Source organism: Wenjunlia tyrosinilytica (genome assembly GCF_014646055.1).
Classification (GTDB): domain Bacteria; phylum Actinomycetota; class Actinomycetes; order Streptomycetales; family Streptomycetaceae; genus Wenjunlia; species Wenjunlia tyrosinilytica.
In genome coordinates, this window is record NZ_BMMS01000015.1 from 1 (window position 1) to 225409 (window position 225409).

Here is a 225409-nt window from a genome sequence, read left to right on the forward strand (position 1 = left end):
CATTGGCGTGCGCGGCAAGCTCGGCGGGCGGCTCGAAACGCCGCTCCTCCTTCAACAGGTTGGCCAGGCTCTCGTTGCTCAACATCGCTCCTTGTTCCTTTGACCCGGGACGACGTCTCCGCAGGTCGGTGCAGTTTCATGGTCATGGGGTGCGCGGGCACGTGAACAGCCAAAGGTTCAGACCTTACGGTCCCGCCGCGCAATCGTTTCGGTCAGTGCGCGCCGATCCCCGTCAGGGCGCGGACCTCCAGCTCGCCGTGCTTGTCCTCGGCGTCGTCCTCCGGACGGGACAGCAGGGTGCCGAGCAGGCCCAGCAGGAAGCCGACCGGTATCGAGACCAGTCCGGGGTTCTCCAGCGGGAACCAGGCGAAGTCCGTGCCGGGCATCAGCGAGGTCGGCTTGCCGGAGACGACGGGTGAGAAGACGACGAGGACGACGGAGGCCGCCAGCCCGCCGTAGATGCCGCAGACCGCTCCCGCGGTGGTGAAGCGCTTCCAGAACAGGCTGTACAGCAGCGTGGGCAGATTGGCCGAGGCGGCGATCGCGAAGGCCAGCGCCACCAGTGCCGCCGTGTTGAGCTTGTCGGCGAAGAGCGCCAGCACCACGGCGACCGCCCCGATGGCCACCGCCGACCAGCGGGCCACCGACACCTCCTGCTTCTCGCTCACCCTGCCCTTGCGGATGACATGCGCGTACAGGTCGTGGGCGAACGAGGCGGAGGAGGCCAGGGTCAGTCCGGCCACGACGGCCAGGATGGTCGCGAAGGCGACGGAGGAGACCACGGCGAGCAGAAGGGCGCCCCCGCCGGAGCCGGGGCCGCCGCCCAGCATCTCGGCGAGCATCGGCGCCGCCGTCGTTCCGGCCGGGTTGGAGGCCGTGATCGCCTTGGGGCCGACCAGCGCCGCCGCGCCGAAGCCGAGGGCGATGGTCATCAGGTAGAAGACACCGATGATCACGATGGCCCAGTTCACCGACTTGCGTGCCACCTTGGCGGTGGGCACGGTGTAGAAGCGCACCAGGATGTGCGGCAGACCAGCGGTGCCGAGCACCAGCGCGAGCCCCAGGCTGACGAAGTCCAGGCGAGTGAGCGAGGTGGCGCCGTACTTCAGCCCCGGCTCGAGGAATGCGTCGCCCTTGCCGCTCGCCTCGGCCGCGGCTGCGAGGAGCGAGGAGAGATTCCACCCGAACCTGTTCATCACCAGCACGGTCACCAGGGCCGCACCGCCCATGAGGAGCGCCGCCTTGACGATCTGCACCCAGGTGGTGCCCTTCATCCCGCCGATCGTGACATAGAGGATCATCAGGGCGCCCACCGCCAGGATGATCCACTTCTTCGCCCCCTCGCCGGAGACCCCCAGCAGGAGCGCCACGAGCGAGCCCGCGCCGACCATCTGGGCGAGGAGGTAGACGATGGAGACCACGATCGTGGAGACACCCGCCGCCGTGCGCACCGGCCGCTGCCGCATCCGGAACGCCAGCACATCGGCCATGGTGAACCGTCCGGCGTTGCGCAGCGGTTCGGCGACCAGCAGGAGCGCCATCAGCCAGGCGACGAGGAAGCCGACGGAGTAGAGGAACCCGTCATAACCGAAGAGCGCGATCGAGCCCGCGATCCCGAGGAAGGACGCCGCGGACATGTAGTCGCCGGAGATGGCCAGGCCGTTCTGGAAGCCGGTGAACGATCTGCCGCCCGCGTAGAAGTCGGTGGTGTTCTTGTTCCGTCGGCTCGTCCACAGGGTGATGCCCAGCGTGACCGCCACGAAGACGAGGAACAGCCCGACGGTCAGGGCCCTGTTGTCCGAGGCGCCGGACGCGGAGAGCGCTGCCGTAGGAAGGCCGCTCATGCCGCTCACACCCCGTTCTTCGCGTCGGCGGGCCGGTTGTCGATGCGCTGGGTGAGCGCGGCCCGCCGTTCGGGCCCCGCCTCCTGGTCGACTCCCGCCTCCCCGTCGAGTCCCGCCTCCGACCTCAGCCAGTCGGCCACGGGATCGAGGCGCGCGTTGGCGAAGCGGGTGTACAGCCAGGCGATGGCGAAGGTGGAGGCGAACTGCGCCAGTCCGATGAGGAAGGCCGCATTGACGTTGCCGACGACCTTGGTGGCCACCAGGTGCGGTGCGTAGGTGCACAGCAGTACATAGAGGATGTAGAGGACCAGGAAGGCCGCGGTCATCGAGAAGGCGAACCGGCGGTAGGAGCGCCGCAGTTCGCCGAAGGCGCGGCTGTCGCGCACCGCCCCGAACACCGAGGACTCGGCGTCCTTCCCGGGCAGGGGCGGTGGGGCCGCGCCGGGTGCGCCACCACTGGCGCGCTGGTGCGGCAAGGACGTGCTGTGCATGGTTCTCCGTAGATCGCGTGGTGTTTCGTGCGGGCTGTGGCGGCTCGGCGCCCCCGAAGGAGGGGACCGGCGCATCCGCCCCGGTCGAGCGCTCGAGACGCGGGGGCCGCGCCGCGGCGGCGCGGCGGGCGCCCGGTTCGCTGGGGCACCGAGCCGGGCTTCACCGCGGGTGGTGGCGGCGCACGGTCACTCACCCCATCAGTGATCAGGGCGGCGCGGCCACTGAAGGAGGACCGTAAGATCCGGATGTTTCGGTCCCGGCCCGAGTCCCTTCGGTTTCGCGACGGGGTCACCGGGGCCATGCTGTGACCACACCGGCCGGGTGCCGTGACCCGGCCGTGAAGGGCGGGCCGTTCGCGAGGCCGTTCGCCCCTGGCCGGGCAGCGAGGCGCGCGATGTCCCGGGCATGCGAAAATCACGCGGACGTGTCAGGCCCGGAGTCCGCGTGCCATGAATGGGGAGGTGGGGCGCGGTGGTTCCTGCGCTGATCGGACGTGGCCGGGAGTTCGGCGCCCTGCGCGAACTCCTCGCCGGCCATGCCTCCGGCACTGCCTTCGTCCTGGTGCAGGGTGACTTCGGCAGCGGCAAGAGCACCCTGCTCCGAGCCCTGGTCACCGAGGCCCGGCGCGACGGCCTCACGGTGCTCATGGCGTGGGCGGACGCACTGGAGAGCGAGGTCCGGTTCGCCGTCGTCCGCCAGTTGTTCGAGGGATCGGGCGTCCGGACGAAGGCCGAGGACCCCGGGTCGCCCGGCGACGAGGCGGCCACGCTGAGCGAGCTGTACGGGCGGGTCGAGGACCTGGCCGCCCGGGGCCGTGTGGTCATCGCCGTGGACGACCTCCAGTGGGCGGACTCCTCGTCCCTGGAGTGGCTGCGCTACCTGATGCGCCGTGCCGACAGCCTGCCGCTCACCGTGATCGCCGCGCTCGGCCCCGGAGAGGCGGCGGAAGAGGACGCCCTCGGCGGTGCACTGGCCCTGCTGCGGGACCAGGTCCATCTGACCCCGCTGGACGAGGAGGCCGTCCACTCCTTGATGGGCGAGGCTCTGGGAGAGGTCCCGGACCGGTCGTTCTCCCGTGCCTGCCGCCTCATCACGGGAGGCAATCCTTACCTCCTCGAGGCGTTCCTGCGTGCCCTGCGGACCAAGGGGGCGACGGCCGACGAGAGCGAGGTGGCCGGGATCGTCCAGGACGTGCTGCCCGAGATCGGACCGGCCGTGCACGCGCTCGTGCGCACTCTGGGCGCCGACGCCGAGGCCACCGCCCAGGCGGTGGCGGTCCTCGGCGGCACCCAGCCCGTCGAGTTGATCGCGGGTGTCACCGCACTGCCGGAGCCCTCCGTCGAGGACGCCGTGCACGCGCTGGTGCGCGCCGGGCTCCTGACACGCTACGAGATCGGCGTGGCCTCCGCGTGCCCCCTCCTCGGCGCGGCCGTCGCCCACACCGTCCTGCCCAGCCGCCGCCAGGACTTCCACGCCCGCGCGGCCCATTTACTGCTCGGCCGGGCCGCCGCCCCCGAGGATGTCGCCGCCCACCTCGTACGAGGGCCGGTGGGCCATGACTGGGCGCCGGAAGCCCTGCGCAGGGCGGCCGTCGCCGCGGCCGACCGGGGTGCTCCCGACAGCGCGGTCGTCTATCTGCGCCGCGCTCTGAAGGAACCCGTGGACGAGCGGGACCGGGCGAGCCTGCTGGCGCTGCTCGGCGAGGCGGAACTCGACTCCAGCGTTCCGACGGCGGTGCGGGAACTGCGGCGAGGACTCCATCTTTCCGAGACACCGCAGGAGCGCACCGCCGCCGCCCGCCGCCTCGCGGGCGCGCTGGCCGCCCTCGACCGCTTCCCCGACGCGCTCGAGGTGCTCGGACGCACCAGCGAGGCCATCCGCCCCGTCGATCCCTTCTTCGCCCTGCGCCTGGAGATCGACTTCCTCTTCGCCAGCCTCTGCGAGGCCGCCTCGGCAGCGCGTGCCCACCCCCGCCTGATGGCGCTGGAGATGTCCGACGCCCAGGGGACCGCCGTCGAGCGCCCGCTCGCCGCCCTGCTCAGCCTGCGAGCGGCCATGGTGGGCGAATCGCCCGAAGAGGTCGTCGAACTGGCGCGCCTCGCCCTGAGCCGCGGGATGACCCCGGTGGACGACGAGTCGGTGGTCTACAACTGCGCGGTGCTGGGACTGGGTGCCGCGGGTCGGCCCGAACTGGCCCTGGGCTACGCGGATTCGGCCGTCGAGGAGGCCCGGGCCCGCGGCTCGGCCTTCCACTACGCCCACGCCATCAGCACCCGGGCGAACGCCAACTGCCGACTCGGCCGCCTCCAGGAGTGCCAGGCCGACGCGGAGGCCGCCCTGGAGGCGCTCCAGGAGATCGACGTCGAACTGCGCAACAGCCACAGCGTCTTCCCCGTCGCCACGCTCGCGGAATCCCTCATCAGGCAGGGCAAGACGGGCGACGCCGAGTCGCTGCTGGCACGCGGTGGACTCGGCGGAGTGCTCAACGCCCACTGGATCAACGACTACGTCCTGCTGGTCCGCGGCTGGCTGCGGATCGAGCAGGGGCGGCTCGAGGAGAGCCTCGCCGACTTCCTGCTGTGCGGGCTCAGGACGGCCACCCGCCATATGCCCAGCCCCGGGTTCTACCCCTGGAGGTCGGAGGCGGCGCTGGTGCACTCCATGCTGGGGCAGAGCGAGCAGGCCAGGGCGCTCGCCGAGGAGGAGTTGACGCTTGCCCGGCAGTGGGGCGTCCCCGAGATGATCGGAGTGGCCCTGCGGGCGCTGGGCGTGGTGACCGGCGGACACGAAGGGCTGCGCCTGCTCGGTGAGTCGGTGGAGGTCCTGGAGAAGACACCCGCGCGCTTCCGGTACACACAGGCCCTCGCCGACCTGGGCGCCCTGTCGATCGCCTGCGGAAAGCCGGCCGAAGGGCGCGGGCAGCTCCAGGAAGCGGTCAGCGCGGCCCACGCCTGCGGTGCGGGGGTGGTCGCCGAGCAGGCGCTCGGTGAACTGCGGGCCCTCGGTGACCGCCCCCGGACCCGGACCTTCCACGGAGTCGACGCGCTCACCCCTACGGAGCGCCGGGTCGCCGGGCTGGCCGCTGACGGCATGACCAACCGTGAGATCGCTCAGCACCTCTTCGTGGGTCTGAGGACCGTGGAGGTCCACCTCACCAACACCTATGGGAAGTTGGGCATCGAGGGACGCCAGGGGCTGGCGCAGGCGCTCTGCTGACTCGACTCATCGACTCATCGACTCATCGACCGCCGACCGACGCCGCCGGTCGGCGGTGGGCAAGTGAATTCAATGGGCTCATCGCACCGCCGTCGCCACGGAATGCCGGACCCTGATCCTCCGGCCCCCTGATCTTCGTGAGCGGATCGACGTGAGCGGATCGGCGGTGAACGCAGGGAATTCTTCCTCCGGGACGATGAATTCATCGGCCGACCCGGAAGATCAGAATATCGGAAGCGGCGCGGCGGATTCCGCGAACCGCGGTACCCGGGCCGCATGAAGCCGGGCACCCGGGCGGGCCGCAACACCGGTCCGGCGGGCGTCCCCCGGCCGTGTCCTCCAGCACAGCAGCCCAGCCGTCCCCCGGGCAAGAGGGGGCGTCCACCTGTTGCCAATATTTCGGTACCCGCCGTGCGTCCTTTCGGTACCGAATACCAACGCGACACGCTTTCAAAGGAATTCGACAACGCGGATATCTCCTGCTTAGCATTCCCGGTATCCGGCTTCCGATGCAAAGGCCCGGTGAATTTCCTACCGTCCCCCGTACGAGCCGACACCGGCGAGGAGTTTCCGTGGTGACCAAGGCAGAGCCCTTCTGTACCGTGGCCGTTGTCGGAGCGGGCGCGGCCGGCACGATGACCGCCACTCGCCTGCTGGACGAGGCCGTCGCCCGCCAGCAACCGCTCAGTGTTCTGCTCGTGGACCCGGCGCAGGCCGTCGGCCGCGGGAGCGCGTACTGCACCGTCGACGAGCGGCACCTGCTCAACATCCCCGCCGGATGCATGAGCGCCGAGCCGGACGAGCCCGACGACTTCCTGCGGTGGCTGGAGGAACGCTCGACGGTGGACGGGCAGCCCGTCCGCCCGGGCGTGTTCGCCCAGCGCCGCCAGTTCGGTGAGTACCTGGCCGAGCGACTGTGGGCCTGTGCGGAGCGCGCCCGCCGCGCCTCCACGGTCGCCCGCCTGATCCGCGTACGCGACCGTGTCGTGCACGCCGAGCCCGGTCCGCGGGGCGGTCTGACGCTGCGTCTGGACAGCGGTATGGCCCTCGAGGCGGACGCCGCGGTCCTCGCCCTCGGAAGCCACGCCCCCGGAACGGACTGGGCGCCGGTCGCGCTCAAGGAGTCACCGGCCTTCGTCGCCGACCCCTGGGCCCCCGGCGCCCTGGACCGAGTGCCCACCGACACCGCCGTCCTGCTCGTCGGCACCGGGCTGACCATGGTCGATGTGGCCCTGACGCTGGAGCGGCCCGGCAGGACCGTGCACGCGGTCTCCCGCCGCGGCCTGCTCCCCGCCGTCCACGCCGAGCGTCCGGTGACCGTCGCTGCGCCGTGCCTGGAGCCGTACAAGGAGCCCGGGGGGCCCGGCCCGGCCGGGAGCACCGGCCTGGACACCCTGCGCACCGCGGTCCTTCGGCATGTCGTGCGCACCGTGCGCGCCCGGGGCGACTGGCGGCCCGCGCTGGACTCCCTGCGCCCGCTGACCGCCGCGCTGTGGCAGCGGCTGCCCGAAAGGGACCGGGCGAGGTTCCTGGAGTCCGACGCCCGGGTGTGGGAGGTGCACCGCCACCGGATGCCTGCCGCCACCGCCGAGCGGCTGGGCGCCGCGCGTGCCGGCGGGCGGGTCGAGGTCAGGGCCGGACAGGTCGCCGCCGCGGAGGAGTACGGACAGGCGCTGCGGGTGACCTTCGACGACGGCACCCGCCTGACCGTCGGCGCGGTGGTCAACTGCACCGGCCCGCAGTCGGATGTACGCCGCGTCGGCGACCCTCTGCTGGACTCCTTGCGCGAAAGCGGCCTCGCCCGTGTCGGGCCCGCGGGGCTCGGGCTGGACACCGGGGCGGACGGGCGGGTCCTGAGCAGGGTCGCGCCACCGCTGTGGACGTTGGGCGCCCTGCGGCGGGGCAATCTGTGGGAGACCACGGCCGTTCCCGAGATACGTGCGCAGGCCGCCGAGGTCGCCGTCGCGGTCCTCGACGCCCTGGTCACCGCGAGCCCCGCCCGGCGCCCCAAGCCCACCGACCGGTACGGGCTGCGGCTGACCACCACCGCCGAGGCGGCCGCCGCCTACAACGTCGCACTGGAGAGGGTCCTGCGCGTCGGGGCTGGAGCGCAGGAGTGCTTCGCCGAGGCCGTCGCCGCGGACCCCGGTTTCGCCCTCGGCCATGCCGCCCTGGCCCTGCTCGGCCACGAATGGGGATCGGGCGTCGATGTGCCCCGGGCCCTGGCCGCCGCCGTGCGCACCGCCTACCACGGCACGGACGCCCGTGAACGCAGCTTCGTGCACGCCGTGGCCCAGCGGGTGACCGGCACCGAGAGCGAGGGCGCGGCGGCCCTGCTGAACCACATCAAGGAGCATCCGCGCGACGCGCTGGCCGTCAGTGCGGCCGTGCCCACCATCTCCTTCGGCGGCGTCACCTGCGGCGAGCAGACCTGGGCCCTGGTGGAGGGCCTGGCCGGCGCCTACGGCGGCGACTGGTGGTACCGCAGCCAACTGGCCTTCGTACGGCAGGACCAGGGGCGGTGGTACCAGGCCGAGTCCCTGGCGGTCCTCGCGCTCGCCGAGGAGCCCGCGTCCGGCCACGCCGTGCACGCCCGCGCCCATGTCGACTACGAGACCGGCCACCACGCCGACGGGCTGGGCTTCTTGGACCTGTGGATCAAGGACTACGGCCCGGAGGCCGCCGACCGCGCCCACTTCAGCTGGCACGCCGCACTCCACGAACTCATGCTGTGCAGGCCCGACGCGGTCCGCACCCGCTACCTCTCCGAACTGGCCCCGCCCGCCGTCACCGGCGCCCGCGCCCTGGTGGACTCGGGCTCGCTGCTGTGGCGCTGCCGGACCACCGACTCGTGGGACGGGCAACTGCCGGCCGCGCCGGTCATCGCCGCCGCCCCCGAGAGCTGGCTGCACGCCCCTCCCACCTCGTTCGCGGCACTGCACGCGGCCGTCGCCCTCGCGGCGGACGAGGATCTCGCGGGCCTTGCCAGGCTCCGCCGTTACGCCGAGCGCCACACCCTGGAGGTCTTCCGCGAGGTGGTGGTGCCCCTGTGCTCGGCGCTGGCCCTCGTGGTGGGCAGCGACTGGCGCCGCGCCGTTCCCACGCTGCGCTCACTGCTGCCCCGCCTGACCGCCCTGGGCGGCAGCGCGGCGCAGCGCGAGATCGTCGAGGAGACCCTCCTGTACGCGCTGACCCGCTCCGGCCGCTGCGCGGAGGCGGCGGCCCTGCTCGACCGGCGACTGGACCGCCGCCCGTCCCCGCTGGACCGCCAACGCCTCACCGCGCTGGCGTGACCAGCCCGTTCATCGGTGGAGTGACCGGCGGCCGGTGAGGGGCCGGACGCGCCTTACGGCCGGGGGTCGGCGCTCGATCCGGTGACGGCGCCGCTGAGGGCTCGGACCTCGGCGCGGCTGGTGACGCGGCGGGTGAACTCCTCGGTGGGCGGTGACGCCCCCGTCCTGGCGCTCGATCCATCCGTCGGGGGTGGGTGCTGCAGTGGCCGAGCCCGCTCCTGTCGAGCCGGCGTGCCGCCAGGTCCAGATGCCTGCTCCCGGCCTGGGCCTCGAAGAGCTCCACGCACTGGGCGCCGGTGAACGGGCTGCCCGGCGGGACCGGTTCCGCGGAGGGTCGCGCGCCCACGGGCGCCAACTCCGCCACCGCCGACCGGAAACGCTCGCCGACGACCTGCCACGGCTCACTCATCGCGTCTCCCGTCGTCCTCGGCTCGTCCCCGGGACCCGCTCTTTCCCTGTTCCTTGATCGTGCCCCACGGATTCCAGCCCCCGGACGTCCTCGGCTCCGGGGCGGCGCCGTCGCTCCCGCGCCCCGCTGGGCTCCCGCGCCCCGCTGGGCTCCCGCGCCTCGCTGGGCTCCCGCGCCTCGCTGGGCTCCGGTACCGCGCTGTGCTCCGGTGCCGCCCCTCGTCAGGGGCCGACGGTGCCGTCCACGTACACCCATGCGTCGTCGTGGCGCACGAAGCGGCTGTTCTCGTGCATCGAGCCCGCGCGGCCGCGCTCGCTGTAGTGGGCGCGGAACTCCACCGTGCCCTCGTCGCGGAACGGGCCGCCGTCGGTGCTGCCCAGGATCTCCAGGCGCAGCCAACGCAGCCCGGGGTCGAAGTCGATGCCGGGCGGGCGGGTGGAGGGGTGCCAGCTGCGGAGCAGGTAGGCCTCGTCGCGGACGGCGAAGGCGCTGAACCGCGAGCGCATCAACTGCTCGGGGGTCGCCGCCCGCTCCTGGCCGCGGTGCAGTCGGCCGCAGCAGTCGTCGTAGGACGAGGGCAGCCCGCAGGGGCAGGCCGCCGGGGTGGGGCGGGCCCGCTGCGGGCGTGGCGTGCGTCGGGACATGGCCCCATTGTCCTGGTCAGGTCTCGTCGAGGGCCAGCCAGGTGGCGACGGCCTCGGCGATGGGCTGGCCGGTCGCGAGCTGGATGAAGCCGAACTGGCCGCCCTGGTTGCACTCCAGGAACCACCAGGTGCCCTCGTTGTCCTCGGCGAAGTCGAAGGCGCCGTAGGCGAGCCGTGCGGCGCGCATGTAGGCCCGCACGGCCTGCGCTATGCGGGCGGGCATCTCGGCGGCTTCCCAGGTGTGGTCGTTCTCCGCGAAGCGACCGTCCACTTGGCCGGGGTCCGAGGCCTTGCGGGCGGCGAACATCTGCTCGCCGACACAGGTCAGGCGTATGTCGGCGAGCTTGGGGATGTGCTGCTGGAGCAGGGTGGGACCGGCCGCGACCTCGGTGAAGTCCACATCCGGTGGGATGCGGGTGGTGGGAAGCGCCATCGGCGGGTCGGTCGGGTGTGTTCCGGAGATCGGCTTGACGATGAGGTCCTGGTGGTTCTCGGCGAACTGCCGCGCCACCTTGGGGAAGGTGGTGATCACCGTGGCGGGCACGGCGAAGCCCGACCGGTGGGCGGCCTGGAGCTGCCACGGCTTGTAGCGGGCCCGGGCGGCCGCGTCGGGGTGGTTCATCCACCGGGCATCGGTGCATCGCAGCACCCCGTACAGGGCCTGCTCGCACTCGGCGGTGACCCATGCGGTCTGCTCGGTGACATCGGCTCCGGGCGTACCCGGCCTGCGCACCCATATCGAGCGCAGACCGCACATACTCACCAGACGTCCGGAAGTCGACAGATGTCCGTGGAAGTCGCCTCTGACGTACTCCGCCGACAGGGCTACCTCGCCGGGCAGATCGGCGGGGTCGAGGCGGACGAGCGGGACGCCCCGCTCATGCAGTTCGGTGACGACCATGTCCGCCGTCACGTCCTGCTTGCAGGTCAGGACCAGCACTGTCATCGGCGGTCAGTCGTCGAAATGCGTCTTGGAACCGGCGGTCGAGACGGTGGCACCGCTCGCCAGCAGCACCTCCCGCTCGCAGGCGGCCGGGCGCCCGTCGGACAGTACGTTCAGCTGGCGTGTCGAGTCGTAGGCGTAGGGAGGGGCGGCCGGTGTGGGCGCTGCCGGTCGGGCGTAGTTCAAGGCGAATGGTCGCATGGTCTTTCCTTCTCTTCGGGGGTGCTGCTGATGTGCTGGCGGCGCTTGGCCGCGCGGGCGGGCAGGGACATGCCGGTGGCGCACGACTGGAGGACGGAGTCCACCACCTTTCGTTCGCGTTCGCGGGTGTTGCAACCAGGGCCCTCGCCCTGTTGCCCGTTCTATGCCTTCTGCCGTCGATCTCACGCACGTAGCGATACGTATCCGCGGAGGAGTCTGCTCGCTACTGCGAGTAATCCCCCCCTGCTGTACGGAGTCGAACGTTCTGTATGACGCGCGGGAGCCGAGAAGGTTCCCTCGAACTCCCAGTCAATACTGGGTCGGTGGCGCTTTTCATGCGATATCCGGCTGATGGTCGCAGGTGTGCGGTCCGGTGTGCGACAGGGGCGGAGCCTACTATGGCGGTGTACTTCATTTGACTCTGTGTAGTTATCGGGGCGCCGCTGAGACACTGTTGCTCGCTCAGTCTCGGGGCAAACGGGGTCGTGATGGGGCTCGCATGGAAACGGGATTCCCGGATTCCGCTCCGCGTCGGCGGTCCGCGGGGCGGCGGACGACGGACGTGAGCGTGCGCCGGCCCCGCCGGCCACTGGGGCGGCGGGACCGGCGCGACGGGAGTTCTCCGGGGCGGCCGGGCCGGGCTGGGCGAGCGCTCAGGCGGGGCGGGCGATCCGGGCGGCTGAGGTGCCGAGCCCCGTGGGGCCGCCGAGGGCCCGGACCGTGCCGCCGCGGCCGAGGAGCACCGACTCCTTGTAGCGGTGGCAGCCCTGGTGCCAGGTCAGGATCCCGGACAGCCAGTTCTGGAGTTCCAGGACATACCCGTCCAGGATGTCGCGAGCCTGCGAACCCAGGTCGAAGTCGTCGTACAGGACGGGGAGTTCGTGCGCCGCGACATGCTGGAACTGGAGCATGCGCGAGGTCATCAGATCGTGCACGATGTCCAGGGCCGTCGGGTAGTCGCAGTTGAAGAAGTTCTGGACGACCAGGACGCCGTTGTGCACCTCGCCATCGAACTCGATCTCCTTCTGGTAGGAGAAGACGTCGTTCATCAGGCAGGCGTAGTCGGCGGCGGCGTTCTCCAGGGACCGCATCGGTCCGCTCCGGTAGATCTCGGGCGGGACCTGCTGCCCGTGCGCCAGTCGGCACAGGCTCATCGTGAGGTCGGAGCCGAAGGTCGCCCGGCGCATCTCGATGTAGTCGACCGGATCGGGGATGCGGTTCTGCGCCTGGTTGGCGAGCTCCCACAGCCAACTGGCGGTCATGTCCTCGATGGCGTCGCGGAATCGGCGGCGTGCGTCCGCCTCCATCGGGCCCGCCGTGCGGGACCACAGATCGGCGAGTCCCCGCTCCAGCGCGTTCGCCGGGGCGGGAGCGGCCGAGGCGTCGAGGGGCATGAACGCCGAGAGCCTGTCGTTGCACACCTTCGCCCCGGCCAGGTCACCGGTCCGGCCGAAGACGGCGGGGAAGTAGTCGTCGCCGTAGGTCCCCCAGGTCAGCCAGCCGGAGGTCAGGTTCAACTCGTCCGAGGACGCGTCCGGATGAATGCCCGCCGAGCACAGCGGGAAGTCGAAGCCCATGAGCTTGCCTTCGTCCCAGACGCCGGAGCCCGGGACGCCGGGCTGGGCCTCCAGCATCCCCATCCGGCGCGCCCAGTCGACCACATGCTTGCGCGAGGCCCCCAGATGGGGGCTCAGCCGGGTCGTGAAGGGCATGAAGAAGTCCGGCAGCAGCGAAGGGCCGACCCTGCGGTGCGGGACACTGGTGAGGCTGCGGATCCGTGCCGCGATCGGTCCCGCGGACGCCCTGATGCCGGCCGCCGAGGTGCCCAGCCCGCTCGGGAGGAAGGGCGAGCGCCGGGTGGCGGGGGAGGAGGCCGCGCCGCCGTTCATGTAGCGGCTGGAGCGCATGTGCCACTCATGTCCGCCGGACTGCCAGTCCTGGAGCCCCTTGACGTAGGCCAGCACGTCCGCGCAGGACTGCGGATCCAGTCCGTGCTCGGCGAACAGGGGAGCGAGCTCGGTCAGGGCTGTGTTCTCGAACTGCTGGAGCCGGGAGGTGAGAAGGTCATTGACCGCGTCGGCGGCCTCCTGGGTCGTGCAGTCGAGGAAGGTCTCCAGGACCAGGACGCCATTGCTGAGCTCGCCCTCCTCCTCGGTCTCGCGCTGGTAGGAGAACAGGTCGTTGCGCAGGTGCACCCCGTCGGCGAATGTGTCCCTGAGCACCCTCATCGGCCGTGAGCCGGCGATCGACGCCGGGACCTCGGCCCCCACCGCGTGCTCGATGAGCCCGGCCGACCAGGGAGCCCCGCCGACCTTGCGGCGCATCTCGATGTACTCGACGGGGTTGGGGATGCGGTGGGCGTTGATGTTGGAGAGCTCCCACAGCGACTCGTTGAGGAGGTTCTCGGTGCTCTCGGCGAAGCGTGCCCTCCAGTCCATCGACATGCTGGGCACGGTGCGGGCCCACAGATCGGCCAGGCCCGCCTCCACGGGATTGGTGGGCTCGGGGGGCTCGGCGGCCGAGTCCATCGGCATGAAGGCCGCGAGCCGGTCCAGGTACTCCTTGCCGCCCTCGCGGTCCTGGGTGCGCTTGAACGCCTCGAGGAAGTGGTCGTCGAAGAAGAACACCCACACGTACCAGTCGGTCACCAGGGACAGTTCGGGCCCGGAGGCGTCGGGGTGGGTGTAGGCGCACAGCAGGGCGTAGTCGTGCGCTTCGAGATCCCCCTGTGTCCAGATGCCCGAGCCCTCCAGCATCCCCATGTCCCGGGCCCATTGCCCGGAATGCGCCCTCGCCTCCTCGAGGTTGGGGTTGAGTCGTGCCGGATACGGCATGTAGAAGTCCGGCAGTTGAAAAGGCTGTGTCACTGCTGTCCGGCCTTTCTGCGCTTTCTGCGAATCGTTGAACGCACTGCTGTGGTGAACGCACTGCTGGGGTGAATGCCCGCCGCGGTGAGAAGGCACGCGGATCCGCGCGTGGTGAAATGGCCGCTCCCCCGAATTGCCCGCCCCCGCCCCTGCCCCCGACCCCTGTCCCCGGTGCTGTCCTTGCGCCCCCTGGTCCCCGGTGGTGAACTCGTACCGCCCCCTCAACGGCTGAACTCGTGTCATCCGGTTCGGCTGAGCACTACCCCGGGGACTCGGCGGCTATCCGAGCGCAGAAATAGTCATATCAACGTGATGCAATTTCCTCGTGGCCTTCATGCAGATCATCAAGGCCGCGTCAAGGTTGCCGGGTCAGGCGTATCCGATGCGTCATGGCCATATGCGACCGACCGGTTGGGCTCTAGTGTCCAGATGTGACCAGCTATGAACGAGCCCGGGGCCGTCGGCACGGCCACGAGGTGGTCGAGGACCGCAACTGGGCGGCCGAGCGCCGCTGCGCGGTTCAGTGCGGCGCCGCGCTGACCGGCATGCTGGTGCTGCTGGACTGGGTGTCCGGCGGCCTCGACCCGGTGCGCTGCGTGTGCTGGACCGCCCTCGGGGTCGGCGTCGGAGCCGTCATGCTGCCCGACCGGATCAGCGCCGGCCGCCACTGGCTGTCCACCCGCAACGGGCTGGGCACCCACCGGGTGCGCATCGACGTCCTCACCTCGGTGCGTGCCTCGCCGGGCCGCACCGGCGCGGTGGTGCTCCATGACGTCTTCGGCGGCCGCGCGGTCGTCGACGTCGATGTGCTGGTCAACAACCCCCAGCTGTGGCACCGGCTCGACACCGGTATCCGGCACTCCGAGGAGGCCGGGACACTGCACCCGTGCCGCACCGACGCCACCTTGCTCCTCACCATCGCCGACAAGGTGGACTACGAGTTGGCGCGCCGCATTTTCGCCGCCTCGGACATTCGCTGACAATGCGCCGGTGACTTTGTGTCCGGTCATGGACGCACGGTCACCAGCGGACTTGACGACACGCGCTCTGGGGAATCTTGACGCGCCCTTAACGCCTTTCCCCCCTTCGGTGGCCGTTTCGGGCCTCGCGCCATGCCTAGGATCCTGGGACGAAGAGCGGCCCAGCGGTGCCGGGCATTCCCGGATGACCGCCTTTCGCGTGTGCGCGTGGCAGTCTCTTCGGCGGTTGTGTGATCGGCGGAACGACAAGGAGTGCAAGGTGGCATCCTCCACCGGGGCGGGTGCCTCGTCGGATGTGCGGCAGCGCCTTCGGGCGTGGTTGCTCGAGGGCCTGACCGACATGGCCAAGCAGCAACCGGGCCCGCACGCCGAACCCGCGGGCGAGCGCACGCACAGCTGGTGGAGGGTGATGTGCCTCACCGGCCTGGACTACTTCTCGACCCTGGGCTACCAGCCGGGCATCGCCGCCCTGGCGGCCGGACTGCTCTCCCCGCTGGCCACGGTGGTCCTGGTGGCGGTCACCCTGGCGGGCGCGCTCCCCGTGTACCGCCGGGTGGCCGAGGAGAGCCCCCACGGCGAGGGCTCGATCGCCATGCTCGAGCGGCTGCTGACCTTCTGGAAGGGCAAGTTGTTCGTGCTGGCGCTGCTGGGCTTCGCGGCGACGGACTTCCTCATCACCATCACGCTCTCCGCGGCCGACGCCACCGCCCACCTGGTGGAGAACCCGCATCTGACCGGCACGCTGCACGGTCACCAGGTCGCCATCACGCTCGTACTCGTCGCCGCGCTGGGCGCGGTGTTCCTCAAGGGGTTCACCGAGGCCATCGGCATCTCGGTCGTCCTCGTCGGGACCTACCTCGCGCTCAACGTCGTGGTCGTGGCGGTCGGCCTGTGGCACGTGATCTCCTCGCCGCACCTGGTCGTCGACTGGAGCCATGCGCTGACCGCCGAACACGGCAGCCCGCTCGTCATGGTGGGCCTTGCCCTGCTGGTCTTCCCCAAGCTGGCCCTGGGCCTGTCGGGCTTCGAGACCGGCGTGGCCGTCATGCCGCACATCGAAGGCGGCCCCGAGGGCACCGAGGAGCGCCCGCTCCGCCGAATCCAGGGGGCCAAGAAACTGCTGACCACGGCCGCGGTCATCATGAGTGTCTTCCTGATCACCAGCAGCCTGATCACCACCCTGCTCATCCCCCAGAAGGAGTTCGACCCCGGTGGCGAGGCCAACGGCCGCGCCCTGGCCTACCTGGCCCACCAGTACCTGGGCTCCGCCTTCGGCAGCGTCTACGACGTCTCCACCATCGCCATCCTGTGGTTCGCCGGCGCCTCGGCCATGGCGGGCCTGCTCAATCTGATGCCCCGCTATCTGCCCCGCTACGGAATGGCGCCGCACTGGGCACGGGCCGTGCGGCCGATGGTCCTGGTCTTCATCGCTGTGGCCTTCCTGGTGACCTGGATCTTCAAGGCGGATGTGGACGCGCAGGGAGGCGCGTACGCCACCGGTGTGCTCGTGCTCATCACCTCAGCGGCGATCGCGGTGACCATCGCGGCACGTCGCGCCGGGCAGCGCGGCTGGACGACCGGCTTCGGCGCCATCTCGTTGATCTTCCTCTACACCACGGGGGCCAATGTGGTGGAGCGGCCGGACGGTGTGAAGATCGGTGCGTGCTTCATCGCGGGGATCGTCGCGGTCTCGCTGCTGTCCCGGCTCACCCGCGCCTTCGAACTGCGGGTGACCAGTGTGGTCCTGGACACCATGGCCTCGCGTTTCGTCCATGACATCGCCCACCGCAAGATCCGGTTCATCGCCAACAAGCCGGAGCGCCGCGACCTCGCCGAGTACCGCGACAAGCTCCAGCAGATCCGGACCGACAACGACATCCCGGCCGACGAGGACTTCGTCTTCGTGGAGGTCACCGTCCGCGACCCCTCGGACTTCGAGACCGAGCTCAATGTGCGCGGTGAGGTGCTGCACGGGCGCTACCGGGTGCTGACCCTGCAGAGCGCCACCATCCCCAACGCGCTCGCGGCACTTGTGCTGCATGTGCGGGACGAGACCGGGGGGCTGCCGCACATCTACTTCGAGTGGACCGAGGGCAATCCGCTGGCCCAGTTCCTGCGGTTCTTCCTCTTCGGTCAGGGCGAGGTGGCCCCGGTGACCCGGGAGGTGCTGCGCGAGGCCGAACCCGACCGCGGCCGCCGCCCCCGGGTCCACGTCGGCTGACGCGCGGGCGGGACCGGGCTTCCGGGCGGGCGCCGGGCCACGGCGGGCAGTTGCCGCTATCGGGGTCCGGCCAGGCCCGCCGCGCCTCGGCGCGGCGTTCGGGAACCCCGTTCCGCTGCGCGTCCGTCAACGACCTCGTGATCGCCGAGGACGAAAGGCGCATCTGCCTCTGAGCCGCCCTTCGCCGGGCCCCGGCCCTTTCTCGCCGGGCCTTTTCTCACCGGGCCGTCCCTGCCCGGGCCGCCGCGGCCGAAGCGGTCCGCCGGCCGGCCTTCCCGGTTCGGAAAGCCTTCGCAGGCACTGGCGTCTCATGCGTGTCTCACAGGTGTCTCATACGTAGCGGTACGGCTGGACCGGCTCGGGCAGGACGAGGACGACGGGCGGCGGCACGGACAGGACCGCCCAGCACCGCTTTCCCGACGCCGTGGACTCCTCGCCGCGCGACAGGCACAGGGCGTCGATGAGGGTCAGACCGCGCCCGCCCTCGTCGTCCGGGGTCGCCACGCGGGGCCGGGGCAGGACGTGGTTGCTGTCGAAGACCTCGACGATGAGCCGGTCGTGGTCCAGGTCGGCACCGGCCGTCAGCCATCCTCCCGCGTGGACGAGCCCGTTCGTCAACAGCTCCGAAGCCACCAGCTCGATCCGGTGGGAGAGGCTGTCGTCCAGCTCGACCCCCCAGGACCGCACCGCGGCGACGATCCGGCGCCGGGCCGTGCGCACTGCCGGCGGGGTAGCCGCGAAAGGGAACCTCAGGCTGGTCCGGGGCATGGCAGACCGCAACTCCTCGGAAGATCGGGGGCGGTCTCCACTACTACAGGGCGGTGGGCCGCCGTGGTGGCCACGTTGCGCTGATGGCGAAGGTTGGCCACTGCGCCATGGCGCCGTCCCGTGACGCAAGGACGCCACTGGCAACGCGGCGCCGCCGACCGCCCACCGGGCGGAGTAGACCGGTCAGGACGCCGCCGCAGCCGGCTCGTCCGGACCCGACCGGCGATCCGAGCACCGCCCGCGGCCGCCCAGGTCTGCCCATGCAGTCTGCCCATGGCCGGTGGCCGGAGCACACCTCACCGTGCTCCCGGCCGCCTCCGAGAAGGTGGGAGCCCGCCTTGTACATGTCCACGATCGGCCTCCAGCGCGGGGGCACGGCCGGAAAGGGCCGCCGCCGCGGGATCGCGGCGGTCGGCACGAACGTCCTCGCGCTGGGCGCGGTCAGCCTGGTCACCGACATCTCCTCCGAGATGGTGACCGCCGTCCTCCCCCTGTACTTCGTGCTCACCCTGCAGATGAGCCCGGCCGTCTACGGGGTGGTGGACGGTCTGTACACCGGCGCCACCGCGCTCCTGCGCCTGGTCGGGGGCTATGTCGCCGACCGCGCCCGCAGGCGCAAGGCGGTCGCGGGCATCGGCTACGGCGTCTCGGCCGCCGCCAAGCTGGGACTGCTGGCGGCGGGCGGGTCGGTGCCCGCGATCGGCGCCGTCATCGTCGCCGACCGCGCGGGCAAGGGCCTGCGCACCGCTCCTCGTGACGCGCTGATCACGCTGTCCGCCCCGGACGCGGGCCTGGGCCGGGCCTTCGGTCTGCACCGCGCGATGGACAGCGTGGGCGCCTTCGCCGGACCGCTGGTCGCCCTCGGGGTGCTGGCGCTGGTGGGCGCGCAGTCCCCGGGCGCGTTCGACGCGGTCTTCGTGACCAGCTTCTGCGTCGCCGCGGCGGCCGTCGTGATCCTCGTCCTGTTCGTCCGTGACCGCCGCGAGGCGCGACCACCGGCGCACTGCGTCTCACCGGCCGCGGCCTTCGCCCTCCTGCGCGACGCCCGGGTGCGCGCACTGCTCGCCGCCGCCTGCCTGCTGGGACTGGCCACCATCGGCGACGGCTTCGTCTACCTGCTGCTCATGCGGCGTGAGGAGTTCGGCACGGGCTGGTTCCCGCTGCTGGCGGTCGGCGCCAACCTCTCCTACCTCCTGCTCGCCGCCCCGTTCGGCACACTCGCCGACCGCTTCGGGCGGCTGCCGGTCGTGCTGGGCGGGTACGGCGGCCTGCTCGCCGTCTACCTGCTGCTGTTCTGCCCGCTCTCGGGTGCGGCGATCACCATCCTCACGCTCGCCCTGTACGGAGGGTTCTACGCCGCGACCGACGGCGTGCTGATGGCGCTGGCCGCACCGGTGCTGCCCAAGGCGCTGCGTACGACCGGGATCGCCCTCATCCAGACCGGGCAGGCGCTGGCCTACTTCGCCTCGTCCGTCGGCTTCGGGCTCGCCTGGCACTCCTGGGGGCCGGCCGCCGCGACCAGGATGGCCGCGGGCGCGGTCCTGCTCGCAGTCGCCCTCACGGCGGTCCTGCTCGTGCGCCCCACGGCGTCCGGCGAGGGAGCGCGCGCATGACCCGGCCCATGACCCCGCCCGCGACCCGGCGCAACCGCCTGGTCGCCGCCGCCCTGTGCTTCGCCGCGCTCGCCGCCGTGGCGGTCGTCTCCATCGCCACCGCCGCCGGGCAGGGCCGTGAGGCGTCCCGGGCGGGGGAGCGTGGCGCCGTCTCCCTCGCCCCCGGTCCCAGGATCGTCGCCCGCAGCACCGCGCGGGAGACCAAAAACCATCTGATCGCGGTGTCGGCCGACGACCCCCGCGGGAGGAAGTCGATGGCGCCACTGACCTGCGCCCGCCTGTACGCCTCCGGCGGAACGGGGCTGTGCCTGCGTCTCGACGGCGACCTGACGACATATCAACTCGTCGTGCTCGGCGCCGATCTGAGGCCCAGGCGCGACATCCCCCTCGTCGGCGTGCCCAACCGCGCCAGGGTCTCACCCAGCGGGCGCATGGTGACGTGGACCGTGTTCGTCACCGGTGACTCCTACAACGGCGGGCGGTTCTCCACCCGTGTCGGCATGCTCGACACAGTGACCCAGCAACTCGTTCCGACTCTCGAGGACTGGTCGGTCACCGTGGGCGGCAAACCCTACAAGGCGGCCGACCTGAACTTCTGGGGGGTGACCTTCACCGCGGACGACCGGCGGTTCTACGCGACCATGTCCACCGCCGGGCACCGCTACCTGGTGGAGGGCGACATCGCATCCCGGAGCGTGCGCACCCTCAGGGAGAACGTCGAGTGCCCCTCGCTGTCCCCCGACGGCAGGCGGCTGGCGTTCAAATCCGCCGTGGACGGCGATCCCGGGCACGGCTGGCGGCTGTCCGTCCTCGATCTGGCCACCCTGCGCGAGACCGGACTGGCGGAGCACCGCAGTGTGGACGACCAGGCGGCGTGGATCGACTCGGGCACGGTGGCGTACGGGATCCGGCGCGGCCACGGCAACGCCGACGTGTGGCGGGTGCCCGCCGACGGCTCGGGGCACCCGAGGGTGCTCATCCCCGACGCGGAGTCGCCCGCGGCGCTGGGCTGATGCCGTTCATGTCCGGCGAGGGGGCCGCTGTCAGATCCAGCCCTTGCGGGCCGCGTACAGGGCGAGTTGGAAGCGGGTCGCGGCCCCCGCGCTGCTGTTGAGCTGCTCCAGATGGCGAGAGAGCGTGCGCCTGCTGATGCCGAGCAGTTCGGCGATCGTCTCGTCGGTGACCCCGCTGCCGAGCAGTTCCAGGATCCGCCGCTGGACCGGGCGCAGCGCGGAGGGCACCCTGTCCCCGAAGTGCAGGGGGAAGGCCGAGCGCCAGGAGGCCTCGAACAGCCCCGTGAGGGCGGACAGCAGGCTCGAGGGCCGCACGATGAGCATGGAGTCGTTGACCTCGGCCTCGACGAACGACATCGAGACGATGGCCACCCGCCGGTCGAAGATCGTGAGCTTCACGGGGACCGTGGGCAGTACCCGGGCCTGCTCACCCGCGGCGATGCACGGTTTGATGTTGCAGGCGTAGTAGTCGGCGTTCTGGACCGAGGACTTGGAGTAGACCACCCGGTACTCGACACCGCGCTCGAGGTTGCTCACCTCGGTCTCGTTCGGGGTCCCGTTCGTGTGGTACGGGGGAGAGTCGAAGCGCAGGACCTCCGCGTCCGCCGAGCCCTCGGCGTGGTGGATGCGCTCCACGATCTGCGGCCCGGTGACCACCTCCACCAGGTCCTCGGTCGCCTGCGGATGCACCGAACGGCGATACGTCTGGTAGGCGTTGGCCGCGGCGATCTGCGCCCGGTGGAGCTCGGCCGACCGGACATGGGCGAGGTGCTCCAGGGCGATGGTCGGCTCGGTCGGGGCGACGGCCTCGCGGTGGGGCCCCGAGCCGGTCCTCGCGGCCAGGCCCAGCTCGATCAGGTGGGCGACGGCCGTCGCCGCGTCGGCCTCCCCGTGGCCGGCCAGTGCCTCGGCCAGGTCGGCGACCGCGGTCGGGCCCATGTCGAGCAGTGCCACGTAGACGAGCGCCTCGGGGTCGGAGAGTCCGAGACGGCGCAGTGATCTCGGCAGGTCCTCGTCACTCATGCTGATCTCTCTCAGCCGTTGTCGCCGCTGTCCGGGAGGGACGGGTGAGACGGCAGACGCTACCACTCGACCTCACCCCCGAAGGGGCGCCGCCTTCTCATAGAATCGCCGGATGAATTCCTCCGGAGACGCCCCCGAGGCCGACGGCGCGCTGAGTGTGCTGCGGCGTGTGTTCGGCTACGACTCGTTCCGGGGAGGGCAGCAGGAGATCATCGAGCATGTGATCGCCGGTGGCGACGCCCTGGTGCTGATGCCGACCGGCGGCGGCAAGTCGCTGTGCTACCAGATCCCCGCGCTGGTGCGAAAGGGCGTCGGCGTCGTCGTCTCGCCGCTCATCGCGCTCATGCAGGACCAGGTCGACGCGCTCAGGGCGCTGGGTGTGCGGGCGGGATTCCTCAACTCCAGCCAGGACTTCGACGAACGCCGCCTGGTCGAGGCCGAGTTCCTCGCCGGTGAGCTGGACCTGCTCTACCTGGCGCCGGAGCGTCTCAGGGTCGACTCCACGCTGAGACTCCTCGAGCGCGGCACGATCTCGCTGTTCGCGATCGACGAGGCACACTGCGTCGCCCAGTGGGGGCACGACTTCCGGCCCGACTACCTCCAGCTGTCGTCACTGCACGAGCGCTGGCCGGACGTCCCCCGTATCGCGCTGACCGCGACCGCCACCGAGGCCACCCACGCCGAGATCGCCTCCCGGCTGAATCTCGGGGACGCGCGGCACTTCGTGGCGAGCTTCGACCGCCCGAACATCCAGTACCGCATCGTGCCCAAGAGCGAGCCCAAGCGGCAGCTGCTGGAACTGCTGCGCACCGAGCACGACGGCGACGCGGGCGTCGTCTACTGCCTCTCGCGGGCCTCGGTGGAGAAGACCGCCCAGTTCCTGGTGGAGCAGGGCATCGACGCCGTGCCGTACCACGCGGGGCTGGACGCGCGCACCCGCGCCGGGCACCAGGCCCGCTTCCTGCGCGAGGACGGTGTGATCGTCGTCGCCACCATCGCTTTCGGCATGGGCATCGACAAGCCCGACGTGCGCTTCGTCGCCCACCTCGACCTGCCCAAGTCCGTCGAGGGCTACTACCAGGAGACGGGCCGCGCCGGACGGGACGGCCTGCCCTCGACCGCCTGGCTGGCCTACGGCCTCCAGGACGTGGTCCAGCAGCGCAAGCTGATCGACACCTCCGAGGGCGACGACGCCCACCGCCGCAAGCTGGCCACCCACCTGGACGCCATGCTGGCGCTGTGCGAGGCGGCCGACTGCCGGCGGGTGCGACTGCTCGCCTACTTCGGCCAGGCGAGCCCGCCCTGCGGCAACTGCGACACCTGCCTCACCCCGCCGAAGTCGTGGGACGGCACGATCGCCGCCCAGAAGTTCCTGTCCACCGTGGTCCGGCTCAAGCGTGAGCGCGGGCAGAAGTTCGGGGCGGGGCAGATCATCGACATCCTGCTCGGCAAGAAGACGGCCAAGGTCATCCAGTTCGACCACGACGCCCTGAGTGTGTTCGGTATCGGTGCCGATCTGCGTGAGGGGCAGTGGCGGGGCGTCGCGCGGCAGTTGCTGGCGCAGGCACTGCTGGCCGTGGAGGGCGACTACGGCACGCTGGTGCTCACCGAGGCCAGTGCGCAGGTGCTGGGGGGACAGCGCAAGGTCACCCTGCGGGAGGAGCCCGAGCGTCCGGGACGGGCGGCGAAGGCGGCCAAGCCCGCGAAGGCGGGCAAGGGGCGCGCCGCCGTGGTCGTCGATCTGCCCGAGGAGGCGCTGGCCGTCTTCGAGCAGCTGCGTTCCTGGCGCGCGGCCACGGCCAAGGAGCAGGGAGTGCCCGCGTATGTGATCTTCCACGACGCGACGCTCCGCGAGATCGCGGCGGCCCCGCCGTCGAGTCTGACCGAACTCGCCGCGGTGAGCGGCGTGGGCGAGAGCAAGCTGGAGAAGTACGGGCAGCAGATCCTGGAGCTCCTCGCGCCCTGAGACCGAAGGCCCGGGCCGCGGGCAGCCCTGCCCTCAGCCCGGAGCCGGTCGGCCATACGCCAACGGCCGTGCGTCAACGGCCGTGCGTCAGCGTCAGCATGCCAACGGCAGCACGCCAACGGCCGTGCGGTGCAAGGTGCCCGGCGCCGACGGGGAGGAGCCACCGGCAACTCCCCGTCGGCGCCGAGCGTCAGAACACGCCCTGGCCCGGGACCAGGACGCCCAGCGGGTCGTAGCGGTGCCGGGCCGCGGCGAACCGCGGCCAGACGGGGCCGTACTGCCTGCGCCAGTCGGCGTGGCGGAACGGGATCGAGCCCACCGGGTACTGGGTGCCCCCGGCGTCCCGCACGGTCTCGAACGCCCGGCGGTTGGCCCTCAGCAGCCGCGCCACCGCGTCTTCGTCGTCCGGTGGGCAGGTGCGCAGCACGGCCAGCAGGTACGGCACCGGATCGTCGGGCATGCGCAGCAGAGGGGTGTGCAGGCGTTCGCGGATCAGCGGGTAGAGCAGGACGACACCGGCCGGCCCCACGTCGTCCGGTGTGAGGGCGCTCAGGATGGGCCCGGCGACGGACTCGGCCTCGTCACCGGGCAGCAGCAGATTCAGCCACGGGTGGGCATAGGCCCACAGGCCCGCCGCCTTCAGCGCCTCCACCGCGGGGGCGAGGCGGTTCAGGAAGTCGAAGTAGTCGAGTGTCTCCTTCTGCACCCCGGAGGGGTTGAAGCGCAGGCCCCGCAGCAGCTCGGTGTCGTCCGGCTCAGGTCCGGCGGGCGGGCCGTAGGCGACGGCTTCGAGCACATAGCCGTTGAAAGCGCCCTGCGCGTCGGGGGCGATCTGCCCCTCGACGTACGCGAAGCGGCGCTCCTCGACAAGGCGGCGCTGGTCCTCGAGGAAGGTCCGCAGGCTGTTGTAGGGGAGCAGGTAGTGCCGTACCGTCCTCGGCGCGGTGACCAGCCGGATCGTCGCCCCGACGACGATCGCGCACTGGCCGAGCCCGGCGAGCACGGCATGGAACAGGTCGGGGTGACGGCTCGCCGAGCAGCGCACCAACTCCCCAGCACCGGTCACGACCTGAAGTGCCGTCACATTGTCGACCTGGGCGCCGTGCCGATGCGTCTGGCCGCCGAGGCCGCCGACCGACAGGGTTCCGCCGACGGACAGCTCGAGGTAGTCGGTGAAGACCGCGGGAGTGAGGCCGTGCTCCAGGGTCGCCCGCACGACGTCGCTCCACCTGGCGCCCGCGCCCACGGCCACCGAGTGCGGGCCCACGGCCACCGAGTGCGGGCCCACGGTCCCGATCCGATCGAGCGGCGTGGTCTCGATGACGAGCCCGCCCTCGACCTGCGCCTGGCCGAAGGTCGCGTGGCCCTGGCCGCGCGGGGCCGTCTTCAGTCCGTGCGTGTTGCAGAACCTGACCATCGTGACGACGTCGGAGACCGACCCGGGCCGCAGGACGGCGGTGGGGCGCCGGTGGACGATGTGGCCGAAGTCGTCGGCGGCCTGACTCAGTGAGGCGTCGTCGGTGAGGAGGGTCCCGTCCAGCGGCGGGACGTCCACCAGGGAGTTGTGGTTGGCGGAACGATCCGCCTGCTTCTTCGGGGAGGCCGGAACCCAGCTGCGTGCGAGCGGGTCGAAGCCGATCACCGCGACGCCTGCGGCCAAGCCGTGCAAAACGTTTCGTCTGGTCGGTTCCAGGGGCATGCAAGCCCTCCTCGGGCTGATTTCGGCCGGGTGCGATTCCTCATCAGTGCCACCGCCTGGGCCGGAATCAAGCCCCAGGAGTGATCGAGATGCTACCGATGGAGACGATCATCGGAAGGCATTCACGCGAATGAGTGAGCGCTGAACCTCTGGGAAAGTGACGGGCAGGACCGCCACCCGGGACCCGCGTCAGGCGGGTTCGTCGTGGGCCTCGACGATGCGGCTGAGCTGCCCGCGGGAGTTGATGCCCAACTTGCCGAAGATGTGGCGCAGATGCGTGCTGACGGTGTGCGGGGAGAGGAAGAGCCGCTCGGCCGCCTCACGGTTGGTGGAGCCGAGCGCGATCTCGCGGGCGATCCGGACCTCCTGACGGGTCAGCAGCTCCCAGCGATCCGGTTCGGGTTCGGGAGCCGTGGTGCCGACAGCGGTCGAACCGGCGTCCGGCCCGGCGGCCGACGGCTGCTGGGCCGCCACTCGTTCGCTCCCGTGTCCAAGTGGCCCACTCGTGTCCCGCAATCCGTGCCCCTGCCCCCGCCGTCCGCGTACCGCCGCCGGACGCCCGAGTGCCCGAAGCACGCGGTCCACCGGCTCGAGCACCTGTGTGCACAAGGTACTTTGCCGCCGGGGCAGTCGAGGCGGCAGGGCGGCCGGGTCGGAGTGGGCCGGGTCGGGTCGGAGCGGGCCGGAGCGCGGAGCGGGGCGGAGCGCTCAAGGCAGTTGAGGCACCGGGCGGGGCGGGCGTGCGCACGGTGCGGAGGGTGGGGTCGGCACGGAGGCGGAGGGCGGTGGCCGGGACAGCGGAAGCCGCCCCGGCCGACCGCCACTCGGCTACAGGCTCTCGATGCGCTTGCGCACGACCTTCTCGATGGCCTCCTGCCCCTTCAGCGTCGGGTGGGCCCGCTGCTGCCCGCCGCTGAGGTTGATCGGGTAGATCCAGGAGTCGTCGGAGCAGAGCTCGTGCCCGTTCATCGTCTCCAGGACGGAGACGAACTCCACGCCCTCATGGGCCGCGGCCTTGGCCAGCACCGTGTCGAGCTTGCCCGCCAGGGAGTTGAGCCCCTCACGCTCGTTCGGGGACAGGAAGAAGCAGTGCTCGTCCTTGGCCGCCTTGGGGAACAGGCGCGGGTAGCCCACGATGACCACGTCGGCGTTCTTCCAGGTGTCCTTGATCGCGTGGTACGCCTTCTCCACCGTGGACTGCACATCCTTGACGTCCTTCTCGGCCTGCTTCAGCCGGCCGTCGTCGGCGCAGTTGCTGCGCGGGGTGAAGCAGTCCTCGAGGATGTCCGCGAACCCGACGTCGTTGCCGCCCATCGTCATGGTGACGTAGCCGGGCTCCTCTTTGAGGTCCTTGAGCTGTTTCAGCTGCTCCGTCTCGCCCTTGAACTTGTGGGTCAGCGCCCAGGTGGTCGCCCCCGAGCAGGCGATGTGCCGGGTCTCGCGGACCTTGGCGCTGTCCTGCGCCAGCAGCCTCGGCCATCCCTTGGAACTGCGGTGGCAGCCGTTGGCGGAATCGGTGCCCGGGTCGAAGGGCTTGTTGGCCTCGCCCGAGGAGTAGGAGTCGCCCAGGGCCGCGAGGTCACGGGCGAACGGGTAGGCGACATTGTCGATGGCGAATCCGGCGGACTCTCCGGCCTCCTCGTCGACCCTGAACGAGGCGATGCCCTTCGCCTCGACGGTGACCGGCACGATCCCCGTCTGGTCCACCACGTGCTTGGCGACCTGCTTGCCGTCCGACCCGTAGGCGGTGACGGCGACCGAGCCCGGGTCGTCGATGTAGCCGACGTCCAGCGAGAAGCGGGAGACGGTCCGCTGCTTTCCGCTCGGCCTGACGAACCTTCCCTGGATACCGCCGTGGAAGAGCGGGCTTCCGGAGAGCACGGGGCTCGTCGGGTTGGCGCCGTCCGGGCTGATGAAGGGTGTGCCTCCGCCTCCCGAGCCCGCGAAGACGATGCCCCGGTCCTGGTACTGCTTGTCGATCGCGGTTCCCACGGGGAACTCGGAGAAGGTGAGGAGCTGGTCCGTCGCCTTGGCGGCGGGGTGCGCCACCGGCCGGGCGAGCGGCGCGCCCGCGTGTGCGGTGCTCGGCGCCGCCCGGTGCCCGTCCTGTCCGGAGCCCGCCGCGTGGGCTCCCGCCGCGGGCAGGCCCAGGGCCGCCGTCAGCAGGACCGCTCCAAGGCAGGCGGTACCTCGTTCTCTACGCATGTGAACCCCCCCGGCCGACGGATCACGCGTCGGCCCTGGCTTCCCCCACCCGCGAGGCGACCGGCTACCCAACGTCGCGCGGGACCCCCGCTGACCAGGGGCGTCACCAAATTCCCACACTCTGTTACCGGTGATCTCGCGATGTCTTCAACCAAGCAGTTTCGGCCGCTTCCGATCGCGGGATGATCGCAACTGACTCAACGGAACAGGCGCTCCCCATTCCCCATCGGCCTGCGGCTCTCCGCCCTTCGGCTCTCCGGACTGAGGCTCTCCGCGGCCCGCGGCACCCGGGGAGATCCCGGCTCCGGGGCCGGAAGCCGCGGGGGATCGGTGGCGGATCGGTGGGGGACCGGTGGGCGAATCGGGCAGGCGGGCGCCGGACCGACCGCCGGGTCGACCGTCGACGCCGTCACGGACGAGGACGTGACCCCCTTCGAGGAGCAGTCGGGCCCTCGGCATCGGCGGGCCCGGCCCGGGGCGGGGCGCTCTCAGGCCTTCGCTGCGGGCAGGGGCGGCCATTCCGGGACGGCCGGGCCCCGCGGAAGGAGCTCCGTCGTCACGAACGCCGCCACAGCGGCCAGCACGACGACGGGGATCGACTCCGAGTTCCCGAGCATCAGGACCACGAGCAGGACGCTGCTGACCGGCAGCCGCAGCGCGGTGGCGGTCGACGCCGCCATGCCCGCCGCCATCCCGGACACCAGACCGAGGCCGGGAAGGGGGGAGAGCACGACCCCGAAAGCGCCTCCCAGGAACAGGGAGGGGAAGACCGGACCACCGCGCAGGCTGCCCAGGCACAGGGCGTACGCCAGGGACTTGAGCACGAGCACGGCGATCAGCTCGCCGGTCGACCAGTCGTGGGGGTGGGCGGCCAACTGGGACAGGGTGGTCTGGCCGGAAAGGGCGACCTCGGCGGGCGACCGCCCGGTTGCCGCGGCGTACACCGCCGCGCAGCCCCCCGCCGCCACCGCGCACAGCACGGTGTGCCGCAGCGGGTGCGCCGCCACGAAGCGGGCCACCATTCGGCCGCCCACCAGCACCCAGTGCATGAAGGCGCCGATCAGGACCGCCATCAGCAGGCTCCAGCCGACATCTCCCACGTCCAGGCTGGGAGGCGACGGCAGACCGATGGCCAGGCTGCCCGTCCCGAGCCCGGTCCAGCGGCCGAAGCCGGTGAACACCAGGGCTCCCACTCCGCTGGCCAGCAGGGCGGGGAGCATGATCGTGAACAGCGTCGAGCCCCCCACCCCCGCGACCTCCATGAGAATCACCGCCCCCACCAGGGGGTTGCCGAAGATCGCCGAGAGCGCCGACGCGGCGCCCGCCGCGCCCAGGATTACGGAGCTCTCCTTGGTCGCCGGGGCCCGCACCATCACCGCGAAGAGCATGGCCAGGCCCCCGCCGAGCGCGATCAGCGGAGCCTCGGGGCCCAGGACGGCACCCAGCGGCAGGCTCGCCGCCGCGGCGATCACGACCCCGGGCACCGCCCGCGCCGTGGCCCCTCCCGAGTGCAGGCCCGACGCCGGAATGTGGCCGCCCCTGCCCGGCAGACGGGTGACGACGAGGCCCACGACCAGCCCGGAGACGACGGAGAGGGGCAGGGGCCACCACCACGGGGGCGCGGACCGGCCCAGTGCGTCCGGCAGGTCGTCCCACAGAGCCGTCTCCGCCTCGTGCAGCCCGGCGAGGAACCAGAACGCGGCCAGCGACACGGGGATGCCGATCAGCGCGCAGAACACCAGCGCCCGGCGGTAGGCGGAGTTGTGCAGCACCTCCCGGAGCCGGTCCGCCTCCTCCGGCTGCGTCGGTGCCGGACTCGCCGCCGTACCCGCTGCCGGACCCGAAGCACCGCCGGAGCGGGGACGTGGCTCGCTCATGGATCCCCCTGTCAGGCGTGGCGCCACCGGTCCCGATGATCCACGACACCCGGCCCCCGGCACCCGTACCGCTGCGCGCCGTGGCTGCGAGCCACCCGGTCGGACGAACGGGACCGCTTGGCGGCCGTTGTCGAATACATGTCCTGCGGTGGAATCCGGCGCATTTCCGTGGACGCGCACGGACAAGGGCCCGTACCCGGAAGGTACGGACCCTTGTTCGTGGCAAGTGCGGCAGTTACGCGGGAACGATGTTCTCCGCCTGCGGGCCCTTCGGGCCCTGGGTGACGTCGAACGAGACCTTCTGGCCCTCGTTGAGCTCACGGAAACCCTGAGCGTTGATGTTCGAGTAGTGGGCGAAGACGTCGGGGCCGCCGCCGTCCTGCTCGATGAAGCCGAAGCCCTTTTCGCCGTTGAACCACTTCACGGTGCCAGTAGCCATGTCAATCTCCTTCGGGGCAGTGCCGGAACATCCACACCTTGCGGAGTTCCGAGTCGCCGCTGTGACCCCATCCGGAGAGACCGGAGAAACAAAAATGCGCCAACGGCCACATACCGTCAGGCGCACATAAGTTCATGGGTACCAAAACTGCAACTGAGATCAACGTAGCACAGTCGCCGAACTGACGGGGATTCCGTACACGCCCGCCTCCACTTCCGCGTCGGCTGGAACTGTGCGAGGCTGGTCTGACCGGTACCACCCCTGCTCTCCCCTTGAGGCATGATGCGCGTCACTATCGCTGGCCATTCCTTCTACCTGGAGCCGAGCGAGGTGGAGCGCGCGATGAGCGGGATCAAACCCGAACCGATCTCGGGCGAGTCCGTCCGCATCGGCCGCCGCTCGTTCCCGATCAAGCAGGTCGGAGCCGTGATCACCCGGCAGGACCGCAGGGACTTCAGCGCCGCCGAGGTCTCCCGCGCCCTGCGCAAGATGGGCTTCGCCTGCAAGCCCGCGCCCGCTCCGGAACCCCCGACGCTGTCCGAGCCCGCCCCGATGCCGACCACCCTCCTGGACGACGCCGGGATGGACGCCCCGGAGCCCACCGACATGACGTCGCCCATGATCGCGCCCCCGGCCGCGCCGCAGCCCGCCATGGGCTTCCTCAGCTCCATGGACGGTTTTCCGCGCGTCTGACGTCGTCCCAACACAAAGAACCCGGGTGTGTCGCTTCCCCGGGTCAGTGCGCGTTTCCCGGTGACACCACCCACGCGAATGCCTCGGCCAATTCCTTGAGGGCAACGGCCGTGGAAGTCTGTCCCTGGTTCCTGTTCAGGGCCTGGGCATTCTCCGCGATGGCTCTCAATAGTGCCGTCCTCGCCGCCTCCCGTTCCTCGGTGGAGTCGCCCATGCTCTGTGTGCCGACCGAGGCTGAGGGGGAACTCATGACTTCTCCTATGGTGATATCGGCGCGGCGGTGGATGTTCCGCCAAGTCGGCGATGCGGGCGTTCGGCCCATTGCCCCGGCTTCTCGAAGGCGGCCGACGGCCGACGCGGCAGGGACATTTCCCGAGGTGGACACGCCCGGGTTCATCGCTCGCCGAGAACGATGTCGGCGCGGTTGCCGGCACCGGAATACGCTCGGTGATTTCACCCTACTCCTCGGCGTGGCCCGCGGCTCGGAGAAGGACGGCTGCCCTCCGGTGTGGATTCCCGAAGATCGGCTGGATAGGCTGCGAGCGGAGCCGGTTGAAGACCGCGGTGGCGCCGTTGCCCGCGGGTACGGCCCACCGTCGGAAGTCGAATCAGGGACCTTCCATGAGTGATCTCGCAGCGGCGAAGGGCGCGAGCCCCACCGAGGCCGGCGGCGCCCCCGCACAGGCAGTGGAGCTCCGGCTGGAGCAGTACCGGTCGGAGCTCACCGGCTACTGCTACCGGATGCTGGGATCGGCGTTCGAGGCCGAGGACGCCGTACAGGACACCATGGTGCGGGCGTGGCGGGCCTTCGACCGCTTCGAGGGCCGGGCGGCGCTGCGCTCGTGGCTGTACCGCATCGCGACGAATGTGTGCCTGGACATGCTGGGCGGCCGTGAGCGCCGTGCCCGCCCGATCGACCTGTCACCCGCGTCCACGGCGGCCACCCCTGTCGGGGCGCCGCTGCCGGAGGCCACCTGGATCGGGCCGATCCCGGACGGACGTGTCCTGCCCGAGGGCGGGGACCCGGCCGAGCTGGCCGCGATGAGGGAGACCGTGCGCCTGGCGTTCATCGCCGCGTTGCAGCATCTCGCGCCCCGGCAGCGGGCGGTGCTGATCCTGCGGGAGGTCCTGGCCTGGAGGGCGAGCGAGGTCGCCGAGCTGCTCGAGACCTCCGTCGCGTCGGTCAACAGCGCCCTTCAGCGGGCAAGGGCGACACTCGCCTCGAACGACGTGGCCGCCACCGATGCGCGCCGCCCGATGGACGACACACAGCGTGCCCTCCTGGCCCGCTACGTCGACGCCTTCGAGCGCTACGACCTCGACTCGCTCACCGCCTTGCTGCACGAGGACGCGACGCTGTCGATGCCGCCCCTCGAGCTGTGGCTGCGCGGCCACGAGGACATCCGCGGATGGTTGCTCGGGACGGGCTGCGGCTGCCGCGGCTCACGTCTGGTGCCGGTCGCTGCGAACGGCTGCTGGGCGTTCGGGCAGTACCGTCCCAGCGGTCCGGACGGAGCCTTCGAGCCATGGGCGCTCCAGGTCGTCGAGGTGTCAGGAGACCGCGTCGCCGGGCTCACCTCGTTCCTCGACACCGAGCGCCTCTTCCCGCTGTTCGGCCTGCCCCCGGTGCTCGACTCCTGACCCGGCCAGGGGCAGGACCGCGTCGAGCCCGGTGAGGGCGAGCAGTGCCCTCAACTCGGCGCGGGCGTGGCGCAGTCGGAGCGTGCATCCCAGGCGCCCGGCGGTCAGCTGCATCCGCGCCAGGGCATTGAGCGTGGAGACGTCGGGGGCGGTGAGCACTCCGACGTCCAGGGCCACGGCATGGCCGCCGCCGTCCCGCAGAAGGGTGCTCAGCCGCTCGCACAGCACCGGGACGTCGTCGGGTGTGATCGCGGGCCCCAGTGTCAGGACCAGTGTCCCGGTCACGGAAGAGGGCCCTGGCGGGCCCGGGGACGGCGGTGCGGGCAACTCGTCGGAACCGGCCACGGTCGACCTCCTGTCGCGGTGTCCACCTCCAGCAGACCGGTCGGCCGGGCAGAACTCATCGCTATCCGCGCCCGACCGAGGAGTTCGGCGCATGGCGACGCGGCGGGCCCGTGGTGGGCGTCAAGGGCGGTGAAGAGCTACGCGTTGAGGTCGCGTTGCAGTCGGACGGCGGCGGCCACGCCCGCCGTGGCGAGACCGTCGAGGATCGCCCGGATGCGGGCACGGTGCTCACCGGCCGCCTCGGGGTGCTCCTCGAGGACGAAGCGCAGCCAGGCCACCACCTTGCCGGGGGCCCGGACCATGCTCGTGGTCTCGGTGCCGAGCACGTCCAGGACGGCCCGGGTGGCCTCGGTGGACGGGAGCCAGCCGATGGCGTCGAGCGTGTCGATCAGCTGCGGCGCCAGAAGGGGCTGGTTGGCGTAGGCGCGGGCCCAGCGGCGCACGGACTCGGCGGTGGGCGGCGGCTCCCACATCCGTGGGGCGGCGGCCGGCGGGAAGATGGCCTCCTGCGGCCCGGTCCTCCCGGAGCTCGGCGCGGCCCGGTCGTCGACGGCCTCCAGGCGGCGGGGCGAGGGCGCGGGTGACGGTGCGGGCGAGGCCGAGCCCGAGGGGCGCCCCGGCACCGGTGGGGACGACGGCGAGGGCCGGGCGGGGTCCGTGCGCGGGGTTCTTCCGCGGCCGCCCCCTCCCGGCTGGTCTCCTCCCGGCTGGGTCACCGGCTCGTCCGCGCCCGGCTCGTCCTCACCCGGTACGGCCGCCAGGGGGAACCCTGAAGGGCCGGGCGGACGGGCGCCGTCGCGGTGGCCCATCAGCCGCAGCAGGGGAGCGGTCATCACCGTTGTGACCAGGGCCATGATCACGAGCATGGTGAACAGCGGGGGTGAGAGCAGACCTGTCGTCAGTCCGACGTCCAGCACGATCAGCTCCGTCATTCCCCGGCAGTTCATCATCGCGCCCAACTGCCCGGCCTTGCGCCACGGCAGACGCATCAGACGCCCGGCGGCCGCGCTCCCCAGGACCTTGCTTCCCACCGCCACCAGCAGGATCAGCCCGCAGATGAGCCATCCCCGGCCCCCCTGGACCGAGCCCAGCCGCACACTCAGTCCCACCGTCACGAAGAACGGGGGCAGCAGGAGCCACTTGGTCAGGCCCTCGACCCGCCAGGTGATCTGCCGTACGCCCGCCGTGCGAGGCATGACCAGCCCCGCGGCCAGCGCCCCGAACAGCGCGTGCACACCCATGCACTGAGTGGCCAGCGCGCACACCAGGACGGTCAGGAGCACCACGGTGGCGGCGGGGGCGGACGCGGCGTGGGAGGTCGCCAGCAGCCGTGACAGCAGCGGGCGCACGCACAGCCACACGGCGAGCGCGAACGCCGCCGTGCCCGCCACGGTCACCGCGCCGCCCAGCCAGGAGCCGTCGGCCACGGCGAGCACCAGGGCCAGCAGGCACCACGCCGTGACGTCGGCCAGCCCCGCCGCCGCCATCGCCAGGGTCCCCAGCCGCGAGCGCAGCAGCCCCTTCTCCGACAGCAGACGGGCGAGGACGGGCACGGCGGTGATACTGAGGCTGAGCCCGAAGAACAGGACGAAGGGCAGGGTGTCCACATCGGTCGGCCGGTAGCCGTGCGGCAGCCGCAGCGCCAGCACCACGCCGCCCAGGAACGGCAGGGCGACCCCCGCGTGCCCCAGCAGGGCCGAGCCGGCCAGTCCATTGCGGCGCAGCGCGGGCAGGGACAGGTCGAGGCCGACCGTGAACATGAAGAGCACCGCGCCCAGTTGGCCCAGCGCCCCGAGGAACGGCAGCACCGACGGGGGCAGGAGCGAGTGCTGGACTCCGGGGGCGAGCGCGCCGAGCACGGAGGGTCCGAGGAGCACTCCGGCGACGATCTCGCCGACGACCGGGGACTGATCCAGCCTGCGGGCCGCCAGACCCGCGGCCGAGGCGCAGGCGACGACCACGGCCAGGGCCACGAGGAAGTGGAGGGTGGTGTCGGCTCCCGAGGCCGCCCGAGGGGTTTTGGCCGCTCCCGGACCATGGACCGATAACGCGATCCCCACAACGGCGCCCAGAGGAAGGACGACCAGCGCCGCGTATCCGAACAGGGCCCTTCGGGCAGGCAGCGCCGGGCGTATGTCCTGGGTTGCGGGCTCGGACAACAGGCCCTCCCGTCCCTGCGCCCGCGACGCCGCGGGGTTCGCCCGACGCGGCGCTCCCCACCGTCTCGTGGGCCGCCGTGAGGTTCTTCCAGTGGAATTCGTCTGGATGATAGGCGCCCTCGAGCGGCGCCGTACACGTTTTCGGGCACATCCACCGGACGCGTCCAGGGACCGCCAGGGCCGAGCCCGTCAAGCCCTCGGTGGCGAAGCCGCGCCGACTCGGGAAGACGCGTGTCAGGAAGCCGCGGGGTAAGGGGAGGCGGCGTCGGGAAGCCGCGGGGTAAGGGGAGGCCGTGCGTCAGGAAGCCGTGACGGCCCGGTGCGGGGCTATGCAGTGCCCGTCGGGCAGGAGCTCACCGGTGTCCTCGAAGACGAGCACCCCGTTGCAGAGCAGCCCCCATCCCTGTTCCGGATGAAAGGCGATCAGACGGGCGGCCTCGCGGGCGGGGCCTTCGGGGGTGGGACAGGGTGGCTGGTGGGAGCACATGACACATCTCGGTTCAGCTGGTGGTGCCCGATGGGAATGATAGGAAGGTTTCCTATTATTCAGAAAGCTAGGCCTGCGACGAGCGGGTGTCAACGGATACTCCGGAAGGGAGTCACCCGGTGCCGCAGCGTTACCGCCACGGCCTCGATGCCGTCTGTCATCCGCCGTCTCCGCGTCAGCGTTCGCATCGATGTACGGGTTTCGCATCCGCGTTCGCAGAAGCCTACCTCGTGCGCACCGCCTTCAGGTGCGATCGACAACCGCCGCGCGCCGTGATGTCGGTGGCATGCGCAAGATCCTCATCGTGACGGCGCAGGCGGACGCGGCATTCCGGCGGGAGGCCGGTGTCACGGATGGTGTCCGGATTTCGACCGTGGTCGGACGCGAAGGGGTTCCGGTGTCGAGGCCGCGCTCGAAGACGGCCCGGGCGACCGTGCGAGCACTGTCCTTGAGGCGCTATTCCTCCCAGTCGCCCGTCCCCCCGGCCGGGGGGACGCCCGAGGTGGCGCGGGAGCGTTCGTCCGCGGTCAGCGGGGGTTCCTTCAGCGGGGGGAGGTGGGGGCCGCGGAGGGTGGCCAGGGCCACCTTCGGGGCCAGCAGGCCGGTCATCGGGCCCGAGAGAGTAAACGATTCAAGCAGGGCTTCTGCGACCGAGGGGCGGCTCGCGGCGGTCCGCATCAGGCGTTCGACATAGCGCTGGCCCAGCGCGGCGACGGCGTTCGGTCGGGGACCCACCGCGTCCGGGTAGAGGATGTCCTGACCCGTCGCCACCATCCACGCGGGCTCCACCGCGCGGGCGACGGCGCGCTGGATGTGCCGGGCCGCGCCCGGGCCCGTTCCAAGCTTGGCCAGCCCCTGCCGCAGGGCCTGCGCGCTGTGCGCGACGACGGACATACCGTGCCCGTACACCGGGTTGTAGGTGGCGACCGCGTCGCCGAGGACCACCAGTCCCCTGGGCCAGTTGGGCAGCTTTTCGAAGAACAGGCGGCGATTCACGGTGCTGCGGGAGGCGTACACCGGGCTCAGCGGCTCCGCCTCGGCGATGAGCTCGCCGACCACCGGGTGCCGCACACCGCGGGCGAACGCCACGAAGTGCTCCTCGTCGGTCGGCGGAGGCCCACCCCGGGTGCCGGACAGTGTGACCAGCCACCGGCCGTCCTCGATGGGGAGGAGGGTCGCCGTCTGCCCCGGGCGCGGCTCCCGGGGGTCGGCCTGCACATTGACGACGGGAAAACTTTGCGCGGCACCGGCCGGAGCACGGAAGACACGGGTGGCGTAGGCCAGGCCGGAGTCGACCACCTCCTCCCGTGCCTGCGGCAGCCCGAGCGCCTCCAGCCACTGCCGGGCCCGCGAGCCACGCCCGGAGGCGTCGACGACGAGATCCGCCTCGAGCTCCTCCGTCCCACCGCTGTCCCGGTCCCTGATCCGAACCCCCGTCACCGTCGTCGCCGAGCCGAGGAGTTCCTGTGCCTCGGTGTACTCGCGCAGGGTGGTCCGCGCGTCGGCGAGCGCCTGTTCGCGGACCACGCTGTCGAGCAGGTCCCGGCTGCACGTGATGAGGAACTGGGTCCCGGGCCACCGCCGCAGCCACCCCTGGGCGGACATCGAGACAATGCCGTCGGGCAGTCCGATGCGGTGCGCGCCGGCCTTGATCCAGCGCTCGGTGGTGCCGGGCAGGAGCGATTCGATGACCCGCGCGCCGCCGGACCACAGCAGATGGGCGTGGCGGGCCTGTGGTACTCCCGACCGGGGTGCCGCGTCGGCCGAGAACCGGTCCCGCTCGATCACCGTGACGGTGTCCACATAGCTGGCGGCCACCGACGCGGCGAGTGTCCCGGCCAATCCCCCGCCGAGCACCACGGCATGGGTGGGTTTTCGCATGTGTGCCTCCGCCTGCGATCACTTAAACAACTTGTTGAAGACCAGGATCGTCATCTCTTTCCGGCCTGGTCAATAGCGCCCTGTACGCTGTCCGCCGGGACATCGCCCGGTCCGGAGCCGCCAACGTCCTCGTCGCCGTCGAGCCCGTGGTCCGCCGTGAGCCCGTGGTCCGCCATGAGTCGGTCGTCCGCTGTGAGTCGGTCGTCCGCTGTGAGCGCGTCGTCTGCGACGAGTCCGCCGTCGGCCGGCGCCGCGCCGACGACACGCGAGCCCGTGAAGGCCCGCGAGACCGCGACCAGCCAGGCGAGTTCACTGGCTCCGTCCGCCCCGCCGTGCGGGGGCTCCTGCCCCTCGGCGGCCTCCGGCGGAAACTTCAGGTTCTGCTTCTTGGCGGCGATCGCGGCCTTGAACCTGGCGGCGTCGACGGCCGCGTGCAGATCCACGTCCGTCAGCCCGGCCCGCCGGCCGAGGCGCAGCGCGGCCGAGGCCACCCGGGGGTCGAAGTACGCACGCAGCGACAGGAGCCCGTCGCGGATCTCGGTCAGCCGCCGGGTCAGCCGCAACTCCAGGTCCCACCAGGGGATCGGGACCGAGGCGGCGATCGCCGGAGTAGCCAGCCGCAATTCGTCCCACAGCGGGAACAGCGCCCGGTAGGCCCGGTAACGGCCCACCCGGGCCCGAAGGCTGGTCAGCCGGTGCCCCGAGACGGGAAGGACGAATCCGACGGCGACCAGCACCGTCGCCAGGCCGGCGAAGCCCGGTGCCACCTTGGAGCTGAGGACGTCGAGGTCCGTGCCGAACCAGCGCGCGAAGACGGCGACGAGCTTGGAGACGTCGAAGCCGAGTCCGCACACGGTGCCCATGGCGATGCAGCGCAGTCCCCGCCTCAGCCACGGCAGGCCCACCACCTTCGCCCACGGCCAGCACAGGGCGATCAGGCCGACGCACGAGGCCCCGTAGGCGAGCAGGTAGAGCACGACGAACGCGGCGATGTACGGGGTGTTGGCGTAGTACGTGTCGAAGTCGACCCGCCGTTCGACCGGGGCCTCTCCCACCGTGAACAGCGCGATCATCGCGGCCATGATCACCGCGTATCCGGCCAGCCAGCGGCGCGCCACGACCTGCGCCCGCTCCTCGGGGCCCTGCCAGTAGGCCACCAGCACCTGGAGTGAGGCGCTCAGGCCCACCAGGAGGCAGTAGACGAGCGGGGCGGAGAGGTTGGGCACCCCCGAAAGGCGGTTGACCATCCCGATCGCCGCGGGTGCGGCGAAGAACAGGGTGGCGGAGGCGAAGAACAGGGTGACGGTGACCACCCACCACATGGGGTGGTGGGGCGAGCGTCTCAGGTCCCGGCACTTGTAGCTGAAAGCCGTCCACGCGACGGCCGAGCAGATCCAGTAGGTGACGCTCCTGCTATCCACGGTCACCCCGCTGGGGCCGGGTGCCGAGCGAGGTCTCCATCCGGTCCACCACGGCCGCCGCCGAGTCCGGCACCGTCCAGGTCCGCTGGGGGAGCCAGCGGCTCACCTTCGCCAGCAGGAGGGAGGCGAAGAACTCGGCCTCCTGCTCGGCCTCGTCGGAGCAGTGCGTGCGGGCGGCCACGATGCGGGCCACGGTCTGCGGGTCCAGCGAGGGGAGCACCAGGCGGCCGGCGTCGGCGCCCTGGACGGCCATGGCCTCGTGGTCCGCCTCCATGTGCCAGAACTCGTGTCCGGTGATGGCCAGTTGGTGCCAGGGGCTGGTGTCCTGCTCGCACAGCACATAGTGCTCGGTGTCCGTCGCCAGCCATAACCCGCTGACGGTGTCGGGTGGGAAGCGCACGAGGCGGTGGTTCACGGGTCGGCCGAGCCGTTGGCTCATCCGTTCGCAGAGGCTGGTTATCAGATGCCCCGGCTCCGCCGGGGCGGGCAGGTCGAGATCCTGGACCAGTGCCGCGCACGTGCGCCGCATCTTCTTGAGCTCCATCAGGTCACCGCCCTGTCGCTCGTTCGCCGTCCGACAGACCATGACGAGCATCCGCTGTGCCCACCCCCGGTGTACTCATGGACTCAAGACTGCCCTGCGGGGGGCATCGGCTGCCCGTCATTCTCCAGGACATGTTCGACGATCTTCGTCACGGCTGCCAGCCCTTCCGGGGAAAGCTCCAGGGCGCGCAGGGCCAGTTGCCTGACGCCGAGGTTGCCCGCCACCTTGGCAAGGGCGATTTCCGCGTCCGTCTGCGCCGCCGTCACATCGTCCAGGAAATACGACGCGGGTACGCCGAAGAAACGGGCCAGCGCCGTCAGCAGTTCGGTGGAAGGGTTTTTCTTGACCCCCGTGCGCAGCGCGGACAAGTAGGCACCGCTCACCCGGATGTCCGGGCCGGCCGCTTTGACGGCCGTCGCGACGTCGTCATTGGTGTACCTGCGCCCGCGTGGCCCGTGCGGACGTACGTCGTCGAAGAGCCGGTCGAGCTTGGCGGCCATTGTCGGCTGTTCCTCGCCGGGGCGGCCGCAACCCGGCCGGTCGCCGCTGTTCCCGTTTCCGCTGTTCCCGTTTCCGCTGTGCCGATCTCCGCTGTTCCCGTTGTCGCTGTTCCCGTCGTTGCTGTGCCCATCCTCATTGGGCCGATCCTCGGCCTTGGCCACCACCGCCACCACCTCCACCGAGTAGGGACTCAACCTTCAGTAGCGCGTGAACTGGGCGTGGTCAACTACGAGTTGACAGGCTCAGTGGGCGCCACCCTAGACTCGCATATCGCGGAAATTCCACTGACAGTTGAACAGCATGGTGGAACATTCAACCTAAAGTTGATCGCTATGGCGCGGGATTCCTATGTTCTCGTCTCCCCCTGACCCGAGAACGCGGCCCCGGCGCCTGCGAGAGGGGATCGATGGCTACCGCCCCAGACAACGGCCGCAGGTGGCCGAAGCGCATCGCCCGATCGGCCCGGCCGCCCCACGAGGCCGCCGTGGCGACCACCGTCCCGGCGGGCCGAGGACGGGACGTGCCCGACCCGGACGGGGCCGACCTGCAAGGGATCGAACGCCGTATGTACTTCCTGACCCCCTCGCCGACCGCCGGGCACGGACAGATGAAGTCGCCGGGCCCGCGCCTCGCGGCGCTTCCCGGCTCCCGCCCCGAACGTCTCTCTGACCCGCGCGTCCTGCGTGAAGCCCTCGAGGCCACCGCCGGCGCCATCGTCAACGGCGCCGAATGGCTGGCCTCCTGCGCGTCCGTGCCGGCCGACGTCTTCGCGGCGTGGAACGGCGGACGGCTCGCCCATGTCCCCGCGGGCGTGAACTGGCAGATCGTGCGCGCCATCAAGCCGCTGGGCCTCGACGCGGTCGTTCGCATGTGCGCTTCCAAGCACCACTTGGGACCGGTGCTGCTCACCATGCGCGACGGAGTCGTGGAATTCCTCGTCGCGCCCGGCACCGTCGACGGCTGGGACCTGCCCGGCACCACGGTCGACAGCCTTTCCCGGACGCTGTACTGCCCGCACCCGCACGTCGTGCCGCTGCGGGCGGTCGAGGGCCGCACCTGGCTGGTCCCCCCGGACGGAACGGGCGGGCTGACCGACGGCGACCTGCTCTACGAGGCGCTGGCCGCCGCCCGGGCCGCCGCGGCGGTCGTGGGAGCGACCTGGTAGCGAAGTGGGTGGTGCAGACCTCTTGCCACTTGGTCTAGGCCAATCCTAACCTGATGGGCAGGTCGGCCCCTCCGGGCTGCCCGGACACCGCCGTTGCCGGGCCAACCCCACAAGGCCCGGGCGGAACAAGGCGGTTGACGAGGACGCATGCCTTTCCTCACCCATGCCCCCAGCATGAGAAGGAGCCCCCCACATGCCCGCACGCCGCACGGTGGCCGCGGCCACCGCCACCACCGCCGCGTCACTGCTGTTGGTCTCGCTCGTCCCCACGCAGGCGAGCGCGCACGGCTCGATGCAGAACCCGGTCAGCCGGGTCTCGGCCTGTTACGCCGAGGGACCGGAGACACCCAAGTCCCAGGTGTGCAAGGACCTGATCGCGATGAGCGGCACCCAGCCGCTGTACGACTGGAACGAGGTGAACATCGCCAACGCCAACGGCCAGAGCCGCCAGTTGATCCCTGACGGCAAGCTGTGCTCCGCCAACCGCGACAAGTACAAGGCCCTGGACATGGCGCGCACCGACTGGCCGGCGACGAATGTCTCCGCCGGATCGTTCAACTTCAGGTTCCGTGTGACCGCGCCCCACTCCGGCACCATGGAGCTGTACATCACCAAGGCCGGATACAACCCCACCCAGCCGCTGAAGTGGTCGGATCTGCAGACCACCCCCGTCGCCTCCACCGCCACCGGCAGAACCTCCTCAGGAGGGTTCTACAACTTCACCGGTACCCTGCCGAGCAGGACCGGACGGCATCTGCTCTACATGGTCTGGCAGCGCAACGACAGCCCCGAGGCCTTCTACAGCTGCTCCGACATCGTCTTCGGCCAGGGTGTCGCCGGCGCCCGGTCCGCGTCCGCGCCCACCGACCAGCAGATAGCCGCCGGGGCGAGCCGGTCCACGGTCGGCCACCACGGCCACGGCGGCGATGTGCCCGGCGCGAACACCGCGGTCAACCGCGGTGCGGCCAAGGGCACTTCGGTGGTCCGGGCGAGCGCCCCGCTGACGACGTCCGGTTCCGCCCGAATGGCCGCCGACGAGGCGCGGAACCCGGCCGACGGCGGGACCGGTGTCCTGTCCGTCACCCTCATGGGCGCGACGGTGCTCGCCGCCGGGTCCGCCGCCTACGCCTTCACCCGGCGGCGCACCCGGTCCTGAGGTCCGGGCAGCACGGGGGGTTGGGGGGACCGGTGCCGCCGCATCCGCGGCGGCACCGGCCCGGCCCGGCACCCTTCACCCGCGGGCACCGTTCACCCGCCGCAGGCCGCCCGGTTGTGCCGGGCGACCGCGTGAAAGGACAGCTTCGGCTCCCAGCGGTAGGGCGACGCCGGGTCCGTGAGGTCCTTCCTGATCACCTTGACCAGCCCGTACGACGCCATGTCCAGGTCGTACTCGGGCACGGGGGAGTGCGGAGAGTCGACCGCGATGAACTCGTACGGAGAGGCCGACAGGAAGCCCTCCGACTCGAAGACGTCGAGCATGAACGCGATGTGGTCCGCCTGCTCCCTCTCGCTGCGCACCAGCTTGCCCTTGATCTCCGGTACCGGCTTGTCCCAGTCGACGACGTCCCAGCCGTCCCCGCCCCGCTTGGCGGCGCCTCGGTAGGTGCAGCAGCCGAACTCCAGGATCATGATCGGCTTGTTCCAGCGGCGGTAGGGGCGCAGCTCCTCGGTGTGCTCGGCGGGATCGCGGTGGTAGGAGTAGTAGTCGAGCCCCACGATGTCGAACCGGCTCCAGTCGACCTCCTCGAAGCCCGCCGCTGAACCGTAGGTGACCCGGCCGTGGAAGTGCCGCCGGGCGACGGCCGCGGCCCGGCCGAGGAACGCGTCGAGTCGGCGCAGGATCTCCTCGAAGTCGTACACCTCCTCGGTGAGGTACCTGATCCTCTCCATGAAGGTGTCGCCCGGGACTATGCCGGGGGTGAACAGGATGTGCTCGCAGCCGACGACCAGGACCACCTCCGGATCGTGGGCCCGGCGCAGCTTCTCCGCCTCCCGGGCGGTACGGGCGAGATGGGACAGGATCCGCTCCTGCGGGTGGTCGAACAGGCGCGGCTGGATCGATACCGCCAGACCCCGCTTCAGAGCGGCGGCGGAGGTCTCGACCAGCCGCTCGACCACGGTGCCGAAGACATTGACGTAGTTGCAGTGCAACCGCCGGTCGATGGCGTCCATGTCGGTGGTCAGCGCCTGTGTGGACCACAGCGGGCGGGTCAGCTCCGGTGGGAAGTAGGACGTACCGGTGTCATAGGCGACACCCCGGTAGGTCAGCCCCCGCCCGGAGTCCGAGTGCTCGCGGGCCGTGGCGGCGCCAGCGGCCGGGGCACCTGCCAGTGCTCCGGTCGAGGCCAGCAGCCCCAGTGCCGCCGCCCGCTTCAGAAACGCCGCCCTGTCGATGCCCGCCGTGTGCCCCGTGGCGGCGCGCCCCCGTGCCTCGTTCATCGTCTCTCCTGACCTGTCCGCTCCCCGTCCGGCATCCGTGCCGGCGGTGGTTCGGGATCAGGCTGGCCGCCGGGGCACCGACCGCCCATCGGGCAAAGGTCCACCCGCGTCCGACCAAAGTCGCGCCTTCGCGGGCCGGGGCGATCCAGGAGTTGGCGGCGCCGCGCCGATGTGCTCTGCGCACCTGTCCGAGAGGAGTTGTCCGGGAACCCTCGCGCAATGCGCCCGCGGGTACTACCCTCTGGTAACACCGGCCTCGGCAGTGCTCCCCCGTCACTGACGCGGCCGGTTTTTCGTGGGCTGCAGCGGGCGGTGGCCGGCCTCTGCCGTGCGTCAGCGAAGGCGGCGGGCGCGCAGGTACTCGCGGGCCAGCACCCTCAGGGCGGAGGGTGCGGAGGGGCTCGCCGAGGCGCGCAGCAGCCCCGCTCCCTCGGCCCTCGCCGCGGCGAGGGTGAGGTCGTCCAGGCGGATGAGCGCCCGGACCAGCGGCCGCCCGGCCGGGGGTGTGCGGTCCACCAGGCCGCGGCTGACGTCCAGCGTCCGCCGGGCCTTGTCCAGCGCTTCCCGAATGAGCGCCCGCGTCCCGTCGGTGTCCTTCGCGCTCTCCAGGTCGGCGCGGGTGACACCGTGGTGGGCCAGCGCCTCCTCGGGCAGCGTCAGCCGGCCGTCGCGGAGGTCCTCGGCGAGGTCGTTGACGAAGTCCAGGCGCTGGCTGGCGTCGATGTACGTCCGGCAGGCCTCGCGGTAGCCCTCGGAGCCGCCCGGACCGTCGCCGTCCCGCGGGGCGAGCAGGCCGGCGACCAGCATGAACGCGGGCAGGGAGTACGCGTCGACGTAGGCCTGGTAGTCCGCCTCGGTCGCGAACCCGGTGAAGTCCAGATCCGCCGCGGCGGTTGTGAGGTAGTCCTCGACATGGCCGCGAAGGCGGGGGTGGGCGGTCATGGTGTGCAGCAGCGCGCGGATGACCGGCTCGTCGCTGCCGCCGGTGTCCAGCCCCTCGCGCACCTGCTTCTCCCATGCCGCGTAGGCGGCCGTGCGCTCGTCGAGAGGACCCTCGTCGAGGACGTTGTCGCTCCGGTGCATGAACGCGGTCGCGGCGATCACATGGGGAACCAGCGGCCGGGGCAGGAGCAGCCGGGCCGCGACGTAGGCGCTCCGCTTGAATCCGGCGACCAGCACACGCTGCTCGGTGTAGTCGTCGCGCAGTGCGGGATCGGTGATCCCGGCGGCGTCCAGCGCCCGGCTCCAGGTGCTCATCGAGGATTCTCCCTGCTCGTGACGGCCGCTCCCGAGCCTACCCAGACCGGTCGGCTCCGGGCCGACGGGGCGCCCGGGGGCTGACGCCTCGTAGGGTGCTGCCGTAGGACAGCCGCTGAGGCGGGCTCGATTCGGGGGTGGATGTGCGCACAGCCGTCGTACTGGGGGGAAGCGTCGCCGGGCTCATGGCGGCCCGCGTGCTCAGCGATCACGCCGAGAGCGTGGTCGTCGTCGAGGCCGACGACCTCGAAGCGGGAGGCGCACGGCCCGGAGCGCCGCAGAGCGTGCAGCTGCACGCCCTGCTGGACATGGGCCGCACGCAGATCGAGCGTTGGTTCCCCGGACTGACCGCCGAGCTGGTGGCCGGCGGCGCGGTCGCCAGCGACGGCGTCAGGATGCGCCAGTACGTCGACGGCGCACTCAAGGTCGTCGTTCCCGGCCATGAGCTGATCGGTGCGACCCGCCCGTTCCTGGAGGCCCGTATCCGGCGCCGGGTGCTCGCCCTGCGCAATGTCCGCCTCGTGCGCGGGCGCGCGGAGGGTCTGAGGTTCACCGGACGGCGTGTCAGCGGGGTGCGCTACCTCCCCGTCGGTGACGGCGCCGATTGGGACGGCGGCTCCGGCCGGGAGTGCCTGACGGCCGACTTCGTCGTGGACGCCACGGGGCGCTCGAGCCGCCTCGGCGCCTGGCTGGACAAGGCGGGCTGGCAACCGCCGCCGCTGGAGCGCATGCACATCGACCTGGGCTACGCCACGGCGCTGTTCCGGCGGGGTGAGGAACTGCCGGATGTGTCGGTGGCGCATTCCGTGGAGAGCCCGCCGGCGCCCGGACAGCCCCAACTGGACGCCGGGGCCATGGCGGAGGTCGAGGGCGGCCGGTGGATGGCGGTCCTGGTCGCCTACGCCGACCGGCGGCCCACCAAGGACCCCGAGGAGTTCGTCGCCCGGTGTGCCCGGGTGCGGGCAGCGGCGCTGCGGGAGATGGTCACCCGGTGCGAGATGCTCGGGGACGTCGCCGTCCACCGGGTGCCCGACAGCCGTCGGCGGCACTTCTGGGATCTGCGCCGCTTCCCGGCCGGCCTGGCGGCGGCGGGGGACGCCGTGGCCTCGTTCAACCCGGTCTACGGCCAGGGCATGGCATCGGCGTCACTGCACGCGTCCTGCCTGTCGGCCTTCCTGCGCTCGGGGGCACCGCTGGACGAGCCCGCCTGGGGGTACTTCAAACGGCTGCGGGTCGTGGTGGACGCGGCCTGGCAGCTCTCCACGCTCAGCGACCTCGCCCAGCCGCATGTGTCCGGCCCCTACCCTCCCGGCTACCGCGTGGCCTCCTGGTACGGCAGCCGCCTGCTCGCCGCGTCGATCACGGACACCGAACTCAACCGGCGCTTCCTCGATGTGATCAATATGCGGGAGCATCCTCGCCTGTTCACCCGGCCGGGCACGGTCTGGCGGGTCGCGGCCAGGACCCTCACGTCGCGGGCGCGGTGGTGAGACGGCGCTCGACCGCCGCGAGCACCAAGGGGTGGTCCAGGCACCGGGCCACCCTGACGAGGTGGGCGCGCTCCCGCTCGGGACCGACGTCCTCGGGGCGGGAGACGGGCTCGTAGGACGGCGGCTCGCCGCGCTTCCTGCGGTCCACGGCGTCGAGGAGCATCGCCGCGGACGCGAGAGCGCGGACCTGCTCGGCCTTCAACCGCTCCCGGGCACCGGCCTCCTCGACCGCCTCGGCCAGCCGCGGGTCCATCCACGGCGACAGCGAGCGCTCCGCGTCGCAGATGTCCGCCAGCCGTCTGACGAGAAGCCATGCCCCGGCGCTGAGCAGGGACCACCGCTCGACCATGCGGCTGGGCGGCGCCAACGCGACACTGCGGCCCGAGCCGTCGACGGCGGTCTCCCACAGCCCGCGCAGGCGGCGGTAGTCGCGGCGGTCCCGCCACCACACCTGGACGACGGGACCGGAGAAGCCCCAGTTGAGGATGAACGCCCCGATGGTGCCCGACAGCGCTCCGAGGTCGGACAGCTTGTCCCACTCGTGGTGTCCGGCCGCCGCGGCGGCCAGCGAGGGCCCCGCGAAGACGACATAGCCGAAGATGAACAGCGACGCGGTGCTGATGTGCCGCAGCCCCTTGCGCAGCCGCTCGTTCTGCGTGCGGGCGCCCTGACGGCACTCCCATGCCGCCGACAGCATCGAGTACGACAGCCCCGCCATGAAGACCGCCAGGAAGACGACCACTTCGGGGTCGCCCGCCTGGGAGACATTGAACGTCAGGGGGTGCTCGGGACCGGTGACGCCCGCGTGGAGGAACGTGGCCGCCATCGCCGCCAGGATCGCCGCGTACACGGCCACATGACCGATGATGCGCCCTCGGGGCGCTGGTATCTGCTTGACCTCGGCGGCCCAGATGATCGCCAGCATATGGGCGTGGGCACCGAACAGGACGATGAACGAGTAGACCACCAGCGACGCCAGGCCCGTACGGCCGGAGAGCTCACCGATCGCGCGGTAGACCAGCGGCGACGCGGTCAGGAACGCCAGCAGCCCGGCGATGTGGCACGAGATCATCATCACCAGCGACTCGGTGAAACCGCGCCGCAGGGCGGAGACCTTGATCGACGCGCTGGACGCGCCGATGAGGACGACGATGAGGTACGTGATGTTGGCCGCGCCCTCAGACACCGGGCCTCCGGTTCTCCAGAGCCGATGTGTAGGCACCCGTCGCCGCTTCGCCGGGGGTGAGGTCGAGCATCTGCATCAGCTCCGTGCCTCCGATCTCCGCGAGGTGCTCCACCGGGTCGGCTGCCTCCTCGCCGTCGAGGCAGCGGCCGAGCAGGACGAGCTCCACCATGTCCTGCCCGATCCCGGGCATGAGCGCACGGGCGGTCTCCTCGTCGATGGGGCTGTCCTCGGCCGGAGCGTCGTCGTGCAGGAGGTGGAACAGCTCGTGGCAGGTGATGACGATCTGCAGGAACTTGGGCGCGGTGGCGTCCACGACGATCACATCGCGGTCCGGCTGCACCGCGCAGAATCCGGTGACCCTGGGAGCGAGCTTGCGGTGGACGACCTCGATGGGCTTGCCGCCGCGCGATGCCGCGACCGCGTCGATGAGGTCCTCGAGCGCGAGGGGACCCTGGGGGAGTGACAGCCTGTCGCGAATGAATTTGCGGGCACGGCGACGGTCGCTGCTGATGCCCATTGGTCCCCTCCCCTTTCAGCGCGCGTCGACAGTAGTGGCGGCGACTGAGATCCTCCAACCGAGATCGTAGTCGGGCCGACGGACATTCCGCGGCCCCGCCTCCCGCGGCCCCGCCTCCCGTGAGCCCACCGGCCGTGAGCCCGGCCCTCCTCGCCGTTCCACGCCCTCCGGGCGCCGAGCGGCGAGGATCCCCCGCTGCCCGGGGGGCGGTTGCCGGGCCCGCTACCTTGGCCAGCGCTTGTTGAGGACGCGGCCGACCACCCGCTGGACGCGTTCGTCCCGAAGGGCGATCAGCGTTCGCAGGGAGTCCTCGATCTCCCGCACGGCCGGTGAATCGTCGTCCGCGGTCAGATACACCTCGGCGACCCGGAAGTGCTGGGCCACGAGCTTGATCGGGCCGTGCACGAAGTACGAGACCGAGACACCGAAGAAGGCGGCGAGTTCGGAGGCGACGGGCAGACCCGGCTCGTTCACCCCGGCGCGGAGATTGCCCATGTACTGGCCCGACTTGCCCACGGCCGCGCCGACCTCGCGGTTGGAGTACGGCTTGCCGGTGGCGGGTGAGGTGCGCAGGCACAACTGGTCCAAACGCGCCGCGAAGGCTCCCCCTTCGAGCTCCAAAGGCGCGCCCGCGCACAGGCGCCGGACGTCCTCGACGGGGACACCGCAGGCCTCGGCGACCTCCAGATGCGTCCAGGGCCCCCGCCCCGCCGGGTAGATGTCCGCGAACAGCAGCCGCAGGCGGCGGGCCATGCGCTGCCACGCGCGCACGTCCGGCGCGTCGTCGTCCTCGGTCAGAAAGGCGGGCCGGACACGGAAGTGCTGCGCCAGGGGCCCGATCGGGCCGCCGAGCAGGTAGGCGGCCGAGACCCCGAAGAACCGGGCGAGTTCGGGGACGACGGACTCCTCGGGCTCACCCGCGCCCGAGCGCAGGCCGCCGATGTACGGGGCCGACCTGCCGACGGCGGCGCCGGCTTCGCGGTTGGAGTACGGCTTGCCGGTGGCGGGTGAGGTGCGCAGGAACAGCCGGTCGAGCCGGGTGGCGAATCCGTCGCCGTCGAGCGGGAGGCCGACGGACAGCCGCTCGATCTCCTCCACGGGCACGCCGCAGGCCTCGGCCGCCTCCTGGTGTGTCCACGGGCCGCGGCCATGGGGATGGATGTCCGTGAACAGCGTCCGCAGGCGCCGGGCGACGCGCTGAGCACGCTCCTCGGCGCTGCTGCCAATGCTCATTCGACGGTCGCTCTCTTCCGGAGTGCAGTGCCTGGCATCCGTACCCCTGTGATCTTGCGTCCAACTGTGGCAGCGGCAATCGAGTGCCCGCAAGAGCGGGATGGGGAAGCCGTTCTTCCCGCGGGGAGATACCGGAGACCAGAGTTGTCGGGACGGTGAAAGTATACTTGACAAGCCCTCCCCGAGTGTCAGAGGATCAGGTAACGAAGGCGGTTGCCGGGTGCACACCGGGGGGCCGCCGAGTCAACGGGGGTAGTCGCAGCTCAGGGCGTGATGGTTGTCACGCCTTGAACTGCGACTCAGACTCGTTTCCGCCCCCATGATCCCCTGGCGCCCGATCCCTTCGGCGCCCGATCCCTTCGGCGCCCGATCCCTTCGGCGCCCGATCCCTTCGGCGCCCGATCCCTTCGGCGCCCGATCCTCCCGATCCTCCCGATCCTCCCGATCCCCCTGATCCCCCTGATGCCGCAAGGCTGCCGGCGCTGCGGGGCAGCGCCGCGCCGCGCACGGCGGCCGCCCATGACTACGGGCCCATGATGCGGATGGTCGCGAGCGGCGCCGTCCGGCCGGATCCGCTGATCACCGAGACCATCGGTCTCGACGAGGTACCGGCCGCCCTGGTCGCCATGGGGACGGAGGCCGGCTGCGGGGTCACCGTGATCGAACCGCACCGCTCCTAGGGCCTGCCTGGCGGCTCCGTGGCCGCCGCTGTACGGTCGGACCATGGCCACCAGGCAGGAGACCCTTCCTTGGTCACGCATCGCGGGCGCCTGCCCGAAGTGCGGGCACCGGGTCCGGGAGGTCGTCGTCGGCCGCCGGAAGGTGCTGGGCGCGTTCGTCCCCGAGTGGGCGCCGGGCCCCTGCCGGAATCCGCGGTGCCCGAGGAGCAGGCAGCGGTAGACGGCGGAGGGGATCACCGTCGCTCGTATGCCGTGGGTTCTCGGCGGGCCCGCCGGTCAGGCGCGGCAGAGGATTTCGCCGTGCAGGACGGTGAACCAGCCGTCTTCCGACGCGCCCCACGCCCGCCAGCCGTCGGCGATCTCCAGCAGGGTCTCCTTCGAGGCGTGGCCGCCCTCCACGGCGTGGCGGGCGAACTCCGACGTCGTCAGGCGTTCCGCCCACAGGCCGCTCCACCAGGCGCGGTCCTCGGGGGTGGCGAAGCACCAGACGGAGGCGCTGGGGGTGATGTCGGTGAAGCCCGCCGCGCGGGCCCAGGACAGCAGTCGGCGGCCGGCGTCGGGCTCGCCGCCGTTGGCGCGGGCCACACGGTCGTAGAGGTCCGGCCAGGGCGCGAGCGCGGGGACCCGCGGGTACCAGGTCATGGCCCGGTAGTCCGAGTCGCGGACCGCGACCACTCCGCCCGGCCGGCACACCCGGCGCATCTCGCGCAGCGCCTTCACCGGGTCGGTGACGTGCTGGAGCACCTGGTGTGCGTGCACGACGTCGAACGTGCCGTCGGCGAAGTCCAGTTCATGGACGTCCACCTCGGCGAAGTCCACATTCCCCAGCCCGCGTTCGGCCACTGTCCGCCGGGCGTGCTCCAGGACCTCGGGGGACGCGTCCGCCGCCGTCACACGGCCGGGGGCCACCCGCTCCGCCAGATCGGCCGTGATCGTCCCCGGGCCGCAGCCGACGTCGAGCAGTGCGGCTCCGGCGGTCAGACGCGGGAGCAGATGGGCGGCGGAGTTCTCCGCGGTCCGCCAGGTGTGCGAGCGCAGCACACTGGCGTGGAAACCATGGGTGTAGACGGCGTCTTCGGGCATGGGCGGGCCCTTCTCTGCGGGCGGTCTCGGCAGTCGCCAGCCTAAGCTCTGGTCCCATATTTCGAGAATGGCATTTTACTATGTGGGATGCCCCGGAGGTGCCCGCCCCGCCCCGCGCCCCCACCCCGCCCCCCGACCGCCGTTCCACACCATCCGCAGCCCCCGGATCACCTCCCGCAGCACTCCCGCGTCCGGTGGATCCGCCTCCGAGAGCGCCGAGGAGGGGAATGGGTCGGCCCTCGCACGTCACCGCCCCGCGTCCCCCATGGCCGGAAAGACCGCGGTGGCCTGCGGCGTCGGCGCGCGTGAGCGTCACACGGCGCGGTGGCGCCCGCAGGCCGGATTTCATTGATGTGGTCACGCCATTGAGAAGGATCCGCTTCCCCGACGTACTCCAGGCCACGCGGATCGAACCCGACCGCGGTCCAGGAACGACGACAGGAGACGCCGAGTGACGCGAAAGAGAACGGTCAGCGGGAAGCAGAAGATCATCATGCTTGTCGGCGCCGCCGCCATGGTCGGAGGTGTCGCCATCGCGACCACGGGTACCAGCCAGGCGTCCGTGACCTGCGACGGCCTGGCCGCAGCCCTCAACAACAACCAGCGCTTCATCTCCGACCAGCGGGCGAACCCGGACGCCAACTCGGCTGCGCGCATCGCCAACCGTGAAGCGGTCATCCGTCAGATCCAGGTCCAGCAGAAGGAGTCAGGCTGCGCCGGCGGCGCCGACGCCGGTGGTCAGCCCGCTCCACCCGCGTCCGCCGACCCGGCGCCGCCCCCCGCCTCGTCCGCGCCCCCCGGCACCGGCGACAGCGGCGACGACGGCGGCAGCAACGGCCAGGGCGGCGTGAACGACGGCCAGGGCAAGGTCGGCGAGGTCGTCTGCGCCGGCTCGACCGTGACCCTCTCGGGCGAGGGCGGGGCACCCGCCGCCTCCAGCAACCAGTTCCCGGTCGGCACCAAGCTCAAGGTGACCAACCTGGACAACAACAAGTCGACCACCGTCTCCGTCACTTCGGCCTCCGGCAGCTGCGCGCTGCTGAACAACGCGGCCTTCGAGCAGGTGCGCGAGCCCGGCAAGTTCCTCATCCGCAAGGCACGGATCGAGCGCGTCGGCTAGACACCGGCCGGGCAACCCCGCCGCGACCCGCTCCCGGTCGGCACCGGGCAGCGGGTCGCGGCGTGTCCGCACGGTGCCTCGAGTCCCGGTCCAGTCGGCGGCGGCAGGCCGCTTCCACGATGTGTGGCGCCAAGTCCCCATCGGTGGTCCGACTGAGCGGAGGTCCCGTGCCCAGCAACGACACAGCGTCAACCCTGGCCGAACCGGGGAGCGGAGGCCGCCCGAGCGGCCACCCCGGCGCGTCCGTCGCCGCGGCGCGCTGGGAGCTGCTGCTCTCCCACCGCGAACGGCTGCACCGGCTCGCCGGCTCACGCCTTCTGTGCCGTCAGGACGTCGAGGACTGCGTCCAGGAGGCGCTGCTGAGGGCCGCGACGTTCAGCGGCCTCGACGAGAGCCGGGTCGGCCCCTTCCTCACCTCCGTCACCCTCCGGCTGTGCACGGACTTCTACCGCCGGGGCGAGCAGCACCGCAGGCTCCTGCTGCGGATCCACCTGAGCGAGACGGCCGCGGGTCCCGAGGAGACGGTCTGCGCGGCCTCCGAGGGAGCATGGGTGCTCGAGCAGGTGGGGAGGCTGGACGGCAGGGAGCGCCAGGTGATCCTCGCCCGGGTCAACGGTGTCAGCACCCGTGAGGCCGCCCGCAGCCTCGGCATATCGACCAAGGCCGCGGAGGGCGCGTTCACCCGGGCCAGGGCCAGGCTGCGCCGCTGGTACGGCGACAGCCTGGCGAGCTGACGCGGCCCCGGCCACGACACGGGCCCTGGCCACCTCAACGGGCTCCGCCCACCTCAACGGGCCCCGCCCACCTCAACGGGCTCCGCCCACGCCACCGCGTCTCAGCCCAGCGCCGCCCGCAGCAGGCGGGTGACGTCGTCGGGGGTGGCCCGCTCGAGGTCGTCGACGGCGTCGGCCACCTCCGCCGAGCCGCCCGTGCCGAGGAACTTCTCCCGCACCAGCTCACCGATGGGCGGGCCGCCGACCGAGCCGATCGCGCCCACGGGCACACTCAGCTCGCGGGTCACGGTGCGGCCGTCGGCCAGACGAAGCCTCACCCGTGCCCCGGTGACCTTGCGGGCCGAGGTGAAGTCCTTGCTCGGCGGATCGGGGTCGCCCACCAGGTCGACCAGCCACTGGCCGTCGTCCTTCCACTGCGACCCGAAGTCCCGCAGCCAGCCGGTCCCGCGCGGCCCGGCCTGGCGCAGGGCCTCGCCGAACGGGACCTCGCAGCGGAAGACGTCCCGCGTCATCTCCTCGTCGAGGTTGACCCGCAACTTGTCCGCCAGCGCCCAGCGGTCGGCGTCGGCCAGGCCCTCGGGGGAGAAGTCGTCGTTGGTCAGACGGCCGTACAGCAGGGAGGTGGCCAGGGTGTAGCCGAGCGAGAACACCAGGGCGCTCACGGGGGAGTCCGGCCCCCGCAGGTACATCCCCGCCCGCCGGTTGACCAGCGCCGTGTAGAGCGAGGTGTCGACGGTCAGCTCCTCCACGTCCTCGGGGCGGATCGGCCCGAGCTCGCGGTGCAGCCGCAGGGCGATGTCGATGGCGGAGTCCATGCCCGGCCCACCGGGGTGGACCTTGAACGACATCGTGTGCGTGTGCCAGCGCTCGCCGAGCCCGGCCACCACCGCCTCGGGCAGCGGTGTGGTGGAGAAGCGGGAGAAGAACCCCTCCTGGTGCTCCAGGATGTCGCGGCTGCCGTACATCCCCGCCTCCGCCGCGTCGCACGCGTCAAGGCCCACCCGCACGGGTGTCGAGGCGCTGAACACCTTGGCGTCGCCGCCGAGGAAGCCGACAGGCACGGTGCGCGGCGGCAGGCCGAAGCCGAGGCCGAGGGCGTCGACCCACCGCTCGGCCGGAACGTCCTCGCCGCGCAGCCGCCCGGCTATCGCCCCCGTCACATGGGTGAAGGTGGCGCTCTGCCCCCGGAACGGACCGAGGGTCGTGGCCGCGGTGATGCGCGCCGCGCACTCGTTGGCCACCACGACCGAGGTCAGCAGTCCGATGCCGTCGAGCCGCTGGGTGCGCGCGTAGGCCATGGGGACGGTCACCGTGGAGTTCGACAGATGCCCCGCGAACGCGGTGTCGTCGAAGTGCAGCCACGAGCCCAGACCCGCGAGGACGAACGCGGCCTGCCGCGGGTCGTCCTGGAGCGGCGCCCCGAAGCCCTTGACGAGCTTCCTGCCCAGCGGATGGGCGGCCCCGGCCCGCAGAGCGGCGAGGTGCGAAAGGATCTGGTTCCTGGCGATCTCCATGACATCACTGGGGATGTCGCTCGCGGTCGTGTCTCTCGCCCATGCCGCCAGTTCCTCGGTGAGCGTCATCGAGCCTCCTCCGGACGGGACGCCTGGCCGTGGCGCTCGCCGCGGCCTCCGAATCGGTTACGGCCGAGAGCGCCGCGACCCTCGCAGGATCTTCGGGAAAATCCGGGCGCACCGAAGCTGAGGGTTGCCGGGTCCGCGCCCGTAGTTAAGTCGACCGCCGTCTTCGGCGGCCGCAGGCCCCGGGCCACTACCGAAGGGAACGCTGTGTCGACACCGTTTCAGTCCACCCGGATGCACGAGGGACTCGCCAGTGATACGGCCCATCTGACCGCACGGGCCCGGGCGGCGGACGCCGTCGTCGAACCCGGGCGCCGTCTCCTCGACGACCGGTTCGCCCATCTGTTCGTCACCGATCCGCCGCCGCCCGCGACCGCCGAAGAGGCGATGACCCGGCTGAGGGCGCTGGACGGGGCGCACGGAGGCTTCCTGGCCGAGATCCTGCTGCGCCAGCGGTACTTCGAGGATGTGCTGCACCGCGCGGTCGCCGACGGCGTGCGTCAGGTGGTGCTCCTCGGCGCCGGATACGACAGCACCGCCCTGCGCAACCCGGACCTCGACGGTGTGCGGTTCTTCGAGGTGGACCACCCCTCCACCCAGAAGGCCAAGGTCGAACTGCTCGGCCGCGCGGGCGCCGAGACGCCGTCGGTGACCTATGTGCCCGTCGACTTCGAGGCGGGCAGCTCCCTCAACGACGAGCTGGCGGCCGCCGGTTACGACGCTTCGCAGCGCAGCGTCGTCGGCTGGCTCGGGGTCTCGTTCTTCCTTCGCGCCGAGTCGTTCCAGCGCACCCTCGAGGACCTGGCCGGCGGCTCCGCGCCGGGCAGCCTGCTCGTCTTCGACTACATGGACGAGGCGGTGGTTGACGGCACCACCCCGTACGAGGGGGCGCTGGAGATGGCCCGCAAGGTGGGCGCCCAGGGTGAGCCCTACATCAACGGCCTCACGCCGCAGACCGCCTCCGAGGCGGCGGAGCGGGCCGGCTACCGGACCGTCGACCGGGCCAGGGTCACCGACCTGGTGCGGCGCTACGGCGGCGACGACCCGTACTGCAGCGACGACGACTTCATGGGCCTGATCACGGCCGAGCGCCTCTGAGCACCACGGACAACGCCGCTGAGCACCGCGAAGGACCGAGGAGCCCGTCCCCCGCAAGGGGGCGGGCTCCTCGCCGTTGTCCACCAGGGCGCCCTTCGCGGAAGCGCCGCTGAAGCGGTGATCTCAGAGTGGTTTCAGGCCGCTCTGCCACAGTGGGACACGCAAGCCCGAGACGGGACTGGGGCACAGCCGAGAACCCCACGCCACCAGCCCCGGAACGGACTTCGCAAGGAGAGATTCCCGTAGCGGCCCAACGGGGACCGGGAGCAATCCCGGTCCAGGTCTTACGGCCTTCGCAGGTTCGAATCCTGCTCTCTCCGCTGAGGAGAGGTTCCCGTAGCGGCCCAACGGGGACCGGGAGCAATCCCGGTCTGGGTCTTTTGGCCCTCGTAGGTTCGAATCCTGCTCTCTCCGCAACCAGTCGACCCGCGGCCCCGGCCGCGGGTCGACCCGCACCAGGAGTCGGTCCCCCACAAAAGGCAGGGAGAACCACGATGCCCGAAGGCCACTGGGCCGGTGCCGGACTGCTCATCGCCAACCCCCTGGCCGGGGCGCGGAGCGCGGAACTCATCGACGCGGTGGCGCACCACTGCGGCAGCCGGGTCACCGATCTCACGGTGGTGCGCACCGAATACCGGGGGCACGCCGAGGAGCTCGCCGCGAAGGCCTTCGTCGAGGGCACGGACGTGGTGATCGCCATGGGCGGCGACGGCACGACCCGCGAGGTCGCGGGCGGTCTCGCCCGCGCCGCGCTCGACCGGCCCGGCAGCCCCCGCCCGGCACTGGTCAACATCCCCGCCGGAACCGGAAACTCCTTCTACCGCGAGGTCTGGTCGGACCGGCCGTGGCAGGAGGCCCTGGACACGGCGCTGTCCGGCGACCGGCCCCACATCCGGCACGTCGACATGGCCTACATCCACGAGACCGACGCCTACGCCCTGCTCGGCGCCGCGTCGGGGCTCGTCGCGGACGCTCTCGTGGTGGCCGCGGGCCTGAGCGAGGTACAGGGCCGCGACCGCTACCAGCAGGCGGTCGCCCAGGTCCTGGCGGACTTCACGCCCTACCCGGGCAGGATCAGCGTCGACGGCAAGGTGGTGCACGACGGCCCCGTGGTCCTGGCCAACGTCGGGGGCGGCCGCTACCGCGCCGGCCGCTTCAAGGTCCTGCCGCACTCCGTCCTCGACGACGGCCTGCTGGACATCTGCGTCATCACCGGCGGTATCGACCCGCGTGAACTGCCCGGACTGACCCGGGACGGACAGCACGTCGGCCGGCCCGAGGTCGTCTACGAGCGCGGCAGCCGGTTCGTCTTCGAGCGCACCGACGGCAACCCTTTGACCTTCGAGTACGACGGCGAGGCGCAGACCGAGCCCCGGCAGCGCTACACCGTCGCCGCAACCCCTGGCATCCTCCCCGTTCTCGCTCCGCCGGAAAGGACGTGACGCCCGGGAGGGTGACCGGATCACCTGACAAGGAGGGCATGCCATGGAGCGCGTGGACAACAGCGCCGCCGCCGGCACAGGCACCAACTGGACCTTTCCCAGCGCCGGAGACAACTACTTCACCTGGGAGTACGGCAACGGCCGGGACCGTCTGCTGAGCCTGTACCAGAAGGGCAAGGACAAGCAGTGGGACAGCACCACCCGTATCGACTGGGACATCGAGGTCGACCCCTTCGACGCGCTGGGCACCCCTGAGAACACCCTCGCCCTGTACGGCTCCAACCAGTACAACAAGCTCAACCAGCGTGAACGCCAGGAGATGCGCCGGCACATGGCCTCCTGGGAGTTCAGCCAGTTCCTGCACGGCGAGCAGGGGGCGATGATCACCTCCGCGCGGATCGTGCAGTCCGTGCCCGACCTGGACTCCAAGTTCTACGCGGCCACCCAGGTCATGGACGAGGCACGGCACGCCGAGATCTTCTCCCGTTTCCTGGACGAGAAGATCGGGATGCAGTACCGGATCAACCCCAACCTCCAGGCGCTGCTCGGCGACGCGCTGAACGACTCGCGCTGGGACATGCCGTACCTGGGCATGCAGGTGCTCATCGAGGGCCTGGCGCTGGCGGCGTTCGGCATCCTGCGGGACAAGACCGACAAGCCGCTGCCCAAGCAGATCCTGGCGTACGTGATGCAGGACGAGGCCCGGCACGTGGCCTTCGGACGGCTCGCGCTGCGCGACTACTACGCCCAGCTGACCTCCAAGGAGATCGCCGAGCGCGAGGAGTTCGTCGTCGAGGGCTGCTACCTCATGCGCGACCGCTTCCGCATGCAGGAGGTGTGGGAGAACCTCGGCTACGACATGGACGAGTGCATGGAGTACATGAACAAGGGACCGCGCATGCGGGCCTTCCGCTCCCTGCTGTTCACCCGAATCGTGCCCTGCGTCAAGGACATCGGCCTGTGGGGCCCGGCCGTGAAGAAGGCCTACGCCGACATGGGTGTGCTCGACATGGCCAACAGCGACCTGGTCAAGCTCATGGCCTCCGACGAGGCACAGGCCGAACTGCTGGACAGGGAGCGGGAAGCGGAGCGGCTTCGCGAGCAGCAGGAGCTCGCCGACCGGGTGGCGGAGGTCGACGACGCGATAGCAGCCGGCGCCGCGGAGTGAGTGCCATCCGGCCCGCCGCTCCGGAGGCGGAGGGGGACGGCGGTCGGCCGTCCCCGCCGCTCGCCCGCACCCTCGCGGACTGGACCGCGGGGCTGCGCCACGAGGACATCCCCGGCAGGGTGCTCGAGGTCGCCACCAGTCAGGTCGTCTCGCACATCGCCACCATCAGGGCGTCGGCCGGCCATCCGATGGGCCGCAAGCTCATCTCCGCGTTCGGGCCGCTCTCCGCGGGCGACCCGCACCGTGGCGCCTACCTGCTGGCCGCCCTGTCCTCGTGCCTGTACTACGAGGACACCCTGTACGCCGGGCATGTCTCGCACGCAGCCGTAGGGGTGCCGCTGGCCCACCAGGAGGCACAGCGGCTGGACGGGCGCCGGATGCTGACCGCGGTCACGGCGGCCAACGAGTGCGCCTCGCGTGTCACGGCGGCGGCCACCCTCGGTCCGTTCCGGGGCCAGTGGGCCGGCCACACCCACATCGTGGCCTCGGCCGCCGCCCGGCTGCACGGAGCGGGAGCCGACGCGGGGACCCTGCTCAACGCGTGGGGCGTGGCGCTCGCCGCGCCCCCGCGCTCCCTTCGCCCCGCGGCCCTCGGCAGCAATGCCAAGGTGCTCTCCGCGGCCGGACCTGTCCGCACGGCGCTGGACGCCTGCGACGCAGCCCTGGCCGGGATCACCGGGCGGGACGACCTGCTCGAGCACCCCGACGGGCTGCTGGCCGGCTTCGCCGGGGCGCCGATACCCGAGGCGGTGGTCGCCGCTCTGGGGCGGCGATGGCACACCGAGACCATCTCGTTCAAGGTGCTGCCGGTGGGAGTCCATCTGGACGCGCCGGTGGAGTGCGCGGCCGAACTGCACCGCAGGCTGCGCCCGTCGGGGCCGCAGGACATCGCCTCGGTCGACGTCCATGCCCCGCAGACCACGATGGTGATGAGCCGTCACGCCGAGCGCTATCTCGAGGCCGGGGACTCCGCGCTTCCGGCGCTGAACATGAGCGCCGGGTACAACGTGGCCACCGCCCTGCTCACCGGCGGCCTCACCGTGGCCGACCTCGCCCCGCCGTTTGTCCACGACCCCCGCCGCTGGGAGCTGGCCTACCGGGTCGAACTCCACTACGACGAGGAGCTCAGCCGGGAGGTCATGAAGGCCACCGCCCCGGTGGGCGAGGCACTGCGGCAGGCGGGCAAGCGGGCGCTGGACTGGGTGACCGAGCTTCCGGGTGTGCCGATGGAGGAGCTGATCGCCGAACTCGGCCCGCCCAGTGAGACCTTCGAGCACGCCACGAAGAAGCTGGGCTGCCGGGTCGTGGTCAGGATGCGGGACGGCCGCGAGGAGTCCTGCGAACTGGACGCCGGAACGGGGGCGGTGGGATCGCCGTCCTGGAGCGCGCACGCCGAGCTGGCGCGCCACAAGCTCATCGGCACGGGCGTCGACGAGGAGACCGCGAGGATCCTCGGGCGCCTGGGAGAGCTGTCCGCCGACGAGTTGACGGATGTGCTGCGGGGCGTACTGAGCCTGTAGACGGCGCTCCGGTGAGCGGCAGCGGGAGGTAGTGCGGTGGACGGCGACACGGCTGGTGCCCCCGTCGGGAAGACGGGGGCACCAGCCGTGCGCGTGTGTACCGCTCAGGCCTCCAGGGCCCGCTTCAGCCGCTCGAGGGTGGTCCGCATCCCGGCCCGGTTGACCCGGTGCCGGTCGGCCGGGCGGGTACCGGTGAAGGCCCGTCCGAGCAGTTCGGTCAGGCCCGACAGCCGCCCGGTGCGCAGGTCCTGCCAGTACTCGGTGACGCGGGTGCCCCCCGCCTCGGGTTCGAACCGGTAGCCCCACAGCGCCACCGGGAGGCCGAACGTGGTGACCCGGAACGCGAACCCGCGCCCCGGATCGGCCTGCTGGACACGGCACTCGGTGACCCACACCCAGGGCCCCTTGCGGTTCAGGCCCAGGAAGCGGGTGCCGCAGCGGACCGGCGGCCGAGGCACCCACACGGCCCTGCACTCCGGGCTCCATCTGCCCATCCGCTCGACGTCGGCGACGGCCCGGTAGACCCGCTCGGCCGAAGCCCCGACGACGATCGACTCCTCCGCCGTCCACTCGCGTTCCACGTCCGCGCGCCTCCCCTCGTACGGTCCCGGCCGTTCGTCCCCAGCCGTTCGTCCCCGGCCGCCCGTCCCGGCTGTTCGTCCCCGGGCCGCCGCACCGGCAGGCTGTCGCCGGGCTGTCGTTCAGGCCCGGGTGAGCACCAGCACGGCGTTCTGCCCACCGAAGCCGAACGAGTTGCTCACCGCGACCTCGACCGGGGTCTCCCGGCCCGCCTTGGCCACCACGTCCAGCTCCACCTCCGGGTCCTGGCTCTCCAGGTTCGCCGTCGGGGGGATGAACGCGTGCTCGACGGTGAGCGCCGTGACCACCGCCTCGATGGCCCCGGCCGCGCCGAGCGCGTGGCCCACCACGCCCTTGACGGACGTTACCGCGGGGCGATCCCCGAGCACCCGGCGGATCATCCGGGCCTCCGAGGCGTCGTTCAACGGCGTCGATGTGCCGTGCGCGTTGACATGGTCCACCGCGTCCGGGGCGAGGCCGGCGTCACGCAGAGCCGACCGCACGGCCAACTCCGCTCCCCTGCCGTCCGGTTCGGGAGCCGTGGCGTGGTGCGCGTCGGCCGAAGCGCCGTAGCCGCTGACCAGGGCGCGCACATGAGCGCCGCGGGCCCTGGCGTGCTCGACCCGTTCCAGGACGAGGACGGCGGCCCCCTCGCCCGGAACGAAGCCGTCGCGGTCCACATCGAACGGCCGCGAGGCCGCCGCCGGGTCGTCACGCCGCTGCGACAGCGCTCCCATCTGGCTGAACCCGGAGACGATCGACGGCACCAGGCACGCCTCGGTCCCCCCGGTGATCACCACGTCGCACAGCCCGCTGCGCAGCAGCTCACGGGCCATACCCACCGCGGTGGTCCCCGAGGCGCAGGCCGTCGCCGTGACGAAGTTCGGGCCCTGGGCACCGCACTCCATCGCGACATAGCCGGCCGACATGTTCACCGACAGCATCGGGATCAGCAGGGCCGAGACACGCTGCGGTCCCTCGTCCCGCAGCGTGTTGTGCTGTTTCTCCCAGGTCGCCGCGCCGCCGATGCCGTTGCCGAGCACGACCCCGATCCGGGCGCCGTCCCAGGTGGACGGGTCGAGGCCCGAGTCGGCCAGCGCCTCCGCGGCCGCGGCGACGGCGAACTGGCTGCTGCGGTCGAGCCGCCAGGCCTTCTTGCGCCCGACGGCCTTCGCCGCGTCGAAGTCGGCGACCATGCACCCGAAGTCGGCCGGGGTGCCTTGAAGGGCGGGCACCCCGGTCGCCGCCGTGCCCGCCCCGGCCCTGACGCGCTCCCAGGCGGTCGGCACCCCGATCCCGGCCGAGGTGACCAGTCCGACCCCGGTGACCGCGGCGTGGAACGGGCTGTGGTCGCGGTCCATCAGGCGTTCACGCCCTTCACCTCGGCGAGCTTGCCCTCGATCAGCTTGGCGGCCCGCTCCACCGTGTCGTCCGGGCTGAGGTCCTCGTCCCCGATCGCGACCCCGAGGTCGGCGGAGGCGGCCATGGCCAGCTCCACCAGGGCGAGCGAGTCGAGTTCGAGCTCGTTGAAGGTGTCGTCCGGCTTGATCTCGTCGGCCTCGAAGCCGAACTCCGCCGTCATCAGCTGCACCAGGTGGTTGTAGACGTCGCTCATCACGGGCTCCTCGTTGTGAATCGTGTGGGTTGTGCGGTCGTGGCTTCGGCTCTCGCTGTTCGACTCTCGGGGCTTCGGGATCACACCGGTACGACGGCGGGCCAGCGCATGGTGCACGAGCCCCAGGCAAGCCCCCCGCCGAACGCGGTCATCACGATCCGGTCGCCCGGCCGCAGCGACCCGTCCGCCGAGGCGTCGGCCAGGGCCAGGGGGATGGACGCCGCCGCGGTGTTGCCCACCCGGTCGAGGTTGACCGCGCACCGGTCCCGGGGCACGCCCAGGCGGTCCGCGACGGCGTGCATGATGCGCAGGTTCGCCTGGTGCGCCACCAGCAGGTCCGGTCCGGCGTCCGCCCAGCCCGAGCGCTCCAGCACCGATTCGGCGGAGGCGACCATGTGCTCCACCGCGTTGCGGAAGACCGCCTTGCCGTACATCCGGAAGTAGCGGTCGGCCCCGTCCGCCCCGCCGTCGCCGGCCGCGACACCGCCCTCTGCGCCGCGCCGCGGATCGCGCGACCCGCCCGACGGGATCATGATCAGGTCGCTGCCCGTGCCGTCGCTGCCCAGGTCGAACGGGCCCAGGGCGCCGTCCTCCCCGGCCTCACCCGCTCGCAGCACCACGGCCCCCGCGCCGTCCCCGAAGATCGCCCTGGTGGAGCGGTCGCCGGGGTCGATGATGGTCGAGAAGGTGTCGGCGCCCACGACGAGCACCCGGTCCGCCGTGCTGGTCGCGATCAGCCCCGCCGCCGTGGCCAGCGCGTACACGAAGCCCGTGCAGACGGCGACCACGTCGAAGGCCGAGATCGTGCCCAGTCCCAGCCGGGAGGCGACCAGCGGAGCCGTCGCGGGGCACAACCGGTCCGGAGTGGTGGTGGCCAGGACCAGGGCGTCCACCGACTCGACGCCGGCCGACTTCAGTGCCCGGCCACCCGCCTCGACGGCCAGGTCCGAGGTCGCCATCGAGGCGTCGGCGATGTGCCGCTGCCCGATCCCCGTCCGGCTGCGGATCCACTCGTCGGTGGTGTCCAGGGTCCTGGACAGGTCCTCGTTGGTCTCCACCCGCGGCGGCAGCCACGTGCCGAGCCCGGACACCACCGCCGCGCGCCCGGTGGTCATCGTGTCGCCCCGGTGGGGGCCGCCTCGAGCCGGCGGACCTCTTCGCTGACCTCGCCGAGGTATCCGGAGACCTCGCGGTACGAACCGAGCACCGTGGTCTCGTGGTACGGCAGCCCCTTGCGCAGGCAGTAGTCCTTCACCAGCGGCTGCGCCCGGCGCAGATTGCCGCGCGGCATGGTCGGGAAGAGATGGTGCTCGATCTGGTAGTTGAGCCCGCCGTAGAAGAACTGGGTGACGGGGTTCGGACGCAGGTTGCGCGAGGTGACGACCTGCCGGGTGAGCCAGTCCCACTCCTCGCCGTCGCCGTCGCGAACGGGCAGCCCCTTGTGGTTCGGGGCGAAGAGCATGCCCATGTACAGGCCGAACAGGGCCTGGTGGATCACGATGAACACGACCGCCTTGAGCGGGGACAGGACATGGAACACGCCCCAGAGGTACGCGGCCAGGTGCAGGGTGAGCGCGGTCAGCTCCATCTTCTTGTAGCGCTTGAGGGCGCCCCTGCGGGCGGCGATGTAGCCCGACAGGTGCAGCCGAAGGCCCTCCATCAGCACCGTGACGTAGAACATCCACGACTGGTGCCGCACGATGAACCGGGCCACCGCGCCCTGGCGGCGCTCGCTGTGACCGGGGTCGAAGATGACCTGGCGGCGCAGGATGTCGGGGTCCTTGGACAGGTGGTTGGGGAAGTTGTGGTGCGCGGTGTGGTGGCCCACCCACCAGCCGAAGCTCACCCCGGACAGCAGATTGCCGTGCACATAGCCGACGATCTCGTTGCCGAGCCTTCGGCCGGTGATCTGCCGGTGGCCGGCGTCATGGCCGATCAGGTCGGTCTGTGTGCTGGCGAAGGCGATGGCGACCGCGAGAGCCGCCTGCCACCAGGAGTCGCCCAGGAGGGCGAAGGCGGTCCAGCACACGGCGAGCAGCATCGCGTTCTGGACGATCTTGTAGGTGAAGTAGCCGGGGCGTGAGTCCATCAGCCCGGCTGCCTTGACCAGGCGGGACACCTCGTCGAAGCTCCCGCTGTGGGCGAGCGCCGACGCCGAGGTGTCCACCCCGTCCGCGTGGCCGAGTTCGGTCATATCGCTTCCTCCAGCCCCATGTAGGCCAGCCGCTGGCGCTGCATCCGGTCGGCCCACTCGTGCGCGGTGGCCACCCGCTCGTCGACGGTGGTGTCCACCAGCCGGCGGCCGGGCCAGATCTCGTAGTCGCCCGCGATGTCCGCGTGCTCCTCCAGCCCCTGCTGGAACAGCCCCTCGCGGCGCAGCATCATGTCGGTCGCGGGCAGCTCGCCCCACATCTGCTGACCGTCCTTGATCAGCTTCAGGATGCGGTCCTTCTCCTCCGGGTGCTTCAGCAGGTACTCACGGGCGATGGAGCTGCCGACCGTCAGATGCCGGATCTCGTCGATCGCCGCGCCCCGTTCGATCTCCGAGGCCGCCGGGTCGAAGACCCGCCACTTGCGCTCGCTCAGCTCGGCGGCGGGCGCCAGCACCCCCTCGACGAGGATGGTCAGCACGACCACGCCGCCGATGAAGTCGCTCTCGTCGCGCAGCACCCTCAGGCCCAGGTTCTCCAGCGGCACCAGCACCCGGTCCCGGTCGTGCTCGGCCAGCCGCTCGATCGACTCGAACAGCCGCTCCTTCGGGATGCCCAGGTCCAGCAGATGGCTGCGGAAGACCATCGCGTGCCGCGCCTCGTCCATCAGCTGGGTGGCGTAGAACTCCATCGAGTCGATGTCCGGGGCCAGCGCCACCAGGTAGGAGATCGCCCTCGTCGCCTTCTCCTCGGCCATGGAGCGGAACGCCAGCTCCTGGGTGAGGGAGTCGTTGAGCGGACCCGGACGGCTGACGATGTCCAGGGTGCCCACGTCGTCGGCGTGGCCGAGGACCTTGCCGCGCAGGGTGCCCTGGGGGACGGAGCGGAACCAGTACTGCAGATTGCAGGACTGCGCCGTCAGTTCGAGGTTCATCGCCCCGTCTACGAGGGAGGGCGCGCGCTCCCAGTCGGCCTCTGCGGGGATGGTGGTGTCGGACATCGTCAACTCCTGGGCTCGAGCTGCTCGACGAGCAGGTCGCGGTCGGCGACGGAGGCGGTGAACTCGCTGCGGAAGCGCAGGTATGCCGGGTCGGCCACGGGCTCGAAGTGCAGCGCGAAGGGCTTGAGGAAGTTGCCGAACAGCGCACGGTCCCCGAACAGGTGGATGGGCAGCACCAGCAGTGCCCATTCCGGCCCGGCCGCCCAGATCCAGATCAGGGCCACCAGGCCCTGCGTGACCAGGCTGTGCATCGTGTTGTACAGGACGTAGTAGGCCTTGGAGATCCGCTTGTCCGCGCTGCGGTGGTAGGCGATCGCCCCCGGGATGTACCCGATGAGGTCGATGTAGAGGAACAGCGCCACCGCAGGAATCCAGCGCACGTCCCCGATGTGGGCGAAGAACAGCACCAGGGAGACGATCAGGCCGAGCCCGTACTCGGCCCGGTGCAGCCCGTAGGTGGTGGGCGTCTCGAAGAAGTTGCGCTGGTCCATCACCGGCCTCCGACCGCGACGGCCTCGGCCTGCTCGACCGCGCGGGCGAGCGCGTCGTCGCCGACCACCGAGGCACTGTCGAACAGGCTGATCACGACCCGGGCGATGGTCTCCTTGAGCACCCGCTCGGCGACCGGGTCCAGGATCCCGGCCAGGCTCGGGATGCCGAAGTCGAACTCGGCGGCGAAGCCGATCAGGCAGCCGGTGCCGTCGGGGGTGACCTTCCAGGTGCCGGAGAAGTCCGCGAAGTCGCCGTCCACCTGGCTGAACTCGATCAGCAGGCCCGGCCGGTCGAACCGGTCGGCCTCGGTCCAGGTGAGGATTCCGTTGCGGAAGTACACCTCCCAGTCGCTCTGTTCCTCGTTCTCGGACACCTCGTGCACGGTCACCGAGCGCACCACGTCGCTGAGTTCGGGATAGCGGGAGAAGTCCTTGATCGTGTCGAAAGCCGCGCCCGGTTCGACATCGTCGACGCGGACGGTCAGTTCTGCGCTGCGCATGCGCTTCAGCCACCTTCTGATGTCGGTGCGTACCGGGCCGCCTGCAACTGGCAGGCGCGGTCGACTGCCTCGTAGAGGAACTCCACATCGCCCCTGGTCATGACCGCGGGCGGGGTGAGACGCAGTACGAGGTGGGAGTTGAGGGAGTGATTCGCCACGACGCCCTGCATGGCAAGTTCGATGAGCAGGTCGCCCGCCGGGCCCGGTTCGGCGAACTCGATGCCCAGCAGCAGTCCCCGGCCCCGGACTTCGCGCACGGCGCCGCCGAAGTGGCCGCGGACGATCCCGCCGAGCCGTGGCAGCAGTTCCTCGCCGAGCTCGCGCGCGCGCCCGACCAGGTCCTCCTCCCGCATCGCCGCTATCGCCCCGCGCGCGGCCGCCATGGACAGCGGCGCCTGGGAGAACGTCGAGGTGTGCAGGTAGGGGTCCTTGTCGAAGACGGAGAACGCCTGGCGGGTGGCGACCGCGGCCGAGACCGGGACGATGCCGCCGCTGAGGCCCTTGCCGACGAGCATCACATCGGGGGTGACGCCCTCGGCGTCCGCTCCCCACCACGAGCCCAGGCGGCCCATCCCGGTCTGGATCTCGTCCAGCACGAAGAACGCGCCATGGCGGCGGCACAGGTCCCGCACCGCGGTGAGATAGCCGGGCGGCGGGATGATCACGCCGGCCTCGCCCTGCACCGGCTCCACGAAGACCGCGCACTCGCCGGGGTGGGCGGCCAGGACCGCCTCCAGCGCGTCCGCGTCGCCGTACGGCACATGCGAGGTCTGCGGCAGCAGCGGGCGGAAGGGGTCCTGGAAGACCGCCTTGCCGGTCAGGCTCAGCGCACCCATCGTCTTGCCGTGGTAGCCGTTCTCCGTCGCGACCAGGTGGCGCTTGCCGTGGGTGCGCGCCATCTTGATCGCGGTCTCCACGACCTCGGCCCCGGACTGCGCGAAGTGCACCCGCTCCAGGCCGGGCGGGGCGACCGAGACCAGCGCGTCGGCGGCGAGCGCCGCGGACGGCTCGAGGAAGATCCGGGTCGCGACGGGGTGCGAGTGCAGCTGCTCGCAGACATGGCGGACCACCGTGGGGTGGCGGGCGCCCATCAGCAGGACGCCGTAGCCGCCGCAGTTGAGGAACCGCTTGCCCTCGCTCGTGGTGACCCAGGCGCCCTGCGAGGCCACCTCGATATGGCCGCCGAACATCTCGCCCAGCACCGCCCGGCCCTTGTTCAGGCGCGACCGGTACAGCCGTCCGAGTGCCTCGCGCCCGAGAGCCGCGCCGCCCCGACCGTCGCTGCCCTGCCCGGCGCCGCCCTGCCGGTCCGGGCCGGCCTGCCCGGACGGGGAGACTTCTGTCGTCGGCGAAATACTCATCGTTCTCCTCAGGTCAGGCGCAGCGGACGGCCGGCGACGTGGTCCAGGAAGGGACCGGTGAAGCTGTCGCGGGACGGCGGGTGGAAGGACAGGCCGTGGGCGGCCGCGGTGAGGTAGGCGACGTCGTCGGAGCCGATGAAGGCCATGCCGCCGAGCAGCTCGACGGCCCGGTTCTTGGCGTCGCCCAGCGCGTCCTGGGCGGCGTAGCGGGCGACCAGGGTCTTGCCGAGCGCCGCGTTGTCGGCCTCGCCGTCCATGAGCATGCGGGCCACGCCCTCGAGCAGGAGGTTGGCCGACTCCAGGCGGGTGACGAGCTGGGCACGGTCGGAGTCGCTGCCGCGGCCCCGGGCGACGACCTTGTCCACGAGGGTGGAGACCATCCCCAGGTAGCAGGCGGAGATCAGCAGCTCGAACCAGATGAAGCCCACGGTCTGCAACTGGTCCAGCTCACCGGCGTCGCCGAGCTCGGTGCGCATCAGCAGCTGCTCGTCGACGAAGACGTCGGTCAGCCTGACCTCGTCGCTCTCGGCGCCGGCCAGCGCCCAGGTGGACCAGAACGGGTGGACGGTGATGCCGTCGGTCTGCCGGGGCACCAGCAGGACGGCCATCTCCGAGCCGCCGTCGTCCGTGGGCAGGGCCACGCTCGCGGTGAGCAGGTCCATCGAGTGCGCCAGGCTGCACGGCTTCTTGGAGCCGTTGACGACGAAGCCGCCCTCGGCCTTCGCGGCGTGCATCGTGGGGGTGAGGATGCCCTGGCCGGGGCTGCCCTCGGCGAAGCCCGAGGCCACCAGCAGCCCCTGCTCGGCTATGCCTTCCAGCAGGGCCCACTCCATGCCGCTGCTCTGGATGCTGTCGGCGAGGGTGAACAGGGTGGCGACGGAGAAGTGGTGCATCGTCGTGCCGACCGCCAGCGAGGGGGCGCGTGAGGCCAGGGCCCGGGTCACGGCCAGGGCCTGGAGCGGATCGGCGCCCGCCCCCTTGTACTCCTTGGGGATCACCAGGCCGGGACCGCCGTGGGAGCGGAAGTGCCCGAGGGCCGGGCTGTCCGGTGCTTCGAGCTCCTTGAGCGGGGTCTCGGCGAGGAGGTCCAGCAGTCCGGGCAGAAACGCCTCGCAGGTCTGACTCGCGACTTCCAGCGAACGCATGGGGGTCCTCGGTTCTCGTTCCGGCTGGTGGGTGAACGGGTCCGGGCGCTCCTGCCGGGGCGGGCCCGGGCCCGGAATTGACGAAGGATCAGGAGGCCTCGCGCATGGCCTTCCACGCTCCGAAGACCGATTCCTTGGGGGGAGTGCCGTCGTCGGCGACGGCGACGCCCTGCACGTGCGAGGTCCGCAGGATCGGGTAGTTCGCCTCGCCGAAGACGCCCCCGGTCAGACCGGTGCCGCCATGGGTGGGCAGATAGGGCAGGAACCCGATGTGGGAGTCGTTGACCTTCAGCAGGCCCGCCTGGGTGATCCTGGAGACGAACCGGTCCACGACCTCGGGGTCGCGTGCCCACACCGAGTTGCGCAGCCCGTACTCGTTGCTGTTGACGAAGTCGATGAACCGCTCGAGCAGCACCTCGTCGTCCTCGGCCTCCGCGGCGATCACCGGCAGCAGCGGGAAGAAGGTCTCGTGGCGGACCGCGTTGACCTCACGGGCGTCCTTCAGTCCGCGCACCAGGACCACCGTGGGCTCGAGGAAGATCCCGGCCGGGTCGCGGGAGCCGTCGGCGGCCATCGCGTGGCCGCCGCACACCAGCTCCGCGCCCTTGGCCAGCGCGTCCTCCAGGCAGGTGAAGAACTTCTCGTTGCGCAGCACCGGCGTCAGGAGCACATCCTCCTCGCCCGGGTGCCCGGCGGTGATCAGGGACACCTCCTGGGCCAGCAGGCGCACCAGCTCGTCGGCGATGTCGGGGTGGGCCACGACCTGGTTGGGGATCATGCACAGCTGGCCGGAGCCGTAGAAGCTCTCGGTCAGGGCCTGCGCGGCCAGCGGCAGGTCGGCGTCCTTCCAGACCACCACCGCGTCGTTGCCCGCCAGTTCCAGGATGGGCTTCTTCCCGGCGGCGATGCACTTCTCCTGGAACTTCAGGCCGTTCTCGCTGGTGCCGATGTACATCACGTCGTCGACATCGGGGCTGTCCAGCCATGCCGAGAGCATCGGGGCGGGGTCGCCGCAGACGACGTTGAGTGTCCCGGGCGGCGCGCCGACCTCCTCCAGCACCGGGGCGACGACCTCGTGCAGCACGTACATCACGCCGAACGGACCGCTGCGCGGGGCGCGCACCACCAGGGAGTTGCCCGCCATCACCGAGTTGACGCCCAGCAGGGCGCTCGACAGAGGGGCGTTCTGCGGCGGGTTGAGGCACACCACGCCGTCGGGCTGGCGCCGGACGATGATCCGCCGGGGGCCGTGCCGGAACTCCTGGAGCATCTGCGAGTGGTAGAAGCCGAGGGACTCGGGCCCGAAGCACTCCAGCATGCCGGAGACCTGCCAGCGGGCGAGCGCCAGCGGGTGGCCCTCCTGGACCAGGATCTCGGTGATCTCCTCGGCGCGCTCCTTGAGCCGGTCGTGGATGAGCGAGCCCACCTTGGTCAGCCGGGTGTCCAGGGGGAACGCCGCCCACTTCGGCGCGGCCCGCCCCGCGGCCTCCAGGGCGAGCTGGACGGTGGGCCGGTCGGCCTTGGCGACACGGCCGATGATGCTCGCGGGAAGGTTCTCGGCCGGCACCCTGCCCTGCTCCAGCTTGCGCTTGAGCGTCAGGCTGGAGAACGCGTCCTCGAGCAGGGCGCCGGCGTCGACGACGTAGACCCAGTCGTCGGACGGGACCTGCTTGCCGTCGATGTAGGACAGGTAGGTGCGCACTTGGGAAACGGGTGATTGCTGCGGACCCTGTGCGCCGGTTGCGTCGCCGTCGTGTGCGACCGGGTCCTGGGCGACCGAGCCCGGCCGGTGCGACACCCGAGGCGACAACTCGAGGCTGCTCACGCGTACCCCCGCTTTCTTCTGCCCCTGCGCCCGTCGCAGGCATATGCGAACTGCGTTGCGTCGAATGACTGTCCCAGCAGCCTCTGAGAAGGCCCGGAGACCGCGCTGAGACCGCCTCTTCAGTGGCGTCGAAGACCGATCGGCGACCCTGGCTGCGAACGTGCGGGTCCGGGTGATGGATTGGCAGGGGAGCGGGATGACCACAGTTGACGGAGCGACGGGCACCGACTCGGTTCTTCGCTCGTTGCGGGAGTACGGCGAGAATCCGAGCGCGTTCCTGGCCCTGAACACCGGTAACGAATACTTCACCGACCCTTCCCTGGAAGGGGTCGTCGCCTACCGCCGGGCGGGACGCCATCTGATCCAGTTCGGCGGGCCCTTCGCGCCCGAGGGCGGGCAGGAGGCCTTGCTGCGGGCCTTCCTGGACTTCGCCAAGGAGAGCAGGCGGCGGGTGGTCGCCATCCAGCTGCAGCGCTCCGACGCCGAGCTCTACGCCGAGTCGGGCTTCACCGTGAACCAGGTGGGCGCCTCGTACTCCGTGCACCTGCCCGAGTTCACGCTCAAGGGCTCGAAGTTCATGAAGCTGCGCAACAAGATCTCCCGTGCGAAGCGCAGCGGGCTCGAGGTCGCCGAGGTGCCGCTGGAGGAGTGCCAGGAGGCGGTCGACTCCATCGACCAGCAGTGGCTGCGGTCCAAGGGACGCCATGTGAAGGAGATCGAGTTCCTGGTCGGGCAGTGCGGCGGCCCGGTGCAGCGGGAGCGGCGGCTCTTCCTCGGCCGGGTCGCCGGCGAGCCGGTGGCGTACATCTCCTACTCACCGGCCTTCGGCTCGCGCGCCGGCTGGCTGCACGACCTGAGCCGCCGGACCCCCGGCGTCTCACCGGGGGTCATGGAGGCGATCAACCTCCAGGCCATGGAGGCCTTCCAGCGCGAGGGCGCGCAGTGGCTGCACTTCGGCTTCACCCCCTTCACCAGCCTGTCGCCCGAGGCCGAGGTGTCCACCTCGAGCGCGGGGACGGCGAAGTTCATGCGCTTCCTCGCCGACCACGGGGAGAAGGTGTACCCGGCGAGCAGCCAGTTGGCGTACAAGGAGAAGTGGAACCCCCACCTGGTGCTGCCGGAGTACCTGGCCTTCCACGGGCGGGCGCGCTTCGGGGCGATCTGGCAGATCCTGCGGGTCACCCGCTCCATCTGACGAGCGCGCGACGAGCCGTCGCCCCCGCCCGCGGCGGTCGCGTATCGCCCGCGGCGGCCCTACAGCAGCGCCGGATCCTGCCGGAGGATCTCGTGGAACTTGTCGCGCAGCGCCCGTCCTGGCTCCAGACCCAGATCCTGGGACAGGCGCTGCCGCGTCCGGTGGTAGGCGTCCAGCGCGTCCGCCTGGCGCCCCGAGCGGTACAACGCGGTCATCAGCTGCTCGCAGAACCGCTCGCGCAGGGGGTACTGGGCGTGCAGCTGCTCGAGCTCGGTGATCACGAACCGGTGCATGTCCAGGGCGAGTTTGGCGTCGAAGAGGCGCTCGCGGGCGGTGAGCCGGATCTCGGCGAGCCTGGCGTAGGCCATCCGGCAGATCATGCCCTGGCCGGTGTCGAGCAGGGCGGGCCCGCGCCAGTACCCCAGCGCCTCGGTGAGCAGGTCCACCGCGCGGCGCGGCTGGGCCTCCTGCACGGTCTCGGCCCGCAGCACCAGGTCGTGGAAGCGCAGGGCGTCGACGTCGTTGGGAGGCAGGGCGAGGGTGTATCCGGTGTAGGAGGTCTGCACGACCGAGCGCAGGCTGTCCCGCCCGGTGCGGTCCGCGAGGATTCTGCGCAGCCTCGCGACGTGTCCCTGGAGGGAGTTCTCCGCGTTGCGGGGAGGGTCCTCCGCCCACAGTTCGTCGATCAGGTCGTCCCTGGAGACAGGGCTGCCCGGAGTGAGTGCGAGTACCGCCAGGATCGCCCGCAGCTTCTCGCCCGGGATGCTCAGTGAGATCCCCTCGTCCACCACTTCGAGTGACCCCAGGAGGTTGATCTGCATGTGTGTGTCCGCCCCTTTCGGCGTGCGGCCGGGACTGGCCGGCCCGGCCCGTTCATCCGTGCGCTGCGGTGCGGTTCTGTGCGAAGTGCGTGGTGCGACGTGCGTGGTGCGTGGTGCGACGTGCGTGGTGCGATGTGCGAAGAGCGCGCGGTGCGAGACATGCGTTGTGCGACGTGCCGACGTGCCGACGTGCCGACGTGCCAAGTGCGCATGCCTGTGCTGTGCGCCGTGCGCCGGGTCCCCGGCGGTGCGGCTCGTCGCGGTCCGGCGCCGCACCCGCGACCGGGTCGGCGTCCAGGTGCCGCGGCACCGGCCGAGGTGAGGACGTGAAGCCGTCGTGGCGTACGCGGCGGTAACCGCGCCGTCACGGTGACAGCCGCACTCACAGCGTCGATCGACGCGGGGTCCGGTCCTGCTGGACCGGCAACCGCCTCATCATGCGCAAATTGTCCGCCCCCGGCTCGAGGTCCGGTCGACCTCGCATCGTGCGTGTGTTCGTACGCTGAGCCGTATTACGGGGGACATGGCACGGGGGAGCCTATGACAACGAAGCAAGGTGCCGCCCCGCGTGAGGCGGGCGATCCGCACTGCCTGCGCGAGGGAGAGGCGGCACGACTGCTGGAGCGGGCCCCCTGGCGCCGTTTCGTGGTGCTGGGGGACGGAGTGGCCGAGGGCAGGGGTGACCCGGTCGAGGGCTACGGCCAGGGGGGCTGGGCGGGAAGGGTCGCCGCCGCCCTGCGCGAGGTGCGTCCTGAGCTGGCGTACCTCAATCTCGCCAAGCGCTCGCTGGTCGCCGCCCAGGTGCGGTCCCAGCAGTTGGAGGCCGCCTTGAACTTCACCTGCGACCTCGCCGCCGTGGTCTGCGGCGCGCAGGACGTGCTGCGCCGCTCCTTCGACCCCGACGCCACCGAGGTGGAGCTGAGCCGCGTCATCGCGCCCCTGCGCGACGCGGGGTGCGACGTCCTGACGATGAGCCAGTTCGACATCACCCGCTCGGGCCTCGTCCCGGAGGAGGAGTCGCCCGCCCTGCGCGAGCGCCTGCGGGTACTCGCCGAGCGCACGCAGGCGGTCTCGCTGCGGCACGGCGCGCTGCACGTCGACCTGACCCTCCATCCGGCCGCGGCGGATCCCGGTGTCCACAGCGCGGACCACCGCCACCCGAGCGCGCGCGGCCACGCCGTCGCGGGCGCCGAGGCGGTCCGCAGGCTGGGCGCCCGGCTCCTCGAGCGCTAGCGCTGTCCACCGATCGGCCGTGGAGCCTCGTTGACGGCTCCGGGGGCCGCTCCTAGAATCCGAACGTCGGTATGTTCCTGTGGTGAGGTGGTGCGCATGGCTGTCCCGTCCCGGACCGTCCCCGCCCGTCCCCGCCGCCGGACCCAGCGCGAGCGCAGCGAGGCGACCTCGGGCGATCTGCTCGACGCCGCACGGGAGTTGTTCGCCCGGGACGGCTACGCCGCCACCTCGCTCGAGGCCGTCTGCGAACGTGCCGGGGTGAGCAAGGGCGGCCTGTACCACCACTTCAGGAACAAGGAGGACCTCTTCCGCGTGGTCTGCGCCGCCGAGCAGAAGCGGCTCGCCGCGGCCGTCTCCGCCGCCTACCGCGCCACCCCCGACGACTCCTGGCTCGCGGTGTACGAGGGCTGCCGCGCCTTCCTCGAGGCCTCCATGGATCCGGCCGTCCAGCGCATCACACTCCTGGACGCGCCCGGCGCCCTCGACGGGTCGGTGCTGCGGGAGATCCGCTCCGGCTGCCAGGACCTGATGAAGGCCGCCGTGGAGCGGGCCGTGTCCGAGTGCCGGATCGCGCGGCGCCCGGTCGAGCCGCTGGCCACGCTGCTGTACGGGGGCATATGCGAGGCGGCGATGGCGATCGCCCGATCGCCGCGCCAGGAGGAACTGCGCCGGGAGACCCTCGGTGAACTCCGCTCGTTCCTGGCCGCCCTCGCCGTGGAGGCGGCCGCACTCGCCCGCTAGTGCCTGCCACGTCTCCCCGTATCCGCGTATCCCCGCATCCCCGCGTCCCGGCCGCCTGCGGGGTCCCGGTTGGCACGGCACCCTGAATCCCGACTCGAGCGCCTCTGGTTACCGGCCCGTCAGGCCGCGTACGAGCAGGACACGAGGTCCACTCCCTACCCTCTAGGCGCTGCACGGCAGGCCGCTTGCCCATGACCTGCCGAGCGGGCGGCCGGCGCTGCGCTTCGGCCTCGATGCCCCGCCGGATCGGCGCCCCGCGCCCCGCCTCGTCGCCCGCTGCGCCATATGCGCCATGAGGAGGTGAACGCGGACGGGTTCGCTCTCTCGAGGGACGCTCGAGCCGTACCGGACCGCTCTCCGGAGATGGGGCGCGGACCCTTTCCGATACCGGAAAGCCCCTGATGGGGGGCCATGCACAGGCCTTGGTCGCGGAGCGTGGGGTCCATGGCTCCGGTTGACGTCCACTCGCCCGGCAGAATACATTCCGACCATCGGTATGTAGGAGGCATGAGAGGCATGATGAGTAATCAGACTCCAGGCGCAGCGGCCCGACGTGGTTATCTGCCCTTGTTGTTGCTCGCATCCGGTGCGACATTCCTGGCCGTCCTCGACGTGACGATCGTCAACCTGGCCATCCCCGACCTGCACAACGACTTCGACAGCGCGGACATCGCGGACCTGTCATGGGTCGTCACGCTCTACGCCACGCTCTTCGCCGCCCTGCTCGCCCCCGCGGGCAGACTCGCCGACGTCATCGGCAGGCGGTCCCTGTTCATCGCGGGCATGGGCGGCTTCACGCTCATGTCCCTGCTGTGCGCGCTCGCGCCCAACCTCGGCCTGCTGCTCGGGGCGCGGGCCCTGCAGGGCGCCAGCGCCGCCGCGATGATCCCCGCGTCGCTGGCCATCGTGCTCGCCGACACCCCGCCCGAGCGCCGCAGGGCGGCCATCGGCCAGTGGAGCGCCGCCTCCGCCCTCGCCGCGGCGGTCGGACCCTCCGTCGGCGGTGTCCTGGTCGACCAGTTCGGCTGGCGGTCGCTGTTCCTGATCAATGTGCCCTTCGGCATTATCCTGCTGCTGTTCGCCGGCATCATTCCCCGCACCACCCGCCCCGAGGGCAGCAGGCTCCCCGACCTGCTCGGCACGCTCCTGCTCGGCACCGGCATCGGCCTGCTGAGCCTGGGCATCTCCAAGGGCAGCGACTGGGGCTGGGGCGCGGCCGCGACCCTCGGCTGCCTGATCGGCGGCGCGCTCGCCATGGGCCTGACGCTCTGGCGCTCCAACCACCACCCCGTTCCGGCCGTGGAGACCTCGCTGTGGCGCAGCCGCACCTTCGCGCTGGCCAACGCCTCGTCCTTCTTCTACGGCGCCGCGCTGTTCGCCTGGCTGCTCGTCGGCGTCCTGTACGTCACGACCCTGTGGCACTGGTCGGAGCTGAAGGCGGGCCTGGCGATGACCCCAGGCGCCTTCGCGGCGACCTTCGTGGCCCTGTACGCGGGCAACCTCCAGGCCAAGTACGGTCCCCGCTTCGTCGTGGTCTCGGGCTCGCTGATCCTGGCGGCCACCGGGCTGTTCCTCGCCTTCACCCTGCCCGACCACTCGATGTTCTGGGCCTACTGGCTGCCGCTGGGCACCGTTGCCGGTATCGGCATGGGCGCCATCACCACCGGCACCTCGACCGCCGCGGCGCTGTCGGTCTCCCCGCTGCGCTTCGCCGGAGCGACCGGCCTGAACCAGACGGCCCGCCAGGTCGGCGGCGCCCTGGGCATCGCCACCCTGGCCACCATGCTCACCGATGTCCAGCTGACCACGGACGACTTCGGCAAGGTCTACCTCTTCGCCGGGATCTCCTCGCTCCTGGCGGCCCTGACCGGACTCGGACTCGTCTTCAAGGCGGCGCCCGCCCCGGCGGCCACCACCGACCCGGCCGCCGCCGACGCCGCCGCCTCGGACAGGCAGGCCTCGGCCGCGTCCCAGGAGAAGGCCGCCAGTTGACGACGGACCGCCGCGACCCCGACAAGGAGACCCACCGAAATGACGAGCACGCAGGCGCAGCCACCGGACGACACCTCACTCGAGGCGCAGGACCCGTACCTGCTCGACGACGACTCCACCACCAAGTTCCTGAACGGAGCGCCGTGGAAGCGGTACGCGGTCCTGGGGGACAGCATCGCCCAGGGTGTCCGCGAGGCGGTGCCGGGTTACGCGGACAGCTCGTGGGCGGAGCGCCTCGCCGGTTCGCTGCGGCGCGTCCAGCCCGACCTGGAGTACCGCAACTTCGGTGAGCGCGACCTGGTGGCGGCCAAGGTGCGCTCCACCCAGCTGGAGCCCGCGCTGGAGTTCGCCCCGGACCTCGCCGCCGTCCTCGCGGGCGGCAACGACATCCTGGGGCGCAGCTTCGACGCCGACGCCGTCGAGGTGGAGCTCGCCCGGATGATCTCCGCGCTGCGGGCCAGGGGCACCACGGTCGTCACCATGGGGCTGTTCGACATCACACAGTCCCCGTACGTCCCCGAGAAGTACCGCCCGATCATGCAGGAGCGGCTGCGGGTGCTCGCCGAGCACACCCGCGCCGTCTCCGACCGCATGGGCTGCCTGTACGTCGACCTGCCCGGTCACCCCGCGGGCGGCGAGGAGATCTACTCCCAGGACGGCCTGCACCTCAACACCCGCGGCCACGCGGTCGTGGCCACCGAGACGGTGCGAAGGATCGCCGAGCACCTGGGCAACTCCGCCTGACGCACACCCGTTGTCCCCGCCGCCGCTTCCCCGACCCCGAAGCGCCGGACGCGGGCCGGCACCGCCCCGACCGGGCGCCCGCTTCCCAGGGGCGCCCGGCGCGGGCGTTCCCGGACCCGAAGTCCCCGGCGGGGAACGGAGAGTTCAGAGCCGCCCTCGCGAGTCCCGGGCCGGGACCGGCGCTTCGGCGGTGACACCGGCGGCGCCGAGCGGAGATCCCGCTGAGACCGGTGTGTCAGAGGGATCTGGCGCATCCTCGCGACACTGGCTGCGCGCCGCGCACCCGGCCCTCGTCCGTCCGTATCCGACCCGTTGGAAGGCCACCGGCATGACAGGCACGAGCTCCGACGCCGCCCCTCAGTTCTCGTACCCCATACCCCGCACCTCGCCCAACGAGCCGCCGTGCGAGTACGCGAAGCTGCGCGCCGAGCAGCCCGTCTGCCCCATCTCGCTGCCGACCGGCCACCCGGCGTGGCTCATCACGCGCTACGAGGACGTCAAGACGGTCCTGTCGGACCACAGGTTCAGCCGGGAGGCGCTCTTCCGCGACGGAGCGCCCAGGGCGCAGCTGATCGAGCCGGACTCCAACAGCGTGATCAGCATGGACCCCCCGCGCCACACGGTCATCCGCAACCTGGTCAACCGGGAGTTCACCCCCCGGCGGGCCGAGAATCTGCGCCCGAAGATCCAGGAGGTCGTGGACACCCTGCTGGACGACATGGCCCGCCGGAGCGCGCCGGTGGACCTCAATGCCACGCTGGCCCGCCCGATGGCCCTGCAGATCATCTGCGAACTGCTCGGGATCCCGATCGAGGACCAGCACAAGTTCGGCAGCTGGTGCGACCACTTCATGTCGCTGACCAAGTACACGGCGCAGGAGATCATCCGCTCCAACACGGAGATGCGGGACTACTTCGACCGGCTCATCGTCGCCAAGCGGGCCGAGCCCGGCGAGGACCTGCTCAGCAAGCTCGTCCAGGCCATGGACGAGGAGGAGAAGATCACCAAGGAGGAGCTGATCAGCACCGGGGTGATGCTCCTGCTCGCCGGCCACGACACCACGGTGACGGTCACCGGCGGCGGCGCGGTCATGCTGATGACCCACCCCGACCAGCTGGCGCTGGTGCGTGAGGATCCCGCGCTGCTGAACCCCGCGATCGAGGAGATCATCCGCCTGGTCACCCCCGGCGACGGCACCTTCATCCGGATCACCCTGGAGGACGTCGAACTCGGCGGCACCGTCGTGCCGTCGGGCTCCGCCGTCATCGCCCCGATCAGCTCCGCCAACCGCGACGCCTCGGTCTTCCGCGACCCCGACACCATGGACATCCTCCGGGACGACAACAAGCACATCGGGTTCGCCTACGGCACCCACTTCTGCGTGGGCTCCGCGCTCGCCCGCGCCGAACTCCAGATCGGCCTGCGCACCCTTTTCGAGCGCTTCCCCGGTCTCCACCTGACGGTCCCGCCGCAGGAGCTGCGCTGGCGGATGACCGCCGCGCTCGGCGGCTACGAGGAGATCCCCGTCGCCTGGTGAACGGCCGCGGCCGGGCAGCACGTGAGGAGCCGGACATCCGAACGGGGGAGTACCCGCATGACCACCAGGACGGCGTACCGCATCTGCTCGCTGTGCGAGGCCGGATGCGGGCTGGAGATCCAGTTCGACGGCGACCGGGCGACCAAGGTGCGCGGTGACGCCGCCGACCCCTTCAGCAAGGGATACGCCTGCCCCAAGGGCATCGCCCTCGGCGACTTCGACCAGGACCCCGACCGGCTGACCGCGCCGCTGGTGCGCCAGGCCGACGGGAGCTTCGCCGAGGTCGGCTGGGACGAGGCGTTCGCCGCCGTCGAGGCGGGGCTGGGGCGCGTGACCGAGGCGCACGGCAAGGACGCCGTCGCGCTCTACTACGGCAATCCGGTGATCCACACCATCGCCGTGCCCCTGTATCTGCGCCTGCTGCACCAGTTCCTCGGCACCCGCAACCTCTTCGGCTCCAGCACCGTCGACCAGATGCCGAAGAATGTCTCCAGCGGTCTGATGTTCGGTGACCCGTGGGCCGTCCCGGTCCCCGACATCGACCGCACCGACCATCTGCTCGTCCTGGGCGCCAATCCGGTGGTCAGCAACGGCAGCGTCTGGACCGTCCCGGACCTTCCGGGCCGGATCCGGGCGCTGCGGGCCCGCGGCGGGCGTCTTGTGGTGATCGATCCACGCCGCACCAGGACGGCCGAGGTCGCCGACCGGCATGTGGCGGTCCGGCCCGGCACGGACGCCTACCTGCTCTTCGCCATGGTGAACACCCTCCTCCAGGAGGGCCTGGCGGTCGAGCCCGATCCGGACAGGTTCGCCGGGCACGGCGAACTCACCCGGATCGCCGCCGAGTTCACCCCCGAGTCGGTGGCCGCGGTCTGCGGGGTGGACGCGCGGACCGTCCGCACCCTGGCCCGTGAGCTCGCCGCCGCCCGCGCCGCCGCCGTGTACGCCCGTATCGGCGCGTGCACGGCGCCGTTCGCGACCCTGACCAACTGGCTGGTGGACGTGCTCAACACGCTCACCGGAAATCTCGACCGGCCCGGCGGCGCCATGTTCGGTGTGCCGCAGCACAACGCGGTCACCGTCACCGAGCCCTTCGCCATCGGCCGCTGGCACAGCCGGGTGCGGGCACTGCCCGAGGTGATGGGGGAGTTCCCGACGGCGACGCTCGCCGACGAGATCGACACCCCGGGCGAGGGGCAGGTGCGGGCGCTGATCGCGCTCGCGGCGAACCCGGTCCTGGCCGTGCCCAACGGCGAGCGCCTGGACCGCGCACTGGCCGGGCTGGACTTCATGGTCGCCGTCGACCCCTACCTCAACGAGACCACCCGGCACGCCCATGTCGTCCTCCCGCCGCCGCGCCTGATGCAGTCCGGGCACTTCGACATCGTGCTCTCCCGGCTCGCGGTGCGCCGGGTGGCCCGGTACTCACCGCCCTCGCTGCCGCTGGAGCCCGGACGCCCGAGCGAGTCGGCCATCCTCGCCAAACTGACGCTGATCGCCGCCGGGTACGGCGCCGGGGCGGACCCGGCGGCCCTGGACGCGATGGTCGTCGACAAGACCCTCGAGGCGGTCCTCGCGGCCCCCGGCTCCCCGCTGGCGGGGCGGGACCCGGCCGAGCTCAAGGCGATGCTGACCGGAGCGGACAGCGTCGAGCGGCGCCTGGACCTGATGGTCCGGCTCAGCCCCATGGGAGATGTGTTCGGGCTGCGCCCGGACGGGCTCAACCTCGCTGCCCTGCTGGCGAACCCGCACGGCATCGACCTCGGGGAGCTGCTGCCCCGGCTGAACGAGGTGGTCAGGACCGCCTCCGGCCGGGTCGAGCTGTACCCGGAGCCGATCGCGGCCGAGGCGAAGCGGCTGGCCGCGCAGTTGCGCGACACCCAGCCGGGCACCCATGGGCCCAGCGGCTTTCTGCTGGTCGGCCGCCGCCATCTGCGATCGGCCAACGGCTGGACCCACAACATCCCGGCGCTGTCCGGCGGTTCGAACCGCTGCACCCTGGAGATCAACCCCGCCGACGCCGAGCGCCTCGGCATCGAGGCGGGGCAGAAGGTGGAGGTGCGCGGCCGCGCGGGCGAGGTGGTGGTCGAGGCCGAGCCGACGGACCGTGTGGGCCCCGGAGTGGTGAGCCTTCCGCACGGCTGGGGGCACGGCCGCCCCGGCTCGCGGCAGAACCAGGCGGCGCTGCGACCGGGGGTCAACGTCAACGCCCTGACGGACGAGTTCGTGATCGACCCGCTCTCGGGCAACGCGGTGTTCAACGCGGTGCCGGTCGAGGTCGCCCCCGCACGGGGCTGATCAGTCCTCGATCCGGCATCCGTGGAAGCCGGTCGACGGTTCTCAGGCGGCGGCGTCGGGGCCGGCCGGCTTCAGACCGGCGCGACGGCGGGCGATCTCGGGGTAGCGGGCGGTGAACGCCGCCGGGACGGCGAAGCCGCAGACCTTCACGGCGATGATGGCGGCCGTGGCGTGCGGGGCGACGGCGAGCAGGAGCGCCAGGGCGACGGCGTTGACGGTGAAGGCGGCCGCCCACACGGCGGTGATGACGGCGTTGACGCGGTGGAACAGCGCGCTGCCGTGCACCTCGGCGGGGGCCATCGTGCGGGCGATGCCCAGGGTGAACGGGCGGCGCACGGCCAGCGAACCCCACGCGGTCAGCGCGAGCCAGCCCACCGACGCCGCGGTGCCGTAGTCGCCGAAGGGCGAGGGGTCGAAGGCGTAGGCGGCGAACGCGAGTCCGCCGAAGAACAGCGCCGAGCTCGCCTCGATGACCAGCCCGTCCCAGGCGCGGCCCCGGTGGCGGTCGGACCTCAGGAGCCACAGGGCGAGGACGAATCCGGCGAGCGCTCCGTGCCGCGAGTCGCCGTCGGTGCTGATGGCGGCGAAGGCGATCCAGGGCAGGAAGCTGCGGATGTAGCGGCTCATGAGAGGCTCCGTCGATGACGTTCCAATATTGACAGGTCGAAGTTAGAACCTCCCCTTGTGACCTGTCAACAGTGGAATGTAGTCTTGCCGGTATGAGCCTTCGCCACGCCGTCCTCGGCCTCCTCGCCCAGGGACCCGCCAGCGGCTACGACCTGCGCAAGACCTTCGACGCGTCGCTGTCCAATGTCTGGCCCGCCACCCAGAGCCAGCTCTACGGCGAGCTGGGCAAGCTCGCCGACGCCGGGCAGGTGACGGTCGCGGCCGAGGGGCCGCGCGGCCGCAAGGAGTACGCCATCACCGACGCGGGGATGGCGGAGCTGCGGCACTGGCTGACCGAGGTCGAGCCGGAGCGGGTGCGCCGCAGCGACATGCTGCTGAGGGTCTTCTTCCTCGGTGTCCTCGACCCGGAGGACGCCCAGGGCTATCTGCGCCGCCAGGTGCAGGCCGTCACCGCGCAGCACGAGCGTTTCCGGGCGCTCGCCGATGTCGTCGACGAGGGCGACGACTCCCTGTCGGTCTACGGCCGGATCGCCCTCGAATGGGGTCTGCGGTTCACCGAGACGCAGCGCGAGTGGGCGCGGTGGGCCCAGGAGCGCATCGCGCGGGAGGCCACCGCGGCGAAGGGCTGACACCGGCGGCGAACGGCTGGCACCGTCCGGCTACCGCCGGGTCCGCCGAGCCCGCCGGGTCCGCCGAGCCCGCCGTGGCCGACACCACCCTGGAGCCGGACCGACGGCGGTCCCGCGCCACCACCGCCCGCGGCCTGCCGGGCCCGGGACTGGGCCTGGCCGTCGTCCGCGAGGTGGCCGACACCCACGGTGGCAGTGTGTCCGGCGCCGACCGCCCCGGCGCAGGGGCCGTCATCGGCTTCACCCCCGGTCCCGGGCCCGCGGGCCCTTCCGCCCGACCGGGTGAACCGAGCTCGTCCCCGTGCCCGGCGGGGCGGCCGCCCACGGCGGGGGTGGTACAGATAGCGCACGCCCGAGGTCCGAGGAGAGGCCGCCATGGACTGGTTCACGGCGTCCGGCTACTGGCTGAGCCGGCTCGTCCTCCAGCGGGCGCTGGCCGCTCTCTACCTGGTGGCCTTCCTCGTCGCGGCCAACCAGTTCCGTGCCCTGCTCGGCGAGCGGGGGATCCTTCCCATTCCCCGGTTCCTCGAGCGCACCCCCTTCCGCCGCTCGCCCAGCGTCTTCCACCTCCACTACAGCGACCGGTTCTTCGCAGCCGTCGCGTGGACCGGGGCGCTGCTGTCCGCCGCCGTCGTGGCGGGAGCGGCGGACGCCGTGCCCCTGTGGGCCTCGATGCTGATGTGGGCGGCGCTGTGGGCGCTGTACCTGTCGATCGTCAACGTCGGCCAGGTCTGGTACGGCTTCGGCTGGGAGTCCCTGCTGCTCGAGGCCGGATTCCTCGCCGTCTTCCTCGGCAATGAGCGCGCCGCGCCTCCCGTCCTGGTGCTGTGGCTGATGCGCTGGCTGCTCTTCCGCGTGGAGTTCGGCGCCGGGCTGATCAAACTGCGCGGAGACCGGTGCTGGCGCGACCTGACCTGCCTGTACTACCACCACGAGACCCAGCCGATGCCGGGCCCGCTGAGCTGGTTCTTCCACCATCTGCCCAAGTCCCTGCACCGCGTGGAGGTGGCCGCCAACCACGGCGCCCAGCTCGTCGTGCCGGTCCTGCTGTTCACCCCTCAGCCGATCGCGACCGCGGCCGGGTGCGCCGTCGTCCTCACCCAGCTGTGGCTGGTGCTGTCCGGCAACTTCTCCTGGCTGAACTGGCTGGCCATCGTGCTGGCGTTCTCCGCGATCGACGGGGACCTCGCCGCCGGTCTCCTCCCGCTGCCCGAACCCCCGGCCCTGCCGTCGGCCCCCGGCTGGTACGAAGGGGTGGTGCTCGCGGCGACGGCGCTCGTGCTCGCGCTCAGCCACCGCCCGGCCCGCAATCTGCTCTCCCGCCGCCAGCTGATGAACTACTCCTTCGACTCCCTGCACCTGGTGAACACCTACGGGGCCTTCGGCAGCGTCAACCGGGTCCGCCACGAGGTGGTCGTCGAGGGCACGGACGAGCCGCACCTCACCCCGGCCACGGTGTGGAAGGAGTACGCGTTCAAGGGCAAGCCCGGCGACCCGCGGCGGCTGCCGCCCCAGGTGGCCCCGTACCATCTGAGGCTCGACTGGATGATGTGGTTCGCCGGGATCTCGGCCTCCTACGCCTTCCCCTGGTTCGAGCCGTTCGTCGCCCGGCTGCTGGACAACGACCCGGCGACGCTGAAGCTCCTGCGGACCAATCCCTTCCCCGACGCGCCGCCCACCCATGTGCGCGCCCTGCTCTACCGCTACCGCTTCACCGACTGGAGCGAGCTGCGCCGCACCGGCGCCTGGTGGGAGCGCACCCTGGTGCGCGAGTACCTGCCGCCCGTCATCCGGGCGAAGCCGCGCTAGAGCGCCCGTCGGGGCGCACCCAGGAGGGGGTACGGCTCACCGTCCGGCCCAGTGCCGCCACATGGCGGGCGAAGGCCACCGCGTCGTGCACGGCCGCCCCGCCCGGATCGTTGTTGAAGTACACATAGGTCCGGGCCTCCTCCGGCCAGGTCCGCGTCACCCGCTTGGCCCAGGTCATGAGCGACTGGCGGCCGTAGCGGGGCCAGGGGCGGGCGATCCCCGCGTGGAAGCGCAGATACCCCCAGTCCGCCGTGCGCCACAGCGGTGTGGCCGGACGCGCCCGAAGATCGGCCCAGCACAGGGCCGCGCCGCGCCGCTCGAGGACATCGCGCACCTGCGGGGTCCACCACGAGGGGTGCCGGGGCTCGACGGCCACCCTGGTCCCGGGGGGAAAGCAGCGCAGGCACGCGTCGAGGGCCCTGATGTCCGCTCTCAGGGTCGGCGGCAGCTGGAGCAGGACCGGGCCCAGCCGGGGGCCGAGCGCGGACGCGTGGTCCATCATCCGCCGCACCGGCTCCTCGGGATCGCGCAGCCGCTTGACGTGCGTGAGGTACCGGCTTGCCTTGACGGCCATGACAAAACCCTCGGGGGTGCGGTCGCGCCACTCGGCGAAGGTGTCGGGGGAGGGCAGCCGGTAGAAGGCGCTGTTGTTCTCCACGGTGTCGAAGCCGCGCGCGTACTCCTCCAGCCAGAGGCGCTGCGGCACCTCTGGCGGATACAGGCCCCCTCGCCAGTCCTTGTACTGCCAGCCGGAGCATCCCACGAACACGGGCATGCTCCGATCCAAAGCCCGGACGGGCCGCCGCGCCAATCGGGGGCCGCCCGGAGCACCCGTGCAGGTGTCATGTCCCCCGGGGCAGCACGACCGAGGGGGTCCACGGGCCGCAGCCTGCCGGGTCCTGCTCCCGCGGCACGGGGTGGGCCTGGGCCTGGCCGACGAGGCCGAACGCCGCCCGCATCAGCTCCCCGGCGGTCAGCGCCAGGGCGTCGACATCGCCGTCCCCCACGGCCGCGGCCGATCCCGCCCGCACCGCCGGGAGGGGGACGCTCTCTTCCTTGATCGCGGTCAGCATCGACACGAGCTCTCCGTTTCGCTGGTCGCTGCCATCAGGACCCATCAGGACCTCAGAGAGGCAACGATCGGCGGGTGCGGAGGTCACCGGCGGACGCCCCGGGGGCAGGCGGGTCCCCGCCCGCGCGGCCGGGATATCGTGAGCCCTCTCAAAGCACAGCACATGGAAGGGGCGGACCACGTGGCAGACATCGAGGCGGCCAGGCGGGCGTTCGACCGGTACGACCTGAACAAGGACGGACTGATCTCCGCGACCGAGTACAAGAGCGTGATGGCGGAACTGGGGGACTTCCACGTCACCGAGCTCGTCGCCCAGGCCGTGATCAACTCTGCCGACACCGACGGCGACGGCCTCATGTCGTTCGACGAGTTCTGGGCCGCCCAGAACCGGAACCGCTGACGGATCGGACCCACCGACGCCCGTCCCGCCGGGCAGACCCGGCGGGGCGGGCGTTCGGCATGCTCGGGGGCCGTGGCGCACATCACAGGCCCGCCCCTTCGGATCGAGACATTCTCCGGTGCCGCTCACGTCGGCCTCCACCCCGCCGACCCGGCCCGTGCCCGGGACGGGACGCAAACCGGATTCAAGCCCTACGGCGGGATCTCTGCCCCCGGTCACGGCGGGGACCTCGGGCGCTCCCCTCCCACCGGGGGCCGGCTCGGACGGGGCGTCAGGGAGTCCCGGGGGTGGACGCGGGGGGCGCGCGGACCGGAAACGAAAGCTTCCCCGTGTCGGAAAGTGAGGTTTCGGATCAAAACTGATGCTTCATCAAATCACAAATGGTCAGTACCAATTGAAGATGAGACAGGGAAACCTGACTAGGATGATCGGCGTTTTGTTGTTCCTGTCCTCCCGCCCCCCGAGGAACCGATGACACAGCAGATACCGGAGGTCCTGTTCTGGTGTGTGGTGGCCGCTTTGCTCACGACCGCCGTATTGCTTCTCCGGCAGCGCGGTCTGACCGCGAATGCCGTCAAGCGGAACGCGCTGCTCGAAGGCAGCCTGCGCGCGCGTGACGAGGAGGCCAGGCACCTGGTGGAGGTGCGCCTGCCCGCGCTGGCGAACTCGATGCACCAGCCCGTCCCCGTCCCCGGCCTGCTCGACGAGCGGCTGACCGGAACGGCGTACGCGCAGAACCTTCACCGGGTGATGGAGCAGTTCGCCGGAGCGGCCGAGAAGGCCCAGGCCAGGGCGGACCAGTCGGCCAAGTCCGCGCTGAAGGCCGCCATGCGCACCCTGCAGGGCCTCGCGAACGAACAGCAGCTGTCCATCTCCGACATGCAGGACCGGCACGACCACCCGGACGTGCTCAGAGACCTGCTGGAGATCGACCACGCCAACTCCCAGTTCGGCAGGCGCGCCCAGGCCATCGCGGTCCTGTGCGGGTCCTGGCCGGGACGCCAGCGCGCCGCCTCCCCGCTGACCGACGTGGTCCGTGGCGCCAAGTCGCGCATCCGCGACTACCGAAGGGTCCAGGTCCGCACGCAGATCGACGTCGCTGTCGTCAGCCGGGCCGTGGAGCCGGTGGTCCTCGCGGTGGCGGAGCTCCTCGACAACGCCGCCCGCCACTCCCAGCCCAACACCACCGTCGAGGTCAACCTCCAGCCCGCGCACAACGGCGCCTGCGTCGTCATCGACGACGCCGGTGTGGGCATGGACGGCCAGGAGGCGCAGCAGGCCGGAACGCTGCTGTCGGGCCGCCGCCGTGTGGACATCAACCGGCTCGGTGACCCGCCCAGGTTCGGCTTCGCCGTCATCGGCGTGCTCGCCCAGCGCTACGGGTTCAAGGTCTCGGTGGACACCCGGTCCCCCTACGGCGGTGTGCGCGCCGTCCTCTTCCTGCCCAGCGCCCTCCTCACCCATGTCGACTTGGACGAACCGGCGCTGCCCGCCGGGTCCGTGCCCTCCGTGCCGTCCGTGGCACCCGCGCGTTCCGTTCCCGTCGCCCAGCCGGAGGCGAGGCCCGTTCCCATCGCCGAGCCCCTTCCCGACCATGCCCCGGCCGGCGGCCGGGCCCGGGCCGCCCAGCCCTCCGCCCCGGACCGCCCGGCCACCGAGCCCGACTCCTTCGCCGATCCGGACCGCTTCACCGATCCGGACCGCTTCGCCGAGCCGCCGACGCGCGCGCACGCGCACCCGCAATCGGAGTCGGAGACGGCCGGCGGGCTGCCCAAGCGGCGCCGGCGTCGGCCCGTCGCGGACCCGCAGGCATCCCCGGCGGCCGGCGACCGGCCCGCGGACCCTCCCGCGGAGCGCTCGGTGCACGAAACCGCCCAGCGTATGGGGGCGTTCGCGCGCGGCACCCGCTCCGGACGCGCCGCCGCCCACGACGACGAAGGGAATCCCCTGTCGTGATCGACCACATGAACAACGACCTCGGCTGGATGCTGGACGAGGTCCTGAAGATGCCGGACGCCCGCCACGCGATCCTGCTGTCCGCGGACGGGATGCTGCGCGCGCACTCCGCGGGCATCAGCCGTGACGAGGCCGAGCGCCAGGCCGCCGCCCTGTCGGGTCTCCAGTCCATCAGCCGCAGCACCGCCGAGTTCTGCTCGGGGGAGGACAGCCCCTGGCGGCAGACGCTGATCGAGTTCGCCCACGGCTACGTCTTCCTGGTGGCCGCGGGACCCGGCGCCTACCTGGCCGTCTCCGCCACCGAGGAGGTGGACATGGAGGCGGTCACCTACCGGATGCAGAAACTGGTCGACCGGCTCGGCAGAGAGCTGACCAGCCCGCCGCGACTGGGCACCGGCAGCCGGGTATGACGCCGTCGCGCAAGCGAGAGAAGGGACTGGTGCGGCCGTATGTCGTCACCGACGGCCGCGCCCACCCGACGCGCAACACCTTCGACCTGGTCACCCTGGTCATCGCCGCGACCGACCGCCCGCTGTCGGGGCTGAGCCCGGAAGAGCTCCGGATGATGCGGCTGTGCCGGCCGGGAGCGCTGTCGGTCGCCGAGGTGGCCGGACACCTCGCGCTTCCCGTCAGCGTCACCAAAGTCCTGCTCGGCGACCTCGTGGACAGCGGCCACATCATCACCCGGGCCCCGGTCCCGGCCGCCCAACTGCCCGACGCCCAGCTCCTCCAGGAGGTGCTCGATGGACTCCGCGCCCGCCTCTGACGGGCAGGTGTACCTGCGCACCACGGTCAGGACCGCCGCCAAACTCCTGGTCGTGGGCCACTTCGCCGTCGGCAAGACGACCTTCGTCGGCACCCTCTCCGAGATCCGCCCGCTGCGGACGGAGGAGACCATGACGCAGGCCGGGGCCGTCGTCGACGACCTGGCCGGGGTCAACGGCAAGACCACCACCACCGTCGCGATGGACTTCGGCCGTCTGACCCTGTCCGACCAACTGGTGCTCTACCTGTTCGGCACCCCCGGACAGCAGCGCTTCACCCGGCTGTGGCAGGACATGACACGCGGCGCGCTCGGCGCCCTCGTGCTCGCGGACACCCGCCGCCTCCAGGAGTCCTTCGACGTGATGGGACGGCTCGAGGAGCACGGCGTGCCCTACGCCGTCGCCGTCAACCACTTCGACGGCGCCCCCTCCTTCCCCCAGGAGGAGATCCGCGAGGCCCTCGACCTGCTGCCCGAGACCCCGCTGGTCGTCTGCGACGCACGCGACCGGATCTCCGCCACGCGGGCCCTGATCCGCCTCGTCCAGTACCTCCAGACCCGTACCGCCACCACTTCCATCGCTCAGGAGCGTGTGTGACCTCCCACCCCGACGCGGGCACGGTGCCACCACCGGGCTGTCCCGCACACACCGGCCACTCGGCCGGTGTGCCGCTGTACGGCCCCGATTTCGCCGCCGACCCGGCCTCCGTCTACCAGCGCCTGCGCCACTCGGGGCCGATGGCGCCGATCCAGCTGGCACCCGGCGTCGACGCCACCCTCGTCACCGGCTACACCACCGCCCTGGACGTCCTGCGCAGTCCGGAGACCTTCTCCAAGGACCCCCGCCGCTGGCACGCCCTCGCCGACGGCCGGGTCGCCCCCGACAACCCCGTCGTGCCGATGATGGCCTACCGGCCGAACGCGCTGTTCAGCGACGGCGAGGCCCACCGCAGGCTGCGCCTGGCGATCACCGACAGCCTCGAGCGCGTCGACCCCAACGCCCTGCGCGGCTACGTCGAGCACAGCGCGGACACGCTGATCGACCGCTTCGGTCCCGAAGGACGGGCGAACCTGCTCGGCGACTACGCGAGCGTGCTCCCGCTGCTCCTGTTCACCCGCCTGTTCGGCTGCCCGCCCGCCTACGGGGACCGCCTCGTGGCGGGCATGGCCGCCATCTTCGACGGCATCGACGCCGAGAAGGCCAACGCCGACCTCACGCAGTGCCTGATGGACCTCGTCGCCCTCAAGCGGGCGCAGCCGGGCCCGGACGTCACCTCCTGGCTGATGGCCCACCCGGCGCGGCTCAACGACGAGGAGATGATCCACACCCTCGTCCTCCTGATGGGCGCGGGCACCGAGCCCGAGCAGAACCTCATCGCCAACGGACTGCGGCTGCTGCTGTCCGACGACCGTTTCGCCGGAAGCCTGTCCGGCGGCAGCATGCCCATCGAGGACGCCCTCGACGAGGTGCTGTGGACCGACCCGCCCATGGCCAACTACGGCGTGCACTTCCCGATCCGGGACGTGGAGCTCGCCGGGGTCCGGCTGCGCGAGGGCGAGCCCGTGGTCATCAGCTTCGCCGCGGCGAACACCGACCCCGCCCTGGCGACGGACAACCGGATGGGCAACCGGGCCCATCTGGCCTGGAGCGCGGGGCCGCACGCCTGCCCCGCGCAGAGCCAGGCCCGGCTCATCGCCGCGGTCGCCATCGAAAAGCTCCTCGACCGCATCCCGGACGTCGAGCTCGCCGTCCCCGTGGACCGGCTGGTGTGGCGGCCGGGCCCCTTCCACCGCGCTCTCACCGAACTGCCCGTGCGCTTCCCGCCCCTTGCCGCGCAGGCGGCCCCGACGGTGCCCGTGCCGGACCACCTCGACGAGACCTCTGGAGACAACCGATGGAATCCCAGTCCCGCCCCGTCGTCATCGACCCTTCCGGCAGCGACATCCACGCCGAGGCAGACCGTATCCGCGCCCTCGGGCCGGCGGCACTGGTGGAGCTCCCTGGTGGGGTGGTTGCGTGGTCGGTGACCGACATCGAGCTGCTGAAGCAGCTGCTGACCGACCCCCGGGTGTCCAAGGACCCGCGCCGGCACTGGCCCGCCTTCGTCAACGGTGAGATCACCCCGGAGTGGCCGCTGTTCATCTGGGTCGCCGTGGAGAACATGTTCACCGCGTACGGCAAGGACCACAAGCGGCTGCGGAAGCTGGTCTCCACGGCGTTCACCAACCGCCGCACCGCCGCCCTCCAGCCGCGCATCGAGAAGATCACCGCCGACCTCCTCGACGACCTCGCGACCACCGCGCCCGGCGAGGCGGTCGACATCCGCGAGCGGTACGCCTACGCCATCCCGATCCAGGTGATCAGCGAGCTGTTCGGCGTCCCCGCCGACGCGGGCGCGGACCTGCGCCGGGTGGTCGACGGACTCTTCCACACCTCGGCCACCGCCGAGGAGATGCAGGCCAACCAGCTCGACCTGTACGCGATCCTGACCGCCCTGGTGGCCGCCAAGCGCGAGGAACCCGGCGACGACATGACCAGCGTGCTGATCGCCGCCCGCGAGGAGGACGGCGAACGGCTCAGCGAGAGCGAGCTCGTGGACACCCTCGTGCTCATGCTGGGAGCCGGGCACGAGACCACGGTCAACCTCATCGACAACGCCATCCACGCCCTGCTGACCCACCCCGACCAGCTCCACCTGGTCCGCACGGGCGGTGCCACGTGGAACGACGTGATCGAGGAGACGCTGCGCGCCCAGGCCCCCGTGGCGCATCTGCCGCTGCGCTACGCCGTGGAGGACATCGAGATCGACGGTGTCTCCATCCGCAAGGGCGACACGATCCTCGCCTCCTACGCGGCGGCGGGGCGCGACCCGCGGCTCCACGGCGACGACGCGCACCGCTTCGACATCACCCGGGTCGACAAGGACCACCTGGCGTTCGGGCACGGAGCGCACTTCTGCCTCGGCGCACCCCTGGCCCGCCTCGAAGCCGCCACCGCCCTCCCGGCGCTCTTCGAGCGGTTCCCGGACCTCGCGCTCGCCGTCGCGGCCGAGGACCTGGTGCCCGTGGACTCGTTCATCTCCAACGGCCACCGCAGCCTGCCGGTGCTCCTGGACGGCAAGTCCTCGGGCTGACCGCGCCCCGGCCGCGAGGCACCGCGTCCCCACCGGCACTACGGTGGGGGCGCGGCGCGTGTTGGGACGTCTTGATCCCGGCGACGGTCAGACGAGGCCGCGGCGGTGGGTCCACGTGACGATGAGCGCGCGGCCGGCCCCGTGCTCCTCGACCTCCGGCTCCTCACCGCTGGGCTCGAAGCCGGTGGCACGGGCCACGGCGTTGCTGGCCTCGTTGTCCTCGTCTATCCGCAGGTACAACTCCTCCATGGCCAGCTCGCCGTACGCGTAGGCGGTCAGCAGCCGCACCGAGCGGGTGGCCAGGCCCCGGCCCCGGTGGCGGGCGGTGATCGCGTAGCCGATCTCCGCCCTGCGGTCGTCCCTGGTCTCGCGGCGCAGCAGGATGTCACCGAGCGGGGTCCCGCCGTCGGTGGTGACGGCCAGGTGGATCCGCAGGTCGGCGGCACGTGCCTCCTGGACGTTGCCCAGCCGTGTCCTGGCGGTCTCGAGGTCGAACGGCGAACGGATCGGCGTCCAGCGGTCGATCTGCGGGTCGTTGTAGATCCCGACCATCGCCTCCAAGTCGCCCTCGGTCCACTCCCGCAGCAGCAGGCCCTCGCCGGACAGCCGTACCAGGGAGGGGAAGCGGCTGTCGGGGCCGCGGTCCAGGGTCGTCATGGAAACGATCCTGGCACACCGCGGCCCCGGACCGTCAGCCCAGCCCGGCGGGCCTGGAGGTCCTGTGCTCGTTGTCGCAGAAGTGGATGCCGGTCCCCGTCCCGTCCCAGAACAGGTCGGGGCGGTTGTGCAGTGCCACGTTGCGGACCACCTTGACATCGCTGGGGTCGGCGCCGCCGAACGCCCTGGTGGAGAAGACCGCGATGCCGCCCGAGGCGATGCTCCGTACCGTCGTCTCGTTGCCGAGCGCGATGTTCTCCTTGACCAGGACGCTGCGGGCTCCGGCGACACCGATGCCGAGACCGGACAGCGTCGGCCTCCCGTCGTTCGCGGGGCAGACCTCGTTGTTCTTCTCAGCGGTGTTGCGCACCAGCTTGTAGAAGCCGCCGGGTGTGGCGCCGTGCCCGGTGTTGAGGGCCTCGATCCCCACGCAGTTCGCGGTGGCGGTGTTGTGGACGGCCTCGACGCCGGTCGAGTCGCGCAGCAGGATGCCGACGGCGTTCTCGCCGGCGTTGTTGTCGCCGATCCAGCCTTCCGCGTCGGGAGAGTCGCCGATGTAGAGCCCCGCCCCCTCCGAACCGCTGACCTTGTTGCTGCCGAACGAGGTCAGCCTTCCATGGAGCGAGGCCAGGCCGTACTCGTCGTTGTCCCAGGCCCGCACATGGTCGACCTGGAGACGCTCGGTGCCGTCGCCGAGCACTGCGCTGCCCTCGAAGCCGCGGATCAGGAAGCCGGAGATCCTGACCGGGCCGACCCGCTCGACCACGTGGTGGGCGCCGTCGGTGGTGCCCAGGACGCAGAAGCCGGAGGTGCCCTCGCAGGACTTCGTGGTGGGCTCCTTCGGCGGGGTCAGCGCGGTGCCCCTCTTCTGTGCTCCGGCGCCGAGGATCGTCAGGGCCTTGGTGACGACGACGTTCTCGCGGTAGTGCCCGGCACGGACAACGACGGTGTCACCGGGCCTGGCGCGGTCCACAGCCTTCTGGATGGGGGTGCCGGGGCCCGGCTCGACGACCCATGTCCTGTGGTTCTCGGCGGCGGCCAGGCCCGCGCCGCCGAGCAGCGGCGCCGCCGCGAGAGCGCAGGCCAGGGTGAAACGGGTGGGTCTGCCCAGCATGTAAGCCTCCAGGGGGATCGACCTTTCGGTCCTCTCCGACATATCTCCTGGAGGGAGCGGCTAACTGCGGACTATTGTCATTTCATCCGCTTGAACGACTAATGGCGGGCTGATCGGAGGACAGCGCCATGGACGGGGGCCGCGCGCAAGGATCGATCCACCGCTGACCTGCCGTCGGCGCACGAAGTGTCAGGCCACCTGACCCAGCGACGGCTCCTCCGGCTCGGGCCGCGCCTGCTCGGTCCAGATGGTCTTGCCCTCGGAGGTGTAGCGCGTGCCCCAGCGCTGGACGAGCTGCGTCACGATGAACAGCCCCCGGCCGCCCTCGTCGTCGCTCGCCGCGTACCGCAGATGCGGGGAGGTGTGCCCGGTGTCCGACACCTCGATCAGGAAGGCGCGGTCGCGGATCAGCCGGAGCCTGATCGGCCCGGAGGCATAGCGGATGGCATTGGTGACCAGCTCGCTCACCACCAGCTCCGTGGTGAAGTCCAGTGCCGCCAGCCCCCACTCGCCCAGCTGCCGGGTCACGACGGAGCGGGCCTTGCCGACCGCGGCCGGATCCGCGGGCAGCGTCCATTCGGCCACCTGCCCCTCGCCCAGCTTCCTCGTCCGTACGAGCAGGAGGGCCGCGTCGTCGGCGGGGGAGCCGTCGGGCACGAGTGTCGCCAGCGCCCGGTCGCACAGCAGCTCGAGCGAGTCGCCCCGCTCGCTCAGGGTCTCCCGTATCCGTTCCAGGCCCGCCGCCATGTCGCGGTCCGGCGACTGCACGAGGCCGTCGGTGAACAGGGCGAGCAGGGTGCCCTCGGGCAGCTCCACCTCGGTGGTCTCGAAGGGCAGACCGCCCAGCCCCAGGGGAGGCCCGGCCGGAAGGTCGGGGAAGTCGACCGGGGCGTCGGGACGGGCGACCGCCGGGGGCAGATGGCCGGCGCGCGCCACCGTGCACCGCCCCGACACGGGGTCGTACACGGCGTACAGGCAGGTGACACCCACCGCCTCGTCCGCGTCGATCCCCCCGCTGGTGGGAGTGCCCGGCGGGGCCGAGCCATGCACGGCGGCCCAGTCCTTGGCCGCCTGGCCCACCAGGTCGTCGAGGCGGGCCAGCAACTCGTCCGGGGGCAGGTCCAGTAGGGCCAGGGCGCGCACGGTCGTGCGAAGGCGCCCCATGGTGGCGGCCGCGCTCAGGCCCCGGCCTACGACGTCGCCGACCACGAGGCCGATCCGGCACCCCGAAAGGGGGATCACATCGAACCAGTCGCCGCCGACCCCGGAGAGGTTGTCCGCGGGCAGATAGCGGAAGGCCGCCTCGACGCCGGTCTGCTCGGGCACGGTCCGGGGCAGGAGGCTGCGCTGGAGGGTGATGGCGGCGACCCGCTCACGGGTGTAGCGGCGGGAGTTGTCGAGGCAGACGGCCGTGCGGGCCGCCAGCTCCTCGGCGAGCCCGATCTCGTCCCGGTCGAAGTCGGCGGGGGTGCGGCTGCGCAGGAACGTCACCACCCCCAGCGTGGCGCCGCCGGCCCGCAGCCGCACGACCAGGCGGCAGTGCGCGTCCGGCACCTCCGGCACATCGGCCGCGCCCGGGGCGTCGTCGACGAGGGACCGGCCGTAGGCGAGGCTGCGGGCCTGCGGCGAGCTCGGGTGGTACTCGACCCGCTCCCTTGCGGAGGGCCCCCGGTGGAGCACCTCGTGCGCCCCCTCCCGGTCCACCCGCACCCGGTGGGCCACCCGGACGAGCGGCTGCCCCGCCGCGGTCTCGGCCGTGAGCTCCTCGCCGTCGAGGACCTCCTCGACCAGGTCCACGGCCACCGCGTCGGCGAACTCCGGCACCGTCACCTCGGCCACCTCACGTGCGGTGGCCCACACGTCCAGGGTGGTTCCGATGGCGCCGCCGGCCCGCACGAGCAGCGCGAGCCTCTGCTGCGCACGGTAGCGGTCGGTGATGTCGAAGGCGTCCTCGCACACGCCCAGCGGCTGGCCGCGCGCGTCCAGCAGCCGGTAGTACGAGCAGGACCAGATGTGGTCGCGGTCGGGGTCGGAGGGCGGGCGGCCGCGGAAGTGCAGATCGATCACCGGCTCGCCGGTCTCCAGCACCTGGCGCATCACCGCCTCCAGGGAGGACGGGTGCCCCTCGGAGACGACCTTGCCGTCCGGGTACAGCTCGTCCGGGCTGCTGCCGACGGAATTCGCCAGCGGCCCCTCGAGCGCCTCGCTGCAAGCCGCGTTCGCCCAGGCCAGCCGCAACGAGGCGTCGTAGATGGCCAGACCGATCGGGGACTGCGTGGCGAGCCCGCGCAGGAGGGACTGGGCCGTCTCCCATTTGCGCTCGGCCTCCAGCTCGGCCGCCACCAGGACCCAGGCGGGTCCCTCGGCGCCGTCACCGAGCGAGCACGTGGTCGCCGCCAGCGGCATGGTGCCGCCGTCGCCGCGGCGGACCTCGATCACCTCGCTGCGCACGGTCGCGGGGGTGGGCCGGTCACCCGACCACAGACCGCCTCCCCCGCCCAGGGGCTTCGCGAGCAGGGCCTCGACCGGCCGCCCCATCACCTCGTCGGCGCGGTATCCCAGCAGGGCCTCGGCCGCGGGGCTCCAGCCGATGACCCGGCCATGGGCGTCCAGCACCACCGTGGCCGCTTTCGTCACCGCGAGCGGGCCACGGAAGTCCAGACTTTCGACGGTGTTCCACGGACTCATCGCACCAACCCAACCGGGACCTCACCTTTCAGCATCGGCCCATAGGCGTGGCGGCACAACCGCGAGGCCGTCCGGCTCGGCACCGGAGAGTGAACGGTGGTCGCCGTGGGTCACCGCCGTGGGTCACCGGGGTGCCCGCCGGGGGCCGCGGTAGTTCACTGGGGCCCGTGAACTGCCTCTTCTGCGAGATCGCCGCCGGTGACGTCTCCAGCCACCGCGTGTTCGAGGACGACACGGCCGTGGCGTTCCTCGACCACCGGCCGCTCTTTCCGGGCCATGTGCTCGTCGTGCCCCGGCGCCATGCCGAGACGCTGACCGATCTTCCGCCGGACGAGCTCGGGCCGTTCTTCGCCCGGGTGAGGGATGTCACCGGGGCCGTGGAGCGCGGCATGGGGGCCGCGGGATCGTTCGTGGCGGCCAACAACCGGATCAGCCAGTCCGTGCCGCACTTCCATGTCCATGTGGTGCCGCGCAACCCCAAGGACGGGCTGCGGGGGTTCTTCTGGCCGCGCGGGCGCTACGACGACGAGGCGCAGGCGGCGGACGTCGCGGCCCGGCTGCGTGCCGCCCTGGCGGGGGCCGGGGACTGAAGGCGCGGCACCGGGGCGGTCCCGGGCCTTGGTACGCCCACCGGCCTGCCACGCGGGCCTGCCACGCGGGCCTGACGCACGCGGGCCTGACGTACGCGCCCCTGACGCACGTGGGCCGCGCCGGCTTGCGGGGCGCGATGCCCCGCGGTCCGGTGCGGCCCGCGGCGTCCGTTACGAATCAGTCGACGTCGACGATGGAGGTGGAGCTGTTCACGCACCTGTTGCCGAAGGTGGGGTTCAGCGCGCCGAGGGCGTTGACCGTGTTGCCGCAGATGTTGATCGGGATACTGATCGGGACCTGCACGTTGTTGCCGGAGATGACGCCGGGGGAGCCGACGGCCGCACCGTCGGCGTCGGCGTCGGCGGCTGCGACACCGGCCGCGCCGGCGAGGGCCATGCCGGTGGCGGCGGTCAGCACGGCGGCCTTGGCGATACGGGACATCTGATCATTCCTTTTCGAGTGGGGCTGGTCGACATTCCCCGGCGGTCAAGGCCCGGAGGAACTGAAGAACGCGTCGGGAGTCCCGAGGTTGCGGGACCGCCCCCGAAGGAGTGATCAATTCCGCCCGGCGGCCGGTCCTCATGTCACATGAACCCACTTGGCCTGCGAAGGTGTGCCGTCCTTGTCCACCGCGAAGAGCATGTACCAGCCCCGCGGCACCAGCGCCGGATTCTCGGGGATGGTGACCCGTACGGAGCCCGCGTCCCGGGTGAACGGAAGCTCGATGGAGCGCTGTTCCACATCGGTGCTGTGGGTCACCGCCGAGGGCCGCATCAGCCGCATCGCGGCGATACCGGCCGTGTTGCCGGTGCGGAAGGTCCCGGCGCCGCCGCGGTCGAGTTTTTGCGGGCCGCTCTCCAGCGCCGGCCGCCCGTCGCGGTAGAGGTACGGGGGAGTGAACACCTCGATCCGCTGCTCGAACCTGCCCGTCTCGGTGTTCTTCTTGTCGGCGAACAGCGGGTCGGATCCGAAGGTCGCCACCCGCCCGTCCGACAGCAGCAGGGCGGAGGAGTGGTAGTTGCGCCCGACCGTGGGGTCCGCCGCGCGGATGAACTTCCCGGCCTTGGGGTCGTAGAACTGTGCCCGGTGGATGTCGCTGGCGCCGCGCCCGCGGTAGTCGGAGGAGCCCCCGCTGGTGAGCACCTGGTCGTTCGGCATGAGCACGGTGGCGAGGTAGCGTGCCCCGACGGGCAGATCCGGCCCGCCGGTGTACCGCGGGTCCTTGGCGTTGAGGTCCACGATCCCGGTGCGGGCGGTGGTCAGCTTCGACTCGCCCACCCCCCCGCCGCCGAAGACCATCACCTGCTGCCGCTGCGCGGGTGGCAGGAGAACGGAGGCCGAGGTCTCCGTCAGCGTCGCGTCGCGCAGGCCCCGTACCGGTTGGAAGGTGTCCGTCGCGGGGTTCCACAGGCCCGGCACCCTGCCCTTGGTGGCGGGGCCGTAGCCGGAGTTGGAGCCGGAGTAGAACAGCTTCCCGCTCTTGGTGAGGAAGAGCGCGGGATACGTGGGGAAGTAGTGGGCGGGCCCGTTCGACCACTTGCGGGTGGCCGGGTCGTAGATCTCGTTCTTGCCGTTGATGATCTGCCCGATGTCGTTGAGGCCGGAGACGGCGAGCACTCGGCCGTCCTTGAGGGTGACCAGCGTCGGGTACCAGCGCGCCTCGGACATCGAGCTCACGGGCACGTAGCGCTCGGCGACGGGGTCGAACTCGTAGGCCGCCCTGATGCCCTGGTAGTCCTGCGTGGCCATGGTGAGCTTCTGCGCGAGGCCGTAGAGATTGCGCGCACGCTTGCCCTTGAGCCCCTCGATGCCGAACTGGGCGGGCCCGTCGAGCACCTGGGAGGGGCCCTTGCGGACCGCCTCCACGAAGGCGCGCGTCTGGGAGGCGACGACCTTCACCTTCCCCTTGTCCCGGCCCTTGCGGATCGTCCGCTTCGCCGCGGGCGGCAGGCGGAAGCCTCGCACCGCCCGGTACTCGCGGCCGTCCGGCGCCCGGAAGACGGTTCCCTTGGGGAAGGCACGGCCTTCGTCGGGACTCTCGTTCTTGATCAGCATCAGCCCGGCCGCCCGCTCGACCTTTCCGGCCAGCACCTCGTACCGGGCGGTGCCGCCCGCCACGAGCAGGTTGCCGCCCGGCAGTTGGGCGTGCCCCGAGCAGAACAGGTCGTCCGGGGTGTGGATCAGGCGGAACGAGTTGTCCCGCGGGTTCCACAGCAGGGTCTTGAACGTGCCCGCGCTGAAGGACTCCTGCTTGTTGCCGGAGCCGGCGATGAGCAGGACCTTGCCGGTGTGCAGCAGCGCCGCGTGGATGGCGTTGACCCGGAAGGGCTCGGGGACGTGGACCACGTCCCAGTGCCCGTACCTGGCCATGTAGCCCGGCTGGTTGATCTTGTGGTGGTGGTACTTCTCCGCGACGTAGCCCGAGGCGGCGGGGGCGTTCATGGCCGCGATGGCTACGAACGCCGTGGCGCCGAAGGCGGTCTTACGGAACTGTGGGCTGGTTCGGTACCTCAAGGCTTCGTTCTCCCTGGTGAATCAGCGTGGGCACGGCGGGGGAGGGATCGGAGGCGGCGGCCCGCTTGAGGTTCAGCAGGGAGCCCCACCACATGAACAGGGGAATGACGGTCATCAGCAGCGCCAGGCCGGCCCAGGTGAGCATCGCGGCATGGGTGTGGCCGAAGACGAACGAGGCCGCGATCGACCCGCCGAACACGACGGTCCAGAACAGGTGGATGCGGAAGGTCGACAGGCGGTCGGGACTCGCCGAGTCGCCCTTGGGTGTCACGACGAAGCGGCACTTCAGACGCAGGACGGCGCAGACCAGGGACATGGCGTAGATGGGGGCGGACAGCGCCGACATCACCATGCCCGCGGCGCCCGAGGAGCCCTTGGGCTCATGGGGGCTGACGTTGTGCCGCCGGTTCCAGATGTAGAGGCCGATCTGGAGCGCCGCGGCGTCGCTGTAGAGCATCATCCACACCTGCGAGGGGATGTGGACCCCCGAGGCGCCCAGGCCCAGGAAGAGGACGCAGGACAGCCCGCCCAGCAGCCAGTTGAGGGCCGACATGGGGTAGTAGACCACCATGAGCGTGTAGTTGAGCAGCTTGCGCGGCGGCAGGGTGAACGCCGCCCGCCAGTACTGCTTGATCAGCGTCTCGTAGGTGCCCCTGCTCCACCGCAGCTGCTGGGTGAAGAAGTCCGTCCACGCCGAGGGGCCCTCGCCCACGGCGAGCACGTCCGGGGTGTACACCGAGCGCCACTTGCGGCCGGTGGCCGGGTTGCGGTGCCGATGGATCTCGATCCCGGTGGCCATGTCCTCGGTGATGGAGTCGTACAGCCCGCCCACGCCCTTGAGGGCGCTGATGCGCACCGCGTTGTTGGTGCCGACGAACATCGGCCCGCCGTAGGCGTTGCCCGCGCGCTGGATCAGGGCGTGGAAGAGGAACTGCTGGCTCTCCGCCGCCTTGGTGATCGCGCTGTCGTAGTTGCCGTACACCTGCGGGCCGACGACGAAGGCGACGTCGGGGTCGCGGAAGTAGCCGAGCATCCGCTCGAGGAAGTCCGGCATCGGCACATGGTCGGTGTCGACCGAGGCGAAGAACTCGTAGGAGTGGCCGTGCGCGTCAAGCCAGGAGTTGTAGTTGCCGTGCTTGGTCCTGGCCCGGAAGCTCCCCTTGGGCCGGTTCCACTTGTCGATGCCCTTGCGGGAGAAGTGGTGGACGCCGAGTTCGGTGCACAGCGCCCTGGCCTCGGGGTCGTTGCCCTCGTCGAGCAGCCAGACGTGCATGACGCCGTCGTGGCGGATGCGTACCGCTCCCTCGAGGGTGGCGCGCAGCATCTCGATCGGCTCCTTGCCGGGCACGAACGAGGTCAGGAACGCGACCCTCGTGCCGGTCGGCGGCACGACGGGGACGGGGTCCCGGGCCACCAGGGTGGCATGCGCGTTGGAGAGCACATTGATCAGGCGAAACGTTTCGATAAGACCGATCGACACGAGCATCACGTAGTCGCAGACGACTGCCCAGCCGGGCACGTTCTGGCGGTGCACCCAGTGGCTGGGCTGCATCAGCCAGATCAGCAGGAGCGCGGAGAAGACGGGGGCGCCCGCGAGCAGGAGGCCGGCCCGCAGTCCGTGCCGCGTCTGCGTCAGCAGCCGCCGGTACTGGACGCGGTAGGGGAGGTCCGGATCCGGTTCCGTGAGGGGGCCCGCAAGCTTGCAGTAGCGCTCGTAGTCGTAGGCGGGCTTCGCGGCGGTGGCCGGGGGCTGCCCGGGATCGCCGTCGTGCGCATGGGCCGGGGCCAGGTCCCGTGCCCCCCGGTCCGTACGGGTCTTCTGGCTGACACTGCTCGGAAAAATCGACACAGAGCCCCCGCAGGGTTCGTTTACGGATAGTCACTCATGCGCCGACAGCACGAACACAGTTCATGCGATGAGCTGTTTGTGACTTATGTCGGATTTGCATGATTCCGGGTCAGAAGGTAGCAGATATTCCAATTGATCCCACGATCCAACTATCGGCGTGGCGCATGGCGTGCCGCGAGGAACGCAAAAGCCCCCAGAGAGGGGGCTTTTGTCAGTAAGTAAGATTGTCTTTAGAGGCATAAATATGGCCTGCGGCTCGCACTCGGGGAGTGAGCCGCAGGCCGATGTCGCGCCACCCCTCATCGAGGGGCCAAGGCGCTGTCCTCGGCGGCGAAGCCGCCGGATGGACTAGTGCTTGTCGCTCTTGTGCTCGCTCTTGTGCTCGTCCTTCTTGTGGTCGTCCTTCTTGCGCTCTTCCTTGTGCTCGCGCTTGGCGGCCTCCTCGACCTCCGTGGACGCGTTCACGCAGGTGTTGCCGAAGGTGGGGTTCAAAGCGCCGGTCGCGGTGACCGAGTTGCCGCAGACGTTGATCGGGATGTCGACCGGGAGCTGGATGTTGTTGCCGGAGATGACGCCGGGGGAGCCGAAGGCGCCGCCCTCGGCCTCGGCGTCGGCGTTGGCGACTCCCGCGGCGCCACCGAGGGCTGCGCCCGCGGCGAGGGTGATGACGGCGGCCTTTGCGATACGCGACATGAAAGTCGGGTCCTCTCTACTGCAGATGGGTTGTAACGGTGGTGCCGCTCCGGACTGCGGCCCTCGTGCGGGGGGAACCGCGAGCAGGGGCCGCAGCGCGGGCCGGGACGTGCTGCCGGAGGAATGGAGCGCAGTCCCGGGTCCTGACTACTTGTGGTGCTCGCTCTTGTGCTCGTGCTTCTTGACGTCGTCCTCGACCTCGGTGGACGCGTTGACGCAGGTGTTGCCGAGCGTCGGGTTCAGCACGCCCGCGGTGCTGACGGTGTTGCCGCACAGGTTCACCGGGATGTGGATCGGCACCTGGATGTTGTTGCCCGAGACGACACCGGGGGAGCCGACGGCCGCGCCCTCGGCGTCGGCGTCGGCGTTGGCGATACCTGCGGAGCCGATGATGGCGGCGCCCGCGGCCGCGGTCAGGACGGCGGCCTTGGCAATGCGCGACATGGAAGTCGTTTCCTCTCAAAGCGGATTGGGTCCACTCCGGCGCGAAGGGCGGAGCATCACCCTCAACGGCCGGCCACGGCGGTGGTTACGCCCCATCGGCCATACGGGTGACGGGCATTCGGGGGGCGGCGCGATGGCCCCCGACCTGCTGAAACGCGGTCGGGGGCCGGATGGGTGCGTGTTGGGCCGGATGGGCGCGTCGTGGGCCACCTGGGTGCGCCCCGTCGGAGCCGCGGTCGCGCTCGCGGCTCTCGCGCCCGTCGGAACGGGATCGGGTGGGGCTCAGGTGGCGACCTTCTCCTCCTCGAGGGTGGAGCGGATCTCGTCGCGCAGCTCCGGGGTGTCCTGGTGCTGGTGCACCGACACGGCGTGCTCGGCGGCGGCCCGGACGACCTCGTCCTCCTCGCCGATGATGGTGAGCGTGCAGTTGGACTCGCTGGGGAACTTGCGGCAGTCGGCTACTTTCCTGGTCATCGTGACCTCCTGAGGGCGACTCCTCTCTTCAGGCTAAACCTGAAGGAAAGCCCCCATAAGGGTGAAATCGCGGTGTGTATCCGGGTGATCACCGAAGGCGATGCCGGTCCGGTCGCAGGTGACGCCGGTCCGGTCGCGGGGGATGCCGGTCCGGTCGCGGGGCAGGGCCCGGCGGGGCCGGTGCGCCCGGCGGCGCGTAGCGGGTGGCGGTGTCCCGGCGGGCGCGCACCGCGGGCCCTGCGTACCCTATCCGAAATGACGCATCTCGCCATAGAGCACCGCGAAAACGATAAAATAGGTGCCCTGTACGACTGGTTGCACGCCCTCGCGGTGGTGGTCGCGGGGCTGATCGCCATGGCCGTCGTCGCCGCCCTCGGGATGTGGCTGGCGGGTGCCTCGAACTTTTCGGAGGGGGCATTCCTCCACGTTCTCGCCGCCGCCGTCGTCATGGCGGTCGGCGGCTCCATGCGCCTGCAGGGCAACGCCGGGTTCATCGCCCGCACGGACGCGGGGATCGCCGTCGTCCCGCTCTCGGTGAGCCTGGCCGGAGCCCTGGTGATCGCCGTGGCCTTCCTGCTGCCGCTGCGCCACCGGGCGGTCGCCGGCACCGGGGAACTGCTGGGCCGGGTCGCCAGGACCGTGATCCTCTGGCTGGGAGCGCTCGCCCTGCTGGCCATGGCCGCCCGCCACACCTTCACCGTCTCGCTGGAGGACTCCACCGTCTCCGACATCGGCGAGGCCTTCGGCGCCACACCGACCGTGGGTTTCCACGCCGACTACGGGCCGACGCTCGGCTTCGGCCTGCTGTGGCTGCTCGTCGTGCTCACCGTGGCGCTCGCAGCCTCCCGCAGGGCGCCCCTGCCCTCCCGGCTGCTGTCCTACCAGGAGTCGGTCCGCCCCGTCGCCTTCGCGACCGTCATGGTCCTGCTGGCCTACGTGGCCGTCGGAGCGGTCGTGGGGGTGGTCGTCGCCCTGACGCAGGGACACACCCGCGACACCTTCGCGGTGATCTTCCTCGGGCTGCCGAACCTGGTCTGGCTGGCCTTCGGCCTCGGCCTCGATGCCACCTGGGACGGCCACGTCAACGGGGGGATCGGCCTGCCCATGCCCGAGGTGCTCGCCGCGGTGCTGCGCACGCCGGCGCGGGAGAACGTGACACTCGGCCTGAGCTCCCTGTCCCACTACGACGGGCGGGTGTGGCTGCTGCCCGTGGCCTCCGCGGTGATGCTCCTGCTCGCCGGATTCGTGGCGGCCGTCCGCTCGCCCGTCACGATGCCGCCCTGGCGGCACGCCGTCCATCTGGGGTTGGGAGTCGCCGCCGCCGTCCTGGTCATCGGGCTGGTCACCCGGATCTCCGCCCACTACGGCCTGTCCCTGCTCGGTGTGGACAGCGGTCGGCTGAGTGACATCGCCGATCTGCTGGGTGCCGGCGGCGGAGGGGGCGGAGCCGCCGAGGGCGCGGTGGTGCTGCGGCCGAATCTGGCGGTCGGGGTGCCGCTCGGGGCCCTGTGGGGCCTGATCGCGGGCTTCCTCGGGAGCCTGCTGGCCACGCCGGTGCGCCGCCGCGGCGAGGTCGTGGACGCCGAGCCGCCACGGGCGACGGTGTGACGCGGTTCCTACTTCCGCATGATGGCGGGCTCATGCCTGCGCAGGAGCTTGGAGACGATGAACCCCAGCACGACCGACAGCACCACCAGCATGCCGACATTGACCAGCCAGGTGGACGCAGAGTGCTCGAACAACGGGTCCGCCGTGATCTTCTGCGGCACGATGCCGTGCAGGTCGATCGTCCCCGCCATGGCACCCAGCGCCCATCGGGACGGGACCAGCCAGGCGAGCTGTTCGAGGCCGGGTACGCCGTCGAGCTGGAGGAGGGCGCCGCAGAAGACCACCTGGATGATGGCGAGCAGCACCAGCAGCGGCATCGTCACCTCCTCCTTGCGCACCAGGGCGGAGACGAACAGGCCCAGCATCATGGCGGTGAACGACAGCAGGGCTACGGCCACGGCTGTCTCGACCAGTGGAGGCAGGAAGATCCCCTTGCCGTCGGGCGCGTTGAGCTTCACGCCGAACAGGCCCACGAGGGTGAGGACGAACGCCTGGACCACGGTGACGATGCCGAGCACCACCACCTTGGACGCCAGGTAGGCGGAACGGGAGAGCCCGACCGCACGCTCCCGTTGATAGATCACCCTCTCCTTGACCAGCTCGCGCACCGCGTTCGCCGCGCCGGTCAGCACACCGCCGACGCAGAGGATGAGCAGGGCGTTGAGCGCGGTGTCCGTGGTGAGTTCGCTGCCCGCCAGAGCGTGTGCCATCGCGCCCATGACGAACGGAAGCGCGATCATGATGGCCAGGAAGGTGCGGTCCGCGGTGAGTGCCGCGGTGTAACGGCGAATCAGGGTGCGCAGCTGGCCGCCCCAGCTCTGGGCCTTGGGCCGCTTGACGACCCCCTGCGCGGAGGAGACCGGCAGCCTGGGCTGGTCCATGGCCGCGGCTATGTACTGGTAGTACTGCGGTGACGCGCGGAACTGGCCGCTCCAGTCGCGCTCCCTGTCGTTCTCGAAAGCCTCGAACGCCTCGGGCCACTGGCTGAAGCCGAAGAACGGCAGCGCCTCCTCCGGCGGCCCGTAGTAGGCGATGCGCCCTCCGGGGGCCAGCACGAGGAGCCGGTCGCACACGTCGAGGCTGAGCACGCTGTGCGTGACCACGATGACCGTGCGGCCGTCGTCCGCGAGCCCGCGCAGCATGTGCATCACCGAGCGGTCCATGCCGGGGTCGAGCCCCGAGGTCGGCTCGTCGAGGAAGAGCAGGGACGGCTTGGTGAGCAGCTCCAGGGCGACGCTGACGCGCTTGCGCTGGCCGCCCGAGAGGCTGTGGATGGGCTGGTCGACCCGCGCGTCCAGGCCGAGTTCGTGGATGACCTCGTCGACCCGCGCCTGCCGCTCGGCCTTCGCGGTGTCGCCGGGGAAGCGCAGTTCGGCGGCGTAGCCGAGGGCCCGGCGCACGGTCAGCTGGGAGTGCAGGATGTCGTCCTGCGGTACCAGCCCGATGCGCTGGCGCAGCTCGGCGTAGTCCCGGTAGAGGTCGCGGCCGTCGTACAGGACGGTGCCCTGTTCGGCGGGGCGCAGTCCGGTCAGGGCGTTGAGCAGGGTCGACTTGCCCGCGCCCGAGGGGCCGACGACGGCGAGCAGGCACTTCTCGCCGACCGGGAAGGAGACATGGTCCAGCAGGGTCCGGCGCCCCCGGTCCACCGTGACCGCGAGGCCCTGGACGCCGAGGGAGACCTCGCCGGTGTCCACGAACTCCTGGAGCTCGTCGCCGACGAGGACGAAGGCGGAGTGGCCTATGCCGACGATGTCACCGGCGTCGACCGGGGCGTGGTGCACCGGCTGGCCGTTGAGGTATGTGCCGTTGTGGCTGCCGAGGTCGACGATGTCGTAGCCGCCGTCGGGACGGGCCCGCAGCTCGGCGTGGTTGCGGGAGACCACGAGGTCGTCGACGACGAGGTCGTTGTCGAGGGCGCGGCCGATGCGGATCGTGCGGGTGACCAGCTGGCGGACCATCGTGGGCTGCCGGAACGTGCCCGTGGCGTGCGTGACCGGCGTGGGGACGACGGGCTCCGGCGTCGGCGGGGGCACCGCGCGCAGTACCGCGCAGGGGCCGGTGGAAGGGTTGCCGAAGCGGATCACGGTGCCCGGACCGACGCCGGACCGCCGCTGCACGGGTCGGCCGTCGGCGAAGGTGCCATTGGTGCTGCCCAGGTCCTCCAGCGTCCACCAGCCCTCGCCCGGCCGCAGGACGGCATGGTGCCAGGAGACGCGGGGATCGGTGAGGACGATGTCGCTCAGCGGGTCGCGCCCGACATGGTAGGACCGGCTCGTGCTCAGCACTTTCGAGTCGGTGTCGGTCTCGAGGATGAGTTGCCGTTCAGAGGGTGCGACTTGCCGCTCGCCCATACGCCACAATCTACCGGCGACGTTCGAACATCACGTGGCAAATCGCGTAATACGCCGAATCAGGCGCGCTGCGTGAGCGGCCGCGCTGTCGCACACTGGACCCATGCCGGAACTGCCGGAAGTCGAAGCCCTTGCCGCGTTCCTCACCGAGCGCCTCGTCGGCAGGCAGGTGGAACGTGTCATGCCGGCCGCGATCAGCGTCCTCAAGACCTACGACCCGCCGCTGACCGAGCTCGAAGGGCGCACCGTCTCCGGGGTGCGCAGGCACGGCAAGTTCCTCGACATCGCCACCGAAGGCGGGCCCCACCTGGTCGTCCACCTGGCGCGGGCCGGCTGGCTGCGCTGGAAGGAGGACCTGCCGCAGACCCCGCCGAGGCCCGGCAAGGGTCCGCTGGCGCTGCGGCTGCGGCTGGCCGAGCCGCAGGGCTGGGGCTTCGACCTCACCGAAGCCGGGACGCAGAAGCGCCTGGCCGTCCACGTGGTGCGGGACCCTTCGCGGGTGCCCGGAATCGAACGGCTGGGCCCCGACCCGCTCGGCGAGGAGTTCACCCAGGAGGTCTTCACGGAGCTGCTGGGCCGTGAGAACCGCAGGATCAAGGGAGTGTTGCGCGACCAGAGCCTGATCGCGGGCATCGGCAACGCCTACTCGGACGAGATCCTGCACGTGGCGAAGATGTCGCCGTTCCAGCTGACCACCCATCTCAGCGACTACGACGTGGAACGGCTGTACAGGGCGATCGGCACCACGCTGCGCGAGGCGGTGGAGCGCTCGCGCGGGCTCGCGGTGGGGGAGCTGAAGGCGGAGAAGAAGAGCGGACTGCGCGTCCACGGGCGGGCGGGGCAGCCCTGCCCGGTGTGCGGCGACACGATCCGCGAGGTGTCGTACCGGGACTCGGCGACGCAGTACTGCCCGACGTGCCAGACGGGCGGCAAGCCGCTGGCGGACCGGCGGATGTCGAGGCTGCTGAAGTAGCGCCGACGCCGGCTGACCCGCGGGTCCGGGCGTGAGCGTCCGGCGGGCGCCCCGCGGTCGTCCCGGCCGTGCGCCTACCGCCCTGCCGCCGTGCGCCTCCCGCCGTGCCCTGCGCCTCAGTGCACGAAGTGGAAGATGGTCTCACCCTCGACGACATCCGGCTCCACGGCGACGGACGCCAGGTTCTCCTTGACCCACTGCGTCGCCCTCCGGGTGGACTCCAGCGTCCCCTCGCGGTCCTGGCACACCGTGACGCTGAAGCCGCCCTCGGCGTCCTTGACCATGTAGTAGGCGAGGAAGCCCGGGACCGTCGTCATCAGCTCCCGCACCTCGGCATCGCGTACTTCGAGCTCGGAGACGAACTTGGGAGCGCTGCCTCCCGAGTAGCGGCGAACGACTGCGTACATGGTGACCTCCCAGGGGCGGGGCTGCCGGGCGTCCTCGGAACGGCACCCGTACTCCCATCGAAACCACGCCTGCCCGGTCCTGCCACTCGGCCGGAACCGGGGCGTCGCGGCGCCCCGGCCGTGCCCGGCCGGTCAGCGAGAAGAACGGCCCGGCCGCTGAGCTGCGTGAACGCTTCAGTAGAGTGCGGCTGCCGTCCCCGCGCCGACCGAGGTGTCCCTGTGAGCTCCGACCGACCAGTGCCGTCCGCCGACGGCGGGCCCGTGGCGGTCGTCGGCATCGGGGCCGACGGCTGGGCGGGACTCAACGCCCGTGCCCGCGACGAACTGCGCGGCGCGCGGGCCCTCATCGGGGCGCCGCGCCAACTCGGCATGCTGCCGCCCGAGTGCGCGGGGGAGCGGATCGCCTGGCCCTCACCCCTGCGTCCGGCCGTACGCGCCCTTCTCGCCGCCCACTCGGGGCGGCGGCTGGCCGTCCTGGCCAGCGGCGATCCGATGTTCTTCGGGATCGGCCGGGCACTGGCCGACGAGGTGGGCGCCGACCGGCTCGTCGTCCTGCCGCACCCGTCCTCGGTGTCCTACGCGTGCGCCCGCCTCGGCTGGCCGGTGGAGGAGACCGAGGTGGTCAGCCTCGTCGGGCGCCCCACCGACTCACTGGCCCTCTCCCTCCACGCCGGGCGCAGGCTCCTGGTGCTCAGCGCCGGTGCGGCGACCCCGTGGGAGGTCGCCGACCTGCTGACCGCGCGGGGATTCGGGCCCAGCCTCCTGACCGTGCTGGAACAGCTCGGCGGGGACCGCGAGCGGTCCGTCCACGGCACCGCCGGCTCCTGGAGGCATCCGCAGGGCGACCCCCTCAACGTCGTGGCCGTCGAGTGCCGCCCCGCCCCGGACGCGCTGCGCCTGTCCACCGTCCCCGGCCTGCCCGACCAGGCGTACGAGAGCGACGGCCAGCTGACGAAGCGCCATGTGCGGGCCGCCACGCTCGCCGCACTGGCCCCCGCGCCGGGCGAGCTCCTGTGGGACGTCGGCGGCGGCTCGGGCAGCGTCGCCGTGGAGTGGATGCGCGCCCACCGCACCTGCCGGGCGGTCTGCGTCGAGCAGGACCCGGTCCGCGCCTCCCGTATCGAGCGCAACGCCGCCGCCCTCGGCGTGCCCGGACTGCGGATCTTGACCGGCCGGGCACCCGAGGCGCTGGCCGGGCTCCCGGCGCGGGACGCCGCACCGGACGCGGTGTTCGTCGGCGGCGGGCTCACCACCCCTGGACTGCTGAGCACCTGCTGGGACGCGCTCGCGGAGGGAGGCAGGCTCGTGGCCAACGCGGTCACGCTGGAGTCCGAGGCCGTGCTGGCAGACTGGTACGGGCGCCACGGCGGCGAACTCGTGCGGCTGGCGGTCGCCCACGCCGTGCCCGTGGGCGGCTTCACCGGATGGCGCCAGGCCATGCCGGTCACTCAGTGGAGCGCCGTCAAACGAGGAGACGAGCGATGACGGTGTACTTCATCGGTGCGGGTCCCGGTGCCGCGGACCTGATCACCCTGCGCGGACAGCGCACCCTGGCCCGCTGCGGGGTCTGCCTGTACGCGGGCAGCCTGGTACCGCGCGAACTGCTGGCCGAGTGCCCGCCGGGCGCCCGCCTGGTCGACACCGCGCGGCTCGACCTCGACCGGATCACCGAGGAGTTCGTGCGCGCGCACCGCGAGGGGCAGGACGTGGCCCGGCTGCACTCCGGCGACCCGTCGGTGTTCAGCGCGGTGGCCGAGCAGATGCGCCGCCTCGACGCGGAGGGCATCGCGTACGAGGTGGTGCCCGGAGTCCCCGCGTTCGCGGCGGCGGCGGCCGCGCTCAAGCGTGAGCTGACCGTGCCGACCGTGGGCCAGACGGTGATCCTCACCCGGATCGCCCAGCAGGCCACCCCGATGCCCGGGGGTGAGGACCTGGCCACCCTCGGCCGCAGCCGCGCCCTGATCGTGCTGCACCTGGCCGCGCGCCACGTGGACCGGGTGGTCGCCGAACTGGTGCCGCACTACGGCGAGGACTGCCCGGCGGCCGTGGTGGCGATGGCCAGCCGCCCCGACGAACTGGTGCTGCGGGGCACCCTCGGCGACATCGCCGGGCAGGTGAAGGCCGCCGGGGTGGTACGCACGGCGGTGATCATGGCGGGTGCCACGCTGGGCGCGCGGGAGTTCCGCGACAGCCATCTGTACTCGTCGGCACGCGAGCGCCCGCACACCCCGTGCGACACGCCCTAGCCGCCCCGAGGGCCCTTGGCCGGCGCCTGGCCCACCACGCCGCCCGCGCGGTCGACGCAGATCACGTCCACGGCCACCGGCGCTCCCCGCAGCACCCCGAGCGCTGTCTCCCGGGCGGCGGCGGCCACCAGGTCCCCCAGCGGCACCCCTCGCGCCGCGCACAGCTGGACGGTCTCCAGGCCGGTGTTGGCCGAGGCCACTGCCGCGGCCAGGGCCTCGTCGGCGCCGCCCGCGCGGGCGAGGCCGGCCAGGAAGCCCTTGTCCACCTGCGACCGGGAGGAGTGGAGGTCGAGATGGCCCGCCGCGAGCTTGGAGAGCTTGGCGAAGCCCCCGGCGACGGTCAGCCGGGGCACGGGGTGGCGCCGCAGGTACTTCAGCACGGCGCCGGCGAAGTCGCCCATGTCCAGCAGGGCGTCCTGCGGCAGCCCGTGCACCGCCGCGGCGACCTTCTCCGAGGTCGAGCCCGTGCAGCCGGCGACATGGGTGCGTCCGGCGGCGCGTGCGACGTCCACACCGCGCCGGATGCTGTCGATCCACGCCGAGCACGAGTAGGGCACCACGATGCCGGTGGTGCCCAGGATGGACAGACCGCCGAGGATGCCCAGGCGGGGGTTCCAGGTGCCGCGGGCGATCTCCTCGCCGTTGTCCACCGAGATCTCGATCTCGACGTCCCCGCTCCCGCCGTGCTCCGCCGCGACCGCGGCGACCGCCTCGCGCATCATCCGCCGGGGCACGGGGTTGACGGCGGGCTCGCCGACCTCGAGCGGGAGCCCGGGGCGGGTGACGGTGCCCACGCCGGGACCCGCCCTGAAGACCACCCCGGCACCGGGGGGAGCGTGCCGCACGGTCGCGCGCACCATCGCGCCATGGGTGACGTCGGGGTCGTCCCCGGCGTCCTTGACGATCCCGGCCATCGCCCGGCCGGGGCCGAGCTCCTCGGCGGCGAGCACGAACGCGGGACGCTGCCCCTTCGGCAGGGTGATGCCCACCGGATCGGGGAAGTCGCCGGTCAGCAACGCGGTGTACGCGGCCGTCGTGGCCGCCGTCGCGCACGCGCCCGTCGTCCAGCCGTGCCGCAGTCCGGTGCGTTCCAGCTGCGCCGCGCGGCCGCCCTCGGCCCGAGGCCGCTCAGTCACCTTCCACCCCACAGGAACTGCCGACCCGGCCCCGGTACCCGACCCGGCCCCGGTACCCGACCCGGCCCCGGTACCCGACCCGGCCCCGGTACCCGACCCGGCCCCGGTACCCGACCCGGCCCCGGTACCCGACCCGGCCCCGGTACCCGACCCGGCCCGTACCGTCGCCGGGAACCCCGTCCCCACCGGAACGGAGCGCCGCGGTGACCCGCCACGTCCTCGTCCTCGGCGGCACCACCGAGGCCCGCCGCCTCGCCGCCGAACTCACCGGCGATCCCACGCTGCTCGTCACCAGCTCCCTCGCCGGACGGGTCGCCGAGCCCCGCCTGCCCGCCGGGCAGGTGCGTGTCGGGGGGTTCGGCGGCCCGCAGGGCCTGGCCCGCTGGCTGCGCGAGCACCGGGTGGACGCACTCATCGACGCGACCCATCCCTTCGCCGACACCATCAGCTTCAACGCGGCCGAGGCGGCCGCCGCCGTCCATGTTCCCCTGCTCGCCCTGCGCCGCCCCGGGTGGGTGCCGGGCGAGGGAGACCGGTGGCACCGCACGGGTTCGCTGGAGGGCGCCGCCGAGCTGCTGCCCTCCCTGGGGGAACGGGTCTTCCTCACCACCGGCCGGATGGGGCTCGCCGCCTTCGCCTCCCTGGACGGGCTGTGGTTCCTGGTCCGCTCGGTCGACCCGCCCGAGCCGCCGGTACCCGCGCGGATGGAGGTCCTGCTCGACCGGGGCCCGTTCACCGTCGAGGGGGAGGCGGAGCTGCTGCGCCGCCACCGCGTCGATGTGCTCGTGACCAAGGACAGCGGCGCCGCGGCCACCGCCGCCAAGCTGACCGCCGCCCGTGAGGCCGGGCTGGCGGTCGTGGTGGTGCGGCGGCCGCCCGCCCCCGAGGGCGTCATGGAGGTCCGGGACACGGCCGGCGCCGTGGCCTGGCTGCGGGAGACCCTCGGCTGACGGGCCCTCAGCCGCCCGGGTGGCGGCGCGGCGTCCAGACCGCCTCGGTCCCGTCGCCGCGCTCCACCACCCGCGTCTGCGAGGAGCCGACCAGAAGGATCGTGCGCATGTCCACCTGCTCGGGGTCGAGATCGGCCAGCCGGACGATCCGCACCCGCTCCGTCGGCCCTCCCACGTCCCGTGCCAGCACCACCGGGGTGTCGGGTGCCCGGTGCTCGAGCAGCAACTCCCGGGCCTTGCCGACCTGCCACACGCGGCTGCGCGAGCCCGGGTTGTACAGCGCCAGCACCAGGTCCGCGGCGGCCGCGGCCCTCAGCCGTTCGGCGATGACCTCCCAGGGCTTGAGCCGGTCGGACAACGAGACCACCGCGTAGTCGTGCCCGAGCGGGGCGCCCACCCGGGAGGCAGCGGCATTGGCGGCCGTGACCCCCGGGAGAACCTCGACCGGGACATCCCGGTAGGGGTCGCTGCTCGCCACCTCCAGCACGGCCGTCGCCATGGCGAACACACCCGGATCGCCGGAGGAGACCACGGCCACCCTGCGGCCCGCTCGGGCCAGGTCCAGGGCGAACTCGGCGCGTTCGGACTCCACCTTGTTGTCCGAGGCATGGCGGCGCTGGCCGGGACGGACCGGGACCCGGTCCAGGTAGGTCGTGTAGCCCACCAGGTCCTCGGCGTCGGCGAGCGCCCCACGGGCCTCGGGCGTCAGCCACATCGGCCCGGCGGGTCCGAGGCCGACGACCACGACCCGCCCCTGCCGCCCGCGGTCGGGCCGGCCGTCGCAGACCGTGGTGGCGACCGTGCGGACGGATGCGCCGGCGGCCGCGGCGGCGGCCGTGTCGACCCTCGCCGCGCCGGCTTCGGCGGCCCGCGGCCCCTGCTCGGGCGCGCCGATCCTGCTGGGCAGAACCGCCACGGAGAAGTAGGGAACGGACTCGGGGTCCACCTCCGCCAGCGGCGCGGTGCGCTCCCCGGCCATCGTCGCCCGCTCCACGTAGTGCGCCTGCGACAGCCGGCCCGAACGCTCCAGGGCACGGCGGACCGCGGGGAAGGTGCGGCCGAGCTTCAGCACCGCGGCCGCGTCCGACGAGGCCAGCCGCGCCGCCAACTCCTCCTCGGGAAGGGTGCCCGGGAGCACGGTCAGCACCTCCTCGCCCTCCACCAGGGGCCGCCCGATCCTGGCCGCGGCGGCGCTCACCGAGGTGACCCCCGGCACCACCTCGGTGGGGTAGCGGTGCGCCAGGCGCTTGTGCATGTGCATGTAGGAGCCGTAGAAGAACGGATCGCCCTCGGCGAGCACGGCGACATCGCGCCCGGCGTCGAGATGGGCCGCCAGCCGCGCCGCGGCCTCCTCGTAGAACTCGTCCATCGCGCCCCGGTAGCCGCCCGGGTGGTCGGTGGTCTCCGTGGTCACCGGGTAGACCAGCTTCTCCTCCACCTGGTCCGGGCGCAGATACCGCTCGGCGATGGAACGGGCGATACTGCGGCCGTGCCGGGCGCTGTGGTACGCCACGACGTCCGCCGAGCCGATCAGCTCCACGGCCCGCACGGTCATCAGCGAGGGATCGCCGGGGCCGAGTCCGACGCCGTAGAGGCGGCCCTTGGCCGGGCGGCCCGTCGCCCCGGGGCGCTCCGCCGTGCCCCGAGAGGCCCGCTCCGTCTGCTCGTTCACTCTTCCTCGCTCGCTATCGCGTTGATCGCGGCGGCGGCCATGGCGCTGCCGCCGCGCCGGCCGCGCACCACCAGGTGCTCCAGTCCCGACGGGTGCTCCGCCAGAGCCTCCTTGGACTCGGCCGCGCCTATGAACCCGACCGGGACGCCGATGACGGCGGCGGGCCGCGGTGCCCCCTCCTCGACCATCTCCAGCAGGCGGAACAGGGCCGTCGGCGCGTTGCCGACAGCGACGACGGCGCCCTCCATCCGGTCGCGCCACAGCTCCAGCGCGGCGGCGGTGCGGGTCGTGCCCAGCTCTCGGGCGAGTCCGGGCACCGAGGGGTCGGTGAGAGTGCACACGACCTCGTTGTCCGCCGGGAGGCGCTTGCGGGTGACCCCGCCGGCCACCATGTTGGCGTCGCACAGGATCGGCGCCCCGGCCAGCAGCGCGGCACGGGCACGGGCCACGACACCGGAGGTGAAGGCGAGGTCGCGGACGAGGTCGACCATGCCGCAGGCGTGGATCATCCGCACCGCGACCCGGCAGACGTCGGGCGGCAGCCCGTCCAGGTCCGCCTCGGCCCGGATGGTGGCAAAGGACCGGCGGTAGATCGCCGCCCCGTCCTTCTCGTACTCGAACACGTCACCCTCGATCGTTTGTCCTACGGGCCGACGCGACCGCGTCGGCCACCGCCTGCCCCGTACGGCTCGTCCCGCTCGTCCCGTCCGTCCGCTCGCCCGCGCTCCCGGGCCCGACCCCGCGCACGGCCGTGCGGTATCCGTCGCCGGTGGCCACGACGTCGACCCAGCGGCCCGCCGGATGCCCGCACCGGCGCTCGCACCCGGACCAGTGCACCGGCAGCGGAAGGGCGCCGGCCCCCGCTTCCGGTTCCACCCGCCCGCCCCTGTCCTCTCGCGCCCGCCCGCCCCGCCCGGTGAGCGCGGCACAGGCGTCCGCCCGTACGTCCGCCAGCGACTTGGCGCAGCCGGGGCGGCCGGCGCAGGCGCCCACACCCAGCCAGGGGGAAGCGGCATCGGTGATGAATCCCGCGTCCTCGAGGGCGTCCAGCGCGCCCGCCGCGTGCTCGCCCGGGAAACCCGGCAGGACCGCACCCCGCCAGGGGGTGACCCGCAGTTCGCCCGTTCCGCGCTCGGCGGTCGCGGCCAGCAGCCGCCACTGACGGACGTCGGCACGGCCCAGCCGGACGGCCACGCTCAGCGCGCGCCTGCCGTCGGGACCGCTCAGGACGCCGGGCGGGGGAGGGGACGGCTCGGTGAGCGGGCGGGGGGATTCGACGGGCTCGGCGCCGATGCCCTCGCGTTCCAGCCGCCCGCGCAGCCGGGAGTTGAGGGCGTCGGCGTCCTCGGGGGAGAGTTCACGCACCCGCCACACCCGTGCCCCGCCGCGGTCGGTGAGGCCGAGGAACTCCAGCGCGGCCAGTACCGCGGCCCTCGGGGCATCACCGGCGGCGATCCGCCAGGCGCCGCTCGACGGACCGCCGGGCAGGGCGCCCGCCAGGCGCAGCTGCGCCGCCCGTCCGGAAAGCGCGATCAATGTCACATCCGCGGCCAGCGCCGCCACATCGCCGCGGCCGTCGTCCAGGGCGAACAGGAATCGCCCGGAAAGGCGCGCTGTGTCCGGATCGGCGCACAGCAGCGCGTCGAGCTCGCGCACCCAGCCGTCGACCGGGGCGAATCCCCTCCCGTCGAGGCCGGCCGGCGCGGTGGCGACCACATTGCGCATACGTTCGTGCAGGTCGGAGGGGAACAGGCCCGCCTCACGCAGCCGTCGCGCCAACTCCGGTCCGTCCGTGGCGTCCAGGCCGCGCAGCTGGACATTGCCGCGCGAGGTGAGGTCCAGCCGCCCATCGCCCAGCTCCTCGGCCGCGGCCGCCAGCGCCAGCGCCTGGGGCGCCGTCAACAGCCCTCCGGGGACGCGTACACGGGCCAGGGCGCCGTCGTCCGCCTCGTGCAGCCGCAGGCTACCGGGGCAGGCGTCACCGCGGGCCCGGCCGGGCACGGCGGGGCGCGTCGGAGCGTCGGGAGGGGGCGGCGGCATGGCGGCGAGCATACCGACGAGGACATGGGCGGCTGGTCAGCCCCATGACGGGGGACTTGCGCCCAGGACCTAATATGCTCACGGCGAGCCGCGACGATCCCGGGGAGGGACCGCCGCGCCGCCGACGCCGACGACGGCGCCAGGGGAGGAAGCCCGGTGAGAATCCGGCGCGGTCCCGCCACTGTTACCGCGGCCATGAGGCCGCGGGAGCCAGGAACTCCCGCCGTCCTCCACCGCCCGGGGCGCGGACCCCGAGGAAGGCACCGCCGCATGCGCATGTCCCCGCACCTGCCCCCTGTCGCCTCCGGCGACCGCTCCGGGGACCGCCCCGGCTCCTCCTTCCGTGACCGCCGACCCCGCCGAGTGCGCGGGGCCCGCCACCGCGTCCTCGGCGCACCGGGCACGTCGGCCGTCCGGCCCGCAACGACCTCGCGAGGCGACCTGTGATCCTGCTGCTGTCGACGTCCGACACCGACCTGCTCAGCGCCCGTGCGGCCGAAGGGCCCGTGCCCTACCGCCTCGCCAACCCCTCCCGGCTGCACCTCGACGACCTGCCGGCCCTGCTGGAGGGTGCCGAACTCGTCGTCGTCCGCCTGCTCGGGGGTGTGCGCGCCTGGGAGGAGGGACTGGCCACGCTGCTCGCCGGGCCGCGCCCGGTGGTCGTGCTCAGCGGCGAACAGGCCCCCGACGCCCAGCTGATGGGAGCCTCCACCGTTCCCGTGGGCATCGCCGCGGAGGCCCATGCCTACCTCGCGCACGGGGGCCCCGCCAACCTCGCCCAGCTCGCCGGGTTCCTCTGCGACACCGTCCTGCTGACCGGCCACGGCTTCGAGCCGCCGCGGCCCGCGCCCACCTGGGGTCCGCTGGAGCGCACCGCGCGCCGGGAGAGCGGACCGGTCGTCGCGGTGCTGTACTACCGGGCCCACCACATGAGCGGCAACACCGCGTTCGTCGAGGCCCTGTGCCGCGCCGTCGAGCACGCCGGGGGCCGTCCGAAGCCGCTGTTCGTGGCCTCCCTGCGCAGCCCCGAGCCCGAACTCCTCGACGCGCTCGGCGACGCGGACGCCGTGGTCACCACGGTCCTGGCCGCCGGAGGCACCCGCCCCGCCGACGCCTCCGCGGGCGGCGACGAGGACGCCTGGGACGCGGGGGCGCTGGCCGGCCTCGATGTGCCGGTCCTTCAGGCGCTGTGCCTGACCGGCACCCGTGCGGCCTGGGAGGAGAGCGACGACGGCCTCTCCCCGCTCGACGCCGCCACCCAGGTCGCGGTGCCCGAGTTCGACGGCCGGCTGATCACCGTTCCGTTCTCCTTCAAGGAGTACGACGAGGACGGCCTGCCGGTGTACGTGCCGGACGCCGAACGCGCTTCCCGAGTCGCCGGGATCGCCGTGCGCCACGCCCGGCTGCGCCACATCCCCGCCGCCGAGCGCCGCCTGGCCCTGGTGCTGTCCGCCTATCCGACCAAGCACTCCAGGATCGGCAACGCGGTCGGCCTCGACACCTCCGCCAGCGCCGTCGCCCTGCTGCGCGAGCTGCGGGCCCACGGCTGGGACCTCGGCCCGGAGGACGGCCCGGACGCGCTGCCCGGTCTGGCCTCGGGAGTCGGCGACGAGCTGATCCATGCGCTGATCGAGGCGGGCGGCCACGACCAGGAGTGGCTCACCGAGGAGCAGATGGCCCGCAACCCCGTCCGCATCCCGGCCGCCGACTACCGCCGCTGGTACGGAGAGCTGCCGCGGGCGCTGCGTGACGAGGTCGAGGAGCACTGGGGGCCGCCGCCGGGCGAGCTGTTCGTCGACCGCAGCAGCGACCCCGAGGGCGAGATCGTGCTGGCCGCCCTGCGCAGGGGCAATCTGCTGGTCCTCATCCAGCCCCCGCGCGGCTTTGGCGAGAATCCCATCGCCATCTACCACGATCCGGACCTTCCGCCCTCGCACCACTACCTGGCCGCCTACCGCTGGATGGCGGCCGGCCAGGAGGACGGCGGCTTCGGCGCCGACGCCGTGGTCCACCTCGGCAAGCACGGCAACCTCGAATGGCTGCCCGGCAAGAACGCGGGCATGTCCGCGTCCTGCGGCCCCGACGCGGCGCTCGGCGACCTTCCGCTGATCTACCCGTTCCTGGTCAACGACCCCGGCGAGGGCACCCAGGCCAAGCGCCGGGCCCATGCCACGCTGGTGGACCACCTCGTCCCGCCGATGGCACGGGCCGACTCCTACGGCGACATCGCCCGCCTGGAGCAGCTGCTCGACGAATACGCGTCGATCTCGGCGATGGATCCGGCCAAACTTCCCGCCATCAGGGCGCAGATCTGGACGCTGATCCAGGCCGCGAGGCTCGACCACGACCTGGGCCTGGACGACCGCCCGCACGACACGGAGTTCGACGACTTCCTGCTCCACGTGGACGGCTGGCTGTGCGAGGTCAAGGACGCCCAGATCCGCGACGGACTGCACGTGCTGGGCCAGGCGCCCACCGGTCCCGAGCGGGTCGACCTGGTGCTCGCGATCCTGCGGGCCCGTCAGATCTGGGGCGGCACCACCGCCCTCCCGGGACTTCGCGAGGCCCTGGGCCTGGACGAGTCCGCGGCCACCCGCACCACCGCCGACGACGCGGAGGAGCGGGCCCGCGCCCTCGTCCAGGCGATGGAGGACGCCGGCTGGGATCCGGGCGCCGTCGACAAGACCTGCTCCACGCTGCCGTCCGAGCAGCGGGAACCGGTCGCCGCCGTGCTGGACTTCGCCGCCCGCCAGGTCGTTCCCCGGCTGGCCGCCACCACCGACGAGATCGACGCGGCCGTGCACGCGCTTCAAGGCGGGTTCGTCCCCGCGGGCCCCTCGGGATCGCCGCTGCGCGGACTGGTCAACGTTCTGCCGACCGGGCGCAATTTCTACTCCGTCGACCCCAAGGCCGTCCCGAGCCGTCTGGCCTGGGAGACCGGGCAGGCGCTCGCCGACTCCCTGCTGGAGCGCTACCGCACCGACAACGGCGAGTGGCCGCGCTCGGTCGGCCTGTCCCTGTGGGGCACCAGTGCCATGCGCACCTCCGGTGACGACATCGCCGAGGCCCTGGCCCTGCTGGGCGTACGGCCGGTGTGGGACGACGCCTCCCGCCGGGTCACCGGCCTCGAGCCGATCCCGGTGGAGCAGCTCGGCCGCCCGCGCGTCGACGTCACCCTGCGCATCAGCGGATTCTTCCGCGACGCCTTCCCGCACGTCGTCGCCCTGCTGGACGACGCGGTGCGGCTGGCCGCCTCGCTGGAGGAGGAGAGCGACGAGGACAACTACGTGCGGGCGCACACCCGCGCCGACCTGGCGCTGCACGGCGACGAACGCCGCGCCACGGTGCGGATCTTCGGCTCCCGGCCGGGCACCTACGGCGCGGGGCTGCTCCAGCTGATCGACAGCCGCGACTGGCGTACCGACGCCGACCTCGCCGAGGTGTACACCGTCTGGGGCGGCTACGCCTACGGCCGGGGCCTCGAAGGGCGCCCGGCCCGCGAGGAGATGGAGACGGCGTACCGGCGGATCGCGGTGGCGGCGAAGAACACCGACACCCGCGAGCACGACATCGCCGACTCGGACGACTACTTCCAGTACCACGGCGGCATGGTGGCGACCGTCCGCGCGCTCAAGGGCACCGCGCCCGCCGCGTACATCGGCGACAGCACCCGCCCGGAGACCGTGCGCACCCGCACCCTCCAGGAGGAGACGTCACGTGTCTTCCGCGCCCGGGTGGTCAATCCCCGCTGGATCGAGGCGATGCGCCGCCACGGGTACAAGGGCGCCTTCGAGCTGGCCGCGACCGTCGACTACCTGTTCGGCTACGACGCCACGACGGGCGTGGTCGCCGACTGGATGTACGACAAGCTGGCGCAGAGCTACCTGCTGGACCCCGAGAACCGTGCCTTCCTGGAAGAGGCGAACCCCTGGGCACTGCACGGCATGGCCGAGCGACTTCTCGAGGCGGAGAGCCGTGGGATGTGGGAGGAGCCGGACCCGGCCGTCCTCGAAGCCGTCCGGGCCCTGTTCCTGGAGACCGAGGGCAGGCTCGAGGGCGGGGAGGACTGACGTTCTCCTCGGGACCGAGGACCGTCTCGAGGGCCGGGGAGGGCTGACGTTCTGCCGGACAGGTAACAGGCCCAGGCGCTGCCGGTCGGCCCGGTGGCGCCCGGCCCTGCCCGGCCGTGCCCAAGGAACGTGTTCACGAAACCTTCCGCGCCCGTTGCGCGGAAGTGCGCTCTGCGCTGTGCCGGGTGGCTCCTACTTGACCTACCTCACAGAACGAGCGGAGACGCACATGTGCAGCCCCGACCACCGGCCGGACACCCCCCGAGCGGGTGCCGACCGCCGTCTGTTCCTACGCGCCACAGCGATCGCCGGAGCCGGCAGCGCCCTGGCCGCCGCCGCGGGTGCGGCCCCCGCCGCCGCCGCACCGGCCACGCCGGAGCGCCACGATTGGCGCCCCGACCGGAACAGCCCCCGGTTCACCCTCGCCGTGATGCCGGACACCCAGTACCTCTTCGACAGCGCAACCATCAACCCCGAGCCCCTCGAGGCGTCCCTGCGGTATCTGCTGCACAGGGGCCGCGACGAGAACATCGTCTTCATGTCCCACCTGGGCGACCTCACCGAGAACGGCCGGCCGAACGAGTTCGCCGCGATCGGCGAGGCGTTCCGGCTGCTCGACACGAACCGCGTCGGGTACAGCGTGCTCGCCGGCAACCACGACATCAAGTCGTCCACCGACGACCAGCGTGGCCGCACCCCCTACCTGGACACCTTCGGCCCGAAACGTTTCCGCGGATCGCCCACCTACCGCGGGGCCACCCCGGACGGTTACAACAGCTACCACGTCTTCCACGCCGCGGGCCGCGACTGGCTGGTACTCGCCCTGGACTGGCGGCCCTCCGCGAAGGGTGTCGAGTGGGCGCGCGAGGTGATCCGCCGGCACCCGAAGGCACCCGTGATCGTGACCACCCACGAGCTCGTGTACGCCGACCGCGAGGGCGACGAGGCCCAGTTCTCCGAGTTCGGGCAACGGCTGTGGGACGAGCTGATCCGCGGCAACGACCAGATCTTCCTCACCCTCAACGGCCACTACTGGCCGGCGGCCCGTACCGTTCGCAAGAACGACGATGGCAACGATGTCCATCTGCACATCACCAACTACCAGAACCGCTACTACGGCGGCGCCGCGATGATCCGCCTCTACCGGTTCGACCTGGCCAGGAACACCATCGACGTCGAGACCATCTCCCCGTGGATCCTGGGTCGGGCCGAGAAACAGGAGCTCAACGAGCTGGAGGCCCAGGAGATCGAACTGACCGGTCCGCAGGAGCGGTTCAACGTGTCCATCGACTTCCGGCGGCGGTTCGCGGGATTCGCCCCGGTCACCCCGCGGCAGCCGCGCCCGGCGAGCCGGATGCTTCTTCCAGGGACGCTCGCCTACTGGCGGTTCGACAGCGGGCACGAAAACGGCTCACCCCTGACCGGCTCCGACCGCATCCGCGACCTGTCCGGCCACGGCAACCACCTCGTCACGGCGACCGCCCCGGGAAGCCCGGCCGGCATGCTCACCTGGTCCGACGACCACCACCCCGACCAGCCCGGGCACGGCAGCGTCCGTATGCTCGGCGGCAAGGCCCCGCTGCGCGGAACCTATTTCCGCACGGTGGCCGACGCTCCGATGAACACGGCCACCTTCCGCTCGGGCTACACCCTCGAGGTGTTCTTCAAGCTTCCGGCGTACTGGGAATCGGGCCGCAACGCCTGGTCGGGTCTGATCGGCCGGCGTGGCAGGAACGGCGACGCGGGCAGCACCATCGGAGACCCGGAAGAGCCGGTCGCCGCGCTCAATGTCTCCGACGCCCCCGCCCCCCAGTGGGCGGTCCTTCCGCTCAACCGCGAGGGAATCGCCACCAACTGGGGCGATGAGCTGCGCCTCGACACATGGTGGCACCTCGCCGTCGTCAACGACGGCTCCCACACGACGATGTACGTCCAGGGCTGCCCTGTCGCCCGGAACCCCAACGCCAAGGTGACGGGCATAGGCACCCTCGGTCTGGAGTGGCTCGTCGGCGGCTTCGAGTACGGCGGGCAGCTCGACCAGGTGCTCGACGGCTGGTTGGGCGACATTCGGATCGTCGCCAAGGCGCTGCCGGTGAGCAAGTTCATGATGGCCGACTGAGACGCGGGGGACGAGCGGGGGAAGAGCCCCGGTGCCGAGCACCGGGGCCCTTCCCTTACTGCCGTGCCATCGGCCGGGCTCAGTGCCGGACGTCCACGAAGATCGGGTTCGTGTACAGCCAGGTGTCGAGCCACGGGTCGCCGTCGCCCGGCTTGTGCGGGACCGGGCCGTGCGGGTCGACGGAGGCACCGAGCGGACCGGGGCCGTTGCGCCGCCCGTCGCTGCCGCGCAGCCGCAGGTAGAACGACTCCTCGGCCCGGCCCACCGGAATGCGCAGGGTGTAGGTGCCGGTGCGGTCGGAGACGTCCGAGGTGTGCACCACCTTGGTGCCGGGCGCGCGCCAGGAGTCGCGGTCCTTCGCCGGCCCGCGCACGGCTCCGCGGATGACGTCCACGTGCGCCAACCGCGGCAGCACCCCGTGGAAGTTGGGGCGCGAGGCGGTGGTGACCGTGACGGTCAGGGTGAGCCGCTCGCCCCGTCGCACCTGGAGCCGTCCGCCCAGGGTGGCGCCGCGGCGGTCGCCGTAGCCGGAGCTCAGCCGGACGTCGATGCCGTCGACGAGCTGCCCGTGGTCGACCCAGACCCGGCCCGCGCGCAGGCCCGCCATGACCTCGCGGTAGCCGTAGCGGGTCACACCCACGTGCGTCCGGCTGAACTGCCCCGGCCAGAAGTCGCTGCCCGGCTGCGGCTGCGAGGTGTTGACCGGGTCGGGCAGCTTGCCGGTGTTGTCGAAGTTCTCGCCCGGTCCCCAGTCGCCGTTGCGCCAGGTGTCCAGGACGGTGCGGTGGTTGTCGGAGTTGGAGGTGACCGAGAACAGCCTGCCCTCGCAGAGCAGCGCGTCCCACATCCCGCCGACGGTCGCCGTCATCCAGTCGAACCCGCCGTACGTCACATACGCCTGGTCGGGGTAGCCGGGCCAGGACTGGGCCGACGGCTTGTTCTCGTACTCGCCGCGAATGCTGGTGGCGCCGCGCAGGCCGGGCAGGGCCGCTCCCTGGGAACCGGGCGCGCCCTCCATGCCGATCACGATCTCCGGGGCGGCGTCTCGCCAGGCGCGTATCTCGTGCGGGGAGTTGATGCCGAGCCGGGAGGGGTGGTTGGCGAGGACGAGGACGTCGTCCACGTAGCCCTCGCTGCGCCGGTCCGCGAGCCACTTGATGCCGTCCACGGCGAGCTGCTCGTTGCCGGGGGTGTCCGCGTGGTCGGGCGCGCCCTGGGTGCGGCCGAGCAGCTTGCCGTCGTAGGACAGCTCGAAGCTGCGCAGCAGGTCGGCCTCGTGCGGGCCGGGGGGCGAGAAGACGGTGGCGTGCTCGGCGGCCGGGATGTACCACTCCAGGCCCTGGAAGACGAGCATGCGCGGGTTCTCGGCGCGGGCCTTGAGGACCTCGTCGTGTTCCTTGAGCGCCCCCCCGGCGTTGGCGTGGCCGAAGTTGCTGTGTTCGGTGAAGACCATCCAGTCCAGGCCGAACTGCGCGGCGCGCATGGCGAGCTGGGAGAAGGTGTACTTCGCGTCGTGGCTGTAGACGGAGTGCACATGGTGGTCGCCGACGAGGTAGACGAGGTCGGGGTCGTCGCCGTGGCCCCCGGCCGCGGCGGGTGCGGCCGCGGGTGCCGCGGGCCCGGCCGCGGCGGGGCTCGCGGAGAGCAGTGAGGCTCCGGCGAATCCCGCGCCGAACAGCCCCGCCCTGCGCAGCATCCCCCTCCGGGACACCCCTTGGCGGTCGAGATCCTCCTCCGGCACCCGCGGGTCGGCCCACTCGGGTACTGGACGCCTGTCGTTCGGCATGGGCCTGCTCCCTTGTCGTGCTCTGCCGTGCTGTGGTGACGGCCGAACGCTAGGCGGCGCGGGTGACGCGCGGATGAGCTCCGCGGGGCCGGGAGTTTACGGGGGCCGGTTCTGATCGGCGAAGCGTGCGTGGGCCCGTTCCGCCTTCCGCGGATTGTCCCGGTAGAGGCGCTTGGCCCACCAGGAATCGGGGCGGGCCAGCCGCAGCGCGGCGATCAGGGAGACGGCCGGGACGAGCACGCCGACCAGCCCGAGCCTCAGTCTGCCCTTGGAGACGGCGACGACCGTGCACATGAGGTTCCACACCACGGTCGCGGCCGCGGCGGCGCGGCTGACCCGGCTGACGTCCCCGGCGACGTCCTGGGCCGGGGCGACCCCGATCACGAACATGGCGACCAGCGCGGTGGTGAGCACGACGACCTCGACGGACAGCCGGCCCTGCGGGGTCCAGTAGACGTCGTGCAGATGCAGGATCAGGGCGAACTCGTCGAGGACGAGTCCGATGCCGATGCCGAACACGGCGGCGCCGAGGATCGCCAGGGCTCCGGTGCCGCGCGCTCCGATGGCGAGGAAGCCGCCGAGCGCGGTGATGATGACGCCCGGGACCACATGGTGGATGTGCGTCCCCTCGACGCTGAGGTTCTTGAACGGGCCGCGCCCGGCGCGGATGAGGGTGGTGATGCCGCGGGTGATCGCGAAGGTCAGTACGAAGGAAGCCAGCGCGACCAGCAGGGGCAGCCTCTCGTGCCCGATGATGGTGTTGTGCCACCACTGGTCGAGGCTCGACCCCCGCGCTGCCGCCGGGTGGAGGCCTGCTCCCATGTCACCACCGTGCCCCGCGGCGGCGGGTGGCGCCCGCCCGCCGAGGCCAAGGGGGTGACCGCCCCGGGGTGCGCTCTGCCCTCGGCCCGGGCTACTTGGCCAGGGAGTCGTGGTCGCCCATCACGATCACCGGATGGTCGTGGGGGGAGAGGGTGCGCAGCAGTTCGGCCATCTGGCGCTCCGGCAGGGTGACGCAGCCGTGCGTGGGGCCGCCGTGGTCGACGTGGAGCCAGATGCCGCCGCCGCGCCAAGGGCCCATGGGCTGCCGGGGATCCAGGGGCGAGGAGCCGGGAACGCGGTTGTAGTCGATCGCCACGACGTAGTCGAAGGAACCGCGCAGCGCCTCGCCGCGGAAGCCGGTGCCCCCGATGGTGAATCCGGTCGAACGGTGGTACGGCAGTGCGCTGCCCGGGTCGGCCCTGTAGCCTCCGGCGTCACTGAGGGTGAATACCCCGATCGGGCTGCGCAGATCGTTGACGTGGTGGTGCCTGGTCCAGCCCCGAAGGGCGTTGTGCGCCGACCAGACCTCGCCGGGCCTCCAGCGGCCGTCGTCCGTGCGGGTCCATAACGCCGCGGTTGTCTGCGAGGAGTCCTTGCTCCTGCCCCGGGCCACCAGCACCTGGCGGGAGGATGCGGGGACGGCTGCCCGAGTGGCCGGGCCCAACCCGGGGATCTCGGTGAAGGTCCTGGTGAGGGCGTGGGACCTGGAGCGCGCGGCGGTGTCGGGGCCCGCCGGGGCACCGGCGGCGTCCGGGGTGGAGGAGCTGTGCGGCGAGCTCCGGCTGTCGGCCGAGGCCGGGCCGCCCGGCGAGGCCAGGGTGAGGTATCCGGCGGCGGAGGCGACGATCAGCGCGGCCGTCCCTCCGGCGAGCGCGGCCGGTCTGCGGCGGCGTGGGCGGCGGCGGCCGCGGTGGCGGCCCTGGCCGGGCTCGGATGCGGGTCCTGGGGTGGAACCTGACGCGGCGGCAGCGGTCATGCGGTCGATACTGGCAAAGGGCCGATCGCCGAAGGAACGCGGGGTGGGCGCACATGTGTCTTGTTGACGCCAGGAGTTGACATCGGAGGCCGCTCGGTCCGGGCCAGCCAGGGATCATCGGACAGGACGACGTGTCGGACAGGACGATGTACGGCATGCCCCGTATTGCCGGGTGTACGGGGCCAGGTGCGCGGGGCGGGAGGCGGGGCCGCCTCCGGGGCGGTGGCGGCCCCGGCGCGATTCGAGGCCGTCGTCCGGCCGGTGGAGTGCGCCCAGTCGTGGCCGCGCCGCTCCTCGATGTGGTCGGGGCCCGGGCCGGGGCCGAGATGCCCGTAGGTCCGCGCCCGGCCGGGACGGTGCGGCCGATGTCGCCGAGGGCCCCGAGATCTCGCTGATGGCGTGGTGCGCGCCGTCCTCGTTCCCGGTGACGACCACACCGGCCACCGCTTGTGCTCGAGCGCCCGGCCCGCTCAGGCGCCCGGCGGGGGCGCCCGTCCCGCCGCGGCGTCAGGCGAGGGTGCGGGCGACCGCCTCGGCCACGACATCGCGCAGAGATCCGCCGCGGCGGATCGCCTCACGCTGCGCATGAGCCCCGTTGCCGCGTTCCAGCACCCGCTGCAACTGATGCTCGACCAGATCGAGGTCGCCCGACTCCTTCAGGGCGGGGCCCACATGGTCGGCGAGAGCCCGCAGCACGACGGCGGCCGGGGCCGGGCGCCGGCTGAGCGGATGCACCAGCTCGCCCGCGAGACCGGACCGGGCGGCGCGCCAGGAGGCCAGGCGCAGCAGATGCGTGGGCACCTGGTCCGGGGCCTCGCCCGCCCGCCAGGCCCGGGCGGAGGTCTCGACCAAGCCCCTGACCAGCGCGGCCACCAGGACGGTGTCGTCCGCGTCCAGGCAGACATCCGCGATCCGGATCTCCACGGTCGGATACTTGCGGGACATCCGGGCGTCGAAGTAGACCATGCCCTCGTCCAGCAGTGTGGCCGAGTCGAGCATGGTGCGGATCATGGACCGGTACCCCTCCGGCGAGCCGAACAGCTCGGTGGGACCCGCCGACGGCCAGCGGCTCCACACCAGGCTCCGGTAGCTGGCGTAGCAGGTGTCCTCGCCCTGCCAGAACGGCGAGTTGGCACTGAGTGCCAGCAGAGGTGCGAGCCAGGGGCGCATCCGGTCCAGGACCGCCACGCCCTCCTTGTCCGACTCCACTTCCACATGCACATGGCATCCGCAGCTGAGCTGCTCGTGGGCGAGGAGCCCGAAGGCCTCGAGCATCCGCCGGTAGCGGGGCTTGGGGGTCAGCGACGGATCGACGGGCAGCGGCGACGTGGCGAGCGCCGCCACCTCCGCCCCGGCCTGCCGGGCCCGCCCGGAGGCGTCCCGGCGCCAGCGCCGGACCTCCCGGGCGACATCCGCCATCGACGCGCACGGCCTGGTGCCGGTCTCGAGCTGCTCGCGCTGGAGCTCGGCCTCGAGCGCCTGGCCCCCGGCGGTGTCCATCGCCGGGGCCGCGCTCAGCATGGCTTCGGCGAAGGCGCGGGGTACCCCCCCGACGGGGTCGACGATCAGTAGCTCTTCCTCGACCCCGACCGTCCGTGCGTGCGAGTTTGTCACATCAGATAGGAATTTCCCTTTTCGCGCCGCGGAAACTTCGCCGCTCACCCGGGTGGCCCCCGGCCCCGATGCCGACCGGATCCGAGGGTGGCCCCGGTCCGCTCCGAACGGCCCTTTCCCCCCGCCCGTGACACCCCGTGCCAGGTCCATGGGCGCACACGACGAAAGGCCCACACGAAAGGCCCACACGACGAAAGGGCCCACACGACGAAAGGGCCCACACGACGGATGGCCAACACGACGGATGGCCCACACGGCGGATGGCGCGCACGGGGAATGGGCGCGCACGGGGAATGGGCGCGCACGGCGAATGGGCGCGCACGGCGAATGGGCCCACACGGCGAATGGGCCCACACGACGAAAGGGCACACGACGGATGGCGCGCACGGCGAATGGGCGCGCACGACAGCGCCGAGGGAAGCCGAGACGCTGTCGCCGTGCGCGTGCGCGCGTGGTGGCGCGGCGGTGACGGCTGGGAGGCGAGCCGCCGCCGCGTCCGGCGCCCACCCTCGCCCCCAACCGCTTCGTCCCACACCACCAGGGATTGCTCCCTCATCCCTGTTCTCTCCTGCTTCTCTCCTGCTTCTCTCCTGTCTCCCGCCTCCTCGGGCGCGGCCCCCCTTGCTGGAGGGGCCCCGGCACCATGTGGCTCAATGGAGTCGGGAGCAGGCGGGCAACAGGAGGAGGCGGGGATGGACGACACCGAGGTGGATGCCTATCTGGCACGCATCGGGGCCGCGCGGCCCGAGCGGGCAGGGTCCGACGGGCTTCGGGACCTGTCGCTGCGGCACCTGACGACGGTGCCGTTCGAGAACCTGAGCATCCACCTGGGCGAGGACATCGTCCTCGAGGAGAAGGCACTGCTGGACAAGGTGGTCCACCGGCGGCGCGGAGGCTTCTGCTACGAGCTCAATGGTCTCTTCGGCGCACTGCTGTCCGCCCTCGGCTACCGCGTCACGCTCATGTCGGCCCGGGTCTTCAACGGCACCGAGGCCGGTCCGCCCTTCGACCACCTCGCACTGCGCGTGGAGACCCCGGCGCCCTGGCTCGTCGACGTCGGCTTCGGCGACCACAGCCACTTTCCGCTGCGGCTGGGAACGAGCACGGAGCAGGACGACCCCGCGGGCACCTTCACGATCCTCGAGACGGCCGACGGCGACCTCGACGTCCTCAAGGACGGTGAGCCGCAGTACCGGCTCGAGCAGCGCCCGCGCGAGCTGGCCGATTTCGTCCCCGCCTGCTGGTGGCAGCGCACCTCGCCGGACTCGCACTTCACCCGGGGGCCGATCTGCTCGCGGCTGACCGAGGACGGGCGGATCTCCATCGGCGGCCGCACTCTGATCCGCACGGTCGACCGGCAGCGGTACGAGACGGCGTTGGAGTCCGACACCGAACTGCTCGCCGCCTACCGCACCCACTTCGGCATCACCCTGGACCGGGTACGGGGGGCGGCCGCCACCGAGTGACCAGGACCGCCCGGCTGCCCGGCCGGGCGGCCGTTCGACGGGCCGCCCCAGAGGCCGGCCGACCGGCTAGGGGTACTCGTCGCTGGAGAAGATCCCGATCGCGTTGGGCACCGGGCGCTCGAATCCGCCCGACGGGTGGTTGCGCACGGTCACCCCGTCGGCGCCGGGGTCGCGGGTGGCCAGGGTGGACGAGCCCCCGCCGTCGAGGTTGACGGCCGAGTCGGCGCCGATGTCCTCCATCAGCCCGGCCAGTTCACTGATCGTCAGCCCGGCGCTGGTCTCGGCCGCGCCGTCCAGCGCGAGCACGTAGAAGCGGTGGCCTTGCGAGCCGGTGCCCGCCGAGGTGCGGGTGGCGGCGACGACGTTGTCCAGCCCCGGCAGCGCACTGCCGTCACGCAGGATGGGCGCGCCGCCGACCGCGAACGTCAGCTTGCCGCTGCCCTGGGCGACCAGGCGGTGGGCGAGCTGCACCGGGTCGCCCGGCTCCAGCTCGCGCAGGGCTTGCGCACCCGCCTCACGTCCCACCAGCACCACGGCGTCGGGAGCGATGGCGCCGCGCCCCGGGGCCGTGGAGACCTGCGAGACGATGCCCTTGGTCACCGTGACCTCGTAGGTGTCGGTGGTGCAGGGGGCCCCGCGCACGGTGTCGGTGCCGCAGGTGGCGCGCACCCGTGAGGGAGTGCCCCACAGCGAGGTGTAGGCGCCGATCCCGCCCACGGGCAGGGCGTACTGGTTGAACCCGCGCAGCGGCAGCGTTCCGTCGCGGGTGAGCACCGCTCCCTCGAGGGTGAGGCGGTCCAGGCGAGCGGTGCGGCCGGGGCCCAGCCCGATGACGTCCTCGGTGGTGGTGCCGGGCGCGAGTGCTGGGCCGAACCGCTGACCGTTGGGCACCGCCGCCTTGAGCTCCTTGCCCGCGGCGACCGCCGGGCCGACGGCGGCCCCCGTGGCCTCGACACCGGGGTGCTGGGTCTCGCTGATGTTGAAGAAGTCCCCGTTGACCGCCGCCACCGCTCCCCGGGCGTCCGCCAGTTCCGAGACCGGCGCGCGGGCGGCCACGGCGCCGGGGTGCAGCAGGTCCATGCTGACGTGCGGGTCGAGCAGGTCGGCGGAGACGACATGGCCCCGCACCTCGCCGTGCGACGCGGTGATGGTGAAGTCCTGGTACTCCACGCCGGGCGCGACCTCGACGGGTTCGGCGTACCGGACCTGCGGCGCCGCACCGCTGGCAGGACCGGCGCCGATCAGCCCGCCGCCCAGGAACGCCCCCCAGGCGGCCAGAACCGTCACCGCTGCACGCGCATGTCCGAAACGCCGCACGACCGGGCTCCTGACGTAGGGTCAGCCGACTGCCGCAGCATAGGTCGGGGCGATGCCCGACGGCAGTGAACTGTCGGCCGACCCGAGCAGAACACCTCGATCGGATGAACGCTTGCTTCACCTGCGGCTACCGAGTGTTCAACCGCCCTGCGGACGCGGTCTGTTCGGCGTTGGCGAGCCCCCGGTAGCTTCACGTCGGCGCGCCGGGAGCGAACGGGACCGGACGGCGAGCCCGGACAGAGGGGCCGAACGGAGGGGCCGCACAGCGGGGGCCGGATGACGGTCCGTCAGCGGCGGCACGGGTCAGGGCGGGGAGGTCAGTCAGCGATCGGACGGCGAGGCCGGACGGCCGGCTCGGACAGCGAGGTCGGACAGCGAGGTCAGGCGGAGAGCCGACGGCTGAGAGGCGGGGCACAGTGGTGACCAGGCGGGGCACGGCGGCCAGCGGGAGCGGCTTCGGAGCGGGGAGAGCGGGAACGGTCGCGGTGCTCGCGGCCGCCGCGGTGGCCGCGGCGGTACTGCCCGCCGCCGCACAGCCCTTCTCCGGCAGCGGCGGGCACCACGGCCGGGCCGTCACCGTCGAGCGGGGCGGCCCCGACCGCACGGTCGCCTTCCGCACCCGGCACACCGGAGAGGCGGTCCTCACACTCGATTCCCTGGCGCCCGGTGTCTCCTGGGGCACCGAGGGCAGCGAGTCCGCCGTCGTGTCGGTGCGTGTGGACGGACGGTACGTCACCGACCTCGTGATCCCGTCGGACCGGCCGATCGAGCGCTCCTTCTCAGTGGGCCGGTTGCGGGAGGGGCACCACCGGCTCAGGTTCGGCTTCGCACAGGACCGCTCCCCGGCCGGGGCCACCCGCGCGCGCGTCGCCGGCATCGCCGTCCACGTCGCACGCGCGGACAGGCCCGAGGCGCTGGTCCTTCGGCACGCCCCGGTGCTGTACGGGCGCAATGTCGCCGCGCTGGGCGACCGCTTCCAGAGCGCCACCACCGACACACCGCTGCTCGCCTACCACGAGGTGCTGCCCGCGCGGATCCCCGGCCACAAGGTGCTGCAGTACTCGGTGATCTGGAGCAACGAGGACGGCGGCACCGACTCGCCCGCGCTCATGGCCCGCTGGGGCCGCACCACCGACATCGAGTGGGCCTACCGCGTCGAGGTGGACGAGCACGGAGACCGGGTGCCGGGCACCGGCGTGTACCAGGCGGCGAACCACCGGACCCTGCCGTTCACCGGCACCTACGAGGGCGACCGCCCGCTGCTGGAGACCTGCACCTCCAACAACAACCTGTGCGACCGGGTCGACGACCCCATGCGCTTCTCGCTCGCGCCCGACCAGTCCCTGCCCACCGGGCAGCCCCGTGAGCACCTCATGGACACCAACCCCTGGACCTATCCGGTGATGGGCCAGGAGATGCTGCGCGAGGGCAAGGTGGAGTCACCGCCCGACCCGCGGACACCCGCCCTCGGCGACCAGCGCGCCTACCTCTACCTCGCCGTCGCCCACACCGCCACGCCTTCCGACCAGACCGGCAGCGTCGGCCTCGCGGTCGCAGTGCGGCTCAAGGGCGACGACAAGCTCTACACCTCCCACCACTGGATCGCGGGCCACTCCATCACCCGTGACGGCACGGCGGCCACGACGGTGGAGCTGCCCGCGGGCACCGGGGCCGCCGACATCACCGAGGTGGTGGGGCTGCGCACCCCGGTCCGGGAGAGCGAGGCCACCGTGCGGGTCACCCGTATCACCCGGGCGTTCCTGCTGCGGCAGGACTATCTGCCGGACGCCTCCTTCATCGACTGGACGGGCGGGATGACGCTGACCCCGCAGGCACCGGCAGCCGTCCTGTGGCAGCCGGGCGGCTGACCCGCCCGCATGTGAACGGACCCCGCCGCGCTCACGATGCCGCCTGCGCCGGCCGCTCTCTCCACCACGCCTGCGCCCGGCCCGCTCTCACCACGCCGGTTCCGTCCCGCTCGGCAGGGTCCCCCGATCCGCCGCGTCACGCAGATGCGCCAGCAGCACCCGGCGCAGCTCCCGTGCCGCGCGGGGCGGGGCCACGTCCTTGCGGTGCGCCAGTGCGATCGTCCGGCGCAGGCCCGGTGGAGCGAACGCGGCGCCGACCAGTCCCGCCCGTTCGGCGACCATGCTCGGCAGGACCGCCAGCCCGAGGCCCGCGCGGACGAACGCCAGCACCGCGTCCAGCTCCCCGCCCTCCACGGTGAACGTCGGCTCGAACCCGGCCGCCCGGCACGCGGCGACGGTCAGCTCCCGCAGGTCGTAGCCGTGCCGGAACATCACCAGGGGCTGGTCCCGCAGGTCCTCGGGCACCACGGCACGCCCTCCTCCCGGCAGCCCCTCGGCCGAGGACGAGGCGGCGACGAGCTCCTCGCTCAGCAGCTCGGTGGTGACGAGTGCCGGGGACTGGCTGGGCAGCGGCAGGGTGACCAACGCCAGGTCCAGACTGCCCCGGGCCAGCTCACGCACCAGGTCGTAGGAGCCGTTCTCCTCCACGAGCAGCTGGATTCCCGGGTGCAGATCGTGGAAGGCCCTGAGCACATCGGGTACCAGCCCGGTGCACAGGCTCGGTGTCGCCCCGAGCCTGACCCGGCCGCGCCGCAACCGGGCGAGCTCCTGCACCTCGAGGCGGGCCGTGTCGGTGTCCGCGAGGATCCGGCGGGCCAGCGGCAGCAGTGCCTCGCCCGCGTCGGTCAGCGCCACATTGCCGCGCGCCCGGCTGAACAGCTCCGCTCCCAGTTCCCGCTCCAGGGCCCTGATCTGCTGCGACAGTGACGGCTGGGCGACATGGACCCGCTCCGCCGCCCTGGTGAAGTGCCGGGTCTCCGCGACGGTGACGAAGTACAGGAGCTGCTGGAGCTGCATGGCCCCACGATAGACGACGATAGGCGATGACTATCGACATCAGCCGCACCATGTCTTGGACCTCTGTGCGGCATCGGTCCTACCGTCGATGACCATGGCACTCGCGACCAGGACGGCCAGTCCGTCCGCCCTCCGCACGCTCTGGGGGTCGACCGTCGGCAAGAAGGCGGTCATGGCCACCACCGGCGTGCTCATGCTGCTGTACCTGGTCGCCCACATGCTGGGCAACCTCAAGGTCTTCTTCGGGCCCGACGACCTGAACGGCTACGCCGCCTGGCTGCGCACCCTCGGGCAGCCGGTGCTGCACCACGAGTGGTTCCTGTGGACGGCGCGCTCGGTCCTGCTCGCCGCGGTCGTCCTGCACGGCGTCTGCGCCTATCAGCTCAGCCGCCGCGACATCGCCGCCCGCCCCACCGGCTACGCGCACAAGCGGCACCGGGCGAGCTACGCCACCCGCACCATGCGCTGGGGCGGAGTGATCCTGGGCCTGTTCATCGTGTGGCACATACTCGACCTGACGACGCTGACGGTGAATCCCCGGGCGCAGCAGGGCCACCCCTACGAGAACCTCGTCGCCTCCTTCAGCACCTGGTACGGCGGCGGGGTCTACATCGTGGCGATGCTCGCCCTGTGCCTTCATGTGCACCACGGCTTCTGGAGCGCGGCCCAGACCCTCGGCGCCAACAGTGCCCGCCGCGACCGGGCGTTGAAGATCACCGCCACCGTGCTGGCCGCCGCGCTGACCATCGGATTCCTGTCCGTTCCGGTCGCGGTGATGACGGGGCTGGTGCGCTGACATGACGGGAAGCGACATGAAACACCGCACCGCGCACACCCCCTCCCGCACCGCCCCCCAGACCGCTGCCCGCACAGCGCCCCGCACCCCCCGGTACTCCGTCGGCTCTCCGATCGCCGACACCAAGGCACCGGACGGCCCGGTCGAGCGGCGCTGGGACCAGCGGCGGTTCGAGGCCCGGCTGGTCAACCCCGCCAACCGCCGCAAGCACACCGTGATCGTCGTCGGCACCGGCCTCGCGGGCGCCTCCGCAGGCGCCACCCTCGCCGAACAGGGCTACCGCGTCACGCAGTTCTGCTACCAGGACTCCCCGCGCCGCGCCCACTCCATCGCCGCCCAGGGCGGTATCAACGCGGCCAAGAACTACCGCAACGACGGCGACAGCGTCCGCCGTCTGTTCTACGACACCGTCAAGGGCGGCGACTTCCGCGCCCGGGAGTCCAATGTCCACCGGCTCGCCGAGATCTCGGTGGAGATCATCGACCAGTGCGTGGCGCAGGGAGTGCCCTTCGCCCGCGAGTACGGCGGACTGCTCGACACCCGCTCGTTCGGCGGCGTCCAGGTCTCCCGCACCTTCTACGCCCGCGGCCAGACCGGGCAGCAACTGCTGCTCGGCGCCTACCAGGCCCTGTCCCGGCAGATCGCCGCCGGCGCCGTGGAGATGCACGCGCGCACCGAGATGCTCGACCTGGTCGTGGCCGACGGCCGGGCCCGCGGCATCGTCGCCCGTGACCTCGTCACCGGCCGGATCTCCACCCATCTCGCCGATGCCGTCGTCCTGGCCACGGGCGGCTACGGCAATGTCTTCCATCTGTCGACCAACGCCAAGAACTCCAACGCCACCGCCGTCTGGAGGGCCCACCGCCGCGGCGCGTACTTCGCCAACCCCTGCTTCACCCAGATCCACCCCACCTGCATCCCGCGCTCGGGCGACCACCAGTCCAAGCTCACCCTGATGAGCGAGTCCCTGCGCAACGACGGGCGGATCTGGGTGCCCAAGGCCAGGGGGGACACCCGTCCGCCGGAGCGGATCCCCGAGGACGAGCGCGACTACTACCTCGAGCGGATCTACCCCTCCTTCGGCAACCTCGTCCCGCGCGACATCGCCTCCCGTGCCGCCAAGAACGTCTGCGACGCGGGCCAAGGCGTCGGACCCGGCGGCCAGGGCGTCTACCTCGACTTCGCCGACGCCGTCGCCCGTATGGGCCGCGAGGCGGTCGAGGCCAAGTACGGCAACCTCTTCGAGATGTACGAGCGCATCACGGCCGAGGACCCCTACCGGGCGCCGATGCGCATCTACCCGGCCATCCACTACACGATGGGCGGGCTGTGGGTCGACTACGACCTTCAGACCACCGTGCCGGGCCTGTTCGCCATCGGGGAGGCGAACTTCTCCGACCACGGCGCCAACCGCCTCGGCGCCAGCGCGCTCATGCAGGGCCTCGCCGACGGCTACTTCGTGCTGCCCGCGACCCTCAACGACTACCTGGCCCGAGCCCCGCACCAGCCGGTGGCCGACGACCACCCCGCCGTCGCCGAGGCCGTGGCCGGCACCGAGGACCGGCTCAACCTCCTGCTCGCCGTGGGCGGCGACCGCACCCCCGACTCCTTCCACCGCGAACTCGGCGCCCTGCTGTGGGACGAGTGCGGTATGTCCCGCACCGAGGCCGGTCTGCGCAAGGCACTGGAGCGCATCCCCGAGCTGCGGGAGGAGTTCTGGCGCCGCGTCAGGGTCCCCGGCGGCGGAGCGCAGCTCAACCAGTCGCTGGAGAAGGCCAACCGCATCGCCGACCACCTGGAGCTGGCAGAGCTGATGTGCCTGGACGCCCTGCACCGCGAGGAGTCGTGCGGCGGCCACTTCCGGGAGGAGAGCCGCACCGAGGACGGCGAGGCCAGGCGCGACGACGACCGCTTCCAGTACGTCGCCGCCTGGGAGTTCACCGGCCCCGCGTCCGCCCCCGTCCTGCACCGGGAGCAGCTCGCCTTCGACCACGTCCACCCCACCCAGCGGAGCTACGCATGAGGCTCACCCTGCGCGTCTGGCGCCAGACCGGCCCCGGGGAACCCGGTGCGATGACCGAGTACCAGGTCTCGGGGATCGTCCCCGAGATGTCGTTCCTCGAGATGCTCGACGTCCTCAACGAGGAGCTGATCCTGCGCGGTGAGGACCCGGTCGCCTTCGACCACGACTGCCGCGAGGGGATCTGCGGGGCCTGCGGGATGGTCATCAACGGGCAGGCGCACGGCCCGGAGCGCACCACGACCTGCCAGTTGCACATGCGGGAGTTCGGGGACGGCGACACCATCGACGTCGAACCCTGGCGTGCCGCGGCGTTCCCCGTGGTCAAGGACCTCGTGGTGGACCGCTCGGCCTTCGACCGGATCATCGGCGCGGGCGGCTACATCACCGCCCCGACCGGAAGCGCCCCCGACGCCCATGCCGTACCGGTGCCGAAGGAAGCCGCCGAGACGGCGTTCGAGAACGCGGAGTGCATCGGCTGCGGCGCCTGTGTCGCCGCCTGCCCCAATGGCTCGGCGATGCTGTTCACTTCGGCGAAGGTCGTGCACCTCAATACCCTGCCGCAGGGCGCGCCGGAGCGGGAGAGCCGGGTGCTGGGCATGGTCGGGGCGATGGACGCCGAGGGGTTCGGGGGCTGCACCAACGCCGGGGAGTGCGCGACCGCCTGCCCGAAGGGCATCCCGCTGCCGAGCATCGCCGCCATGAACAGGGAGTACCTGCGGGCGGCCCGCAGGGCACCGCGGTGAACGCGGGACCCAGGGGCCGCCCGGCCGCATCGGTTCATCGGGCCCGATACAGCCGTCAGGGCCTGTCCACGGCGACCGCGGTGTAGGTCGTCGTCGGCTGCGGCTCCACATCGAAGCGGGCATTGGGCAGATACAGGCGCCGGCCGTGCACGGCCACCGTCGTGGGGATCTGGAACCGCGGATCGGTGATACGGGTGGTCCTGCGGCCCGACGTCCCGGCCTCGTCCAGCTCGAAGACGTCGATGGCGTTCTGCTGTTGCTGCACCACGTACAGCGTGCGGCCGAGCAGGAGCATCCCGTCGCCGTTGGGCAGGGTCGCCCGGCCGAGGTCCACCACCCGCGTGCGGCCGGTGCCCGGGTCGACGCGGTGCAGCAGGCCCGCGCTCGTCGCCTGGACGACGAGCAGGGCCCGGTGGTCCGGTGTGCGCGTGATCCCATTGGCGTTGAAGTCCGGCCGCTGGTGCCAGTCACCGGTCAGTGGAAGGCGCACCACTTGTCCGGGGCCGGGCAGAGCGCCGCCGGGACCGAGCGGCAGGGCGTACAGCACCGCGTTGTAGGAGTCGGTGAACCAGGCCGCGTCGGGGGTGAGCACCACATCGTTGACGAACGCGGTCCCGGTGGCGAACGCGTAGGACGCGAGGATCTTCCCGCTGCACGCGTCCACCACCCTGGCGTCGCCGGCACCTCCGCCCGCGAGGAACAGCCGCCCGCGGTGGTCGATCCTCAGGCCCACCGTCGCGGTGCCCGGTCCCTTGCTGATGACCGCGCCCTCGCCGGTCGCCAGCGACGCCCGGTAGACATCGCCCGTGGCGAGCGAGCCGAAGTAGGCGTACGGCGTGCTTCCGATGGTTATGCCCTCCGGCTGGAAGCCGTCGGGAAGCGCGATGGTCGTGGGGAACGAGCGGGCGGGTGCGGCATGGGCGGCCGCGGCCCCCAGCGCCGAACCCGCCACCAGCGCCGCAGGAACGGCCGCGCCCAGACGCACAACCGCGCGCCGTGGTATGGATGCTGTCATCGAGTGCCCCCGTCGTTGGCAACAGCGGTCACGTGCGTGCCAACCCCACCACGGGCCCGCCCGTAGCTCAACCCGTAGCCGTACGGGAACAGTGACGGCTTGCCGTCCCCGTCGTTGATCGGCTGCTGGTCCGCGCTGCGCATCCATGTCACCGGCAGCTTCCCGGTGGGGGAGTAGTCGCCGTAGAGGACATCGGCCACACCGCCGCCCTCGGTGCCCGGCAGCCACGCGGCCAGCAGGGCCTTCCAGTCGCTCAGCCGGGCGGAGACATCCAGTGGCCGCCCGGACACGAGCACCACGACGACGGGCACACCCGAGGCCTTCAGCCGTGCCAGCGTGGCCAGATCCTCCGCGTCCAGGCCCATCCCGTCCTGGCGGTCGCCCTCGAACTCGGCGTAGGGACGCTCGCCGACGACGGCCACCGCGGCGTCGTAGCTGCCGTCGATGCCCACGCCGTAGCGGTCGTACACGACCCTCGACGGGTCGGAGGCCGCCGCCCGCATGCCCTGCAGAACGGTCGTGCCCTCGGTGATGGCGCCGCCGGCCCCCTGCCAGGTGATGCTCCAGCCGCCGCTCTGATTGCCGATGTCCGAGGCGGACTTGCCTGCCACGAAGACCTTCGCCGACTTGCGCAGCGGCAAGGCGGCCGAGGCGTTCTTCAGCAGCACCTGGGACTTGCGCACGGCCTCGCGGGCGAGTTGCCGATGGGCGGCCGAGCCGACCGTCGAGGTCCAGGAGCGGTCGGTGAAGGGGTGCTCGAAGAGGCCGAGTTCGAACTTCTTGGTCAGGATGCGGCGGTTGGCGTCGTCGATGCGCGACATGGGAATGCGCCCGGCCGCCACCTCTTCGCGCAGCAGGCCGATGAACCTCGGGTACTCGTACGGCACCATCGCCATGTCGATCCCGGCGTTGATCGCGGTGCTGATCTCGGCGCCGGTGAAGTCCTTCTGCCCGTCGAGCTGGTCGATGGCCGCCCAGTCCGAGACCACGAAGCCCTTGAAGCCGAGCTCCTTCTTGAGGACATCGGTGATCAGGTAGTGGCTGCCGTGCATCCTGGCGCCGTTCCAGCTGCTGTACGACACCATCACCGAGCCGACGCCCTTGGCGACCGCGTCCTTGAACGGCGGCAGGTGCAGCGCGCGCAGCCGCGCCTCCGACAGCCGGGTGTCGCCCTGGTCCTTGCCGCCCGTGGTGCCGCCGTCGCCGACGTAGTGCTTGGCGGTGGCGAGCACGGAGGCGGAGCCGCCGAGCGACTGTCCCTGCAGTCCCGTGATCATCGTGGTCATCGCGGTGGCCAGTTCGGGCTTCTCGCCGAACGACTCGTAGGTGCGGCCCCACCGGTCGTTGCGCGCCACGCACAGGCAGGGCGCGAAGTCCCAGTCCACGCCGGTGCCGGAGACCTCTTCGGCGGTGGCGCGGCCGATCCTGCGCACCAGGGCGGGATCCCTGGTCGCGCCGAGTCCGATGTTGTGGGGGAACAGCGTGGCGCCGCGCACGTTGTTGTGGCCGTGGACGGCGTCGGCCCCGTAGATCATCGGGATGCCGAGCGGGGTGGACAGGGCCGCGCTCTGGAAGGAGTCGTACATGTCGGCCCAGGACGAGGCCGTGTTGGGTGTGGGCGCCGAGCCGCCGCCGGACAGGACCGAGCCGATGCGGTACTGGGCCAGGTCGGCGGGCGAGGCGGGCTCGGTGCGCTCGACCTGGGTCATCTGGCCGATCTTGTCGTCCACCGTCATCCGGGCGAGCAGATCCTCGACGCGCTGGGCGACGGGAAGCGAGGCGTCGCGGTAGGCGGGTTTGCCGGTGCCCCCGGCCGTCGCGGTGGCGGGGGAGGGCGCGAGGGCGCAGCCGGACACGATGGTCGCGAGCAGGATGCTCACGCGCACCCGCCCACGTGATGTCCGCCGGGATACCTGCCGGGATGTCTGCCGGGATTGAGTGATATGCGTCATTCGCCCCATCTTTCGTCATCCGCGGCGGACAGTCGCTCAACCTGCCCCCGACGCGCCGTGAACGGGCGTCAGCCGGCGGTGCAGACCGGCGTCGGGGCGGCGTTGGTCCCGCGGGAGAGACCCGAGAGTCCGAAGGTGACCTTGCCGCCCGCCGCAACGGTGCCGTTGGAGGGTGTGTTGGTCACCGTCTGGGTGCTGCCGCCGCCGTGGTCCACGGCCTCCCACAGGGAGCCGAGGGACTGGCTGCCCGGCCAGGTCCAGTTGACCTTCCATGAGTTCAGCGGTGTGGAGCCGGTGTTGGTCACCGTGACCGAGGCGGTGAAGCCGTCGGACCACTGGCTCTCCACCCGGTAGACCGCCGAGCAGCTCTTCGCGCTGCTCGCACTGCTGGAACTGCTCGCGCTCGCGGAACCGCCGACGCCGGCGGCGCCACTGGCCGATGCGCTGCCGCTCGGCCCGGGAACGGCCGACTGCGGGGCGGCCTCGGGGCTCGCCTGGACCCCGGCCGCCGCGGTCGTGTCGAACGAGAAGCTCTTCGTGGCCAGCCCCTTGCCGCCCTGCCAGATCTCGAACCCGGCCTCGGCGCTGATGAAGTAGTGCGAACGGTTGATCGAGCCGCGCATGGTGGCGTCGTCGATGAGGGCCTTGACGTCCAGGTCGCTGACGGAGGCGACCCCGGTGGGCAGGACGTAGGAGATCACGTTCCACGACACCTGGCGTCCGGTCCACACGTCCCAGGTGCGGCCGTCGAGGAAGGCGGTCCCGGTCTTGGAGCCGTACGGCCGCACATCGCCGTTCTTGTCCAGCCAGATCATCAGCTCCGTGCCGTCGGGCTGTCCGCTGGTCGTGGGGGTGGAGTTGAACCACAGGTCGTAGGCGGTGTTGAACACGCCCGTGGCCGTGGGCTCGGTGTCCCAGGAGGTCGTGGCCGTCTCCAGATCGGCGACCTGCGCGGGAAGCCCGCTCTTCGCGGTGCAGGCACCCCAGTGGCAGCCCTTGTACAGCGACGGGTAGGCCGCGGGCGGCCCGGCCGTGGAGAGGTTGTAGTCCGCCTGGGACACCCTCCAGGCGGTGTCGCCGTCATAGGCCACGCACCCCTGGCCGGCGGAGTTCCAGCTGTTGTTCTGCAGCGTGTGCTCGCCCTTCGCGATCCGGATCGTGCCCGACGGCTCGCAGGTCGAGACCAGCGGGGCGGGAGCGCCGGCGACCGGCGTGCCGGTGGCTCCGGGCGGAGGCGCCTGCGGTACGGACGGTGCGCTGTGCGCCTGGGGGGTCCGGTGGTCCCTGTCCGGCAGCGCGTCGGCGATGGGCACGATCACCGCCGCGCTGATCGCCGCCGCCGCGGCCATTCCGCACAGACGACGCTTGGTGAGCGTTCCCAGCCTGGCGCGCATCGACCCTCCGAGGGTAAGTGGAATGATCACCTTTCAGTTGTTGTCGTATCACACGATCGAAACATCCCGTTTCACGCCGCGTCGCATAGGTCCGGAAGAGTGATGTGCAGTCACCGTTTCCGGTGTGCGCACATGTGTGGCTCCTGGTAGACCGGGCAGGAGAGGCCGCGTCCGCGACCCCGGGTCACAGTGAGGGATGCCCCATGGAACCGTCCAGGATCCTCGTCGTCGGAGGCGGCTTCGCCGGTGTCGAATGCGCCCGCCGACTGGAGCGGAAGCTGGCGGCCACCGAAGCCGAGATCACGCTCGTCTCCCCGTTCGGCTACCAGCTCTACCTGCCGCTTCTGCCGCACGTGGCCTCGGGAGTGGTCACACCGCAATCGGTCGCGGTGTCCCTGCGCCGGATCCTGCGCCGGACGACGATCGTTCCCGGCGGAGCCATCGGCGTGGACACCCGAGCGAAGGTCTGCGTCGTCCGCAAGATCAACGACGAGATCGTCGATGTGCGGTACGACCAGATCGTGCTGGCGCCCGGAAGCGTCACCCGCACCTTCGACATCCCCGGTCTGGACGAGTACGCGTACGGCATGAAGACCCTCGCCGAGGCCGCCTATGTGCGTGACCACGTGATCGAGCAGCTCGACCTCGCGGCGGCCGGCAACGACGAGGCCGAGCGTGCCTGCCGCCTGCAGTTCGTCGTGGTCGGCGGCGGATACGCGGGCACCGAGACGGCGGCCTGCCTGCAACGCCTCACCACCGCGGCCACGCGGCGCTACCCGCGCCTTGACCCGCGCCTGGTCAAATGGCACGTGGTCGACATCGCGCCGAAGCTCATGCCGGAGCTCGGCGACCGGCTCGGCCGCAAGGCCCTGGAGGTCCTGCGCGACCGCGGTATCGAGGTCTCCCTCGGAGTCTCCGTGGCCGAGGTCGGCGCGGACTCCGTCAAGCTCACCGACGGCCGGGTCCTGCCCTCGCACACGCTGATCTGGACCGCCGGTGTCGCGGCCAGCCCACTGGTCGGCACGCTCGGGGCCGAGACGGTCAAGGGCCGACTGGCCGTCACCCCGTACATGTCCGTGCCCGGCGCCGACGGAGTCTTCGCCCTCGGGGACGCCGCCGCCGTCCCCGACCTGGCCGTCGGCGGGGGAGCGGTCTGCCCGCCCACCGCCCAGCACGCCCAGCGCCAGGGCAAGGCCGTCGCGGAGAACATCATCGCGTCGCTGCGGGGCACGCCCATGCAGCCGTACCGGCACCGGGACCTCGGACTCGTGGTCGACCTCGGAGGGGCGGACGCCGTCTCCAAGCCACTCGGTGTGGAGATGTCCGGACTGCCGGCGCAGGCCGTCGCCCGCGGCTACCACCTGATGGCGCTGCGGACGAATGTGGCGAAGATCAGGGTCGGCACCAACTGGACGCTCAACGCCATCGCGGGCGACGACTTCGTCCGCACGGGCTTCCAGGCCCGGCGCCCCGCCCGCCTGCGCGACTTCGAGTTCACCGACTCGTATCTGACGCAGGAGCAGGTGCGCGAGCACACCGCGTCGCCGGCGGCCGGGCGGTGAGCCGTCCGGCGGCACGCTGCCGCGCGCCCTGAGACGTGCCGGGTGAAGGGGGTGGGGGCGCGGATCGGGAGGCGGTCCCCGCCCACCCGGGAGTCATTCATGACGCCCGCGTGATCAGGGCCCCACTTGCCGCCGCACGCGGCTTCGAACGTGTATGCCCACTACGGCCGTGGGCATGCCAACTGTGATCGTCACACGCAGACACCCCAGGGGGAGGCGTCCATGCCGCTGATCAACTACTCCGTGCTGGCGAGCCTGGTCCACGAGCACCAGCAACTCGTGGACCACGCTTACCCGCTCGAGCCGTCCCAGCAGAGCCGGCTCGAGGACCTGCTGTACACCCTCGGTGTCTACACCGGCTTCCGGGAGCCCCAGGAGGCGGTGACGGAGGCGCACCGCCTCCTCAATCTGCGCCTGGGCGTCGAGCCCGCCTCGGCGTGACCCGGCGCGGGCCCGGCGTCCCGGGCTCGGTGTCTGGGCTCGGTGTCCTGGGCTCGGCGTCCCGGACCCCGGCCCCGGCCGCACTGGCCCGGCGTCCCCGTCGGCCGCCGGTTGTCACGGTGTGCGGGTGATCCCCAGCCTGGCGATCCGGCCCTTCTCGCCCGCCGCCCAGCAGGCGAGGTCGCGGGTGCAGGAGACGGTGTCGAACGAGCCGGCGTCGAAGGTGCGCCACTGGTGGCCGCCGTCCGTGGTGAGGTCGCTGCCCGTGGGGCCCACGGCGATCGCGACCGAGCCGAACGGGGCAACCCATGCCGCGCCGGAACGGTAGGCCACCGGGGGCCGCTCGGACGGGTGCCAGTTCCTGCCCCCGTCACGGGTGACCGCCGAGGCGTTCGGGGAGGCCTGGTCCGGGCGGTAGTCCCCGCCCACGGCGATCCCGTGCCGGGCGTCCCTGAACGCCAGGGCGAAGACGCCCTTGGCGGGGTCCCCGGCCGGAACGGACGAGGCGGCCGCCGTCCAGGTCAGCCCCCGGTCCCCGGAGTGCAGGACCCGGGCCGTCGCCGCCCCGCCGGTGGCCAGCCACACATCCTTCGGCCCCGAGGTCACCAGGCACTGCCCGCTCGCCGCGAACGACGCCTCGCCCTCGAGGGCGGGCGGCATGCCCGCCGAGGGAAGGACCCTCCAACTGCGCCCGCCGTCGCCCGTGGACAGGACGCGGTACTTGCCGTCGACCGGGTCGCCGACCGCGAGCCCGTGGCGGTCGTCGAAGAAGGCGACGCAGTCGTAGAACGCCTTGGGGTCGGTGTTGCGGAAGCTCTCGGTCCAGGTCCTTCCGCCGTCGCCGGTGCGGTAGACCCGTGAGGCCTCGCCCTCACCGATCGCCAGCACCACGGCCCGCCGGGCGTCGAACGCCTCGACATCGCGGAACTGGAGTTCGCCCGCGCCCGGCGGGGAGACGTTCTCCCAGGTGCTTCCGCCGTCGGTGGTGCGCAGGACGGTGCCCGCCGAGCCCGCCGCCCAGGCGGTGTTGCGGCTGACCGGGGCCAGACCGCGAAAGCGCGCGGTGCTGCCCGTCTCCTTCGGCTCCCACACCGGCTTCCAGGAGTGCGCCCCGGATCCGGGCGCCCCGGCGGCCCCGTTGGTCCCGCTCGCCCCGGCCGCGCCCGCCTCGGACGTCCCCGCTTCCGCCCGCGCCGGCAGCGTCACCGCCGCCAAGAGCGCGGCCCCCGCCAGTCCCACCGATACCAGACGCCTCATCAACCCCACGGCTCTCATGGCGGCCGAAACTAGCCCAGCCCCTGGGGCCCGTCCAGGGTGCCTACGCGGCCGGGGCGCGGGTGAGCTGCGTCTCAGTGGGCCCGGGCGGCGTTGCCTATGCAACTGAGTGCATAGCAGAGTGTCCGGTATGGCCCTCGAGCACGCGATCCTCGTCTCCCTCCTGGAGCAGCCGGGGTCGGGATATGAGCTGGCCCGGCGCTTCGACCGGTCCATCGGGTACTTCTGGACCGCCACCCACCAGCAGATCTACCGCGTGCTCAAACGCATGGAGAACGACGGCTGGGTCGACGTCCGCGAGGTCGCCCAGGACGGCCGGCCGGACAAGAAGGAGTACTCCGTCGCCGAGGCGGGCCGCTCGGCGCTGTCCGGATGGCTGCGCGACCCCGTGGAGCCGGAGACCATCCGCCACGACCTGGCGGTCAAGATCCGCGCAGTGGCGTTCGACGACCCGTCGGCCCTGATCGCCGAGGTCGTACGCCACCGCGAGATCCACGTCGCCCGGCTGGAGCACTTCCTCGAGGGCGAGAAGCGCGACTTCCCGGACCCCGGTGCCCTCGGCACCAGGCAGACCCTCCAACACGCCGTCCTCCGCGGCGGTATCGCCTTCCAGCGGATGCACATCGAGTGGCTGGACGACGTCCTCGCCACGCTGCACCGGCTGCGGCCGGACAACTGACCACACCACCCCCAGGAGACCCCCAGATGGCGGACCCGCTGCTGTTCAATCCGCGCACCTACGACCCGGCCCACTTCGACGACGAGACCCGCCGCATCCTGCGGGCCACCGTGGAGTGGTTCGAAAGCCGCGGCAAGAAGGCACTGGTCGACAGCTACATCGAGCGCGAGTGGTACGCCGACTTCCTGGAGTTCATCGCCAAGGAGGGCGTCTTCGCCTCCCTGCTGACCCCCGCCGCCGAGGCCGGGGGCGACCCCGGCAAGCGCTGGGACACCAGCCGGGTCGCCGCCTTCAGCGAACTGCTCGGCTTCTACGGTCTCGGCTACTGGTACACCTGGCAGGTCACCATCCTCGGCCTCGGCCCGGTCTGGCAGAGCGGCAACGAGGCCGCCCGAGCCCGCGCCGCCGAACTGCTGCGCCAGGGCGACGTCTTCGCGTTCGGCCTGTCGGAGAAGACCCACGGCGCCGACATCTACTCGACCGACATGGTCCTGACCCCGGACGGTGAGGGCGGGTTCCTCGCCAATGGCGCCAAGTACTACATCGGCAACGGCAATGTCGCGGGCATGGTCTCCGTCTTCGGCCGCCGGGCCGGCATCGAGGGCCCCGACGGGTACGTCTTCTTCGCGGCCGACAGCCGCCACCCGCACTACCGGCTGGTCAAGAACGTCGTGAACTCGCAGATGTTCGTCAGCGAGTTCCACCTCGACGACTACCCGGTCCGCGCCGAGGACGTCCTGCACACCGGGCAGGCCGCGTTCGACGCCGCCCTCAACACCGTCAACGTGGGCAAGTTCAACCTGTGCTTCGCCTCCATCGGCATCTGCGAGCACGCGATGTACGAGGCGGTCACGCACGCGCACAACCGAGTGCTCTACGGCCGTCGCGTCACCGACTTCCCGCATGTGCGGCGGGAGTTGGCCGACGCCTACGCTCGGCTCACCGCGATGAAGCTGTTCAGCGACCGGGCCGTGGACTACTTCCGCACCGCCGGTCCCGAGGACCGCCGCTACCTGCTGTTCAACCCGATGACCAAGATGAAGGTCACCACCGAGGGCGAGAAGGTCATCGACCTCATGTGGGACGTGATCGCGGCCAAGGGCTTCGAGAAGGACACGTACTTCGACAAGGCCGCCCGCGACATCCGCGGCCTGCCCAAGCTCGAGGGCACGGTCCACGTCAATCTCGCCCTGATCCTGAAGTTCATGGGCAACTACCTCTTCCAGCCCGCCGAGTACCCGCCCGTGCCCACGCGCCACGACCCGGCCGACGACACCTTCCTCTTCCGCCAGGGCCCGGCCCGCGGGCTCGGCTCCATCCGCTTCCACGACTGGCGGGCGGCGTACGAGGAGTTCGCCGACGTGCCGAACGTGGCCCGGTTCCGCGAGCAGGCCGAGGGCCTGTGCGAGCTGCTGGCCAAGGCGGCCCCCGACGAGACCCAGAAGAAGGACCTCGACTTCCTCCTGGCCCTCGGCCAGCTGTTCGCCCTCGTCGTCTACGGTCAGCTCATCCTGGAGCAGGCGCGGATCACCGATGTCGAGCGCGACGTCGTGGACGAGATCTTCGACGTGTTCGTCCGGGACTTCTCCGCGCACGCCACCGAGCTGCACGGCAAGGCGTCCTCGACCGGGGCGCAGCAGGAGTGGGCGCTGGCCCATGTGCGCAAGCCGGTCGTGGACACCGAGCGGTCGGCGCGGGTGTGGGCGCGGGTGGAGGCGCTGTCCGGCGTCTACGAGATGCGTCCCTGAGCGCCCGCCCGGGCGGCGGCGAAGACCGAGGCGGCGGCGGGCCTGCCGCGTAAGCCCGCCGCCGCCGTCCGGGGGCTACCCCACGGAGACCGTGAAACGACGGGGGTTGCCGTCGTTCGCGGCGCCCGAGACATCGGGCGCCCCGTCGGGGCGCACGTCGTCGTACGGGAAGGCGTAGCCGATGGGTGTGTTGGCGTGGACGATCCGCGCCCAGTGGTTGGTCCTGGCGTCCTGGTAGTAGGCGCTGGACGGTGCGGAGTTCGGCTGGTCCGGGTAGGTCAGCAGCGTGCTGCGGTTGAATCCCGCGGCCAGCCGGGCGAGCAGGGCCTTCTTGATGTCGGAGTCGCCCGGGTTGTTGGTGAACGGGCCGTGGTCGCAGGTGAAGATGTCCTTGGACACCGGCTTGGCGAAGGTGTGGCCGCCATTGAAGGTCAGCACGCCCCCGCTGACCCGGCCGGTGTAGATCCCGCGGCCGTCCTGGGCGTCGATGCGCAGGTTGGTGGTGCTGTACTTCTGCCACACCGCGTCGATGTACGACGTCCAGTGCGTGCGGAACGGCATCTGGTCGGGGCGGTCGAAGTACGGCGCCATGTAGACCTGCGGTGCGATGGCCCGCAGCACATTGCCGCCCGACCGGATGACCAGCTTGTCCCAGGGCTGGCCGTCCTTGGCCGCCTGCGCGGTCAGGGCATTGGCGATGGAGCCGACGGCGCCGGACGGCAGCGGGGCGACCGTGTGGGTGGTGTTGCCCTCGAGGGTGAGCCCGATGGGCAGATTGGTGACCAGGTCGACGTAGCTGATGTTCGCGAAGAGCTGGGTCGTGTCGAAGGTGAACTCGCAGAACGACCAGGTCTTGGCGTAGTTGGGATCGGACGGGTTGGCGAACGACGGCTCGATGAGCGCGGGTCCCGGATTGACGAAGAACTGCAGAGTGCTGTCGCGCACGAAGTAGACACGGGCGCCGAACATCTGAGGCAGGGTCAGCACGGTGGCACCGCCGCCCGCGCTCTTGAGCGGTATGGAGCAGTCGACGGGCAGCGGGGTCTGCGGCGAGCCGGGGGACTGCAGGTAGTACTTGCTGCTGTCGGCACGGATCAGTATCCATTTGCCGGTGCCCTGCTCGTGGCCCGTCACATACGCGCGGACGGTGCCCGGCAGGCTCTTGTTCACCAGCGCGAGCTGACAGGTGGCCGGGGCCGCGGAGGCGCGGCTGTTCAGGAACGCGCCCGCCAGCGGGGTGGCGACGGCCGCTGCGCCGGCCGCGGCCAGGAAGGATCTGCGGGAAACCAAGGGGGGACCTCCGTGTAAGGGCGTGTGGGGGGAAGGGAATGGCGGGGAGGCGCGTCCCACACTGTGGCCAGAGCCTTGCGTTGCGTCAAGACTTTTTGCTGAGAACGCTCTCAGATCAAGGGAATCCTTCACTTCATGAACGCATTCCTGGGGGATAGCCTGCTGGGCAGCCACAACGCGGGGTCGGGAGGGGGCCATCGGTGGGGCACGGTGATGAGGGGCGATGAGTGAGGGCGGTGCGGCCGGGCCCGTGCTGGCGGCGAATCTGAAGGCACTGCGGGCCGAGCGGTCGCTCTCGCTCTCCGAGCTCGCGCGCAGGTCCGGGATCGCCAAGGGCACGCTGTCCCAGCTGGAGTCGGGGTCGGGGAACCCCACGATCGAGACGGTGTTCAGCTTGTCGAACGCCCTCCGGATCCCGGTCTCCAGCCTCCTGACCGAGCGCGTGCTGCCGGACGTGGTGGTCGTCCGGTCGGCGGGACTCGACGTGCTCAGCAGCAACGCCGTCGATCTGCGGATGCTGCGCCGCCTCGACGTTGCCTCGTCCGTGGTGGAGGTCTACGACCAGCGGGTGCGGCCGGGGCAGGTGCAGCACTCGGGCGGACATCCGGGGCTGGAGCACGTCGTGGTGGTGTCAGGTGTGCTCAGGGTCGGCCCCGAGGGGCACACGCACGAGCTAGGACCCGGCGACTATGTGTGCTTTCCGGCGCAGGGCCCGCACACCTACGAGACCGTCGGCGGCCCGGTGGCCTCGGTTCTGATCCTGGAGTACCCGGCGGATCCGGACGCGCCGAGGGCGGCCGCGCCCTGTGCCCTTGACCCGCACGTCGACTCGCCCTAGCGTCACCAGCGTTCATTTCGCTGAACGGTGGTGGTGGTGTTGAGCCCAGGTTCCACCCATGCCGACGTCGTGGTCGTCGGCGCCGGGGTCATCGGCGCCGCCTGCGCCGAGGCGCTCAGCGGACGGGGACTGCGTGTCACCGTGGTGGACCGGGGTGCGCCCGCCTCCGGCACCACCGCCTGCGGTGAGGGCAATGTCCTGGTCTCCGACAAGGCGGTGGGGCCGGAGCTGACGCTCGCTCAGGCATCCCGGCGTCTGTGGCCGGAGCTGCTCGACCGGCTCCGTGAGGAGGCCGGCCCCTCGCTCGCCGACGCCGAGTGGGACGAGAAGGGCGGGCTGGTCGTCGCCACGAGCGGCGCGGCGGCGCGGGCGCTCACCGGGTTCGCGGCGGGGCAGCGGGCGGCCGGGATCGACGCCCGGGAACTGCCGGAGGGCGGCGCCGCCGAACTCGAACCCCTGCTGACCCCGAAGGTGACCGCGGCGGTGCACTACCCCGAGGACGCCCAGCTCCAACCGGTGCTGGCCACGGCGGCGCTGCTCGCCGCGGTGACGCGGCGGGGCGGGTGTGTCGTGTCCGGGACGCCCGCGCTGGGCGTCGAGTCCGGCCGCGGGGGGCGGGTCACGGCGGTCACCACGCGGGACGGTGCGCTGCCGTGCGGGGCGGTGGTCAACGCGTGCGGGCCCTGGGCGGGCCACTTCGCCGCTGCCGCCGGCGCGCCGCTGACGGTCCTGCCGCGCCGGGGCATGGTGCTGGTGACCGGCCCACTGCCGGAGGCCACCGTGCGCCACAAGGTCTACGACGCCGACTACGTGGGCGCGGTGGCGGGCGACGACGCGGACCTGATGACGTCCACGGTGGTGGAGTCCACCAGGTCCGGCACGGTGCTCATCGGCTCCAGCCGCCAGCGGATCGGCTTCGAGGACTCCCTCCAGGTCCATGTGCTGCGCACCCTCGCCGCGAAGGCGGTCGCTCTCTTCCCGGCCCTGGGGCGGGTCCCGGTGATGCGCGCCTACGGCGGCTTCCGCCCCTACACACCGGACCATCTGCCGGTGATCGGCGAGGACCCCAGGTGCCCGGGCCTGTGGCACGCGACGGGACACGAGGGCGCGGGCATCGGCCTGGCCCCGGCCACGGGGAGGCTGCTCGCCGAACTGATGGTGGGCCTCCCGCCGCACGTGGACCCCTGGTCCTTCCGAGCGGACCGCCCGGCACTGACGAAGGGGCAGGCCCAGTGATCGCCACGGTGAACGGAGACCCGGTCCCCGTCCAATCGGGCCAGACGGTGGCCGCGGTCCTCCTGTCGCTGGGCCATGCCTCTTGGCGAAGCACGCGCAGGGGCGGTCGCCCCCGAGGAGTCTTCTGCGGCATGGGCGTGTGCTTCGACTGCCTGGTGGTCGTGAACGGTGTCCCCGACATCCGCGCCTGCCAACGCGTGGTGGAACCGGGCGACACCATCCGCTTCCAGTGGGGCGCTGAACTCCCGGCGGCGCAGCCGCAAAAGCGCGAGGCGGCGGGCGCCGACCACCCTGGCGCCGACCACCCGGGCGGTGAACGCCCGGATCCGGCAGGCCCCGACCCGGCGCGGCCGGAGCCCCACGCTCGGCCCCCCCGTTCTGACGAACAGTCAGGCGGCAGCCGGTCGGCCGAGGGGGAGGCGTGGTGAAGGTCGTCGTTGTCGGGGCGGGGCCGGCCGGGATGCATGCCGCGGTGGCGGCGGCTCGGGGCGGGGCCCGCGTCGTGCTCGTCGATTCCGCTCCGCAGGCCGGTGGGCAGTATTACCGGCGGCCTCCGGGGGGCACCGCAGCGCTGCCGCACGTGTTCGAGGAGCTGCGGCGCCAGCCGCGCATCGAGCATCTCCCGGACGCCACCGTGTGGGCCATGGAAGCCGTGCCCGGCGGCCTTCACCGCCTCCATGTGCAGCAAGGGCCCGCCGACGCGCCCGGACGGCGCTCCATGACCATCGAGGCCGCCGCCCTCGTGCTCGCCACCGGTGCCTACGACCGTGTGGTGCCGTTTCCCGGCTGGGATCTGCCGGGCGTCTACACCGCCGGTGCCGCACAAGCCCTCGCCAAGAGCCAGCGCGTCGCGGTCGGCCGCCGCGTCCTGGTCTGCGGAACCGGACCGTTCCTCCTCCCCGTCGCCCGGTCCCTGCTGGCAGTCGGAGCCGAAGTGGCCGGCGTTCTCGAAGCCAACGCCCCGGCAACCTGCCTGCGCGGCTGGCTGCGCCGCCCGGCGCACCCATGGCACCACCGCGCCAAGGCCGCCGAACTGGCCGGATACGCGGCCCTTCTCGCCCGCCACCGCGTCCCCTACCGGCCCCGCACGGCCGTGATCGCGGCCCATGGCACGGACCACGTCGAGGCCGTCACCACCGCGCGGCTCGACCCCGACTGGAACCCCGTCCCCGGCAGCGAACGCCGCTTCGCCGTGGACGCCGTGTGCGTCGGCCATGGCTTCACCCCCCAACTGGAGCCCGTGATCGCGGCCGGCTGCCGCACTCGCGGCGGCTTCGCCGAGGTCGACGACCGGCAGGCCACCTCCGTACCCGGGGTGTTCGCCGCGGGGGAGCTCACGGGGATCGGCGGCGCCGACCTCTCCGCCGCCGAAGGCACCGTCGCCGGATGCGCCGCCGCCCGCCATCTCGGCCATGCCCCCGACCCCGCCCGGGAAGCGGCCGCCCGCCGCCGTGTGCGCCATTGGCGCGACTTCGCCGCAGCCCTCGCCGCCGCACACCCGGTCCGCCCCGGCTGGCAGACGTGGGCGGCCGACGACACGCTCGTCTGCCGTTGCGAGGAAGTCACCGTCCGCGAGCTGCGGGACGCTGTCGAGCACCACCGCGCCCGCGGCGCACGCTCGTTGAAGCTGCTCTGCCGGGTCGGCCTCGGCCCGTGCCAGGGAAGGATCTGCGGCCGCAACGCCACCGAACTCGCCGACGCGTTCCTGCGCGAGCGCGGGGCACCGCCCCTGCTCGACCCGGACGCCGCGGCCAAACGCCCCCTGGCCGCCCCCGTCCGGCTGGCCGACCTCGCCACCCCGCCCACCGCGTACGAAGCCCAGGAGGGGACATGACCCACACGCCCGGCGCGGCGAGCGGCACGACCGCGCGGCCCCGCGCCCCGTACCCCGGACAGGTGGCCTGATGCGTGCCGCGCGGTGCTTCAGCGCCGTCGACTCGCACACCGAGGGCATGCCGACGCGCGTCGTCACGGGCGGCATCGGTGCCGTCCCCGGCGCGACCATGGCCGAGCGGCGCGAGTACTTCGCCGAACACCTCGACCACGTCCGTGAACTGCTCGTCAATGAGCCGAGGGGCCACGGAGCCATGAGCGGGGCCGTCCTCCAGCCGCCCACCCGACCGGACGCGGACTGGGGAGTGCTGTACATCGAGGTCTCCGGCCTGCTGCCCATGTGCGGGCACGGCACCATCGGCGTGGCCACCGTCCTCGTGGAGACCGGCATGGTCGAGGTGACCGAGCCGGTGACCACCGTCCGCCTCGACACTCCCGCCGGACTGGTCGAGGTCGAGGTCGCCGTCCGCGAAGGGCGCGCCGAGTCGGCCACGTTCCGCAATGTCCCCGCCTATGTCCACGCGCTCGACGAGGTGGTGGACGTGCCCGGCCACGGCAAGGTCCGCTACGACATGGCCTACGGCGGCAACTTCTACGCCATCCTCCCCCTCGCCGACCTCGGGATCCCGTTCGACAAGGCCGAGAAGGACCGGATCCTGGCCGCGGGCCTGGCCGTCATGGCGGCCGTCAACGAGCAACGACGGCCCCAGCACGCGCTCGACCCGGCCATCGGCGGCTGCAAGCACGTCCAGTTCACCGCCCCGGGCTCGGACGGAAGCCATGCCCGCAACGCCATGGCCATCCACCCCGGCTGGTTCGACCGTTCGCCGTGCGGCACCGGGACCAGCGCCCGCATGGCGCAGCTGCACGCCCGCGGTGAGCTGGCGCTGGGGGAGGACTTCGTCAACGAGGCCCTGCTCGGCGGCCGGTTCACCGGCCGCCTCGTGGAGACCGCCCACGTGGGGGACCGGGAGGCCGTCGTCCCCACCGTCACCGGCCGCGCCTGGATCACCGGCATGGGGCAGTACCTGCTGGACCCGTCCGACCCCTTCCCGAGGGGCTTCACGCTGTAGCGCCGCACACGGTCCAGGGCCGGGGCGGCTCAGGGCTGGAGGAGCACCTTGATGACGCCGTCCTCCTTGGTCTGGAACTTCTTGTAGCCCAGCGGGGCGTCCTCCAGCGGCATCTTGTGGGTGGCGAAGCCCTGGACACCCAAGGGGTCCTTGTCGGTGAGCAGCGGCAGGATGTCGTCCACCCAGCGCTTCACATTGGCCTGCCCCATCCGCAGATGCACCTGCTTGTCGAACAGCTTCAGCATCGGCAGCGGGTCCGCCATCCCTCCGTACACCCCGGTCAGCGAGATGGTGCCGCCGCGCCGCACGATCTCGATCGCCGTGTAGAAGGCCTGGAGGCGGTCGACCCCCGCGTGCTCCATCAGCTTCTGCGCCACGGTGGGCGGCAGCAGGCCGGTGACCTGCTGGGCCAGCTTGGCGGTGGGGGCTCCGTGCGCCTCCATCCCGACCGCGTCGATCACGGAGTCCGGTCCGCGCCCGTCGGTCAGGTCCCGGACCGTGTCCACCAGGTCCTTGGAGTGGTCGCTGAGGTCGATCGTGGTCACACCCCGGGCGCGTGCCCTCGCCAGCCGCTCCGGCACCAGGTCCACACCGATGACCTTCTCCGCCCCGCGATGCAGGGCCATCCGTGACGCCATGTCTCCGATGGGCCCGAGTCCCAGCACGGCCACGCTGCCGCCGGGCGGGATCTCCGCGTACTCCACCGCCTGCCACGCCGTGGGCAGGAGGTCGGACAGGTAGACGAACCGCTCGTCCGGCGGGCCCTGGGGCACCGTGATCGGGAGTGTGTTGCCGAACGGCACCCGCAGGTACTCGGCCTGGCCACCGGGCATCTGGCCGTACAGCTTGGTGTAGCCGAACTGCGCCGCGCCCATGCCGCGGTCGCGCACCTGGGTGGTCTCGCACTGCGAGTGCAGGCCCTTGGCGCACATGTAGCACGTTCCGCAGGAGACATTGAAGGGAATGACGACGCGGTCTCCCACCTTGACCCCCGTCACCTCCGCGCCCACTTCCTCGACGATGCCCATCGGCTCATGGCCGAGGATGTCGCCGGGGTCGATGAACGGGCCGAGCACCTCGTACAGGTGGAGGTCCGAGCCGCAGATCCCCGTCGATGTGATCTTCACGATGACGTCGGTCTGCCGGTGCAGCCGCGGGTCGGGGACCGTGTCCACCCGGACGTCGCGCTTTCCGTGCCAGGTCAGAGCCCTCATCGGTGCCTCCTTCCGTCCGCGCTGGTCCGCGGTCGGTGTTCGGGCGCGTCCGTCCGGGTAGCCAGCCTGCGGCCGTCCAAACGCGGGCCGGGGACCGTCCGATCGCCGGCGCCGCTCGCGGGCCTAGCCGGAGGCGGCCCGGCCGCGCTGGTTGAACCTGTCCGCCGCCCTCTCGTTGAGCACGCCCGCCAGACGGCGCAGCCGGGAGCGGGCGGTACGGGCGGGACCCGCCAGGTCCTGGCCCTCGACCAGGCCGGAGGGGGCTCCGCCCTCCGGCAGGAACCGGGCGACCAGGGTGCTCAGCCGGGTCGTCAGCACGGGGGCCAGGCCGTGGAACTTCGCCCCGGCGCGGGCCACCGGAGTCAGGACGATGCGGGTACGGCGGCGCTCGACGGCGTTGACGATGCGGGCCGCGGCCCGTTCCGCGTCCATCGACAGCAGCGGCAGTCCGGCGATGGCCGAGAACCAGGCGAACTCACGTTCGGCGTCGCCGCCGAACAGCGCGTGCACGGGCGCCGAGCCGGTCCGCATCAGCCCCGGGTGCACGGCGGTGACGGTGATGCCGTAGCGGGCCTGCTCCTCGTGCAGCCCCTCGGCCAGGGCGGCGACGGCGGCCTTGGCGCAGGAGTACGGCAGCAGGTGCGGCACCGCCAGCAGGCCGCCGATGGAGCCGATCAGCGCCAGTCGCCCGCCCGTGGAGCTGCGGCGCAGATGGGGCAGGGCCTCGAGGGAGGTGTTGAGGGCGCCGAAGAAGATCGAGTCCATGGCGCTGCGGAACTCGTCCGCTCCCACGGCGCCGACCGGCCCGACCTGGATGATGCCGGCGTTGCCGATGACGACGTCCACGCTGCCGGTGTCCCGCGCGGCATCGGCCATGAGCTTGCGCACGGCCTCGCGGTCCCTGACGTCGCAGACGGCGGTGCGGACCTCCACACCGGCCCGGGTGCGCAGCAGCTCGGCGGCCTCGTCCAGCTCGTGCGGGTCCCGGGCGGCCGCCGTCACCCGGCAGCCCCGGTCGGCAAGCTCTCGGGCGATCAGCAGTCCCAGGCCGCGTGAACCGCCGGTGACGACGGCGGACAGCCCCTCCAGGTCCGACATGGCGACCTCCTGGTCAATGGGTCGATGGGCGGATGCTTTGACAGGTTGCGGTGACAGGTTGCGGTGACAGGTTGGAGTGACAGGTTGAGTTGACAGGTTGAACGGTCGATCGCGGCCGACCGTGATCGATTGCGGTTGTCCGCACCTGGGTACCCGTCGTGCCCCCGAAGGAGTCACAGATGCCGCGGAAGGGTGAGCGCATGACCGAGCGACACGGTGACAAACCCGCTTCACGTCCCTCCCCCGTCCCCCGCGACCCCCAGGACCAGCAGGTGGGCGGCTTCGAGGGCCCCGACCCCTGGGATCCCGAGCACCCCCCGCAGGCGGGGGCCGCAACGGAGGACGAGGCCGCAACGGACGGCGAGGCTGCAACGGACGGCGAGGCCGCAGAGGGCGGCGAGAGCGTCACCGAGGAGAACCACACACCCGAGGAACCCACCGCCTGACCCCGGACGGCCCCCGGACGGCCCCCGCCCCCTAGGGCGCCCGGCGGGGGCTCGCCGCCGGGCGCCCAGGGGGCAGGCGTTGACATGACTGGTTCAGCTCCCTAGCGTTCGCGGGAAGAGTTAGTAAAGTTTCTTAACTTACCCGGCCACCTGGGAGACACGCCGTGTTCCTCCGCCTGGCACGACCACGCCGACGGGCCCACCTCGCTTCGCTCGCGACCGTAGGCCTCCTGGCCTTCGCCCTCCCCGCGGGCGCCGACTCTCCGCATCCGCACTCCCATCAGCGCCCCGCCGCCACCGCCGTCGCCTCGGCGCCGGGCGCGACGACACCGCTGGCGGGCTACGCCATCCAGTCCTCGGCCAAGGTCGACGACCCGCCCTCCGCCATCTCCGAACCGGGCTACCCGGCGAGCGGCTGGTACCCCGCGAGCCCCCGCTCGACCGTGCTCGCCGCGCTGCTGGCCAGCGGCAAGTACGCGGACCCGTTCTACTCGACCAACCTCAAGAACATCCCGGCGTCCGAGTTCTCCGTGCCGTGGTGGTACCGCTCCGACTTCACGGTCACCGACACCAGCGAGCGCACCTACCTCGACTTCAGCGGGGTGCTGTCCGCCGCCGACGTATTCGTCAACGGCAGCCAGGTCGCCGCCAAGGACCAGGTCGCGGGCGCCTACACCCACCATGAGCTCGATGTCACCGACCTCGTCAAGGGCGGCACCAACACGGTCGCCTTCCGGATCCAGCCCAATGACCCCAGGAAGAACCTGACCATGGGCTGGATCGACTGGCTGCAGCCGCCGCCCGACGAGAACATGGGCATCGTCCGCGACGTCCTGGTCCGCCGCGGGGGACCGGTGGCCCTGCGCGACGCCCATGTGACGACCCGGCTCGCCGTGCCCGCGCTGGACACCGCCGACCTCACCGTCAAGGCCAAGGCGCGCAACGACTCCGCGTCCCCCGTCACCGCGACGGTCTCCGGCACGATCGGCTCGGAGGCGTTCAGCCAGCAGGTGAGCCTGGCCGCGCACGAGACGAAGACCGTGACCTTCACGCCCGCCACCACCCCCCAGCTCCACCTGACCGACCCCAAGGTCTGGTGGCCCGCCGGGATGGGCGACCAGCCGCTGTACGACCTCGACCTGACCGCGACCGTCTCCGGCAGGAGCTCCGACACCGCTCATGAGAGCTTCGGCATCAGGGACGTCAAGGCGCCGCTCAACAGCGACGGGGCGCGCCAGTACTCCGTCAACGGCCGGCGGCTGCTGATCAAGGGCGGCGGCTGGTCCCCGGACGAGTTCCTGCGCTGGGACCGCACCTATGTCGAGGACCGCCTCAAGTACGCGCTCGACCTCGGCCTGAACACCATCCGGCTCGAGGGCCACATCGAGCCCGACGAGTTCTTCGACCTCACCGACCGCTACGGCATCCTCACCCTCCCGGGGTGGGAGTGCTGCGACAAGTGGGAGGGCAACAACAACGGCGGTGAGCCCGGCGACAAGTGGACCTCCGCCGACTTCCCCGTCGCCAAGGCGTCCATGGCCGCCGAGGCAGCCCGGCTGCGCGACCACCCCAGCGTCATCTCGTTCCTCATCGGCAGTGACTTCGCCCCCGACGCCACGGTCGAGAAGACCTATGTCGACGCGCTCAAGGCCGCCGACTGGCCCACCCCCGTGGTCTCCGCCGCCTCCGACAAGTCCTCGCCGATCACGGGTCGTTCGGGCATGAAGATGACAGGGCCCTATGACTGGGTGCCACCCAACTACTGGTACGCCAAACGCGAGGGCGGAGCCACCGGCTTCAACTCCGAGACCAGCGCGGGCCCCGACATCCCCACGCTCGACACCTTGAAGCGGATGATGTCGCCGAGCGAGCTCGAGACCCTGTGGAAGAACCCCTCGGCCAAGCAGTACCACCGCTCGCCGTCCGGGACCTTCAGCGATCTCAAGATCTTCGGCAACGCGCTGGGCGGCCGCTACGGCCCACCGTCAGGGCTCGAGGACTACGTGCGCAAGGCGCAGCTCGCCCAGTACGAGGCGGTCCGCGCCCAGTTCGAGTCCTACGGGCGCAATGCCACCGACGGCTCGAAGCCGGCGACCGGCGTCGTGTACTGGATGTTCAACAGCGGCTGGACCTCGCTGCACTGGCAGCTCTTCGACCGCTACATGGACCAGGGCGGCGCCTACTTCGGCGCCAAGAAGGCCAATGAGCCGCTGCACATCCAGTACTCCTACGACTCCCGCTCGGTGGTCGTGGTCAACAACCGGCACGGCTCGGCGTCCGGACTCACCGCCCGGGTGAGCCTGTACAACACCGACGGGACAAGGAAGTTCGACCAGAGCGCCACGGGAGTGAGCGTCCCCGGCGACGGCGGCAAGGCCAAGGCTCTGACCGTCCCCTCCGACGTCGGCGGCCTGTCCACCACCTACCTCGCCAAACTCGTGCTCACCGACAGCTCCGGCAAGGAGGTCTCCCGCAACGTCTACTGGCTCTCCACCAAGCCCGACGTCCTCGACTGGGACAACACCGACTGGTACTACACCCCGACCACCAGCTACGGCGACCTCAAGGGCCTGAACAGCATGGCGAAGGCGACCGTGACCGCGGGCGCCCGGACCACGGCCAACGGGGACGGGACGGCGACGACCACCGTCACCCTGCGCAACACCGGCACCGGCCGGACGCCCGCCCTGCTGACGGACGCCCATGTCGTCGGCGCCGACGGCACCCCAGTGCTGCCGGTGGAGTGGAACGACAACGAGGTGAGCCTGTGGCCCGGTGAGTCGGCCACCCTCACCGCCACGTACCGCACCTCGGACCTCCATGGGTCCCGGCCGTCGGTGCGGATCTCCGGGTGGAACACGGCGACCTCGACCGTGCCCGCGGCCAGTCGCCGGTGACCGAATCGCGGGTGACCAGCCGTCGGTGACCGAACCGTCGGTGACGAACCGACGGTGACCATGTCGCCCGCCACCGAGTAGGGAAGGGCCGGGACACCGGACCGCCCCCTCGCCCCTCGCCGGGGCGAGGGGGCTCCGCCCCGCGAGGGAGCCCCGCCGCGAGGGGGATCAGGTGCGAGGGGGCTCGGCCGAGAGGGCCCGCTCTGCCGCGGAGGCGAGGCGGGGCCGCCGGGCGCGGCGGGGGGCTCAGGGCGTCCAGTCGCCGCGGTCCAGCGCGTACTCGACGTCCCCGTGCTCCGCGCCCTCGATGTACTCCGGCCATGTCTCGTGAAGGGTGCGCACGTACGTCAGTCCGGCCTTCTCCATCACCCGGCGGGACCCGGTGTTGACGCTCATCGTGGTGGCGACCACCCGCCGGACCCCGAGCTCGGTGAAGCCCTTGCGCACCAGCGCCCGTGCCCCCTCGGTGGCACAGCCCCTGCCCCAGGCGCGGGTGCGCAGCCGGTAGCCGAGTTCGACCACCTCGCCGCTGCCCGCCTCCACGGGCCGGAACTCGAACCAGCCCAGGAAGCCCCCTGCGGCCCTGTCCACCGCCGCCCAGAAGCCCAGCCCCGGGGAGCGCTCGTAGAGGGCCATGATCCCCGGCAGGATCTCGTTCCGGACCGCCTCCCGGGTGGGCGGCTCCCCGGTCCCGATGAAGCGCAGGACACCGGGGTCGCGGTCCAGGGCCGTCAGATCGTCCGCATCGGCCTCGGTGAACCGGCGCAGCACCAGCCTCTCGGTCTCCAGAAAGATCTCCACAGGGCGATCCTCGCCCGGCGGGCGGCCCCGGCCAACCGGATTTCGCCGCCGCCAGGACAGGGGCCGGCGGCTCTACCGGCGGCTCTAGGGGGTGCGCTGCTCGAAGACGCGGTCCCTCGCCTCGCCGAGCGCCGTGGCCACGGCCCCGAGCAGGACCGCGTCCTCGCCCAGCGCGCTGGCGGCCACCTTGGGCCGCAGCGGGCTCAGTCCGTGCAGGGTCTGTTCCACCGTGCGCAGCAGCAGGTCCGCGCTGTGGCCCACGCCGCCGCCGAGCACCACGAGGTCGGGGTCGAGCACCGCGGCCACGGCCGCCACGACATGGGCGAGCCGCTCACCCTCCTGGCGCACCGCGGCGACCGCCGCCGGCACACCCTGACGGGCCGCCTCGAAGACACCCTTGGCGGTCAGCGGGCCGGTCATCCCCAGATCCCTCGCGGCCCGCACCACCGCGTCCGCCGCGACCGCGTTCTCCAGGCTGTGCCGGTCCCCGCTCTTGGGGTCGACGACCGCCGAGGAGGGGCGCGGGAGCAGGGGCAGGAACCCGATCTCGCCCGCCGCGCCGTGCGCCCCGGTGAACAGCCGCCCGTCGGCGACGACACCCATGCCGAGGCCGGTGCCGATCATGACGTAGACGAACAGCCGGCTGTTCTTGCCCGCGCCGAAGGTGTACTCGCCGAGCGCTGCCAGGTTGGCGTCGTTGTGCACCGACAGCGGTGTGCCCAGTTCCTCCCGCATCCGGTCCAGCAGACCGCTGCGCCCCCAGCCGGGCAGGTTCACGGCGTAGCGCACCCGCCGCTGTCCCGGGTCGTACACGCCGGGTGTGCCCACGACGGCATGGGCGATCTTGGCCGGGTCGACGCCGGCGTCGGCGACCACCTGCCGGGCGGCGCCGACCACCAGGTCCGCCATGGCGGCGGCACTGCGCCCGCGGTTGCGCACGTCGGAGCGGGCGATGACCGTCCCGTCGAGGTCGGCGGCCGCCACCCGCAGCCAGGCCCGGCCGATGTCCAGGCCCAGTACGTATCCGGCCGCGGGGTCGGGCTCGTAGAGCACGGCGACCCTGCCGCGCTCGGGGGTGTGGCGGCCGGCCTCACGGACGAGCCCGGCCTGTTCGAGGGAGGCGAGGGCGCTGGAGACCGTCGGCTTGGACAGGCCGGTCTCACGGGCGAGCTGGGCGCGGGAGGAGGGTCCGTCGGCGCGCAGGCGCTCCAGCAGCATCCGTTCGTTGTTGCTGCGCAGCCGCTGCCGGTTCCAGGGCTGCTCCTCGCCGCGGTCGCTGTTGGTCATCGCACCCTTCGGGCGGTTCGGGGCGGCCGGAGGGCACCGGACGCGCGGGGATGGACGGCGTCACTGTACGTGGCGCGGGGCGAGCGTTGGAACGCGTTGATTTTCAGCCGTTCGAAACCCTTGACGCACAAAGTAAAGCTACTTAACTTAATCACGCCCTGCTAGGGGCTCCTGATCCACGCACACCTTTGAGCCAGGGAGGCCCCCGGTGTCCGGCACCCCGCCCGCAAGCCCGCCCGCAAACCCGTCGGCGAAGGAGCCGAACGGCGGATTCGTCCGCCGTATCGGCCTGTTCCAGGCCACCGCCATCAACATGAGCCAGATGTGCGGAATCGGACCGTTCGTCACCATCCCGCTCATGGTCGCCGCCTTCGGCGGGCCGCAGGCTGTCGTGGGGTTCATCGCCGGCGCCGTACTCGCCCTCGCCGACGGACTCATCTGGGCCGAGCTCGGCGCCTCCCTTCCCGGCGCCGGAGGCTCGTACGTCTACCTGCGCCAGGCCTTCCAGTACCGCAGCGGCAAGCTCATGCCGTTCCTGTTCGTCTGGACGGCGATGCTGTTCATCCCGCTGATCATGTCGACGGGCGTGGTCGGCTTCGTGCAGTACCTCGGGTACCTGTGGCCCGACATGAGCGACACTCAGGGCGACTTGATCGGCATCGGCATGATCGTCCTGGTCATCGCCCTGCTCTGGCGCGGTGTCGAGCACATCGCCCGCATCACCGCGGTGATGTGGGGCGTGATGATCGCCTCGGTCGTGCTGGTCATCACCGCGGCGTTCACCAACTTCGACGCCGACAAGGCGTTCACCTACCCTTCGCACGCGTTCGACCTGAACACCAGCGGCTTCTGGGTCGGCTTCGCGGCGGGCCTGACCATCGGCATCTACGACTACCTCGGCTACAACACCGCCGCGTACATGGGCGCCGAGATCAAGGAGCCCGGCCGCACCCTGCCGCGCGCCATCGTCTACTCCATCCTCGGCATCATGGGGATCTACCTGCTCCTGCAGATCGGCACCCTCGGCGTCGTCGACTGGCACCGGATGCTCGACTCCGACTCCATCGCCTCCAAGTCCGTCGCCTCGGCGGTCCTCGAGGAGACCTGGGGCAAGGGCTGGGCGGACTTCGTCACCGTCCTGATCCTCATCACCGCCTTCGCCTCCGTCTTCGCCGGGCTGCTCGGCGGCTCCCGGGTGCCCTACGACGCGGCCCGCGACCGGGTCTTCTTCCGCCCCTACGGCAAACTCCACCCTCGCCACCGCTTCCCCGTCCTGGGGCTGGCCACCATGGGCGTCGTCACCGCCGGAGGCTTCCTCATAGGCCGGCACACCGACCTCGCCACGCTCATCCAGCTCCTGACGACCGTCATGGTGATCGTCCAGGCGCTCGCCCAGGTCATCGCGGTCACGGTGCTGCGCCGCCGCCAGCCCTCGCTGAGGCGGCCGTACCGGATGTGGCTGTACCCGCTGCCGAGCGTCGTGGCGCTCGTCGGCTGGCTGGTGATCTACGGCTACGCGGACAAGAACTCACCCGGGCGGCACCCCATCGAGTGGTCGCTGGCCTGGGTGCTCGCGGGCTGCGTGGCCTTCCTGCTGTGGGCGCGCTTCGAGAAGGTCTGGCCCTACGGACCCAAGGATGTCAGCGAGGAGTACCTGCACGGCGCCGACCCCGACACCGTCCCGGCCCCGGTCGCCTCGGCGGACCAGGCGTAGCCCCGGGCCGAGTACCGGGGGAGGGCCAGGCTGAGGACCGGGGGAGGGCCAGGCTGCGGACTGGGGAGGGCCGGTCGAAGGGTGGCCGGTGAGAGGATCAGAGGCCGCAGCAGGGCCGAACACGGGCGGGGCCCGGCCGTCACTCGGACGGCCGGGCCCCGCTCGGCGTTGCGCGGAACAGTCCGTCAGTTCCGGTGGCTCACCAGGGTGTGCAGGTCGACACCCTCACCGGTCGCCTTCCGCGTGGCGGACGGCTTCGGGTCGGGCAGCGCCTTGCACGTGGCGTCGGGACCTGGCCGGGAGGCCGGCAGCGCCCCGGTGTCCAGGTACTTGGCCAGCCACTTGTCGAGGCAGGCGTTGCCGCTCAGCGTGATGCCGTGGTTGCCGCCGCCCTCCTCGACCACCAGGCGCGACTTCTTCAGCAGCTTGTGCACCGCGACACCGCCGCTGTACGGGGTGGCGGCGTCGTCGGTCGCCTGGAAGAGCAGCGCCGCCGGGATGCGGTTGTTCGAGACATTGGTGGGCTTGAGCGACGTGGTCGGCCAGAAGGCGCACGGAGCGTTGTACCAGGCGTTGTTCCAGGCCATGAACGGCGCCTTGGCGTACACCTTCTCGGTGTCCTTGTGCCAGGTCTTCCAGTCGCGCGGCCAGGCGGCGTCACGGCACTGCACCGAGGTGTAGATGCTGTAGCCGTTGGTGTCGTCCGTCGCACCGAAGTTGTCGTACAGGTCCACCAGCGCCTGCTGGTCGCCGTGCCGGACGTAGGCGGAGAAGCCCGCGGCCAGTGCGGGCCAGTAGCCGTTGTAGTACCCGCCCGGGATGAACGAGTCCTCCAGCTCGGCCGGGCCGACCTTGCCCTTGGCCGGGTTCGTGCGCATCTTCTCGCGCATCGCGTACCACTTCTTCAGCACGTCCTTGCCGTGTGTGCCGAGGTGGTAGGTCGTGTTGTTCTTGGCGACCCAGGACGCGAACGCCCGGTGGCGGGCGTCGAAGGCGTAGTCCTGGCTGATGTTGTCCTCGTACCACACGCCGTTGGGGTCGACGATGCTGTCGAGGACCAGACGGCGCACGCGCTGCGGGAAGAGCTTGGCGTAGACGGCGCCGAGGTAGGTGCCGTACGAGTAGCCGAAGTAGTTGATCCTGGCCGCCCCGAGCGCGGCCCGGATGCGGTCCATGTCCCTGACGGCGTCGCGCGTGTGAATGTGCTTCAGCAGGCTGCCGTACTTGGTGCCGCACGCCTTGGCGAACGAGGCGGCACGCTGGATGTTCTTCGACTCCTCGGCCTTGCTGTGGGGCACCGAGTCGGGACGGATCGGCTTGAAGTACCCCGGCTTGCAGTCCAGGGCGGGCTCACTCGATCCGACACCGCGCGGGTCGAAGCCGACGATGTCGTACTGGGCGGCGACCTTCTTCGGCAGCGAGCGGGCCACGAAGCCCGCCAGGCCCAGACCGCTGCCACCGGGGCCCCCGGGGTTCACCAGCAGCGGGCCCTGGGAATGGGCCGCGGTGTGAGGGACGCGCGACAGCGCGAGTCTGATCTTCTTCCCGCTCGGCTTGGCGTAGTCCAGGGGGACGCTGATCTTGGCGCACTCCATGGTCGGGTTGTTCGTATCGCCGCAGTTCTTCCAGGCGATGGACGCCGAACCCGCGGGCGCCGAGGGAGACCGGCCGACTGCTGTCGACGGAACAGCCGAGACAAGGCCTGATGCCATCGCCGTCAAGGCGATGGCCACCGCTGCGGTTCGTCTCACGTGACCTCCAGACACGAGGGATGCGTCGGCACGGGCAGCACCGACCTCGCAGATGCTGTCGTGCCCGGGGCGCCCGGGGCTAGGGTTCGAGGGCGCGCAATATTGAATGGATGGCGTGACTTTGCCGGAATGTGAGGCCCCGTCGGGAGTGCGACACCCCCTTGTGGGCCGCCTGGCGGCGGTATGCGCCCCAGGTATCTGCACTGGTGGCACGGCCGGGAAGGTGATTGTCTGGACAGGTCGGGGACAGTCGCACGTGAAAAGCGGTGAGCGTGGTGAACGATCCCGGGATGTCCCTGGCGAAGACCCTGGCCGGCATCGCCCAGGACCTGCACTCCTTCGAGAGCTGGGAGGAGACCCTGCAGGGCATCGTCGAAGCCGCCCGTCTCACGATCGACGGCGCCGACGGCGCGGGGATCATGCTGCTGCGGCGCAAGGGCGCGGTGGAGAGCCCCGCCTACACCGGCGATCCGGTGCTGGCCTGCGACCGCGTCCAGGCGGAACTGGGCGAGGGCCCCTGCGTCGAGGCCCTGTGGGACGCCCCGGTGGTCCGCATCGACGACATGGCCCGTGAGGAACGGTGGCCGAACTTCGCCCGGTGCGCCGTCGAGCTCGGTGTCCAGAGCATGCTGGCGTGCCGCCTGTCCACCCAGGCCGAGGTGCTGGGTTCGCTGAATCTGCACTCCCGCCGCCCCAAGGCGTTCGACGAGGACGCCGACCAGATGACCGAGGTCTTCGCCGCGCATGCCTCGATCGCGCTGGCGGACGCGCACCTGAGCACCACGCTGCGGTCGGCCGTCACCTCCCGGCAGGTCATCGGGGAGGCGACCGGCATCCTCATGGAGCGCTACGGGATCTCGTCCCGGCAGGCGTTCGGCATGCTGGTCACGGCGTCGCAGCACATGAATGTGAAGCTGCGGATCGTGGCCGAGGACGTGGTGCGCACACGGCGCGACCCCGGGGGCGCCGTGCCCGGTCGCTGAGGCGGCGCGGGAGCCGTGCGGGTGGCAGGAGGGGCAAAGCACGCGTGGAGGTCACGGCCGCGGCCCGAAACCTCCACGCTCCCCCGAGGAGCGCCCAGTCAGGACTCCCCAGGATCCACCCCGGCTACCCCCCGAAGCGGCTGTTGAATCGCGCGTTCACACAATGGGCACCGGTATCGGCCGACCCCGACGCGTGGGGCCGCGCGAGCAATCGGCGAGGCGCGGTGCCCGGGGGATCACCGGGGCCGACGGCGCCGGGGCACGACGGGGCCCCGACCGGAACGGGGGCCCGGTCGGGGCCGGTCCTGCTGTCGCGCGCGTGGTGCGCGACGATCACGCTTCCGTCAGCAGGCCCGTCCGGAGCCGGGTCAGGGTGCGGGCCAGCAGTCTGGAGACATGCATCTGGGAGATTCCCAGCTCCTCGCCGATCTGCGCCTGCGTCATCTCCTCGCCGAACCTCATCCGGAGGATGAGCCGGTCCCGCTCACCGAGCTGGGCGAGCAGCGGCGCCAGAGCGTGGAAGTCCTCGACGAGTTCCATCGCGGGGTCGACCTCGCCCAGCCGGTCCGCCAGCGGGCTGGTGGTCTCGTCCTCCTCGATCTGGGCGTCCAGGGAGGAGGCGCTGTAGGAGTTGGCCGCGACCAGGCCCTCCATGATCTCTTCCTCGGAGAGGTCGAGGCACTCGGCGAACTCGGCCACCGTGGGAGAGCGGTCGAGCTCCTGGGACAGGACGTCCCTGGCCTTGGCCAGATCCAGGCGCAGCTCCTGGAGTCGGCGCGGCACACGGACCGCCCAGCTGGTGTCACGGAAGAAGCGCTTGATCTCACCGACGATGTAGGGCACCGCGAAGGTGGGGAACTCGACCTCGCGGGACAGCTCGAAGCGGTCGATCGCCTTGATCAGGCCGATCGTGCCGACCTGGACGATGTCCTCCATCGACTCCGAGCGGCTGCGGAAGCGGGACGCGGCGAACTTCACCAACGAGATGTTGAGCTCGATCAGCGTGTTGCGCACGTACTGGTATTCGCGGGTGCCCTCCTCCAGCTCCGCCATGCGGTTGAAGAACACCTTCGACAGGGCGCGCGCGTCCGACGGCGAGACCCGTCCGGGGTCCTCGATCATCGGCAGCTCGGGGCTCACCTGCGGCTCCACCTCGGTGGTCGGCGAATCGGTGGTCACTCCCAGCAGCACGGCGTCCATCTCGTCCCCTCCAGGTTCCGGGTTCCACTGCGAACGTGGGGAGCGGTTACCCGGCATCACCGAACGCATGCCTGTGTACACGCCGGTTTTTTCTCCGGTTCTCGCTCCGGGGCCGGCTCCGGGACGCCTGCTAGCCGTCCGCGCGGGCACCTCAGACGCCGTTGACCAGGCGCAGGTACAGCGTCCAGTCCCAGTAGCGGCCGGGGTCGGTGTGATCGGCGCCGGGGACCTCCGAGTGCCCGATGATGTGGTCGCGGTCCTTGGGCAGGCCGTACCGGTCGCAGACCGCGGCCGTCAGGGCGGCGGAGGAGCGGTACATGGCATCGGTGAAGTAGCGCGGCTGATCCACCCACCCCTCGTGCTCGATGCCGATGCTGCGGGTGTTGTAGTTCCAGTTCCCGGCATGCCACGCGATGTCCCGCTCACGCACGCACTGCCCGATGTGGCCGTCCGCCGAGCGCACCACATAGTGCGTGGAAGCCTTGTGCGCCGGGTCCTGGAACAGCCGGATCGTGTCGTCGTACGTCTCCTGGGCCACATGCACGACGACGAACTGGACCGGATAGCTCGACGGCCGCTCGGAGACGGTGTAGTTCGCGGTGTCGGCCGGGGTCCAGTACGTGGGCGGATAGCCGTCGGGGGCCGAGGACGCGCGCCGCGCGCGCCCGGAACCAGTGCCGAACGACGAGGGCGCGGCCGCGGCCAGCCCCGCCGCGGCCGCGCCGAGGGTCACCCCGCCCCGCAGCAACGCACGCCTGGATGCCTTCGGGGCGGGGAGGTCTCTCACGTGTTCCACAGGTTCTCCTTCGTGTGTGCGCATGCGTGTGCGCATGCGTGGGCCTGGACGGCATGTCTGCGGACGCAATGCATTTCGGACGCATGTGCCGGACGCATGTGCCGGACGCGGGTTCCGACGTGTCCGAACCTGTGTCCGGACACGGCCTTCGGTGTGGTCGCCAATCCGTCCCGCCCTCGGCTGCGAAACACTTGTGGCATCGGCAGGCCGTCATGGCCGCAGCGGGCGAGGAGTCGCGGGTGGAGCATCGGGCGTTGGTTCTACGGACTCGGCCCGCCGAGGTGCGGGCGGCGGTGCTCGTGCTGCACGGCGGGCGGGCGGACGGTCTCGGGGTGGTCAAGCCCTGGCATCCGGCGGCCGTCCGCATGAGGCCGTTCCGCAGGGCGATCGAGCGGGCCGTGCAAGGGCGCGCAGTGGCCGTGGGGGAGGTGCGCTACCGGCATCGCGGGTGGAACGGCTCGCGGGCCGACGCCGCACAGGACGCCGCCGCCGCGCTGGAGGAGCTGGAGGCCGCGCTCGGCCCCGTGCCGGTCGTGCTCGTGGGGCACTCCATGGGCGGCCGGGCCGCGCTGCGTGTCGCCGGGCACCCCGCGGTGGACTCCGTCGTGGCCCTCGCCCCGTGGTGCCCCGAGGGGGAGCCGGTGGCTCATCTCGCGGGCCGCCGTGTCGTCGTCCTGCACTCCGACCGGGACGGTGTGACCGACCCGGAGGGCTCGTGGGAGTTCGCCCTGCGCGCCCGAGCCCGCGGCGCCCGGGTGTGCAGGCTGGTGGTCGCCGGGAGCGACCACGCGATGCTGCGCCGGGCCGGGGACTGGCACAAGGCCACCACCCGTCTGGTCCGGGGCCTGCTGGGTCTGGCCGATCTGCCGCAGGACGTGGCCGACGCGCTGGACGAGGGCGACCGGGGAGCGGGCGGGCTCAAGCTCGCTCTCGGCCCGGCCCGCGAGCCCGGGCCCGTTCCCGCCCCCTGACCGGTCCGCGAACCCGCCTGACGGCAGACCGGAGGGCCGACCCGCGAACCCGACCCCCGCGCCGTGACCGCCGGGCGGACGCACTTCGCCGACGCCCTAACGGGCCGGGCCGGGGAGCGTCCGCCCCGGGCCCCGTCGCGCCGTCTCCGCCGCGGCGGCGATATTGCGGGCCATCCCGCCGAAGACGGTGGAGTGGAAGGGGGAGACGCTCCACCAGTAGGCATGACCGGCCAGCCCTCGCGGATGGAACAGTGCCCGCTGCCGGTAGCGCGAGCGCCCGGGCCCGTCCTCCTCGACGGCCAGTTCCAGCCAAGCCAGCCCCGGCAGCCGCATCTCCGCCCGCAGCCGCAGCAGGCGCCCCGGCTCGATCGCCTCCACCCGCCAGAAGTCCAGCGCTTCGCCGACCCTCAGCCGTGCCGCGTCCCTGCGGCCGCGCCGCAGCCCCACACCGCCGACCATCCGGTCCAGGCCGCCGCGAACCGCCCAGGCCAGGGGGAACGAGTACCAGCCGTTCTCGCCGCCGATACCCTCGACCACCCGCCACAGCGTCTCCGGCGGCGCGTCCACCGGCCGGGTCCGCACATCCGTGTAGAGGCTCCCGCCCGCCCAGTCGGGGTCGGTGGGCAAGGGGTCGCTGGGCGCTCCGGGCACGGACGCGGAGGACCAGCGGGTGGCCACATCCGCTTCGCGGACCCGCTTCAGCGCCAGGCGCAGCGCCTCGTCCACGGAGACCGGACCGCCGGGCGGGTCGGGCACGTAGGCCGCGATGTCGTGCCCGGCGCACACGACCTCGTGCCGCAGCGACTCCGCGAGCGGCCGCGCGATGGAGCCGGGCACGGGCGTCACCAGGCCCACCCACAGGCTGGACAGCCTCGGGGTGAGCACCGGCACGGGCAGGATCACTCGCCGCGGCAGGCCGGCGACGGCCGCGTAACGCTGCATCATGTCCCGGTAGGTGAGGACGTCGGGGCCGCCGATGTCGAAGGCCCGGTTGACCTCGGGCGGCAGCCGCGCCGCTCCCACCAGGTACCGCAGCACATCCCGGACGGCGATCGGCTGGATGCGCGTGCGCACCCAGCTCGGCGTGACCATCACGGGCAGCCGCTCGGTCAGGTAGCGCAGCATCTCGAACGACGCCGACCCCGATCCGATGATCACCGCGGCCCTCAGGACGGCCGTGGGCACCCCCGAGCCGAGAAGGACGCGGCCCACCTCGGCGCGCGAGCGCAGATGCGGTGACAGTTCCTCCTCCGGGACGCCGTCGGGGGTGAGCCCGCCCAGGTAGACGATGCGCCGCACTCCCGCCGCACGCGCCCGCTCGCCGAAGGTCCGGGCGGCGCGGCGGTCGGTCTCCTCGAAGCCGCTTCCGGTGCCGAGCGCGTGGACGAGGTAGTAGGCCACGTCCACGCCCTCCATGGCCGCGCCCAGCGAGTCCGCGTCGGTGACGTCCCCGCGGACGCTTCGCACCTGCCCGGCCCAGGGGTGGTCGCGCAGCTTCTCCGGGGAGCGGGCCAGGCAGCGCACGCGGTGCCCGGCCCGGAGGAGCTCGGGCACGAGCCGGCCGCCGATGTAGCCGGTGGCCCCCGTGACGAGGCAGTTCAATGGCGCTTCGTGGGACATGTCGGCACACCTACCCGATTTGGGCGCCCGGCCTTCCGATCATGGCCGACCGTGCTCCGGAAGGGGGGTTTCGGACAACGAGGGGTGCGGCGAGGACCCGCCCGGTGGCGCAATCGACTCGCCACGAGTGGTGCTCGCGGGTCTCGAATGCTTGTCTCGACGGCGGCACGGACATTCGGGGGAAACGTGTGCATCCGCACCGGGTGCGGCGGGCCCCTGGCTCGTTCGACCCCAACGATCTGTACACGTTCCGCATTCGTATGATTGCCTGAAGTCACCTTGGTCGAAGCTGGGGGAGGATCGTGTCCGGACTCGATGTGCGCCGTCCGCAAGCCGGTCAGCGTTACCGGGCCATTTCGGAATCGTTGTGGACGGAGATCCGCAACGGTCAGATCCCGCCAGGAGGGCGGCTGCCCTCGGAGCGGACTCTCGCGACGCGCTACGGGGTGCACCGGCTGACCGTGCGCCGGGCGCTCCAGGAGTTGAAGGGGCAGGGGCTCGTCTACGCGGACCGGCGCGGCACATTCGCCCGGGAGCGGACGGCGCTCGCCTCGGTGGACCGCATGGCCGAGGCCCCCGCGCAGGACGGCTTCCCCGGGGGTATCGCCCTCCGGGAATCGGACACCCCTCGAGTGGCCTGGTTCGGCTTCGCCCCGGCCGCCGAGGAGCACCGCACGCTCCTGGGGGTGGAGGCGGGAGCCCGGGTGCTCGCGCACCACCACGAGGTGGTCGAGGGCGACCGGGTCGTGCAGGTGGCGACGTCGGCGTTCGGCTCGGCCGTCGTGGCCGAGGTGCCGCACCTGCTGCGGGAGTCCATCGCCGCCGCGGCCGGGCGTGAGCCCGATGTGCGCGACGCCTACCGGTGGATGCGCGACGCGGGGCTTCGGCCCCGGCGCAGGGACTCGGTGACCGTGCGGAACGCCCGGTCGGAGGGGGAGGGCGGTGCCGGGGTGGAGGGCCCGGTGATGGTCGTCTACCGGGTCGTGCGCGACCAGTACGGGCGCTCCCTGGCGACCACCCGCTTCGAGATCGCCGCCGACCGCGCCGAGCTGGTCTACGGCTAGCGGGCGCCCCATGGACGGCCGGCGGGCGGACCGGGCTCGGGGCGGCCGCCGGCATCGTGGCCGCTGCTGCCGTCGCTACCCAGGTGAATCGATTCTGCTTGAACGGGTCCGGTGGAACGGTCCGGGCTCATGGGGCCGACAGGGGATCTGACGCACCGTCGATCAGTATTATATCCGTATATGTCGAGAGAAAAGTAAGGGTCCCAGAGGGCGGATGTTGCCATATCCGGGGTACGCAACTTACGTTTGCGTAACCTACGGACCCGTAGGTGACAGCCGACCTCCCAGGAGTCACCGTGACCATTGCCCCCTCCCTCCACAGCAGCTCGGCGGCCTGGACCGACGCGCGGTTGCTGTACGCCCTGGAGGAGGTGGTGGAGACGGAACTCAATCGCCACCTGAAGGTCGCCAAGGAGTGGATGCCCCACGAGTACGTCCCGTGGAGCGACGGGCGGAACTTCGACGGGATCATGGGCGGGGACGCGTGGGAGCCGGAGCAGTCCAAGGTCAGCGAGATCGGCCGGATCGCCCTGGTGGTCAACCTCCTCACCGAGGACAACCTGCCCAGCTACCACCACGAGATCGCGTCCCTCTTCGGCCGTGACGGCGCCTGGGGCACCTGGGTGCACCGCTGGACGGCCGAGGAGGGCCGGCACGGGATCGTGATGCGCGACTACCTGCTGACCAGCCGGGCGGTCGACCCCGTGGAGCTCGAGCGCTTCCGGATGGAGCACATGTCGGCCGGGTTCGAGTCCGACAACCGGCACAGCATGCTCCACTCGGTGGCCTACGTGGCCTTCCAGGAGCTCGCCACCCGGGTCTCGCACCGCAACACCGGCCACCTGTCCGGCGACCCCGTGTGCGACCGCATGCTCGCCCGGATAGCGACGGACGAGAACCTCCACATGGTCTTCTACCGCAACCTGCTCGCGGCGGCGCTCGAGCTCGCCCCCGACGAGTCCCTGCGGGCCATCGCCGACGTGGTGACCGGCTTCCGGATGCCCGGCCACGGCATGCCCGGCTTCGAGCGCTCGGCCGCCCGGATGGCCATAGGCGGCGTGTACAACCTGCGTATCCACCACGACGACGTGCTCCAGCCGGTCCTGCGCCATCTGAAGGTGCTCGAGATCACCGGCCTCGGCCCCGAGGGCCTGAAGGCCCAGGAGGAGCTCGGGCAGTTCATGGGCGGCCTCGACAGCCAGGCCACGAAGTTCGACGAGCGGCGTGAGGCGTTCCTGGCCCGCCGCCAGGCGCGTTCCGAGAAGTAGCCGCCACCGGACGCCGGACAGCCGTCTCCCGGGCCTCCTGAGGGGCCCGGCGCGCCCTCCAGGCCCATCCAAGGGCACACGGCGCCGATCCCGGGGCGCTGGATCCGGGGCGCAAGGCGCACATCAGCGGGCGACGGCCTCAACGGGGGGAGGCCGCACCCGGGACCCCTTCGCAACCAACGGGACCCCTTCGCAAGCCCGGACCCGGTCCCGCCTCGCCCGACCCGGTCCAACGCCCTCAGCCCGTCTCAGCCGGGCACCGTTGCCGCGCGCCCCGCTCCGGCCCCCTCAGCGGGGAGCGGTCGACTCCAGGACGCGGTCGTGCTCGCCGGAGCCCCCCGTCGGCATCGCCGGATGGCGTCCGATCACCACGATCCCGGCCACGATGCACACCAGCCCCGCCGCCTCCAACGCCAGCGCCCCCGGGGTGACCCGCAGCCGGTCGCCGAGGAAGCCGACGCCGCACGCGATGCCGGCCAGCGGCTGGGCGGCGGTCAGAGCGGGCAGGGACATCCGCAGTGGGGCTGTCTCGAAGGCACTTTGGACCAGCACAAGGCCGGCCACTCCCAGCGCCAGGACGGCGTAGAGCTGCCAGCCGACCACCAGCCTCCCCAGGCCGCCTTGCGTGAACAGCTCGCCGGAGACCCGCGTCATGGCGTCCTGGAGCCCGTACAGCAGCCCCGCGGCCAGGGCCAGGACCGTGGCCTCCTCGCACAGCGGCAGCCGCCGCGCGAAGGCCGCCAGCAGTATCGCCAGCCCCACGACCACACCGAAGACCAGCCAGTGCCTCAGCGGCCCCGCCGGACCGCTGCCCTCCGTGGGCTGGCCGCCGATGATGAACGAGGTCACCCCCAGCGCCAGCAGGCACACCCCCGCCCAGCCCGTGCGCCCGAGCGGCTGCCTGGTCAGCCATCTGGACAGTGCCATGGCGAACAGCAGATTCGTCGCGGTCAGCGGCTCCACCGCGGAGACCGAGCCCATGGAGAGCGCGATCGCGCCCAGCACCTGTCCGCCGATCACGCACGCCATGCCGATCAGCCACTGCGGCATCCGGGCCAGGTCGAGGAGCAGCCGCAGCGAGAGGAAATCGGACAGCGGAGCCTTCTGGGCGGCGTGCTGTTGCAGCACAAACCCGAGTCCCAGCAGGCACGCAGCTCCCACACCCAGCAGGAACACCGCCACGTCTCACACCTCACATCACCGGCGCACCGGACCGCTGGCATCGAGACTAACCGGCGCGGCCGGGTCGCGTAGTGCCCTCGCCGCGGCCGGGCCGAACGCGACAGCCGCTCCGGGTCCGTTCCGGGTACCCCGCCCGGCGGTCGGCAGACGCTCAGCCCGGGAAGGCGTAGACCGTGCCCGCGCGGGCCGCCGGGTCGTCGGCGCCCTGCGCCGTCAGGGTGATGTCGATGAACGCGAGCTTGCGCCCGAGCTTGGTCACCCTGGCCGTGACCAGCACGTCCGCACCGACTACCGCCCGTTCGAACGTCGTGGACTGCTGGACCGTGGTCATGGGGCCGAAGCCGCCGAGCGCCGCGCTCACGGCGATCACCGACGCCGTGTCCGCCGCCGCCATCAGCGCCTGCCCCGACAGCGCCCCGCCCTCGCGGGCCAGCCGGTCCGACCAGGGCAGCCGAAGCACCGCGTGGCGCTCACCGGTCTCGACCGTGTACAGCCCCAGATCGCGCACCCACGGGGCGAAGTTCTCCTCGAGGACCTTGTCGGCGTCGTCCGGCGTGAACGTCATCCCGCCATTGTGTCCGGGCCTTGACGCGGCCACCAGGGCGCATACGTTCGCCCGGGTGAGCGCGTACGGCGACCTCGACGACGCGTTCCGGCCGCAGAGCTCTGACAAGGCGGTGCCCTACGGGCTCTTCCGCGAGCTGCGCGCCACCGGGCCCGTCCGCGGATCGGCGAGCCCGCGGTGGGAGCGTGGCCGCCCGGCCCCGGCCACTGGGCGGTCTTCCGCCACGCCGACGTCAAACACGTGCTGCGCGGCCCGGCGGAGTTCTCCTCCCACCTCGGCGCACATCCGGCCAGGACGCGAGTGAGGGCCGTGATCGGCCGGGCCGTCCGCCGTCCGAACGGCATCGAGCGGGCCGCCGAACCGGTCCGGATGACGTCGAACCTCCAGAACGGCCTCGAGGGCCTGACGGTCCGCCGGCGTTCGGTGTCCAGGGCGTGAAGGCCGGGTTTCAACGCTTGTTGAACTGCGGTGGTCCACTCAGGGGTGCCGCACGGTTACTCTCTACTGGTGTCTCAGCGAAAACTGTTGGCGATCAGTGATCTGCATGTGGCGTTCCCGGAGAACCGGCAGATCGTCGAGGAACTGCGCCCGGAGTCCGACGAGGACTGGCTGATCGTCGCCGGTGACGTCGGCGAGATGGTCGAGAATGTCGACTGGGCGCTGGGTCTGCTGACCAAACGATTCGCCAAAGTCGTGTGGACGCCGGGCAACCACGAGCTGTGGACACCCCGCCGCGACCCTGTGCAGCTCAGGGGCGACGAGCGCTACCGCCATCTCGTCGAGGTGGCCCGCGGGCACGGCGCGCTGACGCCGGAGGACCCCTACGCCGTCTGGGACGGGCCCGGCGGCCCGGCCGTCATCGCCCCGCTGTTCGTGCTGTACGACTACACCTTCCGCACGGACACCGCCGCCGACAAGACGGAGTCGCTCGCCCAGGCCTACAAGGCCGGGGTGGTGTGCAGCGACGAGTTCCTGCTGCACCCGGACCCCTACCCGTCCAGGGACGCCTGGTGCAAGGCGCGGCTGAAGGAGACCGAGCAGCGCCTCGACGAGGCCTGCGGCAGCGGCATCCCGTCCATCCTGGTCAACCACTACCCGCTGGTGCGCGAGCCCACGAGGATCCTGCACCACCCGGAGTTCGCCCAGTGGTGCGGCACCGTCCGGACGGCCGACTGGCATGTGCGCTACCACGCCAAGACCGTCGTCTACGGGCATCTGCACATCCCCCGCACGACCTGGTACGACGGTGTGCGCTTCGAGGAGGTGTCGGTCGGCTACCCGCGCGAGTGGAAGCGGCCGAGCCACCCGCGGACGGGGCTGCGCCAGATCCTGCCGATGCCGGGCTGAGACGCGGGGGTTCCGCACCGTCCCGGCCCGTGGGGGACCGGCCCGGCGCAAGATCATCCGGCGCGGATTGCCCGGCGTCCGGGTCAGGCCGCGGCCAGCCTGTACACGTGTTCGAGGCTTGTCGCCTCGAACAGCTCCGGCATGGGCAGCATCCGCCCGGTCTCGCGCTCCAGCAGCGCCACCAGGGAGAGCAGGTGGACGGAGTCCCAGCCGGGCAGGTCGTCCAGGGCGGCCGCGATGTTCTCGCGGGTCACCGGCAGCCCCAGCTCGTCGCGGACGAGGGCCACGAAGTCGTCGATGGTGTTCACGGGGCGGTCCCTTCCAGGGGCTGGGCCGGGGCGCCGGCCGACGTCGGCGGACTCTGCGTCAGATGCACGTGCCGCGGCGGCTCGAGGATGTCCGCCAGGTCGTGGCTGAACGTCCTCTCGCCCCCGGGTGGCGGGTGCGCGGCGGGTCCCGGCGCGGCCTCGACCGGCTCGAACCCCGCCTCCGGGTAGAAGCGCGCCACCTTCCCGTTCTTCGCCGAGGGCCGGTGGACGCCGAGCACCCTCGACGCCCCCGTCTCCCGGGCGTGGCGCAGCACCGCCGACAGGCAGGCCCGCTCGATGCCGCGGGAGAAGACACGGCAGCTGAGCAGGAAGTTCTCGATCCGTGCCGTGCCGCCCTCGCGCCGGACGAAGACGGCGCCGACCAGCCCGTTGTCCCCGAAGCGGTCGGCGGAGTGGATGGCGAGCACCCGTGCGGAGGGGTCCTCGGCCAGCGCGCGGACCTGCTCCGGCCCGAGGCGCTCGGTGGTGAGGTTGAACTGGTTGGTGCGCAGGGTCAGCTGGGAGATCCGGCCGAAGTCGGCCGGCCGCGCCTCGGCCAGCCGCACCCGGACGTCGAGCTCGGCCAGGTACTCCTCCAGCGAGTCGAATCCGTGCAGGAAGTCCCTGCGGACCAGCTCGTCGCGGTAGCGCTCCGGGCGCCGCACGTCCTCGGAGGTCAGCTCCCTGACGGTGAACCATCCGTCGGCGAGGAGCCGCCGGGCATGCAGCGCGGGCTCGCTGTCCAGGCCCACCACGGCCACGCCGGGCAGTTCCTTGCGCACCAGCCCGCACTCGTAGGGGCTGTCGTCGGCGAACACCAGGCTGTCCGTACCGATGTTCAGGTCCTCCGCCAGCCCGGTGAGGTGCCCGTGCTTGGGTGCCCAGTCGGCGACGACCCGGACGAAGTCCTCCTCGCGCAGCGTCATACGGGGGTGGCCGCGCAGTACCTCGCGGACCGGCTCGATGTCGTTCTTGCTGACGGCGGCGAGCAGCACGCCCTGGGACGCCATCTGCTTGGCCGTGCGCTGGAAGGCGCGGAAGGCCTCTCCGCGGTAGCTGTCGGCGACCTCGATCCCCTCCGCGCCGACCTCGCCCAGCACGCCGCCCCACACCGTCCCGTCGAGGTCGAGTACCAGGCACTTGCTGGTGCGGCCGGTCAGATGGCGGGCCAGGTGCCCCGCCTCACGCGCGTAATCGATCAGAAGTTCTGTGGACAGGTGTGCTTTGGCGTAGGCGCTCATCCTGGGGTCCGTGGCGGGGTGTGCGGATTCGGCCAGATGCGGGTCGAGGTCCAGGACGACGACCCGCGGATGACGGTCCATGAGCCGCAGCAGGCGCGCGTTGGCCTCCCGCCAGGCCGCCCCGAGGCGTGCGCGTGAGCGCAGGTCGACCAGCTCGGCGGCGCGGCCGGGGGCCGGGGGAAGGGTGTTGAGGACCAGGGTGCCGCGCGCCGCTCCGTGGAAGGCCTCCGTGAGCCGCTCCAGCAGCGCCAGCTTCTCCTCCAGCACCCGTTCCACGTCCGAGGGCCGCCAGGGCGTGGGTACCTCGTCCCAGACCGCCTGGGCGTCGAGCACGCACAGCGTCAGATCGGGGTCGGCCGCGTACAGCCCGCTGCCGGGGTCGGACAGCTCGAAGACGTAGGAGCCGAAGTCGGTCGTGTGCAGGCGCGGCAGCAGGCCGTGGCGGGCGAACTGGGCCGCCAGGGCGGGCAGTAGCGCCGACAGCGTGCCATGGCCCGTGACCGCCACCGTGACGGCCTGGACCCGCGGGTGCTCTCTGAGGACCTCGTCGGGATCCAGACGCGACAGCAGCCGCCCCGCGCGCAGCAGGTCGGCGCCGCCGGCCCCGGCCAGCAGGGCACGCAGCTCGGGGTAGCGGGCAGCGAGCAGGCCGTCCCGGTGCAGCCGCGCGAGGCGCTCGGCGTGGCTCTCTGCCTGGCTTTCGGCGTGACTGTCTGCCTGGCTTTCGGCGTGGCTGACGGTGTGACTGTCTGCCTGGCTTTCGGCGCGACTGGCGGCGTGGCTGACGGCGCGACTGGCGGCGTGGCTGACGGCGCGACTGGCGGCGTGGCTGACGGGGTGGCTGTCGGCGGCCGACTCCCCGGTGCGGCCGGTGGCGTTCATGGCTGGGCTCCCCTGGCGCTCGGGGCCGGTTCCGGACCGGCTGTGGAGCCCTCAGGCTGGCCAGGAGCGGTGGAGGTGCGGTCGAGCAGCGGGGAGCGGTGTCCAGGGCGCTCCACCGTGCGCTGAGCCTCGGCGCGTACCGTGATGGTCGTCTCCTCCGCCCGGCGGCCCGGCGACCACGCAGGTCGTAAAATAGGTTTCAATACCTGCCCAAACGGCTTGCGGGGCACGGCTGGATGGTTCAACCAAGCTGGTCGATTCCGTTTCCCGAGCAGTGGAGATCGGACCGGAGGTAGCCTTCGCTCGTAGTGTGTAGCCGATATGCCAACGGCAAGGGTGGCTGGAAACGCGCCCACACGAATCGGGAGAGCTCGATGGAACGGCCTGTCTGGGCACCGCACGGCATCGATCTGACGCGGCCGAGTGTGGCCCGTATGTACGACTACTACCTCGGTGGCTCGCACAACTTCGAGGTGGACCGGGCGGCCGCTCGTACGGCGCTCGAGGTGTGGCCGGATCTTCCCATGATCATGAGGGCCAATCGCGCGTTCATGCGACGGGCCGTGCGCTTCGCCGTCGACTCGGGCATCAAGCAGTTCCTCGACATCGGCTCGGGGATACCCACCTTCGGCAACGTACACGAGGTGGCCCGGGCGGCGGCTCCCGACGCCAGGGTGGTCTACGTCGACCACGACCCGGTGGCGATCGCCCACAGCGAGGCCATCGTCGCCGACGACGACCAGACCTCGGTCCTGCAGGCCGACCTGCTCAAGCCCGACGACATCATCGGCTCCGAGGCGGTGCAAAGACTCATCGACGGGGGCGAGCCGGTCGCCCTGATGCTCGTGGCGCTCCTGCACTTCGTCGGAGACCAGGACAGCCCCCGCGACATCGTGGCCAGGCTGCGCGACGCGCTGCCGCCCGGTAGCTGCCTGATCCTCACTCACGCGACCAACGAGGGCTACGCCGACCCGGCCGACGAGGAGCGGGACGTCTACAAGCGCATGGGCAGCCCGCTGATCATGCGGACCCGCCAGGAGGTCCTGAGCTTCTTCGACGGGTTCGAGGTCGTGGACCCGGGGGTCGTCTTCTACAGCCAGTGGCGGCCGGACGCGGCCGACGAGGAGGACCCGGCACGGTACAGCGGTTATGCGGGCTTCGGACTGAAGCGGTGAGCCAAGTGCCTCCAGGGCCTTGGGCGGCGAGCGCCGCGCGCACCGACGACGGATCGGCGGACGACGGCATCCGCCGCTTCGCCGCGATCTGGAGCCGGGTCATCGACCCGTACACCGCCACCTCGATGACTCGTGCCGAGCTCGAGGAGCATCTGCTTCCGCTCACCAGGAGGCTCGCGGCCATCCTGGAGAGCGTCCCCTTCGATGTGAGGCCGGCCAAGGACATCGGCCGGGCGATGGTGCAGGCGCACTGCACCGACCCCCAGGTGCTCTCGCAGAGCCTGACGGTGATAGACGCCTATCTGCTGCTGTACCGGCCGCCGGCCGAGAGCCTGCCGCCGGAGGCGGCCAGGGGCCATCTCGCCCGTCTCCAGCACGCGTTCGCCGCGGGCTTCGCCGAGGCGCTGCGCGACCGCACCCTCGCCGAGCAGGAGGCGATCGCGCATGCCTCCCTGGCCGCGCAGGCCAGGGCCGAGCGGGCGCTGCACGCCAGCGAGGCGCGCTTCCGCGCGCTGTTCGAGGGCGCCGCCATCGGCATCGGCATCAGCGACCTCGAGGGCAACATCCTCGACGTCAACGAGACGCTCGCCCGGATGTTCGGCGGCCGGGTGGAGGAGTTCCGCACCCGCAACGTCAATGAGTTCATGCACCCCGACGACGCTCCGCACGTGTGGAAGCAGTACCGGGAGCTGATCCGGGGCGAGCGCGACCACTACCGGTTCGAGAAGCCGTACTTCACGCACAACGGCTCCGCCGTGTGGACGAATCTGACGGTCTCCCTCATCCGCGACCAGAACGGCACACCGCAGTACCAGGTCGCGATGATGGAGGACATCACCGAGCGCAAGCTGCTGACCGACCGGCTGCGCTACCAGGCGACCCACGACCCGCTGACCGGGCTGGGGAACCGTGCCCTGTTCTTCGAGCGGCTCGCCGAGGCGTTCGACAGCGGGGACGAGTCCACCCGGCTGGGCCTGTGCTATCTGGACCTCGACGGGTTCAAGGCCGTCAACGACAGCCTGGGCCACGAGGCGGGGGACCGGCTCCTGGTGGCCGTGGCGGAACGGTTCACGGGTTGCCTGACGGGCCGCAACCAACTGGTGGCCAGGATGGGCGGCGACGAGTTCGTCGCCCTCGTCGTGGACCCCGACTGCCCCGAGGAGGTGGCCGGGCTCGCCCGCCGCTTCCTGGCCGCACTGGACGCGCCCGTGCGCATCGACGGCCGCGAGCTGTCGGTCACGGTCAGCATCGGTCTGCTGGAGTGCACCGCCGCCTCCATGAAGGCGGCTCAGATGGTTCAGGCCGCCGACATCACGCTGTACCGGGCCAAGGCCCAGGGCGGCAACCGCCTCGCCGTCTTCGACGCCGAGGCCAACGCCCGTGAGATCACCCGCTACGGGCTGACGACCCGTCTGCCGGCGGCGCTGGAGGAGGGGGAGTTCTTCCTCGAGTACCAGCCGCTGGTCGCCCTCGGTGACGGCCGGGTGATGGGCGCCGAGGCCCTGGTGCGCTGGCGCCACCCGCAGCAGGGTGTGCTCGGTCCCGACCGCTTCGTCGCGCTCGCCGAGCAGACCGGCCTCATCGTGCCGCTGGGCTACTGGGTGCTGGAGCAGGCGTGCCGGCAGGCCCGTGCGTGGCAGCTCGAACTCGAGCAGGGCGCCCCGCGGATCAACGTCAACCTCTCGGTGCGCCAGGCGCGCAACCCCGGCCTGGTCAACGATGTGGCGCGGATCCTGAAGGAGACCGAGCTGGACGCCTCGTCCCTGCACCTCGAGATCACCGAGAGCGCCCTGATCGGCGCCGAGGACCAGGCACTGGACGCGCTACGCGAGTTGACCGACATGGGCATCGGCCTGGCGCTGGACGACTTCGGCACCGGGTACTCCAACCTGTCCTACCTTCGGCGTATCCCGGTGCACACGCTGAAGATCGACCGCTCCTTCATCAGCGGCCTCCAGCATCCGGACGCCCCAGGCAACCCGCGGGACGAGAAGATCGTCGCGGGTCTGGTCTCGCTCGCCCACACTCTCGACCTCGCGGTCACGGTGGAAGGCGTGGAGACCGAGCTCCAGGCCGAGCGCATGCGCGCCCTGCAGTGCGAGACGGCACAGGGCTGGTACTTCGCCAGGCCCGGCCCGCCGGACCGCATCACCGCGCTGTGCGCCGCGGGGGCCGACCGCTGGACGGGCGGCGCCTGCGCGTAGGTTCAACCGCGTCGAAGGCCCGGAACGACCGGGCGCGCAGTCCCGGAAGGGGACGCGCGCCCCGGTCGTTCGGTGGGCCGGCCGGCCCGCGGGGGTGGGGCCCAGGGCCGCGGTGGCTCAACGCGGGTGCGCGAGCTGCTCGTTCATGATGAGGAACGCGCCCAGGCCGTGGAAGTCATTGGTGTTGCGCTTGCGGCCGTAGTAGTAGGCCAGGTCGCCCACGTTGGTGCCCTCGGAGATGTCCTCGATGTTCGTCAGCCCGTCCGAGCCCAGTGAGACCTTGCCCAGGACACCCGCGTACCCGCGGTCGGCGACGCCCTGGTAGGTGGCCGCGTCCACGTACCCCCGCTGCACCGCGCGCGAGACCATGAAGGTGTACATCGCCGACGCCGAGGTCTCCTGCCAGTTCCTGGAGTCCGACCCCTTGTCGACGACCTGGTACCAGCGTCCCGACGAGCTCTGGTGGCGCGCGTAGCCCTTCGCCAAGTGCCGGACGAAGCCGATCAGCTGCGGCCGCCTCGGGTGGCCCGCGGGCAGCACCTCGAGGATGTCGACGCACGCCATGCCGAACCAGCCGATGGCGCGCGCCCAGTGGTACTTCGAGTGGTGGCCCGTGCCCGAGGACCAGGACTCCGAGCCGTCCTCGTCGTAGGCGTGGTACAGCAGCCCGTTGGACGCCCGGAGGTGCTGGAAGTACACCGCCAGGTTCCTCGCCGACTCCTCGTACTCGTAGGCGCTGTCCACGTCGTTGTACGTCCTGCCGTACAGCGCCAGGAACGGCTGGGCCATGTAGACGCCGTCCGCCCACAGTTGGCCGGTCCTGCCCGTGGCGTGCCACATCCCGCCGTCGGAGGTGCGCGGGTAGTAGTCCGGGTCGGGCTTCTGGTTGAACCTCTTGCGCAGCTTGTCGGCCGCCTTCTTGTAGCGCGGGTCCCCGGTCTCCTTGTGCAGCAGGGGGAGCAGTTGCCCTGAGCGCATCGAGTCGAGGTTGCCGAAGCTGTTGCTGATACTGCCGTCGCTTTTGACGAACCGGTTTGCCCACCCGACGATGTAGTCGAGGTAGGCCCTGTTCCCCAGGCGCTTGTGGACCAGGTACTGGCCGTACAGGTACAGGCCCGTCGTGTAGCCCCAGCCGCCGAGGTCGGCCGGGGTGGGGTGCCGCTCGAGGGTCGAGTCCACGACGGCCTTGGACCAGTCGGTCGCCGCGGCCCGCGCCCCGGCGACCGCACCCGGCGGGGGAGTGCGCGGGGTGACGGAGGCCGCGATGGCGGCCGCGGAGGGCAGCGAGAGCGCGCCCAGCGCGCCGGCCGCGCCCAGAACGACGGACCGGCGCGCGGGACGGGATGTCTCGGACGGCGAGGACATGTGAGTGCGGCCCTTCTCTTCGCTTTGCTTGTCGCTGGATTCAGACCTGGTTGACGTTGGCGCCGGCGTTCCTCGGCACGGTGTTGTCGCCGCACAGGGCGTGCTCGACGGGTAGCGGCCCGGGCGGTCGGGCGCGTTGACGAGGCGGTCGCGGGCGAAGATGTCGAGGATGCCTCCCGACATCCCACTGCCCACGGTGATCCCGCTCCAGCGGCCGGAGAGCCCGCGGCGCTCCACGGCCACATGGGTGGTCGGGATGCCGACCCGCCGTCCATCGGCATCCCGACCCGACTCGATGACGACGCGGTCGTCATGGGTGTTGAACCCGCTGTCCACGACAGGGGCGTCCGTGGTGGAGTCCGGATCCACCCCGTCGCCCTCGGCCGCACACACGAGGACGCTGAACACCCGGTCCGGGAACCGGGGCGCCCGGATCCGGTCGAGGGTGGCCGGTGCCCTCTCCCACGGGTCCGGGCCGGCCGCGACCGCGGGCCCCGTGCCCGCGAGCGCCGGGCGCCCGAGACCGCTCCCGGCGACGAGCGCACCACCGGTCACCAGGGCCGCGGTCCTGGCGAACTCGCGCCGAGAGGGCGTGCTGGTCACTGGCGCTCCTTGTGATGCGCTGACGATGGAATGAAAGCGGTTGCATGTACATGCAGAGCTCTACTCCTGCTGATCCCGCCGCGTCAAGAAGTGGTCAGACCTTTCTTTGTTCTTTTGTGTTGAGCCATGCCTTGATTCGATGGAATCCAGTCAGGGTCATAGGATAGGTCAGACCTCATGGGAATATTGAAGGGCAGGTCGGCGCCCTCCGCGCCGCTGGCGAGAACTCGCCGGTGATCGCGTCAGGCGCCCGGGCCCCGCCCGGCGGCCTCCTCGACCATGCGCAGCAGCGCGCGGGCCGCCGTGCTCACCCTCTCCTCGCCCGGCGTCACCGCGGCGATCCGCCACGACGGAGCGTCCTCGATCGGGACGAAGCAGGCATGCGAGTTCTTGTGCTCGAAGTGCGCCGGAACGATGGCGACGCCCAGGCCCAGGCTCACCAGGTCGAGCACCGAGTGGGCGTCGTTGACCTCCAGCTCGACCCGGCGCTCCACTCCCGCGGCGGCCAGGATGCGATCGGCGAACTCACGCGTCCCCCAGGTCACGCTGAAGTCGACGAAGGACTCCCCGGCCAGGTCGTCCGGCCGGATGCCCGCCTTCCCGACGAGCCGGTGCGTCGGTCCGCAGGCCAGGACCATCGGCTCGTCCGCCACCGGCAGCACCCCCAGCCCCTCGGTCGAGTGGATGCCCAGGGGGGTGAAGGCCACATCCAGCCGCCCGGCGCGGACCCCGTCGATCAGGTCGGCCGTCCCGTCGTGGCGCAACCGCAGCTCCACCCCGGGGTGCTTCTCGCGGAACCGCGCCAGCAGGGAGGGGACGTCGAGGACCCCCAGGCACTGAAGGCTCCCCACGGAGAGCGTCCCGCGCAGCAGCCCCTGAACGGCGGCGACCGCGTCCCGGGCGTCCGACGCCTTGGCCAGAGCCTGGCGGGCGACGGGCAGGAGCGCGCGGCCGGCGTCGGTCAGCTCGACCCTGCGGGTGCTGCGGATGAACAGGGGGGCGCCGAGCTCCTTCTCCAGCGAGCGGATGCCCGCCGACATGCCGGACTGCGCCACGAACAGGCGTCGGGCGGCCCTGGTGAAGTGCAGTTCCTCCGCGACCGCGACGAAGTACTCCAACTGGCGCAGTTCCATGACCCTCTTCACCCTCTGATCCGCTGATCGGACCGCTGATCCGACGCTGATCCGTCCGCGACCGGTCCGTGACTGGTCCGCCCGACTGATCCGTCCCGGAGAACAGTGTCATCCGATCCATCTGTTGGACAGAGTAGAGGTGGGACCGCAGGCTGGAGGTCCCGCCAACCGCGCAACCGCGACTCGAGGAGACCCGGACCATGCAGACGCGCACCATCGGCGGACGTCAGGTGAGCGCGATCGGCCTCGGCGCCATGCCGCTGTCGATCGAGGGGCGCCCCGAGCGGACGCGGGCCATCGCCACCGTGCACGCCGCCCTGAACGCCGGGATCACGCTCATCGACACCGCCGACGCCTACAGCCTCGGCCTCGACGACTTCGGCCACAACGAGGAGCTGATCGCCGAGGCGCTGACCTCGTACGGACGGGACACCTCGCACGTCCTGGTGGCCACCAAGGGCGGGCACACCCGCACCCCCGACGGCGGCTGGGAGCTCGACGGCCGGCCCGAATACCTCAAGCGGGCGTGCGAGGGGTCGCTCAAGCGCCTCGGTGTCGAGGCGATCGACCTCTACCAGTTCCACCGGCCCGACCCGAAGGTGCCGTTCGGGGAGTCAGTCGGCGCCCTTCGGGACCTGCTGGACGAGGGCAAGATCCGCCTCGCGGGTGTCTCGAACGCCAACCCGGCGCAGATCGAGCAGGCCGCCGCCGTCCTCGGCGGGCGGGCGGCCTCGGTGCAGAACGAGTTCTCCCCGAGGTTCCGCTCGAGCGAGCCGGAGCTGCGCCTGTGCGACGAGCGCGGCATCGCGTTCCTGCCCTGGAGCCCGCTCGGCGGTATCTCAAAGGCGGGCGGGCTGGGCTCGGTCCACGCGGAGTTCGCGCGGATCGCGGAGAGCCGCGGGGTGAGCCCGCAGCGGGTGTGCCTGGCGTGGATGCTGGCGAAGTCCCCCGTGGTGGTGCCCATTCCGGGCTCGTCGCGGCCCGAGACGGTGACCGACAGTGCCGCGGCCGCCGATCTCGTGCTGACCCCGGAGGAGGTGGCGCGGCTCGACGCCGCGTGAGGCCGCGCCGAGACGGGGCAGCGTGGTTCGGGAGGTCGCACCACGCTGTCCGCGGGCACCGGGTCAGGCGCGCAGCGGACCGACCGGTCACCTGGTCGGCGCGCCACCCGGTGCCTTCGCGTGTGCTGCCGCTGCCCCCGTGAGCGACGGCCGCAGGCCCGCCCAGGGGCGCGCCTGCTCCAGCTGCGCCGACACCTGGAGGAGAGTCGGCTCGTCGTGCGGCCGACCGACCAACTGCACCGCCAGCGGCAGCCCGTCGCGGGACAGGCCCGCGGGCACCGAGGCGGCGGGGTTGCCGGTCACGTTCCACAGCGCGGTGAACGCGATCGAGGGCCAGCTGCGCTTCGCCGCCCGTGCCGCGTTGGCGCCGTCCAGCGCCCCCACCCGGCGCGGCAGTTCGGGGATGGCCGGAGTCAGGAGGACATCCATGCGGGCGAACATCGTATTGACCTCGTCGGCCAGGCGCTCCGCACGCCGAAGGGCCCACAGGTAGGCACCGGGCGGGAGCTGCCGGGCGGAGCGCAGATTCTCCCGCGTACGGCGCTCCAGCAGCGACTGCGCGATCTCGTCCGGGATCCCCGCCCTGGCGCACAGCCGCCTCGCCTCCTCCCGCATCCCGTGCATCGCCTGCGGGATCCACAGCGACACGGGGGTGACGAAGTCGGGATAGCGGGGCCGGATCTCGCGCACGTCGTGGCCGAGGTCGGAGAGCACCTCGGCCGTCGCCCGAAGCGCCGACAACTGCTCGGGATCGACCTTGACGCCCGGCAGGGCCGGCCGGGCGGACACCCCGATCCTCAGACGTCCGGGCTCGGTCCGCGCGGCCTCGACGAACGGCAGCCGGGGCGGCTCGGCGCGCCAGCGGTCCGTGGGGCGGTTGCCCCTGATCGCGTCGTAGAGCACGGCCGTGTCACCGACGGAGCGGGTCAGCCCGCCGATCACCGCGAGCGCACCCCAGGCCTCGGGGCGCGGAGCGGTGCTCACGCGTCCCCGCTGGGCCTTGAGCCCGTACAGCCCGCAGCAGGCGGCGGGAATCCTGATCGACCCACCGCCGTCGCTGCCGGTGGCCACGGGTACCAGGCCCGCGGCCACGGCGGCCGCGCTGCCCCCGCTGGACCCGCCGGTGGTGCGGTCCGGGTCCCAGGGGTTGCGGGTGTACCCGCCGGAGGCCGTCTCGGTGAACGCCCACTGGCCGAACTCGGGCATCCGGGTCTTGCCGACCACGACCGCGCCGGCCTCCCTGAGCCGGGAGACCAGGTAGGAGTCCTCGACGGCGGGCGCTGGGCGCACAGCCGTGCCATGGGTGGTCGGCGCTCCCGCGAGGTCGGTGTCGTCCTTGATGGCGAGCGGGATCCCGAGCAGCGGCCGCCGGTCCCCACCGGCGCGCGCCTTGTCCGCCTCGTCGGCCTCGGCCAGCGCGGCCTCGGCGCGGATCAGCCGGAAGGCGTTCAACTCCCCCTCGGCGGCGGCGATCCGTCGCAGGGCCAGCTCGGTGAGCTCCCGCGAGGACACCTCCCCGTCGTCCAGGAGCGCCATCTGTCCAGCAACCCCGGCGAACGCGGTCTCCAACTCGTCCATACCAGCCCCCTGCCCGTGATCACGGCGACGGCCCCGACCTTACTCGCGAGTAGCAATCCCGTCGAGCCGTCGTCGGCGCGGCCGCGGCGGTGAGGGGGACCACGATGCCGCTTCGGATCACAGCCGATCGCCCCCGGCAGCGCCCATGAGGCCACTTCCGGCCCGCGGCGAGGCTGTGATCAATCGTTGCCCCCAGGGTGTCGGGGGTACGGTTCTTGGTGTCGAGTCAGGAACGGAGCCGGCAGTATGCGTGACACCGCTGACGAACACTTCGGGGCGCGCATCGCCCGCCACCGCGTGCGACGGGGCTTGACCCAGCAGGGCCTGGCGATGCGCGCCAATGTCTCGAAGAGTCTCATCAGCAAGGTCGAAACCGGTGGTGGGCAGGCCTCCCCGTCCCTGGTCGCGGCCTGCGCCCGGGCCCTCGCGGTGTCCACCTCCGACCTGCTCGGGCAGCCGTACATGGAGGAGCTGCGCCGAGACCGGCTCGACGCGGTGATACATCCCCTCCGCGCGAGCATGGAGAACTGGGACATCCCCCTGGGCTGGGAGGTGCCGCCGCGCCCGGTCGCCCTGATCCGGGACGACGTGCGGGAGGTGTTGGCGCAGCGACGCCAGGCCGAGTACATGCCGATGGCCCGCGATCTGCCCGCTCTCATCGATGAGTGTGTGCACGCCGTCCACACAGCACGGGGGGAAGAACAGCGGCAGGTGCACGAGTGCCTGGCATGGGTGTTCCGCTGTGTGTTCACCCTGGCCTGGAACTTCGGCTATGCGGACCTCGGGTCGTCGCCCTCGACCGCCTCGCCTGGGCCGCGCCCCGAGCCGAGGAGCCGGGCCTGCCCGCCATGTACGGCTACCTGCGCGCGCAGACCGCCCTGTCGTCGAGCCGGTACGACTTGGGCATGCGCGTCGTCGACACGACGCTGCGCGACCTGGACGGGCAGGAGTCGCGGCGCGGGGAGGGCTTGAGCGCCATGGCAGGGGTACTGCATCTGAGGGCCGCGGTCATCGCCGGCCGTGCAGGCGACGGCGACCACGCGGACGCCCGCCTGAACGAGGCCCGGGCCCTTGCCCGGCGGACCGGGGAGCTGTCCGACTACGGGGTGGGGTGGGGCCCGGCGAACGTCGGCGTTCACGCCGTGGCCATCGCCTCGGACCTGGACGAGTACGGGCGGGCCGTCCAGCTCGCCGAGGAAGTGCGTTTCCCCCGCGGCTGGGACCGAGCCCGGGCCGGGCATCACCGGATCGACCTGGGCAGGGCGCACACGCTGGCCGGCCATCCGAACGACGCCTTGTCCTGCCCGCTCAAGGCCCGCCGTACCGCTGCGCAGCAGACCCGGTACCACCCCACCGCCAGAGAGACGACAGTGCTGCTGTGCAAGGGGCCGCTGGCGCGTCGTCAGGCGCTGCTGGAGTTCGCCGAGTGGATCGGTGTGTAGCACGCAACTCGCGTCGGCGGTTGTACAGTTCAGTGCGACTCGCGTCACCGCTGCGTAGGAACGCTTTCACTGACAGCAGTTGCCGCGCCCCAGGGAGCCGACGTGAGAGCCGACCCACCCGATTTCGCGACCCCTGCGAGCAGCTTGCGGTTACGCGTCTACGTCGTCGACGAGGCGGGTGTCGTCACCCGCCCGGAGACGACGAGCATTACGCGCGTGCGCAGACCGCTGTACCTGCCGCCCGTCCCTCCAGACCTGGCCGCCGTGCGAGTGCGCGCGCTGCCGAACGCTCATCGCCCGCGGCGGCCGCTTCAACCGCCATGGAGTCGCAGTGAACGATGCGTCGGAACCGTGAGCACACATGCGACGCTGCCGGGCCCGTGGTCAAGAACCCGCTGCACGGGTGGTAGGAGTCGAACCCACGCCACCGGGTTTGGAATCCGGTGTTCCATCCTTTGGCTCACCCGCTCGGCCTCGCGGCCAGGGCTTCACCATGCCCGGGGCGCGGCGGGCGGCTCAACCGACTTTCCGCGCCGGGCTGCTCGGTGGCCGACCGGGTGAGGAAATCGCCGGACCGGTGAGTCGTGGGGGGCTGATGGTTCGTAACTCCTTTCAGAGAGGAGCGACGGATGGTCTCGGGTTCGGCGTCGGGCCGGCCTTGGCCCCCGCCCTGGCTGTGAGTGCCACAGGAAGGTCCCGCCGGTTCGGCGGGGCGGTGCCCGCCAGGGCGGGTATCCGTCGGTCATTTGGCTTCCGCGTACGAGCCCACGACGTGCGACTGGAGGGGGAAGGGGACCGGCGTGGGGCCGAAGAGGAGGCGGGTGGCTTCGGCGGCCGCCGCGTCGACGGCTCGGGTGACGTCGGGGGCGAGTTCCGACGGGGTGTGGACCACCACCTCGTCGTGCTGGAAGAACACCAGCCGGGGCGGGCCGAGGGCCGTGAGGTGGCGGCGGAGCACCGCCAGGACGGCGAGGGCCCATTCGGCGGCGGTCGCCTGGATGACGAAGTTGCGGGTGAACCTGCCCCTGGCGCGGGCCGCCGACTCCTCGCCGGGGCGCTCCTCCAGGCGGGGGCTGGTGCGGCCGAGGTGGGAGCGGACCAGTCCGCCGCCCTCGCCCGTGCGGGCGGCGGACTCCACCAGCTCCATCGCGGCAGGGAAGCGTCTGCGCAGCACCGCCACCAGAGCGCCCGCCTCGCCGCTCGTCTGCCCGTACATGGCGGCCAGCAGGCCGATCTTGGCCCGGTCGCGGTCGCCGTCGAAGGCCGCCTGCGCCAATCCCGCGTACAGGTCGCCCGCCGCCGCGGCACGGGCCAGGCCGGGGTCGCCGGACATCGCGGCCAGCACCCTCGGCTCCAACTGCCCGGCGTCGGCCACCACCAGCCGCCACCCGGGATCGGCCACGGCCGCCGCCCGCAGCGGGCGGGGAATCTGCAGGGCGCCTCCGCCACGGGTGGCCCACCGGCCGGAGACCACACCGCCGACCACGTACTCCGGGCGGAAGCGCCCTCCCCGCGCCCAGGTCTCCTGCCACGCCCAGCCATGGGCCGCGTGGATGCGGGAGAGCTCCTTGTAGCGCAGCATCAGATCCGCCGCCGGGTGGTTGACGCCCTTGAGGACATGGGAGCGGGTGGACGGCAGGATGATCCCCGCCTCGGCGAACGCGCGCAGCACCTGGGGGTGGGAGTCGGGGTTGAACGGGCGGCAGCCGAGCGACCGCTGGATTCGCGTGGCCAGCTCGCCGAGGAGGGCGGGCTGCGCTCCGCCGATCGGGCGCGGGCCCAGCAGTTCGGTCAGCAGGGTGTTGTGCGCGTCGGCGCTCCACGGCAGTCCGTCGTGCGACATCTCCGCGGCCGCCAGGGCGCCGGCGGACTCGGCGGCGCACAGCAGCCGCATCCGGTCGGGGTGCTCGGTGCGGGCCGTCCTGCGCAGCTGCTCGGCGTGGACGGCGGCCACCGCCGCGAGCGGGTCGGTGCCGGGCGGCAACTGGTGCCGGTCGGCCTCGAAGAGCACCGGCTGTCCGGCCGCAGCGGTCTCCGGAAGGTCGTCGGGAACGGCGAGCCCGTGCAGCCGTGCCCACGCGGCACCGAGCGAGCGGGGCTGCCCGTACTCGCCCTCGTGCCCGCACAGCAGGGTCTCGACGAGCTTGATGTCGTGGCACCGGGACAGCCGCAGCCCCGGGCGCCGCAGCAGGACCGGATAGAGCGAGTCGGTGGCCGCCCACACCCAGCGCGGACGACGGGCGGCCTCGAGCTCCGCCATGGCCGGACCGAGATCGGGCACGGCGACGGGGTCGCCGAGCGCGGCGCCGTCCTCGGCCAGCCCCAGGAGCCGCCCACCGGGCCCCTCGGGGTCCGCCGCCACCGCGACGCGCTCGCAGGTGCTGTCGATCGTGCCCGCCACGTGGCGGAACGTATCACCGGGGTACGACACCGGCCCGGATCCCGAACGGCCGGCCCGCGGTCCGCGAAAGGCCCCGCGGCGCCCGGCACCTCAGCGCCGCCGCACCATCCCCGCTCCGGCGTACGCCTTGGCGCCCTCCTCGCCCGCGCCCATCACGGCCGGGGCCCAGGCGTAGCGGCCCGCCACCTCCGGCCAGGCGTCGATGGCCGGGCCCCGCGCCTCCCGGTCGCCTAGGGGGTCGGCGCCGGCCAGGCACACCCCCGCCTCCACCCGGTAGGTGACGGCGGCCTTGCCGCTGGGGAAGAAGACCGCCGCCTTGTAATCGAACAGAGCAGACCGAGGAGGCCGAGGAACATCGCGAAACCGTTTGGGTAGCCGGTGCGGAAAACCCTGCCGCCGGGAATCGCCGCCGCCGTCCTTTCTCGGTTCCCCGCCGGGTGCCGGTACGGTGTTCTGAGCGGTGGCGTGCACAACGCCACTGCAAACGGGCCGCAGGCCAAGCATGTGGCGGCGGGAAGACGCGTTGTCCGCTCGTCCTGCGCCGAATGGCGGGAATCCGCACCCGTCGTTCGGCGTAATTCACCGTTGACGTCGCGGGGGTTCGGCGGGTTCTCGGATTCGCGGGTTTTCGCGGGAAGGAGCGCGGGCGTGGCCAACGAGGGCTGGTTCGAGCGGCAGGTCGTCGAAACCGGGCGGCTTCCGCTGTTCTGCCTGCTCTGTGCCTTCATTGTGGGATTCGGCGGCATTCGCCTCAGCGTTCGTATGATCAGAGCCCAGGTGCGCTGGTGGCCGGGGAATGTGAACCCCGGCGGACTCCATATCCACCATGTGGTTTTCGGTGTCGTGTTCATGTTGATCGGTGGAGTCGCCGTTTTCGCCGTCCATGAGCCCTCGACGGTCGTGAAATCCGTGCTCGCGGGGTTCTTCGGCATCGGTGCGGCTCTCGTCCTCGACGAATTCGCGCTCATCCTGCACCTGCGGGACGTGTACTGGATGGAGCACGGACGCACATCCGTGGACGCCGTTTTCGTCGCCGTCGCCGTGGTGGGCCTGGTCCTGATGGGATTCCGGCCGGTCGGATTCGTCGACTGGAACGACTACCGGCGCGATCCCAGCCTCGGCACGGCGCTGTTCCTCCTGGCGTTCGTCCTCATCGAGCTCGTCTTCGGCATCATCACCCTGCTCAAGGGCAAGCTGTGGACCGGTCTGATCGGCCTGTTCTTCGTACCCCTGCTGTTCGTGGGCGTGGTCCGGCTCAGCCGCCCCAACGCCCCCTGGGCGCGGTGGCGTTACAAGAAGAAGCCCCGCAAGCTCGCCCGCGCCGAACGCCGTGAGGCGCGCTGGCGCGAACCGACGATCAGGGCCAAGGTGCGCGTGCAGGAGTTCCTGTCGGGCAGGCACGACCTGCCCGACAACGAGCCCTGAGCCCCGCCCGCCGCCGACGACGAGCAGCCGGAACGCCGCTACATCCGATCGACGCCGGTGACCCGGACCACCGCCCGGCCCTCCTCGTCGGACGCCGTCAGGTCCACCTCGGCGCTGATGCCCCAGTCGTGGTCGCCCGCCGGGTCGTCGAAGATCTGCCGCACCCGCCACAAGCCCGGCTGCTCGTCGATCAGGAGCAGCTTCGGGCCGCGCGCGTCCGGGCCCGTGCCCAGGTCCTCGTGCTCGTCCCAGTAGGCGTCCATCGCGTCCGCCCACGAGTCCGCGTCCCAGCCGTCGTCCTCGCCGAGTCCGCCCAGCTCCTCGTAGCGCTCCAGCGCGGCCAGCTCCACCCTGCGGAACATGGCGTTGCGCACCAGCACCCGGAACGCCCGCTGGTTGGCGGTGACCGGCGCGGGCCGGTCGTCGGAGGGCGGCCCCACCTGCTCCTCGTCCTGGGGGTTCGCCAACTGCTCCCACTCGTCCAGGAGGCTGGAGTCGACCTGGCGCACGAGCTCGCCCAGCCACTCGATGAGGTCCTTGAGGTCGTCGCTCTTGGCCTCCTCGGGAACGGTGTGCTGCAACGCCTTGTAGGCGCTCGCCAGATACCGCAGCACGATGCCCTCGGCCCGGGCCAGCTCGTAGAAGCCGGTGAACTCCGTGAACGTCATCGCCCGCTCGTAGAGGTCGCGTGCGATCGACTTCGGGCTCAGCGGGTGGTCGCCCACCCACGGGTGGCCCTTGCGGTACACGTTGTAGGCGTGGAAGAGCAACTCCTCCTGCGGCTTGGGGTAGCCGATGTCCTGGAGCCGCTCCATCCGCTCCTCGTACTCGATGCCGTCCGCCTTCATCCGGGCGACGGCCTCACCGCGGGCCTTGTTCTGCTGCGCCGCCAGGATCTGCCGGGGGTCGTCCAGCGTGGACTCCACCACCGACAGGACGTCGAGCGCGTAGGACGGGGACTCGCGGTCCAGCAGCTCGAAGGCGGCCAGCGCGAAGGTGGACAGCGGCTGGTTCAGCGCGAAGTCGGCCTGCAGGTCCACCGTCAGGCGGGCGAAGCGGCCCTCCTCGTCGAGCTCCTCCAGCCGCTCCACGACACCGCCCGCCACCAGCGAGCGGTAGATCGCGATCGCCCTGCGGACGTGCCGCAGCTGCGAGCGCCGGTCCTCGTGGTTGTCCTCCAGCAGGCCCCGCATGGCCTCGAATGCGTTGCCCGGGCGGGCGATCACCGACAGGAGCATGGCGTGGCTGACCCGGAACCGCGACGTCAGCGGCTCCGGATCGGCGGCGATGAGCTTGTCGAAAGTCTGCTCGCTCCAGTTGACGAACCCCTCGGGCGCCTTCTTGCGCACCACCTTGCGGCGCTTCTTCGGGTCGTCGCCGGCCTTCGCGAGCGCCTTCTCGTTCTCGATGACGTGCTCGGGTGCCTGGGCGACCACGAGGCCGGCCGTGTCGAAGCCCGCCCGCCCGGCGCGGCCCGCGATCTGGTGGAACTCACGCGCCCGCAGCACCCGCACCCGGTTGCCGTCGTACTTGCTGAGCGCCGTGAACAGCACGGTGCGGATCGGCACATTCACCCCGACCCCGAGGGTGTCGGTGCCGCAGATGACCTTCAGAAGCCCCGCCTGCGCCAGCCGCTCCACCAGGCGCCGGTACTTCGGCAGCATCCCGGCGTGGTGCACACCGATGCCGTGGCGGACGAAGCGGGAGAGGTTGCGGCCGAACCTGGTGGTGAAACGGAAGTTGCCGATGAGGGCCGCGATCGCGTCCTTCTCCTCGCGCGTGCACATGTTGATGCTCATCAGCGACTGGGCGCGCTCGACGGCGGAGGCCTGCGTGAAGTGCACGATGTAGACGGGGGCCTGGTGCGTGTGCAGCAGTTCCTCGAGGGTCTCGTGGAGCGGGGTGAGACGGTACTCGTAGGAGAGCGGAACGGGCCGGGTGACCGAGGTGACCACGGAGGTGGGGCGGCCGGTGCGCCTGGTCAGGTCCTTCTCGAACCGGTCCACGTTGCCCAGCGTCGCCGACATCAGCACGAACTGGGCGTGCGGCAGCTCCAGCAGGGGGATCTGCCAGGCCCACCCGCGGTCGGGCTCCGCGTAGAAGTGGAACTCGTCCATGACGACCTGGCCGACGTCGGCCCGCTCGCCGTCGCGCAGCGCGATGCTCGCCAGCACCTCGGCGGTGCAGCAGATGACCGGCGCGGTGGGGTTCACACTCGCGTCCCCGGTCATCATGCCGACCTTCTCGGTGCCGAAGATCTTGCACAGGTCGAAGAACTTCTCCGACACCAGCGCCTTGATCGGAGCGGTGTAGAACGTGCGCCTCCCGTCCGCGAGCGCCGCGAAGTGCGCCCCGGCGGCGACCAGGCTCTTGCCCGAGCCGGTCGGGGTGCTCAGGATCACATTGGCGCCCGAGACGACCTCGATCAGCGCCTCCTCCTGGGCCGGGTAGAGGGCGATGCCCCGCTCCTGCGCCCACGACTCGAAGATGTCGAAGAGGGCGTCGGGATCGGGGTCGGTCGGCAGCTGGTCGATGAGGCTCACACCCCCCATAGTGCCTGGTGCGACCCGGCTGATCGACCGCGGATTCCTCCCCGCTAGCCTTGCCCTTCGCTGACGTGCTGTGAAGTCGCCGTATCCGCCTGCGAAGCGGGACCGCGGCAAGGGGGAGGGTGCAACGATGATGGGGCCCGCGCATTCGCTGTCCGGAGCCGCCGCGTGGCTGGGGGTCGGAGCGGCGGCAGCTGCGACGGGCCACACCATGCCGTGGCCGGTGCTCGTCGGCGGGGCGGCCATCTGCGCCGGGGCGGCGCTGGCCCCCGACCTGGACCACAAGGCGGCCACGATCTCCCGGGCCTTCGGCCCGATCTCGAAGGCGGCCTGCGGCGTCATCGACGGCCTCTCCCACGCCGTGTACCGAGCCACCCGCAAACCCGGGGACCCCAGCCGCAACGGCGGCCACCGCACCCTCACCCACACCTGGGTGTGGGCCGTGCTCATCGGCGCGGGAACGTCGTTTCTGGCCGCCTACGGAGGGCGATGGGCGGTGCTGGCGGTGCTGTTCGTGCACATGGTGCTCGCCATCGAGGGGCTGCTGTGGCGCCAGGCCAGGGTCTCCAGCGACGTCCTGGTCTGGCTGCTCGGGGCGGCCGGTGCCTGGATCCTGTCGGACATCCTGGACCGCGATGGGCGGCACTGGCTGTTCACCGAGCCGGGGCAGGGCCATCTGTGGCTGGGGCTGCCCGTGGTGCTCGGGGCGCTCGTCCACTGCGTCGGCGACGCGCTGACCGTCTCCGGCTGCCCGATCCTGTGGCCCATCCCCATAGGCCGCAAGCGCTGGTACCCGCTGGGGCCGCCGAAGGTGATGCGCTTCCGGGCCGGTGACTGGGTCGAGGTCAAGGTGCTCATGCCCGCGTTCATGGTGCTCGGCGGCCTCGGCTGCGCCGGGGCGCTGGGGTTCCTGGGGTAGTCCTCGGCCGCCCCGGCCATCGACCGGCCCTCGGCGGGACCGGCCCTCGGCGGGACCGGCCCTCGGCGGGACCGGCCGCCTACGGGACCAGCTCTCGGCGGGATCCGGCCCTCGGTATGCGGATCGGCCGCGGCACCTCAGCGGTCGCCGTGCCAGGAATGCCACAGCGCCGCGTAGGCCCCCTCCTGCGCGACGAGGTCGTGGTGGCTGCCCAGCTCCACGATCCGGCCGTCCTCGACCACCGCGATCACATCCGCGTCGTGGGCGGTGTGCAGACGGTGGGCGATTGCCACCACCGTGCGGCCGTCCAGCACCCCGGCCAGTGAGCGCTCCAGATGGCGGGCCGCGCGGGGGTCCAGCAGCGAGGTCGCCTCGTCCAGGACGAGGGTGTGCGGGTCGGCCAGCACCAGGCGGGCCAGCGCCACCTGCTGGGCCTGGGCGGGACTGAGCGCCACCGCGCCCGATCCCACCTCGGTGTCCAGGCCGTCCTCGAACGCCTCCGCCCACGGGTGGGCGTCCACTGCCCGCAGCGCCGCCCACAGTTCGGCGTCGTCCGCGCCGGTGCGGGCGAGCAGGAGGTTGTCGCGCAGGGTGCCGACGAAGACGTGGTGCTCCTGGTTGACCAGCGCGACATGGCTGCGGACCCGCTCCGCCGACATCCCGGCCAGCGCGGCCCCGCCGAGGGTCACCTCACCCGTCCTGGGCGCGTAGATCCCGGCGAGCAGCCGCCCGAGAGTCGACTTGCCCGCCCCCGAGGGGCCGACCAGCGCCACCCGTGTGCCGGGCTCCACGGTCAGGCTCACCCCGTGCAGCACATCGGTGTCCTCGAGGTAGCCGAAGCGGACCTCGTCGGCAAGGACGGTGCGGCCGTCGGGAGCCTCGTCCCCGTCCTGCGCCGCCCCCGGCACCTCGCGCACGCCCACCAGGCGGGCCAGCGACACCTGGGCGACCTGGAGCTCGTCGTACCAGCGCAGGATCATGTTCACCGGCTCGACCAGCATCTGCACATACAGCGCTCCCGTGGTCAGTTCACCCACCGTGAGCCAGCCGTTGATCACCATCGAGCCGCCGATCAGCAGCACCGAGGCGAGCGCGATGGCGTGCGTGGCGTTGACCACCGGGAAAAGGATCATGCGCAGCCACAGCGTGTACCGCTCCCACGCCACCCACTCGGCGATCCTCCGGTCGCCCAGCGCGACCCGCCGCGCCCCGAGCCGGTGCGCCTCGACCGTGCGCCCGGCGTCCACCGTCTCGGCGAGCGCCGACGCCACCGCGGCGTACCCGGCGGCCTCCGAGCGGTAGGCCCTCGGCGCCCGGCGGAAGTACCAGCGCCCGCCGATCACCAGCACCGGGGCCGCGACGAGCGCGGCCGACGCCAGCGGGGGAGCGGTCACGGTGAGCGCGCCCAGCAGGAGCCCCGCCCACACGAGGGCGATGGACAGCTGAGGAACGGCCTCGCGCATCGCGTTGGACAGCCGGTCGACATCGGTGGTGATCCGGGAGAGCAGATCGCCGGTACCCGCGCGCTCCAGCACACCCGGCGGAAGGGCGACGGACCTGACGAGGAAGTCCTCGCGCAGGTCCGCGAGCATCTGCTCGCCCAGCATCGCCCCACGCAGCCGCGTCATCCGTGTGAAGACCGTCTGGAGCACCAGCGCCACCACGAACGCCCCTACGCAGCGCTCCAGATGGAGCTCGTGAGCGCCCTCGGACAGCTTCTGCACCAGATCGCCCAGGACATAGGGGCCGACCATGGAGGCGATCGAGGCGACGGCGTTGACGGCCACCAGGACCGCGAAAGGGCGCCGATGGCGCCGGGCGAGCTCACGGACGTAGGCACGCACGGTCCTCGCCGAGCCGACCGGCAGCTTCTCGGCCTCCTGCGGGGCCGCTGGGTCAAAGGTCGGCGGCTTCACACGGTCTCCTCGATGGCCGGCTCGGCAGACGGCACGGCCTGGGGCGTTGACGGCGACGGTGACGGTGACGGGGACGCCGACGGCCGCGGGGCGCTCGTGCGGGCCCCGTCGTCGGGTTCGTACCGGGTGACGACGGACCGGTAGCGGCTGTCGGTGCCCAGCAGTTCACGGTGCCCGCCCGCGGCGACGGCGGCGCCGTCCTGGACGAACACCACGCGGTCCGCCCGGTCGAGCAGGAGCGGGCTCGAGGTGAGGACCACGGTCGTGCGGCCCTCGCGCAGCCGCCGCAGGCCCTGGGCGATACGGGCCTCGGTGTGCGCGTCCACGGCGCTCGTCGGCTCGTCGAGCACCAGCACCGGCGGATCGGCGACCAGGGAGCGGGCCAGCGCCAGCCGCTGCCGCTGCCCGCCGGACAGCGAGCGGCCGCGCTCGGTCAGACGCGCCGCCATGGGGTCGGCGGCCTCGCCGTTCTCTGCGGCCCGGTCCTGCCCGTCCGCCCGGCGGGCCACCGTGCGAAGGCTCTGCGCCAGCACGGACAGCACGTCGCCGCACTGCGCCGCCTCCAGCGCCCGCTCGGCGCTCACACCGCCCGAGGACGGCACATCCAGCAGCTCACGCAGCGTTCCCGACAGCAGCACCGGGTCCTTGTCCTGCACGAGCACGGCGCGACGGGCGGTCTCCAGCGGCAGTTCGTCCAGCGCCACCCCGCCCACCCGGGTCGACGGCTCGCCCGCGGCGTCGGGGCTGTGACCGCCGAGCCGGTCCGCCAGCACCCCGGCGGCGTCCGGGTCGCCGCACACGACGGCGGTGAACTGTCCCGCGGGGGCCAGCAATCCCGACGACGGGTCGTACAGATCGCCCCCCGGCACCGCCCCTGCGTGGGAGAGGCCGTCCTCGGTGGTGCGCCTGATGGCCAGGACGGCGGCGGCGCGCTTGGCCGAGGCCTTGGAGAACGTCCACGCCATCGCGGTCTCCTCGAACATCCGCAACGGCATCAGCAGGTACGTCATACAGCCGTAGCAGGTGACGAGTTCGCCCACGCCGATGCGGCCGTCGGCGGTCAGCCGGGCACCGTACCAGACGATGAAGACCAGGAAGAGGCCGGGCAGCGCCACCTGCACGGCGGCGATCAGCGACCACATGCGCGCGCTGCGCACGGCGGCCGTGCGCACCTCCTGGGAGGCGGCGCGGTAGCGCGAAAGGAACAGCTCCTCGCCGCCGATGCCGCGCAGCACCCTCAGCCCGGCCACGGTGTCGGACGCCAGCTCCGTGGCGCGGCCGGCCTTGGCCCGCTGCTCGTCGGCCCGTTTCTGCGCGGGAGGCAGCAGCGGCAATGCGGCGACGGCGAGCACCGGGACGGCCACGGCCACCGGCAGACCCAGCAACGGCTGGTAGACCATCAGCGCGGCGATCAGGCCGAGGGAGGTCAGGACGGCCGCGAAGAACCTGGCGAGCGACTCGACGAACCAGCCGATCTTCTCGACGTCGCCGGTGCTGACCGCCACGACCTCCCCGGCCGCGACCCGGCGGGTCAGCACGGAGCCCAGCTCGGCCGCCTTGCGGGAGAGCAGCTGCTGCACCCGGGCGGCCGCGTCTATCCAGTTGCCCACGGCCGCCCGGTGCAGCAGGGAGTCGCCGGCCGAGACGACCGCGCCCAGGGACAGCACCAGGGCCGCGGCCCCGAGCAGGCCCTTGCCGGAACGGTCGGCGACGGACTGCACCGCGAGGCCGACGGCGGCGGGCATGGCGGCGATCGCGGCCATGAACACCGTGCCCCACCAGGTGGCGACCAACTGCCCGCGCAGTTGCCGACGCTGGAGCCACATCAGGAAACGGAAACCGGAGCGGGTGTCGGGCACGCCCGGGTCGGAGTAGGGGATCTCGCGCAGCGACATGACGTCCCGTGAAGGCTCGGGCCAGGGCACGATGGTGCGGTGGCGGGGTGGTCCCGGGTTCGGGAAAGACGCTCTTCTGGGGCGTGCGGGAGAGCGCAGACGTGCCAGGTTCGCGAAGTCACCAGGGCGAAGTCAACGGGTTTTCCGGTGGAAAACCCCCGTATCGGCATCCCGCCGACGGCCGGATCCGGTCCTCGACGGGACCTCGGCCGCCGCGTCGGCTCGGGCCGCCCGCGCCGACTCGGTCGCCCGCGCCCGTCCCGCGCCGGCTCGGGCCGGCGCCTCAGTCGGCGAGGAGGACGGCTTCGAGGGTGCGCGGCCCGTGCACTCCCTCGACGCGGTCCAGCTCGATGTCGCTGGTGGCCGACGGACCCGAGATCCAGGTCAGCGGGCGTGACGGGTCCAGGCGCCGGAGGGCCTGCGCCACCGAGGCCACCACCTGTTCGGGGCGGACCACGCAGATGTGGTGGTCGGGGACGAGGCTGAGCAGGCGCCGTCCCTGGTCCGGCTTCGCGTCGAGGACGATCGTGCCGGTCTCGGCGACGGCGACCGCGCACGCCGTCACCACGCTGTCCACCCGGTCGAGCCGGCTGGCGGTCAGCGAGCCGTCGTCGGTGAGGACGCGGACGCCCTCCGAATCAGCGAGCCAGTCCCCCGGCAGCGCCGGGGGCACGGCCACGTCGCCCGAGCGGTGCTCCGCCAGCAGCCGGGCGAGCAGGCCGGGCAACTCGGCCGCGGAGCAGCGGTGCACGACCGCCCGGTAGTCGGCGAGGTTGTCCGCGAGCAGGTCCGCGACCTCGGCGGGCGATCCTGTCGCGTGCGCGTCGAGATAGTCCCGGTCGACGGGGAAGTCCTCGGGCGCCTCGTCGCGGGGCACGTCCGCCAGCGCCGCCCGCACCCGGGCGAGGACCAGCTCCCGGCTGCCCATCATCGGCCGCCCTTCCCCGCGGGGCCGCCCCCAGCCCTGGGTCCGCCGCCCTGGGTGCGGCGCCACCAGTCCCGGAACGACTCCTCGGGGATCCTCGGGACCTCGCGGGTGTCGGTCCACGCGGCGGCGGGACCGGGCAGGTGCCGGGGACGGAACCGCCGTGCCCGCGTGGCCAGTCGCTGTGCGCGGGCCAGCCGTGCCGGGTCCTCGAGCACCCACCGGGCGGCCCTCATCGCGGTCCGCTCCGCCGGGTGTCCCTTGCCGGTCTCGGCCACGCGTTCGCGCAGGTGGACCAGTACCTCGGGGATGTCGATCGCCACCGGGCAGACCTCGTAGCAGGCCCCGCACAGCGAGGAGGCATACGGCAGCGACGCGTCCAACGCACTGGTGATGCCGCGCAGTTGGGGGGTGAGGATGGCACCGATGGGGCCCGGGTAGGCCGAGCCGTACGCATGGCCGCCGGCCCGCTCGTAGACCGGGCACACATTCAGGCAGGCCGAGCAGCGGATGCAGCGCAGCGCCTGTCGGCCCACCTGGTCCGCCAGCGCGCCGGTCCGGCCGTTGTCCAGCAGCACCAGATGGAACTCGCGCGGCCCGTCGCCCTCGGCCGTCCCGGTCCAGGTGGAGGTGTAGGGGTTCATCCGCTCGGCGGTGGAGGACCGGGGCAGCAACTGGAGGTAGACCTCGAGGTCCTGCCACGTCGGCACGATCTTCTCGATGCCCACGACGGAGATGAGCGTCTCCGGCAGGGTCAGGCACATCCGGCCGTTGCCCTCGGACTCGACCACCACGAGCGTGCCGGTCTCGGCGACCATGAAGTTCGCCCCCGAGACGGCGACCTTGGCGGAGAGGAACTTCTCCCGCAGATGCAGCCTGGCCGCCTCGGCGAGGTCGGCCGGCCGGTCGGTGAGCCCGTCGGGCGCGGCCCGGCCCCAGCGGCCCATCGCCCGGACGAAGATCTCCCTGATCTCCGAGCGGTTGCGGTGAATGGCCGGAACGAGGATGTGGGAAGGCCGGTCGTCGCCCAACTGCACGATGAGCTCGGCCAGATCCGTCTCGTACGCCGTGATGCCCTCGGCGGCCAGTGCCTCGTTGAGCCCGATCTCCTGGGTGGCCATCGACTTGACCTTGACCACGTGCGTCTCGCCGGTGGCCTTCACCAGTTCCGCGACGATGCGGTTGGCGTCGGCGGCGTCGATCGCCCAGTGGACCCGCCCGCCCGCCTTGGTGACGGCCTCCTCCAACTGGAGCAGGTAGTGGTCGAGATGGCGCAGGGTGCGGTTCTTGATCGCCGCCGCGGCGGCCCGCAGCCCGGCCCAGTCGGACAGTTCGGCGACCGCGCGGGCCCGCTTGTCCCGGATGGTGTGGGTGGCGTTGCGCAGATTGCGGCGCAACTGGGCGTCGGTGGTGGCGGCTTCCGCGGCCTCGGGGAACGAGGGGAAGGCGGGCATGCCGAGGTGGACGGCGGTCATGCCGGGCTCCTTTCACCGTCGGCCCAGCCCGAGCCGTGCGGGTCGTCCTGCGTGCTCGCGAGAATCTCCGCCAGGTGCAGGGTGCGCACCCCCGCGCGCTGGCGCTCCAGGGTCCCCCCGATGTGCATCAGGCAGGAGTTGTCGGCGGCGCACAGCACCTCGGCGCCGGTGTCGGCGGCGTGGCGGACCTTGTCCGAGCACATCGCGGCCGACACGGCCGGGTTCTTGACGGCGAACGCCCCGCCGAAGCCGCAGCACTCGTCCGCGCCCTCCAGCTCCACGAGGTCGAGCCCGCGCACCGCGCGCAGCAGGCGCAGCGGCCGGTCGCCCACCCGTAGCAGCCGCAGGCTGTGGCACGTCGGATGGTAGGTCACCCGGTGGGGGAAGTAGGCGCCCACGTCGGTCACCCGGAGCACGTCGACCAGGAACTCCGACAGCTCGTACACCTTCGGCACCACCTCGGCCACCCGGTCCCTGGGCACCCGGCCCATGGAGCGTCCGGCGATCCGCGGGTGGACGTCGCGGACCATGGCGGCGCACGAACCGGAGGGCGCCACGATGGCGTCGTAGCCTGCGAACGCCTCGGCGAAGCCCCGCACCAGCGGCTCGGCCTGGCGGCGGTAGCCGGTGTTGTAGTGCATCTGCCCGCAGCACGTCTGCTGCGCCGGGAACTCGACGTCGACCCCCAGGCGGCGCAGCAGAGCGACGGTCGCCTGCCCCGTGCGGGGGTAGAGCGTGTCGTTCACGCAGGTGATGAAGAGGGCGACTCGCATCACGCCTCCATGCCGAGGGGGATCGTTGCGCGCACGGGGAGACTACCCGCAACCGCGTGATCCCACCGGGCGGTGCGGCGCGGCTGCCACCATGGAGGACTGTCCTCGGCGCGGGCCGGGAAGCCGCAAGCGCGAGGAACGGGAGGAACGCGAGGAAGGCGAGGAAGACGAAGACCGCGAGGAAGACGAAGACCGCGAGGAAGACCGCGGGAGGAGGAACGATGCGCACATCGGGGGCCGGACGGATCCGGGGCGCCGCGGTGGGGGTGCTCCTGCTGGCGGGCTGCGGCGCCCTCACGGCATGCGGCCAGAGCCCCTCGCACCCCCAGGGGCACGGGCAGGGGCAGGGAGACCAAGCGGCGCGGGCGGACCGGACCCGGTATCCGCCGGGCATCGGCCGGTGGCTCAGGGACCGCGTCCCCGGCCGCGCCCGGCAGGTGGTGGCCGTCTACGGCGAGTCGGTCACCTCCGCGCGCTCCACCGTCGTGCTGTACGAACGGCAGGGCTCCGGCTGGCGGCGGCTGCGCTCCTGGCCCGCGCACAACGGTCGGCGCGGTTGGACGACCGCCCACCGCGAAGGCGACCGCAGAAGCCCCGTGGGTGTGTTCACCCTCAGCGACGCGGGCGGGGTGCTGCCCGATCCGGGGGCGAGACTGCCGTACTCGGCCTCTTCGGCATTCACTCCACCGAGCTACTGGCCCACGCCGAAGCATCACGACTTCGACTACGTGATCGCCATCGACTACAACCGCGTGCGCGGCACGTCCCCTCTGGACCCCCGGCGCCCGCTCGGGCAGAGCAGGGGCGGCGGCATCTGGATCCATCTCGACCACGGCAGCGGCACCTCGGCGTGCGTGAGCGTCTCGCGGTCCGCGATGACGTATCTGCTGCGCACTCTCGACCCGGCTCTGCACCCGGTGGTCGTCATGGGTGACCGACGCAGCCTGGCCGCCCAGCCCACCCCTTGAGGTCAGACCTCTGGAATGTGAACTCCGGGTCGCGGTGCGGGAAAACGGGCAAGTACAGTGGCAACTCCGGCAAGGAGTAGGACCACTTATGGATGTGATGGAACGCCGGGGCGCATCACGCCGCCTCAGCAACGCGTTGCGCGCGGCGCTCCGAAGCACCGGCCCCCACCGCCCCGCGCACCGGCCGGAGCCCGTGCGGCGGCGCGGCCCACTGCGGCCCGCCGCACCCGCCGCCACCGGCCGCCCTTGCGCGGACGGCCGTTCCTGAGGAACGGTGAGCGACGGGTGCATCGGAACGAGTGAGGGGGCGGCCCATGGAGCCGGTGTCCACGGCCCTGGTGGCGGCGGCGATCACCGCAGCGGCGACGAGTGCGGGGAGCGAGGCGGGACGAGGGGTCTGGGGCTCGTTCACCGCGCTGTCGCACCGAGTGCTGGGCAGAGGCGAGGCGGGCGAGCCCCGGGTGAGTCCCGACGACAGCGCCGAGCGGCTTGCCGCCCTCGCCGACCTGCTCGTCGAACGGGCCCGCCGCGACGAGGAGTTCGCCGCCGACCTGGCCCGCTGGCTGGCCGACGCCGGGCGGCCGGCCGAGTCCGCGGGGCAGGCGGGCGATGTCCGCAACACCGTCTCCGAGGGCGCGCACATCGGCGGCAACGTGGTGCAGGCACGCGACATCACCGGCGGGATCAGCTTCGGCGCGCCCTCGGCGCCGTGAACCGGACGAAGCGCGGACCGTGGACCACGAGGGCGAGGACGCGCGCGACCGCCCGCTCGAGCGGACCTACCGCGCGCTGACGCCACCGGCGGCCCGCCTCTTCCGCCTGCTCGGCCTGCATCCGACACACCGATTCGGCGCAGCAGCGGCCTCGGCCCTGACCGGCGGGCCACCCGGGGAGGTTCCGGTCCTCGTCGGGGAACTCGCCGACGCCGGGCTGATCGTCGGGTTCGACCAGGACCGCTACCTCATGTCCGAGGCCGCCCGGATGTTCGCGGCGGCGCGGGCGGCCGTCGAGGAGGGCGGGGCCGAATGCCGCGCGGCCGTGCGCCGCCTGCTCGACCACTATCTGGCGGTGGCGGCGTCGGACGACCCGGAAGCACGGGAGGCCGAGCACGACAATCTCAGGGCCTGCGTGCTCACCGCCGAGGAGTACGGGCTGGACGAACCGGTGTGGCGGCTGAGCGAGGCGCTGTGGCCGCTGTCCGCGCGGCTCGGCCACCCGCCGGAGTGGATACGGGTCCTCGGCGCCGGTGTCGAGGCCGCCCAGCGCCTCGATGACCGGCGGGCGGAGGGCAGCACGCGGCGCCGGCTCGCCTCGGCGCTGCTCGCCCTGGACCGCCTGGACGACGCCGAGGTCCAACTGGATGCCGCCGTCGCGGCGGCACGGGAGGCCGGTGACCGGCGCGGTGTGGCCGCCACCGTGGAGTCACTGGGCCTGCTGCGTCTGCGCCAGGGGCGCCCGGCGGACGCCGTGGAACTCCTCGGCGCCGCGGGTGGACTCCACCTCGACGCCGGCCGACCGGGCGAGGCGGTCGGCCCCCTGGACCGGGCGCTGGCGATAGCCGGGGAGGCTTGCGGGCCGGCGCGGACGGCGGACCTGGCGGTCCTTCGGGCGCGATGCGCCGGGGAGTCGGGGGCGCCCGCGGACGAGGAACGGTTCCTGCGGATGGCCCTGGACGGCTACGAGCGGGCCGGATCGCCCGTCGCCGAGGACATCGGAAGGCGGCTCCGCAAGCCCCCTCGTTGATCTCACGCACCGCCGCCCGGCCCGCCCGGTTCGTCCCGATCGTGCTCGCGGACGGCCCGTAGCCGACCAGGTGGACGCGTGGATCGGCCACCACGCGGGTGCCCTCGACAACAGCCTGGCCATCTCAAGGATTGCGGCGGCAAGGATTGCGGCGGCAAGGATTCCGGCGGCGAGGATCCCGGAGGCAAGGATTGCGGCGGCAAGGATTGGCGACAAGCATTCCGGCTCTGGGGACCGCGCGCTTGAACCGTCGGCGTCCCGGCTCGCGTCGATGCCGCCTTGGACGCCGTGCCGGGCACCATGGAGGCATGACCCAGAACTTCACGACACGCACCCTCGACCTCACCACGGGCAGCCGGGAGGGGGTCTTCGATCTGACCCGGGAGTGCGCGCGGTTCCTCCAGGAGGCGGCACAGGGGAGGGACGGCCTGCTCAATGTCTTTGTGCCGCATGCCACGGCGGGGATCGCCGTCATCGAGACGGGCGCGGGAAGCGACGAGGACCTGCTGGCCGCGCTCAAGGACCTGCTGCCCGCCGACGACCGGTGGCGGCACCGCCACGGCAGCCCCGGACACGGTCGCGACCATGTGCTGCCCGCCTTCGTCCCACCGCACGCGACCCTTCCGGTGGTCGCCGGTGAACTGGCGCTCGGCACCTGGCAGTCGGTGACCCTGGTGGACACCAATGTCGACAACCCCCGCCGCCAGGTACGGCTGTCCTTCCTCGGGTGAGCACGCCGTGAGCGTCCGCGCGAGCGCACATGAGCACGGCGGGAGCGCGCCCTCGGGCAGTGCTCCCGCCGTGGTCCATGGGGCCGTCACATATTGATCATGTGACCGGCCAGGCCGTGGATCGCCTCCTTGACCGCCTCGCCGAGGGTCGGGTGCGCGTGCACATTGCGCGCAACCTCGTGGACGGTCAGGTCCCACTGCTGGGCCAGCGTCAGCTCCGGGAGGAGTTCGGTGACCTCGGGGCCGATGAGGTGGGCGCCGAGAAGCTCGCCGTGCGTGCCGTCGCTGACGACCTTCACGAACCCGACCGCGTCGCCGAGCCCGTGGGCCTTGCCGTTGGCGGTGAACGGGAACTTCGCCACCTGCACGTCGAAGCCGCGCTCACGGGCCTGCGCCTCGGTCCACCCGAAGCTCGCGATCTGCGGCTGGCAGTAGGTCGCCCGCGGGATCATCACGTAGTCGAGTTCCATCGTCTCGGCGTCGGCGATGGTCTCGGCGGCGATGACGCCCATCGACTCGGCGGCGTGCGCCAGCATCAGCTTGGCGGTGACATCGCCGATGGCGAAGATGTGCGGCACCGAGGTCCGGCAGCGGCCGTCCACGTCGATGGCACCGCGCTCGGTCAGGCGGACGCCGGTGTTCTCCAGGCCGTAGCCCTGGACGCGGGGCTGGAAGCCGATCGCCTGGAGCACCTTGTCCGCTTCGAGGACCTGCTCCCGACCGTCGCGGGAGACGGTGACCCGGACCTTCTCGCCGGAGTCGTCGATGCCCTCGACCCGCGTGGAGGTCAGCACATCGATGCCGAGGCGCTTGTAGCGCTTCGCCAGTTCGGCGGAGACCTCGGCGTCCTCCAGCGGCACGACGCGGTCGAGGAACTCGACGATCGTGACCTTCACCCCGAAGTTGTGCAGGACGTAGGCGAATTCCACACCGATGGCGCCCGCCCCCGCGATGACGATGCTCTCGGGAAGCTTCTCGGAGAGGATCTGCTCCTCATAGGTGACCACGCGCTCGCTCAGCGAGGTGCCCGGCAGCAGCTTCGTGCCGGCACCGGCGGCGATGATGCAGTGGTCGAAGGTCACGGTCTCGGTGCCGCCGTCGCGCAGCGCCACCTGGAGGGTGTTGGCGTCCGAGAACGTTCCCCGTCCCTCGAACTGGGCGATCTTGTTCTTCTTCATGAGGAAGTTGACGCCCTTGACGCGGCCGTCGGCGACCTTGCGGCTGCGTGCGAACGCCGTGCCGTAGTCGAAGGAGACCTGTCCTTCGACGTTGATTCCGAAGGTCTTCGCCTCATGGGTGAAGATGTGCGCCAGCTCCGCGTTGCGCAGCAGCGCCTTCGAGGGGATGCAGCCGACGTTGAGGCAGACACCGCCCCAGAACCGCTCCTCGACGATGGCCGTGTTGAGGCCGAGCTGTGCGGCCCGGACCGCGGCCGTGTACCCACCCGGGCCCGAGCCCAGGACGACGACATCAAAGTGTGTACCCACGCGTTGAACGTTAACAAAGGGCCGCCAGGTGCTGTCGAGGGCACATGCCGCCCCGCGGGCGGTGCGGCGGCCCTGTCGGCCGGACCTGCCCGACCGGGTGCTGATGATCCGCTGGACCACGTCCTCGAGGTGAGCGCTGTCACGGGCGGCGACCCGGGTGAGGAAATCGCTTCCAAGCGCGGCGCACCGGCTCCGCTCGTGGCTTGATCGACGGCGCACAACCGGAAGGATGGATCTCCGTCAACAGTGGGTAGTGGGCAGGGAACTCTGTGTGTCCCGCCGCGCCCACTGATGGGCAGGAGGGGCCCCTGTGACACCTGGGGGTGCCGAAACGATGTTCAACTTCATCCGCAAATCCGGCAAGGAGGAGTGCCCGGTGCGGGTCGACGAGCCGTCTCCTGGCGTACCGGATCCGGAGGAGAAGGGGGGCATCCGAGAGCTCGCCGAGGAATTCCTGCGGCTGCACCGCCACGAGGACCCGCACGCCGCCCCGTTGCAGCCCCGTCTGCGTGAGGTCGAGCGCCAGATCGAGCGCAGCGGCACCTATGAGCACACCCCCGACGAGCTCGCCTTCGGCGCCCGGGTGGCCTGGCGCAACAGCAACCGCTGCATAGGGCGCCTGTACTGGCGCTCGCTCCAGGTCCGCGACCGCAGGCACATCGACACCGCCGAGGGCATGGCCCAGGAGGCCGCCGGGCACCTGAGGGCGGCCACCAACGGCGGCCGGATCAGACCCGTGATCACCGTGTTCGCGCAGGAGGCCCCCGACCGGCCGGCCCCGCGTATCTGGAGCGAACAGCTCATCCGTTACGCCGGTTACGAGGAGGACCCCGGCCCCGTCGTCGGCGACCCGCGCAACACCGGCATCACCGACGCCGCCCGTGAGCTCGGCTGGCCCGGCGGCCCCGGAACACCGTTCGACGTCCTCCCGCTGATCGTCCAGGGCAGCGGCGAGCAGCCCCGGTGGTTCGAACTGCCCGACGACTGCGTGCTCGAGGTGCCGCTGACCCACCCGGACCTCGACTGGTTCGAGGAACTGGGCCTGCGCTGGCACGCCGTTCCCGCGATCTCCTCCATGTGCCTGGAGATCGGCGGCGTCTGCTATCCGGCCGCGCCCTTCAACGGCTGGTACATGGGCACCGAGATAGGCGCCCGCAACCTCGCCGACACCGACCGGTACAACCTCCTGCCGACCGTCGCCGACGGGCTCGGCCTCGACCGCAGCGGCGACCGCTCCCTGTGGAAGGACCGGGCGCTGGTCGAGTTGAACCTCGCCGTGCTGCACTCCTTCGACCGCGCCGGTGTCACCGTCGCCGACCACCACACCGAGTCCCGCCGCTTCCTGACCCACCTCGAGCGCGAGGAGCGCGCGGGCCGCAGGGTCGGCGCCGACTGGTCGTGGATCGTGCCGCCCCTCTCGGGCGCGGCGACACCCGTCTTCCACCGCTACTACGACACCTGCGAGCAGCGTCCCGCCTTCGCCCACCACCCGGAGTCGCTGGTGCTCTCCCGAGGAGAGTCGCTGGTCGGCCACGAGATCTGAGCCACGGCCCGACCCCGGCCGGGACCCGGGACGCGGGACGGGATTCGATCAGGATGTGGATCAAGTCCTGACTCCGGACCGAGTCAGGACTACTGTCGGCTCTCACGGGCGACGCGCGACGGGCGAAGCGCGGGAATGGAGCAGCGGTGGACGACACAACCGGGAACGGTGCCGGGGGCGGGTGGACGAGGGCCTATCTCGGCTCGTTCACCTCATCGGGCGGACGGGGGATCACCGTCGCGGCGGTCGATCCGGACACCGGCGCGCTGACTCGGATCACGGATGTGGACATGCGGGAGAACCCCTCGTTCCTGGCCCTGTCCCCGGACCGGGACACGCTCGCGTGCGTCCTCGAGGACGAGGAGGGCGCCGCGGCCGCGTTCACCCTGCGCGACCGCGACAAGCCCGAACCGCTGACCAGGGTGCCGGTGCGCGGCTCGGCGCCGACGCATCTGTCGTTCGCGGTGGGAGGACGGGCCATGGTCATCGCCAACTACGGGTCGGGCAGCATCAGTGTGCTGCCCGTCCTCGGCGACGGCGACGGCGGCCTGGACACCATCTGCGACCTGGTCGACCACCACGGGCACGGTCCGGTCACGGACCGGCAGGAGGGGCCGCACGCCCACCAGGTGCTGCCCGACCCCTCCGACCGCTGGATCCTGGCCGTCGACCTCGGCACGGACAGCGTCCTGGTGTACCGGCCGGACCCGGGGTCGCTGAGGCTCATGCCGCACGCCAGCCTCAAGCTGCGCGGCGGGGTCGGGCCGCGCCACCTGGCCTTCCACCCGAGCGGGCACGTCGTCTACGTCGTCAACGAGCTCGAGCCGGTCGTGACGGTCTGCCGCTGGGAGGCGGAGGCCGGACGCCTGCACGAGATCGGCGAGGCACCGATGGCGGCGCCCGGCGCCGGGGGCCCCGATTACGCGTCCAACGGGGTCGTCTCCCCGGACGGGCGGTTCCTGTACGTCGCCCTGCGCGGCAGTGACACGATCGCCGTGCTCTCCCTCGACGACTCCGGAGAGGTGCCGCAGCGGGTCACGGCGGTCGGCTGCGGGGGAGCCTGGCCCCGCCACCTGGCCGCCGACCCCTCGGGACGACGCCTGTACGCGGCCAACGAGCGCTCCGGAGAGGTGGTCTGGTTCGACATCGACGAGGGGACCGGTGTGCCGCGGCAGGCCGGTTCGCTGGCGGTGCCGGCCGCCTCCTGCGTGCTCTTCGGCCCCTGAGACACGCCTCAGCCCCGATGCACGCCTGCCGCGCGGGCGACTCTGTGCGGGCACGGCTCTGTCCGGGCATGCCTCGGCACCGGCACGCCTCGGCCCCGCGACCGTGACGGTGCGCGGGGCCGAGGCGGAGTCCGTTGTCGGCGGTCAGGTTGTGGGGGGCCAGGTTGTCGGCGGTCAGTGGGAGGGGGCCTGCGCGTCCGCCGGGGCGATCCCCAGCGCGGCGGTGTATCGGGTCAGGACGAGCTTGCCGACGGCCGGGTAGGCGCCCAGTGCCTCCGCGCCCGCGCACCCCGCCTCGGCGGCGGCACGGGAGAGCAGCTCTCCGGTGATCTCCGGGCCGATCAGGCAGGGGGCGAGCGCGAGGTTGCCCGCGCCCGAGGCCCGCAACTGGGCGGCCGTGTGGGCGATCGAGCCCTCGATGTCGAGCGCCGCGGCCAGCACCGGAACGGCGAGGCGGGCCGCGAGCAGCACACCGGTCACCCCGGCGGCCCGCACGGCCTCCTCGCCGCCCACCGTGGCGAGGATGATGCCGTCGGCGGCGGTAGCCACGGTGAACAGGCGCGCCCGGTCGGCACGGGCGAGTCCGGCCTCGGACAGCCGCACGTGCAGCGCCTCGGCCAGCAGCGGGTGCGGCCCGAGTACGTCGGTCAGTTCGACGGAGGCGCTGCTCCCCACGACGGCCTGGCCCAGCCGGCGCATGATCGACGCCTCGGGGCCCGCGAGCAGCGGCACCACGACGGCGGCCGGGGTCTGCGCGAGCGCATGCGCGAGGCTGGGGAACTCGCCCCCCTCACCCTCGAGGTAGGCCACGCGCGCGTCGAGCCCCGGAAGGTCCGCGCGCACTATGCTCGCGACCTCCTCGGCTATGCCGCGTGAGGCGTGGGAGGGGGCACCGGGCACGGCGAGGACCAGCGCGGGCGCGCCCTCGGGCACGGCCAGCGGCTCCGGCCTGCGGTGACGCCCAGGCTGTCGGGGGCGGGGCATACGAACGGGCAGGCCATTTCCGGGTCCAGCAGCAGAACTCATGGGGTCGGATGGTAGTAGCTGAACGGGCCCGCGTGTTCGGTCGGGTCCGCCGAAATGATGCTCTGTCCCTTATCCGGCCGATTAGGGACGGCGAGCGTGCCGATCCCGCTACGGTGGGTTGCGGGCGATGCCCTGCGGGGCCGCGTCCGGCAGGTGGGCCCGAGAGCGGAGGGGGCGGCAGTGCCAAGCGATCGAGTACCTGACAAACCTCCCTTAGCGGACGGCTCTTCGCCGCGTTCCTCGTCAACGGACGTGCCCTTGGAGGACGTCCCGGCCCCTCGCCGTCCCCGCCCGCGCCGGCGGCGTGTCCTGGCCGTCGGCGCGGCAGCCGGTGCCGCCGCCCTGGCGTTCCCCGTCGGCCGGTGGTCGGGTCTGCTCGGCGAAGGAGCCCACGCCGCGTCCGTACCGGGAACCGTTTCCGGACGCGCCGGTGGTTCCGCGCGACCCGAGCGGCGCTGGTCCGACGCCCGCGGCTGGCACGGTGGGGCTCCCGCGCGCGGCGCCGAGGTGTACATCCGTGACGCGGTACTGCTCGACACGGACGCCGATGTCGGCTCGCTCGTGGTCGAGGAGGGCGGCTCGCTGCGCTTCGCGCCGTCCCGTTCCACGACATTGACCGCGCGGGGCAATGTCGTCCTGCGTGGGCGTCTGGCCATGGCTCCCGCCCGTGCCGGGATCACGCACCGGCTGGTCTTCGCCGGTGTGGACGAGAGCCGGTTCCGCGGCGCCGCCATGGACCCCGACGCCCGTGACACCGGTCTGTGGGTGCGCGGCAAGGGGCAGTTGGTGCTCCGGGGCACCGCGAGGACCGCCTGGGCGAGGGCCGCGGGCTCGCTGGCCAAGGGCAGCAGGGCCGTGTCGCTGGCGGGGCGTCCCCGGGGGTGGCGGCCCGGTGACGAGGTGGCCGTCGTCCCCACGGGGCGGCCGGACGGCGGGGGTTTCCACGACCGCTACGACATGAGGGTGATCGCCTCCGTCGAGGGCGCGCTGATCCGGCTGACCGAGCCGCTGTCCCACGACCACCCCGCCGTGCGCGTCGGCGCGGGCACCACCGCGGGCGCCGAGGTGCTCAACCTCACCCGCAACGCCCGGATCGAGGGCAGCCCCTCCGGACGTGCCCACATCCACATCATGAGCACGGCGCGGCAGCGCCTGAGCCATGCGGCGCTGCGCTGGCTGGGGCCGCGTCAAGACAGTGAGGAGACCTGGCGTTCCCCGGAGGGCACCCGGCACATCACCGAGGGCGTGCTGGGCCGCTACCCCCTGCACTTCCACATGATGGGCGACGCCACCCGAGGCACCGTCGTGGACTCCGTCGTCGTCCGGGACTGCGGAAACCACGCCTTCGTCCCGCACAACAGCCATGGCATCACCCTGCGCGACTGCGTCAGCCACAACACCTGGGACGACGCCTACTGGTGGGACGGAGCCCCCGACACCCGGCACGACCAGGGCCCCAGCCACGATCTGCGGTACGAGCGCTGCGTGGCCTCCCGGGTTCGGGCGGACCCGCCGTTCCGTGGCTACCGGCTGACCGGCTTCGCCCTCGGCGCCGGACACGGCAGCGCCGCCAGGGGCTGCGTCGCCGTCGGCGTCCGGGGCACCACCAGCTCCTCGGGGTTCTTCTGGCCCGAGGGCGGCAGCGGGACCTGGGAGTTCACCGACTGCGTGGCCCACAACAACGCCGCCGACGGGATCTTCGTCTGGCAGAACAACCACCTGCCCAACACCGTCCGCACCTTCCTCGGCTACCACAACGGCGGCCATGGCATCGAACACGGCGCCTACCTCAACGACTTCGCCTACCGCGACTGCGTCCTCCACGCGAACGGCGTGGGCGGCGTGCTCATCCACGCCCTCGGCGCACGCGAGGGGACGGTCTTCGGCAACCTCCTCATCGACGGCGGCGGGCTGTCCGACCACGCCTTCGCCACGGCCCGGCACACCTCCTACGGAGGCACCGTCACCATCACCGGCTGCCGCCTGCTGGGCCATCGCACGGCCGGGATCGCCGTGCGCAGCTCGGGTGGGCAGCCGGACGAACTGGACATCGCCGCTTGCGAGTTCACGGGCAATGAGCTCCGGCTCGACGACCATGTGCCGGAGCGCTCCCGCATCCGGCTGCGCCGCGAGGACGGCTCAACCGTCACGGTGGGACCCGCCTCCGGCTCCGGAACGCTGGTGCGCGCGTGGAACGCCCGTACCTCGCCCGCGCCCCCGATGCGCTGGTCGGGGAAGCGCTACCGGCCGCCGGTGCTCGTCCTGCCGCCGGTGTCGGGCTGAGCGGTCACGGTCAGCAGGGGCTCCTCCACCGGCAGCCGCAGTGTGCCGTCGGCCAGGGCCGAGGCGATCCGCACCGCCCCGAGCAGGGGGTCGCCCTCGGCCGCGACCACGCGGGCCCGCGGGCACAGCCGAGCCAGCTCCTCACGGAACGGGCGCAGCAAAGGCTCGCCGATGCCGAAGACCCCGCCCGTGCAGGCGACCGCGCGGTCCTGGCCGGGCGGGCAGGCGGCGGCCGCCGCGTCGGCGATGTGCCCCGCGGCCCGTTCGAGGACGTCCGCCGCCACCGGGTCGCCCTCGGCGGCGCACCGGGCGACCTCGGGGACGAACGAGGCCAGCACCGCGGGCCGGTCCGCCCTCGGGTAGAGCCTTCCCGGCATGGACGCGGCCGGGCCGAAGACTGCCTCCAGCGCGGCCAGGAGCGGCTTGGAGCCGCCCCGGCGCCCGTCGTGGGCCCGCATGGCCGCCTCCAGGCCCGCTCTGCCGATCCATGCCCCCGAGCCGCAGTCGCCGAGCAGATGGCCCCAGCCGTCCACCCGCCGCCAGGGCCCGCGCAGGTCGGTACCGAGCGCGATCAGCCCGGTCCCGGCCGCCACGACCGCCCCGGACCGGTTCCCGAGCGCACCGGCGTAGGCGGTCACGGCATCACCCGCCAGTGCCACCACCCGGGCTCCGAACGCCTCGCCCAGCGCCCGCGGCACGGCGGCCCGAAGGCCGTCGCCGAGTGACACCATGCCGGCGGCCCCCATGGCCGCGGCGGTGAGCGGCCCGGCTCCCGCCCCGCCGATCAGGTCGGCGGCGGCGGGCAGCACCAGATCGAGCATCGCGGCGGCGTCGATCCCCGACGCCGAGGTGCGCACGGCCACCGGCATCCGCCGCTCACCGAGCACCACGCCGTCGCGCGCGAGCGCCACCCGTACACCCGTGCCGCCGGAGTCCACCCCCAGCACCCATCCGCCGGGGACCGCGGCGCCGGTCACGGCAGCCGCCAGTCCACCGGCTCGGCGCCCTGACGGACGAGCAGCTCATTGGCCCGGCTGAACGGCCGCGAACCGAAGAAGCCGCGGTCGGCCGACATCGGGCTGGGGTGGGCGGACTCCACCGCCGGCACCGGACCGAGCAGCGGGCGCAGATTGCGGGCGTCACGCCCCCACAGGATCGCCACCATCGGCCTGCCGCGATCCACCAGGGCCCGGATCGCCTGCTCGGTGACCTCCTCCCAGCCCTTGCCGCGGTGGGCCGCGGGTTTGCGCGGAGCGGTGGTCAGCGCCCTGTTGAGCAGGAGGACACCCCGCTCGGTCCAGGGCGACAGGTCGCCGTTGGACGGCGGGGGCAGCCCGAGGTCGCCGCCGTACTCACGGAAGATGTTGATCAGGCTTCCCGGCAGCGGGCGGACGTCCGGCGCCACCGAGAAGCTGAGGCCCACGGCGTGGCCCGGTGTCGGATAGGGGTCCTGGCCCACCACGAGCACACGGACGTCGTCGAAAGGCTGCTGGAAGGCGCGCAGCACATTCGGGCCCGCGGGAAGGTAGGTACGCCCCGCCGTGATCTCGGCGCGCAGGAAGTCGCCCATCGCGGCGATCCTTCCGGCGACAGGTTCGAGGGCCTTGGCCCAGCCGGCTTCTACGATTTCGTTCAACGGTCGTGCAGCCACGGGCAGTCACTCTAGTGGCCCTTTCACCCCTCGAGTGACGCAGCCCTCACACAGAGCACATCCGGAAGGTGCTCGGCGACCAGATGCCAGCTGTCGCCCTCGTCGGCGCTGGCGTACACCTCGCCGTTCCGGTTGCCGAAGTAGACCCCGGCCGGATCGGCGTCGTCGAGGGCGAGGGCGTCGCGCAGCACCACGCCGTAGTGGTCGCCCTGGGGAAGCCCTTCGCTGAGCGGCTCCCAGGTCTCCCCGGCGTCCTGCGTGCGGTAGACCCGGCATCTGCGGCCCGCGGGCAGCCGCATCACGTCCGCCTCGATCGGGAAGACGTACGCGGTGCCGCCCCGGTGCGGATGCGCGGCCACCCCGAACCCGAAGTCGGCGGGCAGGCCCTCGGCGATGGACTGCCAGTGCCCCCCGCCGTCGTCGCTGCGGTAGACCCCGCCGTGGTTCTGCAGATACAGCCGGTCGGGGTCCTCGGCGTCCTGGGCGATCTTGTGCACGCACTGGCCGAACTCGGGGAAGGGGTCCGGCAGGAACGAGGCCTTCACCCCCGAGTTCGACGGCTGCCAGCTGGCGCCGCCGTCCACCGACCGGAAGACACCGCCGGTGGAGACCGCCACGGTGACCACGTCGGCCGTGCGGGGGTCGGTGACCACGGTGTGCACCGCCTGGCCGCCGAACCCGGCCTCCCACTGCTCCCGGGTCGGGTGCTCCCACAGGCTCTCCACCAGCGAGAACGTCTCACCCCCGTCGTCGGAGCGGAACAGCGCGCCGGGCTGGGTGCCCGCGTAGACGACGTCGGGCGCGGCAGGACCGGCCGGATGCAGCTGCCACACCCGCTCCAGCGACGTGCCGGTGCTCTTGGGGAACTTCACCGCCGGCTCGGCCGGCTCGTGCCAGCTCGCCCCGAGGTCGTCGGAGGTGAACACCGAAGGCCCCCAGTGGGAGCTGTCGGCTCCGACCAGCAGTCTCGGCGAGGACCGCCGGGTGTCGATGCCGATCGAGTAGACGGCCTGCATCGGGAAGTGGGGGCCGGTGAACTCCCACGCGCCGCCGGATCCACGGCCGAGCATGAGCCCCTTCTGGGTGCCCACCGCCAGAAGCACTTCGGTCATCTGCGCCACCGCCTTCGAGGGATTGTGTCCTGTGTCACAGAGTCTGCCGCGCCCCACCGACAATGGCAGCACGGCGGCGCGGGAACCTTGCCCCGCACCGCCGCGCTGTCTGTGTTCTCCCAGGTCAGAAGGCCAGGAGGTACTGGTCGGGCCGACGTGGGGCGGCGCCGAGGGCGACGGCCGCGTCATTGGCCCAGTTCGGATCGCGCAGGAGGGCGCGTCCGAGGAGCACCGCGTCGGCGGCCCCGGAGGCGACGATCTCCTCCGCCTGGCCGGTCTCGGTGATCAGGCCGACCGCGGCCACCGGCAGCCCGGTCTGCGTGCGCACCTCGGTGGCGAAGGGCACCTGGAATCCGGGGGCGGCGGGGATGGCGGCCCCGGAGGCGTTGCCGCCCGTGGAGGTATCGAGCAGGTCCACTCCGTGGGCGAGCAGTTCCTTGGACAGGCGCACGGTGTCCTCGCCGGTCCAGCCGTCCCGCTCGTCCTCGGGGTTCTCGGTGAGCCAGTCGGTGGCGGAGACGCGGAAGAAGACGGGCAGTTCCCGCGGCCACACCGACCTGACGGCGTCGACGACCTCGAGCGCGAAGCGGACGCGGTTCTCGAAGGAGCCGCCGTACTTGTCGGCGCGGTGGTTGGAGTGGGGGGAGAGGAACTCGTTGATCAGGTATCCATGGGCGCCGTGGACCTCCACGACCTTGAAGCCCGCGGCGAGCGCGCGCTCGGCGGAGGCGGCGAAGTCCCGCACGATGCCGTTGATCTCAGAGACCGTCAACTCGTCCGGCACCGGGTGGCCGGAGGCGAAGGGGACGGCGCTGGGCGCGACGGGCTGCCAGCCGTGCTGGTCCGTGCCCAGCGGCGCTCCGCCGCGCCAGGGGCGGTCGGTCGAGGCCTTGCGGCCGCTGTGGGCGAGCTGGATTCCGGGAACGGCGCCGTGCTCCTCGAGGAAGCGGGTGATGCGGGAGAAGGCCTCCTGCTGGCGGTCGTTCCACAGTCCGAGGTCGGCGGGGCTGATCCGGCCCTCGGGGGAGACGGCGGTGGCCTCGGTCAGGATCAGCCCGGCGCCGCCGACGGCACGGGCGCCGAGGTGCGCGAGGTGCCAGTCGGTGGGAGCGCCCGCGTCGGGTCCGTCCACGGCGGCGCAGTACTGGCACATCGGTGCCATCCAGACCCGGTTGGGAATGGTGAGGGACCGCAGGGTCAGAGGCTCGAAAAGGGCGCTCACAGGGACTCCTAGAGACGGATTCGTGCTTGATCGAGCTAGTACGGTAGGCATCGTAGTACGGCAGGTGTCAAATTACGATGCCTCTCGTACAATGGAGCTCTGCTCGACCGTAAGGAGCCCCCGTGTCATCGCAGACGGCATCGTCCGCCCGGGTCCTGGAACACCCGCCGCGTGAGGCGATCCAGCTGGAGGCGGTGCTGCACGCGCTCTCCGACCCGATGCGCCTCCAGATCGTGCGCACCCTCGCCGACCTGGACGAGGCGGTCGCCTGTTCCGTGGTGGACCTGGCGGTCAGCAAATCGACCAGCACCCACCACTTCCGCGTCCTGCGCGAGGCAGGCGTGATCCACCAGTGCTACCAGGGCACCGCCAAACTCAGCGGCCTGCGCCGCGACGACCTCGACGCCCTCTTCCCGGGTTTGCTGGACAGCGTCCTGGCAGGCGCGAGAAGCCAGCAGTCCCGCCGAGAGCCGGCAGGCTGACGGCGCCTCGGCGGGGCTGCGGCCCGAGGCAGCCCCACCCCTGCCGAAGACCCACGCCTGCCGAAGGCCCACGTCTGCCGAAGGCCCACGTCCGCCGGAGGCCCTACGTCCGCCGAAGACCTCGGCGTTCGGGCTTCGGGGAGGGCTCGGGGGCCGCCGCCTTGCCGTTCGTGCCGTTCCGGGCCGCTTTCAGCAGGCCCTCCCAGTCCGGGATCTTGGCCGCCGCGCGGCCCGAGGAGGCGCCCAGGACCGCTTCCGCCGCCTCAATGGCCAGCCAGCCCGCCCAGGGGACCGGGTCGAGGCCCAGGGAGCGCAGCTCCTCCAGCGGGTCCGGGGTCACGGCGTCGCCCAGCAGGGAGGCGCTCGCGTCCTCCAGGACCGCCGCGGCGGTCTGTTTGCCGTCGGGGCGGTTGGTGCCGATGACGCCCGTCGGGCCCCGCTTGATCCACCCGGCGACGTATTCGCCGGGGGACGTCAGGCCCTCCCTGAGCACCCGCCCGTCCTCGTTGGGCACGATCGCGCGCCGGGGGTCGAACGGCAGGCCCATCAGCTCGACGCCCTGGTAGCCGATCGAGCGCAGCACCATCTGCGCGGGCAGGTCCTCGAATTCGCCCGTCCCCGAGACACCGCCCTGCGCGTCCGGCGCCGTGCGCTCCAGCCTCACCGCCCTCACGCTCCCCTCGCCGAGCAGCGCCGCCGGCCGCAGGAAGAAGCGCACATGAACCCGCCGCGGGCGCCCGGACAGCGGCCGCCCCGCCCACTCGCGCAGCACATCGAGGTTGCGCCGCACCGCGGGGGCCGACGCGGAGGGGGCGGCGAACCCCGGGTCGAGCGCCAGCTCGTCCTCGCGCACGACGACGTCGGCTCCGGCGAGTTCACCGAGTTCGCGCAGCTCCTTGGTGGTGAACTTCGCCTGCGACGGGCCGCGCCGCCCGATCATGTGCACGTCCTCGACGCGGCTCTCGCCGAGGCTGCGCAGGCAGTGGTCGGGCACATCGGTCGCGCGCAGCTCCTCGGCGCCGCGGCTGAGGATGCGCGCGACGTCCACGGCGACGTTGCCGACGCCGATCACCGCCACGGAACGGGCGTTGAGGGTGAAGGCGTCCAGCTCCGTGTCCGGATGGGCGCTGTACCAGGAGACGAAACGGGTCGCGGAGAAACTGCCCGGCAGATCCTCACCGGGCACCCCGAGCCTTCGGTCGGAGGAGGCGCCGAAGCAGTACACGACCGCGTTGTAGAGGGCGCGCAGCCGCTCGGGGCCCACGTCCCGGCCCACGTGCACATTGCCCAGGAAGCGCACCCTGGGGTGCTCCAACACCCGGCACAGCGTCGCCTGGATCGACTTGATCTTCTCGTGGTCGGGCGCGACGCCGTAGCGGACCAGGCCGAAGGGGCACGGCAGCCGGTCGATCACATCGACCAGCACGTCCTCGTGCCGCGTGAGGGCCTCCGCCGTGTAGATCCCGGCCGGGCCCGATCCCACGACTGCGACGCGAAGCATTGGCGGCTCCCTCGGTCTGTCGCGCGGGCTCCCCTGAGACCGCGCGCACGGGCCTGGAGTCCAGCTTGACACCAGCGCGCCCCTGGCGGGAGGAGGCGTGGCGTCCGGCGGCCCTCCGGAGGCCTTCAGGGGTAGATCGTCGGCCACCGGCCGCCGACGGCCCCTCGGAGCCCGAGCGGTCACAGCCGCCGCATCCGGCCGATCTCGGCCGACTGCGTCGCGATGACGTCGGAGGCCATCTCCTCGACGGTGACGTCGTTGCCCTTGGTCGACACATCCGTCGCCATGGTCACGGCGCCCTCGTGATGGGTGATCATCAGCTTCAGGAACAGCTTGTCGAACGCCGCTCCCCGCGCCTTGCGCAGCGCCGCCAGCTGCTCGGGCGTGGCCATGCCGGGCATCGCGGTGTGGTCGTGGCCGCCCTCGGCCTCCTGCGGCTGCCCATGGCGCTTCAGCCAGGCACGCATCGCGCCGACCTCGGGCCCCTGGGTGTGGGCGATGCGGTCGGCGATGGAGCGCACCCCCCTGGCCCTTGCGCGGTCGGCCGCCAGATCGGTCATCGCCAGCGCCTGCCGGTGGTGGTGGATCATGTTCCGGACGTAGGCCACGTCCGCCGTGTTGGGCTCGTTCTCGGGGCGGGCCTTGGCCGCCTCCCGCGGGGAGAGGGTCTTGTTCGCCTCGCCGGGCCTGCCCGGAGCCACCACCGGGGGCCCGGACCGGTCGGCCCGCGTCCCCTCGGCGCCGTCGGAACCGGAGTCGCAGGAGACCAGCGCCAGTGCGGTGAGCGCCATCCCCGCCGCCGAACCAGCCGCCCTCACGGCCGCGTGACGCACCATCGGCAATTCCTCCCGCGTCGGGCCGGACGGCCGGGTCCCGGCCGCCGCGGGCCGCACCGTCGCGACCCCTTCGGTGACCGTATTGGAACGGTGACGCCTGCGCACGACAACCGGCCGACCCGGCCAACGGCCAGGCCCGGGCGCAACCAGCCGCGACAACTGCCGTGCACGACAACTTCGTTGAGTCCCTATTGAAATGCCCATGGCACACGCGATACTTCCGACGTCCACAAACCGCTCAACCGTGAGCGGAGACAAGGGAGGACGCAGTGACGTCGTTCCACAGACCGCGCGCACGACGCAGAAAACATCTGGTCGGGCTGAGCGCGGCTTTCGCCCTCACCGCCGCGCTGGTCGCGGCGTCGCCCGCGGCCGCCGTGCCGGACCCGGGCACGGCCCACAAGGCGGACACGGCGGACCACACCGCCGAGGTGAACAGGCAGATCGCCGCCGGTGGCATTCCCGGTGTCGACGAGGTCGCTCACAGCGACAACGTCTCCCACCTCGCGAACCTGCCGAAGCAGGACCCCTTCACCACCCCGACGTCGTTCGGCACCGACATCGCCTTCCAGGGCCGGTACGCCTACGACGGCAACTACGACGGCTTCGTCATCTACGACATCAGCCGCCCGTCCAGGCCCAGGATCGTCAGCCAGGTGCTCTGCCCCGGCTCGCAGAACGACGTGTCGGTCTCGGGCAATCTGCTCTACCTGTCGACCGACTCCTCGCGCAGCGACAACTCGTGCGCCAGCACCTCGCAGCCGGCGAGTGAGAAGTCCTCGTGGGAGGGCATCAAGGTCTTCGACATCAGCGACAAGGCCAACCCCAAGTACATAGCCGCCGTCGAGACCGACTGCGGCTCGCACACCCACACGCTGGTGCCGGACAAGGAGGGCAGGAACGACTACCTGTACATCTCCTCGTACGCGCCCCGGCCGGAGTTCCCCGACTGCCAGCCGCCGCACGACGGCATCTCGATCGTGAAGATCCCGAGGAAGAACCCGGCCGCCGCCGCGGTCGTCGCCACCCCGGTCCTCTTCCCCGACGGCGGCAACCCCGGCTCGCCCGGCCACTCGGCCACCAGCGGCTGCCACGACATCACCGCCTTCCCGGGCAAGGACCTCGCGGCCGGCGCCTGCATGGGCGACGGCATCCTCCTGGACATCTCGGACCGCGAGGCGCCCAAGCTGATCGACCGGGTCCAGGACACCGTGAACTTCGCGTTCTGGCACTCCGCCACCTTCAACCGCAAGGCCTCCAAGGTCGTCTTCACCGACGAACTCGGCGGCGGCGGCGCGGCCACGTGCAACGAGGCCACCGGTTCCGAGCGCGGCGCCGACGGCATCTACGACATCATCGGGCACGGCGACCAGCGCAAGCTCGTCTTCCGCGGCTACTACAAGATCCCGCGCCGACAGGCCGACACCGAGAACTGCGTGGCCCACAACGGCTCCCTGCTCCCCGCCAAGGGCCGAGACATCATGGTGCAGGCGTGGTACCAGGGCGGGGTCTCCGTGTGGGACTTCACCGACTCGGCCCACCCGAAGGAGATCGGCTGGTTCGAGCGCGGTCCGATCTCCACCGACACCCTCGCCGTCGGCGGCGCGTGGTCCGCGTACTACTACAACGGCCACATCTTCTCCAGTGACATCCAAAAGGGCCTGGACGTCCTGAAGATCTCCGACCGCCGTACCGACAGTGGCGCTCGGGTCCACCTGGACAGGCTCAACGTCCAGACCCAGCCCGACTACCGCCGCTGAGGCTCCCGCCGTCCGCGTGGATCACGGCCGCCAAGGCGCCGGCCACGCGGGCGGCGGCCATGCCGGCGGCGGCGCCGTCGACGGCGTGCCCTGGTCCCAGTCCAGCCCGTAGCGGCGGAAGAGTTCCGCCCTGATCCTGGCCGGCTGGAGCTCGGCCCCCGGCAGCAGCAGGCCGACGACCCCGCCCATCAGCAGCGCCCGCAGCAGCCGGTAGTCGTCGACCGGGTCCTCGGTCCCGTACCGGATGACGGTGTCCTTCAGCAGTTGGGCCAGCTTCTGCTGCTCCGAGCACTGCTGGAAGCCCGCGGCGTCCGGGTCGATGATCATCGCCATGTGGGTGCGGAAGAGCGTCGGCCGATCGACCGCCATCCCCAGGACGCAGTCGATGACCCGCGCCATCCGCTCCCGCCCTCCGAGGGCCTTCGGCTCGGCCTCGAGCGCGGCCTCGACCTCCGTGGACATCAGCCGGTGCACCGCCGACTGGAGCAACTGCCGCTTGCCGGGGAAGTAGTAGGAGATCAGACCGCGTGCCGTACCCGCCCGGTCCGCGATGTCGCCGAGAGTGGTCCTCTCGTAACCCCGCTCGTCGACCAGTTCCACTGTCGCCTGGAGGAGGCGGTCGCGTGAGCGGCGGCGCATCTCCTCGTTGACCGATGCGCTTCGAGGGGACATGCTTTAACTCCTGCGTTGACTGGCTTCCAGCCAATATACTCAGGGACGGCTCGGGCGCCCCTTCTCGGGTGCCCGACTTCGGGGGCGGAGCGGCAATAGGCGACGCGGGGGATCGCCTATTGCCGCGCCATTCCGTTTTCGCCGCTCAGGTCGCTCCCATCATGCTCCCCGTACGCGCCGAGCAGGCCGACGACGGAGAACAGGGAATCCGGTCGCGACTCCACGGGGAGCGGGTCCACGAAGTGCACCGGACAGCCGAGGGCGGCGGCGCCGGCGTCGGCGATTCGGCTGTCCCCGACCATCGCGACCTCACTGGGCGGCAGGCCCAGCCCCTCGCACGCGATGGCGAACAGCGCCGGGTCGGGCTTTTGGACCGCGTGCTCGAACGACAGCGTGTACACGTCCACGAGGCCGTCCAGCCCATGGTGGCGGAAGACCGGCCGAAGGTCCCAGCCGATGTTGCTGACCACGGCCACGGGCACCCCACGGCGTCTCAACTCGCCCAGTACCGCGGCCGTATCGGGGTAGGGGCGCCACATCCGCGGGGCCATGTGCAGGTCGTACAGCGGCTCCAGGAGATCCGGCCAGGGCAGTCCCGCCTCGCGCGTCAGCCCCGTGTACGCGGCGCGGTGGCGCTCGCCGTCGAGGTCGCGCTCCCTCCACAGCCGCTCCAGATGCGCCGGAACGCGTACGGGGTTGGCGCCGCCGGGCAGCGCCCCCGCCGTCTCCAGGCGCGCCGCCCAGACCCCCAGTTCCTCGTCGTCCACCGCGATCCCCGCCGCCTCGAGGGCTGTCGCCAGCCAGGTGCGCGTGCTCGTGACACGCAGAAGCGTTCCGGAGAAGTCGAACATCACCCCGTTGACCGTCATGCGCGCCATCCTCGCAGGCGCGGGCCCCGCGAGGGAGCCCGCCAGGGAGACATCACCGCCGCGCAACAGGCGACCACCGCCCCTCCCAGCAGCCATCCGGCCAGCACATCGCTGAACCAGTGAACGCCCAGGAACATCCGGGTGAATCCGACACCCAGAATGGACACCGCGGCGAGAGCGGCGGCCACGGCCGACCACGACCGCCGCCCCGAGGGCGCGGTCAGCGCGACCAGCCAGACCAGCAGGGTGCAGGTGACGGCCGCCGTCATCGCGTGGCCGGACGGGAACGAGCCATTGGCGGCCGAGTCCACCGGATGGGGCAGATGCGGCCGGGCCCGACCGACGGCCGCCTTCACCGCGCTCTGCACCACCAGCCCGGCCAGCGCCGAGGCCGCCACCCACGCGGCGAGCCGGGTGGCGCCCCTGAGCACCAGCCGGACGATCACGGCCAGGGTCAGCAGCCGCATGGTGAGCGGATCCCAGACCCAGTCGGTCAGGACACGGTCGGCGTGCGTCCAGCCCGAGTGGGCGAGCGCCGCACGGTGCAGGGAGTTCGCGATCGAGTGGTCCGCCGAGCGCAGCGGCCCCCAGCCCGTCTCGACGAGCGACAGGAGGACGGCGGCGCACCCGGTGAGCGCGGCCGCGGTCCAAGCGGACGCGCGGCGGGCCCGCCGGTCACCCGCGTCGTGCGGGACGCCGGTCTCGTTCGGGCTCTCGGCCGGGGAGCGCATGGACATCATCGTCGTCTACCCCGGGGCGGGAGAACGTCACGCCATGGCGTGCAGACCCGGGACGAGGGTGACCAGCACGGGGACGACCGGGATGAGCACGGCCAGCGCGGTCAGGCGCAGCCTGCGGGCCCGTGAGAAGCGGGGCTTGGGGTCCAGCAGCCGGTCGACGCGGCGGGGCAGCTGGGCGTGGTGGGTGGGGCAGGGGCCGAAGACCCCGCGGTCCGCGTTGAGTTCGACCAGCGCCAGCGCGGTGGTCAGCCGGCCGTGCCGGCGGGAGGCGGCGTCGTCGGCCGCCAGCTCCACCAGACGGTGCACCTGGTCGCGGAAGGCCGCGAAGACCGGCACCTGCGGGAAACCGGTGGCCAGAGCGCCCGCGCAGTGCTGGAGCCAGTGGTGGCGGGCCCGGGCGTGGTCCTGCTCGTGCGCCAGTACGGCGTCCAGCCGCCGCCCCTTCAGCCGCCGCAGCGCGGCCGTGGTGATGACCAGGCGCGGCGGGGTGCCGGGCAGCCACCAGGCGTCGGCCCGCTCGCTCTCCAGTACCACCAGGCGTTCGCGGCCCCGCTCCTCACCCGGCAGCTTCGGCGCCCTGGTCAGCAGTTCGGCCCGGTGGCGACGGCGGCGGGCCCGCTCGACGCGCACCTCCAGGGTGAGCATCGCGGCGGTCCGGGCGGCGCCCAGCGCCAGCAGCACGGCGCACATCGCGGACCACGGTCCGAACTCGCCGAACCCGTAGGCGTCCTCCACCCCGTGCGGGGCGAAAGCGAAGAGCTGACCGCGCACGGCGTGCCAGGCGGCCGCGGCGCTGAGCGCCATGGCCAGCACGCACGCCAGGAGCACGGCGGCGACCGCGCACTGCCAGACCCACAGGGCGAGCACCGGTTCCCGGTCCTGCCACTCCGTCCGGGAGAGCAGGCGGGGGGCAACGGCCGCGACCACCCCGGCAAGGGACAGCAGCGCGAACAGGACCGTCATGACGATCACAGTAGGGCGCGGGCGGTACCCGCCGGTACGGACTGGGCGGGGAAGTGACGCATGCCACGGATTTCGGTGCGGGTGCGGGTGCGGGTGGGCGGTCGGCTCGCGCTCGTGGCCGGCGGTGTGCCGCGCCCGCTCACATGGTCAGCAGCATCGCGAACATCCCGATGCCCATGGACACCCGGCAGGCCGCGCTCAGCGCCGGGGCCTCGCTCGGGCGGACCGGCGCGGTCAGCACGCCGGGGGCCTCGGTGGCGACCATGCGGGCACCCGTCCGCAGGGCGTAGAGCGCGAAGTAGGCGAGCAGGAGGCCGGTCAGCACAGGGATGCCCGGGGCGGCGGGGGGCCCGGTGTGGTGGTGTCCGCTCGTGGCTCCGGGGGCCATCGCGAGCGCCATGTAGACCATGGCCGCGGTCCCGACGGCGTGGTGCACATGGTGCGCCCTGTGCCCAGCCTCGCGGGCCCGCACGGCGGAGCCGAGCGCGGCCGCGCACAGCAGGGCGAAGACGGCGGCGAACACCACGGGGCCGTACGGCTGCGGATCCGGCCGCGCGGCGGGCAGCGCCATGGCCGCCATGCCGAGGCCCATCAGCGCCTCGCTTCCCGCGGCCCGGCGGCTGTGCCCCCGCGCGCCCCGCATCCGTGCCAGGCAGTAGACGCCGGACGCACCGGTGAGTGCCACGAGCAGCCAGCCGACCAGAGGCGGTCCATGCATGGGCATCCTCCCCTCGGAACTCCCCTTGGGAGCGTCCGACGAGGAGGATGCCCCGGCACGACAGCGCACACTCGAGCGCACAGGAGTACCGGGGGAGCGCGGCGGGCCCCGCGCCGAAGGCGCGCCTTCGATGGAGGAGAGGAAGGGAACGCCCTCGGCGAAGGAAGGGGCGCCTTCGGTGGAGGAACGGGGCGCCTTCGGCGGAGGAAGGGGCGCCTTGGGCGGAGGAAGGGGGCGCCTTCGGTGGAGGAAGGGAAACGCCTTCGGCGGAGGAAGGGGTGCCTTGGGTGGAGGCGGGGGGCGCCTTGGGCGGAGGAAGGGAAACGCC

The 225409-nt window shown here is 71.9% G+C and carries 187 protein-coding genes, 2 tRNA genes, 3 pseudogenes and 1 riboswitch; of the genes and pseudogenes, 86 read left to right on the forward strand and 106 right to left on the reverse strand.

Annotation, left to right across the window (positions count from 1 at the left end; all coding sequences use genetic code 11):
• Positions 1-212: 212 nt before the first annotated feature.
• Complete coding sequence (locus IEY86_RS17965) at positions 213-1844, reverse strand: monocarboxylic acid transporter (protein WP_189132753.1); 1632 nt, start codon at positions 1842-1844, stop codon at positions 213-215.
• Positions 1845-1849: 5 nt separating this feature from the next.
• Entirely contained in the window at positions 1850-2335 is a 486-nt protein-coding gene (locus IEY86_RS17970; RefSeq protein WP_189132754.1) for a DUF485 domain-containing protein, read from the reverse strand.
• A gap of 472 nt (positions 2336-2807) precedes the next feature.
• On the opposite strand from IEY86_RS17970, the gene IEY86_RS17975 reads away from it, so the two are divergent.
• Together IEY86_RS17975 and IEY86_RS17980 are read left to right on the forward strand one after the other, a co-directional pair.
• On the forward strand, positions 2808-5552 hold the full coding sequence (locus tag IEY86_RS17975; RefSeq protein ID WP_189132755.1) for a helix-turn-helix transcriptional regulator: 2745 nt from the start codon (positions 2808-2810) through the stop codon (positions 5550-5552).
• A gap of 572 nt (positions 5553-6124) precedes the next feature.
• Entirely contained in the window at positions 6125-8845 is a 2721-nt protein-coding gene (locus tag IEY86_RS17980; protein ID WP_265804904.1) for an FAD/NAD(P)-binding protein, read from the forward strand.
• 630 nt (positions 8846-9475) lie between these two features.
• Here IEY86_RS17980 and IEY86_RS17985 read toward each other — a convergent pair.
• From IEY86_RS17985 to IEY86_RS18000, 4 genes are all read right to left on the reverse strand, one after another.
• Positions 9476-9898, reverse strand: a complete 423-nt coding sequence (locus IEY86_RS17985) for a YchJ family protein (protein WP_189132757.1) — start codon at positions 9896-9898, stop codon at positions 9476-9478.
• 16 nt (positions 9899-9914) lie between these two features.
• Complete coding sequence (gene tgmB, locus IEY86_RS17990; protein ID WP_189132758.1) at positions 9915-10844, reverse strand: ATP-grasp ribosomal peptide maturase; 930 nt, start codon at positions 10842-10844, stop codon at positions 9915-9917.
• A gap of 6 nt (positions 10845-10850) precedes the next feature.
• Entirely contained in the window at positions 10851-11042 is a 192-nt protein-coding gene (gene tgmA / locus IEY86_RS17995; protein WP_189132759.1) for a putative ATP-grasp-modified RiPP, read from the reverse strand.
• Between the two features lie 653 nt (positions 11043-11695).
• On the reverse strand, positions 11696-13909 hold the full coding sequence (locus IEY86_RS18000) for a family 2 encapsulin nanocompartment cargo protein terpene cyclase (RefSeq protein WP_189132760.1): 2214 nt from the start codon (positions 13907-13909) through the stop codon (positions 11696-11698).
• A gap of 431 nt (positions 13910-14340) precedes the next feature.
• Here IEY86_RS18000 and IEY86_RS18005 point away from each other — a divergent pair, with 431 nt between their 5' ends.
• Positions 14341-14889 (forward strand): hypothetical protein, encoded by a 549-nt coding sequence (locus tag IEY86_RS18005; RefSeq protein ID WP_189132761.1) that lies wholly within the window; start codon positions 14341-14343, stop codon positions 14887-14889.
• A gap of 259 nt (positions 14890-15148) precedes the next feature.
• Positions 15149-17110 carry an APC family permease gene (locus IEY86_RS18010; RefSeq protein ID WP_189132762.1) on the forward strand — a complete coding sequence of 654 codons (1962 nt, stop codon included), beginning with the start codon at positions 15149-15151 and terminating at the stop codon, positions 17108-17110.
• A 330-nt stretch (positions 17111-17440) separates the two neighbouring features.
• On the opposite strand, the gene IEY86_RS18015 is transcribed toward IEY86_RS18010, so the two are convergent.
• On the reverse strand, positions 17441-17878 hold the full coding sequence (locus tag IEY86_RS18015; RefSeq protein WP_373287048.1) for an ATP-binding protein: 438 nt from the start codon (positions 17876-17878) through the stop codon (positions 17441-17443).
• 344 nt (positions 17879-18222) lie between these two features.
• On the opposite strand from IEY86_RS18015, the gene IEY86_RS18020 reads away from it, so the two are divergent.
• On the forward strand, positions 18223-19491 hold the full coding sequence (locus IEY86_RS18020; RefSeq protein WP_189132763.1) for an MFS transporter: 1269 nt from the start codon (positions 18223-18225) through the stop codon (positions 19489-19491).
• Positions 19488-20504: a TolB-like translocation protein gene (locus IEY86_RS18025; RefSeq protein ID WP_229698536.1), complete on the forward strand. Its 1017-nt coding sequence runs from the start codon at positions 19488-19490 to the stop codon at positions 20502-20504. The genes IEY86_RS18020 and IEY86_RS18025 overlap by 4 nt, the downstream gene beginning before the upstream one ends.
• Before the next feature lie 30 nt (positions 20505-20534).
• On the opposite strand, the gene IEY86_RS18030 is transcribed toward IEY86_RS18025, so the two are convergent.
• The gene (locus IEY86_RS18030) at positions 20535-21527 is read right to left on the reverse strand and encodes a helix-turn-helix transcriptional regulator (RefSeq protein ID WP_189132764.1); all 993 of its coding nucleotides are present in this window, start codon (positions 21525-21527) and stop codon (positions 20535-20537) included.
• 112 nt (positions 21528-21639) lie between these two features.
• On the opposite strand from IEY86_RS18030, the gene recQ reads away from it, so the two are divergent.
• On the forward strand, positions 21640-23493 hold the full coding sequence (gene recQ, locus IEY86_RS18035) for a DNA helicase RecQ (RefSeq protein WP_189132765.1): 1854 nt from the start codon (positions 21640-21642) through the stop codon (positions 23491-23493).
• Positions 23494-23683: 190 nt separating this feature from the next.
• Here the strand turns inward: recQ and IEY86_RS18040 are convergent, their stop codons facing one another.
• The 5 genes from IEY86_RS18040 to IEY86_RS18060 all read right to left on the reverse strand — a co-directional run bounded on the left by IEY86_RS18040 (position 23684) and on the right by IEY86_RS18060 (position 29713).
• Positions 23684-25153: an FAD-binding protein gene (locus IEY86_RS18040; protein ID WP_229698537.1), complete on the reverse strand. Its 1470-nt coding sequence runs from the start codon at positions 25151-25153 to the stop codon at positions 23684-23686.
• A 228-nt stretch (positions 25154-25381) separates the two neighbouring features.
• Positions 25382-25666, reverse strand: coding sequence for a response regulator transcription factor (locus tag IEY86_RS36540; protein WP_229698538.1), 285 nt, complete (start codon positions 25664-25666; stop codon positions 25382-25384).
• Positions 25667-26020: 354 nt separating this feature from the next.
• Positions 26021-27397 (reverse strand): SGNH/GDSL hydrolase family protein, encoded by a 1377-nt coding sequence (locus IEY86_RS18050; RefSeq protein WP_189132767.1) that lies wholly within the window; start codon positions 27395-27397, stop codon positions 26021-26023.
• Positions 27398-27885: 488 nt separating this feature from the next.
• Entirely contained in the window at positions 27886-29274 is a 1389-nt protein-coding gene (locus tag IEY86_RS18055; protein ID WP_189132768.1) for a chloride channel protein, read from the reverse strand.
• Positions 29275-29509: 235 nt separating this feature from the next.
• Positions 29510-29713, reverse strand: a complete 204-nt coding sequence (locus IEY86_RS18060) for a cold-shock protein (protein ID WP_189132769.1) — start codon at positions 29711-29713, stop codon at positions 29510-29512.
• A gap of 279 nt (positions 29714-29992) precedes the next feature.
• Here IEY86_RS18060 and IEY86_RS38090 point away from each other — a divergent pair, with 279 nt between their 5' ends.
• Entirely contained in the window at positions 29993-30406 is a 414-nt protein-coding gene (locus IEY86_RS38090; RefSeq protein ID WP_373287049.1) for an SCO5918 family protein, read from the forward strand.
• A 43-nt stretch (positions 30407-30449) separates the two neighbouring features.
• On the opposite strand, the gene IEY86_RS18070 is transcribed toward IEY86_RS38090, so the two are convergent.
• Positions 30450-30656 (reverse strand): hypothetical protein, encoded by a 207-nt coding sequence (locus IEY86_RS18070; RefSeq protein WP_189132770.1) that lies wholly within the window; start codon positions 30654-30656, stop codon positions 30450-30452.
• A gap of 371 nt (positions 30657-31027) precedes the next feature.
• On the opposite strand from IEY86_RS18070, the gene IEY86_RS18075 reads away from it, so the two are divergent.
• A complete protein-coding gene (locus tag IEY86_RS18075) occupies positions 31028-32047 on the forward strand; it encodes a sigma-70 family RNA polymerase sigma factor (RefSeq protein WP_189132771.1) in 1020 nt (339 codons plus the stop codon).
• On the opposite strand, the gene IEY86_RS18080 is transcribed toward IEY86_RS18075, so the two are convergent.
• The 7 genes from IEY86_RS18080 to IEY86_RS18110 form a co-directional block, all read right to left on the reverse strand.
• The gene (locus tag IEY86_RS18080) at positions 31958-32332 is read right to left on the reverse strand and encodes an STAS domain-containing protein (protein WP_229698539.1); all 375 of its coding nucleotides are present in this window, start codon (positions 32330-32332) and stop codon (positions 31958-31960) included. The two genes, IEY86_RS18075 and IEY86_RS18080, sit on opposite strands and share 90 nt — an antisense overlap.
• 197 nt (positions 32333-32529) lie before the next feature.
• On the reverse strand, positions 32530-34551 hold the full coding sequence (locus IEY86_RS18085; RefSeq protein ID WP_229698540.1) for a cation:proton antiporter: 2022 nt from the start codon (positions 34549-34551) through the stop codon (positions 32530-32532).
• A 298-nt stretch (positions 34552-34849) separates the two neighbouring features.
• A complete protein-coding gene (locus IEY86_RS18090) occupies positions 34850-35038 on the reverse strand; it encodes a DUF5999 family protein (RefSeq protein ID WP_189132773.1) in 189 nt (62 codons plus the stop codon).
• 456 nt (positions 35039-35494) lie between these two features.
• Entirely contained in the window at positions 35495-36919 is a 1425-nt protein-coding gene (locus IEY86_RS18095) for an NAD(P)/FAD-dependent oxidoreductase (protein ID WP_189132774.1), read from the reverse strand.
• Between the two features lie 50 nt (positions 36920-36969).
• On the reverse strand, positions 36970-38340 hold the full coding sequence (locus IEY86_RS18100; protein ID WP_189132775.1) for an MAB_1171c family putative transporter: 1371 nt from the start codon (positions 38338-38340) through the stop codon (positions 36970-36972).
• The gene (locus IEY86_RS18105; RefSeq protein ID WP_189132776.1) at positions 38333-38926 is read right to left on the reverse strand and encodes a hypothetical protein; all 594 of its coding nucleotides are present in this window, start codon (positions 38924-38926) and stop codon (positions 38333-38335) included. Before IEY86_RS18105 ends, IEY86_RS18100 begins: the two co-directional genes overlap by 8 nt.
• A gap of 41 nt (positions 38927-38967) precedes the next feature.
• Complete coding sequence (locus IEY86_RS18110) at positions 38968-39546, reverse strand: helix-turn-helix domain-containing protein (protein WP_189132777.1); 579 nt, start codon at positions 39544-39546, stop codon at positions 38968-38970.
• A 245-nt stretch (positions 39547-39791) separates the two neighbouring features.
• Here IEY86_RS18110 and IEY86_RS18115 point away from each other — a divergent pair, with 245 nt between their 5' ends.
• Both IEY86_RS18115 and IEY86_RS18120 read left to right on the forward strand, forming a co-directional pair.
• Positions 39792-40550, forward strand: a complete 759-nt coding sequence (locus tag IEY86_RS18115) for a hypothetical protein (protein ID WP_189132778.1) — start codon at positions 39792-39794, stop codon at positions 40548-40550.
• A gap of 193 nt (positions 40551-40743) precedes the next feature.
• Complete coding sequence (locus IEY86_RS18120; RefSeq protein ID WP_189132779.1) at positions 40744-41706, forward strand: lytic polysaccharide monooxygenase auxiliary activity family 9 protein; 963 nt, start codon at positions 40744-40746, stop codon at positions 41704-41706.
• Between the two features lie 92 nt (positions 41707-41798).
• Here IEY86_RS18120 and IEY86_RS18125 read toward each other — a convergent pair whose 3' ends face one another.
• Both IEY86_RS18125 and IEY86_RS18130 read right to left on the reverse strand, forming a co-directional pair.
• Positions 41799-42989: a glycoside hydrolase family 113 protein gene (locus tag IEY86_RS18125; protein ID WP_189132780.1), complete on the reverse strand. Its 1191-nt coding sequence runs from the start codon at positions 42987-42989 to the stop codon at positions 41799-41801.
• Between the two features lie 333 nt (positions 42990-43322).
• Entirely contained in the window at positions 43323-44246 is a 924-nt protein-coding gene (locus IEY86_RS18130) for a phytoene/squalene synthase family protein (RefSeq protein ID WP_189132781.1), read from the reverse strand.
• 137 nt (positions 44247-44383) lie between these two features.
• On the opposite strand from IEY86_RS18130, the gene IEY86_RS18135 reads away from it, so the two are divergent.
• Positions 44384-45736: an FAD-dependent oxidoreductase gene (locus IEY86_RS18135; RefSeq protein WP_229698541.1), complete on the forward strand. Its 1353-nt coding sequence runs from the start codon at positions 44384-44386 to the stop codon at positions 45734-45736.
• On the opposite strand, the gene IEY86_RS18140 is transcribed toward IEY86_RS18135, so the two are convergent.
• From IEY86_RS18140 to IEY86_RS36545, 3 genes are all read right to left on the reverse strand, one after another.
• A complete protein-coding gene (locus IEY86_RS18140; RefSeq protein ID WP_189132782.1) occupies positions 45714-46922 on the reverse strand; it encodes an MAB_1171c family putative transporter in 1209 nt (402 codons plus the stop codon). The genes IEY86_RS18135 and IEY86_RS18140 overlap by 23 nt on opposite strands.
• A complete protein-coding gene (locus IEY86_RS18145) occupies positions 46915-47439 on the reverse strand; it encodes a hypothetical protein (protein ID WP_189132783.1) in 525 nt (174 codons plus the stop codon). The genes IEY86_RS18140 and IEY86_RS18145 overlap by 8 nt, the downstream gene beginning before the upstream one ends.
• 222 nt (positions 47440-47661) lie before the next feature.
• On the reverse strand, positions 47662-48672 hold the full coding sequence (locus tag IEY86_RS36545; RefSeq protein WP_229698542.1) for a helix-turn-helix transcriptional regulator: 1011 nt from the start codon (positions 48670-48672) through the stop codon (positions 47662-47664).
• 533 nt (positions 48673-49205) lie between these two features.
• Between IEY86_RS36545 and IEY86_RS18155 the strand changes: the two genes are divergently transcribed.
• On the forward strand, positions 49206-49352 hold the full coding sequence (locus IEY86_RS18155) for a hypothetical protein (protein ID WP_189132784.1): 147 nt from the start codon (positions 49206-49208) through the stop codon (positions 49350-49352).
• Between the two features lie 43 nt (positions 49353-49395).
• Complete coding sequence (locus tag IEY86_RS18160) at positions 49396-49572, forward strand: hypothetical protein (RefSeq protein WP_189132785.1); 177 nt, start codon at positions 49396-49398, stop codon at positions 49570-49572.
• A gap of 56 nt (positions 49573-49628) precedes the next feature.
• On the opposite strand, the gene IEY86_RS18165 is transcribed toward IEY86_RS18160, so the two are convergent.
• Positions 49629-50435: a class I SAM-dependent methyltransferase gene (locus IEY86_RS18165; RefSeq protein WP_189132786.1), complete on the reverse strand. Its 807-nt coding sequence runs from the start codon at positions 50433-50435 to the stop codon at positions 49629-49631.
• 451 nt (positions 50436-50886) lie between these two features.
• Between IEY86_RS18165 and IEY86_RS18170 the strand changes: the two genes are divergently transcribed.
• Both IEY86_RS18170 and IEY86_RS18175 read left to right on the forward strand, forming a co-directional pair.
• Positions 50887-51555, forward strand: coding sequence for an SCO2207 family protein (locus IEY86_RS18170; protein WP_189132787.1), 669 nt, complete (start codon positions 50887-50889; stop codon positions 51553-51555).
• 167 nt (positions 51556-51722) lie between these two features.
• Positions 51723-52289 (forward strand): RNA polymerase sigma factor, encoded by a 567-nt coding sequence (locus IEY86_RS18175; protein ID WP_229698543.1) that lies wholly within the window; start codon positions 51723-51725, stop codon positions 52287-52289.
• A 101-nt stretch (positions 52290-52390) separates the two neighbouring features.
• Here the strand turns inward: IEY86_RS18175 and IEY86_RS18180 are convergent, their stop codons facing one another.
• On the reverse strand, positions 52391-53872 hold the full coding sequence (locus IEY86_RS18180) for an MmgE/PrpD family protein (protein ID WP_189132789.1): 1482 nt from the start codon (positions 53870-53872) through the stop codon (positions 52391-52393).
• 204 nt (positions 53873-54076) lie between these two features.
• Here IEY86_RS18180 and IEY86_RS18185 point away from each other — a divergent pair, with 204 nt between their 5' ends.
• From IEY86_RS18185 to IEY86_RS18210, 6 genes are all read left to right on the forward strand, one after another.
• Positions 54077-54967 (forward strand): class I SAM-dependent methyltransferase, encoded by an 891-nt coding sequence (locus tag IEY86_RS18185; protein WP_189132790.1) that lies wholly within the window; start codon positions 54077-54079, stop codon positions 54965-54967.
• 230 nt (positions 54968-55197) lie between these two features.
• A tRNA-Cys gene (locus IEY86_RS18190) sits at positions 55198-55287 on the forward strand.
• Between the two features lie 4 nt (positions 55288-55291).
• Positions 55292-55381 (forward strand) — tRNA-Cys (locus IEY86_RS18195).
• 80 nt (positions 55382-55461) lie between these two features.
• Positions 55462-56409: a diacylglycerol/lipid kinase family protein gene (locus IEY86_RS18200; RefSeq protein ID WP_189132791.1), complete on the forward strand. Its 948-nt coding sequence runs from the start codon at positions 55462-55464 to the stop codon at positions 56407-56409.
• A gap of 43 nt (positions 56410-56452) precedes the next feature.
• Positions 56453-57577, forward strand: coding sequence for a ferritin-like domain-containing protein (locus tag IEY86_RS18205; protein ID WP_189132792.1), 1125 nt, complete (start codon positions 56453-56455; stop codon positions 57575-57577).
• Positions 57574-59097, forward strand: coding sequence for an MmgE/PrpD family protein (locus IEY86_RS18210; protein ID WP_189132793.1), 1524 nt, complete (start codon positions 57574-57576; stop codon positions 59095-59097). Before IEY86_RS18205 ends, IEY86_RS18210 begins: the two co-directional genes overlap by 4 nt.
• A gap of 104 nt (positions 59098-59201) precedes the next feature.
• Here the strand turns inward: IEY86_RS18210 and IEY86_RS18215 are convergent, their stop codons facing one another.
• The 11 genes from IEY86_RS18215 to IEY86_RS18265 form a co-directional block, all read right to left on the reverse strand.
• Positions 59202-59678: an SRPBCC family protein gene (locus IEY86_RS18215; protein WP_189132794.1), complete on the reverse strand. Its 477-nt coding sequence runs from the start codon at positions 59676-59678 to the stop codon at positions 59202-59204.
• Between the two features lie 120 nt (positions 59679-59798).
• Positions 59799-61037, reverse strand: a complete 1239-nt coding sequence (locus IEY86_RS18220; protein ID WP_189132795.1) for a beta-ketoacyl-[acyl-carrier-protein] synthase family protein — start codon at positions 61035-61037, stop codon at positions 59799-59801.
• Positions 61037-61291, reverse strand: coding sequence for an acyl carrier protein (locus IEY86_RS18225; RefSeq protein WP_189132796.1), 255 nt, complete (start codon positions 61289-61291; stop codon positions 61037-61039). Before IEY86_RS18225 ends, IEY86_RS18220 begins: the two co-directional genes overlap by 1 nt.
• 80 nt (positions 61292-61371) lie before the next feature.
• Complete coding sequence (locus IEY86_RS18230) at positions 61372-62406, reverse strand: beta-ketoacyl-ACP synthase III (protein ID WP_189132797.1); 1035 nt, start codon at positions 62404-62406, stop codon at positions 61372-61374.
• Positions 62403-63485 (reverse strand): fatty acid desaturase family protein, encoded by a 1083-nt coding sequence (locus tag IEY86_RS18235; protein WP_189132798.1) that lies wholly within the window; start codon positions 63483-63485, stop codon positions 62403-62405. The genes IEY86_RS18230 and IEY86_RS18235 overlap by 4 nt, the downstream gene beginning before the upstream one ends.
• A complete protein-coding gene (locus tag IEY86_RS18240) occupies positions 63482-64441 on the reverse strand; it encodes a ferritin family protein (protein WP_189132799.1) in 960 nt (319 codons plus the stop codon). The genes IEY86_RS18235 and IEY86_RS18240 overlap by 4 nt, the downstream gene beginning before the upstream one ends.
• Before the next feature lie 2 nt (positions 64442-64443).
• Positions 64444-64932 carry a hypothetical protein gene (locus IEY86_RS18245; RefSeq protein ID WP_189132800.1) on the reverse strand — a complete coding sequence of 163 codons (489 nt, stop codon included), beginning with the start codon at positions 64930-64932 and terminating at the stop codon, positions 64444-64446.
• Positions 64932-65432: a type II toxin-antitoxin system RatA family toxin gene (locus tag IEY86_RS18250; RefSeq protein ID WP_189132801.1), complete on the reverse strand. Its 501-nt coding sequence runs from the start codon at positions 65430-65432 to the stop codon at positions 64932-64934. The genes IEY86_RS18245 and IEY86_RS18250 overlap by 1 nt, the downstream gene beginning before the upstream one ends.
• A gap of 5 nt (positions 65433-65437) precedes the next feature.
• Complete coding sequence (locus IEY86_RS18255; RefSeq protein WP_189132802.1) at positions 65438-66793, reverse strand: aspartate aminotransferase family protein; 1356 nt, start codon at positions 66791-66793, stop codon at positions 65438-65440.
• A gap of 8 nt (positions 66794-66801) precedes the next feature.
• The gene (locus tag IEY86_RS18260) at positions 66802-67938 is read right to left on the reverse strand and encodes an acyl-CoA dehydrogenase family protein (RefSeq protein ID WP_189132803.1); all 1137 of its coding nucleotides are present in this window, start codon (positions 67936-67938) and stop codon (positions 66802-66804) included.
• 88 nt (positions 67939-68026) lie between these two features.
• A complete protein-coding gene (locus IEY86_RS18265; RefSeq protein WP_189132804.1) occupies positions 68027-69640 on the reverse strand; it encodes an aldehyde dehydrogenase family protein in 1614 nt (537 codons plus the stop codon).
• A 319-nt stretch (positions 69641-69959) separates the two neighbouring features.
• Between IEY86_RS18265 and IEY86_RS18270 the strand changes: the two genes are divergently transcribed.
• On the forward strand, positions 69960-70958 hold the full coding sequence (locus IEY86_RS18270; RefSeq protein WP_189132805.1) for a bifunctional lysylphosphatidylglycerol flippase/synthetase MprF: 999 nt from the start codon (positions 69960-69962) through the stop codon (positions 70956-70958).
• Between the two features lie 59 nt (positions 70959-71017).
• Here IEY86_RS18270 and IEY86_RS18275 read toward each other — a convergent pair whose 3' ends face one another.
• Positions 71018-71779: an AfsR/SARP family transcriptional regulator gene (locus tag IEY86_RS18275; protein ID WP_189132806.1), complete on the reverse strand. Its 762-nt coding sequence runs from the start codon at positions 71777-71779 to the stop codon at positions 71018-71020.
• A gap of 540 nt (positions 71780-72319) precedes the next feature.
• Here IEY86_RS18275 and IEY86_RS18280 point away from each other — a divergent pair.
• The 6 genes from IEY86_RS18280 (at position 72320) to IEY86_RS18305 (ending at position 80324) form a co-directional block, all read left to right on the forward strand.
• Entirely contained in the window at positions 72320-73012 is a 693-nt protein-coding gene (locus tag IEY86_RS18280) for an SGNH/GDSL hydrolase family protein (protein WP_189132807.1), read from the forward strand.
• A gap of 96 nt (positions 73013-73108) precedes the next feature.
• Positions 73109-73753 (forward strand): TetR/AcrR family transcriptional regulator, encoded by a 645-nt coding sequence (locus IEY86_RS18285; protein ID WP_189132808.1) that lies wholly within the window; start codon positions 73109-73111, stop codon positions 73751-73753.
• Between the two features lie 570 nt (positions 73754-74323).
• The gene (locus IEY86_RS18290; protein ID WP_189132809.1) at positions 74324-75745 is read left to right on the forward strand and encodes an MFS transporter; all 1422 of its coding nucleotides are present in this window, start codon (positions 74324-74326) and stop codon (positions 75743-75745) included.
• A 39-nt stretch (positions 75746-75784) separates the two neighbouring features.
• Positions 75785-76489 (forward strand): SGNH/GDSL hydrolase family protein, encoded by a 705-nt coding sequence (locus IEY86_RS18295; RefSeq protein ID WP_189132810.1) that lies wholly within the window; start codon positions 75785-75787, stop codon positions 76487-76489.
• Between the two features lie 328 nt (positions 76490-76817).
• Complete coding sequence (locus IEY86_RS18300; RefSeq protein ID WP_189132811.1) at positions 76818-78026, forward strand: cytochrome P450; 1209 nt, start codon at positions 76818-76820, stop codon at positions 78024-78026.
• A gap of 57 nt (positions 78027-78083) precedes the next feature.
• Positions 78084-80324 (forward strand): molybdopterin-dependent oxidoreductase, encoded by a 2241-nt coding sequence (locus IEY86_RS18305; protein ID WP_189132812.1) that lies wholly within the window; start codon positions 78084-78086, stop codon positions 80322-80324.
• Between the two features lie 42 nt (positions 80325-80366).
• Here IEY86_RS18305 and IEY86_RS18310 read toward each other — a convergent pair whose 3' ends face one another.
• Positions 80367-80951 (reverse strand): hypothetical protein, encoded by a 585-nt coding sequence (locus IEY86_RS18310; RefSeq protein WP_189132813.1) that lies wholly within the window; start codon positions 80949-80951, stop codon positions 80367-80369.
• A 92-nt stretch (positions 80952-81043) separates the two neighbouring features.
• On the opposite strand from IEY86_RS18310, the gene IEY86_RS18315 reads away from it, so the two are divergent.
• Both IEY86_RS18315 and IEY86_RS18320 read left to right on the forward strand, forming a co-directional pair.
• Positions 81044-81580 carry a PadR family transcriptional regulator gene (locus tag IEY86_RS18315; protein WP_189132814.1) on the forward strand — a complete coding sequence of 179 codons (537 nt, stop codon included), beginning with the start codon at positions 81044-81046 and terminating at the stop codon, positions 81578-81580.
• Positions 81581-81955: 375 nt separating this feature from the next.
• Positions 81956-83389 carry a lipase maturation factor family protein gene (locus tag IEY86_RS18320; RefSeq protein WP_189132815.1) on the forward strand — a complete coding sequence of 478 codons (1434 nt, stop codon included), beginning with the start codon at positions 81956-81958 and terminating at the stop codon, positions 83387-83389.
• Here IEY86_RS18320 and IEY86_RS18325 read toward each other — a convergent pair.
• Entirely contained in the window at positions 83367-84164 is a 798-nt protein-coding gene (locus IEY86_RS18325; protein WP_189132816.1) for a DUF72 domain-containing protein, read from the reverse strand. The two genes, IEY86_RS18320 and IEY86_RS18325, sit on opposite strands and share 23 nt — an antisense overlap.
• A 67-nt stretch (positions 84165-84231) precedes the next feature.
• Positions 84232-84468, reverse strand: coding sequence for a hypothetical protein (locus tag IEY86_RS18330; protein ID WP_189132817.1), 237 nt, complete (start codon positions 84466-84468; stop codon positions 84232-84234).
• Between the two features lie 174 nt (positions 84469-84642).
• Here IEY86_RS18330 and IEY86_RS18335 point away from each other — a divergent pair, with 174 nt between their 5' ends.
• The 7 genes from IEY86_RS18335 to IEY86_RS18365 all read left to right on the forward strand — a co-directional run bounded on the left by IEY86_RS18335 (position 84643) and on the right by IEY86_RS18365 (position 90714).
• Complete coding sequence (locus IEY86_RS18335) at positions 84643-84861, forward strand: EF-hand domain-containing protein (protein ID WP_189132818.1); 219 nt, start codon at positions 84643-84645, stop codon at positions 84859-84861.
• 471 nt (positions 84862-85332) lie between these two features.
• Positions 85333-86817, forward strand: a complete 1485-nt coding sequence (locus tag IEY86_RS18340) for an ATP-binding protein (protein WP_189132819.1) — start codon at positions 85333-85335, stop codon at positions 86815-86817.
• On the forward strand, positions 86814-87227 hold the full coding sequence (locus IEY86_RS18345) for a roadblock/LC7 domain-containing protein (protein WP_189132820.1): 414 nt from the start codon (positions 86814-86816) through the stop codon (positions 87225-87227). Before IEY86_RS18340 ends, IEY86_RS18345 begins: the two co-directional genes overlap by 4 nt.
• Positions 87224-87583 (forward strand): DUF742 domain-containing protein, encoded by a 360-nt coding sequence (locus tag IEY86_RS18350; RefSeq protein ID WP_189132821.1) that lies wholly within the window; start codon positions 87224-87226, stop codon positions 87581-87583. Before IEY86_RS18345 ends, IEY86_RS18350 begins: the two co-directional genes overlap by 4 nt.
• Positions 87561-88178 carry a GTP-binding protein gene (locus IEY86_RS18355; protein ID WP_189132822.1) on the forward strand — a complete coding sequence of 206 codons (618 nt, stop codon included), beginning with the start codon at positions 87561-87563 and terminating at the stop codon, positions 88176-88178. Before IEY86_RS18350 ends, IEY86_RS18355 begins: the two co-directional genes overlap by 23 nt.
• 23 nt (positions 88179-88201) lie before the next feature.
• Positions 88202-89608 carry a cytochrome P450 gene (locus IEY86_RS18360; protein ID WP_308425151.1) on the forward strand — a complete coding sequence of 469 codons (1407 nt, stop codon included), beginning with the start codon at positions 88202-88204 and terminating at the stop codon, positions 89606-89608.
• Positions 89605-90714 (forward strand): cytochrome P450 family protein, encoded by a 1110-nt coding sequence (locus IEY86_RS18365; protein WP_229698545.1) that lies wholly within the window; start codon positions 89605-89607, stop codon positions 90712-90714. The genes IEY86_RS18360 and IEY86_RS18365 overlap by 4 nt, the downstream gene beginning before the upstream one ends.
• 87 nt (positions 90715-90801) lie before the next feature.
• Here IEY86_RS18365 and IEY86_RS18370 read toward each other — a convergent pair whose 3' ends face one another.
• The 3 genes from IEY86_RS18370 to IEY86_RS18380 form a co-directional block, all read right to left on the reverse strand.
• Positions 90802-91371, reverse strand: coding sequence for a GNAT family N-acetyltransferase (locus IEY86_RS18370; protein ID WP_189132824.1), 570 nt, complete (start codon positions 91369-91371; stop codon positions 90802-90804).
• A gap of 34 nt (positions 91372-91405) precedes the next feature.
• Positions 91406-92485: a right-handed parallel beta-helix repeat-containing protein gene (locus tag IEY86_RS18375; protein ID WP_189132825.1), complete on the reverse strand. Its 1080-nt coding sequence runs from the start codon at positions 92483-92485 to the stop codon at positions 91406-91408.
• Positions 92486-92674: 189 nt separating this feature from the next.
• Complete coding sequence (locus IEY86_RS18380; protein ID WP_189132826.1) at positions 92675-95173, reverse strand: SpoIIE family protein phosphatase; 2499 nt, start codon at positions 95171-95173, stop codon at positions 92675-92677.
• A 167-nt stretch (positions 95174-95340) separates the two neighbouring features.
• Here IEY86_RS18380 and IEY86_RS18385 point away from each other — a divergent pair, with 167 nt between their 5' ends.
• Positions 95341-95763, forward strand: coding sequence for an HIT family protein (locus IEY86_RS18385; protein WP_189132827.1), 423 nt, complete (start codon positions 95341-95343; stop codon positions 95761-95763).
• Positions 95764-95941: 178 nt separating this feature from the next.
• Here IEY86_RS18385 and IEY86_RS18390 read toward each other — a convergent pair whose 3' ends face one another.
• The 6 genes from IEY86_RS18390 to IEY86_RS18415 all read right to left on the reverse strand — a co-directional run bounded on the left by IEY86_RS18390 (position 95942) and on the right by IEY86_RS18415 (position 101738).
• A complete protein-coding gene (locus tag IEY86_RS18390; RefSeq protein WP_189132828.1) occupies positions 95942-96205 on the reverse strand; it encodes a chaplin in 264 nt (87 codons plus the stop codon).
• 138 nt (positions 96206-96343) lie between these two features.
• On the reverse strand, positions 96344-98278 hold the full coding sequence (gene glxA / locus IEY86_RS18395; protein ID WP_189132829.1) for a radical copper oxidase GlxA: 1935 nt from the start codon (positions 98276-98278) through the stop codon (positions 96344-96346).
• Positions 98247-100067 carry a glycosyltransferase family 2 protein gene (locus tag IEY86_RS18400; protein ID WP_229698561.1) on the reverse strand — a complete coding sequence of 607 codons (1821 nt, stop codon included), beginning with the start codon at positions 100065-100067 and terminating at the stop codon, positions 98247-98249. The genes glxA and IEY86_RS18400 overlap by 32 nt, the downstream gene beginning before the upstream one ends.
• Positions 100068-100475: 408 nt before the next feature.
• On the reverse strand, positions 100476-100820 hold the full coding sequence (locus IEY86_RS18405) for a chaplin (RefSeq protein WP_189132830.1): 345 nt from the start codon (positions 100818-100820) through the stop codon (positions 100476-100478).
• Positions 100821-100967: 147 nt separating this feature from the next.
• Positions 100968-101264 (reverse strand): chaplin, encoded by a 297-nt coding sequence (locus IEY86_RS18410; RefSeq protein WP_189132831.1) that lies wholly within the window; start codon positions 101262-101264, stop codon positions 100968-100970.
• Between the two features lie 282 nt (positions 101265-101546).
• The gene (locus IEY86_RS18415; RefSeq protein WP_189132832.1) at positions 101547-101738 is read right to left on the reverse strand and encodes a DUF1059 domain-containing protein; all 192 of its coding nucleotides are present in this window, start codon (positions 101736-101738) and stop codon (positions 101547-101549) included.
• 255 nt (positions 101739-101993) lie between these two features.
• Here IEY86_RS18415 and IEY86_RS18420 point away from each other — a divergent pair, with 255 nt between their 5' ends.
• The gene (locus IEY86_RS18420) at positions 101994-103346 is read left to right on the forward strand and encodes a streptophobe family protein (RefSeq protein WP_189132833.1); all 1353 of its coding nucleotides are present in this window, start codon (positions 101994-101996) and stop codon (positions 103344-103346) included.
• 8 nt (positions 103347-103354) lie between these two features.
• On the opposite strand, the gene IEY86_RS18425 is transcribed toward IEY86_RS18420, so the two are convergent.
• On the reverse strand, positions 103355-105697 hold the full coding sequence (locus IEY86_RS18425; protein WP_189132834.1) for an FHA domain-containing protein: 2343 nt from the start codon (positions 105695-105697) through the stop codon (positions 103355-103357).
• A gap of 103 nt (positions 105698-105800) precedes the next feature.
• Between IEY86_RS18425 and IEY86_RS18430 the strand changes: the two genes are divergently transcribed.
• The gene (locus IEY86_RS18430) at positions 105801-106670 is read left to right on the forward strand and encodes an Fpg/Nei family DNA glycosylase (protein ID WP_189132835.1); all 870 of its coding nucleotides are present in this window, start codon (positions 105801-105803) and stop codon (positions 106668-106670) included.
• Between the two features lie 116 nt (positions 106671-106786).
• Here IEY86_RS18430 and IEY86_RS18435 read toward each other — a convergent pair whose 3' ends face one another.
• Positions 106787-107077: a hypothetical protein gene (locus IEY86_RS18435; protein ID WP_189132836.1), complete on the reverse strand. Its 291-nt coding sequence runs from the start codon at positions 107075-107077 to the stop codon at positions 106787-106789.
• A 219-nt stretch (positions 107078-107296) separates the two neighbouring features.
• On the opposite strand from IEY86_RS18435, the gene cbiE reads away from it, so the two are divergent.
• Both cbiE and cobM read left to right on the forward strand, forming a co-directional pair.
• On the forward strand, positions 107297-108562 hold the full coding sequence (gene cbiE, locus IEY86_RS18440; RefSeq protein ID WP_229698546.1) for a precorrin-6y C5,15-methyltransferase (decarboxylating) subunit CbiE: 1266 nt from the start codon (positions 107297-107299) through the stop codon (positions 108560-108562).
• Complete coding sequence (gene cobM / locus IEY86_RS18445) at positions 108559-109323, forward strand: precorrin-4 C(11)-methyltransferase (RefSeq protein WP_189132837.1); 765 nt, start codon at positions 108559-108561, stop codon at positions 109321-109323. Before cbiE ends, cobM begins: the two co-directional genes overlap by 4 nt.
• On the opposite strand, the gene IEY86_RS18450 is transcribed toward cobM, so the two are convergent.
• The gene (locus IEY86_RS18450) at positions 109320-110459 is read right to left on the reverse strand and encodes a cobalt-precorrin-5B (C(1))-methyltransferase (protein ID WP_229698547.1); all 1140 of its coding nucleotides are present in this window, start codon (positions 110457-110459) and stop codon (positions 109320-109322) included. The two genes, cobM and IEY86_RS18450, sit on opposite strands and share 4 nt — an antisense overlap.
• 203 nt (positions 110460-110662) lie before the next feature.
• Here IEY86_RS18450 and IEY86_RS18455 point away from each other — a divergent pair, with 203 nt between their 5' ends.
• Positions 110663-111409 carry a cobalt-precorrin-6A reductase gene (locus IEY86_RS18455; RefSeq protein ID WP_189132839.1) on the forward strand — a complete coding sequence of 249 codons (747 nt, stop codon included), beginning with the start codon at positions 110663-110665 and terminating at the stop codon, positions 111407-111409.
• Positions 111410-111416: 7 nt separating this feature from the next.
• Here IEY86_RS18455 and IEY86_RS18460 read toward each other — a convergent pair whose 3' ends face one another.
• The 3 genes from IEY86_RS18460 to cobG form a co-directional block, all read right to left on the reverse strand.
• A complete protein-coding gene (locus tag IEY86_RS18460) occupies positions 111417-112967 on the reverse strand; it encodes a precorrin-2 C(20)-methyltransferase (RefSeq protein ID WP_373287052.1) in 1551 nt (516 codons plus the stop codon).
• A 110-nt stretch (positions 112968-113077) separates the two neighbouring features.
• A complete protein-coding gene (locus IEY86_RS18465; RefSeq protein WP_189132841.1) occupies positions 113078-113704 on the reverse strand; it encodes a precorrin-8X methylmutase in 627 nt (208 codons plus the stop codon).
• Position 113705: 1 nt separating this feature from the next.
• The gene (gene cobG / locus IEY86_RS18470; protein ID WP_189132842.1) at positions 113706-115133 is read right to left on the reverse strand and encodes a precorrin-3B synthase; all 1428 of its coding nucleotides are present in this window, start codon (positions 115131-115133) and stop codon (positions 113706-113708) included.
• Positions 115134-115266: 133 nt separating this feature from the next.
• Positions 115267-115341, forward strand: a riboswitch (cobalamin riboswitch).
• Between the two features lie 223 nt (positions 115342-115564).
• Between cobG and cobN the strand changes: the two genes are divergently transcribed.
• Both cobN and IEY86_RS18480 read left to right on the forward strand, forming a co-directional pair.
• On the forward strand, positions 115565-119191 hold the full coding sequence (gene cobN / locus IEY86_RS18475; protein WP_189132843.1) for a cobaltochelatase subunit CobN: 3627 nt from the start codon (positions 115565-115567) through the stop codon (positions 119189-119191).
• 229 nt (positions 119192-119420) lie between these two features.
• Positions 119421-121310: a LamG-like jellyroll fold domain-containing protein gene (locus tag IEY86_RS18480; protein WP_189132844.1), complete on the forward strand. Its 1890-nt coding sequence runs from the start codon at positions 119421-119423 to the stop codon at positions 121308-121310.
• A gap of 79 nt (positions 121311-121389) precedes the next feature.
• Here IEY86_RS18480 and IEY86_RS18485 read toward each other — a convergent pair whose 3' ends face one another.
• The 5 genes and pseudogenes from IEY86_RS18485 to IEY86_RS18500 form a co-directional block, all read right to left on the reverse strand.
• Positions 121390-123096 (reverse strand): PHP domain-containing protein, encoded by a 1707-nt coding sequence (locus IEY86_RS18485; RefSeq protein ID WP_189132845.1) that lies wholly within the window; start codon positions 123094-123096, stop codon positions 121390-121392.
• Between the two features lie 96 nt (positions 123097-123192).
• A complete protein-coding gene (locus IEY86_RS18490) occupies positions 123193-123918 on the reverse strand; it encodes a hypothetical protein (protein WP_189132846.1) in 726 nt (241 codons plus the stop codon).
• A gap of 91 nt (positions 123919-124009) precedes the next feature.
• A complete protein-coding gene (locus IEY86_RS18495) occupies positions 124010-124894 on the reverse strand; it encodes a L,D-transpeptidase family protein (RefSeq protein WP_189132847.1) in 885 nt (294 codons plus the stop codon).
• Between the two features lie 191 nt (positions 124895-125085).
• Positions 125086-125338 (reverse strand): annotated as a pseudogene (locus IEY86_RS38095) (flavodoxin family protein); the annotation flags it as partial.
• 63 nt (positions 125339-125401) lie between these two features.
• A complete protein-coding gene (locus IEY86_RS18500) occupies positions 125402-126508 on the reverse strand; it encodes a glutamate--cysteine ligase 2 (protein ID WP_229698549.1) in 1107 nt (368 codons plus the stop codon).
• Between the two features lie 692 nt (positions 126509-127200).
• Between IEY86_RS18500 and IEY86_RS18505 the strand changes: the two genes are divergently transcribed.
• Entirely contained in the window at positions 127201-127974 is a 774-nt protein-coding gene (locus IEY86_RS18505) for an arylamine N-acetyltransferase family protein (protein WP_189132849.1), read from the forward strand.
• A 66-nt stretch (positions 127975-128040) separates the two neighbouring features.
• On the opposite strand, the gene IEY86_RS18510 is transcribed toward IEY86_RS18505, so the two are convergent.
• Complete coding sequence (locus tag IEY86_RS18510; protein ID WP_189132850.1) at positions 128041-129291, reverse strand: phosphodiester glycosidase family protein; 1251 nt, start codon at positions 129289-129291, stop codon at positions 128041-128043.
• Between the two features lie 416 nt (positions 129292-129707).
• Between IEY86_RS18510 and IEY86_RS18515 the strand changes: the two genes are divergently transcribed.
• Complete coding sequence (locus IEY86_RS18515; RefSeq protein WP_189132851.1) at positions 129708-131159, forward strand: hypothetical protein; 1452 nt, start codon at positions 129708-129710, stop codon at positions 131157-131159.
• An 87-nt stretch (positions 131160-131246) separates the two neighbouring features.
• On the opposite strand, the gene IEY86_RS18520 is transcribed toward IEY86_RS18515, so the two are convergent.
• Positions 131247-132176 carry a LysR family transcriptional regulator gene (locus IEY86_RS18520; RefSeq protein ID WP_189132852.1) on the reverse strand — a complete coding sequence of 310 codons (930 nt, stop codon included), beginning with the start codon at positions 132174-132176 and terminating at the stop codon, positions 131247-131249.
• Between the two features lie 94 nt (positions 132177-132270).
• Between IEY86_RS18520 and IEY86_RS18525 the strand changes: the two genes are divergently transcribed.
• The 3 genes from IEY86_RS18525 to IEY86_RS18535 are packed head-to-tail and all read left to right on the forward strand — an operon-like array spanning position 132271 to position 135738.
• The gene (locus tag IEY86_RS18525; protein WP_189132853.1) at positions 132271-132972 is read left to right on the forward strand and encodes a succinate dehydrogenase cytochrome b subunit; all 702 of its coding nucleotides are present in this window, start codon (positions 132271-132273) and stop codon (positions 132970-132972) included.
• A gap of 16 nt (positions 132973-132988) precedes the next feature.
• A complete protein-coding gene (locus IEY86_RS18530; RefSeq protein WP_189132854.1) occupies positions 132989-134995 on the forward strand; it encodes a fumarate reductase/succinate dehydrogenase flavoprotein subunit in 2007 nt (668 codons plus the stop codon).
• On the forward strand, positions 134992-135738 hold the full coding sequence (locus tag IEY86_RS18535; RefSeq protein WP_189132855.1) for a succinate dehydrogenase/fumarate reductase iron-sulfur subunit: 747 nt from the start codon (positions 134992-134994) through the stop codon (positions 135736-135738). Before IEY86_RS18530 ends, IEY86_RS18535 begins: the two co-directional genes overlap by 4 nt.
• A gap of 55 nt (positions 135739-135793) precedes the next feature.
• Here the strand turns inward: IEY86_RS18535 and IEY86_RS18540 are convergent, their stop codons facing one another.
• The 3 genes from IEY86_RS18540 to IEY86_RS18550 all read right to left on the reverse strand — a co-directional run bounded on the left by IEY86_RS18540 (position 135794) and on the right by IEY86_RS18550 (position 140099).
• Positions 135794-136753, reverse strand: a complete 960-nt coding sequence (locus tag IEY86_RS18540) for an SMP-30/gluconolactonase/LRE family protein (RefSeq protein WP_189132856.1) — start codon at positions 136751-136753, stop codon at positions 135794-135796.
• On the reverse strand, positions 136750-138639 hold the full coding sequence (locus IEY86_RS18545) for a glycoside hydrolase family 3 protein (RefSeq protein ID WP_229698550.1): 1890 nt from the start codon (positions 138637-138639) through the stop codon (positions 136750-136752). Before IEY86_RS18545 ends, IEY86_RS18540 begins: the two co-directional genes overlap by 4 nt.
• Before the next feature lie 134 nt (positions 138640-138773).
• Positions 138774-140099 (reverse strand): GH12 family glycosyl hydrolase domain-containing protein, encoded by a 1326-nt coding sequence (locus tag IEY86_RS18550; RefSeq protein WP_189132858.1) that lies wholly within the window; start codon positions 140097-140099, stop codon positions 138774-138776.
• 203 nt (positions 140100-140302) lie between these two features.
• On the opposite strand from IEY86_RS18550, the gene IEY86_RS18555 reads away from it, so the two are divergent.
• The gene (locus tag IEY86_RS18555) at positions 140303-141661 is read left to right on the forward strand and encodes an NAD(P)/FAD-dependent oxidoreductase (protein WP_189132859.1); all 1359 of its coding nucleotides are present in this window, start codon (positions 140303-140305) and stop codon (positions 141659-141661) included.
• Positions 141662-141883: 222 nt separating this feature from the next.
• The gene (locus IEY86_RS18560; protein WP_189132860.1) at positions 141884-142102 is read left to right on the forward strand and encodes a DUF5133 domain-containing protein; all 219 of its coding nucleotides are present in this window, start codon (positions 141884-141886) and stop codon (positions 142100-142102) included.
• A 114-nt stretch (positions 142103-142216) separates the two neighbouring features.
• Here IEY86_RS18560 and IEY86_RS18565 read toward each other — a convergent pair whose 3' ends face one another.
• Complete coding sequence (locus tag IEY86_RS18565) at positions 142217-143359, reverse strand: WD40/YVTN/BNR-like repeat-containing protein (protein ID WP_229698551.1); 1143 nt, start codon at positions 143357-143359, stop codon at positions 142217-142219.
• Between the two features lie 148 nt (positions 143360-143507).
• On the opposite strand from IEY86_RS18565, the gene IEY86_RS18570 reads away from it, so the two are divergent.
• A complete protein-coding gene (locus IEY86_RS18570; RefSeq protein WP_189132862.1) occupies positions 143508-144056 on the forward strand; it encodes a PadR family transcriptional regulator in 549 nt (182 codons plus the stop codon).
• A gap of 26 nt (positions 144057-144082) precedes the next feature.
• On the forward strand, positions 144083-145804 hold the full coding sequence (locus IEY86_RS18575) for an acyl-CoA dehydrogenase family protein (protein ID WP_189132863.1): 1722 nt from the start codon (positions 144083-144085) through the stop codon (positions 145802-145804).
• A 75-nt stretch (positions 145805-145879) separates the two neighbouring features.
• On the opposite strand, the gene IEY86_RS18580 is transcribed toward IEY86_RS18575, so the two are convergent.
• The gene (locus IEY86_RS18580) at positions 145880-147094 is read right to left on the reverse strand and encodes a glycoside hydrolase family 64 protein (protein ID WP_189132864.1); all 1215 of its coding nucleotides are present in this window, start codon (positions 147092-147094) and stop codon (positions 145880-145882) included.
• 223 nt (positions 147095-147317) lie between these two features.
• Here IEY86_RS18580 and IEY86_RS18585 point away from each other — a divergent pair, with 223 nt between their 5' ends.
• The 5 genes from IEY86_RS18585 to IEY86_RS18605 all read left to right on the forward strand — a co-directional run bounded on the left by IEY86_RS18585 (position 147318) and on the right by IEY86_RS18605 (position 152074).
• The gene (locus IEY86_RS18585) at positions 147318-147932 is read left to right on the forward strand and encodes an XRE family transcriptional regulator (RefSeq protein ID WP_189132865.1); all 615 of its coding nucleotides are present in this window, start codon (positions 147318-147320) and stop codon (positions 147930-147932) included.
• Between the two features lie 39 nt (positions 147933-147971).
• Positions 147972-149168: an NAD(P)/FAD-dependent oxidoreductase gene (locus IEY86_RS18590; RefSeq protein WP_229698552.1), complete on the forward strand. Its 1197-nt coding sequence runs from the start codon at positions 147972-147974 to the stop codon at positions 149166-149168.
• The gene (locus IEY86_RS38100) at positions 149165-149596 is read left to right on the forward strand and encodes a (2Fe-2S)-binding protein (RefSeq protein WP_189132866.1); all 432 of its coding nucleotides are present in this window, start codon (positions 149165-149167) and stop codon (positions 149594-149596) included. The genes IEY86_RS18590 and IEY86_RS38100 overlap by 4 nt, the downstream gene beginning before the upstream one ends.
• Positions 149593-151002: an FAD-dependent oxidoreductase gene (locus IEY86_RS18600; protein WP_189132867.1), complete on the forward strand. Its 1410-nt coding sequence runs from the start codon at positions 149593-149595 to the stop codon at positions 151000-151002. The genes IEY86_RS38100 and IEY86_RS18600 overlap by 4 nt, the downstream gene beginning before the upstream one ends.
• 70 nt (positions 151003-151072) lie before the next feature.
• Positions 151073-152074: a proline racemase family protein gene (locus IEY86_RS18605; RefSeq protein ID WP_189132868.1), complete on the forward strand. Its 1002-nt coding sequence runs from the start codon at positions 151073-151075 to the stop codon at positions 152072-152074.
• A 29-nt stretch (positions 152075-152103) separates the two neighbouring features.
• Here IEY86_RS18605 and IEY86_RS18610 read toward each other — a convergent pair whose 3' ends face one another.
• The gene (locus IEY86_RS18610) at positions 152104-153288 is read right to left on the reverse strand and encodes a zinc-dependent alcohol dehydrogenase (RefSeq protein ID WP_189132869.1); all 1185 of its coding nucleotides are present in this window, start codon (positions 153286-153288) and stop codon (positions 152104-152106) included.
• Positions 153289-153411: 123 nt separating this feature from the next.
• The gene (locus tag IEY86_RS18615) at positions 153412-154386 is read right to left on the reverse strand and encodes an SDR family NAD(P)-dependent oxidoreductase (RefSeq protein WP_189132870.1); all 975 of its coding nucleotides are present in this window, start codon (positions 154384-154386) and stop codon (positions 153412-153414) included.
• Between the two features lie 200 nt (positions 154387-154586).
• On the opposite strand from IEY86_RS18615, the gene IEY86_RS18620 reads away from it, so the two are divergent.
• Positions 154587-154832 (forward strand): hypothetical protein, encoded by a 246-nt coding sequence (locus IEY86_RS18620; RefSeq protein ID WP_189132871.1) that lies wholly within the window; start codon positions 154587-154589, stop codon positions 154830-154832.
• Between the two features lie 164 nt (positions 154833-154996).
• Entirely contained in the window at positions 154997-157729 is a 2733-nt protein-coding gene (locus IEY86_RS18625; protein WP_189132872.1) for a glycoside hydrolase family 2 protein, read from the forward strand.
• A 246-nt stretch (positions 157730-157975) separates the two neighbouring features.
• Here IEY86_RS18625 and IEY86_RS18630 read toward each other — a convergent pair whose 3' ends face one another.
• Positions 157976-158530, reverse strand: a complete 555-nt coding sequence (locus IEY86_RS18630) for a GNAT family N-acetyltransferase (RefSeq protein WP_189132873.1) — start codon at positions 158528-158530, stop codon at positions 157976-157978.
• Positions 158531-158614: 84 nt separating this feature from the next.
• Positions 158615-159817, reverse strand: coding sequence for an ROK family transcriptional regulator (locus IEY86_RS18635; protein ID WP_189132874.1), 1203 nt, complete (start codon positions 159815-159817; stop codon positions 158615-158617).
• A 208-nt stretch (positions 159818-160025) separates the two neighbouring features.
• Here IEY86_RS18635 and IEY86_RS18640 point away from each other — a divergent pair, with 208 nt between their 5' ends.
• Positions 160026-161531, forward strand: a complete 1506-nt coding sequence (locus tag IEY86_RS18640) for an APC family permease (protein WP_189132875.1) — start codon at positions 160026-160028, stop codon at positions 161529-161531.
• A 185-nt stretch (positions 161532-161716) separates the two neighbouring features.
• Here IEY86_RS18640 and IEY86_RS18645 read toward each other — a convergent pair whose 3' ends face one another.
• Complete coding sequence (locus IEY86_RS18645) at positions 161717-163126, reverse strand: alpha/beta hydrolase (RefSeq protein WP_373287050.1); 1410 nt, start codon at positions 163124-163126, stop codon at positions 161717-161719.
• Between IEY86_RS18645 and IEY86_RS38105 the strand changes: the two genes are divergently transcribed.
• Both IEY86_RS38105 and IEY86_RS18650 read left to right on the forward strand, forming a co-directional pair.
• A complete protein-coding gene (locus IEY86_RS38105) occupies positions 163125-163286 on the forward strand; it encodes a hypothetical protein (protein ID WP_373287051.1) in 162 nt (53 codons plus the stop codon). The genes IEY86_RS18645 and IEY86_RS38105 overlap by 2 nt on opposite strands.
• 286 nt (positions 163287-163572) lie before the next feature.
• On the forward strand, positions 163573-164265 hold the full coding sequence (locus IEY86_RS18650; protein ID WP_189132876.1) for a GAF and ANTAR domain-containing protein: 693 nt from the start codon (positions 163573-163575) through the stop codon (positions 164263-164265).
• Positions 164266-164598: 333 nt separating this feature from the next.
• On the opposite strand, the gene IEY86_RS18655 is transcribed toward IEY86_RS18650, so the two are convergent.
• Together IEY86_RS18655 and IEY86_RS18660 are read right to left on the reverse strand one after the other, a co-directional pair.
• Positions 164599-165465: an RNA polymerase sigma factor SigF gene (locus IEY86_RS18655; protein WP_189132877.1), complete on the reverse strand. Its 867-nt coding sequence runs from the start codon at positions 165463-165465 to the stop codon at positions 164599-164601.
• A 151-nt stretch (positions 165466-165616) separates the two neighbouring features.
• Complete coding sequence (locus IEY86_RS18660; RefSeq protein ID WP_189132878.1) at positions 165617-166285, reverse strand: N-acetylmuramoyl-L-alanine amidase; 669 nt, start codon at positions 166283-166285, stop codon at positions 165617-165619.
• A gap of 230 nt (positions 166286-166515) precedes the next feature.
• On the opposite strand from IEY86_RS18660, the gene IEY86_RS18665 reads away from it, so the two are divergent.
• Positions 166516-167232 (forward strand): alpha/beta fold hydrolase, encoded by a 717-nt coding sequence (locus IEY86_RS18665; protein WP_308425150.1) that lies wholly within the window; start codon positions 166516-166518, stop codon positions 167230-167232.
• Between the two features lie 96 nt (positions 167233-167328).
• Here IEY86_RS18665 and IEY86_RS18670 read toward each other — a convergent pair whose 3' ends face one another.
• Complete coding sequence (locus tag IEY86_RS18670; protein WP_189132880.1) at positions 167329-168852, reverse strand: SDR family oxidoreductase; 1524 nt, start codon at positions 168850-168852, stop codon at positions 167329-167331.
• 302 nt (positions 168853-169154) lie between these two features.
• Between IEY86_RS18670 and IEY86_RS18675 the strand changes: the two genes are divergently transcribed.
• The gene (locus tag IEY86_RS18675; RefSeq protein ID WP_189132881.1) at positions 169155-169916 is read left to right on the forward strand and encodes a GntR family transcriptional regulator; all 762 of its coding nucleotides are present in this window, start codon (positions 169155-169157) and stop codon (positions 169914-169916) included.
• A gap of 296 nt (positions 169917-170212) precedes the next feature.
• Entirely contained in the window at positions 170213-171184 is a 972-nt protein-coding gene (locus tag IEY86_RS18680; RefSeq protein WP_189132882.1) for an acyl-ACP desaturase, read from the forward strand.
• Between the two features lie 288 nt (positions 171185-171472).
• Here the strand turns inward: IEY86_RS18680 and IEY86_RS18685 are convergent, their stop codons facing one another.
• Positions 171473-172366 carry a DMT family transporter gene (locus IEY86_RS18685; protein WP_189132883.1) on the reverse strand — a complete coding sequence of 298 codons (894 nt, stop codon included), beginning with the start codon at positions 172364-172366 and terminating at the stop codon, positions 171473-171475.
• A gap of 151 nt (positions 172367-172517) precedes the next feature.
• The gene (locus IEY86_RS18690; RefSeq protein WP_189132884.1) at positions 172518-172931 is read right to left on the reverse strand and encodes a PaaI family thioesterase; all 414 of its coding nucleotides are present in this window, start codon (positions 172929-172931) and stop codon (positions 172518-172520) included.
• 177 nt (positions 172932-173108) lie between these two features.
• On the opposite strand from IEY86_RS18690, the gene IEY86_RS38110 reads away from it, so the two are divergent.
• Both IEY86_RS38110 and IEY86_RS18700 read left to right on the forward strand, forming a co-directional pair.
• Complete coding sequence (locus IEY86_RS38110; protein ID WP_229698554.1) at positions 173109-173369, forward strand: hypothetical protein; 261 nt, start codon at positions 173109-173111, stop codon at positions 173367-173369.
• 66 nt (positions 173370-173435) lie between these two features.
• A complete protein-coding gene (locus IEY86_RS18700; RefSeq protein ID WP_229698563.1) occupies positions 173436-174278 on the forward strand; it encodes a metallophosphoesterase family protein in 843 nt (280 codons plus the stop codon).
• An 83-nt stretch (positions 174279-174361) separates the two neighbouring features.
• On the opposite strand, the gene IEY86_RS18705 is transcribed toward IEY86_RS18700, so the two are convergent.
• Together IEY86_RS18705 and IEY86_RS18710 are read right to left on the reverse strand one after the other, a co-directional pair.
• Positions 174362-174586: an acyl carrier protein gene (locus IEY86_RS18705; protein ID WP_189132885.1), complete on the reverse strand. Its 225-nt coding sequence runs from the start codon at positions 174584-174586 to the stop codon at positions 174362-174364.
• Positions 174583-176709 (reverse strand): HAD-IIIC family phosphatase, encoded by a 2127-nt coding sequence (locus IEY86_RS18710; RefSeq protein ID WP_189132886.1) that lies wholly within the window; start codon positions 176707-176709, stop codon positions 174583-174585. Before IEY86_RS18710 ends, IEY86_RS18705 begins: the two co-directional genes overlap by 4 nt.
• Positions 176710-177083: 374 nt before the next feature.
• Here IEY86_RS18710 and IEY86_RS18715 point away from each other — a divergent pair, with 374 nt between their 5' ends.
• Together IEY86_RS18715 and IEY86_RS18720 are read left to right on the forward strand one after the other, a co-directional pair.
• Positions 177084-177884 (forward strand): SAM-dependent methyltransferase, encoded by an 801-nt coding sequence (locus IEY86_RS18715; protein WP_189132887.1) that lies wholly within the window; start codon positions 177084-177086, stop codon positions 177882-177884.
• Between the two features lie 5 nt (positions 177885-177889).
• Positions 177890-180088, forward strand: coding sequence for a putative bifunctional diguanylate cyclase/phosphodiesterase (locus IEY86_RS18720; protein WP_189132888.1), 2199 nt, complete (start codon positions 177890-177892; stop codon positions 180086-180088).
• Positions 180089-180205: 117 nt separating this feature from the next.
• Here the strand turns inward: IEY86_RS18720 and IEY86_RS18725 are convergent, their stop codons facing one another.
• Together IEY86_RS18725 and IEY86_RS18730 are read right to left on the reverse strand one after the other, a co-directional pair.
• Positions 180206-182056, reverse strand: a complete 1851-nt coding sequence (locus IEY86_RS18725) for a glycoside hydrolase family 88/105 protein (RefSeq protein WP_229698555.1) — start codon at positions 182054-182056, stop codon at positions 180206-180208.
• A gap of 242 nt (positions 182057-182298) precedes the next feature.
• The gene (locus IEY86_RS18730) at positions 182299-183201 is read right to left on the reverse strand and encodes a LysR family transcriptional regulator (protein WP_229698556.1); all 903 of its coding nucleotides are present in this window, start codon (positions 183199-183201) and stop codon (positions 182299-182301) included.
• Positions 183202-183389: 188 nt separating this feature from the next.
• Here IEY86_RS18730 and IEY86_RS18735 point away from each other — a divergent pair, with 188 nt between their 5' ends.
• A complete protein-coding gene (locus IEY86_RS18735; protein ID WP_189132889.1) occupies positions 183390-184250 on the forward strand; it encodes an aldo/keto reductase in 861 nt (286 codons plus the stop codon).
• An 87-nt stretch (positions 184251-184337) separates the two neighbouring features.
• Here the strand turns inward: IEY86_RS18735 and IEY86_RS18740 are convergent, their stop codons facing one another.
• Complete coding sequence (locus tag IEY86_RS18740) at positions 184338-185828, reverse strand: amidase (RefSeq protein WP_189132890.1); 1491 nt, start codon at positions 185826-185828, stop codon at positions 184338-184340.
• A 246-nt stretch (positions 185829-186074) separates the two neighbouring features.
• On the opposite strand from IEY86_RS18740, the pseudogene IEY86_RS38115 reads away from it, so the two are divergent.
• Positions 186075-186215 (forward strand): annotated as a pseudogene (locus IEY86_RS38115) (helix-turn-helix domain-containing protein); the annotation flags it as partial.
• Positions 186216-186556: 341 nt separating this feature from the next.
• Positions 186557-187270, forward strand: coding sequence for a hypothetical protein (locus IEY86_RS36565; RefSeq protein WP_229698564.1), 714 nt, complete (start codon positions 186557-186559; stop codon positions 187268-187270).
• Between the two features lie 742 nt (positions 187271-188012).
• Here IEY86_RS36565 and IEY86_RS18750 read toward each other — a convergent pair.
• Both IEY86_RS18750 and IEY86_RS38120 read right to left on the reverse strand, forming a co-directional pair.
• On the reverse strand, positions 188013-189671 hold the full coding sequence (locus IEY86_RS18750; RefSeq protein WP_229698557.1) for a bifunctional 3'-5' exonuclease/DNA polymerase: 1659 nt from the start codon (positions 189669-189671) through the stop codon (positions 188013-188015).
• Positions 189672-189776: 105 nt separating this feature from the next.
• Positions 189777-190175 (reverse strand): annotated as a pseudogene (locus IEY86_RS38120) (phosphatidylglycerol lysyltransferase domain-containing protein); the annotation flags it as partial.
• 144 nt (positions 190176-190319) lie between these two features.
• On the opposite strand from IEY86_RS38120, the gene IEY86_RS18760 reads away from it, so the two are divergent.
• On the forward strand, positions 190320-191096 hold the full coding sequence (locus IEY86_RS18760) for a hypothetical protein (RefSeq protein WP_189132891.1): 777 nt from the start codon (positions 190320-190322) through the stop codon (positions 191094-191096).
• Positions 191097-191134: 38 nt separating this feature from the next.
• On the opposite strand, the gene IEY86_RS18765 is transcribed toward IEY86_RS18760, so the two are convergent.
• Positions 191135-193639, reverse strand: coding sequence for a DEAD/DEAH box helicase (locus IEY86_RS18765; RefSeq protein WP_189132892.1), 2505 nt, complete (start codon positions 193637-193639; stop codon positions 191135-191137).
• Between the two features lie 136 nt (positions 193640-193775).
• Between IEY86_RS18765 and IEY86_RS18770 the strand changes: the two genes are divergently transcribed.
• Positions 193776-194564 (forward strand): metal-dependent hydrolase, encoded by a 789-nt coding sequence (locus IEY86_RS18770; protein ID WP_189132893.1) that lies wholly within the window; start codon positions 193776-193778, stop codon positions 194562-194564.
• 137 nt (positions 194565-194701) lie between these two features.
• On the opposite strand, the gene IEY86_RS18775 is transcribed toward IEY86_RS18770, so the two are convergent.
• The 5 genes from IEY86_RS18775 to IEY86_RS18795 form a co-directional block, all read right to left on the reverse strand.
• Positions 194702-196480 (reverse strand): ABC transporter ATP-binding protein, encoded by a 1779-nt coding sequence (locus IEY86_RS18775; RefSeq protein WP_189132894.1) that lies wholly within the window; start codon positions 196478-196480, stop codon positions 194702-194704.
• A complete protein-coding gene (locus IEY86_RS18780) occupies positions 196477-198375 on the reverse strand; it encodes an ABC transporter transmembrane domain-containing protein (protein WP_189132929.1) in 1899 nt (632 codons plus the stop codon). The genes IEY86_RS18775 and IEY86_RS18780 overlap by 4 nt, the downstream gene beginning before the upstream one ends.
• A gap of 283 nt (positions 198376-198658) precedes the next feature.
• On the reverse strand, positions 198659-199303 hold the full coding sequence (locus IEY86_RS18785) for a LutC/YkgG family protein (RefSeq protein WP_189132930.1): 645 nt from the start codon (positions 199301-199303) through the stop codon (positions 198659-198661).
• On the reverse strand, positions 199303-200775 hold the full coding sequence (locus IEY86_RS18790; RefSeq protein ID WP_189132895.1) for a lactate utilization protein B: 1473 nt from the start codon (positions 200773-200775) through the stop codon (positions 199303-199305). Before IEY86_RS18790 ends, IEY86_RS18785 begins: the two co-directional genes overlap by 1 nt.
• Positions 200772-201548 (reverse strand): (Fe-S)-binding protein, encoded by a 777-nt coding sequence (locus tag IEY86_RS18795; protein WP_189132896.1) that lies wholly within the window; start codon positions 201546-201548, stop codon positions 200772-200774. The genes IEY86_RS18790 and IEY86_RS18795 overlap by 4 nt, the downstream gene beginning before the upstream one ends.
• A 221-nt stretch (positions 201549-201769) precedes the next feature.
• Between IEY86_RS18795 and IEY86_RS18800 the strand changes: the two genes are divergently transcribed.
• From IEY86_RS18800 to IEY86_RS18815, 4 genes are all read left to right on the forward strand, one after another.
• Entirely contained in the window at positions 201770-202516 is a 747-nt protein-coding gene (locus IEY86_RS18800) for a L,D-transpeptidase family protein (protein WP_189132897.1), read from the forward strand.
• A 314-nt stretch (positions 202517-202830) separates the two neighbouring features.
• Positions 202831-203229, forward strand: a complete 399-nt coding sequence (locus tag IEY86_RS18805) for a hypothetical protein (protein WP_189132898.1) — start codon at positions 202831-202833, stop codon at positions 203227-203229.
• 19 nt (positions 203230-203248) lie between these two features.
• Complete coding sequence (locus tag IEY86_RS18810; protein ID WP_189132899.1) at positions 203249-204259, forward strand: tetratricopeptide repeat protein; 1011 nt, start codon at positions 203249-203251, stop codon at positions 204257-204259.
• 308 nt (positions 204260-204567) lie between these two features.
• Positions 204568-204990, forward strand: coding sequence for a secondary thiamine-phosphate synthase enzyme YjbQ (locus IEY86_RS18815; protein WP_189132900.1), 423 nt, complete (start codon positions 204568-204570; stop codon positions 204988-204990).
• Between the two features lie 86 nt (positions 204991-205076).
• Here IEY86_RS18815 and lpdA read toward each other — a convergent pair whose 3' ends face one another.
• Positions 205077-206477 carry a dihydrolipoyl dehydrogenase gene (gene lpdA, locus IEY86_RS18820; protein WP_189132901.1) on the reverse strand — a complete coding sequence of 467 codons (1401 nt, stop codon included), beginning with the start codon at positions 206475-206477 and terminating at the stop codon, positions 205077-205079.
• 334 nt (positions 206478-206811) lie between these two features.
• Here lpdA and IEY86_RS18825 point away from each other — a divergent pair, with 334 nt between their 5' ends.
• On the forward strand, positions 206812-208020 hold the full coding sequence (locus tag IEY86_RS18825; protein WP_189132902.1) for a nitric oxide synthase oxygenase: 1209 nt from the start codon (positions 206812-206814) through the stop codon (positions 208018-208020).
• Between the two features lie 146 nt (positions 208021-208166).
• Positions 208167-209246, forward strand: coding sequence for a lactonase family protein (locus IEY86_RS18830; RefSeq protein WP_189132903.1), 1080 nt, complete (start codon positions 208167-208169; stop codon positions 209244-209246).
• Positions 209247-209420: 174 nt separating this feature from the next.
• Here IEY86_RS18830 and IEY86_RS18835 read toward each other — a convergent pair whose 3' ends face one another.
• Positions 209421-210272: a sirohydrochlorin chelatase gene (locus tag IEY86_RS18835; protein ID WP_189132904.1), complete on the reverse strand. Its 852-nt coding sequence runs from the start codon at positions 210270-210272 to the stop codon at positions 209421-209423.
• A 258-nt stretch (positions 210273-210530) separates the two neighbouring features.
• Here IEY86_RS18835 and IEY86_RS18840 point away from each other — a divergent pair, with 258 nt between their 5' ends.
• Positions 210531-212555 carry a G8 domain-containing protein gene (locus tag IEY86_RS18840; protein WP_189132905.1) on the forward strand — a complete coding sequence of 675 codons (2025 nt, stop codon included), beginning with the start codon at positions 210531-210533 and terminating at the stop codon, positions 212553-212555.
• Here IEY86_RS18840 and IEY86_RS18845 read toward each other — a convergent pair.
• The 4 genes from IEY86_RS18845 to IEY86_RS18860 all read right to left on the reverse strand — a co-directional run bounded on the left by IEY86_RS18845 (position 212513) and on the right by IEY86_RS18860 (position 216540).
• Positions 212513-213532 (reverse strand): N-acetylglucosamine kinase, encoded by a 1020-nt coding sequence (locus tag IEY86_RS18845; protein WP_229698558.1) that lies wholly within the window; start codon positions 213530-213532, stop codon positions 212513-212515. The genes IEY86_RS18840 and IEY86_RS18845 overlap by 43 nt on opposite strands.
• The gene (locus IEY86_RS18850) at positions 213529-214206 is read right to left on the reverse strand and encodes a uracil-DNA glycosylase (protein WP_189132906.1); all 678 of its coding nucleotides are present in this window, start codon (positions 214204-214206) and stop codon (positions 213529-213531) included. Before IEY86_RS18850 ends, IEY86_RS18845 begins: the two co-directional genes overlap by 4 nt.
• Positions 214207-214229: 23 nt before the next feature.
• A complete protein-coding gene (locus tag IEY86_RS18855) occupies positions 214230-215318 on the reverse strand; it encodes a WD40/YVTN/BNR-like repeat-containing protein (RefSeq protein WP_189132907.1) in 1089 nt (362 codons plus the stop codon).
• A gap of 124 nt (positions 215319-215442) precedes the next feature.
• On the reverse strand, positions 215443-216540 hold the full coding sequence (locus IEY86_RS18860) for an NADH:flavin oxidoreductase/NADH oxidase (protein ID WP_189132908.1): 1098 nt from the start codon (positions 216538-216540) through the stop codon (positions 215443-215445).
• A 122-nt stretch (positions 216541-216662) separates the two neighbouring features.
• Here IEY86_RS18860 and IEY86_RS18865 point away from each other — a divergent pair, with 122 nt between their 5' ends.
• The gene (locus IEY86_RS18865) at positions 216663-217022 is read left to right on the forward strand and encodes an ArsR/SmtB family transcription factor (RefSeq protein ID WP_189132909.1); all 360 of its coding nucleotides are present in this window, start codon (positions 216663-216665) and stop codon (positions 217020-217022) included.
• 103 nt (positions 217023-217125) lie between these two features.
• Here IEY86_RS18865 and IEY86_RS18870 read toward each other — a convergent pair whose 3' ends face one another.
• Positions 217126-218523, reverse strand: coding sequence for an FAD-dependent oxidoreductase (locus IEY86_RS18870; protein WP_189132910.1), 1398 nt, complete (start codon positions 218521-218523; stop codon positions 217126-217128).
• A gap of 179 nt (positions 218524-218702) precedes the next feature.
• A complete protein-coding gene (locus IEY86_RS18875) occupies positions 218703-219359 on the reverse strand; it encodes a DUF305 domain-containing protein (RefSeq protein ID WP_189132911.1) in 657 nt (218 codons plus the stop codon).
• Between the two features lie 269 nt (positions 219360-219628).
• Between IEY86_RS18875 and IEY86_RS18880 the strand changes: the two genes are divergently transcribed.
• Positions 219629-221119, forward strand: a complete 1491-nt coding sequence (locus IEY86_RS18880) for an LVIVD repeat-containing protein (RefSeq protein ID WP_189132912.1) — start codon at positions 219629-219631, stop codon at positions 221117-221119.
• 21 nt (positions 221120-221140) lie between these two features.
• Here IEY86_RS18880 and IEY86_RS18885 read toward each other — a convergent pair whose 3' ends face one another.
• The 5 genes from IEY86_RS18885 to IEY86_RS18905 all read right to left on the reverse strand — a co-directional run bounded on the left by IEY86_RS18885 (position 221141) and on the right by IEY86_RS18905 (position 225081).
• Positions 221141-221791: a TetR/AcrR family transcriptional regulator gene (locus IEY86_RS18885; protein ID WP_189132913.1), complete on the reverse strand. Its 651-nt coding sequence runs from the start codon at positions 221789-221791 to the stop codon at positions 221141-221143.
• 116 nt (positions 221792-221907) lie between these two features.
• The gene (locus IEY86_RS18890) at positions 221908-222660 is read right to left on the reverse strand and encodes an HAD family hydrolase (RefSeq protein WP_189132914.1); all 753 of its coding nucleotides are present in this window, start codon (positions 222658-222660) and stop codon (positions 221908-221910) included.
• Positions 222657-223391 (reverse strand): phosphatase PAP2 family protein, encoded by a 735-nt coding sequence (locus tag IEY86_RS18895; RefSeq protein WP_189132915.1) that lies wholly within the window; start codon positions 223389-223391, stop codon positions 222657-222659. Before IEY86_RS18895 ends, IEY86_RS18890 begins: the two co-directional genes overlap by 4 nt.
• Positions 223392-223427: 36 nt before the next feature.
• Positions 223428-224363 (reverse strand): M56 family metallopeptidase, encoded by a 936-nt coding sequence (locus tag IEY86_RS18900; RefSeq protein WP_189132916.1) that lies wholly within the window; start codon positions 224361-224363, stop codon positions 223428-223430.
• A 139-nt stretch (positions 224364-224502) separates the two neighbouring features.
• On the reverse strand, positions 224503-225081 hold the full coding sequence (locus tag IEY86_RS18905) for a DUF5134 domain-containing protein (protein WP_189132917.1): 579 nt from the start codon (positions 225079-225081) through the stop codon (positions 224503-224505).
• Positions 225082-225409 lie beyond the last annotated feature (328 nt).

What these genes read in the sequence shown, in the direction of transcription:
- IEY86_RS17965 (WP_189132753.1), bottom strand. Translation starts at nt 1,844, where the DNA reads ATGAGCGGCCTTCCTACGGCAGCGCTCTCCGCGTCCGGCGCCTCGGAC.
- IEY86_RS17970 (WP_189132754.1), bottom strand. Translation starts at nt 2,335, where the DNA reads ATGCACAGCACGTCCTTGCCGCACCAGCGCGCCAGTGGTGGCGCACCC.
- IEY86_RS17985 (WP_189132757.1), bottom strand. Translation starts at nt 9,898, where the DNA reads ATGTCCCGACGCACGCCACGCCCGCAGCGGGCCCGCCCCACCCCGGCG.
- tgmB (WP_189132758.1), bottom strand. Translation starts at nt 10,844, where the DNA reads ATGACAGTGCTGGTCCTGACCTGCAAGCAGGACGTGACGGCGGACATG.
- tgmA (WP_189132759.1), bottom strand. Translation starts at nt 11,042, where the DNA reads ATGCGACCATTCGCCTTGAACTACGCCCGACCGGCAGCGCCCACACCG.
- IEY86_RS18015 (WP_373287048.1), bottom strand. Translation starts at nt 17,878, where the DNA reads ATGCCCCGGACCAGCCTGAGGTTCCCTTTCGCGGCTACCCCGCCGGCA.
- IEY86_RS18020 (WP_189132763.1), top strand. Translation starts at nt 18,223, where the DNA reads ATGTCCACGATCGGCCTCCAGCGCGGGGGCACGGCCGGAAAGGGCCGC.
- IEY86_RS18025 (WP_229698536.1), top strand. Translation starts at nt 19,488, where the DNA reads ATGACCCGGCCCATGACCCCGCCCGCGACCCGGCGCAACCGCCTGGTC.
- IEY86_RS18030 (WP_189132764.1), bottom strand. Translation starts at nt 21,527, where the DNA reads ATGAGTGACGAGGACCTGCCGAGATCACTGCGCCGTCTCGGACTCTCC.
- recQ (WP_189132765.1), top strand. Translation starts at nt 21,640, where the DNA reads ATGAATTCCTCCGGAGACGCCCCCGAGGCCGACGGCGCGCTGAGTGTG.
- IEY86_RS18050 (WP_189132767.1), bottom strand. Translation starts at nt 27,397, where the DNA reads ATGCGTAGAGAACGAGGTACCGCCTGCCTTGGAGCGGTCCTGCTGACG.
- IEY86_RS18055 (WP_189132768.1), bottom strand. Translation starts at nt 29,274, where the DNA reads ATGAGCGAGCCACGTCCCCGCTCCGGCGGTGCTTCGGGTCCGGCAGCG.
- IEY86_RS18060 (WP_189132769.1), bottom strand. Translation starts at nt 29,713, where the DNA reads ATGGCTACTGGCACCGTGAAGTGGTTCAACGGCGAAAAGGGCTTCGGC.
- IEY86_RS38090 (WP_373287049.1), top strand. Translation starts at nt 29,993, where the DNA reads ATGATGCGCGTCACTATCGCTGGCCATTCCTTCTACCTGGAGCCGAGC.
- IEY86_RS18070 (WP_189132770.1), bottom strand. Translation starts at nt 30,656, where the DNA reads ATGAGTTCCCCCTCAGCCTCGGTCGGCACACAGAGCATGGGCGACTCC.
- IEY86_RS18075 (WP_189132771.1), top strand. Translation starts at nt 31,028, where the DNA reads ATGAGTGATCTCGCAGCGGCGAAGGGCGCGAGCCCCACCGAGGCCGGC.
- IEY86_RS18090 (WP_189132773.1), bottom strand. Translation starts at nt 35,038, where the DNA reads ATGTGCTCCCACCAGCCACCCTGTCCCACCCCCGAAGGCCCCGCCCGC.
- IEY86_RS18095 (WP_189132774.1), bottom strand. Translation starts at nt 36,919, where the DNA reads ATGCGAAAACCCACCCATGCCGTGGTGCTCGGCGGGGGATTGGCCGGG.
- IEY86_RS18105 (WP_189132776.1), bottom strand. Translation starts at nt 38,926, where the DNA reads ATGGTCTGTCGGACGGCGAACGAGCGACAGGGCGGTGACCTGATGGAG.
- IEY86_RS18115 (WP_189132778.1), top strand. Translation starts at nt 39,792, where the DNA reads ATGGCTACCGCCCCAGACAACGGCCGCAGGTGGCCGAAGCGCATCGCC.
- IEY86_RS18120 (WP_189132779.1), top strand. Translation starts at nt 40,744, where the DNA reads ATGCCCGCACGCCGCACGGTGGCCGCGGCCACCGCCACCACCGCCGCG.
- IEY86_RS18125 (WP_189132780.1), bottom strand. Translation starts at nt 42,989, where the DNA reads ATGAACGAGGCACGGGGGCGCGCCGCCACGGGGCACACGGCGGGCATC.
- IEY86_RS18130 (WP_189132781.1), bottom strand. Translation starts at nt 44,246, where the DNA reads ATGAGCACCTGGAGCCGGGCGCTGGACGCCGCCGGGATCACCGATCCC.
- IEY86_RS18145 (WP_189132783.1), bottom strand. Translation starts at nt 47,439, where the DNA reads ATGGGCATCAGCAGCGACCGTCGCCGTGCCCGCAAATTCATTCGCGAC.
- IEY86_RS36545 (WP_229698542.1), bottom strand. Translation starts at nt 48,672, where the DNA reads ATGAGCATTGGCAGCAGCGCCGAGGAGCGTGCTCAGCGCGTCGCCCGG.
- IEY86_RS18155 (WP_189132784.1), top strand. Translation starts at nt 49,206, where the DNA reads ATGATGCGGATGGTCGCGAGCGGCGCCGTCCGGCCGGATCCGCTGATC.
- IEY86_RS18160 (WP_189132785.1), top strand. Translation starts at nt 49,396, where the DNA reads ATGGCCACCAGGCAGGAGACCCTTCCTTGGTCACGCATCGCGGGCGCC.
- IEY86_RS18165 (WP_189132786.1), bottom strand. Translation starts at nt 50,435, where the DNA reads ATGCCCGAAGACGCCGTCTACACCCATGGTTTCCACGCCAGTGTGCTG.
- IEY86_RS18180 (WP_189132789.1), bottom strand. Translation starts at nt 53,872, where the DNA reads ATGACGCTCACCGAGGAACTGGCGGCATGGGCGAGAGACACGACCGCG.
- IEY86_RS18200 (WP_189132791.1), top strand. Translation starts at nt 55,462, where the DNA reads ATGCCCGAAGGCCACTGGGCCGGTGCCGGACTGCTCATCGCCAACCCC.
- IEY86_RS18205 (WP_189132792.1), top strand. Translation starts at nt 56,453, where the DNA reads ATGGAGCGCGTGGACAACAGCGCCGCCGCCGGCACAGGCACCAACTGG.
- IEY86_RS18220 (WP_189132795.1), bottom strand. Translation starts at nt 61,037, where the DNA reads ATGGACCGCGACCACAGCCCGTTCCACGCCGCGGTCACCGGGGTCGGA.
- IEY86_RS18225 (WP_189132796.1), bottom strand. Translation starts at nt 61,291, where the DNA reads ATGAGCGACGTCTACAACCACCTGGTGCAGCTGATGACGGCGGAGTTC.
- IEY86_RS18230 (WP_189132797.1), bottom strand. Translation starts at nt 62,406, where the DNA reads ATGACCACCGGGCGCGCGGCGGTGGTGTCCGGGCTCGGCACGTGGCTG.
- IEY86_RS18235 (WP_189132798.1), bottom strand. Translation starts at nt 63,485, where the DNA reads ATGACCGAACTCGGCCACGCGGACGGGGTGGACACCTCGGCGTCGGCG.
- IEY86_RS18240 (WP_189132799.1), bottom strand. Translation starts at nt 64,441, where the DNA reads ATGTCCGACACCACCATCCCCGCAGAGGCCGACTGGGAGCGCGCGCCC.
- IEY86_RS18245 (WP_189132800.1), bottom strand. Translation starts at nt 64,932, where the DNA reads ATGGACCAGCGCAACTTCTTCGAGACGCCCACCACCTACGGGCTGCAC.
- IEY86_RS18250 (WP_189132801.1), bottom strand. Translation starts at nt 65,432, where the DNA reads ATGCGCAGCGCAGAACTGACCGTCCGCGTCGACGATGTCGAACCGGGC.
- IEY86_RS18255 (WP_189132802.1), bottom strand. Translation starts at nt 66,793, where the DNA reads ATGAGTATTTCGCCGACGACAGAAGTCTCCCCGTCCGGGCAGGCCGGC.
- IEY86_RS18260 (WP_189132803.1), bottom strand. Translation starts at nt 67,938, where the DNA reads ATGCGTTCGCTGGAAGTCGCGAGTCAGACCTGCGAGGCGTTTCTGCCC.
- IEY86_RS18270 (WP_189132805.1), top strand. Translation starts at nt 69,960, where the DNA reads ATGACCACAGTTGACGGAGCGACGGGCACCGACTCGGTTCTTCGCTCG.
- IEY86_RS18275 (WP_189132806.1), bottom strand. Translation starts at nt 71,779, where the DNA reads ATGCAGATCAACCTCCTGGGGTCACTCGAAGTGGTGGACGAGGGGATC.
- IEY86_RS18280 (WP_189132807.1), top strand. Translation starts at nt 72,320, where the DNA reads ATGACAACGAAGCAAGGTGCCGCCCCGCGTGAGGCGGGCGATCCGCAC.
- IEY86_RS18285 (WP_189132808.1), top strand. Translation starts at nt 73,109, where the DNA reads ATGGCTGTCCCGTCCCGGACCGTCCCCGCCCGTCCCCGCCGCCGGACC.
- IEY86_RS18295 (WP_189132810.1), top strand. Translation starts at nt 75,785, where the DNA reads ATGACGAGCACGCAGGCGCAGCCACCGGACGACACCTCACTCGAGGCG.
- IEY86_RS18300 (WP_189132811.1), top strand. Translation starts at nt 76,818, where the DNA reads ATGACAGGCACGAGCTCCGACGCCGCCCCTCAGTTCTCGTACCCCATA.
- IEY86_RS18305 (WP_189132812.1), top strand. Translation starts at nt 78,084, where the DNA reads ATGACCACCAGGACGGCGTACCGCATCTGCTCGCTGTGCGAGGCCGGA.
- IEY86_RS18310 (WP_189132813.1), bottom strand. Translation starts at nt 80,951, where the DNA reads ATGAGCCGCTACATCCGCAGCTTCCTGCCCTGGATCGCCTTCGCCGCC.
- IEY86_RS18315 (WP_189132814.1), top strand. Translation starts at nt 81,044, where the DNA reads ATGAGCCTTCGCCACGCCGTCCTCGGCCTCCTCGCCCAGGGACCCGCC.
- IEY86_RS18320 (WP_189132815.1), top strand. Translation starts at nt 81,956, where the DNA reads ATGGACTGGTTCACGGCGTCCGGCTACTGGCTGAGCCGGCTCGTCCTC.
- IEY86_RS18325 (WP_189132816.1), bottom strand. Translation starts at nt 84,164, where the DNA reads ATGCCCGTGTTCGTGGGATGCTCCGGCTGGCAGTACAAGGACTGGCGA.
- IEY86_RS18340 (WP_189132819.1), top strand. Translation starts at nt 85,333, where the DNA reads ATGACACAGCAGATACCGGAGGTCCTGTTCTGGTGTGTGGTGGCCGCT.
- IEY86_RS18350 (WP_189132821.1), top strand. Translation starts at nt 87,224, where the DNA reads ATGACGCCGTCGCGCAAGCGAGAGAAGGGACTGGTGCGGCCGTATGTC.
- IEY86_RS18355 (WP_189132822.1), top strand. Translation starts at nt 87,561, where the DNA reads ATGGACTCCGCGCCCGCCTCTGACGGGCAGGTGTACCTGCGCACCACG.
- IEY86_RS18370 (WP_189132824.1), bottom strand. Translation starts at nt 91,371, where the DNA reads ATGACGACCCTGGACCGCGGCCCCGACAGCCGCTTCCCCTCCCTGGTA.
- IEY86_RS18375 (WP_189132825.1), bottom strand. Translation starts at nt 92,485, where the DNA reads ATGCTGGGCAGACCCACCCGTTTCACCCTGGCCTGCGCTCTCGCGGCG.
- IEY86_RS18380 (WP_189132826.1), bottom strand. Translation starts at nt 95,173, where the DNA reads ATGAGTCCGTGGAACACCGTCGAAAGTCTGGACTTCCGTGGCCCGCTC.
- IEY86_RS18390 (WP_189132828.1), bottom strand. Translation starts at nt 96,205, where the DNA reads ATGTCCCGTATCGCCAAGGCCGCCGTGCTGACCGCCGCCACCGGCATG.
- IEY86_RS18405 (WP_189132830.1), bottom strand. Translation starts at nt 100,820, where the DNA reads ATGTCGCGTATCGCAAAGGCCGCCGTCATCACCCTCGCCGCGGGCGCA.
- IEY86_RS18410 (WP_189132831.1), bottom strand. Translation starts at nt 101,264, where the DNA reads ATGTCGCGCATTGCCAAGGCCGCCGTCCTGACCGCGGCCGCGGGCGCC.
- IEY86_RS18415 (WP_189132832.1), bottom strand. Translation starts at nt 101,738, where the DNA reads ATGACCAGGAAAGTAGCCGACTGCCGCAAGTTCCCCAGCGAGTCCAAC.
- IEY86_RS18420 (WP_189132833.1), top strand. Translation starts at nt 101,994, where the DNA reads ATGACGCATCTCGCCATAGAGCACCGCGAAAACGATAAAATAGGTGCC.
- IEY86_RS18425 (WP_189132834.1), bottom strand. Translation starts at nt 105,697, where the DNA reads ATGGGCGAGCGGCAAGTCGCACCCTCTGAACGGCAACTCATCCTCGAG.
- IEY86_RS18430 (WP_189132835.1), top strand. Translation starts at nt 105,801, where the DNA reads ATGCCGGAACTGCCGGAAGTCGAAGCCCTTGCCGCGTTCCTCACCGAG.
- IEY86_RS18435 (WP_189132836.1), bottom strand. Translation starts at nt 107,077, where the DNA reads ATGTACGCAGTCGTTCGCCGCTACTCGGGAGGCAGCGCTCCCAAGTTC.
- cobM (WP_189132837.1), top strand. Translation starts at nt 108,559, where the DNA reads ATGACGGTGTACTTCATCGGTGCGGGTCCCGGTGCCGCGGACCTGATC.
- cobG (WP_189132842.1), bottom strand. Translation starts at nt 115,133, where the DNA reads ATGCTCGCCGCCATGCCGCCGCCCCCTCCCGACGCTCCGACGCGCCCC.
- IEY86_RS18480 (WP_189132844.1), top strand. Translation starts at nt 119,421, where the DNA reads ATGTGCAGCCCCGACCACCGGCCGGACACCCCCCGAGCGGGTGCCGAC.
- IEY86_RS18485 (WP_189132845.1), bottom strand. Translation starts at nt 123,096, where the DNA reads ATGCCGAACGACAGGCGTCCAGTACCCGAGTGGGCCGACCCGCGGGTG.
- IEY86_RS18490 (WP_189132846.1), bottom strand. Translation starts at nt 123,918, where the DNA reads ATGGGAGCAGGCCTCCACCCGGCGGCAGCGCGGGGGTCGAGCCTCGAC.
- IEY86_RS18495 (WP_189132847.1), bottom strand. Translation starts at nt 124,894, where the DNA reads ATGACCGCTGCCGCCGCGTCAGGTTCCACCCCAGGACCCGCATCCGAG.
- IEY86_RS18505 (WP_189132849.1), top strand. Translation starts at nt 127,201, where the DNA reads ATGGACGACACCGAGGTGGATGCCTATCTGGCACGCATCGGGGCCGCG.
- IEY86_RS18520 (WP_189132852.1), bottom strand. Translation starts at nt 132,176, where the DNA reads ATGCAGCTCCAGCAGCTCCTGTACTTCGTCACCGTCGCGGAGACCCGG.
- IEY86_RS18525 (WP_189132853.1), top strand. Translation starts at nt 132,271, where the DNA reads ATGGCACTCGCGACCAGGACGGCCAGTCCGTCCGCCCTCCGCACGCTC.
- IEY86_RS18530 (WP_189132854.1), top strand. Translation starts at nt 132,989, where the DNA reads ATGAAACACCGCACCGCGCACACCCCCTCCCGCACCGCCCCCCAGACC.
- IEY86_RS18535 (WP_189132855.1), top strand. Translation starts at nt 134,992, where the DNA reads ATGAGGCTCACCCTGCGCGTCTGGCGCCAGACCGGCCCCGGGGAACCC.
- IEY86_RS18540 (WP_189132856.1), bottom strand. Translation starts at nt 136,753, where the DNA reads ATGACAGCATCCATACCACGGCGCGCGGTTGTGCGTCTGGGCGCGGCC.
- IEY86_RS18550 (WP_189132858.1), bottom strand. Translation starts at nt 140,099, where the DNA reads ATGCGCGCCAGGCTGGGAACGCTCACCAAGCGTCGTCTGTGCGGAATG.
- IEY86_RS18555 (WP_189132859.1), top strand. Translation starts at nt 140,303, where the DNA reads ATGGAACCGTCCAGGATCCTCGTCGTCGGAGGCGGCTTCGCCGGTGTC.
- IEY86_RS18560 (WP_189132860.1), top strand. Translation starts at nt 141,884, where the DNA reads ATGCCGCTGATCAACTACTCCGTGCTGGCGAGCCTGGTCCACGAGCAC.
- IEY86_RS18565 (WP_229698551.1), bottom strand. Translation starts at nt 143,359, where the DNA reads ATGAGGCGTCTGGTATCGGTGGGACTGGCGGGGGCCGCGCTCTTGGCG.
- IEY86_RS18570 (WP_189132862.1), top strand. Translation starts at nt 143,508, where the DNA reads ATGGCCCTCGAGCACGCGATCCTCGTCTCCCTCCTGGAGCAGCCGGGG.
- IEY86_RS18575 (WP_189132863.1), top strand. Translation starts at nt 144,083, where the DNA reads ATGGCGGACCCGCTGCTGTTCAATCCGCGCACCTACGACCCGGCCCAC.
- IEY86_RS18585 (WP_189132865.1), top strand. Translation starts at nt 147,318, where the DNA reads ATGAGTGAGGGCGGTGCGGCCGGGCCCGTGCTGGCGGCGAATCTGAAG.
- IEY86_RS18605 (WP_189132868.1), top strand. Translation starts at nt 151,073, where the DNA reads ATGCGTGCCGCGCGGTGCTTCAGCGCCGTCGACTCGCACACCGAGGGC.
- IEY86_RS18610 (WP_189132869.1), bottom strand. Translation starts at nt 153,288, where the DNA reads ATGAGGGCTCTGACCTGGCACGGAAAGCGCGACGTCCGGGTGGACACG.
- IEY86_RS18615 (WP_189132870.1), bottom strand. Translation starts at nt 154,386, where the DNA reads ATGTCGGACCTGGAGGGGCTGTCCGCCGTCGTCACCGGCGGTTCACGC.
- IEY86_RS18620 (WP_189132871.1), top strand. Translation starts at nt 154,587, where the DNA reads ATGACCGAGCGACACGGTGACAAACCCGCTTCACGTCCCTCCCCCGTC.
- IEY86_RS18635 (WP_189132874.1), bottom strand. Translation starts at nt 159,817, where the DNA reads ATGACCAACAGCGACCGCGGCGAGGAGCAGCCCTGGAACCGGCAGCGG.
- IEY86_RS38105 (WP_373287051.1), top strand. Translation starts at nt 163,125, where the DNA reads ATGGTCGGGTTGTTCGTATCGCCGCAGTTCTTCCAGGCGATGGACGCC.
- IEY86_RS18645 (WP_373287050.1), bottom strand. Translation starts at nt 163,126, where the DNA reads ATGGAGTGCGCCAAGATCAGCGTCCCCCTGGACTACGCCAAGCCGAGC.
- IEY86_RS18650 (WP_189132876.1), top strand. Translation starts at nt 163,573, where the DNA reads ATGTCCCTGGCGAAGACCCTGGCCGGCATCGCCCAGGACCTGCACTCC.
- IEY86_RS18655 (WP_189132877.1), bottom strand. Translation starts at nt 165,465, where the DNA reads ATGGACGCCGTGCTGCTGGGAGTGACCACCGATTCGCCGACCACCGAG.
- IEY86_RS18660 (WP_189132878.1), bottom strand. Translation starts at nt 166,285, where the DNA reads ATGCGCACACACGAAGGAGAACCTGTGGAACACGTGAGAGACCTCCCC.
- IEY86_RS18670 (WP_189132880.1), bottom strand. Translation starts at nt 168,852, where the DNA reads ATGTCCCACGAAGCGCCATTGAACTGCCTCGTCACGGGGGCCACCGGC.
- IEY86_RS18690 (WP_189132884.1), bottom strand. Translation starts at nt 172,931, where the DNA reads ATGACGTTCACGCCGGACGACGCCGACAAGGTCCTCGAGGAGAACTTC.
- IEY86_RS18710 (WP_189132886.1), bottom strand. Translation starts at nt 176,709, where the DNA reads ATGAACGCCACCGGCCGCACCGGGGAGTCGGCCGCCGACAGCCACCCC.
- IEY86_RS18715 (WP_189132887.1), top strand. Translation starts at nt 177,084, where the DNA reads ATGGAACGGCCTGTCTGGGCACCGCACGGCATCGATCTGACGCGGCCG.
- IEY86_RS18735 (WP_189132889.1), top strand. Translation starts at nt 183,390, where the DNA reads ATGCAGACGCGCACCATCGGCGGACGTCAGGTGAGCGCGATCGGCCTC.
- IEY86_RS18740 (WP_189132890.1), bottom strand. Translation starts at nt 185,828, where the DNA reads ATGGACGAGTTGGAGACCGCGTTCGCCGGGGTTGCTGGACAGATGGCG.
- IEY86_RS36565 (WP_229698564.1), top strand. Translation starts at nt 186,557, where the DNA reads ATGGGTGTTCCGCTGTGTGTTCACCCTGGCCTGGAACTTCGGCTATGC.
- IEY86_RS18770 (WP_189132893.1), top strand. Translation starts at nt 193,776, where the DNA reads ATGATGGGGCCCGCGCATTCGCTGTCCGGAGCCGCCGCGTGGCTGGGG.
- IEY86_RS18780 (WP_189132929.1), bottom strand. Translation starts at nt 198,375, where the DNA reads ATGTCGCTGCGCGAGATCCCCTACTCCGACCCGGGCGTGCCCGACACC.
- IEY86_RS18785 (WP_189132930.1), bottom strand. Translation starts at nt 199,303, where the DNA reads ATGGGCAGCCGGGAGCTGGTCCTCGCCCGGGTGCGGGCGGCGCTGGCG.
- IEY86_RS18790 (WP_189132895.1), bottom strand. Translation starts at nt 200,775, where the DNA reads ATGACCGCCGTCCACCTCGGCATGCCCGCCTTCCCCTCGTTCCCCGAG.
- IEY86_RS18795 (WP_189132896.1), bottom strand. Translation starts at nt 201,548, where the DNA reads ATGCGAGTCGCCCTCTTCATCACCTGCGTGAACGACACGCTCTACCCC.
- IEY86_RS18800 (WP_189132897.1), top strand. Translation starts at nt 201,770, where the DNA reads ATGCGCACATCGGGGGCCGGACGGATCCGGGGCGCCGCGGTGGGGGTG.
- IEY86_RS18805 (WP_189132898.1), top strand. Translation starts at nt 202,831, where the DNA reads ATGGAGCCGGTGTCCACGGCCCTGGTGGCGGCGGCGATCACCGCAGCG.
- IEY86_RS18815 (WP_189132900.1), top strand. Translation starts at nt 204,568, where the DNA reads ATGACCCAGAACTTCACGACACGCACCCTCGACCTCACCACGGGCAGC.
- IEY86_RS18825 (WP_189132902.1), top strand. Translation starts at nt 206,812, where the DNA reads ATGTTCAACTTCATCCGCAAATCCGGCAAGGAGGAGTGCCCGGTGCGG.
- IEY86_RS18835 (WP_189132904.1), bottom strand. Translation starts at nt 210,272, where the DNA reads ATGAGTTCTGCTGCTGGACCCGGAAATGGCCTGCCCGTTCGTATGCCC.
- IEY86_RS18855 (WP_189132907.1), bottom strand. Translation starts at nt 215,318, where the DNA reads ATGACCGAAGTGCTTCTGGCGGTGGGCACCCAGAAGGGGCTCATGCTC.
- IEY86_RS18870 (WP_189132910.1), bottom strand. Translation starts at nt 218,523, where the DNA reads ATGCTTCGCGTCGCAGTCGTGGGATCGGGCCCGGCCGGGATCTACACG.
- IEY86_RS18875 (WP_189132911.1), bottom strand. Translation starts at nt 219,359, where the DNA reads ATGGTGCGTCACGCGGCCGTGAGGGCGGCTGGTTCGGCGGCGGGGATG.
- IEY86_RS18885 (WP_189132913.1), bottom strand. Translation starts at nt 221,791, where the DNA reads ATGTCCCCTCGAAGCGCATCGGTCAACGAGGAGATGCGCCGCCGCTCA.
- IEY86_RS18890 (WP_189132914.1), bottom strand. Translation starts at nt 222,660, where the DNA reads ATGACGGTCAACGGGGTGATGTTCGACTTCTCCGGAACGCTTCTGCGT.
- IEY86_RS18895 (WP_189132915.1), bottom strand. Translation starts at nt 223,391, where the DNA reads ATGCGCTCCCCGGCCGAGAGCCCGAACGAGACCGGCGTCCCGCACGAC.
- IEY86_RS18900 (WP_189132916.1), bottom strand. Translation starts at nt 224,363, where the DNA reads ATGACGGTCCTGTTCGCGCTGCTGTCCCTTGCCGGGGTGGTCGCGGCC.
- IEY86_RS18905 (WP_189132917.1), bottom strand. Translation starts at nt 225,081, where the DNA reads ATGCATGGACCGCCTCTGGTCGGCTGGCTGCTCGTGGCACTCACCGGT.